This window comes from Cetobacterium sp. NK01, assembly GCF_024506395.1.
GTDB classification, from domain to species: domain Bacteria; phylum Fusobacteriota; class Fusobacteriia; order Fusobacteriales; family Fusobacteriaceae; genus Cetobacterium_A; species Cetobacterium_A somerae_A.
This window is the reverse complement of sequence record NZ_JANIBO010000001.1, coordinates 1,729,681-1,911,913: the sequence shown is the minus strand read 5'-3', so window position 1 is coordinate 1,911,913 and position 182,233 is coordinate 1,729,681. Positions and strand designations below refer to the sequence as shown.

Below are 182,233 nucleotides of genomic sequence, written 5' to 3'. Positions count from 1 at the left end.
AACAATCACCCCCTGAGTATAAATTTTAACATAATTACTATTAAAAAAATATATGAAAATTTTAAATATTTAAGACACAAAAACTTCTACAATACAGACTTTTCGTTTAAAAAAAGGGTCCTATTTAGGACCCTTAACTTTTATACTCTAACTTTTTTTAATACATTCTCTGTAACAGGATTAAATATATTATTTATCTCATCTTTATTTTTCTCATATCCTTCAACAGATAGATTACAAATACTTGAAACCATTGGAAGTTCTCCTAAAAGAGATAAACCATTTTCTTTTAAGAAGCTATCTGTAGACTCTCCGTTAAATAGTTTTATTTTAGTTTCACAACCTGGACAAACTACATAACTCATATTTTCAACTACTCCTAACACCTCTACATCCATTTGGTTTGCCATTTTTACAGCTTTTGCAACAATCATAGATATCATATCTTGAGGTACTGATACCATTACAATACCATTTAGTGGTATTGATTGCATAACAGTTAAGGCTACGTCACCTGTTCCAGGAGGCATATCTATAATTAAGTAGTCTAACTCTCCCCAAATAACATCTTCCCAAAACTGTTTTACAGCTCTTCCCACTATTGGTCCTCTCCATAGTACTGGATCATTTTCATTTTCAACTAAAAAGTTTAAAGAGATAACCTTTATTCCATCTTTAGTTACAACTGGATATATATCATTTCCTTTTCCTCCAGCTCTCTCTCCACTTAAACCTAATAGTCTTGGGATACTTGGCCCTGTTATATCAGCATCCATAATACCTACTTTATATCCTTGATCAGCTAACTGCTTAACTAGTAAAGTAGAAACTGTTGATTTTCCAACTCCACCTTTTCCACTCATAACACCGATTACTTTTTTTATTTTATTTGCAGGATTATTAACAATTCCGCAACTTGTAGATTCCTTTGAGCATGACCCTTGAGATGGGCATGAATTACAACTTGACATTTTTGTCCTCCTTTTCAGTACGTAAATTAAGAAAAATTATGTTTTCTTATATATGCACATTCTAGTATAGTTTAATTCATTTGTCAATTTCATTTTATAAATTAAAATAGCTAAATAGATCTGAATCTATATCATACTTTAGCTTTAACTCATACTCAACCAAAGGATCTCCTTTTTTACCTATGCTCTCTTTAAAACTTAAAACTTTTTCAACCTCTCCTAAATAAAAGAAGTTCTCTCCAGATTTTTTCTTTAAAAATACCTCTATTGTATAGTAGTTATTAGCAATTTTCCCCTCTCCAGTTAAAACTCCTTTTCTTTCTAAGTATCTATTATTCTTAGAAAACCATGTAAATTGTCTTTGATCGTGAAATTCATTGTTATAAACAGCAAATGGAGATGAATCATCTAGTGTTATAAATATAATAACCTTTCTTTGCTCTTCAAATATTGTATAACCACTCACTTGATAACCGTTATTAAAATCTAAATTCAGATTCCAAAAAGCCTCTTGTTTTGTGTACTCTTTATACCTTAATATTGTCTCTTTTGTAGTTTGCTTATAATTTTTCAAAACATAATTCAGATTATACTCTATCAAATCATCTATTAAAATTTTAAAGTAACTATTTTTTTCATAGCTCTTTTCAAACTCTTTTTTTAAACTAAATCTATCTCCCTCTTCTACTATTGCTTCATACTCTTTTATTGTAGATAAGCTAGTAAAAATATTTTTAGACAAATGTTTTATTGCATTTTCAATATTTTCCCTCTGCTCTATTAAAAAGTAATCTTTTTCTAAAATCTTCTCTATATCCTCTATAGAACTATCTTTATTAAGTAACAAAGTTTTTAAAATAACAATTTCATGGACTCTTTTACTTGGAGTGAAAGCAGACGATAAAAAAGTTAGATAGTTTTTTTCAAGTTTTGAAAGTTCACCTAAAGATAGAGTTGGTCTCAACGTCTTTAAAATCTCATCATAATCTTTTCTAAACTTTAATATAACGCTAGGCTCTATCATATCCCTTTGGAAAAAATCATTAAGCAAAGGTATTCTTCCTAACTGTTTTTCCAAAAGGTTAAAATCATGCTCTATATTTTTTTTAGTTGAGAAGTTTGTTTTATTTATATTTTCAAAGATTCTTTCTTTTACAATAGTTTCAAAGGTTATAGTACTTTCTCCTGGAATCATATTTGTTCCATTTATTAAAAATCTTTTCATAAAATCTCTATCAAAACTATTATTTTGTGATATAGCTGTTGGTATTAAAAAGTTTTTCTCATAGTTTCCTATAAAATCTAATATTACAACATACTCCTTATTTTCACTTTTTCTAAGCCCTCTTCCCAGTTGCTGAATATAAACTATTGATGACTCTGTTGGTCTTAAAAATATAACTTGATTTACACAAGGTATATCTACACCCTCATTAAATATATCTACAGTTACAATATATTCAATCTCACCTTTCTCTAGACTATCTATAGTATTTTCTCTTTCTAGATCACTACTTTTCCCACTTAAGGCTTTAGCTTTTGTCCCTTTTTCATTTAATTTTTCTGCTAAAGCTACTGCCTCTTCAACTTTTGATGCAAATATAAGTCCATGAAGTTTATCACCGCTGTAGCCATAGTATCTACTTTTTTCAACTATATGATTTACTCTTTCATCTAGCACTAAGTTTTTCACTGAAGTTTTTTCATCAATCTCTTTACCATCTATAGATATATCTGAGATTCCAAAATAATGAAAGGGAGATAATAACTCCTCTTTTAGTGCATCATGAAGTCTAATCTCATAAGCTATATTGTGATCAAATAGAGCGTATATATCAAAATCGTCACTTCTTTCTGGAGTGGCAGTCATACCTAATAAAAATTTAGGTTTAAAATAGTTTAAGATTTTCTGGTAGCTTTTAGCTCCACTATGATGCACTTCATCTACAACTATGTAATCAAAATCTTCTTTTGAAAATAACTCTAAATGTTTATCCTTACTCAATGTTTGAACCATTGCGAAAACCACATCTTTATCTATTAATATATCTTCACCATATATACACATATTTTTATCTTTCATTATAAGTTCAAAACTTTTTTTAGATTTTTCAAGTATTGTTTTTCTATGTGCTAAAAATAAAACTTTTTTAGGATTTGCTGCTTTTACATCAAAAGCACTTAAATATGTTTTTCCTGTACCTGTAGCACTTATTAACAGTCCTTTATCTTTAGTTTTTCTCAAAACTTCAAAGGCTTTTAAAGCCTCTCTTTGCATAAGGTTTGGCTTAATCTCTATACTTTTTTTAACTTTTTCTTTTTGTAACTTTACCATTTTTTTATTTAAGTTATATATCTCTTCATAACTCTCTATTATATCTAAAGTTAGATTTGGAAGATTATTAAAAGTTTTATTAAACTCACTTATAATCTCATCAGCTATTTTACCTTTTTCCAAAGAGCTAACTTTTAAATTCCACTCAAAATTTACAGTTAGTGCTGTTTGAGTTAAGTTACTACTTCCTACAATTAGTGTCCAAACATCATTTTTTTTAAAGAAATATCCTTTAGCATGAAACTTTTCATTGCTTAAAAGTTTTACTTCTATATTATTATATGATAACAGTTTTTTTAAAGCTTTTGGTTGAGTAAAATTTAGATAGTCCCCTGTTAAAACTTTTCCTTTAACTCCTTTTTTCTCTAACTCCTTTAGCTGCTCTAATATTAAAGAGATACCTCCCTCTGTTATAAAAGCCACTGAAATTATAAATTCATCACAACTTTCAAGCTCTTTTCTTATATCTGTTACTATTTTTTTCTCTCTATTTGACAAAAGCTTATGTTGATACTCACCCTTTGATTCTAGTGTAAAATCAATAGAACTTGTTTTCAAGCTTTCTAATATATATCTTTCCATCTCTCACCTTTTATTACATTTAATTTGTATAGTATATTATAGCATATTTTTTAAATACAAAACGACTAAACTTAAAAAGTTTAGTCGTCTACTTATTTATATTATAAAAATTCTAAACAATACCCCGCTACTACCACAGACAGCGTCGTTACAGAAACTAATCCTGAAACTACATATGCTGGTCCTATTTTTTCCATAATAGCTTTATACTCTAAATCTGTTTCAGCTACTGCTAAAGATATCTCTTGAGCTACAAGTAAGGTTGCTGGAAATCCTAAAAGCTGAGCCATAGCAATTCCCATAGATATATTTCTAGATCCAATTATTTTCCAAGTTGGCAATATATACATAGTTATAAAACTTCCTATAACTAAAGCTCCAAATACAACTATTAAATGCCATCCTAAAGAGAGTAAATCTGTTGTTGTTATTTTTGCCAAAGAGGGAATTATTCCAGCAAAAACAGCTATAGTTATAAATCCTGAAGCCTTTCCATGATCTAAAATTTTCTCTGGAACAACCCCGTAGTGAGAAAGTGTAGCACCTATAATTAGACACCATATTGTATTATTTATACTAGTTAAATCTTGTAATAAAAAACCCATGTAAGCTCCTAAAGTTGTTATTCCAAAGCAAACAAAAGGGGTAAAATACGCTTTATTTTTTTCTGAAAATCTTATCTTTTTTCTTTCGTCATCTATTTCATCTTTAATCTCATTTTGTAGACTAAAGTTTTCTCTGTGTTTTTTCACTATATTTTTAGCTTCTTTTAATCCGTAGTAAGAAGCTATTGGTGTCCCTACAAATTTTTGCAAGGCATATATCAATGTACCAAATGCAGCTGCCATTGGAAATCCTTTTTCTAACGCTCCGCTAACCATTATATTTGTAGCAACAATTCCTCCATTTATTATAGGAACTGCTACTAAAGTTGAATTTTTACCAATTATCGGTATTGCTAACATCATAAACCCAATAGCACCAAACATTGAAATCATTGAAACTAAAACTGTTCTCCACTCTGATTTCAATTGTTTGAAATTTACCATTGTTCCCATTCCAAAAACCAAAATAGGACTAGCCCAACGACCAACTTTTGTTAAACCAGATATTTCAACAATATCAACTGGTATTATTTTCAACATAAATAGTATTAAAAAAATAAGTAAAGCTACAAATATCGACGATAACTTAGCTTTTGTAAAAACACTTAATATATCCCCAATAGCAAATATACATATTATAATTGCTAACATCAATAACATCTCTTTCATTTATTACCTCTTTTTCTATTTTAGAAGTTTTTAAAATTTATAGCCTTAATTGTCACCATATTTTGAGTGAATTTTACAGTATTCTCTTCTAGTCTTAGATCACTCCCCATTGAAATCCCGTTTAAAGCTAATCCTTTTAATAAATTAAATAATATCTTGTCACTATCTTCAAAATTTGCCATTTTTATCCAGTCTTTATAATTTCTTTTAACCTCAAATTTCTCCACTTCAAATCCACCAAAATCAAAATCTTTTAAAAGTTCTTTTAACTCCTTTAATGTAAAAAATTTATTATGAGAAAAATCTCTGATTTTTTCACAAGTGTTTTGTAAAATCTGATCTCCCTCATTTGATGAACTATATATATCAACTACTATAATCTCCCCAAAAGGTTTTAATATTCTTTTTAGTATTTGCATAACTCTACTTATATCATGAAAATGATGAAAGGAAAGAACGCATACTATTGTGTCGAAAAAGTTATCTGGAAATTCTGTATTGTGGATATCCCCCTTTATAGCACTTATATTTTTTATCTCTCTTTTTTTTATTTTAGCCTTTAAACTGTTAATCATACCGTTACTTATATCTAAAGCAACTATCTCCTTTGCTTTATCTGCAAGGCTTAAAGATAACAAGCCTGTTCCACACCCTAAATCTAAAACTCTTTTATCTTTAAATGGATGTCCTATATTTAATATTCTACTTAAATATGTATTGTCTGTTAAAAGAGTATATTCATTATAACCACTTGCTTGTTTATCAAAAGATCTTTTCACTTTTTCTAAATAAAGATCTGTATCTTGTAAAAAATCATAGCCTAATGCTATATATATCTTTTTTTCTGAATCAGCCGATATTGTTTCCCCATTTTCAAAACGACTTATAGTTCTTATATTTAATCCAGTTACTCTAGCTAAATCTCTTTGCGTCATTTTTCTTTTTTTTCTAAGTTCAACAACGCTTTCAAAATCCTTTTCAATCATATTATCCCTCTCTTTACCAGAGATCAATTAAATTAATAAAATTTTAATATCACTCTCATTAAAAGCATCACTATAACTGCATCTATAAGAGGAACCATCAATAGTAACTTGTGATATTTTTTTGCCACATCTGAAACTAAAACTATTCTAGCAAAATGTCCTACTAAAGTTCCCATTATTATAACAGTTGGAAATAGTATTGTTGCTTGCTCTTGATTTATAAGCCCTTGTTCATAAAGAAGCAGTGCACTTGCCGCTCCTGCTGCCTTAGCAAAAAAGGCTGCTATTAGAGCTACTGTTGCTTCTCCTGGTAATCCAAAGATTGCCATTACAGGAGATAGATATTTTCCTATTATTGGCATCATCCCTGTCACTGTTAAAATTGCTATTAAAGCATATGCCATAACCATTGCTGGAGCTATTAATTCCAATCCTATATAAAGACCTTTTTTAGCTCCTTTCATAAATGTTTCTACTACACTAACCTGTTTTGTATTTGATGTACTCACTAAATTTCCTCCTAAGCAAATGCTTTATCTTTTTTCGCTTCTTTTTGATTTAATCTTTTACAGTAAAGTCTTACTATATTTGCTCCTATAATTTTTACTACAATTTGAATAAGAATAATCAATCCAACTGGAACAATTGAAACTGCTATAAGTGGTGCTCCTCCAGTTAAAGTATTATTTATTACTCCTGACCCTGCATATTGATAAGCTACAAAAACTGCTCTTTGATCATCTGTTATTTCGTCGTTTTCAAAATGTTCTTTTGTCATTACAGCTCCTACATCTGAAGATGTAAATGTACTTACAAATGTTAATCCAACTACACCAGGTAATCCCATTAAAGGTTTTAAAAGAGGAGTAAAAATCTTTGAAGCTACTCTTAAACCACCTAACTCTTGTGCTACTTCAATAAGTCCTAAAGCTAACATCGTTGTTGGTATAAGTGTTAAAGCAAATAAGAATCCCTCTTTAGCTCCTGTTCCACCAGCTCCTCTAAAGTCTAGTTTTCCAGATACCTTTCCAAAACTTCCTGCTAATGTATTAAAATCTAGTGCTCTTAAAGGCCCTTCAACTTTTTGAAATGCTCCTGAAAATATCATTATCAACATAACTAGTGATAACCATGCTATTATATTTTTTTTAGTATTATTATTACTCATTTTTTTTTATTTCCTTTCTTTGTCTTTTTTATTTTTATTTAAAATCTTTCGGCATATTTAAAACAGTTGCTACTAATAGCTTTGCTCTCTCTTCTAAAGAACTTACCACAGCTCTTTCCTCTAAAGTATGATTAGCATATCCTCTAACTCCTATTGCACACACTGTTGGAACTCCTGCCATAACACTGTACGCCGCATCAGATGCTCCACCTAATACACACTCTTTTGGTTCTACAAATCCATTTTCTAAAGATGATCTCTTTACTAATTCAAATAATCTCATATTTCCATCTGTTTTTTCCATTGGATGCATTAAAGAAACTGTTTCTAATGTTGCTGTAGTTCCCTCTACATATGATGTGTTTGTAATATCTTCTAAAACTTTTTGTGCTATCTCTACATCTTTATTTGTTCTAAATCTTACATCTATTTGAAGTTCACAATCAGCTGGAATACTGTTTGCAACTGTTCCACCCTTTATAACTCCAACATTGTAAGTTATCCCATCATAGTTTGTTAACTTTTCTAAGTTAATAGTTTTATGAGCAGCTTCTTTTATAGCGCTTATTCCATTTTGAGGCTCATTTCCTGCATGAGCTCCTTTTCCTGTTATTTTTATTTTATAAACTGCTCCACCTTTACGTCCTACAGCTATTCTTCCATCTACAAATCCAGTTTCACAGTCAAAAGCTGCTGCAAATCCTTTTACTTCATTTAAAAATACATCTGCTCCTTTTCCTAAAGATGTAGAGTGCTGAATCTCCTCATCTCCTGAATAAACAAGTTTTATCTCTCTATCTATTCCAATATGTTTCAGTGCTTGAGCAGCTAAAAACCCTACTACAACTCCACCCTTACAATCTAAAACTCCTGGACCATAAATTATTCCATCCTCTATTTTAACAGGATTTTCTCCAAACCTTCCTTTTTTATGAACAGTATCCACATGCCCCATAAAAGCTACACCAGGAAGAACATTTTCTCCTTTGTAAGAAGCTACTAAACTATTTCCACTTCCTTCAAAGTTATATATTTTTGTTTCCATCCCTGCTTTTGAAAACTCTTTTTCTAAATACGACTGAACTTTATCAATCTCTTCAAAGTCATAAGAGTACGATTCCATTTTACAAATATTTTCCCACAATAGTCTCATCTCATCACTTTTACTGTCTATAAAACTAAAAGCTTTTTCTAAATTATTTCCCATTATTTTGCATCCTCCAGTTTCTATTAGTTTTTACTCTCCTATTATATTTTCAAAAAAATAATTGTCCACTTTTTTTTTGGAAGTCTCATTCTATAAGCTATTGTCGTGTCTCTTTCTATATGTTGTCTATAAACTGTCTATTTTAAATTAAATTTTCTTTTATACTATCTTCATTTTATTTTTCCTTTTTTTACCTTGTTTTTCCCGTTTTTCTTCATTTTTTTCCCATTTTCGTTACTGTACAAAATATGTATATTTTTAGTTCGCCTTACAAACACTGACTTTCCCATTTTCATAAATTATGTTTATATATCAAAAAATAAAAAAAAAAAGAAAAATTTGGAATATTTATTTTATTTTAATTTTTTGATATCATTACAGAGTAAGAAACATATCAAAGAAAGTCGGGGGACGAGACCATGATAGAAATTAGAGACATTAAGTTAGCACAACAAGGAGACGAAGAGGCAACAGAAAAAATCTTCCACGAGTACCAAAGTTCAATTTTAAGAAACAATCGTAAGTTTTTCTTAAAAGGAGCTGAATCAGATGATTTACTTCAAGAAGGTTATATTGGACTTATGAAAGCCATTAAATCTTATGATGAAACAAAAAATGCATGTTTTAATACTTTTGCAAATCTATGTATTAGAAGACAGATAATAACAGCTGTTAAAACACATAGCTCTGCTAAGTATCAAAATCTTAACTCAGCTGTTATGGGTGAAGAGTATGTTGGATTTGAAGAGGTTACTAAATACAATGCACCATCTATAAACTTCTATAATCCTGAAGAGATTGTTTTAGGAAAAGAGTTAGTTAAACTTTTAGAAACATTTTTAGTTGATAATTTAAGTGATTTAGAGAAAAAAGTATTCTATCATTTATGTAAAGAATACACATATATCGAAATCTCTGAAATTTTAGGAGAGACTCCTAAAAAAATTGATAATACAATTCAAAGAATTAAAAAGAAAATACTTAACTATTTAGGATCATATATTGGAAAATAGTTATTAAAATAAAAGTGTGAGATTAACAAATATCAATCTCACACTTTTTTTTAATTTAATACTTTATCTTTTTCTAATTCAGCTTTCATTTTTTCTGCTAATTTTAAATAGTTATCCCAAGCTGTATTTCTTCTTGTAAATCCACTTTTCTTGTAATTTCCTGATTTTTCTGTAGCAGGAAGGTCTGTTAAATCTAAAAGATTTTGTGTTTTTACAACTTTATTATTTAATTCATCCATTTGCACATTAAATCCTATACGTGATGGTTCATCATACATAATACTCCAATACTTTGATTGTCTATAAAAACTTTTTAAACTCTTATCTTTTATTTCATCTTTAGTATCTGCAAATATTTCATCATATTTACACTCTACTATCTTCCCATTTTCTACTATAACTTTTAAAAATCCTGTTAATCCATTTCCAAAGTTTTCTGAAATGCTATAGTATTTAGCATTAGACTTTTTATTCATTTTAGAATTTAGTTTTTCTGCTAAAGGAACCATAGATTGTTGAATACTATTTGATGCTCCAGCTACCATATCAAAAGTTCCTGTTAATCTTTGTTCTTTTATCATTTGATTTTCAGCAGCTAAAACTCCCTCTATCCAAGCTACTCCACTTTTTTCTGCCATTGAAAAATTATATGGTGATAGTCTTTTTGAAACATTTTGATAAAAACGATTGTAATAATTAGGTCTTGTTAACTCATTAAACTCTACATGAACTAATTTCCCATTATTTTTTACTACTTCTAAAGTTCCTAAATGTCCTTGACGAAATCTTTCCTCAATTTTATAGTAATCACCTTTTACAACACCCTCTTTAGGCTGTACTGTCCAATTAGGTATTTTTGTTTCACTCATAGTAAGAGATGACACAAATATTAATGCACTTAATAAAAATACTTTTTTCACTTTACCCTCCAAAACTTTTCTTACAAATAGTATACCGTTATTTCAAACTAAGTCAAGTTTTTGAGTTTTTTCTTTAATCTTTCAAGTTTTGAAAAACTTTTTTCAATATTTTGCAAAATAAAATTTTACTTTTTATTTGTGATGTGATAAAATTAACAATATAATTTAATAAATAGGAGAAAGAAATTTATGAAGAAACTTAGTAACAGTACAACTATAATTATCTCTATGTTTTTAGGTATAATTGCTGGACTTATTTTAAAAGATAAAGCAGCAATATTTGCACCATTAGGAGACATATTTTTAAAATTAATCACAATGCTTATTGTTCCATTGGTATTTTTTAACATCATTCTTGGAGCTATCTCTTTAGGTAAAACGAAATCTGCTGGAAAAGTTGGACTTTTAACTTTAGGATACTATCTATTTACATCATGTATCGCTGTTGTTATTGGAATTGGAGCTGGATATATATTCAATCCTGGAATTGGAGTTGTAGTTCCTGCATCACTACTAGCAAAAGAAGGAGCTTATGCAGGGGCAAACTCTGGATTAGATTTCTGGGGAACTATTATCAATATAATACCTGATAATCCATTTAAATCACTTATAGAGGGAAATATTTTACAAATTATTTTCTTTTCACTATTCTTTGGACTATGTTTATCTAAAGTATCTGATGAGAAACAAAAACCAATTATAGATCTTTTAGAAACAGTTAATGAAACTTTAATAAAGATGATTGAAAAGATACTTCTTTTAGCTCCACTTGGTGTTTTCGCACTAATGGCTAACTCAATTGCACTTTTTGGTATCAATATACTTTTACTAGTTACAAAGCTATTTTTAGTATTTACTTTAGCTCTTGGTTTAATACATTTTATTATGTTACCAGGATTTGTTAAACTGTTTACTGGAATATCGCCAATTAAATTTATTAAAAAGACTGCACCTGCCCAGATTTTAGCATTTTCAACTGCTTCATCTATGGCTACATTGCCAGTTAATACTGAATGTTGTAAAAAACTTGGAGTTAAAAACTCAACTGCTTCATTTATATTACCATTGGGAGCTACTGTTAACATGAATGGAAATGCTATGTTATACGGTCTTGTAACTATGTTCTTTGCTCAGATGTTCAACGTTGATCTTGGGCCAAGTGAGTATGTAGCAATTGTTCTTACATCTGTTCTTGGAGCTGTTGGAACTGCTGGAGTTCCTGGACCTTCCCTGCTTGTTGTTGCTGTTTTAGCTGCTGCTGGTGTTCCTGTTATAGCTCTTCCACTAGTATTTGGAATTGACAGAATAATGGATATGATGAGAACTTCTACTAACATCTTAGGAGATGCTTCATGTGCAGTTATTATGGAAAGTATATTAAATAAAGAAAAAGAGGTTGTATAACCTCTTTTTTTTAATCTGACAATATTTTATTATTTCATCTCTTTAACTGATGAAGCAGGTAAAATAACCTCTACTTCTGAATGTGGTCTTGGAATTACATGTACAGATACTAATTCTCCAACACGTTGTGCTGCTGCTGCTCCTGCATCTGTAGCTGCCTTAACTGCTCCAACGTCTCCTCTTACCATAACTGTTACTAATCCTCCACCTACATACTCTTTTCCAATTAAGTATACATTTGCTGCTTTTACCATTGCATCTGCCGCTTCTATCGATCCTATTAATCCTTTAGTTTCTATCATTCCTAATGCATCGTATTTCATATTTTATTCCTCCTAAGTTTTATTTTATTATTTTTTTATTTTATTTTTTTATTATTTTTATTTTAGAACTACTATTTATTCCCATTGCATTGGCTTCTTCAATATCTAAATGACACTCTAAAGTAAATGTTTTGTCTACTCTAATACATGTATTTTCATATTGTCCGCCTCTTGGACCATCAACTTCAATGGCAACAACTTCACCATTGCTAACGTTAAATCTTTTAGCATCCTCTTCGTCCATATGTATATGTCTTTGAGAAACGATAGCTCCCTCTGACAGTATAACTGTTCCTTTTGGTCCTATTAGTGTTATCCCAGAAGACTCTTTAATATCTCCTGACATTCTAATCTCAGGTTTTACTCCTAACTTTAAGCAATCTCCTACAGAAACTTCAACTTGCGTTTCTTTTCTTGCAGGTCCTAAAACTCTAACTTTTTCTATGACACTTTTGGGCCCACAAATTGTAACAACTTCTTTTGCTGCATACTGACCTTTTTGAGAAAGATCCTTAATTTTATTAAGTTGGTAACCTCTTCCAAATAAAGTCTCTATATCCTGCTCTTTTAAATGAATATGTCTATTTGATATTCCAACAGGTACAGTAAGCTTTTTTTCCTCTACCACTTCTAAAATTTTTTCTAATAATATCTCTAATTTATCCATTTTTACCTCTTTATTGTAGATAAAATTTCTTCCATAAGCTTTACTAACTCTGGATTTTCTAACAACTCTTTTTCAAGAATATTTTTCTCAACTCTATCTTCTCTTTTTTCTGAACCATAAACAGTTATACCTTTAACTTCTTTTACAGGCTCTCTTTTTAATTCGTTACAATCAATTAACCCATAAGCTACTCTTTTTATATTCAGTAAATGCATTGGAGTTACATTTTCAGAAATCGAACTTCCTCCCCATGTACCACACCCTAGTGTAAACGACGGCATAAGTCCTGTACTTCCTCCAGTTCCACCTTGAGAACCACCTGTATTTACAAGAATTCTTGAAGCTGGTTTTTTAGCAAATTTTCTTACTATATCTTCATCTTCTGTATGAATACTCATTGTATGACCTATTCCATTTTGTAAAAGAGCTATACTTAAATCACAAGCTTCTTGCCAGTTTTTAGTTACATAGAATCCTAAAACAGTTGTTAACTTCTCAAAAGATAGTGGATTTCCTGCTCCAACTCCATTTTGTCTTCCAATTAGCACTTTTGTTCCATAAGGAATTGTAAATCCTGCAGCATTTGCTATTACATCTGCTGATCTTCCAACAAACTTAGCATTCATTGCATGCCCTTGTTTAAATAGAAGTTCGCAAACTTTTTTTGTTTCAGCTTCACTCATAAAGTATCCGCCTTGCTTTTCAAACTCTCTAATAACCTGTGCTTCATTACACTCTTCACAAATTATAGATTGCTCTGATGCACATATAGTTCCGTTGTCAAAAGTTTTACTTGCCATTATATTTCTTACAGCCTTCTCAATATTAGCTGTTTTTTCAATATATGCTGGTGAATTTCCTGCTCCAACTCCCAGTGCTGGTTTTCCAGAGCTATATGCAGCCTTTACCATTCCTGGTCCACCTGTTGCTATTATTAAAGCAACTTCTGGAGCTTTCATAAGTTCGTTTGTAGCTTCCATTGTACACATCTCTAAGCAACTTACTATACAATCTGGAGCTCCAGCTTCTACTGCAGCCTTACACATTAGTCTAACAGCTTCTCTTGTACATTTTTGAGCCGATGGATGCGGTGTAAACACTATTGCATTTCTTGATTTTACAGCTATTATAGATTTAAATATCGCTGTTGATGTTGGATTTGTCGATGGAATAATTCCTAAAATTAATCCCATTGGCTCAGCAATACACATCATTTTTTTCTCTTTATCCTCTTCTATAACTCCTACAGTTTTCATATCTTTTATAGAATCATATAAAATTGTTGAAGCTAAATGGTTTTTAAAAGTTTTATCTTCTACTTTTCCAAAACCTGTTTCTTCCACTGCCATTTTAGCTAGACACTCTTCATTTTCTTTAGCTACTCTCACCATATTTTTTATTATTTTATCTATCTGTTCTTCAGTATAATCAGAGATTTTATTTGCTGCACACTTACCTTTTCTAGCTAAATCTCTTGCATGCTGAATAGATGTTAAATCTTTATCAAACATTTTTATTTTTTCCTCCTAGCTACTTTTCGTTGTAAAACTTCCTCTTGAGCTTTTTCTTCTATTTCTTCCATAAAATCTTGTGAAATAACTTCTGTTATTTCCTCTTTTATCTCTAAATCCTGTGTAGTTGTCTCTTTAACAACTTCAACTAGCTCTATAATCTCTTCTTCTATTTCTTTTTGCACTTCTTTTGGCACTTCTTTTTTTAAAATATTTTCAACTTCATCATGAGGTCTTGGTATCACATGAACTCCTAAAAGTTGTCCTACTGATTGCGCTGCTGCTGCACCTGCATCAACAGCAGCTTTTACTGCACCTATATCTCCAGTTATCATAACTGTCATTATTCCGCTTCCCACTTTTTCTTTACCCATTAAATTTACATTAGCTGCCTTTACCATAGCGTCTGCAGCTTCTATAGCACCTATCAATCCTCTTGTTTCAATCATTCCCAATGCTTGCATTTTTTCTTACCTCCCTTCCTACAAAAGAGATTCACTCCAAGTTAAATCTTTTGAAAAATATAGTAATGTTGCTATATTTTTAGAACCTATTTTTAATTCTATTTTTTCAGGTATATTTATTAAATCGCCTTTTTTTCCAAAATACCTTTTTCCATTAAGAATTACGTCAATTTCTCCATCTACAACATATAGATTTCCTTTAGACTTTGTCTTTTTTATAAAACTATCTCCATCTATTTTTAAAAATCCTATTATTTCATCTTTAGTTTTAACTAAATCTTGAGAAAATATATTTAAATTTTTAAAAATCTTATCGTATTTGATTGTATCCCCTTTTATTAAAGTAAATCCCGTTAAGTCTGTCTCTTTTTCAAATTTTTTCTCATTTAAGAGAATTTTCATAATAGCTTTTTGTAACCCTTGATCTTTTGAAACAACTTTAAAAAACTCCATAAGTTTTTCCATATCCATATTCTCAAAAAGGTTATCTTGAGATTTTTTTTCTTTTATTAAAATTTTAATCTCATTATTTTTTATAATATCCTTTGCTGATGGTGTTAAAATTGTATCTTTATCTATTTCAATCTCTTTCACCCCATCAACTACAATTTTTTCTAAATCTTTTGCACATATTAGTTTTTTCAAGTTTTACTCCTTTCCAAACTACTTTAACTTGCAATCCTCATCAATTATTCCAACTACAATAGCATCAACAGGAACACTTCTTCCTATCATCTCTCTAGCTGAAGAACCTGTACTTATAATAACTCTATCCCCTATTCCAGCTCCTATAACATCTACAGCTATTATTCTATTTTTAGATGAATCTCCCCTAATCTCCTCTGCTAACATAAACTTCAAACCACTTAATTGATCTGCTTTTCTTGTTGCCCAAACATTATCTATTATCCTTGCTATAATCATATTTTCTCCTTATAAATCTAATATCTCCTGCGTACAGCTCAAAGCTATTCCTAAAGGTGTTACAAACATAGGATTTTTAGGCTTATATACATTTACTTTAACATTCTTCTGGATTACATCTTCTATTCCAGTTAAACACGCTGTTCCACCAACTAAAGATATATTGTCAACTTCATAACCTTTTATATGATTATTTATTATATAAGCAACTTTTTCTATTACTGGTTTTAAAACTGGTAGTAACTCTTTATGATTTTTTATATCTCTTTTATATTCATCAGCTTCTTTAAAAGCTTTTCTATACGTTCCTGATATTACTAGGGAGAAATGTGTTCCACCTGTAGCCTCATCCGCTACAGATATTACCTCTCCATTTTTTAGTATTGAAGTCCCTGTAGTTCCCCCTCCAATATCAACTACTGCACCATTTTTTATCTTTAAAACTTGATTAGCTGCTGTTGGCTCATCAAGTAGATTTGTCAATTCAAATCCAGCTGCTTGAACTACATTTTTAATAGCTCCTCCATCTAAGCTATCTGTCCCTGGAGGTATTGCCGCTGCTGCATAAATCAACTCTGTTTTTAATTTTTCTTCGATCTCTTTTTTCAACTCTCTAACTATATTTATAGCACCTATATAATCAACTACCATTCCATCTTTCACCACATCAGCATATCTATATGCTCCTGCAACAGGATTGTAGTTTTCATCTAAAACTGCTAACACAACGCACGCAGTTCCTAAATCTACACCTGTATAGTAAACTGATGAATCAGTTAGTTTAGGTTTCTTTATAACTTTTTCAAACTCTGCCACTAAGCTATCACAATATTCAAAATCTACTATTTTTTCTAAACTCATAACTCCTCCATCATACGAAGCACAACTTTTTCCATTCTAAATATCATTTGATCTAAATTTTCTACTATATCTATCTTTTTTAAAATTTCTTCTTTACATATTTTCAATTCAAAGATTATTTTTTTTAAAAGAAAAATATATTTTCCATTTTTAAAATACAAATAACTTTCATTTGGATTTAAACTTTCAATATGAGGTAAATTCTCTTGAAACTTTAAAAGCTCACTTTTTCCCTCTAGGGTATCTATTACATTTTTTAGGAATTTTCCTATTTCCAAAATTTCATTGGTACTTTTTATATCTTTACTTAAAAGTTCACTTGTTAAGAAATAAATTTCCATCTCTAAACTTTTTAATTTATAAATATCTTTTTTATCTAAAACAACTTGAGACTCTTTAGCGTTTTCTTTAAATAACTTTATCTCTATTTTTCTATCTAATAGATATTGTCTTCCTCCTGGAGTTAACCTTTGGTCCTCTTTTATTTGGAAGTTTTGAAAAGGCTCTTTTTTATACAAATCTCTTAGATACTCCTCTGTTATAAATTTAAGCATCTTTTTCACCTTCTATAGTTTTAGATAACTAACAATTAATGACGTATAACTCTAGCTTGAAGATCATATTTTTTTATTAGATTTTCTATCTGATCAAGTTCATCATTAGTTAGCTGAAACTCACCCTTCATCTCATAGTCCATACCTAACTGTTCATATTTATTTACTCCCATTTTATGGTACGGTAATAAATCCACACCCTTTAGATTTTTATAATCTTTATATGGTAATAAAAATTTTATCAAATTCTCTATATCTACAATATCTGAGTTAGCTCCCTTTATTAAAGGAACTCTAATCTCTACATTAAATCGATTTTCTAGAAGAAATTTCAAATTTTCTAAAATTCTTTCATTTCTAACTCCTGTCCAGTAAAAATGTTTTTCTGGATCAATCTGTTTTATATCAAAGAGAAAAAGATCTACATATTCAGCTACTTTTTCAATAACGTCTAAAGTTGTATAACCACATGTTTCTATTGCAGTATTTATTCCTATATTTTTACAAGCCATTAAAAGATTTATAGCTGGTTCTGGCTGTGTTAAAACTTCCCCTCCCCCTAGGGTTACTCCTCCTCCTGACATATCATAAAACATTCTATCCTCTTCTACTATTTTTAAAAGTTCTGAAATAGTTTTTTCATAACCAACTATTTTTAAAGCTTCTTTATGACATTCGTTTTCACATTTTCTACATCCTATACATTGTTTTGTCCTGTCCACAGTGTGAGTTTTATTTAAACTTACACTGTGAATCTCTGCAGGGCAAACCTTTGTACATCTATTACAATCTATACAACTATTATTTTTGAACATAACCTTATATTTTTTTTCAAGCCCCTCTGGATTTGCACACCACTTACATCTTAGAGGACATCCTTGAAAAAATATCAAAGTCCTTACTCCCGGTCCATCATACATATTGTATTTTTGAACATTAAAAATTCTAGCTTTTCTTTCTAAAAGGTTATTTTTCATAGTTTTTCTCCAAATTCTAGAAGTGTGTTAACACCGTTCTACTTATAATTTCATCTTGTACATCTTTACATAACTCAACAAAGTAAGCACTATATCCAGCCACACGAACTATTAAATCTCTATATGCTTCAGGATTTTTTTGAGCTGCTAGTAATGTCTCATTATCTAAATAGTTAAACTGCATCTCTCCTAATTGTAAAGCACACGCACTACGTATTAAAGTTATAATTCCATTTTCTCCTTCTGGTGTTTCTAATAGTCCAGAGATTAGCTTAAAGTTGTGTACCATTCCTATATTCATCGTATCACAAGCCATTTTTGAAATTGATTTTATAATTGCTGTAGGTCCTTTTGTATCTGCTCCTTGAGTTGGACTTATTCCATCTGAAAGTGGCATCCACGCTTTACGTCCATTTGGTGTAGCACCAGTTATTTGTCCTAAAGGAGTGTTATTCGAAATAGATAACGTTCCATGACTTAGTATTGAGTAAAGAGTCTTATATTTACGGTGCTCTGTTTCTGTAAAGTTAATTAAATCTGTTGCTATAAAGTCTACATAATCTTCATCATTTCCATATTTTGGAACTGCTAAACAATCTTTTCTTAACATTTCGTATCCTACAAAGTCAGCCTTTAAAGCTTCTTTTATATCTCTTAATGTATATTTTTTATCTTCAAATACAAGCTTTTTAATAACAGCCATAGAGTCTACATAAGTTGCAAGACCACTCCAAACCACTCCAGGTCCAAAGTTATACATTGCTCCACCAGCTTCTACTCCTTTTCCAGTTTCCATACATCCTTCATACATCATTGACATAAGTGGTTTTGGAGCTAAATCTTTATGAACTTTTTGAGTTATAACTGTTGCTATACTTGAAAGTTTTGTAATATATTTTATTTGATATTTTACTGCTTCTTCAAACTCTTCATAAGTCTTATATTTATCCACATCTCCTAAATCTGGACAAACTTGTTTTCCATACCAAAGAGTTGCTCCATTATTTAAAACTAACTCTATACAAATTGGCCACTGCGTATAAGCTGTTGAAGTCCACTGATAAAGTCTTCCCGATTTTTGAGGTTCAACACACCCCATTAAACAATAATCTCTAGCATCCTCAATTGAAACCCCTTTAGCTAGCATCATTTTTATATGTACATCATCAAAGTGACAAGCAGGGAATCCTAATCCAGCTTTTATTAATTGAACAATTTTCTTCAAATACTCATGTGGTGATGATTTGTGAATTCTACAAGCGATAGTTGGCTGATAAACCTTTACATGTCTCACTGCATCCATCAATAAGTACGTTAGATCATTTGTACCGTCCATTCCTGATCTAGTTACTCCACCTAGACACATATTTACGAAAGGTTGATATCCTGCAAAGAATTTCGATGCTCCCTCACTTGTAACCCACATCATTTCTGACATTTTTATCAGCATACATCCAGCAATCTCAAAGGCTTCAAAGTTTGACATTCTTCCACTTTCAATATCAGCTTTAAAGTATGGATACATATATTGGTCCACACGTCCTATTGACATTCCTGTTTGGTTCTCTTCTATAACTAAAAGTGATTCAATTGTCCAAACAGCTTGTACAGCTTCCCAGAAAGTTTCAGGTTTATGAGCTGGAACTCTTGCATTTATCTCTGATATTTTTAGTAATTCCGCTTTTCTTTTTGGATTTTGCTCTTTTGCTGCAAGTTGAGCTGCATATTCTGACATACGTTTAGCATAAATCATTACACCCTCTGCAGTATCTATTAATGACTTATAGAAGTAAATTTTTTCTATATCATCTGGATTAGCATAGTCTAAAGTTTCTAATTTTTCTTTAGCTTCTCTAACTACATCTAACATTCCTTTATTCATTAGAATTACATCGTAACCTGGGTTTGAATCTCCTCCACCGTTTAGTGCATGGTATGAACAATCAGATACAAATGATTCTCCTGATAACTCCCAAAGTCCAGCTTCACGGAACTGCTGCTCACAATGCTCATCAATTGATTGCCCTGCCCAGAATGGGAAAATCTCTTCTTTTAATGTTCTCTTATCTTCCTCTGATAAATAAAATGGATCTTGAGCTCTCTTAGATATAGTTTCTAACTCTGTTTCTAGCCATCTCCAAGAAACATCTGGAGAAAAAGCTCCTGCTCTTGGTGAACCATTTGGTGATCCTACGATTAATTCATTATCTTGAATTACTAAAGGTGCAGTTTCACAGCAATGTTTAAAACTTTTTCCTCTTAATATAGCCTTTGGAAGACCTGGATTTTCTTTAGCAATTTTTGTTAAAACTTTAGCTCTATGTATTGTTATTGAAGGAACTTGCTTTAAGTAATTCTCTTTTAACTTTGACAATCTCTCAGTTATTTTTTGAGGTACCTCTTTGCAATCATTTCCTAAATCATAATCTTTTGTTTCACAATTTTCTTTTTTTATCTCATGACTTACCCCTTGAAACATTTTCAGTAGAGCTTCTCTCTCTTCATCTGACATGTTCTCAGTAGCCTTCATAAATTTATTTAAAAACTCTCGAATTTCCATATTACACCCCTTAACCTAAGATATCTCTTAGTATTTTCTCCAACCTTTTCAATATATCTGATTCTTTATTTTTTTTATCCTCATTATTTTTTAATAATTTCAAGGAATCTTTTACTTCATAGCTTACTTTTCTTATATATATAAGATTCATAGGAGATACATTATCTGAAGTCATTCCTTTTCCTATCACTCCACAACCTAAAGTCATTGATGGAAATAACTCTGTTGTTCCTCCCATACTTCCAAAACTTCCTGAAGTATTAACTAAAACTCTTCCCACAGGTTTTTTTAAGGAGAACTCTTTTATTATCTCCTCATCTTTAGAGTGAATTACCAACGTGTGACCTTGCTTTTCATTTAAAAGTAACTCTATGCATTTTTCACATGCTGTCATCCAATTTTCCTCTGTATAAAAAGATAGGACTGGACAAAGTTTTTCTTTTGAAAATGGATTTTCTAAAGAAACATATCTCTCCTTTGAGATAAGTATTTTTGTGTCTATTGGTACAGTTACTCCTCCTCTTTGAGCTAAAAACTGTGCATCTTTTCCAGTATATATCTTTTTAAACTCTCCTTTTGAATCAAAAAGTAACTTTTTTATCTTTTCACTTTCCTCTTCATCTAAAAAGTAAGCTTTATTTTTTTCAAACTCTCTTATTACTTCTTCTAAAATATTTTTATCCACTACTACAGCTTGTTCTGCCCCAGGCATGACTCCATTGTCAAAAGTTTTACTCAAAACAATATCTAAGACAGCTTTCTCTATATCTGCACTTTTTTCAATAAATGCTGGCGTATTTCCTGTTCTTCCATATACAAGTGGTTTTCCACTTCTATATATTTCTGAAAGAATCTCCTCTACTCCAGTATTTAAAATCAAGTCTATATTCTTATGGTTAATCAATTCTTTTGTTCCATTTAATGATATTCTACTTAAATAAGTAATTATTCCAGAAGGAGCCCCACTTTCATCAGCAGCTTTTATCATCAAATCTAAAACTTTTATCATTGAATGTTTAGAACTTTTTTGCAGATTAAATATTATTGAGTTTCCTGATTTTACTGCAATTAAAGTTTTATAAATAAGTGTTGATATAGGATTTGCCTCAGAACAAAAGGCCACTATAACCCCCATTGGAACTCCAATGTTTTTTATATTTCCATTTTTTTCTTCAGAGATTATTCCCACACATTTCATATTTTTAATTTTTTCAGTTACACTCTCTAATAAAAGATCTAATTTTATAGCTTTATCCTCTTTTATTCCAAAATCAATCTCTTTATAAAGTTCTTCTGAAATTTTTTCAACATTAGATTTTAATTTTTTAGATATACTTTCTACAATTTCATCTAATTGTTCTTGAGAAAAGCTTCTCAAACTTTTTTGAGCTTCTTTAGAATTTTCAGCTAATATTCTAGCCTCCTGCATAGATAGTAAATCGTTATCTATTATATTCATTTTTCATTCCACCTTTTATAAGTTCGGAATAGCATATTTATCAATTATCTTTTGTAAATCTCCATGAGGTCTAGCTATAACTATTGAGCTATATAAGTTTCCACCCTCCATATTAGTTACAGCATTTACTCCAGCATCTACCGCTGCTCTACATGCACCTACATCTCCAGTCACTATAACTGTTATATATCCAGATGCTACATTTTCATATCCTATTAGCTCTACATCTGCTGCTTTACACATAGCATCTGCTGCCTCTAGTGCAAAAACAAGTCCAAATGTTTCTATTAATCCTACCGCTTCTCTTCTTAACATCTAAGTCAACTCCCCTTAATTATTCATCTATATCATGAACAGTTACGATTTTTCCAATTTCACTTATAGGTCTTGGCATTACATTTTTTGCTGTTAGTGTTCCTACTGCCGCTGCTGCTGCCGCTCCAGCTTCCACTGCTGCTTTAACTGCTGCCACATCCCCTTTTACCATTATTGTAACAAGTGTAGATCCTACATTTTCATATGAAACTAACTCTACATCTGCTGCTTTTAACATTTTATCTGCTGCTTCTAGTGCTGGAACAAGTCCAAGTGTTTCAACTAGCCCTAAAGCTTCATTTCCATAATACTTCATAATACCCTCCAAAGTTACTATTAATCTTTTATAAAACTATTAATAATATTTTTACTATCTTCATTAGCTTCATAGTAAGAAACTAAATTTCCATCATTATCTAAATCAGCTTCAACCTCTTCTATTAATCCATTTGCTTCAGCTGTCATTAAAGCTGTTATTATAGATTTTTTATTAAAAGATTTAAAGTTTCCATAATCTTTTCCAAGAACTTCCATAACTTCATAAACTGACGACTTTCCATGTTTTGTAAAATATTTTAATATTGCATAATTAAGTGGCATCATATTAGGCCTCCTTTTTCTTTAAAAAATCCATCGGATTTACGGCAATCATTAAGATTCCAAAAATCATAAGTAATGCTCCAATCCAAACTATTGCTGGTAATGCCCAACCATCTATTCCCATAACTACTCCTAAAATTATCCAACAGAAGAATGGTCCAAAGAACGAGTAAGTTCCATTACAAGCTGTTCCTAACCCTGCTCCACACATACTGTTTCCTGTATACCATGCTGTAAATGAAACAAATGTTGCAAGTCCACTTAAAATAAACCAAATCATTGCTGGCGTACTTGTAAACGCTTGACTTACAAGAGTAAATGATGTTGAAATATCACCACTTAAAATTCCAAGTATTGGTAAAACTATAAACATATTTGTAAGCCCTGATGTTAACTGTCTTATACAAATTCCAATTTGTGGATCTACCATTGCTGAAGCATAACCTGCTACACACCCTTCAAATCCCCAACCAAAAGCTGCAACTATTGCAATTGTAATTCCTAATAAAACCTCTGGTGAAATTCCCTCTCCAAAACTTGAACTCCCTATAATAAAACTTGCTGAAACGCAAATTAAAATTCCAAATGCCATTCTTCTATTAATTTCTTGCTTATAAAATATTTTTCCTAAAATAGCCGCTATTGCAGGACAAAGTGCTGATATTGGAACTATTATTGATCCTGCCATCTGAAGTGCAATTACATAAGCTGTTCCTGCTACTGGTCCACCTAACATTGCTGCTAACATAAGCATCTTTCCTGGTTTTGTATTTAAAGTTCTCATTAAATCTTTAAGCTTTCCTTGATATCCTGCATTTCCTAAGGCCCATACTGCACTACACGTATCATTTATTGCATTTCCTAAGGCTGCTAATAAATATACAATTACAAATGTTGTAAGTCCTGATGTATTTGCTCCATACCAGTCTGCCCAAACCCCTCTAGTCATTCCTAAAGTTAAAAGAGCTGTATAAGTTCCATATAATGCTCCTGAAATCAATCCAATTTTGATTCCTTTCTTTAAGAAATCTTTTTTACTTTTTTCCTTTAAAGCTAAAATTCTCTCTTCACGCTCTAGATATTTAGCTTCTGCCGTATTTTTTAATATTGCTTCTGGCATATTTCCTCCTTGACACCTTTTTTAATAATAAACTGGGGAATTTATTATTTTTTTACTTATGATATTAGTATAAACGTTCCACATAGGTTTAATGTCAAGAAAAAAATATGTATTTATTTAGGCTTTATTTTTCAAAAATAATTCTAATATAACTTTTTCAGTTCGCAAAAATTAAAAAAACAGGTGAAGAAATCATTATCTTCACCTGTTTTATACCTTACACTTGAGTGGAAGGTTTTACTTTTTTATTTTAATTAAAATCTCTGTTACAAATTTTTCCTCATCTTTTATGGTCCAATAATCCATTACATATCTTTCATAAAACTTATCTTCATGTTTATAATTATGAAGTTTTGCCCAATCACACATTTTTTTATAAGTTTCTTTAATATTTTTATGAGAACCAATATGATAACAAGAAATTACTAAATCTCCCCCAAATTCCATAAGTTGTTCAGAGCTACACTTTAGTAAATTCTTTTGTAAAACCTTTATCTGCTGGGGATTCCCATGCATTTTATCCATTAAAGAGGAAAATTCAATAATCACTGGTCCAGTAATTGCATTTCCTATCTCCTCTACATAATTCGTAAATTCTATATTTATTACGGAACTTATATAATCACCCTCAAAATCTTGATTTTGAAATATAACTTTTTCCTTTTCTAAAAACTTAACTTTTACATCTGTTAATTTGTAGTCTATAACCATCCTCGCTTCTTTTACTAAAGAGTTCCAGTCTTCAAGGGAACGTTTTTTCATAATTAGTTCCCTTTCTAACTCTTCTAAATCCTTTATTTTTTCAGAAAAACTTTCTTCTATATTCTGATAATTAAAATCATTCATAACTTTTTTTATGTTTTCCAATGTAAATCCACTTTGTTTATAATATTTAATTACTGGTATTGTATATAGATTATCCTTACTGTAGTATCTGTATCCATTGTTGTTAATTTCAAAAGGAGAAAGCAATCCTATTTTGTCGTAAAATCTCAAAGTCTTTTTGGCAATGCCGCAAATTTTTTCAACTTCTCCAATATAGTATTTTTCTTTTCTCATTTTATCACTCCCAATTTATCCCACTATACTCTTTATTAATTTTTTTATATCCTCTTTTGTTATCTCCCTTGGATTAGTTTTTGTACATATGTCTTTTAAAACATTTTCATAAACATTATCTATATCTTCTAATAAAGAGCTTCCATCTATTTTTAAATCTTTCAATGTCCCTGGAATTAAAAGTGATTTTTGTAATTTAACTATAAAATTAATCAAGTTGCTTGTTCCCATAAAAGGATTTATAGCACTTAAGTCAGCTATTTTTGCTAATTTTTGATATTTCTTTAAAACTTCACTTTTAGAATCTAAATATGATTCTCTTTCTATATTAGAATTATATCTTACAACATGTGGCAAAATTATAGCGTTTATTTTTCCATGTGGTATATGAAACCTTCCACCTATAACATGGGCCAAACTATGAGTAAGTCCTAATCCTGCTGAGTTGAAAGCCAACCCTGCTAAACATGATGCATTGTGCATTTTTTCTCTAGCTTGTAAGTCACCTCCATTTAAATATGCTTTCTCTAGATTCTTTACTGTTAATTCAAAAGCCTTTTCAGCTAAAGCATCTGTAAAGTCTGAAGCCTCTTTTGAAATATAAGCTTCTATTGCGTGAGTTAAAACGTCCATACCTGTGTCAGCCGTTATGCTTTTAGGTACTGATTTTACTAACTCTGGGTCTAAAATAGCCACTGATGGCAGTAATTTTTTATCTGCCAAAGCATATTTTATATTTTCTTGCTCATTTGTTATAACAGAATATTCTGTCACCTCTGAACCTGTTCCACTAGTAGTTGGAATAGCATAAAAATCAATTTTTGCATTTTTTTCAATTTTTGTATAATATTCTCTAATAGCTTTTGCTCCGTCTATAGATGATCCTCCTCCTAAAGCTATTATCAAATCAACTTTTTCACTTTTCAGTACCTGGACTCCCTTTGCTACAACCTTAATTGTTGGATCAGGTATTATATCATCAAAAACTGCAACGTCACACTTTTCCAAATTACTTTGAACTTTTTTTAAGATCTCTGAAGTTCCTATAAACTTATCACATATAATTAGTATCTTTTTATTATCTAACTCCTTTAACTTTTCTAAAGATCCCTCTCCAAAATATATAGAAGTTTCAATATTAAAATGTTTCATAACTAAACTCTCCTCACAATTTTAGTTAAAAAAATACTAATTTTCCCCAATTTATTGTTTTTAAATTCTAACATACTTTTATTTTTTTACCAAGAAAAAAAATAAAAGTACTTAAAAAACATTCTTATTTTTTTAATCTGACAATATTTTTATTATATAATCTTCTATATTTTTCTCTGTGGATAAACTATCAAGCTCTTTTACCTCATCACATTTTTTAGAAAAATTTGTGATTTTTTTTACAACTTTAATTTGATTTTCTTGCTCATCCTTAGAAGTTAATATTAAAAATATATTTTTAGTCAATCTTCCATCAAGAGAATTCCAATTTATAGGATTTTCCAAACGTGCGTATATTATTTTAGTTTTTGTTTCATCCCCTACATTTCCCTTAGGAATAGCTATAGCATTTTCTAATCCTGAACAAATTAAATCCTCTCTATCTAATATATTTTCCAAAATATTAGTTTCATTATATTCTAATTTTAATAAATTTAATAACTTATATATTACCTGAGCTTTATTCTCAGCTTCTAACTTTACACCAGGATATATTAAAATTTCAAAACTTTCCAAATAATTAAAACGCTTAGATGCAATTGCTAACCAAGGACCATTAATTATAGATGATAAAATTGCTGCAAAAACTATGGCTACAAAAAGTTCTTTATTTAATAGCCCAAAGCTTAAAGCTATCAAACTTACAACTATATGCATCTCCCCTCCAGGAGTATGAGCTATTGAGATTATATTTCTATACTTTATATTCTTTGATAAAGTTGAACCAATCCATGCTCCTAAATATCTTCCTGCAACACCTACAAATGTTATAAAAAGAGCTAAAAACAGATTAAAACTTTCAAAGAAATTAATCTTAAGTCCTATATTTACAAAGAACAGAGATGCAAATATAGAATAGACAAAATTATGCACAGTATTTCTAGCACTTTTTGTAAAAATTGGTGAATCTCCAGCTACAATTCCAGCTATAAAAAAACCAAAAAGTGTATGAATCCCAATCTCTAAAGTTATAAGTCCAAAAACAACTCCAGTTGATATTAAAACAGCTAACACTCCTTGAACTCCATCACTATCTTGATTTACGACTTTTGAAAAAAGCCAGTTTACAACTTTTTTTCCTACATTTAAAGCTAAAAATGTAAATATACCTGTATATAGAGTTATCTTTATAGCTATCTCCCAATCAAAAAATTTCATTGAAAAAAGAGAAAGTAAAAGAGTAAATACAATCCAACCTATAATATCATTAATTGTCAGTGCTGATATTATTAAAAATCCCAAATCACTTTTCATTATCCCAACTTCTCTCAAAGCCCTAATAGCTATAGGTAGAGCACTTATAGTCATAATAACTGAGATAAAAAATGAGGTTATAAACTTGTTATCACTAAATTCAAAATATCTACTTGGTAAAAAATATATAAAAGCCATTGAAAATACTATCGGTATTATTATATCCAAAATTGAAATTACTAAAGCATTTTTCCTTTGTTTCCAAATACTTGAAAAATCTACCTCTATTCCAGTTGATAAAAGAACTAAAAATAGTCCAAACCATCCTAGTGTATCTAACATAGCTACTTGAACAAGATTTTGAGGAAATATAAAATTATATATTTTAGGAAAAAATGACCCCAATATAGTAGGACCTAAAATAATACCTACCAATAAATCCCCTGTTATAGTTGGTTGATTAATTTTTTTTAAAAAACTGTTTACAAAATTTGTTAATATAAAGATTATAGAAAGCTGAAGTAGTAAATAAAATATATTAGCCTCATCTATTCCTATCATGTTACGCCTCCTAACTTATAAATATATTAGTTTTTACTCTTTCTAAAATTTGTACTCCTAATTTATTCATAACTTTTTCTAGAAAAAATCTTTTACTTAAATTTCCCATTATTAATAGATCTTCCTCATCTATTTTTTCAATAAATTCAGTTAAACTATTCTCTTTTGGAAAATACTTATAAAGTTCAACCTTTATATCCTTGCTCTCTATTAACTCAACTAAACTATGGTCTAATTCATTATAGTTCCATGTTAACACATCCACCTTTTTTATATCCTCTTTATAAAAGTTTAAATAAAAATCATGAAAACTTTTATTTATCTTTACTCCATTATCACTTGTTAATATAATCTTATTAAAGCTCAATTTCTTTCCCTTTAAAATAATCATTGGTTTATATAGCTTCTTTAAAATTTCTAATATAAAGTTATTTAATCCAGGTTCTTCACTAATTAAGATAATATCCGTAGTTTTCAACAACTCTTTTACTGAATTGCTATTTTCATCTATTAAAGATATATACTCATCTGTTAAATTTTCCTCTCTTAATTTTATATTTAGGTTTTTAAAAAATTTATCCTCAACTTTATTAACTATATCTTTTAAATTCTCTTTACTTAAATCAATAATTGCAGGATTTATCATATATACTGGTTTTATAACATAACCATAATTTTCTTTTAAAAATTTACAACTTTCAATTAGATAGTTTAAATCATTTGTATTTTTAAAAATAACCATCGCTTTTTTCATTTTTTCCTCCCAGCCATACATTTTAAAATTATACTTGTTTTATTTATTACTTTAGAATAAATAATAATCTTTTTTTATTTAGGCCTTTTTACAAGGATTTTTATTTTTTACTTGAAAAACTATATCAAGAAAAACTTTTAACTAGATGCTTACTATAATAAAAATGTGAGGTGCGTATGATTTGGGCTATTTTAATTGATTTCATAGGAAGTTTAGGGATATTTTTATATGCACTAGAATTAGTGTCAAAGGAAAGCCAAAAAGTTTTTGGAGAAAATATAAAAGAATATTTAAAAAGATTAACTGAAAATAAATATAAGGCTATTGCTACAGGAGCTATTGTAACAGGTATAGTTCAGTCCTCTTCAGTTGTATCAGTTTTAATTGTTAACTTGGTAAATTCAGGAATTTTAAATTTAAGAGATTCAATAGGATTAATTTTAGGAACGAACATCGGAACTACAGCAACAGGATGGATATTTAGCATTAAAATAACAGCTTTTTCAATACCTTTAATAGCTGTGGGTAGTATAATCTATTTTTTCTCAAATAAAGAGGTCGAGAAATCAAAAGGAAAGTTTATCTTTGGATTTGGGTTGCTACTTTTAGGGCTTCAATATATGAGTAGCTCTATAAACCCACTGAGAAATGATCCTAACTTTATAGCTCTTTTTACACTTTTCAAAGCTGACACATATTTTAATATAATAAAAGTTGTTGCCATAGGAACAGCTGTAACAGCTATAATTCAATCCTCCTCAGCAGCAGTGGGAATTATTTTAACACTTGGTCTTCAAGGATTAATAAATTTAGAAACAATATTAGCTTTAATATTAGGAGCAAACATAGGAACAACTATAACTCCTATTATATCATCTTTAAACAGTAGTTATGAGGCTAAAAGAACAGCCATACTTTGTTTTTTTGTAAAATTTATTTTAGCTATATTTTTTATTCTAGTATTTCCTGCCTATGTAAAGATTGTAGAAATTTTAACAGCATCTAATGGGGTAGCAATAAAAACTGCAGTAGCAAATACTTTTGTTAATGTAGTAAATACTATTATATTTTTACCTTTTTTTGGAACGATAGAAAGAGTATTTTCTAATATTTATAAAGGTAAGATTGATAAAGTATCCATTTCAGAGACAGAATTAAATACATTTTTAGAGATAACATCAAATACAATGATAAACATCTTTAACAAAGAGATAATAAAAGTTATGAAGATTATTGAAGATATTTTTTCAAAAAATGAAGAGAGTGAAAGTTATAAAAAAATAGTGTTAATAGATAAAGAGATCACAGAATATTTTATTTTAAAATCAGGTACTTTAGAAAAAAATATAGATAGTTTTAAAATATATCGGTATATTAAAATTTTATCTGAATTGAAAACCATTGCTAAATATTTACTAAAAATAAAGAAAAATTTATCAAAAGAGAATCAAAAAAAAGAGATTACAAATTTTTATAAAATCTTAAATATTATCTTTAATGATATTAGAGAATCTTATGAGGATAAGAAAAATAATGGATTAGATGATACTTTAGAAAATATAACGTTTTTAGAAAAAGAGATAGTAGCTTTTCAAGAAAAAGAAACAGGTTTAGAAAATTTAAAAATATTAACACTATATAAGCGAGTAATAGTTCACTTTAGAGATTTAGTAAAATTATATATAGAAATTAAAGATATCAAATTTATAAAAAAGAGCTTTAGAGTTTAGTCAACTTTAAAGCTCTTTTTATTTAACAACTTTCTTATCCCATATTTAAATTATAAATTATTCAATGATAACAATAAGAGTTCTAAGGGGTTTTACCCACTCGTAAACATATTTAGCATGAGATGAAGCGTTTCTAACACACATTCTAGATCTAGGTGTTGACCCTAAAGTTGGAGAGTACTCAATAATCTCTGTTCTTGGTAACTCCACTGGTATTCCATGAATATATCCTCCACCTGAAAATCTAGTTGCATATGGTGCAAATCCAGCAATTTCAGATGAGCTTCCTAGTTTTAAATAGTTCATCCTAGGTTTTTTATCTTGAACAACAAAAGTTCCTAAAGGTGTTGGATAGTTATGAGGTAACTTGTCTAATCCTGTAGTAGCTGGATTCATACTTCTAATTAACCAAGTATCATAACTTTTCTGTAAAGTAACTATATTCTGATTTTTTCTATCTATAACTATTAATTTATCTGTAGGTTCATTTAATATCTGTTTTACATATCTCTTCGGAGTCCACCACTCTCCCTCTATACCCTCTATTTTTATTTTTACAAAGCCATCCTTTTCTCCTATAATCCCCACCAAAGATCCATCCCATCCATATCTTATTGGTTTTTTATCTAAAGATTGATATAGTGGTATACCTTGATATCTTCTAACACCATATTTATCTCTTTCTGGAGATGTTAAAAAACTTTCTAATTGAGCTGGATTACCATTTGAATTTTTAAAATTTCTTAAAGTTCCTATTTTCCCATATTCATTTTTAAATCTCTCTATAGAGAATATCTTATCCTCTATTTTTTTCCATTGAAACTCTCTAGAAGTATTTTTATATTTATAAAAATGCTCTAAAGTGTATTTATTATAAGTTAACTCTTTTTTTAAAATAACTTCATTTGAAAAAGTTAAACTAAATAAAGTAAAAAAAGTAAAAATTATTTTTTTCATAATCCTCTCCTCCGCCAATATTTAATAATTTAATACTTAAAATTTTCTCAAATCTTTTTTATAAAACGGAAGAAACTTGTTACTAAAATAGTGCTTTTAATATTTTTTCTCCTAGGTTTCTATTTTTACCTTTGTATGGATAGCAGTGAATATGTATTGCAGGGTTAAAATTTAACTCTATTATAGCGTAATTGTCAATTGGATTTGGATTTTTTATATCCTCTATCATCATATCTACCCCGCATATCTTAGCTCCCACAGCCTTTGATGCTTTTATAGCAATTTTTTTATAAACATCTAATATATCATCAGTATAATCTAAGCTATCTCCACCTGTACTTATATTTGAATTTTCTCTTAGATATACAACTTCATCCTTTTTAGGAATATACTCTATAGTTAATCCCTGACCTTTTAAAAATAGTTTTTCTGGATCTTCTAATTTTATCTTCTCCAAAGGAGTTTTATATCCAACACCCCTTAATGGATCTAAATTTTTCTCTTCTACAAGCTCTTTTATGCTTCTCTCTCCATCTCCCCTTACATTAGCAGGAACTCTATGTAAAATCCCAACTACTTCATCTCCTATAACAAATACTCTATACTCTTTTCCTTTTACAAAGTTCTCTATGAGAATTGAGCTATCCTCTTTAAAAGCTATTTCCAATGCTTTTTCATAATCCTCTTTTGAAAACTCCTCTTTAAATATTGTAATTCCAAGTCCAAAGTTTGTAGACTTAGGTTTTATAACTATTCCAGCTTTATATTTTCTATAATCAGCCTTTGCTTCTTCAATATTAAAATAATCTCTTCCTTTAGGAACCACAATACTTTCCTTTTCTAAAACCTTCTTAGTAACAACTTTATTCTCCATGATTAACATTGTAACATATGAGTCTAAAGATGTTTTAGTCGCTTGCTTCACATACTCTATTTTCCCATTTTTTTCCAAAACTATAAAATTCTCATCTCTATCTAAAATCTCAAATTTTATTCCATTTTTTATAGCTGCTTTTAAAAGTATTTGAGTAGATAGTTCTAGATCCTCAAAACCTTTAAGAGTATATGGAGTTTTCTCTATCTCTTTTAGAAAATATTTTGCTTTGTCCATATGAAACTTTACAAACCCCTTTTGTTTTACCTCTTTTAAAACTAAATCTGAATATAATCTATTTGATAAAATCTTATTTTTTTGATACTGTAAAACCTTCTCATCCTTATTTGTAAACGCTCCTATAGCTTTTAAGTGTCTTTCTATCTCCTCTAAAATAACTATTGAATACTCTTTTGGAGAAACATTTTTATCCTCACAACAAATTAGCCTAAATTCATCTGAATTACCCTTATTAGCAAGAATCTCTTGATTTTTTAAATATCTAAAATAATCCTTTTCTTCAAAAGGTTCGTCATCTTTTAAAAATAGAAAAAGTATAAATAGATGTAAAAACTCTAAATCTACTTTTTCTATACCTATCTCTGAAAAAGGATTTAAATCTATTGATCTAAACTCTAAATATTCAATTCCAATATTTTCTAATTCTAACAATATCTCTTTAGGATTTTTTGTTTTTAACCTAATTGGACTATAATACTCTTTTGCACTTGAAATACTCTCTTTTTCTATTAATCTTTCTAAACTTTCAACATATTTATCTACACTTTCATAATTTACAAAAAAATCTTTTTCATTTCTATAACCACAGCTACCATTTCTAAAAGAAACTAAATCTTCAAAGTAGTATGTATCCTCTGTAAATTTTTTCATTTTGTCTATACATTTTTGAAGATATGTCTCATGAATAACAGGACTTGCACCTAATAGATATATAATCATCCAACCATATTTAAAATAATTTCTAGATATTTTTAAATAAATATTATTTTTAAACTCTTTAAATGATGTTTTCTCCTTAGATAACTCATATAACTCCTTTAAAAATTCATCGTCAAAAGAAAAATTAAAATGTATTCCTGATAAAAGTTGTTTTTTTCTACCATATTTTAATGCTAACTTTTCTCTATATTTCTCTAACTCTTTATTTTGAGGAAACTTTCCAAGGGGAATTAACTCTTCAGATGGTAATATTGGAGGTACACTTTGAGACCATAAATACTCATCTTTTAAATTCGTTACGACTATCTCATGAATATTTTTTAAAAAATCATAGGCTTTTTCTACACTGCTTTCTATAGGAGTAATCATCTCAATTTGACTTTCAGAAAAGTCTACTGTTATATATGGATTTTTTATTTTATCTCCAAAAATTTCAGGATGATTAGTTAATGCTAACTCTCCCTTTTCATTTACTCTTAAACTCTCCTTTTCAATACCAAATCTTCCTTTTTTTATATCTAAACCTAAACTGTTTTCTTTTATAATTTTTTCCATTGTATTCATTTTTTATCAACTCCCTCATTTAAATATTTTTTAAAAATCAATGGTGATAAAACTCCTTTTAATACGCTTGATAATGATATACTTATCCAAACTCCATTTAATCCAAAATATTCATCCCTTGATAATATTAATGCCATTGGAATTCTCAAAGAGGTAAAAATTATACTTATTATAGATGGTATCTTAGGCTTACCAATCCCACTAAAAGCTCCATTTGTTATAATTTCATAACACATAAATAGTTGAGATAGTCCAATTATTCTCATATAATTTATGGCTATCTTAACTGTTTCTGGCTTTTGTACAAATATCTCTACTAAATAATGAGGAAAAATAATAAACAATACTGTTGTTACAACTCCAATCCCTGTACAAAGGTACATTGCAGTTTGATATCCTTCTTTTATTCTTTTTTCCAGATTTGCTCCATAGTTTTGTCCTATAAAACTTGAAACTGCTCCCTGAAGTCCCCCTATTGTCATGAAAGTTATAGACTCAATTTGAAGTCCTATCTTTTGAGCTGCTATGGCATCTGGTCCCCACTGAGATATAATTTTTGCAATAGCTATCCCAAATCCAGTAAACAATACTCTTTGAAGAGCAATAGGAGTCCCTAAAGACATCATCTCTTTCATCTTGCTCCAACTTTTAGATATATAACTTTCAACTTTAAAGTAATCTTTCGATTTTTTTACAAATAAATATGTGTTAACTCCCTCTGCTAGAACTGTAGCTATAGCTGCTCCTGCCACTCCCCAGTCAAATACAAAAATAAATATAGGATCTAAAATTATATTTAAAATAACTCCTACACTACTTATTTTAAAAGGTAGTTTACTTTCTCCATAACTGTTTAAAATTCTTGTGTATAAAAAGTTAAAAAACTTAAAAATTAATCCTATTCCACCTATAATTAAGTATATTTGAGCCATTTTTTCAACTTCATTCTCTAAGTTAAAAAACCTTACTAAATTTTTTGAAAAAATTATAATTGGAAGAATAAAAGATACTGCCATTAAAAAGTTTAACGTACATGATGCCTTTATATACTCTTTGGTATTTTCAATATCCTTTGCTCCTATTACATGAGAAATCTTTATTCCAGCTCCTATTACAATCATTGAGTTAATTGCATAGCCCAAATTTATAAAAAAGCTAGCTGTTCCAACTGCTGCTACAGCATTACTTCCAATTCTTCCTACCCAAAACATATCCACTAATCCATACACCATTTGTAAAAAAGAGGATCCCATAATTGGAAAAGCTAAAGAAAGTAATATTTTTCTTATATCACCTTTTGTTAAATCTATTTTTTTCATAACATCTCCTAACTATATTAGTTTTTTCTAATATAGTTTTAACACTTTTTTAAAACTTTGTCAAATTTAAAACTTTTCCAACTATTTTATCAGTCTAAAGTGTATAAGTGTTAGAAAATTATAAAAATAATTAATCCCTTAAAAAAAAGGCCTCTAAATTTTAGGGGCCTTTCTCCTTTTCAAATAATTTTCTAAAATATGTTCGTGGATACTTTCTACAATATCGTTAAAATTAAGGATATTTATAATTTTTACCTCTTCTTTTAAACTCGGTTCATCACTCAGTATTAAATCAAAATTATTTTCGTAAAACTCTTTATCTATTTTATAAAAAAACGATGGTTCTATTTTGAACTCATAGTCTTTAAAATATTTTTTTAACTCTTGTGTTAAATAATCGTCATTTAATATAGTTATCTCATTAAAAAGTAAAACTATTTTTTTAAATGTTTTTTTATTAGTTTCTATAATAACTTTTTTTATTATTTGAGATATCATAACTTTATCACTAAAATACATATTCATATTATTCTTTTCTAAAACATCATCTAAAATATTTAAAATCATAGTATCTATTCTTTTTAAATCTATTTTTTTTACTTTAAGTATTTTTCCTTCATATTTAAAAATTGAATAACATATTTTTTTTAACAACATTCTTTCAAAAACACTTTCTATTTCATATATATCAAATGCTTCTTTTATCTTTGGAAGAATATCTTTAGCTTTTCCTAAGGTTACTGGTTCAAATGGTACATCATTATTTAAACTATTTGCTAAAAAATAAAAAACTTGCTCTCTATATCTACAATCAAAATCTTTCAAATATTTTTCTAAACTCTCTTTTAATTTAATATGTTTACTGTAATCTCTATCTAACTTTAACTCTATCTCTTTAAAAAGCTTAATACAAATATTTAAAGCACATAAAAAAGCAATTAAAAAACTGCTTGAAGAGATTTTGTTCTCTTTAAAAATTTTACTCAATGCAATTATTAGTACCTTACTATTGTAACCTTTTAAAAATTCATCTAAAAGATTTATTCTATTTAAAGAGAACTCTTTTTTGAAAAAATACTTTACTAATGTTTTAAAAAAAATCTGTAAATCTTTTGGGGATAGATGTGTTAACTCCATACCTTTTCCGTAAATATATCTATATTTTGAGTCATTGTCACTTAAATTTTTCTTTATATTTGTAAAAATTCTAAATATCGAACTTCTAGATAGATCTAGCTTTTCTCTCTCCTCTTCTAAATTTATAAATCTATCATGAATAAACTTTATATATATGTACTCATATATCTCCTCTGAAGTCATCATCATTTTCTTATTAAAAAGTTCCTCTTCTTCCTTTTTTGATAAAGACATAATACACTTATTATTTTTTAGCTCTATTTTAGGGTAGTTTTCCTCTTCTAAAAAGTCATTTATTTGTTTTATTCCTTTGCTTATAGAGTTTTTCTCTAAGTTCAAATACATAGATAATTCATCTATTGTAAAGGTATCTTGTGCTAAAAGCATCAATATATTAATACTTGTTTCATTCATTACTCTCCCCCCTACTGCTAAAAAAAAATCATATACACTCTATTCAAATAATACCTTCTAGTAAGATTTCAATAAAATATATATGATTAAATACATTTGGTGCCTGAGGGGGGACTCGAACCCCCAAGGTGCAAACACCGGCGGATTTTGAGTCCGCTACGTCTACCAATTCCGTCACTCAGGCCTTTCGTTGTTATTTTATACCAATTAGAGAGCTTTGTCAATAAGTTTTATTTTTTTTTAAAAGGAATTCCCCACTTTTATAAGTAAATATCTTAAAGTTTAATAGTTTAAATTTTTAAAAATTCCAAGGAGGTAACTTATATGCTTAAAAGATTTATCTTTTTATCTGTTTTAGTCTCTGCTTTAGTTGGTTGTGCTAACAATGGAATGTACAACACTCCAAGAGTTAGAGATGGAGCCTTAGGAGGAGCAGCAGTTGGAGCTATCGCTGGTCAACTTATTGGTAGAAATACCGCTGGTACTCTAATCGGAGCTGGAATTGGTGCTCTTGCAGGAGCAGCTATCGGTCACGAAAGAGATGAACGAGCTTTTAGAAACTATTATAGAAATAGATATTAATTAGGAGGTTTTTAATGAAAAAGATACTTTTATTTTTATTTGCTTTAACTCTTTCTACTGGTCTTTTAGCTAATAGTGATAATTATAATTTTCCTAAATTAAAAGAAAAAATGGAGAAAGATGGATATAAGTTAGAATATGTAAAAAAAGATGAAGGATTTAACTTTAAAAAAGGGGACTCTCATGTTGAAGTTACTGACTATAAAACATATGCTAATTTAAATGACGCAATAGCTAACTCTATAAATCTATTGGAAGAAAAAGGATTTAAACTAGTAACTAAAGAGTGTGATTTTGGAAATGGTGTTTTAGTTTTCACTAATCCTACTATTAAAGATTACGCTTTTGTTCTTTCTGCAAACTATAAAAATAATATTATGTTAAATACAGGAGGATCTCCTAAAGACGTTGAATTTTCTGTAAAAACTTTACAAGAAACTTTAAAACCAACTAAAAAATAAAAAAATATTTTTATTTTTTTCTTGACATATTAAAAATTTAGCAGTACTATTATAAAATATAAAACAAAAAAATTAAAGGAGGAAGATATGTCCCTACTGTTCGTTGTTTTAAACTCATTACATCATCATCATAGATATTAGAGTTTGTTCCTGTGAATTTTTCATAGATACAGACTCTTGTTGTGTTTCAAACTTGAGTCTGTATCTATGATGACAACGAAAAAGATAAACATATTTTCTTTTTAAGCCATCTAGATACATTCTAGATGGCTTTTTTGTTTTCAAATAACTTTTATTTAGGAGGATTTTTATGAAAAAAATATTTAATTTTTTACTTTTAACTTTTATTATATTCTCAACATCTTTTGCCAAAGATAACTCTTTAAAAGATATTCAAAATAAAAAAGAGATTATTATTGGTCTTGATGATACTTTTGCACCTATGGGATTTAGAGATGAGCAGGGGAAAATAATTGGATTTGATATTGATTTAGCCAATGAAGTTGCTGAAAGAATGGGTGTTAAAGCTACTTTTAAGCCTTGTGAGTGGGATGGTATTATCTTTGATTTAAGAAGTAAAAAAATAGATTTAATTTGGAATGGTCTTACAATAACTCCTCAAAGAGAGAAACAGATTCTATTCTCTACTCCATATTTTGACGATGATCAAATTGTCATTGTTAAAGATCCAAGCATTAAATCTTTTGAAGATCTAAAGGGAAAAAATATTGGTGTTCAACTTGGAAGCGCTTCATATTTTGCTTTTGAAAACTCATCTTTAGCTAAAAAAACAGATAAAGTTAATAAATACTCTACAAATGTTGAAGCTCTTTTAGATTTAGAGGCTGGAAGAACTGATGCTGTTGTTATAGATGCAGTTATTGGTAAATACTACACTTCTAAAAAAGGTGGATTTATTATCTTAAATGAAGTTTTAGATAAACAACAGATGGGTGTTGGTATAAGAAAGCAGGATTTAGCACTAAAAAATGAAATTGATAAGACTTTAGCCAATATGAAAGCTGATGGTTCATTTAATAAAATATACCAAAAATGGTTTGGTAACAACTAATATATTATTTTAAGGAAGGATTATTTATGGAAAACAACTTATTTTACATACTACAAGGATTAACTTTAACTTTAAAACTTTACTTTTTTACTTTAATTTTATCTCTACCTTTAGGAATTTTACTTTCTCTTGGAAGAGTTTCAAAAATAAAAACAATAAATTTAGCTATTCAAATATATACTTGGATTTTTAGAGGGACACCTCTTCTATTACAACTTTTCTTTGTTTATTACGGTCTACCTGTATTTGGAATTGTTTTAGAACCTTTTCACGCAGCACTTATAACTTTTACCATTAATTATGCTGCTTATATCTCTGAAATTTTTAGAGGAAGTATTTTAGGAGTAGACATTGGACAATTTGAAGCTGCTAAAGTTTTAGGTTATAGTTATTGGCAAACTATGTTTAAAATAATTCTTCCTCAAAGTTTAATTACAGCTCTTCCTGCTCTTTCTAATGAAGCTATAGCTCTAATTAAAGATACCTCTTTAGTTTCTGCCATTGGTATGGCTGAAATTTTAAGAAACTCCAAAGAGATTGTTACAAGAGAGTTCACTATAACTCCTTTTATTATATGTGCCGCTATTTATTTAGGGCTATCAACTATTATTATTTTAGTTTTAAAAAATATTGAAAAAAGGGTGAATATATAATGGCTATAAAAGTTAAAAATTTAAACAAATCTTTTGGAGAAAACAGTGTTTTTAACAATTTAAATTTAGAGATTGAAAAAGGAGAGGTTGTATCTATTATTGGTCCTTCTGGAAAGGGGAAATCAACATTTTTAAGATGCTTAATCGGTCTTGAAGAGTTCACTTCTGGAGAGATTATATGTAACAGAAAAAAAATGGGGATGGTTTTTCAAAACTTCAATCTTTTTCCAAATAAAACAGTATTAGAAAATATAACTGAACCACTTATATTAGTGGATAAAATTGAAAAAGCTATAGCTATTGAAAAAGCTAAAAAACTTTTAGAAAGAGTTGGGTTATCTGATAAAAAAAATACCTATCCTAAATATCTTTCAGGTGGTCAAAAGCAAAGAGTTGCTATCGCTCGTGCTTTGGCAAAAGATCCTGAAGTTTTACTCTTTGATGAACCCACTTCAGCTTTAGATCCTTTTATGACTGAAGAGGTTTTAAAAGTTATAGAAGAGCTAAAGGATAATAGAGATATAACTATGGTTATAGTAAGTCATGAGATGGATTTTGTTAATAAAATATCAACTAGAATAATTGAGTTTTAATATAGATAAAAGAGCGTATAAATTAACTTATACGCTCTTTCTATATTATTTATTCAATCTTTTTGCTAACTCTTGAACAGCATATGAAGCTACATCGTCTGCATATGTTCCAGTTCCAAATCCAGCATCATATCCCAACTCTTTAGCCAGTTCATGTGTGATTCTAGCTCCTCCACAAATTACTAACATCTTATCTCTTAATCCCTCTGCCTCTAACATCTCAATAAGTTCAATTAAGTTTTTAATATGAACATCCTTTTGAGTAACTGTTTGAGAAACTAAAAGTACATCAGCACCTATTTCAATAGCTTTAGCTATAAAGTCCTCATTTAAAACCTGACTTCCCATATTTAAAGCCTCTATCATCTCATATCTTTCTAATCCGTAGTGTCCTGCATAACCTTTCATGTTCATTACAGCATCTATTCCAACTGTATGAGCATCTGTTCCTGTACTTGCACCTAACACCACTATTTTTCTTCCAATATTTTCTTTTACAAACTTATCAGTTTCTTCCATTGACCAAGTTGTTGATTCAACTTTTGGAACGTAGATAGACTCATAGTCAACTGTATGAGTACAATTTCCATAACAGTTAAAGAATGTAAATCCATCTGTTAACTCTTTAAAGTATGAAACTTGTGGATTTTCAAATCCCATTTTCTTCATAAGCTGTTTAGCTGCTTCTACTCCCTCTGCTCCTGCTGGAACTGGTAAAGTAAATGAAAGTTGAGTTTTCCCATCATTCATTGTATCTCCATATGGTTTAACTGCTTTTAAATCTAGCGTTGTATCAAATGTTCTTTCTTCCATTGAATATAATCCACCACTCATTACTTAACCCCTCCTAACATTTTTGGAATAAACAGATTCATATAGCTAGATCCTTTTTCCACAACTCCAGCTAATCCTTTTCCACCTGTTCTACTTCTTTTTATATCTGCAAAAGTTCCCTTTTCTAGTGAATTAAATAGTCCATCTTCAACCATTTTCTCAAGTAGTTCTACTGATTCATCTAAAACAAGCTGAGCTCTTTTTTGAATTATTCCATCTGCTTTAAACTCTATTTCAGATCCAAAATCTCTCATATTATTAAATATGTATCTTGCATTTTCTATTGATAAGTATCTATCTGACATAAATGGTGTATGGATAGCCTCTGTCATCATTCCTAGCAGTTGAAGTCCTTGTCCTGTCATTATTGCAACTTGGTTAAATAGTGCGTCTTGAATGTGTCCTTTAAATATATTTCCTGTCATAAACTTTGTAGGTGGCATATATTTTAATGGTGCCTTAGGGAAAATCTCTCTAGTCATCTGTGCTTGTGCTAACTCTAGTAAGAATCCATTTTCTAATTCTGGATCCATTTCAAATGCATGTCCTAATCCCATCTGCTCTTCAGGAAGACCTGCCATAAATGCTAACTGCTCATTTATTAGATCTGATGCTAAAACTGTATGTGCATTTTCCACTGCATCAGCTGTTGTTAAGTAGTTATCCTCTCCTGTATTTATTATAACTCCTGCAAATCCATTTATTACTCTTGAGAAGAACTGGTCAACTAATGTTCTTTGCATATTTATATCTCTAAATAGTATTCCATATAATGCGTCATTTAACATTACATCAAGTCTTTCTAAAGCTCCCATAGCTGCAATCTCTGGCATACAAAGTCCTGAACAGTAGTTACAAAGTCTTATGTATCTTCCAACCTCTTCTCCAACTTCATCTAAAGCTTTTCTCATAATTCTAAAGTTTTCTTGAGTTGCAAAAGTTCCTCCAAATCCCTCTGTTGTAGCTCCGTAAGGAACATAGTCTAATAAACTTTGTCCTGTTGTTCTAATAACAGCTATTATATCTGCTCCTTGTCTTGCTGCTGCTTGAGCTTGAATAACATCTTCATATATGTTTCCTGTTGCTACTATTACATATAAGTAAGGTTTTGGTCCCTCTCCAATAGTTGTTAAATACTTCTCTCTTTGCTCTCTATTTGACTTAATTCTATCTACAACTTTATTTACAACTGGTTCTACAGCTTTTTGAACCTCATCTTTGCTATGCTGTTTAATCTTAGTTAAATCTAACTCTCCTGAACTTACTTTTTCAGCTATCTCTTGAGGAGATAACCCTGTTTCTAGCATAGCATTTCCTACAAAGTACATTACTCCTTCAGATAAAACACCCTTATCCTTTAAGTGGTCTACTACAATATTTGGTAATGGTACCTCATCGCAATCTACTCCATCTATCTCTAGTAATCTACAAATTGTTCTTTCAACTGCAACAGTTGTATATGAATCCACGAACTTTTGTACATCCACCGCTATATCTTTAGCTAATCCTCTAGCTTTATCAACTTTATTAAAATCTAACCCTAACTTACTTTTAAACATCAACATCCTCCTTATAAATACTTATATGCGTTATTTATAATATCCTCATCTATTTTTAATAGTTTCCCTATTGTTAATGCTTCCTCTGGAACACTATCATCATCTACTTCAATTAGAGAGTAATCTATATAATCCTCTATATTTTTATAACTTACACCCTCTTCTAACTCATCTTTTCTAATTCCAGCCACTCTAAGTTTTACTACTTCTTCTCCAACTTGATCATAATGAGTTGTTATTACAGACTCTATAAAATAATTATTAAGAATAGTTATTACACTTTTTAAAAGTGCTCTTCCCTCTTGTGGATTAGTTGTTCTAGCTAATTCATCTATTAAAACCAGAGGTCTAACCCCTTTTTTAATCTTTTTAACTATTCTATCTATCTCTAGCATCTCTCCTGCAAAAGATGATAACCCCTCTTCTAAAGATTGGGTATCTCCTATAGATAAGCAGATTTCATCAACAAGTTGTATCATCCCTTTTATAGCTGGAATATAAAACCCCATTTGAGCCATATTTTGTACCAACCCTAAAGTTTTTAATGTTAAGGTTTTCCCAGACATGTTAGCTCCTGTTATAACAGTAACACCATTATGTAATGTAATGTCTACCTTTTGATAACTTTTCTCTTTCTCTTCTAAAATTTTTAAAACCTTTGGATTAAAAATACCTTTAAGCTCAGTTTTTTCTCCAAAAACAGGTCTTACTAAATTAAGCTTTTTAGCTTGATGAGCTTTAGCTAAAACTATGTCTAAATAACCCAATCTTTTTATAGAACTTTTTAAAACTTGATTATAGTTTGATAATTTCCTACTAATAACCTTTCTTACATCATCTTCCAACTGCATCTCAGTTTCATACAATGTTTCATCTTTAGTTTCTTTTATGGCTTTTCTAACCTCAGACAGTTCTATGGAGTAGGAACTATATATATGAAAACTTGCTATTCTAAGTTTATCTGGATCCAATATATCAATTACTTTTTCCAAATTTTGAGGGGCTAAAAATTTATACTCCTCTCTCAAAATTTCATATATCTCTTGGGAGATCATGGAAAAAATTTTAATCTCAAAAAGTTCAATATCATCTAATATATATCCATTAGATAATCTATTTACAATGCTCTCTATATCTTTTAGTACTGATAATTTTCTTTTTATTGTAGTATATATTTTAGGATTTTTTTCTAAAAGAGAGATTACAGAGTGTAGATTTTCATACTCTTTTTCCAATTCAACTGGATCTTTTGAAAACTCCACTTTTTTTAAACTCTTTCGTCCTAACTTACTAACTATATCTAAGGTATCAATTATATAATCAAAGCCTATCTTCTCAAAATTCATAACCTTCCTCCCTTAGATTAACAACTGGTACATCTGTGAACTCCTCTATAGCTTTTATTAATTCTTTAGAATCTAATATATGCCCTGTTGGTGCTACAGGATTTATTGTTATTGCAACTAACTCTGTTTTTAATAATACTTTTAGTGTTCCACCTTTTCGCATAAACCTATTTAGTATCTCTCCTGAAACAAATATTTTTGTAAAATCTTTAACTACAATCTCTATGTTTTCTAAAAAACTCTGCTTTGTTAATCCCTCTATAAATCTCTCTGTTAAAACCCCTGTTATATAAAGAGTGCATTTTTCTTGAAAAATATTCTCTTCTAACTGAGAAAAATTTAAAATAGACTTTATAGGAAGTTTATTTATAATCTCCTTTTCCCACAAAATTTTATATATACCATCTTCTAAGTCTATTATTTTTTCTTTTTTTGACTGAGATATATTTTCCAATTGAAGAAGATTTATAATGTGCTTTGTCTTTTTTATAATCTCTTTACTATTAATAGAAACTGCCGCTCCAGTAGATAAAACTATCCCTTCTGTAATAATAGGAGACCCTACACTTAAACGTGATAGGGCCCCATCTACTAAAACACTGTCTACATCTTTTTTTAGAACTTCATCAATAATCTCTTTTACCCAAGTTCCATTAGATGGTCCAGACAGTAAAACTTTTCCCTCTCCTAGGGCTCTTGCTGTTACAAGGCGCCCTAGAGCAGTGGATTTTTCACTAACATCTAAAATTTCAGCTTGAAATCTCTTTTTTATATAGTGTTTTTCACTAGTTACAAAAATCATCCCTTCATAGATTGTTATTTCAGGCTTTGACGTCTCTGTCACTATATCAACAGTTTCTCCATCTATACCTATAGAGGTTACTGCTGCTGCTACTCCTTCATTTTTCAATCTTTTTAAGATATAATTCATAGTTTCTGTCTTACCAACGTTCTTTTCTAGTCCTATAGTTGCTATACTTTTATATTTTTTTATATCTTTTATAAAGGGCATGATTCTCTCCTTTCAAGCTTTCTATATATTAATGAGCGTTTCTTTGTTTTCTATCAAGTTGTCTTGGCTCTAAAGTCTCTTCACATCCACTCATAAGTCCTGCTACTCCAACTTGTTTTCTCTTTGTTTCCCCTTTACAAACATCACATTCACAAGTATTCTCATAGTTTGTAGGTTGAGTATATGTTGTGATTACTCCCTCAAAGTTTCTAAGTACAACTTTATCTGGAGATTGAGATATTATGTAGTTTGGCATAACTGGAGTTTTTCCTCCTCCACCTGGAGCATCTACAACAAATGTAGGTACTGCATATCCTGATGTATGACCTCTTAATCCTTCGATTATTTCAATTCCTTTAGATACAGGTGTTCTAAAGTGCTCAATTCCCATTGATAAGTCACATTGATAGATGTAGTATGGTCTAACTCTCATTTTAACTAAGTTATGAACTAAATCTTTCATTATATGTACACAGTCGTTTACTCCTTTTAATAAAACCGATTGATTTCCTAAAGGAACTCCTGCATCTGCTAACATGTTACAAGCTTTGATAGCTTCTGGAGTGATCTCCTTAGAGTGATTAAAGTGAGTATTTAACCAGATCGGGTGATATTTTTTTAACATATTACATAGCTCTGGAGTGATTCTTTGTGGCATAACAACTGGAGTTCTAGATCCAATTCTTACAATTTCAACATGTGGAATCTCTCTTAATTTGCTGATAATATGCTCTAAGTTATCATCAGATAAAAGTAACGGATCTCCTCCTGAAAGTAATACGTCTCTAACTTGAGGTGTATTTCTTATATACTCAATAGCTTTTTCAATTCTCTCCATTGGTAAAGCGTGATCTGTTTGTCCTGCAAATCTTCTTCTTGTGCAGTGTCTACAGTACATTGAACACATATCTGTCACTAGAAGTAATACTCTATCTGGATATCTGTGAGTAAGTCCTGGAACAGGTGAATCTCCATCTTCATGAAGTGGATCTAATTGATCTGCTGCTGACTTATGTAACTCATTTATAGATGGTACTGCTTGCATTCTCACAGGACACTTAGGATCGTTAGGATCCATTATACTTAAATAGTATGGAGTAATTCCCATTCTAATAGTTTCTAATGATTTTTTAATTCCCTCTTTCTCTTTATCTGTTAATGTCATTAAGCTTTCTAATTGATCTAAAGTTTCTATTCTATTTCTAACTTGCCATTTCCAATCATTCCACTGCTCGTCTGTTACGTTAAATCTCTCTCTCAAATTCATCATCGATAAACTCCTCCAAATTTTCTATTGAAACCTTTTTATTTTTAACAAATTTTTAATTACTATTAATTAAACGTATAATTTTTCAAATAACTCTCTAATTGCTTTAGATTCTCTTATGATCTCTAAAGTTAAATTAGCATGCCCTTTTGTATATCCATTTCCAACTATCATAGTTACGTCTTTTCCTACACCCTCTGCTCCTAAAGCAGCTTTTGTAAATGATGTAGCCATAGAGAAGAAGTAAACTACTCCATCATCTTTTGTTATTAATATAGATGACATCTCTGTTCCAGGAACATTTACGTTATTTATTACAACATCACATAACTCCCCATTTGTGATTTCATTTATTTTATTATAGATCTCTACTGGCTTTGTTGCGTCTCCTACTAATACAACATGAGCAAGTCCTAAATCTCTTATTCTTTGTGCATTTGCTTCTGAATATTCAAACACAATAACTTTTCCAGTTTTTCCTACATTTTTCATAGCTTGATAACAGCAAAGGATTCCAGATTTTCCTCCTCCACCAATGATACAAACTGTGTCTCCCTCTTTAACTAGCTTCTCAACTTGAGCAGGTGCTCCAGCTACGTCTAACGCTGCAAGTGCTAACTTCTCAGGAACGTCATTTGGTAAAACTGCATATATCCCACTTTCAAATAAAATCGCTTTAGCTTTTACATCTACTTGGTCATTTGATATATTTATTTTTTTAATCTCCTCTATCTTTAAAGGCGTTAATGAAAGAGAAACTAAAGTTGCTATTTTATCTCCTACTTTTAAGTTTTTATCAGGGAAATCTGGTCCTATTTTTTCAATAGTTCCAATTAACATCCCTCCTGAACCTGTTACAGGGTTTTGCATTTTCCCTCTCTCTGCAACTATTTTTTCAATCATCTCTGCCATTTTTTTCTCATCTTTATTACATGCTTCTTTAATTTGTGTAAAACTTGCTGAATCGATATTTAGAGTTTGTACATCTATTAATACCTCATTTGACATAATCTCCATATCATTAGATATTTTTAATGCTCCTTGTGGTAATGATCCAACAGGCTCTATTACTCTATGTGTTCCAAATTTGCATCCCTTTTTCATAATATCCTCCTTAATTTAAACCTAATATTTTTCTTGCCTCAGTTGGATTTGCTATCTCTCTTCCAAACTCCTTTGCAAGTCTTACAACTTTTTCAACTAACTCACCATTATTTTTTGCTAATACACCTTTTTCAATATATATATTGTCTTCAAATCCAACTCTTACGTGACCTCCTGATATTATAGAAGCCGCCGCAAGAGTGAATTCAAATCTTCCAATCCCAGCAACTGAATATGTAGAACCACAAGGTATGCTCTCTTTTAAAAATATGAAATCTCTTAAATCTCCAGAAATTCCACCATTTACTCCCATTACAAAACTAAAGTGAATCGGCTCCTTAATAAACCCTTTTTTGCATAATCTAATTGCCATGTCTATCATCGATTTATCAAAAACTTCAACCTCTGGCTTAACACCCAAATCTATCATCTTTTTTCCAAACTCTTTTATCATATTTTCAGTGTTTACAAAAATCTCGTCGCCACCAAAGTTCAATGTTCCACAATCTAATGTTGCCATCTCTGGCTTTAAATCAACTGGCTCTAATCTCTCAGCTGATGTCATCCCCACTGACCCACCAGTAGATGGTTGAACTATAACATCTGGACATCTTTCCTTTATAGCTTTTATACACTCATCATATCTTTCTTTTCTTTGAGTTGGAGTTCCATCGTCCTCTCTAACGTGAAGATGGATAACACTCGCCCCCGCTTTGTATGCGCTATACGCTTCATTTGCTATCTCTTCTACTGTATATGGTACAGCTGGATTGTGTTCTTTTGTCACTTCAGCACCACAAATTGCTGCTGTTATTATTAACTTTTCCATAGTCTACCCCTTTCTTTGAACAGCCTTTGGAACTACACAAGTACCAACTGCTTTACACACTACAATAGGTTCTTCTAAAAAATCTGCTGCTGAATCACAAATATCTGGTCTTGGTATTATTACTTTTCTTGCTTCAAAGCTCATAGCTCTTGAAGTGTTTCCAACTTTTGTAATCTCTCCTATAACCTCTAAATAATCTCCAGCATAAACAGGAGCCATAAACTCTACCTCACTATAAGCCTTGAATAAACCTTCATCCCCATCATGCTTTATAAGTAGCTCTGTTGCTACGTCTCCAAATAACTGTAAAATTCTTGCTCCGTCTACTAAATTTCCACCATAATGAGCATCTGCTGAACTCATTCTTAATCTTATCATTGATTTTGTCATAACTCCTATCTCTCCTTCACATATTTTTTATTATGCTAACTCTTCTGTTTCTGTTGCCACTTCAACTTCTTCGTTTTGTCCCGCTAACTGTACAGCTGGCTCTGATGGTAAAGCAAATCTTGGTACAAATCTATCTAGTCCTGTTAAAGTTAATATTAATATACTTCCCACTGCTATGTATGCCATAAAGTTAAACTTTATAATACTCATAGCTGTGAATGAAGCCAATGGATAAACTGCATTTGCTATTCCTAAGTAGAATCCAATGTAAACGTGCCATGGAATTAATTGAGATCCAAAAACTCCTAGTGCATCACTAAATGTTGCATTTCTAAGTCTTAATGTCTCTATATCTTGTGGACTTCCTTTTACATTTTTTTCAACTAACTCTTTAATGATTGGTCCTATTGTTACGATTTGTGCCATCTCATCTGCCAATGCCGCATTTCCTAAAACTGATAAAACACCGTTGTAAAACATAAGTTGTCTAACATTTCCAGAAATCTTTTTAATAAGAATCGATACCGGTCTAAAGGCATCCATTATTTTCATTATTCCACCAAATGCCGCAACCCACATCATCATTACGATAACCCAAGATCCTGCTCCTTCAAATCCAGTGTAGATTAGATCTAAAAACGCTGATGGACTTTCAACAGTTCCAGCAAAAGTTCCACATATAAAAGATGCAAAAATTCCAAGGAATAAACATAATAGTGTATTTACTCCTTTAAATGCTGAAACTAAAACTAGAATTAGAGGAATAACCATATAATAAGGCACTCCACTTTTAACTTGATTAAGTAATGCTACCGCACTCTCTCTTTTCTCTGCTAGAGCGGCCCAAGCTGATTCAGGTATCTGATTTATAGCCTCAACTGGACTTCCAATCTCCGTTGGTAATCCCATAGCAACACTCACTACATAGAAAGTTATTACTGCACACACAAGTACTAACCCTGACCAAACACCTTGGTGTCTTATTCTTTTAACAACTTCAACTCTTTGAATTCCAGAACTTACTATTGTTGTATCTGATATAAGACCTATATTATCTCCAAAGCATGCTCCTCCAGCTATTGCTGCTAAAGTTAAGAACATGTTTCCTTGAACTATATGGTTTAGCCATAAGAATATTGGTGCACACGCTGCAAATGTTCCCCAGCTTGTTCCCGTTGCTATTGATAGAATAGATGTTACTATAACTCCTACCACTGCAACTGTTCTAGCTGTTAACCCAAATCCTAAAGCTATGTTAATTATAGAAGCTCCAACTCCTGTTGACATAAAAGCTTCCGCCATTGCATAGGCCATCATTAGGATAAAAAAGGCTATTTGCATCTCTCTTGCATTTTTAATACAGGCATCTATAATATCACTTATTTTTTTCTTTGCCACAAGTGATGCCACAAGTGCTGCATATACTGTTGCTATTGGTGCTGCTAATAATGCATCATACCCACTCATCATTAGTCCTGCCAAAACTAAAACTGGACTAAGCTTTATTATCGCCGTTACCGTTCCCATATTTTCCTCCTAGAATGTTTATTTTCTCATAAAATTTTCAGTAGGATGTAAGTGAGTGCTTACTTTAGTTTTGTCATTAGCTATATATACCTCACGTTTTTTTTTAAGTCAATAGTATTTTTAAATTATTTTCATTTTTTTAGTTTTATTTCAGTACTATAACTTCCTATTACAGACACTTTTCGCATATAAAAAAAATTTAAAAAAAATAAAAAAAATTTGACAAATTTAAGTTTCATGAGGTAATAAGGGTCTCGTTAAGTATTTTTTAACTACAATTTAGTTAGCAAGGAGGAAAAAAATGGTATTTAAAAATCTTTTAACTGAGATTCACGGTAAAGTCTGTATAGTTAAAATCAACAGACCTGAATCTTTAAACGCACTAAATGAAGAAACTTACAAAGAGATTCATCAATGCTTTTCTCAGTTAGAAAAAAATGATGAAATTGATGTTATCCTACTTACTGGGGAAGGACGTTCTTTCGTTGCTGGAGCAGACATCTCTTTTATGAGAGATTTAAGCACAAAAGAAGCTAAAGACTTTGGTATCTTAGGAACTAACGCCTTTAACGCAGTGGAAAACATCAATAAAGTTGTTATTGCTGTTATAAACGGATTTGCTTTAGGGGGAGGTTGCGAACTTGCTATGTCTTGTGATATTAGAATAGCTTCTGATAAAGCTAAACTTGGTCAACCTGAGGTTACTCTTGGTATAACTCCTGGTTCTGGAGGAACTCAAAGACTTCCTAGATTAGTTGGTCTAGCTAAGGCTAAAGAGCTAATCTTTACAGGAAATATTATAGATGCTCATGAAGCTAAAGCTATTGGATTAGTTAACCAAGTAATCGAGCACGATAAACTTATGGAATATGCACTAAATATGGCAAATAAAATTAGCTCTAATGCTAGATTAGCTGTTCAATATTCAAAAGAAGCTATAAACAAAGGAATTCAAGTGGACGAAACTACATCTATGTTCATTGAAAGTAGTTTATTTGGTCTTTGCTTCTCAACAGAAGATCAAAAAGAGGGAATGACTGCATTTTTAGAAAAAAGAAAAGCAAACTTTATTAACAAATAAATTATACAGAAGTTATAAGGAGGAAAAATGAAAGTATTTATTGTTGGTGCTGGAGTTATGGCGAGCGGGATTGCTCAAGTTTTTGCAACTGGTGGGCATGATGTTTTAATGACAGATATTTGTGCTGAAGCTCTTGAAAAAGCTAAAAAAGGATTTGTTAAAAGTTTAAGTAAGTTAGTTGAAAAAGAAAAGATCACAGAGGACAGAAAAAATGAGATTTTAGCAAAGATCCATACAACTTCAAATATTGAAGATGCTAAAGATGCAGATTTAGTTATTGAAGCTGTATCTGAAAGAATGAATATTAAAAAAGAGCTATTTTCTAACTTAGATGGAATCTGTTCTGAGAAAGCTATATTTGCTACTAATACATCTTCTCTTTCTATAACTGAGATTGCATGTGCTACAAAACATCCTGAAAGAGTAATAGGAATGCACTTCTTCAATCCTGCTCCTGTTATGAAACTTATTGAAATTATAAAGGGATACACTACAAGCCAAGAGGTTTATGAAACTATTTTAAAACTTTCTAAGGAACTTGGAAAAGAGCCTGTTTTATGTGAAGAAGCTCCTGGATTTGTTGTAAATAGAATTTTAATTCCTATGATTAACGAAGCTATTGGAATTTTAGCTGATGGTGTTGCCACTGCTGAAGATATTGATAATGCTATGAAGTATGGTGCTAATCATCCTATTGGACCATTGGCTTTAGGAGATTTAGTTGGACTTGACGTTGTTTTAGCAATTATGGATGTTTTAGCTACAGAGTTTGGTGATCCAAAATATAGAGCGCATTCACTTTTAAAGAAAATGGTTAGAGCTGGAAAACTTGGAAGAAAAACTGGAGAAGGATTCTATAAATATTAATAAAAAAACAAAGAGAAAACCTGCTTTCATTGGTTTTCTCTTTTTTATCTCTCTTTATTTTGTTTTTTTATACTGATTAATCGAATTCTGATAAAATTTAATTTTTTCACTTAAAAAATGCCCATCCCTTTCCCCTGTGAATTTCCCTTGCGTTAAAATTTTTAAAAGAAAACTTCCCATTACACTACTTAACATATCATTTACAAAGCTCTCTGGAGAATAATGAACTTTATTTTCATAAAAAACTCCTATAAAATGATCCACTAAATAGTTTTTAAAATCAATTGTTCTTAAAAACTTTTGATTTTCACTGTCTGAAAGCTTTAATTGAAGTCTAAAAATAACTTCATGCTGGTGTAAAAAGTTTTGATAGAGTAGCATACTCTTTGCTATATCTTGCTCTAATTCCCCCGTTAGACTCTCATGTAGAGATCGAATAATTTTACTTTCCTCTACAAATTTATTTATTATCTCTTCTAAAACTCTATTTTTCGTTCCAAATAATCTAAAAATAGTTACTTCATTACACTCTGCTTCCTTGGCAATACGTTTTGTTGAAACTTTATCAAACCCCTCTTCTGAAAAGAGTCTTTGTGCACAATCTAAAATCTTATCCCGTGTTTTCATCATTCCTCCAATTCTGCCCATATTTTTAAATGTTATCCCAATATATACCTCACTTTTGACTCTTTTGTCAAATATTTTTTTACAAAATAAAAAAAAATTTTTATTTTTTAAACCTCTCTCTAATTATGTGTTTATAACACCTTTTTTATGTTCGAAAAAAATATTTTTTATTTCACTATTGACATTTAGTTTCCGTATGAGGTATATATTCATACTGAAAATAGGCAAGTATGTACTTGCTAACTTAAACAAAGGAGTGAAGTTATGAAAAAATTGGTCTCTGTTGATTTTGCAGCATCACTTATTAAAGACGGTTCATCTCTTATGACTGGAGGGTTTTTAAAGTGTGGTTCTCCTAAAGAGGTTATTGAAAAGTTATTGGAAAATGGTACAAAAGATTTAACTCTTATTGCCAACGATACAAGTTTTCCAGATTTTGAAAGAGGAAAACTAGTGGTAAATAAAAGAATTAAAAAAGCCATCGTTTCTCACATTGGAACTAATCCTGAAACTGGTAAACAAATGCACAGTGGAGAGATGGAGGTTGAGCTAGTTCCTCAAGGAACTTTAGCAGAAAGAATTAGAGCTGCTGGAGCTGGTCTTGGTGGTATTTTAACTCCTACTGGTGTTGGAACTGTTGTTCAGGAAGGAAAAGAAGTTATTGAAATAGATGGAAAAAAATATCTTCTTGAAAAGCCATTAAAAGCTGATGTAGCACTTATTTATGGTACAAAAGTAGACTCTCTTGGAAATGTATCTTTCCACGGTTCAACTAGAAACTTTAATACTATAATGGCTACTGCTGCTGATACAGTAATTGTTGAAGCTGAAGAGATTATAGATGGATATTTAGATCCTAACGAAGTAGTTATTCCAGGTATATTTGTGGATTATATCGTTAAGGGAGGAAGATAAATGGAACTTACTAAAGAAAAAATTAGAGAGATTATTGCTAGAAGAGTAGCAAAAGAGTTTGAAGATGGAGATGTTGTTAACTTAGGAATTGGACTACCAACTGAAGTAGCTAACTACATCCCTAAAGATATATATGTTGCACTACAATCTGAAAATGGTCTAATTGGTATGGGGCCTACACCTTGTGAAGCTGAAGAGGATTGTAGAATATCTAATGCAGGTGGATCATTAGTAACTATTGCTCCTGGAGGTTGCTTCTTTGATAGCTTCACATCATTTGGAATAATTCGTGGTGGACATGTGGATGCAACTGTTTTAGGTGCTTTACAAGTTGATGAAAAAGGAAACTTAGCTAACTGGATGGTTCCTGGGAAAATGGTTCCTGGAATGGGAGGAGCTATGGATTTAGTTGTAGGAGCTAAAAAGGTTATTATCGCTATGGAACATACAGCTAAGGGAGCTCCAAAGATCTTAAAAAACTGTACTTTACCACTTACTGCAGCTAATGAAGTTAATCTGATTGTTACAGAAAAGGGAGTTATGGAAGTAACTGACAAAGGTATTGTTTTAAAAGAGCTTAGCCCATACTCTTCAATTGAAGATATAAAAAATTCTACTGAAGCAGAATTAATCATCAGCGAAAATTTAAAAATTATGGAAGTATAAAATTACTAGGAGGTTTTTAAATAAATGGAAAAAATCTATATTGTAGCTGCAAAAAGAACTCCCATTGGATCTTTTTTAGGTTCTTTAAACAAAGTATCTCCAAGTCATTTAGCTGGAGAAGTTATAAAAAATATTCTTGAAGAAACTAAAGTTGATCCTAATAACTTGGATGAAGTAATTGTTGGAAATGTTTTATCTGCTGGTCATGCTCAAGGGGTTGGAAGACAATCAGCTGTTAGAGGAGGAGTTCCTTACTCAGTTCCAGCTTACTCTTTAAATATTATCTGTGGAAGTGGAATGAAGGCTGTTATGTCAGCATATCAAATTATAAAATCTGGTGAAGCTTCTCTTATTTTAGCAGGTGGAACTGAATCTATGTCACAAGCTCCACATCTACTTAACCATAACATTAGAACAGGAATTAAAATGGGAGACTCTTTAGCTAAAGATCATATGATTTTAGATGCTTTAACAGATGCTTTCCATGGAGTTCACATGGGAATAACTGCTGAAAATATCGCTGAAAAGCACAATATCTCTAGAGAAGCACAAGATCAGTTCTCTATAGAATCTCAACAAAAAGCAATTGCTGCAATTGATAGTGGACGTTTCAAAGATGAAATTGTTCCTATTGAAGTAAAAGATAGAAAAGAAACAATAGTTGTTGATACAGATGAATATCCAAATAGAAAAACATCTTTAGAAAAGCTTTCTCAACTTAGACCGGCATTTAAAAAAGATGGTTCTGTTACAGCTGGAAATGCTTCTGGTATAAATGATGGAGCTGCAATTTTACTTATAGCTTCTGAATCAGCTGTTAAAAAATATAACTTAACTCCTTTAGTTGAAATTGTTGGAGTTGGACAAGGAGGAGTTGATCCTTTAGTTATGGGACTTGGACCTGTTCCAGCTATAAAAAATGTTTTAGATAAAACTGGAATGAAATTAGAAGATATGGATATCTTAGAACTTAATGAAGCTTTTGCAGTTCAGTCTCTTGGAGTTATGAAAGAGCTTTGCGAAATGTACTCAATAGATCCTACTTGGTTTAATGATAAAACTAATGTAAATGGTGGAGCAATCGCTTTAGGACACCCTGTTGGTGCTAGTGGAGCTAGAATACTAACTACTCTTGTACATGAAATGAAAAAAAGAAAATCTGAATATGGTTTAGCAAGTCTTTGTATCGGTGGAGGAATGGGGACTGCAATAATAGTAAAAAATGTTCAATAAAATATATTAGGAGGAAATAAATGGATTTTACATTAACTAAATCGCAAGAACTTTTTAAGCAAATGATAACGGCTTTTGCTGAAAATGAAGTTAAACCTCTTGCTGCTGAAATTGATGAGGAAGAGAGATTCCCTGTTGAAACTGTTGAAAAAATGAGTAAAACTGGTCTTATGGGAATTGTTATTCCTACTCAGTACGGTGGTGCTGGTGGAGACCAAATTATGTATACTATGGCTGTTGAAGAGCTTTCAAAAGTTTGTGGTACTACTGGAGTTATCCTTTCTGCTCATACTTCTTTAGGAGTTGCTCCTATTTTAGAGTTTGGAACTGAGGAGCAAAAGCAAAAGTATCTTCCTAAAATGGCTTCTGGTGAATGGATTGGTGCTTTTGGTTTAACTGAACCAAACGCTGGTACTGACGCTGCTGGACAACAAACTACTGCTTGGTTTGATGAAAAAACTAATGAGTGGGTATTAAATGGTTCTAAAATATTTATAACAAACGCTGGATATGCTCACGTTTATATTATATTTGCTATGACTGATAAATCAGCTGGTTTAAAAGGTATCTCAACTTTCATAGTTGAAGGTGATACTCCTGGATTCTCTGTAGGTAAAAAAGAGAAAAAACTTGGAATTAAAGGTTCTGCAACTTGTGAGTTAATCTTTGAAGATTGTAGAATTCCAAAGGAAAATTTAATTGGTGCTTTAGGAAAAGGTTTTAAAATTGCTATGATGACTCTTGATGGTGGAAGAATTGGAATTGCTGCTCAAGCTCTTGGAATTGCTGGTGGAGCTTTAGATGAAACTATTAAATATGTAAAAGAGAGAAAACAGTTTGGAAGATCTCTTTCTCAATTCCAAAATACACAGTTCCAAATTGCTGATATGTATGCAAAAGTTGAAGCTTCAAAACACCTAGTTTACAAAGCTGCTTGGAAAAAATCTAGAAAAGAGAACTACTCAGTTGATGCTGCTACTGCAAAGCTATTTGCTGCTGAAACAGCTATGGATGTAACTACAAAAGCTGTTCAACTTCACGGAGGATACGGATATACAAGAGAGTATCCTGTTGAGAGAATGATGAGAGACGCTAAGATTACTGAGATTTATGAGGGAACTTCAGAAGTTCAAAGAATGGTTATTGCAGGATCATTACTAAAGTAAATTGGGAGGATTAAACAGAATGAAAATAGTTGTATGTATAAAACAAGTACCTGATACTACAGAGATTAGATTAGATCCTGTTAAAGGAACTCTTATTAGAGATGGAGTACCTAGTATCATAAATCCAGATGATAAAGGTGGATTAGAAGAAGCATTAAGATTAAAAGATGAGTTTGGAGCGCACGTTACTGCTATAACAATGGGACCTCCTCAAGCTGATTCAGCTTTAAGAGAAGCTATTGCTATGGGAGTAGATAGAGCGATACTTTTAACTGATAGAAAATTTGCAGGAGCTGATACACTTGCTACATCTCACGCGATATCAGCAGCTTTAAAAGAGTTAGATTATGATCTTATTATCGCAGGAAGACAAGCTATTGATGGAGATACTGCACAAGTTGGTCCACAGATTGCTGAGTTTTTAAACCTTCCACAAATTACGTATGTAAATGATATTAAGTTTGATGGAAAAGATACATTTGAAGTAAAAAGAGCTACTGAAGAAGGATATATGTTACTTCAAGTTCAAAAGCCTTGTTTAATGACAATCTTAGCTGAAGCAAACAAACCTAGATACATGAACGTTAAAAACATTGTAGAAGCCTTCAATAAAGAGGTTGAGGTTTGGGGAGTAGATAGATTATCTGATGTAGATGAGGAGAAATTAGGACTTAAAGGTTCTCCAACAAAGGTTAAGAAATCGTTCACTAAAGGTGTTAAAGCAGCTGGACAACTTTATGAAGTTGACCCTCAAGAAGCAGCAAAAATCATCATTGAAAAATTAAAGGAAAAATTTATAATCTAAAATTTTAAAGAAGGAGAATGTCATGAATTTAAATGAATATAGAGGGATCCTTGTTTTTGCTGAGCAAAGAGAGGGAGTACTACAAAATGTTGGATTAGAGTTAATCGGTAAAGGAAAAGAGTTAGCTAAATCTCTTGATGAGAAAGTTACTGCTGTACTTTTAGGATATAATATTCAAAATTTAGCTAAAGAGTTAGTTGCTTACGGTGCTGATGAAGTTGTTGTTGTAGATTCTAAAGAGTTAGCAATCTATGATACAGAAGCTTACACGCAAGCGTTTTCAGCAGTTATTAATGAGAAAAAACCTGAAATTGTATTAATTGGAGCGACTACACTTGGAAGAGACTTAGGACCTAGAATCTCATCTAGAATTGAAACAGGGCTTACAGCTGACTGTACAATGTTAGAGATTGGAGAAAATAGAGAGTTTCTAATGACAAGACCAGCTTTTGGTGGAAACTTAATGGCTACTATCATCTGTCCTGATCATAGACCTCAAATGTCTACGGTTAGACCTGGAGTTATGACAAGATTATCAAGAGATGAGAAAAGAGATGGAAAAATTATAGATTTTAAAGTTAACTTTGACCACTCAAAAATGAAAGTAAAAGTTTTAAATATAATAAAAGAAGCAAAAGCAAAAGTGGACATTACAGAAGCTAAGATCTTAGTTTCAGGAGGAAGAGGAGTTGGAGCTCAAGGTGGATTTGACAACTTAGAACTTCTTGCAAATGAACTTGGTGGAGTAGCAGCAGCTTCTAGAGCGTTAGTTGATGCTGGAATAGTAAGTCATGACAGACAAGTTGGACAAACAGGAAAAACAGTTAGACCAGATGTATACTTTGCATTTGGAATCTCTGGAGCAATACAGCACTTAGCTGGAATGGAAGAATCAGAGTACATAATAGCTATAAATAAAGATAAAGGAGCACCTATTTTTGGAGTAGCAGATTTAGGATTAGTAACTGATTTAGGAAAAACAGCAACTTACTTAGTTGACGAGATTAGAAAAGCAAAAGCTGAAAAATAAATCTTAACAGTTACTACTTTAAAGCAAAGGATAGTTGATATCCTTTGCTTTTTTAAATAAGATACTGGAGGTATAAAAATTGAACAATACAGCAAATAATAAACAATTTAATATTTTTGAAAAATTCACTCATCTTTGTGTTACTATAATGCAAAAATATCTTCCTGATGCTTTTCTTTTTGCAGCTATTCTTACCTTTATAGTTTTCATTGCTGCAACTATTATGACTAAACAATCTCCTTTCCAAATTGCTATGCACTGGGGAAATGGTGTTTGGTCTTTACTTGCTTTTTCTATGCAGATGGTTATGGTTCTTGTTACTGGGCACACTTTGGCAACTGCACCTTTTTTTAAAAAAATTCTAGATAAACTATCTCATCTTCCTAAGTCACCACTTCAAGCAATCATATATGTTACTTTTATATCTGGAGTGGCTTGTATTTTAAACTGGGGATTTGGACTTGTTATTGGAGCTATTTATGCGAAAGAGATTGCTAAAAAAATTAGAGGTGTTGATTATCGTCTTCTTATAGCTTCAGCTTATTCAGGTTTTTTATTATGGCATGGAGGAATATCTGGTTCTATCCCTCTTACTTTAGCTTCTGGAAACCTTTCTAAAGCTACTGCTGGTGCTTTAGATAAAGGGATTAGTACATCTCAAACTCTTTTTTCATCATATAATTTGATTATTCTTTTTACACTACTATTTACTCTACCATTATTAAATGCTGCTATGCACCCTAAAAATAAAGAGGATGTTTTCCAAGTTGACCCAGCTTTATTAGAGGATGATGTACAAACCTTTACCTTTGATAAAGACACTATGACTCCTGCTGATAAAATTGAAAACAGTCCTGTTGTTAATATGCTTATTGGTGCTCTTGGATATACATATATAATTGGATATTTTATCCAAAAAGGATTTGATTTAAACTTAAATATTGTTAATATGATATTTTTAGTTACTGCAATTATAGCTCATAAAACTCCAAAAAATCTTCTTACAGCTTTTGGAAATGCATGTAAAGGAGCCGCTGGTATTATACTTCAATTTCCTTTTTATGCTGGAATAATGGGAATGATGGTTGGACAAAATAGTGCAGGAGCTTCTTTAGCAGGTATGATATCACAAAGTTTTATTAGTTCATCTACTGCACTTTCATTCCCAAGCTTAACTTTCCTTAGTGCTGGAATTGTAAACTTCTTTGTTCCATCTGGTGGAGGGCAATGGGCTGTTCAAGCTCCAATTATGATGCCAGCAAGTGTGGAACTTGGAGTTTCAACAGCTAGAACTGGTATGGCTATTGCCTGGGGAGATGCTTGGACTAATATGATTCAACCATTCTGGGCTCTACCTGCTTTAGGTATTGCAAAATTAGGGGCAAAAGATATTATGGGATATGGAGTTATTATTACAATTTACTCTGGTATCATTATCATGTTAGGATTAACTTTCTTATAAATGAAAAAAGGTTGCTTTTTTAGCAACCTTTTTTATATATATTTTTATTAATTTTCTCTATAAACAAAAAGACCTGTTAGTGTTAAAGCAACTGATATTCCCATATATGTTGGATTTGATATAGCTGCATAAATAAATATTGATGCTCCACCTATTAGTGCCAATATTGGTACTACTGGATAGAATGGTACTATATATGGTCTTTCTAAATTTGGCTCATTTTTTCTTAAAATAAATAACCCTAAAAATACTAAACAATAGAATAACCAGAATAATGCTACTGGTATATCTCCAAATACATCTGGATTACCTGTTATTATCATAGCAATTAAGAAGAAAACTGATAATAAATACATAACTACTGATGAGTTTATCGGTTGTTTGTGCTTATCATCTATTTTAGCAAAGAACTCTTTCTTTGGAAGATGTCCCTCTATTGCTAAAGTATAAGGTATTCTTGTAGATGCTAATATCATACCATTTAAGCCTCCAAAAGCTGAAACCATAATTCCTAAGAATATAAATTTAGCTCCCATTGGTCCAAATAACTTTGTTGCAACTCCAAACATACCAACTTGTACAATCTCTTCAGCTGTGAATACATTTAATAAAGCTAAATTTAAACCTACATAAAATACAGCTATAAATCCTAATCCCAATATTATAGCTCTAGGAAGATCTTTTTTTACATTTTTTAAGTCTCCTGCTATTGTTCCAACATATATCCATCCATCAAAAGCAAACATAATTGGTACAAGAGATAAACCAAGTAAAACCAAAGGTGATGAAGATGTCGCTTCTTTTGTAATCTCTGTCATATAAAACATTCCTGATTGATTATCTCCAGATAAAAAACCAAATACAGTTATTAGTAAAAGTGGTACAATTTTAGCTGCTGTAGCTATAGTTTGAATTTTTCCACCTACATTTTTTGTAAAAATATTTATTGCAAATAGGAACGTTATAGCTACAAAAGCTGTTCCACCTAAAAACATAGTATTACTAGGATCTATATTTAAAAAATTTCCTGTGAATACTGCAAAATAGTATGCAATTAATCCTATTAAAGCTGGAAAATATATTATAAGTTGAGCCCACCCAACTAAAAATGCTATTTTTTTTCCATAGATTTTCTTAATCCATGCAATCATTCCACCAGTTTCAGGAATAGCTGCTCCTACTTCTGCCGCTGTAAGACCTGATAATATAGAGATTATACCTCCAAGTACCCAAGCTGCTATGGCTATTTTAGGATTCATATTAGATGCTACTAATATTTGACCAGCTTTAAAGAAAATTCCTATTCCAATAACTATTCCTACAACCATGGAAAAGGCAACTGAAAAGCCATATCTTTTTTCTAAATTCTCACTCATTTCTTTCTCCTTGTTAATGTATTCTATTTTTTTAGTATTTACTTACTTAATTAAAAGTACTTTTCGATTAAACATTTTAGCATAATTTACCTTTCAAGACAAGTATTTTTTATTTCTTGCATAAATGGAAAAAGTGGTATATAATTACTTTTGTAAATAAAAGGGGTGAACAAAATAAAAATGTTAGAAAAGAAAAGAACTAATAATAACTCTATAGTGGATTATTCAGCAAAGTTCTACTTATTTCCGCTACTTTTAATTGGTCTTATATTAAGAAGTTTAGATAATCTATTTATAAAGTTAAAATATCAAAGATAAAAAAGAGAGCTCTCGCTCTCTTTTTTTATCTTTGGTAGATATTAAATCTATCTGTTATTTTCTTTAATTTATCTAATCTTTCAATACTTTCCTCTTTATTTTGTTTTCCAAATTTTAAAAGTAAAGCATTTAAGATAATTATTCCTGGAACAAAAGTATAAGCTTTTCCTCCATTTTTAGTTGTGATTACCAAATCAGATATATTACCTAAAACAGAGTCTTTCTTATCAGTCATAGTAATTATTTTGTTTCCTTGCTCTTTAAAAAATTCAGTTACTTGACAAGTAAAGTTTGTATATGGGTGGAATGATATTGTAAATAGCACATCATCAGGACTTGAATATAATATTTTATCTGTAAAATCAGATGCTCCTGATATCATTAACTCTACATCCTCTCTTAACTCTTTTAGCATAAAATATAGATAATATGCTAATGCGTAAGATCCTCTTGCTCCTAAGATATATAATTTTCTACTATTTTTTATCATTTCCATAGCTTTTTCTAGTTGATCCTCTATAGTTACAATATCCATCTCTTCTAAAAGTTCTATATTTGTAGTTATAATCTCTCCTAATATTCCATCTCTAGATACTGAATCAATCTCTTCTCTAAACTCTTTCATTTGAGAAGTTGATATTTCAACATCTTTTTGGAACACTCTTTGGAAATCAGGATATCCTTTAAAACCTAAACTTTTTGAAAATCTTGTAATTGTAGCTGGACTAGTCCCTGTCTCTTTAGCTAATTCATTTATTGAGATAAATGATACTATGCTTTGATTATGTTTTATAAAGTCTACAATTTTCTTGAAACTTTTACTATATGTTGAATAATTTTGCTCTAAGTTAGCTAATACCGCCTTTTTCATCTCACACCTCTATATACTTATACGTTTGGATTTAATACAAACTCCGTTAAATCATTTACAAAATTCATAGTTTTCTCATTTTTATCGTTTACTGGATTGTATTCCACTATATCTACTGATGTTATAGAGTAGTTTTTAAATAAGAATCTAAATGTTTTAAACATCTCTTCTGGAGTAAATCCATTTCTAACTGGTGTACTTACCCCTGGTGCAAACTCTGGATCAACAGAATCCACATCGAAACTTATATGAATATTATCGATTTTTAAGTAATCTTTAATTTCCTCTAGAACATTGTCTAATCCTTTATGCACAACCTCATCATAAGGGATTACTTTAACTCCTAATTCCTCTATAACGTCTCTTTCTTTTACATCTAAATCTCTTGCTCCTAAAATTACAACATTTTTGCTGTCAATTTTAGCTCCTTCGTAGAAACAGTTAACTAAGTCTCTGTCTCCAGCTCCTTGTAAAAGTGCTAGTGGCATACCATGGATGTTTCCTGACATTGTTGTTTCGTCAGTGTTCATATCTCCATGAGCATCAATCCACACTACCCCAACTTCTTTTTCTAATGCAACTCCTGATATAGATCCTAAAGCTATTGAATGATCTCCACCAATTGTTATTGGTCTATATCCATCTCTTACAGCTTCATTTACTGCTGATGCTAACTTTTCACAAGTATTAAGTATTGTATTTTTATACTTTAATGACCACTCGTTAAAGTTTTCTCTTTGCTTTTCAATATCAATGTAAGTCATCTCTCCAAATGTATCTGGGAAATATTCTTCTAAAACTTCTGGTCCAAATTCAATACCTGCTTTATTTGCACCTAAGTTCATTGGAACAGCAAACATTTTATTTTTCATCTTCTCTGTATATAGGTATACTGCATCCTCTTCATCTATAACTTTAACATATTCTAACTCAGGATCTTCCATTCCTTGAACGTGAAGCTTAGCTGCCTTTAAGTTTTGAATATATGTTATTATATCTTTTGTTATTCTTTCTCCTGGATAGATTACTGGAATTCCTGGTGGATATGCCATAATCATCTCAGCACAAATTTTTCCTTCACTCTCTAAGAATTTAACCTTATTGTTTTCACTGTAGAAAGCCTCTCTTGGAATTAATATAGACTCTGGAATTGTTGGCATTTTACCAACAGATTCTGCTATTTTCTTTCCTTTTCCAAAGAATCTTTTACTTATGTCTTTTAAAGCATCAAGTAATTTACCTGTACTTACTTCGTCATCTCCTAATGTTATTAATCCTAATACATTATAGAAATCGGATAACTCAACTTGAATATTATAGTCATCAACAAGTAATGTCTCTAACTCAAATCCTGTTAATCCTAACTCTCTTGCTGATATAGAAAGTTTTGTTTCATCAAAATCATGAATTCCATATCTTCCTACAATCTCTTTTCCAAAAGAGAAAATACCTGGTATTTTATTAACTTCTGCTCTTAAATCTCTTGCTAATTTCAATGTTCTTGTTAATAACTCTCTTCCCTCTGTAGCAATCTGTCTTCTAGCACAGTCTAATGATGCCATAAGTGGATATGAAGGTGATGTTGTATGTAAAATACTTAATATCTGTTGTATTCTATTTACATCAACTCTTGTTGAGTTTACATGTAACATTGACATCTGTGTCATTGCTCCAATTATTTTATGAGTACTTTGACAGCAAATATCTGCTCCTGCATCTATTGCTGATATAGGTAACTCTTCATGGAAGTGTAAGTGAGCTCCGTGAGCCTCATCAACTATTAAAGGAATATCATAGCTATGAACTATATCTGCAATCTTTTTGATATCAGTTGCAGCTCCATAGTATGTTGGGTTAATGATTAAAACAGCCTTTGTATCTGGATGCTGCTTAAGCATATTTTCAACAACTTCTGGTCTAACTCCATGAGCTATTCCTAATTCGTCATCTACTTCAGGATTCATATATACTGGAACTGATCCACTTAATATAATTCCACCAGAAACTGACTTATGTACATTTCTAGGGACTAATATTTTCTCTCCTGGCTTTACAACAGACATAATCATAGCTTGAATTGCTCCTGATGTTCCATTGACAGCGAAAAAGGTTTTCTTTACTCCATAAGCGTCAGCTGCTAACTCTTGTGCTTCTTTTATACAACTCTTTGGATTGTGTAATCCATCAACCATCTTAAAGATAGTTACATCAATTGAGAAGGGATTAGGTCCCATAAACTCGTAAAACTCTTTATCCATTCCCTTTCCTCTCTTATGCCCTGGAACATGGAAAGGAATTATGTCTCTTTTCGCATATACGTCCTTCAGTGTTGAGAATATAGGTGTTTGATATTGATTTAATTTAGTCATCTTACCTCCTTGTTTAATAAATTTTGTTCTTAAAAATGATATCAAAAAGTTATAAAATAATATATAATTTACATTATTAATTTCTTTTAAAATACGAGATATTGTAGAGCTTTTTGGAAATTAAGTCAACTATTTTTTGAAAGGAAATATAAAATTTATGAAAAAAATTTTAATTTTTGCATCAAATGGCTTTGAAAGCCTCGAATTATCGCCATTCATTGATGTTTTTGGTTGGAATAATATCGTTGGAAATAAAAAAATTTTTCCCACAATCTGTGCTATTCACGACGAGGTTTATGCCACTTGGAATTTAAAAATAATTCCTGAAGTTAACCTTACTAATAACTCTATTGATCTAAATGAATTTCAAGCTTTAGTTATTCCTGGTGGATTTGGTAAAGCAGGATTCTTTAATGATATTCAATCAGAAGTATTAAAATCCTTGTTAAATCATTTTATTTTAAATAAAAAGATTGTAATTGGAATCTGTACTGGAGCTTTAGCTATTGGAATTCATGGGTATTTAAAGAATATTCCAGCTACTACATATCTCTTAGATAATAATCGATATTTTAATCAACTTGAAAAATATGGTGCTAAATCTATTCGAGAAGATATTGTTATTTGGGAAAATATTATTACCTCTTCTGGACCAAGTACAGCTATTGATGTTGCTTTTTATCTTTTAGAAATTTTAACAGATAAAGAAAACTGTATTGTTGTCAAAAAAAATATGGGATTTTTTAAATAATTTAAGATTTTTAATGAAATTTCTTGTATTTTATGTTATGCTTTAAAGTGTCAAATAACCCTATCTTGTATAGGGATTTTAGTGAGGTGTTTTATATGAAAATAGAAGAAGGAAAAGTAGTAACACTTGAGTTTAAAGTTTACGACAAAAACAACGGAGAACTTTTAGAGGACACACAAGATGTGGGACCATTTTTCTATATCCACGGATTTGGAAACTTTGTTCCAGCTATTGAAGAAGCTTTAGAAGGAAAAGAAAAAGGATATACTACTACTATTGAATTAACTCCAGAAGAAGGATACGGAGAGTACGACGAAGATTTAATCGTTGATATGGAAAAATCTGAGTTTGTTGAATTTGATGATATCTATGAAGGACTTGACTTTATAGCAGATATGGATGATGGTTCTGAGCAATCATTTATTATCACAAAAATCGAAGATGAAGTTATCACTGCTGATGGAAACCATCCATTTGCTGGTAAAGATTTAAGATTTGAAGTTACAGTTTCTGACGTTAGAGAAGCTACTGAAGAGGAGATCGAGCACGGACATCCACACTTCCACGGTTTTGAAGACTAATTATTACTATAAGAATTAAGGAGTATAGATACATATGAAAATAGCTTTAGGTGCAGATCATGGTGGATTTGCTTTAAAAGAGATTGTTAAGAAACATTTAGAAGATAAAGGTTTTGAAGTTTTAGATAAAGGATGTTACTCAACTGAATCAGTTGACTATCCAGTTTACGCAAAAGCTGTAGCTAATTCTATTCTTAATAAAGAAGCAGATTGTGGTATCCTTATTTGTGGTACTGGAATTGGTATTTCAATTGCAGCAAATAGATTTAAAGGTATAAGAGCAGCTTTATGTTCTAATACTACTATGGCTAAGTTAACTAGAGAACACAACGACGCTAACATTCTTGCTCTTGGTGCTAGAATGACTGGAGATATCTTAGCTCTTGAGATTGTAGACGAATTCTTAAAAACTGAATTCCTAGGTGGAAGACACTTAACAAGAATCCAAGCTATCGAACTTTAATCTTTTATTAAAGGAGTAAAATACAATGGCTACTATATTTACTAAAATTATAAATAGAGAGATTCCAGCTTCTATCGTTTTTGAAAATGATAAAGTTATAGCTTTTAAGGATATCAATCCTCAAGCACCAATTCATATTTTAGTTGTTCCTAAAAAGGAGATTCCAACATTAAATGATATATCTGCTGAGGATTCTGAGTATTTAACTGCTATGTATCTAGCTATTAAAGATATTGCTAAAGATTTAAATATTTCTGAAGATGGATACAGAGTAATTACAAACTGTAATTCTCACGGTGGACAAGAGGTATTTCACCTACATTTTCACTTATTAGGTGGACAACACCTTGGTCCTATGTTATCAATTTAATAGTAATTTAAAAAGGTTGCCTTTTGGCAACCTTTTTTTATCTCTTATCTACCCACTCTTTAATTTCATTAAAGTTTTTAGCCACTAATTCATCAACAATTACATTGTCACAAGATACTTTTGGGAAGAACTTTATCTTTACAGTTCCACTCTTTGGCATCTTTCTATGAGCTGGGAATAACTCATACGCTCCTTTTATTCCAAAAGGAACTACATCTGCATTTAACTCCTTAGCTAATATTCCATAAAACTTTTTAAACTCTCTCATCTCTCCATCTCTACTTCTTGTTCCTTCAGGGAATATAACAATATTTTTTCCCTCTCTTAAAGCTGTTGCTGCACATTGAAGTGTTTCTGCTAAGTTTTTGTTAATATCAATTAACATGATATTTGAGTTCTCTCCTAAGTAACTCATAAATCCTTTTTTAAAGTGCGCTACTTTAGCTAAGAAATATGTGTTATCTAAAGTTTTATTATCTAAACTTTGAGTTAATATAAATCCATCTAAGAAACTTTGGTGATTTCCTATAAATACTGTTGGTTTTGAAACTTTCGAATTTTCTACACCCTCTTTTTCAATCTTTATATACATTGAGAAAATAGGTTTGAATAGAGCCTTCATAACTCTTCCCATAGAGTTAGATTTTGGCATTCCTTCAAAGTTATCTTTTTCTAATATTTTTTTCCAATCCACATCTTTTATCTCTAAACTTGTTGCATTCTCTTTTAAATACTCAGCTATTTTTATAACTGTTGGATTTTCTGTTAGAATCTCCTCTGTTAAACTAACTCCAAAACTATTTTCAACAAAGGCTATAAATTCAACTAAATCTAGAGAATCTAATCCTAAATCTAATTCAAGGTGAGCATTTGACATGACTTTTTTACCTTTTAAGTTAGTTAGGTACTCTGCAATTGCTGTATACTCTTTAAATGTTGGTGTATTCTCCTCTTTTTCCTCTTCAATTTTACCCTCTAAAAGAGCTGGAACCATAAATCTTCTTATCTTTCCAATCTTTGTTTTTGGTAACTCTTGCTGTACTATCTTTAAATCTAAAATCTTTTTATAATTAGGTGTAGATCCATTGTATTTATCTATTACACCAGTTTTTAATGTCTCTGCTATATTTGTAACTCTATGCTCTTTTACCTTAGTAAAATTAGGGTATACAACTGCTGTTAGCAATGAATCATACTCTATTACAACCATCTCTTCTATTAAATCTGTTTTTGATAAAATAAACTGCTCTATTTCAACTGGATTTATATTCTTTCCATTTGATAAAACTATCATCTCTTTTTTTCTTCCAGTTACAAAAAGATAGTCATTTTTTAACTCTCCTAAATCCCCTGTATGGAACCATCCCTCTGAATCTATAACCTCTGCAGTTGCTTCAGGTTTATTGTAGTAACCTTTCATTAGGTTTCTACCTTTAGCTAAAATTTCACCATCTTCGGCTATTTTTACCTGAACTCCATCCATTATTTTTCCAGCTGATCCTGGTACAACTTGATTTATTGGAGTAAATGATATCATCGGTGCTGTTTCAGTAAGTCCGTATCCTTCACATACGTCTATTCCTAAAGTTTTAAAGTCTCTTGAAACTTCTGGATTTAATTTTGATCCTCCTGATACGAAAAATCTTATATTTCCTCCAAATCCTTCATGAACTTTTTTAAATATCTTTTTACTCAGTTCTTTATTATCAAGCTTTTCACACATTTTAAACAAAGTCTTTATAACTTTATTTGAATTTATTTTTTCCATTATTTTTTTATGAAGCATCTCCCAAAGTCTTGGTACTCCAATCATCATTGTTATTTTATAACTTTTTAATGCTTCTACCATAGCTTGTGATGATAACTCTTTTAAAAATGCTATAGTTGCTCCTTGTTGTAAAGGAACTATTCCTGAACCTAAAAGTGGAAATATGTGATGCATTGGTAATAATGCTAAAACTCTATCTGTTGGTTCATACATTTTATATTTATTTAATCCCTCTATGTTAACTAAGATGTTGTCAAATGTCAACATTACTCCTTTTGGACTTCCAGTTGTTCCAGAAGTATAAAGTATTAAAGCTACTGCTTCTCTATCTGGAGCATAGATAATTCCCTCTTTATCAGCTTTTGATAAATCAATATTATCTACATTTAAAATTGTTGTTGGTACTCCTGATAAGTCTACTGCTTCCTTAGCTATTTCATAAGTATTATTTGAAACAAATACATACTTAGGTGTACAGTCCTCTATAAAATATTGAAACTCTGATACTTTCGAAGCTGCATCTAAACACACACACGTTCCTTTTTTATCCCAGATACCTAAAAATGCATACAGTAATTCAGGCCTATTCTCCATAAATATTACTGCTTTTCCCTCTTTTTCTAACTCTAAAAGAGATGCATACTCTTTAGCTCCCGCTATTAACTCTTTATACGAATATTCTTTCCCCTCATAAAATATCGCTGTTTTATTATGATTCTTTACAAATTCCAATTTTTTCCTCCCAAATTATTACAGGTGTTTTTTAAATCCACAAGTGATTATAGCATAATTGTGTTATTATTTCAATATAATGAAGCACGCAAAAAGCTGGTATTAAACATACCAGCTTTTTTTAGTTTAGTTATTTATACTCTTCTCTATAGCGTTTCTAGTAACTTTTACAATCTCTTCTACTGATCTATTTTCTGGAAGAATTTTATCTAATATAGTGATACTCATTTTACCAGAACTAGGAACTCCTTTTCCATAAGGCATAAGTTCGTAAGCTCCCTTTATAGCAAATGGAACTACTGGTACATCTAACTCTTTTGATAAAATAGCAAATGTCTTTTTAAACTCCTGTAACTCTCCATCTCTTGTTCTAGCTCCCTCTGGGAATATAACCAGATTTTTTCCCTCTTTTAAAACTTTTGCTGCAATTTTTAAAGTCTCTTTCAGATTTTTATTAACATCTATTAAAATAACATTTCCATTTTCTGCTAAATATTTTTTTACTCTACCTTCAAAATGTATATTTATAGCTAAGAAATATGTATTTTTAAGTATATCTTTTGGTAATGCTTGTCCAAAGGCAAAAGCATCTAACATACTTTGATGATTTCCTATATATATAACAGGAGATGTTTTATCTAGCTTATCAGTATTTTTATCTAATTTTACATACCAACTAAATAGAGGCTTAAATATATTTGTTATTGGTATAACATACTTTGAAGATGGCATTTTTAAATCTACAGGTTCTTCAAATATTTTTTTCCAATTTATCTCTTTCTCTTCATAATTTCCACCCTTTTCTCTAACATATTGACAAAGAGCTTCTACAGTTTTTATTCTTGAGAAATCCTCTTCAGAAATATTTACAGCAAAGGTATTTTGAATAAAAGTTATAATCTCTACAACATCTAAAGAGTCTAATCCTAAATCTATCTCTAAATGAGATTCTGGTATTATATCTATCTCATCGTGTAAAGTTCCTATAAATTTTGAAATTGCTATAAACTCCTGAGTATTTAATTCTTTTGACGTTGAAACTCTCTTTTCCACAGTTTTTTCAACTACTACCTCATCTGGAGCAGCTTTTTTTAGTGTTGTTCCTTTTAAAAGATCCTTTAACATAAATCTTCTAAGTTTTCCTAATTTAGTTTTAGGAAGTTCTTCTTTTACTATAACTATATCAAGTATCTTTCTATATTTAGGTGCTGTTACATTATACTTATCAATAACTTCCCACTTTATAGCTTCTTTTGCATTGGCAATTTTCTTCTCTTCTAAAACTTTGAAGTTAGGGTATATAATAGCTATTAGACGTTTTTCATCCTCAGTTATAGCTACCTCTTGAATTAAGTCTGTTCCCTTCATAATTTCAACTTCTATATCTGAAGGGTTGATATTTTTACCGTTAGATAAAACTATCATCTCTTTTTTTCTTCCAATTATCTTTAAATGATCTCCGTCAAACTGTCCTAAATCTCCTGTATGAAACCATCCATCTTTATCTATAGCTTCAGCTGTTGCCTCAGGTTTATTATAGTAACCTTTCATTACATTTCTACCCTTTACAACAATCTCTCCATCCTCTTCAAGCTTTACCTTTACTCCAGGAAGTGCTGTTCCCACTGTTCCTGGAATTATATTATCAAGTCTATTGAATGCTATAATTGGTGATGTTTCTGTTAATCCATACCCCTCTAACATTTTAAATCCAAAGGTATTAAAATCTTCACAAATCTCCTTATCTAATTTAGCCCCTCCTGAAACTAGGAACTTTATATTTCCTCCAAAAGCTTCTTGTATCTTTTTAAATATAATTTTGTTCAATGGTATTATATTTAAAGATTTACAAATTTTAAATAACTTATGACTTGCTGGGCTAGCTTTTATTTTACCCATAATACCTTTGTGGAACATCTCCCAAACTCTTGGCACACCTATAACTATAGTTATCTTATACTTTTGTAAATTTCTCTTTATAGCATCAGATGATAACTCGTCTAGGATAACAACTAGGCACCCAAACTTTAAAGGCATTAATACTGTAAAAGATAGTGGCAATATATGGTGAAATGGTAATAGTGCTAGCAATCTATCCTCTGGTAAAACCATTTTTATCTCTTCTATAGCATCTACATTTGACATTATATTGTCAAATGTTAACATAACTCCTTTTGGATTTCCAGTTGTTCCAGATGTATAAAGCATAACTGCTATAGCATCTTTATCTAAACACTCAACACCTACATTTTCCATCTCAATCTCTTTTGTAATATCTATCTCATCCACATTTAATATAGTTATATCTGAGTTAGAATCACTTTTAGCTTTTTTTACAACTTCCAAATTTTCATTAGATGTTATTATAAATTTAGGATACGAGTCTTTAAATACATAAGATAACTGTTCATCATTATAACTTGCATCTAAGTTTGTACATGTCCCTTTTTTATCCCATATTCCCAGTACAGCTCCCATGTATTCTGGTCTATTCTCCATGAATACAACTACTCTATCCTCTTTTTTTATATCTAGCAGGCTTGAGTATATTTTAGCCATCTTTATAATTTCGTAGTATGAATACTCTTTATCTTTATAAATTACTGCGGTTTTCTTTCTGTCATATATAAAATTCATAAAAATATTTCCCTCCCTATTTTGTAAAAATAATAACTTATTCTATAATAACTTACAGCAATTGTCTACTTTTTCCTCTTAACATGTTGACTTTTTAGTATTTATAAAGTAGTATTGTCTTAAAATAATTGAGGAGGTTAGCCATGTTAAATGAACTTTTAATCAAAACTCGTTCTCACAGAACTTTTGACTCCACAGAGATTGAAATGGAAACTTTGGAGAGTCTAATTAATGCCGCTCACTTAGGAGGTTCTGCTAGGAATAGTCAAACGCTTAGATACACTCTTGTAACTTCTCAAAGTCTATGTCATAAAATATTTCCTCATACTGCTTGGGCTGGAGCTATACCATGGAGCCCAACTTTAGAAGATGGTCCAAAGGCTTATATACTTGTTAGTACTTTAAAGGAAAACTCTTTGTCACCAGTTACCTTAGGAATTGATATTGGTATTGCCTGTCAAAATATTCTTTTAAAAGCTACTGAACTAGAACTTGGTGGGTGTTTAATTGGAGCCTTCAATAAACTAGATGTTTCAAGAACTCTTGATTTAGATATGGAAACTTATATTCCTCAAATATTAATAGCTTTAGGTAAACCTACTGATAAAGTTGTTTTAACGAAAGGAAATATTCATGATTTAAAGTACCATAGAGATGTGGAGAAAAATATCCACTATGTACCTAAACTTTCTTTAGATACTTTAATCTTAAAAAAATTCTAGGAGGATTTTATGAAAAAAACATTTGGGACTTTATTTCTTTTGACATCAGCTTTAACTTTAGCTAATGAAACGCCTACAATATCTGTTACAGGTACAGGTTCTGTTTCAGGAAAGCCAGATACCTTTAATATAGTTGCTACAGTTGAAACTATAAATAAAAATTCACAAACTGCTATTAATGAAAATACAACTATTATCACCAATGCTATTAATCTATTAAAAAAGACTGGTTTAAAAGAAAATAATATAAAAACTGAAAACTACTCTTTAAATTATAGAAACGATTATAACGCTAAAGACGGCGAGATGAAATATTATGTTAGAAATCAAATTATGATTACTAGTAATGATATAGATAAAGCTGGAACTGTTCTTACAGCTTTAAACAATGGTGGAGTTAATAATATCGGTGAAATTAATTTCTTTATTGCTGATAGAAAAGAACTTGAAGATAAGGCTTATAAATTAGCTTACGAAAACGCTAAAGCTAAAGCTAGTTTAATTGCTGGAATAGATAATTTTAAAATATCTCCTAAAAATATTGATTTAAATTACTCTATGCCAAGACCTATATCATTTATGTTAAATACTGCAGCTAAAGCTGATAATACTCCAATACCCGTTACAGTTCCTAATGATGTTGATGTTACAGCTAGTATGAATGTTATCTTCTATATGGAGAAATAAAAAAATAAAGCAGAGCTTTTTATACGCTCTGCTTTTTATATTAATTTTGATAATACAATGTCACTCCCAAATAAAAATCCAATAAAACTTGAAATAGTACTGCTATAAATATCAATACTGATACACCTAAAAGACTAGTTCCACACTCTTTTTCTTCAGGTTGGTAATTTGATTTTTCCAAAACATTTTTTGCTCTATCAAAATAAAAATCATTAGCTTTAAATCCAATATATATTCTAATAAATAAAACTAATATTGTACCACCCATAAAAAATTTAGTTTTTATTAAAATTAAAAATGTAAATAGATTTATAAGCAAATTTAAAATTAAAAGAGCTACCGCTCCTTTATACATCTTTCTATAGGCGAACCATAGTGTTTCAAATAGAAAAGCTGCAAAATTAAATTTTACCTTTTCACTTTTCCAACTTTCTATGTAATATCCTGAGTTTTTCTTTACAAAATCTTCTAGACTTCCTAAATGTTTTTCTACATAATCTACTTTACTTTCCATGGTCCCGCCTCCTTAATTTTATATATTATTTTTAAAAATCTTGATTAAAATAATTAATTTTTCTTATAAATATATTACTCAGTATTTTCTCTTTATCCTTATTTTTTAAATAAAAACTTTCTATTTTTTTTAAAGAGTTATAATCTCTAAAACCGTAAGCTAAAGTTGCTAAATCTTTTATATTCAAGCTTAAATCAAAATCACCCTCTATTTTTTCAACTGTATTTTTACTAATTTTATAAATTCCTGTGTTTTTTTCTATATATCTATCTTGGATATAAATTTTAAGCTCTTCATTTTCTTTAAATTTTTTGCTTAATCTTTTTAATGTTTTATCCACATTTAATATTCTGACCTGTACTTTATTTTTAATAGTTTTTTTCAACCCTTTTTCACTCTTTAAATAATCTTCTAGATATGTATTTTCAGGTAATATAATCTCTATTTTTTCATAGTAGTCTTTATAACCATATAAAATAGATAGTAGTCCCTCTAAGGTATCTCTCTCTTTAAACAAAAGCTCTTTCACTATTATATTTTTATCTTTTACTAGCATCATATATCCATTTATTTTACCAAATATATCATAACTTACATATATTAATCCATTTTCACAAAATAGTTCTGAAAGAGTTTTTCTATAATCTTCCTTCTCTCTTGCCACTTTTACAAAATATTCTTGAGAAATATCTTCATAAAAATCTCTTAATTGTATTAAAACATCCTCTTTATAATTTTCATTTTTAATTTTTTTTATTTTAAACTCTTTTTTAAAATCTTTTAATCCTAAAAAGTCCACTTCATATTTTGAAAGTGCTGAAATATAAGAAAATCCAAATCGTTCATATATGTTTTTATCTATTGGAGTTAAATATATAAACTCTTCCCCATAACTATATGCTTCTTCTATACTTTGCAAAAGAAGCTCCTTCATAACTCCCTCTCCTCTTCGTTCAGGTGTTACTCCCACTCCAACAAGGTATCTTCCCATCAACCTTTCACTATCAACTGATAGATGGTATTTATTTTCAAATAGCATTCCAAAAACTTCATTTTCTTCAATACATAACTTTGTATTTTTTTCTTTATAAATATTATTAAAATACCACTCTATATATTCTACTTCATCATTAAAAAGATCTTTCCATAAATCTTTTAATTGATTTTTTATCACTTTAATCACCACCTTATATAAGAAAAGGTGAGAAATTCTCACCCTTTTTTATTTTATCTATTTTTAACATAACTATATAGTGCTTTTACTCCTACTCCAGTAGCACCTTTTTTAAGCCATTTAACTCCACTATTAAAAGCTGTTCCAGCTATATCCATATGTATCCATGGTAGTCCTTCTACAAATCCTTCTAAAAACTTTGCAGCTGTTATTGATCCACCCATTCTTCCACCTGTATGTTTTACATCTGCAACTGTTGATTTTAACAACTCATCATACTCATCAAATGTTGGCATTCTCCAAACTTTTTCACCATATAATTTACTGCTTTTTTCTAACATACTATATTTTTCATCATTATTTGAAAATACTCCAGTAGTTATTGTTCCTAAAGCAACAAGTATCGCTCCAGTTAAAGTTGCTAAATCAACTATCTCTGTAACTTTCTCATTTCTTACAGCATAAGTTATAGCATCTGCTAAGGCTAATCTTCCTTCTGCATCTGTATTTATAATCTCAACAGTCTTACCATTCATAGATTTTATAATATCTCCAGGTCTATATGCATTTTCATTTATAGCATTTTCACATGCTGGAACAACTGCAACTACATTTCTTTCAACTTTTCCCTTAGCAATAGCACACATAGCTCCTATGACAGACGCTGCTCCTGCCATATCGCTTTTCATTTCAAACATAGAATCAGCTGGTTTTATGCAAAGTCCACCTGTATCATATGTTAACCCTTTTCCTATTAATCCTATTTTTTCATTATTATCTTTTCCATTTAAATATCTCATTACAATAAGTCTTGGTTTTGTTATAGATGCTCTTCCTACAGCTAGTAATAGATTCATATCTAATTTCTCAATATCCTTCTCATCTAAAACTTCAACTTCAAATCCATATTTCTTTCCTAAATCTACAGCTTTTTCTGCAAGAGTTATTGGATTTATAATATTTGCAGGTTGGTCTACTAAATCTCTAGCTATATTTGTTGCCTCTCCTAAAAATATAGTCTCTGAGAAATCCTTTTCTTCACCAGGGATAAATAATTCAACATCTAATGTTTCGCCTTTTTTCTCTTTAAATGTATCAAAATTATAATTTACATTTGATACAATCTCTCCTAATACGTTATAATCTAATAACTTTTCATTTTGAGCAGATATTAAAATACTTCCTTTTTCTTTAGATAAAACATCAAACATGACCTCTCTGTATATGTTTAAATTAAAATCTTCTTCTTTTCCCATACCTACAAAAAGCATTGATATTAAATAAGTTCCTTCTAAAAATTCAACTTTTAAAGTCTCACCTTTTTTTCCAGTAAACTCTTTTTTATTCATTAATTTTTCTATTAGTTCTTTATTCCCTACAGATATATGTTCACAAATATCTATTTGTCCTTCAAAATTTAATACAACATTTAAATCATAACCTTTTTCTATTTTGTTAATAACTTTAAACATGGCACTCCTCCTCTATATACTGTATTTTTTTATAAGTTTTATTGGTTGATATGAAAGTTTTGCTTCTCTTAGACCTAAGCTTCCAAAGTCATCTTCCCTATTTATATACTGAACATCTGAAAACTCCTCTTTTGCAACATACATATTTATCATTTGATAACTTCCTTGATAATCAAAAATTCCTTTTTCTATATGTATAACTCCCATATCTGCTGTTAATTTTTCTCCAATAGCATATGCTACTATTTTTTTATCAACTTTTATTATTCCACCTCTTAATCCAAGATTTTCATAGTTATTAAGAAGTTCCTCTATCCCCATAGTTTCTGAGATTATAATAGAGTCCTCTTTTCTATTTTCAGTCCACTCTCTTTGAAAAATTCTAATCTCCTCTATATTCTCTTTTGAAATCTTTTCATAAGTAAAGTTATATGTTTTTTTAAATTTATTTATTTTATTCTTCTTAGAAGAAAATTTTCTTCCCTTTAGTTCTGCTAAATCCTCTTGTAAATATATATAATCAAAAGAGTCTCTCTCCTCTTTAATAGGATAAACATCCTTTAAAAACTTTTCATAACTTTCTGGTATAAAAACTATTTTTCCGCCATTTTCCTTAATTTTTTCTACAGCTTTTACTATATTCTCTTTATCATCAAATTTTGAAACAGGTGAAAAGTAATACTCATTTCCTTCATAAAACCCTTTTATATAAAGTACGTCATCATATATTGAATATTGAATATTTTCACTAAAACTCCATAAAAAAAGATTTGTAAAGTTCATATCTGAAGTTTCAAATCTATTTTTTAAAAATTCTTGTAGCTCATCTCTGCTGTCTATCGTCAACTTTTTCCAGTTCATTATTCTACACCACCTTAATATACTATTGCAAGTATATACCAATAAGGCTTTACTGTCAAATTAAAAAGAGTCAGAAATATATCTGACTCCTCACATATGTAATCTAAAATGTCTAAAAAGTAGTATACTCTCTAAATCATCAAAATTATTAATATCTTTTTCAAATAAAATTACAACAAGATAAGTCAACAATATAAATATAAACAGTATAAAAACCCTTTGAGAAATAACATTTTTTTCCATAACTATTCCTCCACCTCTTTACTTTTTATATTTACTTTATGTTTTGACTTTTGTCAAATTTTAATTTTATTCCATCTCTTCTAATCTTCTTATTCTATCTGCTGTACTTGGATGTGTACTAAATAAATTTGCCATTTTACTACCTGCTAAAGGTGATACAATAAACATATTTTCTGTAGCTGGTGCTGCATCCATAGGAATTCTTGTAGAATACGACTCTAACTTTCTTAAAGCATTTGCTAAATATCTTGGATGTCCACAAACTTTGCCTCCAAAGTTATCAGCTTTATACTCCCTACTTCTAGATATGGCCATTTGAACTAACATTGCTGCTAATGGAGCAAAAATACTTATTGCTAATAGTCCAAAAATCCCTCCGTGATTATCATCCTCATCTCTTCTTCCACCACCAAATATAGCTGCCCATTTTGCCATATTTGCCATATAAGCTATTGCTCCTGCCAAAGTAGCTGCTACACTTTGTATTAAAATATCTCTATGAGATACATGTCCTAACTCATGCCCTATTACTCCTGCGAGCTCATTGTCATCCATAAGTTCTACTAATCCTCTTGTTACAGCTACTGCTGCATGATGTGGATTTCTTCCTGTTGCAAATGCATTTGGCTGACTTTGGTTTATCATATACACTTTTGGCATTGGTAATCCTGCGCTCTCAGCTAATTTTTTTGTTATCCAATATACTTTGTGATTCTCAGGTAACTCTTGAGCACTATACATTGAAAGTACTATCTTATCACTAAACCAATATGATACAAAATTCATTACTCCTGCTAAAACTAAAGCTATTGTCATACCAGCTCTTCCTCCTAGAGCCCCCCCTATAAATAATAGCAATAAGGTCATTACTAGCATCAATATAAATGTTTTAAAACCTTGCATTTTTTACCTCCAGTCTTTTTGACTTTTCTATAAAATATCATATTTTTTATTTTTTGTAAACAAACAGCAGCATATTTAATTTTTTACTAAATTTGCTTTTTTTTTACAAAACTATTATACTTTAAATATATATAAATTAAATTAAAAGGAGACCAATTATGAAAAATCTAGTTATGAAGACTTCTATAAATTCATACGACATTCTTATTGGGCAAAATACGATAACTAAGCTTAATGAATTTACTGAAAATTACGATAAAATATTGCTACTTACAAATAAGACTATTAGCAATTTATACAGTCATAAACTTTCTAGTAATTTGCCTAAAAAGAAAACTTATAAATTTGAGATCGAAGATGGTGAAATCTACAAAAATATAGATACATCTATGAAGATATTTTCTTTTTTAATAGAACATAACTTCTCTAGAAACTCTCTAATTATATGTGTTGGAGGCGGAGTAGTTTGCGATCTTGGAGGATTTATTGCTTCTACTTTTATGAGAGGATTAGATTTTTTACAAGTTCCCACATCGTTATTAGCTCAAGTTGATGCTAGTATCGGAGGAAAAGTAGCTATTAATCACCCTCTAGGAAAAAATTTAATTGGATCTTTTAAACAACCTATCGGTGTTATTATAGATATTGATTTTTTAAAAACATTACCAGACTATCAATTTAAATCTGGAATGGGTGAAGTTATAAAACACAGTATTATAAACAAAGATAAATCTTACTTCAATTTCTTAATAGAAAACCACAGAGATATTTTAAAATTAAAATCTGAAGTTTTAATTGAGATGATCTACGAGTCTTGTAAAATAAAGAAAGAGTTTGTTGAGAAAGATGAATTTGAAAAAGGAGATAGAGCATTTTTAAATTTAGGTCACACATACGGTCATGCTCTTGAAACTCTATTTGATTATCAGTACATGTCTCACGGTGAAGGAGTAGCTAAAGGAATTATCTTTGAAATGGAAATATCTAAACTTTTAGGATTTATAACAGAAGATTATGTTAAATCTATAAAAGAGATTTTTTCTCTTTACAAAATTGATTGTACTCCTATATATATTGAGAGTGAGACTTTGATCAATGTTATGAAAAAAGATAAAAAGAACTCTAACGATAAAATAAAATTTATAGTTGATAAAAATGGTATTCTCGAAAATATGCCTATTACTAAAGAACTTATATGTCAAGCTAACCACTCATTTAAAAATAGAATTTTAAAGGGTGTTATCGATATAGGAACTAATTCTTGTAGAATTTTTATAGCTGAAATAGAAAAATCTAATAATAAAATTGAAATTGTAACTCCAATATATAAAGACTTAGATGTTTCTAGGCTTGGAAAAAATCTTAATCAAACAGGAGTTCTTTCTAAAGAATCAATAGAAAAAACTTATCATATTATTAAAAGATTTAAAGAAAAAGCTGATTCTATGGGAGTTACAGAACTTATTGCTTTTGCTACAGCAGCTACTAGAGAGGCTAGTAACGGAAGTTTATTTGTTCAAGGAATCAAAAATGAATTTAATATAAATACTCTTGTTATCCCAGGAGAGATTGAAGCTAAACTTAGTTTTAATGGTAACAGCAATATCTATAAAGAAAAAATAGCCACTATTGATGTTGGTGGTGGAAGTAGTGAAGTCACTATTGGTGATTACAATGGTATTGATTACGTTAAAAGTTTTCCTATAGGTGTTGTAAAGCTTACTGAGATGTTTTTTGCTGAAGAAAACTATAACGAAGAGACACTTTTGTCTGCTCGTAACTATTTAAAAGGATTTTTTAACGAGTTAAGCAAATTTGAAAATAGCAACTTTAAAATAATTGGTGTTGCTGGCACAGTTACTACAAATGTTTCTATTATTAAAAAGTTACCAAAATTTGTAGAAAAAGAGATTAATGAATTTATTTTAACTAAAATGGATTTAGAAGAAAACCTTTTTCTATTCTTAAGTAAAACATTAGAGGATCGTAAAAAAATTATTGGATTAGAGCCTAATAGAGCTGATGTAATTATTGCTGGAAATTTAATTTTAATAACACTTTTAGACATTTTAAATAAAAGTAGCATCACAGTATCTACTGTTGATAATCTTGAAGGTGGTATGGTATTAAATATATAATTGTGGTATAATTTATAGGTTCATTTTTTTATGAGGAGGTACGCAATGAAACTTTTATTAGATAGATGCTCGATTGGTGGTTGAGCAAGCAAAATAGGACCGGAGGTCCTTTCAAATTTATTAAAAAATCTTCCAAGTGTGGAGGATAAAAATTTAATCGTTGGTTTCGAAAAATCAGATGATGCTGCTATATACAAATTAACAGATGATATAGCTTTAATTCAAACTTTAGATTTTTTTACACCTATGATTGATGATCCATATGTATTTGGACAAATAGCTGCAGCAAACTCTTTAAGTGATGTTTATGCAATGGGTGGAGAACCAAAAACTGCTATGAATATAGTTTGTTTTCCTGAAAAAGAAAATATTGAGATTCTAGGTGAGATTTTAAGAGGTGGAGCTGAAAAAATCGCAGAATCTGGAGCTGTTCTAAGTGGAGGGCACTCTATTCATGATCCTGAAGTTAAATATGGACTTTCAGTTACTGGTCTTGTTCATCCAGATAAAGTCTTAAAAAATTACGGTTCTGAAGATGGAGATGTTTTAATTATAACAAAACCACTAGGAACAGGTATTATATCTACAGCTTCTAAAGTTGAAACACTTCCTGAAGAGGTAAAAACAGAGTGGATCGAAGTAATGACAACTTTAAACAAATACTCTGCTGAAATTATTAAAAATTATCCAGTTACAGCTTGTACAGATATTACAGGTTTTGGATTTTTAGGACATGCTTACGAAATGGCAGTGGCTTCTGAGAAAACATTTACCTTAGAACAAGAATTAATTCCTTATTTAGATATTGCTAAGGAATTCGCTAAAGAGTTTTATATAAACTCTATGGGACAAAAAAACAGAAACTATTTAAATGATAAAGTTGATATCTCAGCTGTTCCTTTCTGGTTACAAGAGATTATGCTAGATCCACAAACATCTGGAGGTTTACTATTCTCAGTTCCTTCTAAATATGCATCTGAAATTATGGAAAAGCTTAATACTCTTAAAATTAAATCATCTTTAATTGGAACAGTAGATAAATACAACGGAAAATATATTGTAGTTAGATAAGGGGAATATTATGAATGATAGACAATCTCTTCTAAGAAACCTTCCTAAAGTAGATAAAATTATCGATCTTTTAAAGGAGAAAGAGTTTTTTAAAGACAAACCTTACAAAGAGGTTTATGACGCCGTTAACGAAGGAATTAACCTTTTTAGAAAAGGAATCCTTGAAGGAAGTATTACTACTTATACAATAGAAGATATTGAAAAAGAGATAACTAAGTCTCTAACTAGAAATTTAGAATATAATTTCAAAAGAGTTATTAATGGTACTGGTACTATTTTACATACAAATTTAGGAAGAGCTCTTTTTTCTAAAGATCTTATTGAACATCTTCAAAACTCTCTATGTGGTTATAGTAATCTTGAGTTTGATTTAAAAACAGGAGAAAGAGGTAGTAGATACTCACATGTTGAGGATTTAATTGCTAAAGTTACTGGAGCTGAAGGAGCACTAGTTGTTAATAACAATGCTGCTGCTGTTATGCTTTGTTTAAACGAATTTAGCCAAAATACAGAGGTGGTTATATCTAGAGGAGAACTCGTTGAAGTTGGAGGTTCATTTAGAATTCCTGACATTATGGAACTATCTAGCGCTAAGCTTGTTGAAGTTGGAACTACTAACAGAACGCATCTAAAAGATTACGAAAAAGCTATCACTGAAAATACCTCAATGCTTTTAAAAGTTCATACTTCAAACTATCATATATCAGGTTTTACAAAATCTGTTTCTAATAAAGAGATTGCTGAACTAGCAAGAGAAAATGGAATAATATCTATGGAGGATTTAGGTAGCGGAGTTCTTGTTGATTTTTCAAAATATGGTTTGAAAAAAGAACCTACAATTTTTGAATCTTTAAATTCTGGAATAGATCTAATAACTTTCAGCGGAGATAAACTTCTAGGTGGTCCCCAATGTGGAATTATAATTGGAAAGAAGGAATTAATCTCAAGATTAAAAAAGAATCAATTTTTAAGAGCCTTTAGAGTTTGTAAAATGACAATAAGTGCTTTAGAATTTACTTTTAAACAATATATTGATGAAAAAGTAGCTGTAGAAAAAAATCCAACTTTAAATAGAATTTTAGAACCAATCTCTGAAGTTTTTAAAAGAGCTGAGATTTTAAAAAATCTTTTAAAAGAGATTGATATAGATAGTGAAGTAATTGAAACTAAAGCTATTATTGGTGGAGGTTCAATGCCAGATGCAACTATTGATAGTTATGGAGTTGTAATTACATCCTTAGATGGAAAAAGCATAGAAACTGCCTTTTTAAAAGAGGATATCCCTGTTGTTGGAAGAGTTCAAAACAATCAGTTTTTTATAGATTTAAAAACTATTCATGATGATGAATATTCTATAATTGTAAAAAACTTCAAAAGATTTTTAGAGAGTGTGTAAAATGAAAAATATAGTAATTGGTACTGCTGGTCATATTGATCACGGAAAAACAACTTTAGTTAAAATGTTAACAGATATAAATACCGATACTATGAAAGAGGAAAAAGAAAGGGGTATGACCATTGATCTTGGTTTTGCCCCTTTAAATACTCCCTCTGGAGATATTATCAGTATTATTGATGTTCCGGGACATGAAAAATTTATAAAAAATATGGTTGCTGGAGCAAAAGGAATTGATTTCGTTCTATTTTTAATTGCCTGTGATGATGGGATTATGCCTCAAACCATTGAGCATAAAGAGATTCTTAAACTACTTGGGGTTAAAAATGGAATTATTGTCTTATCAAAAACTGATTTAGTTACCTCTGAAAGAATTCAAGAATTAAAAATTGAAATTGAAGAGTCTTTTCAAGATAGTTTTTTTAAGTCTTTTCCTATTGTAGAAGTTACTAGCAAAGATTCATCAACTTACAAAACTCTTTATAATATAATTTTAAAAGAGATTAATAACTTAAAAATATTAGACTCAAATAAAGAAGAGAACTTTTTTCGTTTAGATATAGATAAAATATACTCACCAAAAGGTATTGGAACTATTGTTAGTGGTACTACAATAGGAAATATCAAAAAAGGAGATACCTTAACACTTTATCCTCAAAAAATAAGTATTAAAATCAAAGGTATTCAAAATCATGGTAAAGATTTAGAAGAAATCTCTTCTCACCAAAGATGCGCTTTAAATATAACAGGAACTACAGCTAAAGAGATTGAAAGAGGAAATCTTTTAACTAATAGTCAAACTATTATGAATAGTAAAATTATAGATGTTTTATTCAATCGATTATCAGGAGGGGAACTTCCTAAAAACAATACTAAAATTCGTTTAAATATTGGTACTGGTGAGTATTTTGGAAAAATTAAATATTTACATGAAATAGAAACAGATCCTATTTTCTTTCAATTGATTATGGATAAGGATATACCAGTAGATTTCGATGATATTGGAATTTTAAGAACTCTTAGCACCTCTTCTTTAATTGGTGGAGTAAGAATTTTAACACCTTTTGGTGTTCCTACTAAAAAAAACAACTATATATATTTACAAAAATTAAACTATCTTTTGAATAAAGACCTCAATCTTGTTGAGTATCTTTCAACTAAAAAAGATTTTGTTTATATAAATGATCTAAATAAAGAGTTTAATTTAACTTTAAATCAGAGCTCATTTGATGAGAATATCTTCACCTTTAAATCGATCAATGCAATCATTCATAAAACCATCTTGGAAAAATTAAAATTAGATATTAAAATATATTTAGAAGATTTTCACAATAAAAATCCTTTGAAAAAAGGAGTTCCTTTAGCAACAGTTAACAACCTTTTCTTTAAAGGACAAAATCTTACAATTGAATTTCAAGATGATTTTCAAGAACAAAATAACTTTGTTTCTCTTAAAAACTTTAAAATAAAACTTTCTAAAGATGAGAAAAAAATTAAAGATGAAATTTTAGTTCTTTTAAAAAAACATGAATTTAACGGCTTAAGTTTTGAAATTTTAAATGAACACTTTAAGTCTAACAGAAATTTTAAAAATGTTTTTCAATATCTCTTAAGTGAGGGATTAGTTTTAAATTTAGATGATTACTATGTATTAAAAGGTTTTTATCAAGAAGCATTAAGCAGATTACAACTATTTTTTGAAAAAAATTCTAAAATTACTCTAGCAGAATTCAGAGATATTTTAAAATCTAATAGAAAAATGGCTCTAATATATCTTGAAAATTTTGATGAAAAAAAAGTTACTAAAAAAATTGATAACTACAGAGTAAAAAATAATATTTAATCTTAAAGGAAATTCCATAAAACAATATAATAATATATTATATTCTATTAAATGGGAGTGATTTGTATGGAACTAAAAGAATTAAACGAAAAAATACCATTTTTTGTTCAGGGCGTTGATATTGAAGCACCTAAAGATTTTGTATTCAAATTTATATCTGATTATAGCAAACACGGTCTTTGGATTACAGGTTTAGAAGGTGAAAAACATACAGATACGCCAGAAGTTGTTGGTTCTACTTTCTGTGAAAATATTAAAATGTATGGCTTTAAAGATGAATATTGTGGAAAGATTTTAGCTTATGAAGAAGGTAAATTATATCAAATTGAAATTGGAGATAAATGGGTTGATTTCAAAATTGAGTATGACTTTGAAGAAGTTAATACAAACAAGACTCATTTAATAATAACAGCGTGGACATTAAAAGGAACTTCATTACATAAACTATTTAATGTTTTCAATAAAAAAGTTTTAGAGGATCAATTAACTAGATTAAAAGTTGTTGCTGAAACTGAATTTAACAAAACAAAATAAATAAAATAAAAATGGAAGAATTTAAGCTCTTCCATTTTTTATTTACCTTATTTCTTTTTATTTTCTTTAGATTTGTGACTCATTCCACTTAGAAACTTAATAAGTACACCAATTAGCATAAACATTAATAATCCACCATAATATAGTTTCATCTTATCTAATTGCTTTACTATTGGTACTGTAAAATCATACCCTGCAAAAATAAAAGCTATAAATGTCATCGCTGAAACTGATACTCCTGCTAAAATAGGTATAAAGTTTCCTTTTGATATCTGAAACGGTGATATATAACCTCTTTTTCTAAAGAATATATAACTTATTCCTAGACAGAAATACGGTACTATTAAAGCCATTGTTGTCATATCATAAACTCTATAGTATAGTTCTCCTGCCGCTTCACCACCAAATGTTGTTAAAGCTATAAATAAAAACGCCAATATAGTTTGGAATATTAAAGCATTTCTTAAAATTCCATTTTTGTCTGATTTTTTAGTTAACCAATCTGGAAAAGTTCCCTTAGGAGCTTCACTAAACACCCCTGCTGCTAAAGAGCTTCCCCAAAGAATAAGAGCTACTAAAGTTATAAGAGAATAAGCTATTCCCATTAACTTCACAAACCATATTCCTAATCCTATTTTATCACCCATAAATTTAAATCCTGCTAAAACGGCATTTATTAAAGATATCTTTGAGAAATCTTCCTGCGTTCCAAAAGCCGAAACAGATACAATTCCTAAAACATAAAGTATTCCTATTAACATTGATGCTACAAGTAATCCTTTTACAAAATTTTTCTCTGGATTCTCAACTTGATTTACATAAGGTCCTACGACCTCTCCACCACCAAAAGCAAATAGTATCCATGAAAATGTTCCTAAAGATCTTGCTAAGTCTGACTTTGAAGTAGTTTTTATTACAAACATCTCTGTTGTTAAATCTGTAGCTCCTTGACCAGTTAAGTGAAGATATATTCCAGCTACTAAAAATATTAAAACAGTGAATAATGAAACGTAACCTATCGGTTTTGATAGTGCTCCTATTGCTTTTTGATATTTTACTCCTATTATCAATGATATAACTAAAGCTACTAATGATAGAATAGCCGTTTGGGTATTTGATATATTCGCATCTCCAAACAACCCAAAGCTAAAATATGTTGGTACTCTTGTTGCTAACGTTGGTAAATAAAATATATTTGCTATAAAATATGACCATATTGCAAAATATGCCATCTTTTTTCCTAATCCTATCTCTATCCATGAGTATATTCCGCTCGTTCTATCCTGAGCATATGCTCCAAACTCTGCCATTATTAAACAAAGTGGTAAAAAGTAAAAAATAATCCCTATTACCAGCATTGTGGCGGATGACATTCCTACTTCTTTAAAATTATTGGCAATATTTCCAAATCCAAATACTCCCAAGAATATCATCATTACTAGTGATGACACAGATAGATACTTCTTTTTCATTCTCAACTCCTCATACTGTATTATATTTGAAACAATTTTTATAATAACACCTTTGATAAAAAAAATCAAATATTTTGTTATCTAATTCTCCAATTTTAAAGTATAATTTTTTGTATAAATATTGTATAATTAAAAGAAATATAATTTTTCAAGGAGTGTGTAATGGTGATAAAGGTTAATGCTATTGGACAAACTTGTCCTATTCCAGTTATTATGACAAAAAATGCTTTAAAAGAGATCACAGATGGAGTTGTTGAAGTATCTATAGATAACAAGATTTCTAAAGAAAATATCGAAAAATTTGCTAAAGAGATGGGATTTTCTTTTAATACAAAAGAAGAGAATGAAGTATTTTATATTGAAATATATAAAACTACATCTAAAACTTTACCAGAAATTAGTACTTCTAATCAAGAAAATAATACTATTATAGTTATTGCTTCTGATAAAATGGGAGATGGAGATGCTGCCCTTGGAGAGACTTTAATGAAAGGATTTATCTATACTCTTACAGAGATGGAAACTCTACCAAAAGCCATTCTTTTCTACAACAAAGGAGTTTTTTTAACTGCTTCTAATGAGACAACTATAAAAGATTTAAAGATTTTAGAGGAAAGAGGAGTTGAAATTTTATCTTGTGGAGCTTGTCTTAACTTTTACCATTTAGAAAATAATGTATCTGTTGGAACTATTACTAATATGTACAATATTATAGATAAGCAGATGAAAGCTAGCAAGGTGATTAGACCATAATGAATTCAGAAAAATTTTTAGTTATAACAATCGATTCAACTCATTTAGTTATGAAAGTAGAGAAACTTTTAATTGACAATAATATTGATGTTAGAATTATTCCACTTCCAGGAGAATTAAAAGCTAGTTGTGGACTTTCTCTAAAAGCAAAAATTGAGGATGCTAATGAAATATTAAAACTTTTAATTGATAACAATATTGATAAAAATATATACAATTTCTATCTTTGTGAAAAAAATGGTTTTAAAAAGAACTTTTCTGCTTTTAATTTTTAATTTTTTATGATATAATAAAGTTGAAATTGGAAGCGGATGAGTTACTGGTGTACTCAGCAGTCTTCAAAACTGTCTTGGCGAGTTAAATCGCTGGTAGGTTCGATTCCTATACGCTTCCGCCAATTTTAAAAGTTCAGCCTCACTTAAAAGTGAGGCTTTTTTATTTTACGGAATATCGTTACCCATACCATTCACAAGTATTTCAAACCATTCTTCTCTAGTTAAATTAATATCACAAGCTGCTACTGCAGATTTCAGTCTTTCTATTTTACCACTTCCACAAATAGGAATTAAATTAGCTGGATGAGCTAAGTGCCATGCATAAACTATCGTATCTGGTTCACAGTTATATTTTTCAGCTAACCTTTCTAAAACCTTTCTTAACTCCACTGTATTTCCATCTCCAGATGTAAATATCTCCCCTCCAGCTAAAGGAGACCAAATCATCATAGGAACCCTTTTTTCTTGCATTAAATTTATTGTTCCGTCATAAAAATGTTGTGTTCTTATAGGAGATAGCTCTATTTGATTTGTAACTAATTTAAAATCTAATCTACTCTGTAAAAGATTAAAATCTGAGGGTAAAAAATTAGAAACTCCCCATTCTAAAACTTTTCCTGATTCTCTTAAATATGTCAATGCCTTTGCTGTTTCATCTGCATTCATATACATATCTGGTCTATGAATTAAAACTAAATCTAAATATTCTACATTTAAGTTTTTTAAAGATTTTTCCACACTTTTAACTATATGATTATAGCTAGTGTCATAGCAATGGAACGTATTTTCAGGCATATTTTTTGATACTAATTTTATTCCTACTTTACTAACTAATTGTATCTTTTCTCTTAATTCTGGCTTTAATGATAGTGCTTCTCCGAAAATTTTCTCACATGTGTAACTTCCATAAATATCTGCATGATCAAAAGTTGTTACACCCATATCTATCGATTTTTCTATATACTCTAATAATTCCTCTTTAGACATATTCCAGCTGTTTAAACGCCAAAAACCTAATGCTATTTTTGACATTTTTAATTTTTCACTGATTTCTACATATTTCATAAAAAGCCTCCTTAATTTCTGAAATTTTTGTTGATCTAAGTATATTACTAAAATATAAAATTGTCAATTAATGCAAAAAGAAGACCTGGGAAAGGTCTTCCATTTTGACTAATTTTTGGTTGGCGTAAATAACAGCATTTACTTTTATAGTTTAATATAAAGTTATTTGTTTGTCAAACTTTTATTTTAAAATATTTTGTTATGCGTTGTATTTATTTGGTGCACTTATTTTTTTGTATGTTAAAAAAGTGTTGAAATGTTGGGAAATTTATGATATTATTTTTTAAACGAAAAGTTCTTAAATTCACGTAATTGAGATAACAATTATTTTAAAGTGCAATTTAAGTGCATAAGTTAAAAAGTTTTAAACAAAGTCTTTATTTATAAACTTTGTTAAATAGTTACTCATATATATCCGTAATACGGTCGGAAGTTTCTACGGCTAACCTTAAATTAGCCACTATGGGTGAAATAAATAGATTTTTTGATCTAGATTTTTTAGATTATCTATTTTTCACTTGTAGAAGATGAAAATAGATAATCTTTTTTTATTTTCTACAATAGTTTAATCCCAACTATATATTGAGTAAAATTCAAAAAAAGAATTTTAGGAGGATTATTATCAATGGAAAAGAACAGATCACCTTATCACTTAGACGGAGTTCCTGAATTAAAAACAGCCCTACCTCTAGGTTTACAACACATTTTAGCTATGTTTGTTAGTAATATTACACCTATTATCATTGTTGCTGGTGTTTTAGGAATATCACCTGAACAAAAAACACTTCTTATTCAAGCTTCTATGTTTGTTGCAGGATTAAATACTCTAATCCAAGCTTACACAATTGGTCCTATAGGAGCTAGATTACCTATTGTTGTTGGAACTAGTTTTGCCTTTGTTCCTGTTGCAATTTCTATTGGAACTAGATATGGCTTTGAAGGTGTTTTAGGAGCTGCTTTAATTGGAGGAATTTTCGAAGGACTTCTAGGACTTATTATTAAAAGAGTTAGAAAGTTTTTTCCACCTATTGTTACTGGTGTTGTTGTACTTTCTATAGGTCTTTCACTGTTACCTGTTGGAATTAAAAGCTTTGCAGGAGGAGTAGGTGCACCTGATTTTGGTTCTTTAGAAAACTTACTTATTGGAACTGTTGTTCTTATAACTGTTGTTTTCTTTAAACAATTCACAAAAGGTATTTTAAGTACTGGATCTATTTTTATTGGAACTATTGTAGGATTTATTGTAGCATTAATATTTGGAAAAGTTAATTTACAGCCTCTTATTCAAGCGGATTATTTAACTTTACCTAAACCGTTAATGTTTGGATTTGCTTTTCATTTTGATGCTATATTAGCTATGATTTTAATGTTTATTGTTTCTGCTGTTGAAACAGTTGGAGATATGTCTGGAGTTACTATGGGTGGAGCTGGAAGAGAAACTACAGATAGAGAGCTATCTGGTGGAATACTTGCAGATGGATTAGGTAGTGCTTTAGCTGCTGTATTCTCAGTTTTACCAACAACATCTTTTAGCCAAAATACAGGTATCATTGCTATGACTGGTATCATGAGTAGATTTGTTGTAGCTACTGGTGCTATGTTCTTAGTTGTAGGAGCATTTATTCCTAAGATCGGAGCTCTTTTCACTATAATTCCTGCTAGTGTTATTGGCGGAAGTTTAGTTATGGTTTTTGCTATGATCTCTATCAGCGGTATAAACTTAATTACAAAAGAGCCTTTAAAAGGTAGAAATTCTGTTATTTTAGCAGTTTCATTAGGACTTGGGTACGGTCTTGGAAATGTTCCTGAAGCTTTAACTGTTTTTCCTGAAAGTATAAAACTTATATTTGGTGGATCTGGAATTGTTGTTTCTGGTACAATTGCTGTATTTTTAAATATAATTTTACCTCTAGAGGATGAAACAGTTACTGAAAAAGCAACTGAAGAAGTTGAATTAAGCAAAAAAGTTGCATAATAAATTAGATTAATTGGAGGTTTTAACTTGTTTTCTTTTTCAAAATTTTTCTTAGCATCTTCTCTTGAAGAAGCTTACTCAGAACTTTTAAAAAATAAAAAAAATATTATTTTAGGTGGAACTTCCTATTTAAGAATGGGAAATACCTCTTGGAACACGGCTATTGACTTATCAAATTTAAAGCTGGATTATATTTCAGATGAAGATAATTTTATCTCTATTGGTGCTATGACTAACTTTAGGAACTTAGAGACAAGCTCTCTTTTAAATAGATATTTTGGAGAAATTTTTACTACAGCCTTAAGGGATATTATTGGTGTACAATTTAGAACAAATGTTACTGTTGGAGCAACAGTTTTTAGTAAATATGGTTTCTCTGATTTAGTTCCAGTTCTATTAGCTTTAGATAGTAAAGTTAAACTTTTCAATGGCGGTATTATAGATCTAGAAAAGTTTTTAAATGAAACAGATATTAGAAGAGATATATTAGTTGAAATTCTAATTCCTAAAAAGGTTTGTCAAACATCTTTTCAATGTGTTAGAAAAAGTAAGACTGATTATTCTATTATAAACTTAGCTATTTGTAATTTTGATAATAATATAACTATAGCTGTGGGTTCAAGACCTGGAAAAGCTATATTAGCAAAAAAAACTATGGATCTATTTAATAAAAGTGAAGATATTGAAAAAGAGATTGTTAATGCTATGAAATATATTGGAGATGAAATTCCTTTAGATTCAAACATGAGAGGCTCTAAATCTTATAGAGAGCTTCTCCTAGCAGCATTACTTAGAAAAGGAATTCAGGAGGTTTTAAATTAATGTTATTAACAACTACTATAAATGGTAGAAAAAAAGAGATTCTTATTAAAGATGATGACTATCTACTTGATGTTTTAAGAAAAGAGGGATATCTTAGTGTTAAAAGAGGATGTGATACTGGAGCTTGTGGCCTTTGTACTGTCCTTTTAAATGGATCTCCTATCCTTTCATGCAGTACTCTTGCAGCTAGAGCTCAAGGAAAACATATCTCTACTATTGAGCACTTTCCCCTTGAAGCTAAAAAATTTGCATCTTTTATGACTAGTGAAGGTGCTGAACAATGTGGTTTTTGTTCTCCAGGATTTACTTTAACAGTAATTGCTATGATAAAAGAACTTGAAAATCCTACTGATGATGAAATTATGCACTATTTAAATGGAAATCTTTGCAGATGTAGTGGATACGTTTCTCAGCTTAGAGCAATTAGAAACTTTATGGAGGATATGAAACATGAAAATTGTTAACACATCTGTGAGAAAAGTAGATGGAATAGGCGTTGTAACTGGTAATCCAGCTTACACTGAAGATCTAATTTTAAATAATAATGTTTTAACTATAAAACTTCTAAGATCACCACATCCTTTTGCTAAAATTAAAGCCATTGACACTTCTATAGCTTTAAAAGTTCCTGGTGTTGAAGCTATCTACACTCATGAAGATACACCTAAAACTAGATTTACACTTGCTGGACAAAGTTTTCCTGAACCTTCACCATATGACAGAAGAATTCTTGATGAGTATGTTAGATATGTTGGCGATCCTGTAGCTATTATTGCTGCTGAAGATGAAAGATGTGCTGAAAAAGCGATGAAATTAATTAAAGTACAATATGAAATTTTAGAACCTATCTTAGATTTTGAAAAAGCTATTGATTCTCACATTATTATCCATCCTGAAGAGGTTCATACTAATTTTGAAATTGGATATGAAAGAAAAAGAAATATAGCTTCTAAAGCCTATGCTGAAAAACCTGGTGTTGATGAAGGATTTAAAAATAGTGATGTGATCCTTGAAAGAACATACTACACACAACCTCAGATGCATGCAATGATGGAAACATATAGATCATATAGTTATTTTGATGTAAATGGAAGATTAACTACTGTAAGCTCAACTCAAATTCCATTTCATGTTAGAAGACATTTAGCTAGAGCATTAGAGATTCCTAGCAGTAAAATAAGAGTTATTAAACCTAGAGTAGGTGGCGGTTTTGGAGGTAAACAAACAGCTGTTTGTGAAATATATTCTGCTTTTGTAACTTTAAAAACTGGTAAACCTTCTAAAATAATTTACAACAGAAAAGAGACTCATACTTGTACAACTACAAGATATGGAATGAGACTTGATGTTAAAATTGGTGCTGATTTAGAGGGAAATATAAAAGCTATAGATATAAATGCTCTTTCAAATGCTGGAGCTTATGGAGAACATGCTCCAACAGTTACTTCTCTTGTATCATATAAAACTTTTCCTTTATATGATACTGTTCCTATGAGATTTAACGCTAACATCGTTTACTCTAATACTATGAATGCTGGAGCTTTTAGAGGTTATGGTGCTACTCAAGGTACTTTTGCTGTTGAATCTATCATTAATGAATTAGCTCATCAACTAAATCTTGATCCTACTGAAGTTAGAATGAAGAACTTAGTCGAGCCTGGTGATGGGAAATATATAACTAGCGGAGATATAAAAAAATGTATAGAAATTGGAAAAGAAAAATTTAACTGGGATGAAAGATCGAAGCCTAGAGAGATTAGCCCTAATAAAGTTAGAGCTGCTGGAATGGCTGTTACAATGCAAGGATCTGGAATTGCTGGAATCGATACTGCTGCTGCTACAATAAAGCTTGGTGATAGAGGTGATTTTAATCTTATGGTTGGAGTTACTGATATGGGACAAGGATGTGATACTGTATTAACTCAAATAGCTGCTGAAGTTTTAGAAGTTCCTATGGATAAAATAACTATTCATTCTGCAGATACTGATCTTTCTCCATATGATCCAGGAGCTTATGCTTCTAGTGGTACTTATGTTACAGGAAACGCTGTTATCATTGCTGCAAATAATATGAAAGAAGAAATTTTAAAAGGTGCTTCTAAATTATTTAATATTGATATTAATGATATTGAATATCTTGGAACTTCATTAAAAGTAGTTGATAAAATTATAACTTTAGAGGAATTTGCTCAACGTTCTATATCATTTGAAGGCATGAACCAAATTACTACTACAGGTACTTGGGGTGGTGAAACTTCTCCTCCACCTTTCATTGCAGGTTTTGCTGAGGTTGAGGTGGACACTTTAACTGGAGAAATAGCTATTCTTGACTATTTATCTGTTGTTGATTGTGGAACTCATATAAATCCTAATCTAGTGAAAGTTCAAGTTGAAGGTGGAGCTGTACAAGGAATTGGACTTGCTCTTTTTGAAGATATTAAGTATGATAGAAGAGGAAGAGTTATATCTGATTCTTTAATGCAATATAAAATACCTTCAAGACTAGATTGTAAAAATATAAAAGTGGAATTTTCTAATTCTTATGAAAAAACAGGACCTTTTGGTGCTAAATCTGTAGGTGAAGTTGTTGTTAACACTCCAGCACCTGCAATAGCTGATGCTGTTTACAATGCTACTAAAGTTAGAGTTAGAAATTTACCTGTAACATCTGAAAAAGTTCTAATGGGTATTTTAAATATATAAAATTATTTTCAATAGGAGGATAATATGCCTGAACTTTTTAATATAAAAAAAGGAGATATAATCTCCATTACAGGAGCTGGTGGTAAAACTTCTTTAATGTTTTATCTAGCTAATAAACTAAAAAAAACTGGTACTGTTTTAATTGCTACCACTACTAAAATTTTCAAACCTGAAATTAAAGAAAATAATAGTTTTATTTTCATATATCCTGAGGAGATTGGCTCTTTATCTCCTCAGGATAATTTTATACACATTTTTTGCTCAAAAGTTGAAAATGATAAAATTTGTGATACTAGTTTTTATGATTTAAATAGATTGAGAGACTATTTTGATTATATATTAATTGAAGCTGACGGAAGCTCTAATAAATCTCTTAAAGGCTGGCGAGAAAATGAACCTAGAATCTACACGCTCACTACTAAAACTATTGCCATTGTAGATATTACAGCTTTAAATAAAGAAAAAAACGAACACAACATTCATCGATTTGAACTTTTTCAAAATCAATACTTTAATTCTAACAAAATTATTGAAAAAATCGACTATATAGAGTATATTAATTCAAATAACTTCTTTAAAAATTCTTTAGGAGAAACTATTATATTTTTTAATAAAATTGAAAATATTGAAATGTTTGAAGAATTTTTTAATATTGTAAACAATTTAAATTCTCCTTCAAAAATATATTTCGGATCTATTTTTGAAGAAAAATTTGTTCTTTATAAAAGTATCACTCCTGTAGTTTTAGCCTCTGGATTTTCAAAAAGATTTTTGGAGAATAAATTGTCTTTTAAACTAAAAAATAATAGAAGCATCTTAGAAGAAACTTTATTTAATATTACTCATTTAAGTTTTAAAGAAAAGATATTAGTTGGAAGAGATAATCTTTATGAAGCTCTAAGTAAGAAATATGGATTTAAGTATATAAATAATGATAGCGCTCATTTAGGACAAAGTTATTCTGTAGTTTTAGGAACTCTCAATTCTACTTTGCAAGGATATCTTTTTATTCCAGGGGATATGCCTTTTTTATCAAAACAAACTATAATAAAAATTATTTATAATTTTCAATTATATGATGAGATTATAGTTCCCTTTGTTAATGGTCATAAAAAAGCTCCTGTTTTATTTCCACAAAGGTATTTTGAAGACCTTATAAATCTGAAGGGAGATAGCGGAGGAAGAGAAATTTTAAAAAAAGAAAGCTTTATTAAATGTAACTTTGAAAACTCTTTGGAGTTTTTTGATATTGATACACAAGAAGATTTAAAAAAATTAGAAATATTGGAGGAACAAATATGAAATTATTAAAAGAATATATTGAAAAATACGGATCAGTTACTGATAGTTCAATTTTAAAAGTAGATAGCTTTATCAATCATCAAATTGACCCTATTTTAATGATAGAAATTGGTGAAGAGTTAAAAAAACGTTTTGAAGGAAAAAATATAAATAAAATTCTTACTATTGAAGCTTCTGGTATTGCTATAGGTATAGCTGCTGCATATGCATTTAAAGTTCCTATGGTTTTTGCAAAAAAGAAAAAACCATCTACAATGGGAGACTCGTACAATGCAAATGTACACTCATTTACAAAAAAAACTGATTACAATATAACTGTTTCTAAAGAATTTTTATCACCTGAAGATAATATTCTTGTTGTAGATGATTTTTTAGCTATGGGAAATGCTATTATTGGACTAAAAAATATAATTGAACAAGCTGGTGCTAATTTACAAGGAGTTGGAATCGTTATTGAAAAAGGATTCCAACCTGGAGGGACTATATTAAAAGAGCAAGGAATCCACCTTGAATCCCTTGCTGTTATTGAATCTTTAGAAAATAATACAATTACTTTAAAATAATTAAGTAACTAGTGCTGGAAAGAATCCTAATATTGTAAAGACAATTACAATTATTAGGATTTTTTTTCTTTCATTTTTTAGTACTTCAACTTCATTTTCTACTTCTTGGTCTTTATGATTTTTTTTCCAATTTAAATAGCTTAAAAGAGACGCAATAATATACCCTATTGTATAGCAGATAACATCAGCTCCATCAAATGTCCCTATAAAAGTTCCATGTCCTCCAAAAATTCCTTGGAATATTTCTATTCCAACCATGATAAGAAATATTATATTAAATATATTTTGAGCTTTTTTATAAAAAACTCTATTGTGTAAAATAGAAACTCCCATTGAAAATAACCATAAGCCATCAGGCAATGAATATATTACCCAATTTGGAATGTACTTTCTATAAACCCATACTATTTTTCTTATAGACCTAACATGGGGATCTAAATTCATCATTTCAACTATTTGATAATAAAAAAGTTTTCTACTTCTAAACAACAAATATATTATCACTGCTAAAGCAAACGATGACAACACTATAAAAATTTTATTCAGTGACCTCTTTTCCAAAAATACCCTTCTCATTTAGATATCTCACCACTTTCTCAACTCCCTCATCTAGAGTCTCATAGAATATCTCTGAATCATAAACGTACTTATCTATACTTTTTTGATAAAGAGGATCGTAATACTCTATCATCAGTACTTCTGATAATTCATCTATCTTATTTTCCTTTAACATATTTGAATACTCTTGATATTTATCTTTTCCTATATATCTTGAAACTTTATCCAGACAAGCCTGAAGCTCATCTATACTAGCTCCTGCATAATCATCTCTTATTATTTCTACTCTATGTTTTATAGGAGTCTCTAAAGATAAATGAATTCCCGCTCTTAAAGATTGGAATACATCTTCAGGTACATATACATTTCCTATTCTTTTACTTTCGCTTTCAGCTATAACATAATCTGGTTTATTTTTATAGAAATAATCAAAAATTAGTGAATCAAATTTCTTTTGACTCTGCTCCTCTTTCTCGCAAACTCCTCCAAAAAAAGAACCTTTATGATTTGCTATTTTCTCTAAATCTAAAACAGAATAACCTTTTTTCTCTAACTTTTGTAAAATCTTTGTTTTCCCAATTCCTGTTTTTCCGTGTAGTACAATATATTTTACATCTTTATTATAAGTTTTTACATTATCTAGTATATACTGTCTATATGCTCTATATCCTCCATCTAACTTCCAAGTTGTATATCCTAAGGCTTCAAATAGAGCTGCCATTGAACCACTTCTCATACCTCCACGAGCACAATAAAATGCCAATCTTCCCTTTGCATGTTTCTGAACTTCTCTAAATATATCTGGCAGTCTTTTGGCAATAGCTTCTACTCCTAACTCCTTTGCCTTTTCTGGAGATACTTGCTTATATGCAGTTCCTACATCTATTCTTTCTTCATCTAAAAGTAACGGTATATTTATAGCCCCTGGAATAGGCTCCTCTTTAAACTCTTTTGGAGTTCTTACATCTATTAAAGTATAGTTCTTCTCCTTCAACAAATCTTCATATTTTACTAAAATCATTTTTTCCTCCATTTTTTATGCTTATTATATTCTACTATGATTTTTAATAAAATTGAATATTATTTATATAAAAAATATCGTTCTTATGATAAAATCTATTAAGAATTCAACTTTTATATTAGAAAGGAAGTTATGAAAACAAAAGCAAAAGAGTTATTAAAAACTATTTATGGATATAATAATTTTAGAAAAGGACAAGAGATAATTATTAATCACACCCTTTCTAAAAAAGATACATTAGGTGTAATGTCAACAGGAGGAGGAAAGTCTATCTGTTATCAAATACCTGCTTTACTTTATCCACATCTTACTATAGTAATATCTCCTCTTATATCTTTAATGAAAGATCAAGTTGATTCTTTAAAATATCTTGGCGTTAGAGCTGGTTTTTTAAATTCAACTTTAAATAAAGAGGAATATCTTAAATTAATTCAAGGAATTAGAAATAAAAGTATTAAAATTCTCTATATTGCTCCTGAAAGATTAATCAGTGAAAATTTTATAAATTTCATCAAAAATATTCAGATTTCTATGGTTGCAGTTGATGAAGCTCATTGTATATCTCAATGGGGACATGATTTTAGAAAAAGTTATCTTGAAATACCAAACTTTTTACAAAAAATAAATCAAAGACCTCAAATTTTAGCTCTTACTGCTACTGCTACTGGTAAAGTTCGGCAAGATATAATTGAAAAGTTAAACCTTCACAATCCTAAAATATCTGTAGATGGATTTGATCGTGATAATATCACTTTCAAAGTTGAAAAAGGCATTGTTCCAGAAGCTTTCATAACTGAATATCTCAAAAGAAACTCTAAGAAGTCTGGTATAATCTATGCTGCAACTAGAAAAGAAGTTGATAATTTATACAGCTATTTAACTCTTAAAGGATTTAATGTAGGTAAATATCACGCTGGCTTAAGTGAAAAAGAGCGGTCTAATTTTCAAGAGCAATTTTTAAATGACGATATTAAAATAATGATTGCAACTAATGCTTTTGGAATGGGAATTGATAAATCCAATGTTAGGTATGTTATTCATAGAAATATACCTAAGGATTTGGAAAGTTATTATCAAGAAGCTGGTAGAGCCGGTAGAGATGGTGCTCCTTCTGAAGCTATTCTTTTATTTTTTGAAGAGGATGTTTCTACTCAAGAGTTTTTAATAGAGCAAAATGAAGAGAGTTCTAATGAATTAAAGCAAAAGAAGCGAAAAAAATTAGATCAAATGGTTGATTATGCATATTTAGAAAGCTGCTATAGAGAATATATTTTGAAATATTTTGGAGATAAGCGGATTAAAAACTATTGTGGAAACTGTGGAAATTGCAAAAATTTTAAAGATGTTAAATCTTTTACTTTAGATGCTCAAAAGGTTTTTTCTTGTATTGGTCGTACTAAAGAGAGTATAGGTATTTCTACTTTAACAAATATTTTAATGGGGAAGGTTGATTCTAAAATTGAAAGAAAAGAATACTTTAAACTTTCTACTTTTGGAATTATGTCATCTTACTCTAGAAGTAACCTTGAAGAATTTATATATTATTTAATATCTGAAAATTATTTAGAACAAAGTGCTGGAAGTTTCCCAACTTTAAAATTAACATCTAAAGCTTTTGATGTTTTAAAAAATATTAAAGCTGTATTTAGAAGAATTAATGAATCTGTTACATTTGATTATTTTGAAGATCCACTCTTTGAAACTCTAAATGCTTTAAGAAAAGAGATTGCACAAAAAGAGGGAGTTCCACCTTATATAATCTTATCTGATTTAACTCTTATGGAAATGGCTGAAAAAAAGCCTCAAAATCGTTGGGAGATGCTTAAAATTAGAGGTATAGGAAATCAAAAATTTAAAAACTATGGAGAACTCTTCTTAAAAACTATTAATAAACTCTCCCCACAAGAAGTTGATATGCTCCATGTTGATAATATAATTGACGAAAAATATCTCGGAGAGAAACAGCTTACAGATTTAAAAAAACATTTAAATATTGAAATTACAACTGATGAATTAAAAGAGATTCTAATTAAAACTCTTTTTACTAACTAAGGCGAGGTGAACTAATGTTATTTGAGTTTTTTATAGCAAAAAAACATATTTTTGAACACAAAAAACAAAGCTTTATTGGAATTATTGGTATTGCTATAGGTATTATCGTTTTAACTGTTTCTATTGGAATATCTAATGGATTAAATAAAAATATGATTGATAGTATTCTTTCTCTATCTAGTCATGTTACAGTTATAGGCAATGAAAATCTTAAAGATTATGAAAAACTAGAAAATATTTTAAGTACGTATCCTGAGGTTAAGGGTGTTATTCCTAAGGTATCTAGTCAAGGAATTGTTAAATATAATGGTATTTTAGGTACGTATATCTCTGGAGTTAAATTAGATGGTTTAGATTTAGAAAAAGCTATACCTGCTCTTAATCTCCAATCTAAAATAAAACGTGGTAGTATAGACTTTAAAAATATGAAAGGTGTCCTTATTGGAGAGGAACTTCTGAATAGAATTGGTGGTAATATTGGAGATCCAATAAATATAATATCTGCTAATAATAAAGAGCTTCAACTTGAAATTATGGGAACTTTCCAAAGTGGATATTATGATTATGATTTATCTATGATTATTTTACCTCTTAAAACTGCTCAATATATAACAGAAAGAGATAATACTCTTAGTTCTATGGATCTTATTTTAAAAAATCCATATGATGCTGATAAAGTTTCTAATAAAGTTTACAATGATACTGGTCTTTACAACAGAACTTGGGGTAGCTTAAATCAAAATCTTCTAAAAGCCTTAACTCTTGAAAAAACAGTTATGATAATTGGTTTTTCATTAATTGTTATCATAGCAGGTTTCGTTGTATGGGTTATTTTAAATACAATGGTTAGAGAAAAAATTAGATATATTGGAATTATGAGATCTGTTGGAATATCTCACGGATCTATTATTAAAATATTTTTAATTCAAGGAGTTATTCTTGGGTTAACTGGTATCATAATCGGTGTTTTTATATCTTTATTCCTACTTTGGTATATTAAAACCTACTCTCTTCCTGGTATATCATCTATATACTATCTAACAAAAGTTCCTATTGAGCTGTCTCTTAAAGAGCTTTTAACTATTGTAGGAGCTAATACTTTATTAATCTTTTTATCAAGTGTTTTTCCTGCTTATAGAGCTGGTAAATTAAAAATCGTGGAGGCCTTAAGACATGACTAAAAATATTGTACTTGAACTTAAAAATATTTGTAAAAATTATTCTACAAAAACAGAAACTTTAGAAATAATAAAAAATTTAAATTTGCAGATTGAAGAGGGCGATTTTATCTCTATTCTTGGACAATCAGGCTCTGGAAAAACAACTCTTCTAAATTTAATTGGGCTCTTAGACTCTCCTACTTCTGGAGATATCTTCATTGATAATGAAAAGATATCTGTAAATAGCTCTAATATTGATTTAGTTAGAAATAAAAAGATTGGATTTGTTTTTCAGTTCCACTATCTTTTACCTGAATTTACTGCGTTAGAAAACGTTATGATCCCAGCTCTTACACAAGATTATTCAAAGAAAGCTGAGATAGAAAAAAAAGCTTTAGCACTTCTTAAAGAAGTGGGTGTTGATCATCGAGCTAACCATAAACCAACAGAACTTTCTGGAGGAGAAAAACAAAGAGTTGCAATAGCTAGAGCCTTAATAAATGATCCTAAAATATTACTTTTAGATGAACCTACTGGTAACTTGGATAATGAGACTAGCGAAAAGATTTTTAATATTTTCAAACAAATTAATAGCAAAAAACGTCAAACAATTATAACAGTAACACATTCAAGAGAGCTTGCTGAGATATCTAATAAAAAATTATTCTTAAAAAAAGGAATCCTTTCAGAATAAAGGTATAGATAGAGTAAGAAAGCTACATAAATATCCATAAGGGGTGGTTTGTATGAGAATAAACTATAATACTAACGGAGATCTTGTTCTTACTGATGCAATCAAAAATCATTGCGAAAAGAATTTTTCTAAATTAAAAAAATTCTTTGATAACATTTTAACAGTGAATGTTACATTATCAGCTACAAAATCAAAAACAGGGCCTCTACAAAGAGTTGATGCAAGAGTTCATGTAAACGGAACAGTAATTAAGGGTGTTTATACTGATGATGACCTTTATAACGCTATAGATCGTGTAACTGAAATTTTGGCTAAACAAATCAAGAAACATAAGGAAAAATTAAGAGATAATAATCATTCTCTTCCTAATATTTCTAATCCTAAAAAGATTACGTTTGAGTCTTCTGATAATTCAATTACTGTACAATCTACTAAAAAAATTGAAAGTATCACAGTTAATCCTAGACCTATGGATGTTGAAGAAGCTATATTACAACTAGAAGCTTTAAACAAAGACTTCTACGTATTTACAAACTCTGAAACAGGAGATATGAATATCGTTTATAAAAAAAGAAATGGTGATTACGGTCACGTAGAACCAGCTGTTTTCTAAAAAAATTTAAGAATCCTAGTCTAGCTAGGATTCTTTTTTTATTTATAACAAATAAACAGGTTTATTTTATTTGTTAAATGTGATAGAATATTATTATTGTGAACAAATTTATTATATATTAGGAGGTAAAATTGAAAAAAACAGATATTAAAATTGTCGATATCAAAAAAAGTTTCGACGGTGTTGATGTTTTAAAAAATATTAACTTAAATATTAAAGATGGAGAGTTTTTTTCTATTTTGGGTCCATCTGGATGTGGTAAAACTACTCTTTTAAGAATGATAGCAGGATTTATAACTCCTGATAGTGGAGCAATTTATCTAGGAGATGAGAATATAGTTGATTTAGCCCCAAATAAAAGGAACGTTAACACAATTTTTCAAAAATATGCACTATTTCCCCATTTAACAGTTTATGAGAATGTAGCTTTTCCTCTTAGACTAAAAAAAGTTGATGAAAAAACAATTGATGCAGAAGTTAAAAAGTTTATTGAACTTGTAGACCTAAAGGATCATATGTATAAAAAACCAAATCAACTTTCAGGAGGGCAACAACAGAGAGTTTCAATAGCTAGAGCACTTATTAATAAACCTGGTGTTTTACTTCTTGATGAACCGCTATCAGCACTAGATGCCAAATTAAGACAAAATCTTTTAATTGAACTTGACAATATTCATGATGAAGTAGGAATAACTTTTATTTTTATCACTCATGATCAGCAAGAAGCTCTTTCTATTTCAGATAGAATAGCCGTTATGAATAAGGGACAGATTTTACAAGTAGGAACTCCTGCTGAAGTTTATGAAGCTCCTGCTGATTCATTTGTAGCTGATTTTATTGGTGAAAACAATTTCTTTGAAGGTGTTGTTACAGAAATTTTTGATAAAACTTACGGTAAACTTCAAAGTGATGCTTTAGGTGAATTAATTTTCGAATTAGACAAACCTATCAAAGTAGGAGATAAAGTTAGAGTTTCTATAAGACCTGAAAAAATTAGAGTTTCAAAACATATTCCAACTGGTCTTTCTGAAAAACATAACACTTTAAAAGTTTACGTTGATGAACTTATTTATTCAGGATTCCAAAGTAAATACTTTGTATGGATAAATGGAGATAAAAATCTTTTATTCAAAGCTTTTAAACAGCACGCTGTTTATTTTGATGAAGAAGATAACGATACGATACACTGGGATGAAGATGCTTACATATCTTGGCATGCTGACGATAGTTTTTTAGTTGAGGTGATATAATTGAAAAAAATATCTTCTGGAAGCTTTTATAGCATCCCTTTGACTCTTTGGATGTCTGTATTCTTTGTTATTCCTATGCTTATTGTTTTAAGTTATGCTTTTTTAACAAAAGGGACTTATGGTGGAGTTCAAATGATCTTCACTTTAAAAAATTTCAATGTATTTTTTGAACCTGTATTTTTAAAAATATTATTTAGAACAATATATATATCTGTGGTTGTAACTATTTTAACTGTTATTTTAGCTGTTCCAACAGCCTACTTTATAGCTCGATCTAAGTTTAAGCAAGAACTTCTTATCCTAGTTATTATTCCATTTTGGACTAATTTTTTAATAAGAATATATGCTTGGATATCAATTCTAGGTTCTAACGGATTTTTAAATACCTTCTTACTTAAATTAGGTATTATTGAAACTCCACTGAAGCTACTATACAACACTGGATCTGTTATTTTAATTACAGTTTACACTAGTTTACCATTTGCTATACTTCCTCTTTATGCTATTATTGAAAAATTTGATTTTTCACTAGTTGAAGCAGCAAGAGATTTAGGTGCAACTAATAGCCAAGCTTTTAGAAAAGTTTTTTTACCTAATATAAAATCTGGTATTATAACAGCTATTTTATTTACCTTTATTCCAGCTATGGGATCATATGCGATTCCTAAACTTGTTGGTGGTACACAAGCTACAATGCTTGGAAATATCATTGCACAACACTTAACTGTAACAAGAAACTGGCCATTAGCTTCAGCTATATCTGCTATGCTTATCTTAGTTACATCTATAGCTCTTCTTATTTTTATGAGAGCAGAAAAAAAGTCTAAGGAGGTAAGTGATGAATAAAAGAAGAACATCTTTATTTTTCTTTATTCTTTCTATGATATTCTTTTATTTACCACTGCTAATTCTTGTAATTTACTCTTTTAATGAGGGAAGATCAAGTGCTTGGCAAGGGTTTTCAATGAAATGGTATAAAGAGTTATTTTTATATTCAGATAACATTTGGAAAGCTTTTAAATATAGTTTAATAATAGGTATTTTATCTAGTACAACTTCAACTTTAATTGGAACTTTAGGTGCAATTGGAATTCATTGGTATCACTTTAAACATAAAAATTATCTTAAAGTTATAACTTTTTTACCTTTAGTTATACCTGATATTATTTTAGGAGTTTCTCTTTTAATTATGTTTGCAACAGTTAAATTAGAGTTAGGTTTAACAAGTATATTTATAGCTCATACAACTTTTAATATACCATTTGTTTTATTTATTGTTTTATCTAGACTTGGAGAGTTCGATTACTCTATTGTTGAGGCTGCATATGATTTAGGAGCAAATGAATTTCAAACATTAAAAAAAGTCATATTACCGATGCTTACACCTGCTATTGTATCAGGATTTTTAATGGCTCTTACATTATCATTTGATGATTTTGTTACAACATTCTTTGTAGCAGGACCAGGTTCTTCTACTTTACCACTTAGAATCTACTCAATGATAAGACTAGGAGTTTCTCCTGTGGTAAATGCATTATCGGTATTACTTATTGTTTTATCTATTGCTTTAACACTATCCACAAAAAGTTTACAAAAGTACTTTGTAAAATAGGTTTTTATATAGTATAATACTAACAGTAAAAACAGGAGGGCATATATGAAAAAAATCATTAAATTACTATCTCTAGTAGTGCTATTCGCTATTATGATCGGATGTTCATCTACTAAAAAGACTCAAGCAGTAAAGTATAACGATATTAGAGCTACTTTTGTGACAACTCAAGGGGATATCACATTCTACTTGTATCCAGAAGCTTCACCTATCACTGTAGCTAATTTTATAAATCTTGCTAAAAGAGGATTCTATGACAACACTAAGATCCATAGAGCTGTTGAAAACTTTGTTGTTCAAGGTGGAGACCCTACTGGAAGAGGAGATGGAGGCCCAGGTTATACTATTCCTGATGAGTTCTCTAAATGGCTAGACTTCTATCAACCTGGTATGTTAGCTATGGCGAATACAGGACCTGAAACTGGAGGATCACAATTCTTCTTTACTTTATATCCTGCTGATTGGTTAAACAATAAGCATACTATATTTGGAGAGTATGTAGAAGAAAAAGATTTTAACAATATTAAGAAATTAGAAGTTGGAGATGTTATTAAGGAGATTAAATTTACAGGAGATGTTGATTTATTCTTATCACTTCATAAATCACAAGTTGAAGAGTGGAATGCTACATTAGATAAAAACTTCCCTAATCTAAAAAAATACCCAATTAAAGATAAAAGTGAATTCAGTGGTGAAGTTCAAGAATACTATGATGAATTAAAAGGAATTTATACTAAAAAAGATGAAAAATCTCAAGATGAAAAAGAATGGTTTATTCCTAGATTCATTAGAGCTACTGAGAAGAAAATAAAAGAAGCTAAAAATAATTAATAAAAAAAAGAGGCAATGCCTCTTTTTTTTTTACTCTTGAGTTGTTTTAACTCTTCTTATCATATCCATTGCTTCAAATCCACCATCTAAAACTACTCTTACAGTTGAATTAGGATTTGCTGCTTCAACAACTTCTTCACCAGATTTAGTTATTAAAGTCATTTTAGGCATAATTATTTCTCTAGGTTTTCCAGATGTAGTTATAACTTCTAAACTCTCTCCTGATAAAACTCTGTTTCTAATTCCTAAAATATATTCATTTTCTCCAATTTTTTCTTCAATTTTAGCTACTAACTGATGAGTTTGGCTATATGAATTTCTATCGTTATAGTTATTAGCTTCTGCTCCAGGTTGTCCATGATAGAATCCTTGAGTATAAGATCTATTAGATGTAGATTGAATCTCTTCCATCCATGTAGGATCATATTCAAACTCACCTGCATAGTATTTATTTATTGCATCTTTATAAACTTTTACAGCATTTGAAACGTAATAAATACCCTTCATTCTACCTTCAATTTTTAAAGAATCTACTCCTAAATCTAAAATCTTATCGATTATCTCTATTGTACATAGATCTTTTGAGTTAAATATATAAGTTCCTCTCTCATCTTCATAAACTGGCATATATTCATTTGGTCTTGTTTCTTCAACTAAATTATATTTCCATCTGCATGATTGAGCACAATCTCCTCTATTTGCATCTCTACCAGTCATATAGTTACTTAGAAGACATCTTCCAGAAACAGACATACACATAGCTCCATGTACAAATACTTCTAACTCTATATCAGGAACTTTAGCTCTTATTTCAGCAATATTATCTAAAGATATCTCTCTTGCTAAAACTACTCTCTTAGCTCCTAAATCTTTCCACATTTTTACTGAACGCCAGTTTGTATTACTTGCCTGAGTACTTACACTTATATTTAAATTAGTATTTTCCTTTACAACTTGGAATACTCCTAAGTCTGCAACTATAACTCCGTCTACTCCAATCTCTTCTAAATACTTCACATAATCAGGTAATAACTCTAATTCATTATTATGAGGTATTATATTTAGTGCTACATATACTCTTTTTTCCATTGAATGTGCATATTCAACAGCTTCCTTTAACTCCTCATCATTAAAGTTATGACTTCCAGCTCTTAGGTTAAACATCTTTCCACCTAAAAATACTGCGTCTGCTCCATAATGGAAAGCCATTTTTAACTTTTCCATATTACCTGCTGGAGCTAATAATTCTGCTCTTTTCATTTTTTTCTCACCTTTCTATTCAACCTTAGTCGTATAATCTCCAAACTTGGTAATCTCGTGGAAGAATTTCAAGTTTACAGTTCCAACTGGTCCATTTCTTTGCTTTCCTATGATAACTTCTGTTATACCCTTTTGTTCTGATTCATCATTATAATAATCATCTCTATATAAAAATACAACCATATCAGCATCTTGCTCAATAGCTCCTGATTCTCTTAAGTCTGATAGCATTGGTCTTCTATCAGCTCTTTGTTCTGGAGCACGAGAAAGCTGTGATAATGCAATTATCGGTATATCTAACTCTCTAGCTATTCCTTTTAATGATCTAGAAATATCAGAGATCTCCTGTTGTCTATTATCTGATTTTCCACTTGTTCCTTTTATAAGCTGTAAGTAGTCAATCAAGATCATATCTAACTTTCCTGCTGCTTTTAATCTTCTAGCTATAGATCTTATTTCTAAAACATTTACATTTGGTACATCAGCTATATTTATTTCAGCATTTGCTAACTTACCACTGGCAATACCTAATTTCCCCCAGTCATCTTCTCCTAAAAAACCATTTCTAATCTTTTGAAGTCCAATTCCTGCCTCTATTGCCAAAAGTCTTTGTAATAACTGTGAACTTGACATCTCTAAACTAAATACTAAAACTCCTTTATCAGCTTTCATAGCTGCATTTAATGCCAAGTTTAGAGCAAATGCTGTTTTTCCCATTGAAGGTCTTGCTGCTAAAATAACTAAATCTGACGGATGAAATCCACTTGTCATTTCATCAAAATGTTTAAATCCACTAGAAATTCCCGTTGTAACACCTTTATTTTGAAGAAGTTGTTCTAATCTTTCAAACTCATTTGTCACAACTTCTTTTAAACTAACAATATCTTTTGATTCCTTGCTTTCAGCAACTTTAAAAATCATTCCTTCAGCCTTATCTAAAATAGTATCTACATCTTCATATCCTTCATAAGTCATTTCAACTATTTTAGTTCCTATATCACCAAGTTTTCTTAAAGTGGCTTTTTCTTTTATAATTCTTGCATAAGTTAAAATATTAGCTGCAGTTGGAACTTCCTCTATTATTTCATAAAATATAGCTTCTCCTCCAATATCCTCAAACTTATCTTTTCTTTTTAACCTATCCATGACAATTATTGGATCTATTGATTCTCCTGTTCCATATATCTCTTGCATTACTTCAAAAATTAATTTATGAGCCATTTTATAAAAATCACTTGAGGTAATAATTTCTATTACCTCACTGAATATATCTGGCTTCAAAAAAATACCACCTAGAACTGATCTTTCAGCTTCTAAACTGCTTGGAATCTTTCTAAGTTTTTCTATATCTTCCATATTTCACTATCCTTTTATTACTACTAAAACCTCAGCCTTTACATCTGTATGTAATTTTACAATTGCTTTATGCTCTCCTAAGCTTTTAATAGTGCACTCTATTTTTTTTCTATCTATATCTAATCCAAACTCTTTTTTTAATTCTGCTGAAATCTCTTTGTTTGTTATTGCTCCAAATAACTTTCCGTTATCTCCTGTTTTTCCAACAATTGTTAATTTTTTACTTTCTAATAAAGCTTTTATTTCAATTGATTTTTTCTTTTCTTCTTCAGCTTTTTTTGCATCTCTTACCTTTTTATTCTCTATCTTTTTTAACTCCTCTGGAGTGGCAATAATCCCTTTGTTATTTTTTAATAGGAAGTTTTTTGCATATCCTTCAGAAACACTTACAATCTCTCCTTTTCTTCCTTGACCTGCTACATCTGCTGTTAAAATTACTTGTATTTTTGACATAAAAACTCCTCCTGATTATTTTATGATTTTACTATTTTTATTCTTATACAACTAGCTAATGCTCCAAAAATAAATGCAAACTCTGGAGAAATTAAAGCTAGAAACACTCCTACTGTAAAACATAGTGATTGTTTTTTTATTTTTTCATTTAATATTCCAGTAACAATTCTCATGAAATACATTATATAAACAATTTTCAAAATCTCTAAAATGTTTTCTGTTAAGCTTCCACCTAAAGATGTATATTTGTTTATAAAGAAAACTATTACATATGGAATTAACCATAAATACGACACATCCCATTTAACAAACGTCTCTTTATTCAAGAAATAATAAGTTAAGAACACTGTCATATTTATATATATAAATATTAAATATACAAAGTTATCTTTTATGTATTTAAAAGCCATATCTACTTCATATTGCGAAAATGTTGTCTTTTGTAAATATAAATTTTTTAATTGTTCAAATCCTATATTTAATCCAACTCTATTAAAATACATATAAATAGAAATTCCTATACCTATTAATAAACTTGTTATAAAAATTCTATCAAAATATGCTATTTTGTAACCATGTTTTTTAAATAGATAGTATAAAACTTCTATTGAACTAAAAACTCCTATATAAGTTATTAAAAACTTTATATCTACCCAACCTATAGCAGCTAAAGCAACTATATTGGCTATAACTTTAGTTTTTAAATCTGCATTTTCTAATTTTTTTATTTTATAAAAAGGTAATACCCAACTTAGAAAAGGCATCGATGTAGAAACTAAAAATAATGCTGCTATTATAATTCCTGTTATTAAAAACATTAATCCTCCTAAAACTTTATCAGGATAATTATACCATAAAGGTAGAGTTTTGTTAAGCTATATTATTTCTCCTCCAAAAAAATCTATTATCTTTTTAGAAAAGTCTTCTCCTTCTACTCTATCTTTACTCTTATTAACCTCTTGTAATTCATATTTTATCATGATTTTAGATTTAAGAACCTTCCTAACTGTCTCTAAAAATAATGTTCTATATGGTTCTGTTTCCATCATATTTTTTGCAAAGCTTTGATCATTTGCAAATCCAATAACTAAAGTATTATTTGAAAAATCCTTAAAATAAGCTTTAATTAAAAACGCTCCAAAAGTCATTTTTACTTTTTTAGCCTCTTCTATTATAGTATTCCAAGATTTTTTTACTTCCTCATAACTAATTTTAGATATATTTTCTGATTCGCTATAATCTATTGAAGTCTCAATCTCTAAAGTTTCTTGTGGATTTTGAACTCTTTCTATTATCTTTTCAACTATAACTTCTTTTTCAACTTTTTCAGTTAATCTATTTAGGATAACATATCCTACTAATCTTTTATCTTCTTCATAACGAAATTTAGATAATATATCATAAACTGTATCTATTATTTCTAAACCGATCTCTGTTTTTAAATCAATTTTTACTATTCTATCTTTGGCTCTTTTAGCTAGATCTTTAAAAAATATTTCAATATCAATTGAATTTTTCCAAATCTCTTCTAAAAGTTCAACTCCCTCTGATTGATTTTTTTTCTCTATAATCTCTATAAATTGATCTATTATTTTTATTGGAGTTATTCCTAACACATCTTCAGTTTTTTCAATCACAATATCTTTATTTTCTGTATTTATCATCAATCTTTCTAATATAGATATTGAATCTCTCATACTTCCACCAGATGCTTCGTAAATAGCTACTAAACTAGGTTCATCAATTTTATATCCTTCATTGTCTATTATATACATAAGTTTTTCTCTCATATCTCTATAATTAACACTTTTAAAATCATATCTTTGACATCTTGAAATAATCGTTGGTAAAATTTTATCTGGTTCTGTTGTTGCTAATATAAACAATACATGCTCTGGTGGTTCTTCTAATGTTTTTAATAAAGCATTAAAAGCCTCTTTTGTCAGCATATGAACCTCGTCTATTATATAGACCTTTTTTCTTCCCTTTGTAGGACTATAGTTTATTTTTTCTTTTAGTTGCCTTATTTCATCAATTCCTCTATTCGAAGCTGCATCTATCTCTATTAAATCTAAGAAATTTCCTGCTGAAATTTCTTTACAATTTTCACATATATTGCAAGGTGTATCTGTTACCCCATTTGTTAAACAATTCACACCTTTTGCCATAAGTCTAGCTATAGATGTTTTTCCAACTCCTCTAGGTCCTGTAAATAAATAAGCGTGAGCTAATCTGTTTGATTTTAATGAATTTTTTAATGTTTGAACAATCTCTTGTTCTCCTGCAATCTCTTCAAAATCCTTAGGTCTATATTTTCTATATAATGTTACGTGCATTTTTTTCCTCCTAAGGTCTAGAGTTTTACTCTAAACCATAGTTATTCATCTTTGTTCTCAGTGTATTTCTTGTTATTCCAAGTAATTCTGCTGTTTCTACTTTTTTACCACTTGTTATCTCTAATACTTGACGTATTAACTCTTTTTCAACTTTTGATATTATTATTCCATAATAGTTATTTTGTTTATTATTTTTTAGCCCTAAAAGTTCACCTTCTATCCAATCAGTCAATACCCAACTTTGGTTATCTCCTTTTCTTTTAGATATTTTATTTCCAGTTACATTTCCAGGTAACTCTTCAACTAATATAGAACTTCCTCTACATAAAGCTACTGCTGATTTAATAGCATTTTTTAATTCATTTACATTTCCAGGCCAATCATATCTCATTATTTTTTTCATAGCAGGTTTACTAACACCTTTTACTGCTTTATGTAACTCCTCATTACAACTAGCTAAATAATGATCTATAATAAATGGTATATCATCTTTTCTGTCTCTCAAAGGAGGAATATTAATTTCTAAAATCTTTAGCTTATTATATAGTTCATCTATAAATAATTTCTTATTTATTAACTCTTCTAAGTTTTCACTTGTTGTAGCTACAATTCTGATGTCCATCTCTATAGGCTCTGATCCACCCATTCTGAAGAACTCTCCCTCTTGTAATAAATATAAAATCTTTGACTGCATATCTAAACTTAAAGATTCTATATTTCCTAGATGCAATGTTCCACCATTCGCTTTTTCTAAATCTCCAATTTGAGAAAATGCTGCTCCTTCAAAAGCTCCTTTTTCATATCCAAATAATTTTCTCTCTAAAAGATTATTTTGAAATGATGTACAATTTACAGATAAAAATGGCTTTGCACTCCAATCACTAAATTGATGTATTGCTGTTGCAACACTACTTTTTCCTGTTCCTTTTTCTCCCACTACCAGAACAGGTATTCTACTATTTGAAACTCTCCCTATCATCTTGTAGACTTCTACAATCTCTTTTGTTTGCCCTATTAACTTATCTCCAGTATTTTTGTTTCTATCAACTCTTTCAGCTAATAATTTATGGTCTTTTACTGCTTTTTCTAAGATTTTATTAACATCTTTTGGACTAATTGGTTTTAAAATATAGTCATACGCACCTGCTTTTATAACTCCTGCAACTAATTTTAAATTTGAAGTTTCTCCCATTATTATAATTACTGATCTTTTATGTGTTTCTGTAATTTTTTTTACAAGATTTACCAAAGCATCTTGTTGTAAATTTGTTTCATCTATTACAACAGCTTCATACTTTCTCTCTTTTAATAATTCCATAAAAGAGCTTATATTTTCTGCAAATCTCAACTCATTTTCAAAATTACTTTCTAACTCGTCTTTTAATTCATTTTCTAATCTAAATCCTAAAAGAGTCAAATCTCTTCACCATCCTCTAATTTTTACTTCTAATTTATGAAGCTCCTAACAATTTAAAGCTGTATTCTAAGTTAACATTTCCCTCTATATTTAATCCATTTTTAGTTAAATATATTCTCCAAGTTCTTGCTATCTCCTCTATAGCTAAATTTATTTCTGGAACTCCACTACCCTTTTCTATAAATACTGATGTAACTTTTCCTGTTTCATCTATTTGTATTTTTAATAAGACTTTTCCTTGCATACCCCTTAATTGTGCTTCTTCTGGATATCTTGGTTCTCTATTGTTTTGATCCCATTTAGCAATTACATCTCCATCTTCTACACCTAATCTATAACCACTTGGAAGTCCATCTGTTCCATTTTTTTCTACCATAGTTTTAAATCCTAGATCCTCTTCTCCCTCTCCTTGAAAAGCTAAATCTTTAGTATTATCATCTAATTGATACTCCATACTTTTATCTAAAACTGTGTCTTCTTTGGAAATTGTTATATCTTTAGTTGGATCAATTGGAGATTTTTTATCTGCTTCTTTTAAATCTTTTTTATCTAATAGTTCCTTTTTTAAATCACTATTAACTTCTCTAATTGAAGGCTTATCGATAGCTAAAAACTCTGCTTCTCTCTTAGAAATACTTTTTGCTAAATCATCTAACGTTAATTTCTTAACTTCTTTTACTTCTGGCTTTTTCTCTACTGGTTTAGGCTCTTCTTTTTTAACAACTTTTTTTTCTTCCTTTTTTTCATCTTTAACTGGAGTAGTTTTGTTTTTAGGTTCTGGTTTTGTAGTTGTTTTTTTTGTTGCTGTTTCTAATGCTACTAATCCTACTTTTAATTTTTTATCAACTATTTCATCTATTTTAATCCCAGGAATTAAAAACAGAATAAGAATATTTATTACCACTGATGCTAAAAATATCTTTAAGTCACTATTTTGTCTATTCATAGATTTGCACCTACTTTCCAGGAGAAGCTGTATCTATATCTAAAGAAATAGCTCCTGCCTCTTTAGCTGCTGTCATTGTATCTACAATTATTCCATGACTTACACTTTTATCAGCACTAATGATAACATTTTTATCCTCTGATTCATTAAGCTTTTGTGCTAATGCCTCTTTTAACTCTTTAGGATTTACTTTTTCTCTTTTACTTTTTCCCTTGTCTTTATAACTTATAAAATATTCTTTATCTTTAGTTACAATAACTTGTAACTCGTTAACTGGCTTAGTACTTTTTACTGTAGATGTTGGCAAGTCTATCTTTATACTACTATTCACATCTTCAAAAGTAGTAGCAACCAAGAAAAATATTAACAGCAAGAATACTACGTCTATTAAGGGAGTTAATTCAAGGATTAAAGAATTACCTGATCTTCTTTTAATTCTATTAAGTTTCATGCTCCCCCTCCTTTATTTTCTGAAATAGTTTATTAACTCTGCACTACCTTTTTCCATATCATTTATTTGGTCATCAATTTTTTTATTAAAATAGTTATATAAAATAATTGATGGGATTGCAACGAATAATCCTCCTGCTGTTGTTAATAAAGCTTGAGATATTCCACTTGCTAAAACTGAAGCGTCCCCAGTTCCATGTAATGATACTGCTTGGAATGCTTTAATCATACCTGTAACAGTTCCTAATAACCCTATTAATGGAGTTGTATGTGCTACTACTGATAAAAGCCACATATTTCTCTCTAATTTAGGAACTTGAGCTAAAGCTACTTCTCTAGCTTTCTCTTCTAATGTTTCCACATTTGTACTTCTTGTTTTGTACCAATATATTAGAACTTCTTTTATAACTTTTGCAGTTGAACTCTTTTGATTCCCTAAAGTTGTTATAGCTCCTTTTATATCATTTTTTTCGATTGCATTACGCAATATAGGTCTTATTCTAGACATATCTATATTTTCGTTAACTCTAAAATAAATTGCTCTTTCTATAATTACATACAATCCTAATATTGACATAAATACTATAAAATACATAAGTATTCCACCATTTACTAACCAATACATTTTTTAGACCTCCTAATCTTTTAAGTTGTAAATTACTATTATAATGCTATTCCTAATGTTACTAAAGCTACTACTCCTATAATATACTTCCAAATTGGAGTTCCACTATCTGTTTCAGTTAGACTTTTATTTAATGAATCATTCGTTTCATTTATTTGAATAACTTGTTTTTGATCTTTGTACTTATCAGCAGTTATATTTTTATCATCTATTTTTATAACTTTCTTCTCTAATTGTACATTACTCTCTTTTGGATAACTCTCTAATTGTTCTTTATTTACACCTGTTACTTGCTTATCGATAACTACATCTTCATTAGCAAAAACCCCTACAGATAAAATCATTAACCCCATAATAACTAACTTTTTCATATGTTTTCTCCTCCGTTAAAAAAATCTTTATATTTTTCAGAAAGTTTTAAATTCTCTCTTTTTAACTGTTCATAATATATTTTTGCTAAATCTTTCTTTTCTATTTTCAGATTTAAAAATATTAATTTTTCTAAAAAATAATCTTTATTTTTACTTTCTGTTTTTAATAGTTCATCATATTGTGCAATTGCATCTTTAAAATTATTTAAATTTTCATACCCTTCAGCTGATCTAATCTTAGATTCTAAAGCATATTCACTAGTTGGGTATAAAACATATAATTTTGTATAATTTCTTACTGCTTCATTTGTTGATCCTGTTTCTTTTTGAATATTAGCAATTTGGAATAAAGCTTTGTCCTTATATGCACTATTCTCTAAAGATATTATGGTATCGTAATACTCTTTAGCTTTAGGTAAATCTTTTTTAGTATAGTAATAATCTCCTAATCCTAATGCTGCAAAATCTTTATAATCTTCTATTAAAATTAGTTTTTCATACTCACTCTTAGCTTCCTCTGATTTATTCTCTCTTTGATAATGCTTAGCCATATAATAACTTTTCTTATTATCATTTGTTATTTTATTTATCCACTCTAACTCTTTTGCTATATCTTTTGTATTTTGAGAAATTTCTATCACTTTCATAAGAGATTTTTCTTTTAAAACGTCATCTTTAGTTTCACTATATAATTTTTCATAGCTTTTCAAACTATTGCTACTATTCCCTTGAACTCCGTAAAGTTCTCCCTCCATTAAAAGAATATTATCTTTTAATTTTGAATTTGGATACTTAGCTAAAAACTCTTTACTTCTAGAACTAAATGCATCTGTATTTTTTAACAGATATAAAGAAGAGATTTCCCAATATAACCCTTTTTCTTTATATTCTGGATTCTTTGAACTCTCTGCACTTACTTTATAAGCTTCTATAGCTTCATTATATTTTTTTTCACTATAATATGTTTCTCCTATTTGGAACTGAGCATAATCTCCCATATTAGAAACTAACTTTAATTTATCAAAATATTCTCTCGCTTTTTCTGGGTTATCTAATCTAAAATAACTGATTGCTATCTTATCAACTACATCTTCTAAAGCAAATAGATTATCTCCTCCTACATATGCTTCTCCTGAATCAATAGCGTCTTGATATCTCTCCCATAAAAAATAATTTTTTATAATATTGTATTTTGATTTCTCATAAAGAGCTTTATCTACGTTAGTTTCACTATTCACTATTTGGTTAAAATACATCTCTGCTTCATCATATCTTCCCATTCCCATTGTTGCTATACCTTTTTGATATGTATTTTCTAAAGAAGCATCTTGAATATTTAAATATTGCATAACATCACTATATTTTTTTTGAGCTATCATAACCTCTATTAAGCTAGCTACAACATCTGGATCTCTATTTGTATTTAAATATTCTTTATACAAACTTATAGCTTGCTCACCTTTTCCTTCAGCTAATAAGTTATCAGAAGTTATTATAGTTATATTTTTCTTATATTCTTGATCTGTTGGATACTTTGTATTGTACTCTTTAATTAAACTATTTAACCTAGTTCTATCCTTAGTTTTACTTAGTGTCACAATCATCTTGTATAGAGATTCTTTTGTTGGAGATATATTATAATTTTTTGCATAATACTCTTCTGCTAATTTGAAATCCCCCTCTTGAAAAGCTGAAGTTCCTACTAAATTATTTATTGCAAGTTCTTCATCTCTATTTAAATTTAATCCTGCTACTAAATTTCTATTATTTAAAACCCATTTATAGTTTTTATTTAAATATTCAATTGAAAGTTGGTAGTAAATACTTTCATTTTTATATTTTGTTGGATATAATTTCCTAAAATTTTCTAAAGAATTTTTATAATCTTTTAGCCTATATTGAGATAGTGCAATACCATACCAAACATCAACATCTTTATTAGTTATTTTATTATAATAATTTAACGCAACATCATTTAATCCTCTAACTAAGTAAAAATCACCAAAACTCTTTAGTGCAGTATTATACAACTTAGGCTCTGAAGATAAACTAGATAAAATACTTTCTGCTTCTTTTCCATTTCCTTGCTTTAAATAAATCTCTATCATTGTTAAAACTGACAATGTCTTATACTCTGAATTCACACTACTATTTTTTACTTTTTTAAAGTATTCTAAAGCCTTAGATGTTTCATTTGTTTTATAGTAAGATGATCCATATAGATAATTAACTAGATCTTTATTTGTTCCAACCTTTGCACCTCTATAATATTCATCTAAATAGACTATTGTCTTTATATATTGAGAGTTATTATAAGCTGCTAAAGCTAGGTTTAAAACTACATCCTCATAATTTTTCCCTTGTAAACTTAAAGCACTTGTTAACTCTCTTTGAGCTCTTATATAATCTTTATTATCCATATATCCTTTCCCTATGGATAATAGAGCTTCCTCATAATCATTTTTTCCTTCGTTTGTTGTTTTCACTATTAAATTTGCAGCTTTTGAAGCTGTTTCAAAATCTTTTAACCCTACATAAGATTTTGTTAAATAAACATATATATTATTAGTTTCATTTTGATTAAGTTTTAACTCTTTTAAACATGCATTTAAAGTATTTATTGCTTCTTGATATCTTCCCTCTACATAATAAACTTGTCCCATTCTAACTTTTATATTTTTTATATACTTTGAACGAGGATATTTTGTTATAAAATTATTTGATTCTTGAAGTGCCATAGAATATTTTTTTTGAATAAATAACTCATCCAAAAATTTAATATCCTCTTTTTCTGAGGCCATTAGTCCTGAACATATTAAAAGTCCTGCTAATAGTAGCTTTAATTTTCTCACGTTGTCCCCACCTCTCTTAATACCTTTCTTATTTCATCGACAGCTACTCTTGTATCTTTACATGGTCCTTTTACAATACGATTAAAAACTCCATAGACTAGTATTGGAAAAGAATCTCTAATTCCTGATGTTAAATCTCTCTTACATGCTACTGCTATAACTAAATTAGGTTTATATTCCTTTAAATATAATCTTGCTAATGTACCACCAGTAGCTACTTTTATATTAATATTTTCAAACTCATCTTTTAATCTCACAATTTCTGCTATATCACAAAGTCCACACATTTTACAGTTTTCAATATTATTAGTTATTTTTAAATTACAATCATACTTTTGTATACAATGAGGGAGTAATATTGCTACTTTTTTTACTCCATCTTTTTTTATTTTTTTTAATACTCTCTTATTATTAAAATCTAGAAATTTTTTTGCACTATTATTGTCATATGGATTTTTAAATATATGTTCTAATAATAAATACCTGAAATAGTGAAGTTCATAGATAAGTTTCAGTATATAAAATTTGCTCATTATTTCTCCTTAAATGAAAAAATATTATCCAAATTATACCACAAAGAATTTATCTTTGCAAAATAAAAACTAGCTCACTCTGTAAGCTAGTCTTTTTTTTCTAGTCTTTCAAAGCTAAAGGCATCACTATGTAAGTATAATTATCTTCCTGTATATTTCTTGTTCTCACAGCACTATTAGACGTAGTAAATTCTAAACTTATCACATCTTTATCACTTGATTGAACAAATTCCAATAAGAACTTCACATTTAAAGAGATTTTTAAGTTCTCCCCCTCATAATTTACTTTTGCAATCTCCTTTGCCTTTGCAATTTCACCTACTCCTTCAATATCTATATTATCTCCAGATAGAGTGAAAATTGCTCCGAATTTTGACTCAGAATTATTTTTTACAAATATCTGAATTCTTTTCAACATTTTTTCGAATTCAACTCTATTTATTTGTAATTTTTTGTTATATCCACTAGCCTCTAAAATTGTCTTATAGTTAGGAAAAGGTAAATCAATTACTCTACTTACTATAGAAATATTTCCTAATTTAAAATATAACTGCTTATTTTTCTGTATAAATCCAATCTCCTCTTCGTTACCATTTCTTAACAATTTTGACATAGCATCAATTGTATTTATAGGTATGCTAACTTTAAAAGTTCCATTTCCTCCTAAATATTCATGTTCTAAGTATGTTAATCTATAAGTATCTGTAGATATAAACTTTATTTTATTATCTTCAATTTCCATTCTTATGCAATTTATAGATAAATTATCACTTGACATTGATGCTGAAAACTTGACTTTATCAAAGTAATCAGCTAAATCTAATTTTTTTAACTTAAATTCAAACTCATCATCTCTTAGTTCAGTTTCCTGCATTCTTGGAAACTCATCAGCATTCATAAGTATAAACTCAGAAGCAGAATCTGAAGTTTCTATAGTTAAAATATCCTCAGCTATATTAAGAGTTATTTCTTCATCTTTTATCTCTTTTAAATACTCTTCGACTAAATTATGTTGAAATACAGCTTTTCCTTCTCTAATAACTTCACAATCCATATGTGTCGATATTGTTAATTCTAAATTTGTTCCACAAAACCAAAGTTTATTCTCTCTTGTTTCTATATAAACATAAGAGATTATTGGTCTTATTTTATTTTCATTAATGGCCTTTTCTACAATTTTTATTTTTTTTAGAAATTCCAATCTATTAACTTTTAAAATCAATTTAACCTCCTTGCTTTTAATAGTAATAGTTTCCTTTTAGTAAGTCACTATAACGTATTCTTAATTTTTCTAATGTTTTTTGCTCTATTTGTCTTACTCTCTCTCTTGTTATGCTAAAACTTTGTCCTATATCCTCTAAAGTATGAATCTGATTTCCATCAAAACCAAATCTTAATTTTAATATCTGTTTCTCTCTTTCATTTAGCTTATTTAAAATCTCTTTTATTTGTGCTGTGCTCATCTCTTTTATTAAATTATCTTCTAAATCGTTATGCACTTCACTAGCTATTGTATCCTCTAGGCAGATATCCTCTCCTATTGGTGAACTTAACGAAACCGTCTCTTGAAATTCCATCATTAGATCTTGAACTTTTTCTAAATTTATATTTAAACCATCTGAAATTTCAAATATACTTGGATAATCCCCTTTTAACATAACAGTATCCATTATAAATTTATTAATTTTATTCAATAAATCATGCTTATACGATGGTATCCTTATTTCTCTACCTTTACTAATTATGGCCTTGCTTATAGCTTGTTTTATCCACCATACAGCATATGTAGAGAATCTATAACCCTTTTCTACATCAAATTTTTCAATAGCATGTATTAAACCAAAATTTCCTTCACTGATTAAGTCTATAAAACTCATTCCTTTACTACCATACTTTTTAGCTACATTGACCACTAATCTCAAATTACATAAAATCAATCTTTCTCTTGCCTCAATATCACCAATTTTTGCTCTTTTTAAAAGTGATATTTCCTCATCTTTTCCTAACACTTCATACTCTTTTATATCATCTAGATAAAATGAAACTAAATCTTTTTCCGTCATATACACCCCATACCCTCTTTAGTTATCTTTTTCTATTTTGAATCTCCGTGTTGCTATTTATTTTATTTTTGATTTTTGTTTTTAATGTAATTAATTATTTAAGCTAAAACTTTTTAATAAAACTCTTCTTTTAGCTCTCTTGTCATTAACTCTTTTACTTTTTCTTTTGTGTCTGCTCCCTCGTATATTATTGAATAAATTGCTTCAACTATTGGCATACTTATACCTAGCTCTGTTTTTTTAGCGTAAACTGCTTTTACAGTAGGTACTCCTTCAGCTACCATAACCATGCTTTTTAATATATCATCAATTTTTTCACCTTTTCCAAGTCTCTCTCCTACATATCTATTTCTACTATGTTGACTTGCACATGTTACAACTAGGTCCCCAATCCCAGTTAATCCTGAAAATGTTCTCTCATCTGCTCCCATAACCTTACCGAATCTTATCATCTCAGCAATTCCTCTAGTTATTAAAGCTGCCTTAGCATTATCGCCGTAACCTAGTCCATCTGCAATTCCTGCTCCTATTGCTAAACAGTTTTTAACAGCTCCTCCTAGTTCTACTCCAGCGATATCTTCACTTACATAAACTCTAAAATTTTCAGTATTAAATAATTCTTGAACCTTTTTAGCTCTATCTAACTCTCCTGCTGCAACAATTGTTGTTGGCAACTCCTGAGCTACTTCTTCTGCATGAGTTGGTCCTGATAAAATCACTATATTTTTATGATATTTCCCTTTTATTTCATCTTTCATCACATGTGATAGCGTCTCTCCGCTTAAAACTTCGATACCTTTTGCTGTATTTATTAAAATCATATCCTCTTTAATTTGTGAAGATACTCTTGCCATAACTCCTCTTAAAACTTGAGATGGTACAGAAAAAATAACATAATTTACATTAGATAAAAGTCCGTCTAATTCCCATTCTACCTTTAAATTTTCTGGAAATTTAACTCCTGGAAGTAATCTTTTATTTTCTTTTTCCAAATTTAATTTTTCAGCTATTTCTTTATTGTGTTCCCACATTGTCACATCATAGCCTTTTTTTGCTAGAATCATACCTAAAGCTGTTCCCCAGCTTCCTGCTCCTATTACAACTACTTTTTCCATTTAATTTATCTCCTTACTTTAAATTAAATTTATTCTCTTTTCCTTCCATAAGTCTTTGAATATTTGCTTTATGTTTATATATTACAAACACTCCAACAAGTAAAGATATGAAAACTAAAGGCATTCTTGTTTCTGCATCTCTCACTGGCATAAAATATGCTAAAATTGGAAGTAATGCAGCACATACAACTGATCCTAAAGATATATATTTACTTATTCCTACAACTAATATAAACACTAAAACTAAAATTCCAACTACTTTTGGCATTAGAAAAAGAAAAACACCTAAACTTGTTGCCACACCCTTTCCACCTTTAAACTGTAAAAAGAATGAAAAAGTATGACCCAATATAGCTACCAATCCTAATACTATAATATATATTCCATCTATACCAAATGAACTAGCTATATAAAGTGGAATGTATCCTTTTAAAGCATCTAGTATAAGAACCATTATACCATACTTTGGTCCTAAAATTCTATATGCATTTGTTGCTCCTGAATTTTTACTTCCGTGCTCTCTTATATCTATATTTTTAGTTCCTTTCCCTAACCATACCCCACAAGGTAATGAACCAAATATATATGCTATTATTGCAAATATTAAAAACTTCAACATAAAGTCCTCCTATTTTTTAATTAATCTTCCAACTACCTCTATATGACTTGTTTGAGGAAACATATCGACTGGCTTTACTCTAACTAATTTATATCCCTCTTTTTCTAAGATTTCAATATCCCTTGCAAAAGTTGAAGGATTACAAGAGATATAAACTATCTCCTTTATTCCAACTTTAGATATATTTAGTAGACTTTCTTCATCGATACCTTTTCTTGGAGGATCTAATATTATTGAATCTACAGCTTCTAATTTTATCAATTTCCCTAACTCTTTATTTACATCCCCACATATAAATTCTACATTTTTAATTTCATTTTCTTTTGCAGTTTGAATTCCATCTTTTACTGCTGATTCTACTATCTCAATAGAATAAACTTTTTTAGCTTTCTTAGATAGTATCATTCCTATTGTTCCTGTTCCTGCATATGCATCTACAACTTTTTTATTTTCAATATTTTCAAACATACTTATAGCTAACTCATATAATCTTTTAGTCTGTTCTACGTTTATTTGAAAAAATGAAGTTGGAGATATATTAAAATGTATTCCAGATATATCCTCTTTTATTGTTTTTTCTCCATAGATAAGTATATTTTTATTTCCAATAGCTACATTTGTTTTTCTATCATTTAAAGATACATAAACAGATTTGATCTCTTTAACTTTATCCATTACTTCTTTTAAAATTTCTTTTATATTTTCAGAAATTGATTTATCATTTATTATCAATACTAACATAGCCTCATTGAAAGAGTTTGTTCTAACCATTACATGTCTTAATAATCCTATATGCTTTTTCTCATCATAGACTTTTATATTTTTTCTATTTAAAATATTTTTTAATTCCTCTATTATTCTATTACCTAGAACTGAATTTAACATATTATCTTCAACTTGAAATACGTCATGACTTTTTCTTTTAAAAAATCCAGTTATAATCTCTTTCCCTTTTAAAGAAAATGGTTCTATTACTTTATTTCTATAATTTTTTTCAATAGGAGATTCCAATGTATCTTCAATTAATACCTCTGTATTTTTCCCTATTCTTCTAACTACATCCTCTACCATCTCTTTTTTATATTTCAATTGAGCACTATAGTCTAACATTCCAAAATCACACCCTTGAAAATCTTCAAAAGTAATGTAATTTAAATCCTTTATTCTTTCTTCTCCTGGTGAAAGAATCTCTTTTATTAAAGCTCTTCCATAACTCTTTTTTAAAGATATTATTTCTACTTTTAAAAGATCTCCTGGAACTGACATAGGTACAAACATAGCAAATTCATTGTTATAATAACCTAAGCCCTCTCCGCCATAAACTATTTTGTCTATTTTTATTTCAATTATTTGTCCTTTTTCTAACTTCATTACACTCTCCTATTTCTTTACAAAGAGCTATCTTCTATCTTAAAGAAATTAATTTTATCAGATATAACCATATTTTTCTTTTTATTCATCTCTTGCTCTATCTTTCTTAAATCCATCAACAAATCATATTCATATATTCTTTTACTTCTTTCTTTTTCTAGCTCTCTAACTTCTCTTTCAAGTTTTAGATTACTTTTTTCTAAATATGATATCGTTCTTATAAGGTACCCATAAAATGACCAGATCAAAATTATACCAACAAGTGTTAATAAAACTTTCCTTCTTCTCATTAGGTCCTCCTTTTATTTTTTATAATTTTTCAATAACTCTTAGTTTTGCTGAGTGCGCTCTATTATTAAACTTTAGTTCATCTTGTCCTGAAGTAATTGGTTTTCTATTAACTAATTTTCCTTTTGGCACCTCATTACAAACACATATTGGAATTTCTTTAGGACATTTACATCCTGTACACAAATCTCTAAACATATTTTTAACAATTCTATCCTCTAAAGAATGGAATGTTATTATTGCTAAACGTCCACCTTTTTCTAAACTATTAAATGATTTTGTTATAGCATTTTTCAAAACTTCTAACTCTCTATTCACTTCTATTCTAATAGCTTGGAAAACCTTTTTAGCTGGGTGTTTTTCACTTCTAGGTGGATATGCTTTTCGTATTATATCTACAAGCTCTCCTGTTGTTTCAATAGGCTTTTCTTCTCTTCTTTGGCATATTAATCTTGCTACTTTTCTAGCAAATCTATCTTCGCCATATTCAAAGAAAATTCTTGTTAATTCTCCCTCTTCGTAGTCATTTACTACTTCATATGCTGAAAGATCTGCATCTCTATTCATTCTCATATCTAATTTTGTATCATATCTATATGAGAACCCTCTTTCTGGATCGTCTAATTGTGTTGAAGATACTCCTATATCCATAAGAATACCTGTTACTTTATCTACTCCGGCCATATATAAAACAGTCTCTATATTTTCAAAGTTATTTTTAAAAACAGACCATTTTTTCCCATATTTTTCTAATCTTTTTTTAGCAAATTCAATAGCTTGATCATCTTGGTCTATTGATATTAACTTTCCATTTTCTCCTAGTTCTTTTAGTATTCCCTCTGAGTGTCCTCCTCCTCCTAGGGTACAGTCTACATATACTCCATCCTTATCAGTTATTAAATTTTCTAATGTCTCATAATATAAAACTGGTATGTGGTATTCACTTTCTATTTCGTGCATTTTGTTCCTCCTACAAAAAATAGAGAAGCCATTGGCCTCTCTATTCTATTATAATAAATAAAAAATAATATATCTTAGAATCTTCAAAGCAAAATAAGCCAATACTGGTGATAAATCTATTCTAACATTTCCCATTGGTATTAAAGTTCTAAATGGTTTTAAAATTGGCTCTGTTAAAGCATATACAAGATTTGTAAAATCATTTCTTGAATACGGTGCTAACCAAGAGATTACTATTCTTATCAATATAAGTATATTCATAATTTCAAAAGCTAAATTTATAATTCTGTAAATTAATCCCATATTTTCTCCTTATTTTTCGCCTAAAAAATAGTGCTTTGCTTTTACTGAGTATTCCCAACCAGACCAAATTGTTAAAACAACTGGGATTAACGTCATATAATAATATATATTTTTATACATCGTTTCTTTTTCAGGCATATTTCCTAATCCAAAGAATAACATAATCATAATAACAATCATCTGAGTAGTTGTTTTGTATTTTCCTAAAATACCAGCAGGAATCACCTCTCCTTTTGCTGCCGCTATTGTTCTTATTCCGCTGATCAAAAATTCTCTAGCAATAACTACAATAGACATCCATGACGGGATATAATCTAACTTTACAAATATTACTAATGCTGATATCACTAGTATTTTATCTGCTAAAGGATCCATTATTTTACCTAAATCAGTTATTAAATTATATTTTCTTGCTATATATCCATCTAACCAATCTGTCAATGATGCAAACATAAATATACCAAATGCGATCATTCTATATAAAGTATGATGTGTAGGTCCAGCCGATTCTTGTAAAAAATATATAAAAGGTATTGCTAATATTAATCTAATTGCTGTAAGTTTATTTGGCAAATTCAAGATTGATTCCTCCTTATTTTAAGACTATTCGTTTTCTACAATTGCTCCAATATAGTCATATTCAAAATTTTGTTCTATTTTAACTTTTACGATTTCACCTTGTTTTGCTGTCCCATCATTTGTTAGAACTTTTCCATCTATGTCTAAAGCTTGTCCTCTTGTTCTTCCTTCTAACATAAATTCACTTTCTGAAGAGATTCCATCTATCATAACCTCTACAACTTTACCTATCATTGCTCTATTTTTTATCTCTGCAACTTCAGCTTGTAAATTAGTTAATTCTGCCCATCTTTTTTCTTTTATCTCTTCTGGAACTTGATTATCTAGATCATGAGCTACAGTCCCCTCTTCTCTTGAGTACTTAAATACTCCCACATAATCAAATTTAAACTCTTTTACAAAATCTTTTAATTCTTCAAAATCCTCTTCTGTTTCTCCTGGGAATCCCACAATAACTGTAGTTCTAATTGTTGCTTCAGGAATCTCAGTTCTTATCTTATTTAAAATAGATTTTATATGATCTCCTGATTTTGCTCTAGCCATATTTTGTAAAATATTTCCTGAAATATGTTGAATTGGAATATCAAAGTATTTACAAATTTTTGGCTCATTTTTTATTACTTCTACCAATTCATCAGTTAATGAATTTGGGAACATGTAATACGATCTAATCCATTCAATACCTTCAACTTTAACTAGCTCTTTTAATAAATCAGGTAAAGCTTTTTTCTTATACAGATCTATTCCATACTCTGTAGTTTCTTGAGCTAATAAATTGATCTCTCTTACTCCATTTGCCGCTAAAGCTTTTGCTTCTTCAACAATATCTTCTATTGTTCTACTTCTTAAGTTTCCTCTAAGTTGAGGTATTATGCAATATGTACATCTTCTATTACATCCCTCTGCTATTTTTAAATATGCTGTATGAGGATTTGTTGTTAAAATTCTTTCTGTTCCTGAGTTTGCTAAGAATTCAAATGTTTCACATCTTACAATTTTTTCATCTTCTAAAATTGTATCTACAATTTCCTCTATTTTATGTATTTCTCCAGTTCCTACTACAGCATCAATTTCTGGAATCTCTGCTATTAGTTCATCTGCATATCTTTGAGCTAAACATCCTGCAACTATTATTTTTTTTACATTTCCACTATTCTTTTTTTCAGCTACTTCTAATATTGCTTGGATTGATTCTTCTTTCGCATCTCCTATAAATCCACATGTATTGATTAAAACAACATCTGCATCTTCTAAATCATTTGTTATTTCAAATCCTTTTCTAGCTACCATAAGCCCAATTAAGTGCTCACTGTCAACTAAGTTCTTACTACAACCTAAACTTATTAAACCTAATTTCATTTTTTACCATCCTTAAAATTAATGTTACTATACGGAAAAATAACACAGAGGTTGAAGTCCTCTGTGTTATCCCCCTTAAATTAAAAAATTATTCAGCTGCCATTTCCTGTAATAATTTTTTTCTACTTAAACTGATTTTTCCATTTTCTGTAGAAATTACTTTTACTTCGAATGTGTCTCCAACTTTTAACACGTCTTCAACATTAGCTACTCTCTCTAAAGAGATTTCAGAAACATGTAGAAGTCCTTCTTTTCCAGGTAAAATTTCCATGAAAGCTCCAAATTTAGCTATATTTACAACTCTACCTAAATATACCTCTCCAACTTCAACATCTTTAACATATCCATTAACTAACTTTATAGTCTCATCTAAAACATCTAAACCTTTACAGAAAATAGATACTCTTCCATCGTCTTCAATGTCAATAGTTGCTCCTGTAGTTTCTATAATACCTTTTATATTTTTTCCACCAGGTCCTATAAGAACAGCAATTTTATCCTTTGGAATTACCATTTGGTGAATTCTTGGAACTGTTGGTGCCAATTCATTAGTATTTGATATAGTACTATTCATTAAATTTAATATTTCTAATCTTGCAGTTAAAGCTTGGCTTAATGCAATTCTCATTATATCTTCAGATATTCCTGCTATTTTCATATCCATTTGTAAAGCTGTTATTCCACTTTTTGTTCCAGCTACTTTAAAGTCCATATCTCCTAAATGATCTTCTAGACCCATTATATCTGTTAAAACAACATAATCATCATCTTTTTTTATTAATCCCATTGCTATTCCAGCTACATGCTCTTTTATTGGTACTCCTGCATGCATTAAAGCTAATGATCCTCCACAAATTGAAGCTTGAGATGATGATCCATTAGATTCTGTAATTTCAGAAACTAATCTTACTGTATATGGGAAATCCTCTACTGATGGCATAACATAACTTAAAGCTCTTTCAGCTAATGATCCATGTCCTAACTCTCTTCTACCTGGAGCTCCCATTCTTCCTGTTTCTCCTACTGAATACGGCGGGAAGTTATAGTGTAAATAAAACTTTTTGAAATATTCTTCATCTAGTCCATCTATTAACTGTTCATCCTCTTTTGTTCCTAATGTAGCTACAACTAAGGCTTGTGTTTCTCCTCTTGTAAATAAAGCTGATCCGTGAACAATTGGTAATACGTTAACTTCTGCAGCTAGATCTCTTATTTCAGTTGTTGCTCTTCCATCTACTCTATGTTTATTGTATAAAATAGCATCTCTTACTAATTCTTTCATTAAATCATGGTAGTATTTAGCAAACTCTGCAACTACCTCTGATGGAACTTCTTCCTCAGCAAAATTTGTTGTTACAAACTCTTCAAATAATGTTTCCTCTAATTGATCTACAGCATCTTGTCTTGCTTGTTTTCCAGTTGTTAAAACAGCCTCTTTTAATTTAGTTGTTCCATTTTGATCAATGAAATTCTTAACAATTGGCATAACTTCTGGTGCTTGGAATTCAATTTTTGCTTTTCCTACTAAAGCTTGGAATTCTTTTTGGAATGCACATAATTTCTTTATATTTTCGTGAGCAAACATAATTGCTTTTAACATTGTTTCTTCGTCAACTTCTCTTGCTCCAGCCTCTACCATGTTTATTGCATCCATGCTTCCAGCTACTGTTAAATCTAAATCACTTATTTTTAATTGCTCAGGAGTTGGATTTAAGATGAACTCTCCATCTATCATACCTACTACTACTCCTGCTACTGGTCCCATAAATGGAATATCAGATACTGTTAAAGCTACTGAAGATCCAACAATTCCCATAAAATCTGGAGTTGATTCTCCATCATAAGAAAGTGTTGTATTAACAATATGAACATCATAATGGAACCCTTCTGGGAACATAGGTCTTATTGGTCTATCTATTAATCTTGCTATTAAAGTTGCATTTGTTGATGGTCTAGCTTCTCTTTTATTGAAACCACCAGGGAACTTTCCAGCTGAGTAATATTTCTCAACATAATCTACTGTTAAAGGAAAGAAATCTATTCCTTCTCTTGGATTTTTACTTCTATTTACTGTACTTAATAAAATAGTATCACCATATTGAACCATAACGGCACCATTTGATTGTCTAGCTATCTTTCCAGTTTTTAACGTTAATTGTCTTCCACCTATTTCTAAGCTTAAACTTACTTCATTAAACATTAAGTCTCCTCCTTTTAAATTGGTAGAGGATAAATATAGCAAATAATAAGGAACTAAAACTAAATTCTTTTAGCTTTAATCTCTTACTACTTACCTTATATTTATCCTCTATATTCTTACATTAAAGTATATCATTTTTACATATAAAAATCAAAATATATTTATTCTACATTCATATTATGAATTAAACCCAAAGCAATACCCATAGTTACCATTGCACTTCCTCCATAACTAAAAAATGGCATTGGTAAACCAAAAACAGGTAACAAACCTATAGCGACAAATATATTTATAATTACTTGAGTTATTATTTGCGCTCCCATTCCAATTGCTAAATATTTTCCAAAATAATTTTTACATTCTCTTCCAGTAACCATTATAAAATGATAAAGAGCAAAAAATAATGCCACTACGACAAACATTCCAACAATTCCAAATTCCTCTCCAAAGGTAGCCATTATAAAATCTGTATGAATCTCTGGAAGATAACTATATTTTTGAACACCGTTAGCGTATCCTTTTCCAAATAAACCACCACTTCCAAAGGCATAAACTGATTGCTTAACTTGATAACCATAATCATCTGAATAGTTTCCAAAAAATAAACCATCAATGTAACTTTTTATTCTCATTATTTTATATGAGGCTCCTTCTTCAGTTGCATATTTATATACTGCTGCTAGGCCGCCTACTCCTAATATTCCTCCTAAACAACTAACTCTTAATATCCATTTACTTTTTAATTTACTCATAAATATCATAAATAACCAAATTGCTAAATAATGGATAGCTGTTCCCATATCTTTTTGAGCTAAAATTAATACACCATAAACTGATAAGTAAATTAGTGCATTAATAATGGTTACACCTTCACTTAAATCGTTATCCTCTGCTCTTGCTAAACAATTTGCCATATTTATGACAAAAGCACATTTTAATATCTCAGCAGGCTGTATAGAAACTGGTCCTAAGTTTATCCATCCATAAGCTCCATTTATTTTAGGAATAAATGGTAATCCTATTTTTCCTCCTATATACATTCCTAAAAGAATAAATATACTAATTAAAAATATAGCTCCATTTACTTTACGATTACTCAAAACTTTATAATTTAATTTTAATTTCTTTATTTTTCCGGCATTTCCAATAAAAAGATATATAACAAAAAATACTATTATATACAAAAAATGTTTTCTTATATTTTCAGGTTTCATATAAAAAGCTGCACTTACCATGTTTATAGAACTTAAAACCATCAGTATAACTATTACAAAAAATAACGAAAAACGTCTTTGTCTAAGTTTATTTATTCTATTTTTAATTTTTTGTTGTTGATTTTTTAAGTTTTCTTGAAAAAATTGTCCAGTTGTATTTTCCATTTGAATTCTCCCCTTAAATTCTTTTTACAAAAAATAAAAAAATGGCGCTTCTTGCTGGGCTCGAACCAGCGACAACACGATTAACAGTCGTGCGCTCTACCAACTGAGCTAAAGAAGCACTTTTTTAAGATTGGCAACTTCCTATCCTCCCAGAGGGCTGCCCCCCAAGTACTTTCAGCGTTTATGGGCTTAACTTCCAGGTTCGAAATGTTACTGGGTGTACCTCCATAGCTATCGTTGCCAATCAATATTTATTTGTGTGAACTATGAATTCTCCATAGTCGTGACTTTGTCACTACTTGGATCATTCAAAACTATATAGTAGTATATTAAGGTTAAAACTTCGATATATTAGTATTGGTCAGCTAAAAGTCTCACAACTCTTACACCCCCAACCTATCAACCTCCTAGTCTCGAAGGTATCTTAAAGAGTACTTATCTTGAAGTCAGTTTCCCGCTTAGATGCTTTCAGCGGTTATCTGTTCCAAACGTGACTACCCAGCTGTGCCACTGGCGTGACAACTGGTACATCAGAGGTTTGTCCATCCCGGTCCTCTCGTACTAAGGACAGATCTTCTCAATACTCTAACGCCTACAGTGGATAGGGACCGAACTGTCTCACGACGTTCTGAACCCAGCTCACGTACCGCTTTAATGGGCGAACAGCCCAACCCTTGGGACCTTCTCCAGCCCCAGGATGCGATGAGCCGACATCGAGGTGCCAAACTCTACCGTCGATATGGACTCTCGGGTAGAATCAGCCTGTTATCCCCAGGGTAGCTTTTATCCGTTGAGCGACGACCCTTCCATTCGGAATCGCCGGATCACTATGTCCTGCTTTCGCACCTGCTCGACCCGTCAGTCTCGCAGTTAAGCTCTCTTATGCCATTGCACTCTACGGTTGATTTCCATCCAACCTGAGAGAACCTTTGAACGCCTCCGTTACTCTTTCGGAGGCGACCGCCCCAGTCAAACTGCCCACCTAGCACTGTCTTCGAGGGTACAAACCTCAAATTAGAATTCCGACATAGTATGGTTGGTATTCCACCAGTGACTCCGCGTAATCTAGCGACCACACATCTTAGTCTCCCAACTATCCTATACATACGATGCCAAAACCCAATACCAAGCTACAGTAAAGCTCCATGGGGTCTTTCCGTCCTACTGCAGGTAACCGGTATCTTCACCGGTAATACAATTTCACCAGGCCTCCCGTCAAGACAGCTCTCAGATCGTTACACCATTCGTGCAGGTCGGAACTTACCCGACAAGGAATTTCGCTACCTTAGGACCGTTATAGTTACGGCCGCCGTTCACCGGGGCTTCAATTCGGAGCTCTCACTCCTCCTCTTAACCTTCCGGCACTGGGCAGGTGTCAGCCCATATACGTCGCCTTACAGCTTAGCATAGACCTGTGTTTTTGTTAAACAGTCGCCTGAGACTCTTCACTGCGGCCTCTCATAGCTTTGCGTCGCGTGTACGCTCACCATAAAAGGCACCCCTTCTCCCGAAGTTACGGGGCTATTTTGCAGAGTTCCTTAACGAGAGTTAGCCTGTCCGCCTTAGATTTCTCATCCTGACCACCTGTGTCGGTTTGGGGTACGGGCACTAATATCTTTATAACGCTTAGAAGCTTTTCTCGGCAGTGTGGTATTTGCACCTTCCATCTTACGACTCCTCATCACACCTCACGTTTAGTCTAGCGGATTTTCCTACTAGACCACGCTACATGCTTGAACTGGCACTTCCGTTCGCCAGCGTGCATAACCTCCTGCGTCCCTCCATCACTTGATATCAGTGGCACAGAAATATTAATCTGTTTTCCATTCGCCTACGCAATCTAGCCTCGGCTTAGGACCCGGCTTACCCAGGGGAGACAAACTTTACCCTGGAACCCTTGGTCTTCCGGCGTGGGGGATTCTCGCCCCCATTCTCGCTACTTATTCCTGCATTCTCACTTCTGATACCTCCAGAGTCTCTTGTCGATTCTCCTTCAACGGCCTACAGAACGCTCTCCTACCAGTCGCTTACGCAACTCCACAGCTTCGGTTTATAACTTAGCCCCGTTACATTGTCGGCGCAGAGACTCTCGACCAGTGAGCTATTACGCACTCTTTAAAGGTATGGCTGCTTCTAAGCCAACCTCCTGGTTGTTTGTGAATCTCCACCTCCTTTCCCACTTAGTTATAATTAGGGACCTTAGCTGGTGGTCTGGGTTGTTTCCCTTTTGACCATGGAAGTTAATTCCCATAGTCTCACTCCTGAGCTCTAGAATTATGGTATTCGGAGTTTGATTGACTTCGGTAAGCAATATGCCCCCTAGGTCATTCAGTGCTCTACCCCCATAATTGAACACTCAAGGCTGCACCTAAATGCATTTCGGAGAGAACGAGCTATCTCCTGGTTCGATTGGCTTTTCACCCCTAAACCTACCTCATCTCCCAACTTTTCAACGGCGGTGAGTTCGGGCCTCCACTGTGTCTTACCACAGCTTCACCCTGGACAGGCTTAGATCACCAGGTTTCGCGTCTACGCCCAGCGACTATGTCGCCCTATTCAGACTCGGTTTCCCTTCGGCTCCGTTAAACTTAACCTTGCCACTGAACGTAACTCGCAGGATCATTCTCCAAAAGGCACGCCATCACCCCAAAGGGCTCTGACCGCTTGTAAGCACACGATTTCAGGTTCTATTTCACTCCCCTCCCGGGGTTCTTTTCACCTTTCCCTCACGGTACTATGCGCTATCGGTAAGTAAGAGTATTTAGCCTTACGAGATATGGTCCTCGCAGATTCACACAGAATTCCTCGTGTTCCGTGCTACTTGGGAGAGATCATACATTTGATACGGTTTACCTGTACGAGGCTTTCACTCTCTACGGCAGGCCTTTCCAGACCTTTCCAGTTCGGCGTATCAATATGTCGAATCTTGCAGTTCTTCAGACGATCTTCCCGCTACCCCGTAGATGCAACGGCTGCATCCTTGGCACATCTACGGTTTGGGCTCACCCCCGTTCGCTCGCCGCTACTTAGGGGATCGTTTTTACTTTCTTTTCCTCGGGTTACTTAGATGTTTCAGTTCACCCGGTTCCCTCTTTCGTGCTAAGACTCCATCTTAGCAGATTTCTCCATTCGGAAATCTTGGCATCACAGTTCGATTGCAACTCCACCAAGCTTATCGCAGCTTACCACGTCCTTCATCGGCTCTTACTTCCTAGGCATCCTTCGTGTGCCCTTAATATTTTAACCTTGTAATATAATTCATATTATTTAGACAGACTAACTACTCAATTTAAGATTGACTTAAAAATGAATTGTTAGTTAATTTAGAATATTTTCTCAATATCTACTATATAGTTTCCAATGTCCAAGTTTGATAGTAAAGAACACTATCAATCGAATAGAGAAAAAGTTAGTCTCCTTAGAAAGGAGGTGATCCATCCGCACGTTCCCGTACGGATACCTTGTTACGACTTCACCCCAATCGCTAATCACACCTTAGGAACATCCCTCCTTACGGTTAGGCCTGCTACTTCAGGTGCAACCAACTCTCGTGGTGTGACGGGCGGTGTGTACAAGACCCGAGAACGTATTCACCGCAACATGCTGATTTGCGATTACTAGCGATTCCAACTTCATGTACTCGAGTTGCAGAGTACAATCCGAACTAAGAACAGCTTTAAGAGATTAGCTCACCCTCGCGGGTTGGCAACTCTCTGTACTGCCCATTGTAGCACGTGTGTAGCCCAGCGTATAAGGGGCATGATGACTTGACGTCATCCCCACCTTCCTCCTGCTCATCGCAGGCAGTATCGCATGAGTGCTCAACTTAATGGTAGCAACATACAATAGGGGTTGCGCTCGTTGCGGGACTTAACCCAACATCTCACGACACGAGCTGACGACAGCCATGCACCACCTGTCACTAAGTTCCGGCAAGCCGGCACGAATCTATCTCTAGAAACTTCTTAGGATGTCAAACGCTGGTAAGGTTTCTCGCGTTGCGTCGAATTAAACCACATGCTCCACCGCTTGTGCGGGTCCCCGTCAATTCCTTTGAGTTTCACACTTGCGTGCGTACTCCCCAGGCGGATCACTTATCGCGTTAGCTTGGGCGCTGAGGTTCGACCCCCAACACCTAGTGATCATCGTTTACGGCGTGGACTACCAGGGTATCTAATCCTGTTTGCTCCCCACGCTTTCGCGCTTCAGCGTCAGTATCTGTCCAGTGAGCTGACTTCTCCATCGGCATTCCTACAAATATCTACGAATTTCACCTCTACACTTGTAGTTCCGCCCACCTCTCCAGTACTCTAGAAAAACAGTTTCCAACGCAATACGGAGTTGAGCCCCGCATTTTAACATCAGACTTATTTTTCCGCCTAGACGCGCTTTACGCCCAATAAATCCGGATAACGCTTGCGACATACGTATTACCGCGGCTGCTGGCACGTATTTAGCCGTCGCTTCTTCTGTTGGTACCGTCACTTTCTTCTTCCCAACTGAAAGCACTTTACAATCCGAAGACCTTCATCGTGCACACAGAATTGCTGGATCAGGCTTGTGGCCCATTGTCCAATATTCCCCACTGCTGCCTCCCGTAGGAGTAAGGGCCGTGTCTCAGTCCCCTTGTGGCCGTTCACCCTCTCAGGCCGGCTATCCATCGTCGCCTTGGTGGGCCGTTACCCCACCAACTAGCTAATGGAACGCAAGGCTCTCTCTTGGCGCATATAGCTTTCATAAGTTTCCCATGCGAGAATCTCATAATATCCGGTATTAGCTGTCGTTTCCAACAGTTGTCCCAGACCAAGAGGCAAGTTCCTTACGCGTTACTCACCCGTCCGCCATCCTCGTTACCCGAAGGTAACTTGAATCGACTTGCATGTGTTAAGCATTCTGTCAGCGTTCATCCTGAGCCAGGATCAAACTCTTCATTCAAATATATTTAAAGTCCTAAGACTTACGTTTACACCATTTATTGGTTTGCCATTTCTGGCATTTGTTATTTTCATAACTTCTGACTATTTTCTCTATTCGGTTGTTAATGTCCTTTTCCATAATTCTTGCCGGCGGTGTTTCCCGCTGACAAAAATAATAGTACCATAAATTTTAAACTTCGTCAACTAGTTTTTTTATTTTTTTAAATCTATATTTTTTTTAAAAAAATCCTCTTAAATAAATACACTTGTAATTTGTTTTTGTTTTATAATTACTTTTATGATAAAATTACATATATTTTAAACACATTTTTATTTTAGGAGGATTTTATGAATATTGTATTAATGGAGCCCGAAATTCCATACAACACAGGAAATATAGGAAGAAGCTGTGTTCTTACAAACACTACATTACATCTAATTAAACCTTTAGGTTTTTCACTAGATGAAAAACAAATTAAAAGATCTGGACTTGATTATTGGGAATTAATTGACTTAAAAATATGGGAAAATTATGAAGAGTTAAGAGCCGCATATCCTGAATCTAATTTTTATTTTGCAACAACTAAAACAACCCAAAAATACTCAGATGTTAAATATGGTCCAAATGATTTTATAGTTTTTGGTCCTGAATCTAGAGGTATTCCTGCTGAAATCAGAGAAGCAAATGTTAGCACTTGTATAACTATACCAATGATAAAAATGGGAAGATCTCTTAATTTATCAAACTCAGCTGCAATAATTCTTTATGAATCTTTAAGACAAAACAATTTTAATTTTGAGGAATAAATTTATGCTGTCTCTTATTGTAGCATTAGATGAAAATGGAGTAATTGGGAATGGTAATACTATGCCTTGGGATATTCCTGAAGATTTATCTCTTTTTAAAGAGATTACTACAGGTAGTATTATTATTATGGGTAGAAAAACTTTCGAATCAATTGGAAGACCTTTACCTAATAGAATAAATTTTGTTTTAACAAAAGATAAAAATTTTTTTCACAAAGACGTGCAAGTTTTTAACTGTCCAAATAACGCTTTAAACTCAGCCTATTCTTTGCAAAAAAATTCTAATCAGAAAATTTTTATTATTGGAGGAAGAACAATTTATAATTATTTCTTACCTTTTATTACTGAGTTTCATTTTTCACATATTAAAGGTAAATACTCTGGTGATATTTTCTTCCCAAAAGTAAACTTATCTAATTTTTATATAAAAGACAAAAAAGAATTCAAAGAGTTTACCTATGTTCACTATATAAAAAACACTTGTAATTTGTAAAAACATGTGTTATATTACACTAGTAATTGTAAAATACTAGGGAGGATTATATTAATGAACAGATTTAAATTATCACTATTAGCTTTAGTAGCTACTTTAAGTGTTTCTACTATGGGAGCATCTATAGATCATATTCAAAACTATTCAGCTGAGTATGGTGGAAACCCAGCACAACAAGGTGCTATAAATATGGGGTCTACAGTTTATTTTAACCCAGCCGGTTTAATGAGATTAGAGAATGGAACTTATGTTGTTGGTGGAGTTCAATATGCTTTTGGAGATCAAAATATGAGTTCTGACGGTAGAGATTTTTCTACTAATCTTTCATCTCCAATTCCAAACTTTGCTCTTTACAAAAAAACAGATGACGGAGCATACTTTTGGACTATGGGAGGAGTTGCAGGAGGTGCTGAGTTAGGCTATAAAGATAGTATTCCTTTAAATGTTTCTGGTATAGATTTTAATAATTTTTTAAGTACAGCTGAAATAAAAGGATCTAATATGTATGCCCAAACAACTTTAGGAAAAGCTTTTAACTTAACTAATAAATGGTCAGCTTCTTTCGCAGTTAGAGGAGTATATGGAAAGAGAACTTTAAAGGCTAAAGCTCATGTTGATAAGGATGTTACAGTAAATGATCTTATCGGAACTAATCTTCCATCATTTTTAAATCCTTCTATCTTTAAAGAAGGAGATGCATCTATAGATTCTGAAAGAGAAGCTTTCGGATTCGGTGGACAATTTGGTTTAAATTATGCACCTAATGATAGATTAAACATTGGTTTTAGATACGATACTAAAGTTAAATTAAAGTTTAAAACTAAATCAGATATAAATGACAATACTTACGGAACAGCTGTAGATTTTGGTTCAATAAAAATTCCTAGCATTGGTATTTCTGACGCTCTTCTTGGATTATATCCAGTTTATAAAGATGGAGAAAAAATTAGAAGAGATCTACCAGCTATAGCTGCTTTAGGAGCTTCATATAAAGTTACAGATCAATGGACTACTTTTGTTGGTGGAAACTATTACTTTAACGAAGCTGCTACTATGGACAGAGTTGGAAAAACAAGTGTTGATTATAAAAACGGTTGGGAAATCTCTGTTGGATCAGAGTACTGGTTCACAAACCAAATCGCTTGGCTTGTTGGATTCAACTATGCTGATACTGGAGCACCAGATAAAAGTTTCGCTGCTACTGAGTATGCTTTAAATTCTACAATGTTAGGAACAGGAGTTAAATACAAACCAAATGAAACTACAGAGTGGACAGTTGCATTTAATCATTATATTTACGATACAAGAACAATTAACGATATAAAATATGAAAAAGAGATATCTAGTATAGGTGTCAATTTTGTAAAGAAGTTTTAATTTATAAATTTTTAGGAGGAATCAATGCCCAAAAAAGCAATTTTTAAAAGAGAGCAAATCCATGAAAAGGCCTTTGAAATGTTTGAAAAACATGGTTTAGATGACATCACTGCAAGAAATCTGGCAAAAGCTTTAAATTGTTCTCCAGCTCCTATATATAGCTGTTATTCATCAATGGATGAACTTAAAACTGAACTTATAGAAAGAGCTAAAAAAATCTTTATGGAATATGTTATTAGACCTGAGACAGATATGGTCTTTCTAAATAGTGGTATCGGACTTTGCGCCTTTGCAAGGGAAGAGAAACAACTATTTAAATCAATTTTTCTTAGAGATAATTCATACGGTAAACTTTTAAAAAAGTTTAGAGACCTTATGAAAATAGAGATGGAAAAAGATGAGCGTTTTGATAACTTACCTATCGAATTCAAACATGATCTTTTCTTAGATTGTTGGTTATTTGGACATGGATTAGCTACTCTCATAGCAACAGATTACTTTGAAAATCCTACAAACGAGTTTATTAAAGAGAAGCTTTTAAACAGCGCCGCTGTTATGCTTTATAAAAAACTTGATGATTTCAATTTAAAAAACAAATAATTTTAATCTAACAAAATTAAAAGAGACAACAAAGTTGTCTCTTTTTTTAATCCTCTAATTTTACCTCTTTCAGATTAGTTTGATCCTCATCTTCACTCTCTATTTTCAAAGAATACTTGGAACCTAAACCAAATATAATAGTAAGTATTGAGGTTACTATAATATATGCAAAAACAATATAATGAAATATGCTATGAGCTAAATACATACTTAATGTAACTGCAACTCCAAATATAAAATCTATAAACCCATCTAAAATTAACACTCTTTTTATTACTGCAAGTGTTTTATTATGATTTATTCCTTCAGGTTCATATATCTTTGTTACAATATGACTTATTCCTCTAAATGTTAAAAAAGTTCCTATGTAAAAGATTATTAAATAACCTTGTAATTCAACTTTAGAAGCAGTAACTTTTTCTATAGCCAAACTTACTTCCTGTATTAAATTATGCTCAGCGATTAAAAGTTTATTAGAAAGAAGTAAACCTCCGGAAAAAACCTCTAAAATTCCCCAGAAAAATATCTCTCCCCAGTGGAATTCTCTCTCTCCAATTCCAGAAAATGAGTATATAAGGTTTCCTATTCCTGTTAACAAGAAAAGAAAACCTAAAACTTTTACTACGTCATCTAAAAATATTCCATTGCCAATTATAACAACAGCTGCATATATTAAAAATAATAAACCTACTACTATATGATAAAACCATTGCTCTCTTAAAGATTTTCTTATTTTTCTAGTTAACTCTTTATACATGGTCTCACCGCCAAATTTTTATTTATTTTTTATACAAAGAACATGGTACTCTCCTTCTATTACTGATGTCCCTTCTGTTTCATGTTCAAATCCTGGAAATTTCTTATCCCAAGTTGCTAAGGCTCTTAGATATGAGATTTGAGCACTATCACCTTTTCCAAAACTCTCTCCAGACATTAACATTGGAATCCCAGGTGGATATGGGATAACAGCATTTGCAGCTACTCTTCCTTCTAACTCTTGAGCAGAAACAAGTTCAACCTCATTTTTTACAATTTTATTATATGCCTCTCTTGGTGTCATAACTTGCTCTGGTAAATTTGAATAAGCCTCATTCAAATATTTACCTAAATTATGCTCTTTTAAATATTGGAATATTTCATTTCCTAAATCTTTCATTCCTAAATCTCCATATCTTTCCTCTCTTCCTTCAACTAGTTCTGGGAATATTTTCTTCAATGGAGTATTATTATCATATTCTCTTTTAAAAGAAACTAGCAAATCTAATAATGTTCCCCATTTCCCTTTACTAATTCCCATTGAGAACAAGAACATTATTTGGAAATCTGTTGTTCTAGTTGGTACTACTCCGTATTTAGAAAAATAATATGAAATAAGTTGTGCCGGTACTCCCACTTCCGAAAGTTCTCCATTCTCATTCATGCCAGGTGCTAAAATACTAACTTTTATTGGGTCTAGCATAGCCCAATCTTCTGGAAGATTATGGAAACCATGCCATGTATCATTAGGATTCATCAACCAACAAGATTGTTCTCTCATCAGAAGTTCTGTTGGAGCATCTTCAAAGTTATAAACTTTTCCTGTCTTTGGATCTTTAACTGTCTCAGCATTCCAAGGCTTAAAAAACCATTCTCCTTCTTGTCCATATTCCTTATAATATTTACCTACCATTTTTCTAAAATCGATAGCTTCTTTTAAGACTTCATCAGTTAAATATCTTCCTGTTTTCCCTTGCATCATTGCTGCTCCAACTTCATTTGAAACTGCTATTGCATAAAGAGGAGAAGTTGTTGCATGCATCATATAAGCTTGATTAAAGCGCTCTTCTATTATAGGATTTTTACCTTTTCTCATATGTACATAAGAAGCTTGAGAAAGTGCATTTAATAATTTGTGAGTAGAATGTGTCGCAAATATTGTAGCATTTCCTTTGTAATCTTTAGCATCTCCTCTCATTGCGTAATGATTTTTGTAAATTTCATTAAATTTTGCATAACCATACCAAGCTTCATCAAAATGTATTCTTTCTACATAAGGCTGGAACAATTCCTCAACCTTCATTGCATTATAAGAAACTCCATCATACGTACAGTTTGTTACAACTGAATATATTGGATTTTGTGATTTCATTCTTTCAGGTACTAAAGGACTTTCTTTAATTTTTCTAACAACTTCTTCTCTTCCCATTTCAACAGGTAAAATAGGTCCTATTATTCCGTATCTATTTCTTGTTGGCTTCATATAAACTGGCTTTGCTCCAGTTATTATAAGCCCTTGTTCTATTGATTTATGACAATTTCTATCTACTAAAGCGATATCTTCATCTGTTAGAACACCTTGCATTATAGTTCTATTTGATCCTGAAGTTCCAACAAGAACATTGTAAGATCTATCTGCTCCAAATACTTTAGCAGCTAATTTTTCTCCTTCTAAAAACGCTCCTGTATGATCTAGTAATGAACCTATGGCAGTTCTTTCTATTCCTGTATCTGTTCTAAATAGATTCTCATCATAAAAATCGAAAAATCTTCTTCCTAAAGCTGTTTTTGTAAATCCAACTCCACCTTGATGCCCTGGAGCTGCCCAAGAGTATTCAGCAACTTTATTATAATTAAAAACTGCTTTTGTTAATGGTGGTAATAACTCATCATTATATCTTTCTACAGCTCTTTGAATTCTCTCTCCTAAAAACACTATTTCTTCTTGTAAAATCCAAATAATCTCTTCTACGTTTTCATAGATTTCTCTACTTAAATTCTCCAAAGCATCAGCTTTATGAGTTAATAAAAACACTGGAACTCCCTCTTGACTCTCGTGTAGTTTTTTTATAACTTCAAGAGCTTCTTTTTCCTCTTTATCATTTGGCCATGATAAAAGTAAACAGTCAATACCTTTATCGTATGCTACTACATCTTCTAAATCTTCATACGATTCTGATGTATAAACTCCCATACATCTTCTTTTTATCTCTTCTATAAGTTCTTCTATTCTATTTCCTATCTCAGTTCCTTCTTTAACCCCCTCCTTAAACAGAACTATTTTACTTCCATCACCAAATACAACTTTTATCATAACTTTAATCCTCCTTAAATATCGAAACACTTTTCATATTAAGCTTATAAAAAAACAAAAACAGGAAAATTATTCTCTTCCTGTTTTTTCTATTTTTTTATAAGTTTTCCTACTTCAACAAGATTTTTTTTACAAAATAATCTTTATATCTTCAGTTGCAAAAACTTTTATATTATTTTTTATATCCTCAATTACTTTTATTTTATCTTTTATTGGTAGCTTCTTATTAAATATTTTTTCATAATATTCCAATTCTGAAACATCTATTATTTCAACATTTTCAGGTTTTGTATAACTATCTTCTATATATTCATAGTTTTCATAAGAGATTTTATTATTAGTTATAAAAAGATTATATTCATTTTCCTTAAAAATCTCATTTCCTCTATATATATAAAAATCATAACCCTCCTTTTTTCTTTGCCCCTCCCTTACTACACAAACTTTTTTTCCAATCAATTCATAATAGATTCTAATTGTATCTATAATCGTATCTACTCCTCTTCCTAATTCACAATTTACTACTAAATCTTTCTTATCTTTAAAAATTGTTTTCAAAACTTTCTTTTGTAAACTATTATACTCTAATTTGCCTATTAAAAACTCCTTTATATCTTTAAATATCTTTCCAGGTTCATAAGCTAGAGTTTTGAAAGTTTCATCTTTATCTATCCACACGTGAACATTATAATTTTCCTCTTTTCTTTCTATTTTTTCTATTTTGACATTAAAATTATAATTATAATTTTCATGCAGCCTTTTCAACAAGACCTTAGTTTGATTATCTAAAAAACCAATACTATTTTTCCCTATATTTATCGAAACATCATCACCTAAAAAACTAATATTAAGTTTTTCATTCTCTAAGTCCCTTCTTGTATAAAATATTGATTTTATAGGAAACTTTGTATCATATACACTTTCTATATCCTTAAATTCATTTAACGCTTTTTTAGATGGCTTTATATCTTCTATAAAAATCTTATATTGATATTTATCTTTAAAAGTCTCCATTTTAAGTTTAAAAGCTACATCTATCTCCATATTATTTACAATAGTTTCTAACATATCCTCACTATTAAACCAAACGCAATTTTTTATTTCTACTCCATTTTTTATTAAATCCATCATTAAATGATTTTTATCTTTCCCAATAGCTCTGAAGTTTTTATATTTACAATTTTTTATTGCAAATAACGGAGAAGAGTTTCCGAAACCATAAGGCTCTAGCAATGACAATTTATCCATTAAATCAAATGATATTTTCATCATAGAAAGTTCACAGTCAATTTTTATAGGCTTTTTAGTGTCTTCCTCATTCAATACCTCAACTGCATAACTATTTATCTTTTCAGAAAATTTTTCTATATTTTCAATTGGAATAGAAAATCCTGCTGCTCCTGCATGTCCACCGTATTTTACAAATAACTCTTTCATCGAATTTAAAGCTTCTATCATATTAAACGCCTCTGTACTTCTACATGAAGCAGTAGCTATTCCTTCAAGAGGCTTTATTTCCATAATAATAGTTGGCTTATAATATCGGTCTAAAATTTTAGATGCAACTATTCCTATAACTCCATGGTGAAATTTCTTTTCAGCAACTACGATAACACTAGATTCATCTAATCTATCTGTCTCTATTTTTTCAATCGCTTTTTTTAAAATCTCTTCTTGGATCTCTTTTCGTTCGCTATTTTTATTTATCAATTCATAAATTAACTTATCACAAGCAACATGTGAGTCACTAACTAAAAGTTCTACAGCCATCTTCGCATCTTCTAATCTTCCTGCTGCATTAAAAATTGGTGCTATTATAAATCCTACATCATAAGTATCAAACTTCTTTTCTAATGGATTTTCAAACAATCTTTTCATAAGCATATTTAAGCCTAACCATTTGCTACTTTTTAAAAGTTCCAATCCTCTTTTTACTAAAAGTCTATTTTCTCCTTTTAATGGAACTATATCAGCTATTGTTCCAATTGCCACAATATCCAAATATTTATATACATCATTTTTTCTCTCTACTTTTTTATAAAGTGCTAGCATAAGCATAAATGCAGTTCCAACTCCTGCTAAATATTTATAAGACGTTTTATTATCACTTCTTTTAGGATTAATAACTGCATAGGCTTCCGGTAAGTTATTATTTATTTCATGGTGATCTGTAATTATCATATCCATTCCTAAGTCATTACAATGATCAACTTCTGAAATAGAAGATATTCCACAGTCAACTGTTATAATTAAATTTCCACCTTCATTTTTGATATATGTCAACGCTTCTTTATTTAACCCATATCCTTCATCTCTTAATGGAATATAGTAACTTACATTTATTCCCAATTCTTTCAAAGCTAAATAACATAACGATGTCGATGTTATTCCATCTACATCATAATCTCCGTAAATCCATATTTTTTCATTCTTTTCTTTAGCTTTTAGAATTCTTTCTACCCCTTCATCTATATCCTTTAAATCACTCGGATTCATAAGATTTTCTAAGTTTCCATTTATAAATAACTCTATCTCTTCTTTTGAAACTATTCCTCTATTATAAAGTATTTGTTCTATATCTCTATCTATCTCTTCATATTTTCTTTTAAACTCTTGTGATTTTAACAACCATTTTGTATTTCTCATATTTTTATACCTTTCTAAGTTTTTTAATTGTATATTCCACTGTAAAATGCATATGTATATACAATCTCTTCAACATCCTTTTGTAGTTTTTCATCCACAATAGTTTCTAATTTTAAATCTCCATCTAATTCAAAATTTAATGATTTCAAAATTTTTTCTCCATACATGTATTCTATAAGTGTTTTCAAAATCATTCCATTATGTTTGTCATAAATCTCTTTTAAAATTTTACTACCTTCTTCTATATTTTTTTTAGGATTATAATAACTCTCTTCATCATTTCTATCTATAGCATTTTTAGGAATTCCCATCAATCCTATTTTTTCAAATTTATTATTTTCATTATCAAATCCACTTTCTACATACATTATAGTGTATATTAACGATTGAGGTATTAAATATTTTTTTCTAGCATTTTGTACTTCTTCTCTATAGTATTTAGGATAAACATAGTGTAATAAATTTTTATATTTATAGAACTCTTCTTTAAAATCATTAATTTTTCTAAAAGCTTCTTTATAAAATCCACTTTTTATGAAACTGTTCATTATAGTTATTTTATCCTGTGTTGTTTCTTTATCTAAATCAAAATTATTACTTTGAACTGCTAATTCTAATAATTCAGAGTTTTTTAAAGCTCCTATTTGAGTTAATGCATCCCTCAAAACTTCCTCTTTATAAGTATTCTTTATATCAAAATCACCTAAAGAGGTCATATAATTTCTAACTACATAGTTACTTGCAAAAAAAACATTATAATCTGCTAATTTCCAGGGATTTTCAACTCCTTCTAAAAGCTTTATATAAACCATGTAATACAAACCTAATTTTGGATTATTTGGATAAATCTCCTTAAACTTTTCATATTTTTCAACAAATTTTTTCTTATTTTCTAGTTTTATATAAATATCTAAAAGTAATGCTTCTACATTCTCACTTTTTCTATTTATTTTTTCCACAACTTCTCTTGCTTTTCTATACTCGTCTAATTTATAATAAATCCTTCCAATTCTAAAATTAGCTCTATCTTTAAGGCGAATATCTTTTATTTTTTCATAGTTAAAAATTGCTCTTGAATAATCTTTACTCTGTTCATAAGCTGTTGCTCTTATAAAAAGTAATTTCCCCTCTCCAACTTCAGCATTTTTGGTTAATTCAACTACTTTTTTATTTTCATTCATTTTTAACAAACTTTCTAAATAAATTATTTTTAAGGTTAATTTTTTATCTTTTCTTTCTTTTAATTTATCTATTATTAAAACTGTTTTATCGTAATCTTTTTTCTCATAAAAATATTTTGCTAAAATTTCTAATTCATCATTATCTAAATTTTTTAATTCCTTTAAATTATTATTATATTTTATATCATAAATATATTTATATTTACGGTCTTTTTTTTCTAAAATTTTTAAAGCTTTTTTTTCATATGGTTCTAATTGAGGATCATAATAATCTGTAACTAATCTTTCATAGTACTCTAAAGCTTTTGATTTTTCACCTCTTTTCAAATAAATTTCACCAACATTATAATCTCTTCGGTATTGAAAATAATTTGTTTTTTTCAACTCTTGCTTCACATATTCCTCTGGAACATATACTGCTCGACTAAAATAGAGCAATGCTTTATCATATTCTTTCATATCCATATAGTTTTTGGCTATATAATATTTTGCATAATTACTTGTTAAAGGATAGGAATATGGGAAGTTTTGTTGATAAATTTCATAAAAAAATAAACTATTTTTATAATCCCCTTTTTTATTAGCTTCTAAAGCTTTATTAAAAAATATATAATCATCAACATTATATGAAAAACTTTGAATTCCAAGGATTAAAGCTATCATAACCAAATGTAAATACCTCATTTTTTGCCTCCATTATTTTTATATTTTTATTATATCATAATAATTTTTAGTATAAAATTTATATTTTCTAAAAAAAATAGTTGAAATTATTTTAAATCTGTATAATAATAAATAATGCTATAATTTTTCAAGGAGGTGATGTTTTGGGAATTATTAAAATTTTAGATGAATCTTTATCAAATATGATTGCTGCTGGTGAGGTTGTGGAAAATCCTGCTAGTTTAATCAAAGAACTTTTAGAAAATTCTTTAGACGCTGATAGTAAATTTATTCGTATTGATGTTAAAAACGGTGGTAAAGATATTAAATTTACAGATGATGGAAAAGGCATGTCAAGAGAAGATCTTCTTCTTTGCATAGAAAGACATGCTACAAGCAAAATCTCTTCTAAAGATGATCTTTTTAACTTGTCGACTTATGGATTTAGAGGTGAAGCTCTTTCATCAATTTCTGCTGTATCTAAAATGACAATTTCAACTAAAAAAAGAGATGATTCTATTGGTCATTCAATTAATATTTCTGGAGGAAAAATCACCAATTTAAAAGAGATTCAAAAAAGCAACGGAACTGAAATTGAAATAAATAGCCTTTTTTTCAATACTCCAGCAAGATTAAAATTTTTAAGAAAAGATGCTACTGAAAATACAAAAATTAAAGAGGTTATTTTACAAGAAGCTCTTGCTAATCCAGAGGTTTCTATTGTTCTTACAATTGATGGTAAAGAGAATATTCGAACAAGCGGTAAAGGTATAGAAAATACAATTATCGAAATTTTTGGAATATCAACATTAAAAAATTTAAAAAAAATCGATTTTGGATATATTGGTAATCTTTCTTTAACTAGGTCAACAAAAGATTTTATCTTTACTTTCGTTAACAATAGACCCGTTAAAGCTAAAATTATCGAAGAAGCTCTATTAGATGGTTATTATACACATTTAATGAAAGGAAAATATCCTTTTGCTATTGTAAATTTAAAAGTAGATCCAAAATCTATCGATGTCAATGTTCATCCTTCAAAAAAAATTATCAAATTTTCTGATGAAAATAAAATTTATCATGAAGTTTTCTCAATCGTAGAAGAAGCTTTAAATTTTAATAAAGATTTTAGTACACCTACTTTTGAAGTAAAAAAGGAAAATTTGAATTTTGATGATATAAAAATTTCAAATGAGCAAAAAAAACCTTTTGAGTTTTTTGAAATTAATGATATAAAAAGAGAGGTAGAAATAAAAAAGGAATTTGATTCTTCTTTAGAAGAAAATATTAATTCACTTATTAGCAAAGAAACTTTTTTCAAGTCTGAAGTAGATCAAAAATTTGTTCCAGTTAAAAGTGAAGTAAAAAAACTCAACCTTTCTTTAATGTTAACTCCTGAAATTGAAACAGAATCTATTTCAAAACCTATCATTAATGAAATTTATTCTGAAAATTTTTCAAAAAAAGAGGTAAATACACCCTTTTCTTTAGATACTAATATAATTAATTTAGATAAAACCTTTAAAATTATTGGACAATTTTCTAATTCTTTTATATTGGTCGAAGAAGATGGAGAGCTTATAATTTATGACCAGCATATTGTTCACGAAAGAATTCTTTATGAAAAACTAAAAGAGGAGTACACTCAGCATAAGATAGCTTCTCAGGCCTTACTAGTTCCAATAAAAATCACTTTAACGTTAAAGCAGATTGAAGTTTTAAAAGAAAAAATAAATTTTTTTGAAGATTTCGGTTTTGAAATAGATCAATTTAACGATATGGATTTTTTAATTAGATCTGTCCCTACTTTAGATACAAAAGATTCTTTTGAGAATATTTTCTTTGAAATTCTTGAAGGAATTGATAAAGTAAACTCTAAAAATGAAGTTATTGAAAATATGATTATTTCAATGTCTTGTAGAGGAGCAATTAAAGCTAATGAAAAATTAACCATTTTAGAAATGGAAAAACTTATTTTAGAGCTGCATAAATTTGGACGTTTCACTTGTCCTCATGGAAGACCCATTACATTTAAAATAAGTCTATTAGATATAGAGAAGGGATTTAAAAGGAAATGAATATAAATATTATATGTGTTGGAAAAATTAAAGAAAAATATATTTTAGATGGGATACAAGAATTTGCTAAAAGACTTCAAGCTTTTGGAAAATTAAAAATTTTTGAATTAAAAGAGGATGGTAATGATTCTAATAGAACTATTTCTATAGAAAAAGAATCTAAATCTATTCTTGAAACTTTAGAAAAAAATAAAGGTTTCAAAATTTTATTAGATATTCAGGGGAAAAATTTCTCTTCTGAAGATATGGCTAAGCAAATTGAAAAAATTGCTATCAATGGAGATAGTACAATTAACTTTATTATTGGTGGTTCTTACGGTGTTTCTAATGATATTAGAAACATTTCAGATTTACGGTTAAGTTTTTCTAAAATGACTTTTCCCCATCAATTAATGAGATTGATATTAATTGAACAAATATATAGATGGTTTAGTATAAATAAAAATACTAAATATCATAAATAGTTTTTAATTTTATTTTTAATTTTATTTTTATAAATTATTAGGAGGAAACAATGTATTCGCAAGGAGAAACTTTTTATCACAACATCGATGACGAGGAGTTTGAGCTAACAGTCTTAGAAAATTTAATTATAAGAGATAAAGAATATCTTATAACTGAGGATTTTGACGGAGCTAATTATATATTTTTATATGATGAGGACGAAGATGATTTGATTTTCGTTGATGACTCTAGTGAGATAAATGCTGTTTTAGACTACTGGAAAGAGGAGTATTTAGGAGCAGATAATATCGGAGATTGGGATGATGATGAGTATTATGATCGTGAAGATTCATACGATCATGATGACTACTATGATATGGGATATGATGATGACGAAAAGGATTACTATTAATGGCTAAAATCATTATAAATAGTTTAGATTCTTTTGGTGAACAAATTTCTCAAAAAATGATTGCAAAAAAAGTGGTAGATGGTGAGGTTACTATTTTTACTTATGATAATAAGTACGGCAAAGGTGAGATAAGAATATCCCCTTATTTTACTGAAATTTTAAAGTTTGGAGAGATTCAAAGTAAACTTGTTTTAAAACCTGAATCTAAAACAGCTTTTATTTATAATACTTCTTATTTCAAAAAAGATTTTACAGTTTTTTGTAAAAAATATGTTTATTCTGAAAATAAGTTGACAATTAACTATATTATATATGATAATAATATAGAGATAAACCAATTAGAGATTGAAATAATTGAAGTACAATAAACACTAAAATAGAGCAATCTCCTTGCTCTATTTTTTATTAAAGGAGGGGTAAATGAAAAAAATATTTTTAATTTCTACAACAGCTTTGATTTTATTTAGTTGTACAAATCTTCAAACACAGCTTCCCACACAAAATAAAGTTGTTGTTCCTAGCGTTAAAAATCCATCTTTGCAACAGGATAACTTCTTTTTAAATGAATCTGGGGTAGCATACTTATATGATCTTATCCAAAGAGATTCTTCTACAAATGCTATTAGAGAATATACACCAACTCAAATGATGTCACCTATGGAAGTTTATGCTGGAGAGACATTAATAATCAACAATATCAATGCTGATAGAGTTAAACTGATCTCTTCACCAATAAAAAATGATTTTACTTTTAATATCAGTGGTAATAGCTTAAATTTCAACAGTCTTTATCAAGGAGAATATATTGCTGAGATTTATAAAGGTTTCACATATGTAGGTACTGTTAAGATAAAAAATAAATTGAAATATAATTTTACTGAGAAAGATAATTATGATATAATTTTAAACAGCTACAATAATAAAAATTTAGATCTATTGGTAAAAAGTGCTCAGTTATATTTAATTGCTTTCCCTACAAACAGTAAGCAAAAGGATGTAGCTTTTATGGTACTTGATCTAGGTTCTGCAAATGAAAATCAACTTTTAATTAATAAAGAGATTAGATATTTAAAGGAAAATTTCTCGCTTAATGAGGAAGAAAAAATAAAACTTCTTGCTTTAGAAGAGAAAACTAATAGTGGAAGTTTTATTATTAACAACTATTATTTAGATTATAATAGAAGTAATCTTAAATTAAACACTGAAATTATGAGAGCTATCGAAAGAAAAAATAGCGCTACTATTGACGAATTACAATTTTTAGAAAAATTTTACAGTGATTCTCAAAGTCCAGAATTAGCTTTATTAATAGGAAAATTATATACACAACAAGGAGATAAAGACAAAGGTAATTATTATCTTAGTTTAGCAGGTACGTCTTCTAACTTATCTTCTAGTATGTCTGATTCTTTTACTTCTACATCAGAAAGCATGATTCCTATAGCAAATGACTTATCTGAAGATAACTCTATTAACAATATAGTTTCTCCTTCAGATTCTTCTAAAAACTTGGCAAATGGAATAGATGCTCTTAATCGTAAAAGTTACAATGAAGCTTTAATATTTTTTAATAAGGCTGAAAATAGCTCGACAGATGCCTCTGAACTTAATTTTTATAGAGGAAAAACATATTTTTCAATGAACAATTTTGATAAAGCTTTATCTAATTTTGATAAAATCTCTAATCCAGGTGAAAATACATCTGAATTGTACTATTATTTAGGAGTTATTTACCATAAAAAAGGAGATATTGAAAAAGCAAAAGATTACTTAAGAAAATCTAGAGAAAATAACCCAAGTAGTACTTGGGGAAGAAAAAGTAGCATATATTTATTGAAACTATAAATTAAAAAAAGGGAGAAAAACTATGGAAAAATACTTTGACAGAGTTGGAAAAGAACGTCTTGTAATGGAGCAATGGGAAAAAATAAAAGAGATTGAAGCTCTTGGAGTTTACCCATTCGGAAAAAAATATGATAAAGTTCATATGATTGGAGATCTTTTAAAATCATCTCCTGAAACAGAGACAACTTTTAAAACAGCAGGAAGAATTATGGGATTCAGAGAGCAAGGTAAAGCCGTATTTGCTCACATTGAAGACCAAACTGGAAAAATCCAAGTTTATATTAGACAAGATCAAATTGGAGAAGAAGCTTTTGAAATAGTTAAAAAATTAGGTGTTGGAGACATTATTGGTGTTGAAGGTACTTTATTTATGACTCAAAAAGGTGAGTTAACTTTAAGAGTTTCTCAAGTTGAGTTACTATCAAAAAATGTTAGAGCGCTTCCTGAAAAGTTTCACGGTCTTACAGACGTTGAAACTAGATATAGAAAAAGATATTTAGACCTTATCATGAATAGAGATGTTAAAGAAACTTTCATGAAAAGAGTTAGAATTATAAATGGTATCAGAGAGTTTTTAAATAAAAAAGGATTCTTAGAAGTTGAAACTCCTATGATGCACCCAATTGTTGGAGGAGCTGCTGCGAGACCATTTATCACTCACCATAATGCTTTAGATATGGAATTATATTTAAGAATAGCTCCTGAACTTTATTTAAAAAGATTAATAATTGGTGGATTTGATAAAGTTTATGAAATTAATAGAAACTTTAGAAATGAAGGAATTTCTACTAGACATAACCCAGAATTTACAATGATGGAGTTATATCAGGCTTACGCTGATTATAATGATATGATGGATTTAACAGAAAGTTTATTCCAATACCTTGCAACAGAGGTTTTAGGAACAACTAAAATAGAGTATAATGGTAAAGAGATTGACCTTGGAAAATTCCATAGAGTTCACATGGTTGATATGATTAAAGATGTTACAGGTGCTGATTTCTGGCAAAATTTAACAGTTGAAGAAGCTAAAGCTTTAGCTAAACAACACCATGTTGAAATTGCTGATCACATGACTTCAGTTGGTCATATCATCAACGAATTCTTTGAGCAAAAATGTGAAGAGCATATAGTTCAACCAACATTTATCTATGGTCATCCAGTAGAAATATCTCCTCTTGCAAAGAGAAATTCAAATGATTCTAGATTTACAGACAGATTTGAGTTATTCATCGATGCTAGAGAATATGCTAATGCATTCTCTGAGTTAAATGATCCTGCAGATCAGAGAGGAAGATTTGAAGCTCAAGTTGAAGAAGCTTTACTAGGAAACGACGAAGCTACTGCTGTTATTGATGATGATTACATCGAAGCTTTAGAGTATGCTTTACCTCCAACTGGTGGATTAGGAATTGGTATTGATAGAGCTATCATGCTATTAACTGGTTCTCCATCTATTAGAGACGTTGTACTTTTCCCACAAATGAAAAGAAGAGACTAGTTTATAATTAGAGGTGTTCCTACGGAACACCTCTTTAATCTTTTTTATACAAATGTAACGGAGGTTTTATTTTGTTGTACGAATTTCTTATCATTTTAAGTATTAACTATTTAGGAGTTATTTTAGAAAAGATTTTTCATCTTCCTACCCCTGGAACTGTTAATGGTCTAATTCTTTTGTTTATTTTACTTTCTTTAAAGATAGTAAAATTAAATACGATAAAAAATGTTGGTGAATTTTTTATAGCTAATATGATTATCACTTTTATTCCACCTAGTGTAAAACTTTTAGATGTTATTGATATTTTAAAAACTGACTTTTTTAAACTTATATTTTTACTTGTTCTAACAACATTAATAACTATGGTTGTCACTGCAGTATCTGTAGATTTTATGATGAGGGAGAAGAAATAAATGAAAGAACTTTTATTTGATAATGCTTTTTTTGGAATTTTTATTAGTTTAATAGCATTTAAAATTGGAAAAGATATTTTTAATAAATTTAAGTGGCCTATCTTAAATCCTATTTTTGTTGCTTTAATTCTTATCTTTATATTTATGGAAGTTTTTAATATTCCTACTTCATACTATAATAAAGGTGGAGATATTTTAGGATTTTTTATAGCTCCTGCTACTGTTTGTTTAGCTATTCCTTTATATAAAGAACTTGGAACATTAAAAAAACATTATAAAGTTATTTTAATGGGTGCTCTTATAGGATCTATCACTGCTATTTTATCAGTTGTTTTTCTCGGAAAACTACTTGGAATACAAGATATCATTTTATTGTCTTTTGTTCCTAAATCTATTACAACACCTATTGGAATAGAAGTTAGTAAGCTTCTTGGTGGAATCCCTGCTATAACCGTTTTCGCAATAATGGTAACAGGTATAGCTGGTAATATTTTTGCTCCATTTATGTTAAAACTTTTTAAAATTGAAAACGCTGTTGCTAGAGGATTAGGGATTGGTATTTCTAGTCATGCTGTTGGAACTAGTAAAGCTATTGAAATGGGAGAAGTTGAAGGTGCTATGAGTGCTTTATCTATTGTTATTGCTGGTATCATAACTATTTTTATTGCTCCAGTACTTTTAAATTTTCTTAAATAATATGATAATATAAAAAACCCTCCTGGGGGGGAGGGTTTTTATAACACGGGGGAGTGTTAAAAAATAAAAAAGATTAAAATAGATTTTTGGGGGGTATATAGATCTATTCAATCAAATTCGGTCTCGCTATTAGTATATAATAAGAACACTTTTATGTCAAGTTTTTTTTTAGAACATTCTCATTAAAAATAATGTTCTGTTTTAAATAAAGTTTTCTCAGCTTTTGTTATAAAAATGAAAAGAGTGGATTCAATCCACTCTTTTTTATACTAATCCTTTTTTTATCATTGCAAGAGCATATTGGTGAGCATCTACTGTTGCACTAGCGTAAGCAAATTTTGTTTCTCCTTCAAAAAATCCATTCAACAAAATTTGTTGTTGCTCATCTATATTCATTATTAACCTTTCAATAGTTAACTTTCCTTCTTTATATTCCTCTATTAATGCATAATAAATAGAATCAAATGTACTATCATAAATTTCATTTTGTATCTCTTCAAAAAACATTTTTTTACACCCCTTTTTGGTATAGTTTCTTTACTATTTAATGTTAACATTTTTTATTAAATTTGTCAACAATTATCCTATATAAGCTATTTCAAAATTTTGATGAACTCCTAAAAACTTGGTTTTTAATTCTTTATAATTCTCTTTTAGGTAGATCATTTGCTTAAATAGTCCTTGTGATCCATTTTTTATTGTTAATTTATTTTTCAAATCTTTTCCATATTCATTCCATAAATTAGTAAAAAGTACAAATAAAAACACTAGTGTTGTCGCTTGAATTCCTGCAAAATCTAAAACAACCTCTTCCTCTTTTTTTAATATTTCTTTTAATTTATCACAAAAACTTTTTGCTTTATCTGGATTAACTAGCATTGAACTTTTAAAGTATTTCTTTAATTTTATTTTCATAAAGTTATTTTCTCCTAATTTTAATTTGTTTGATCAAAATGCTCAATATTTAGAGTATAATCTCTTTCTCCTATTAATTTACCATTTTTACTATAGTAACTCCAAATACCTACTGCTTGACCATTATAAAATTTACCTATAATGTGAGGTTTTCCATTATCATGAAATAGTTTAAACAGTCCATGATCTTTTCCTTTTAGGTAGTATGTCTGAAATGTTTTATTTCCATCTTCACCATATAAAACATACTTTCCATTTAATTCCCCATTTTTCCAATTTTCGATGGATTTTATTTTCCCATTAGTATAAAAAGATAACCACTTCCCTTCTGGTACCCCATTTTTGTAAAATTCTCTATCTTTTTGAAATGTTACCATTCCAGTTAAAGGACTTCCCGTTGTTTTGACGAATATTTTTCCATCTTTGTTTAAAATTTTGGAGTAATCAACTTGTGAATATTTTCCAAAAGCTAACTGAGTCATTAAATAAAAAATTATTGAAATTTTTTTTATCATTTATATCCCCTCACCATTTTTCTCCACGTTTATCACTTTTACAGATTTCTCCATTTTATTTTTTACAATAAATCTATCATAAAAGAATATACCTATGAAAGATATTATTAAACCACTAAAACTAGCTCCAATACATTTTCCTTCTGACAATCCAATTTTATCAGCTATAAAATAAGCTAAAAACATAATTATTAAAGGAATTATATATACTATTAGTGCGGCCTTAAAAACTTGATTATCTTCCATTTCAAAAGTTAAAATATCTCCTACTTCTATATTTTCTTTATCTGAAATAAAAGTAAATTCATTAGCTATTTTTGCGCTATCACTGCATTTATTACAGTGTGAACAAGCACTTTCTTTATACATTAAAATAGTTACTTTATTTCCTATTCTTTTTTTTACTAATCCACTACTTTTCATTTTATGCTCCTTATTGAAATGCTTATATTGGAATTATAACACATTTTTTTATAGAACTTAAAGAAATTTTAAATAAAAAAAAAGTATAGATATCAATCTATACTTCTACGGTTATCTCTATATTATAATTTCTCGTGTAATGTACCACCTACTGCACATTTACATCCCATTCCTACTTCTACACATCTGCTTGGATCAATATAAACTACATCCCAACCGTCATCTTCATCGTCACCATATCCAACTTCACCTATGAACATTAGCTCAAGACCTTTTGCTTTTAATTCCTCTTCACTTTGTCCTATTTTTTTTAAAAATTCTTCTTTAGTTAACATATGCGTCACTCCTAGTTTGTTATATTATCTGTCTCAATAATACACCATTTTTGTGTAGATGTCAACTTTCAATTTGTTTTTTTTAAAACTATTTTTTAAGTTTTAATTTTTAGTAAAAAATGTTATAATATTTTTTGGTAATACAAATATAGAAATGAGGTAAATAATGAAAGTTTTAGTTGTAGGTGACGTTGTTGGAAATCCAGGTAGAAAAACTCTAAAGGCATACCTTGATAAGTATAAAAATAATTACGATTTTATTATCGTTAATGGTGAAAATGCTGCCGCTGGATTTGGAATAACTGCAAAACTTTGTGATGAGATTTTAGATTGGGGAGTAAATGTTATAACAAGTGGAAATCACATTTGGGATAAAAAAGAAATTTATGACTACTTAGATAGATCTAACAGAGTTCTACGTCCACATAATTATCCTAATGGTGTTCCTGGAACTGGATATACAATTTTAAAAGATAAAAAAGGAAATAAAATAGCTGTGGTTTCTCTTCAAGGAAGAGTTTTCATGCCACCAATTGATTGTCCATTTACAGTGGCAAATCCATTAATAGAAGAGATTAGAAAAGAATGTAAACATATTATTATAGATTTTCATGCTGAAGCAACATCAGAAAAATTAGCTTTAGCAAACTATTTAGATGGAAAAGTTTCTATTGTTTATGGAACACACACACATGTACAAACTGCTGATAATAAAATCCTTCTTGAAGGTACTGGTTATATAAGTGATGTTGGAATGACAGGATCAGACAATGGAATAATTGGAATGAATAAAGAATCTATTATTCCTAAATTCTTAACTGCTTTGCCTCAAAAATTTGAGATAGCAGAAGGAAAAGAAAGAATAAATGGTTTAGATATCGAATTAGATGATGAAACTGGTGAATGTATAAAAATAGAAAGAATCAACCTTTCTCTTATTGAGTTAGGAATATTTAATTAGGAAGGTTTTTATGAAAGTTGTTGAAATAAAAGTTATATTTGAAAGTGATAGTATCGATGATACTCAAAAAGAAATTTGTGATATATTCTATGGATTTGGAGCTACTGGTTTAAAAATTGATGAGCCATTAAAAACAAAAAATCCTTTAGATTTTTATAAAGATGAAAAGCAATTTTTAATGGTTGATTACGCTGTTTCAGCTTATTTTCCAATGAATCCTTATTCTCAGAGAAGAAATGAATTAATTAAAAATGCTTTTGAAGATAGATTTAATGATAGAGATGACGTTGTTTTCACAATTGATTTCTATGAATATGATGAAGAGGATTATCAAAATAGTTGGAAAAAATATTTATATCCTGAAAAAGTTAGTGAAAAGTTCGTTGTTAAACCAACTTGGAGAGATTACGAACCTGAAGAGAACGAACTTGTTATTGAATTAGATCCTGGTAGAGCTTTTGGTACTGGTTCTCATCCAACTACATCTCTTTGCTTAAAAATTATGGAAGAAAATATAAAACCTGGAAACTCAGTTATTGATGTTGGTACTGGTTCTGGTATTTTAATGATTGCAGCTGAAAAATTAGGAGCTACTGATATATATGGTACTGATATCGACGAGTTAGCTGTTGAAGCTACTAAGGAAAACTTAGAATTGAATAAAATCTCTTCTGACATTGCTCAAGTTTATTTAGGAGATTTAATCTCTGTTGTAAAAGATAAGCAATTTGATGTTGTTGTAGCAAATATATTAGCCGATGTTATTCTTTTGTTATTAAAAGATATATTTAAAGTTGCTAAAAAAGATGGATTAATTATTTTTTCAGGTATTATTGAGGATAAACTTCCTGAGATAGTTAAGCAAGTAGAAGAAAAAGGTCTTGAGATACTAGAAATAAAAAGGGATAAAGAGTGGAGAGCTCTTCTTATTAAAGCCTAGGAGGATTGGATGAAAAACTATATTATTGCTTTAGACGGACCAGCTGGAAGTGGTAAAAGTACTATCGCTAAAATTATTGCTAAAAACTTTGAATTGACATATCTTGATACAGGAGCTATGTATAGAATGGTAGCTCTTTATATTCTTGAAAATAATATTGATTATAATAACATTCAAGCTGTTGAGGATATTTTACATAATATTAAAGTAGATATTATCGGAGATAAATTTATTTTAAATAACATCGATGTATCTTTGAAAATAAGAACTCCTGAGGTCACAAAAATTGTATCTCCTGTTTCTGCTATAAAAGCTGTTAGAACTAAATTAGTAGATCTGCAAAGAGAGATCAGTAAAGGGAAAAAAGTTATTTTAGATGGTAGAGATATTGGGACAGTTGTTTTTCCAAATGCCGATTTAAAAGTATTTTTAATTGCTTCTCCTGAAGAAAGAGCTAAAAGAAGGGTTAGAGATTATGCCTCTAGAGGAATTAATGAAGACTTTGAAACTGTTTTAAAAGATATCTTGGAAAGAGATCATATTGATTCAACAAGAAAAGAAAGTCCACTGAAAAAAGCTGATGATGCTGTTGAAGTTGACACAAGCTTACTTAATATTGAAGAAAGTGTAAATGCTATATCGCAATTGATTAAAGAGAAAATTGGAGGGTAAACCATGTTTTACAATCTATTGAGAGGATTTTTATATCCTTTTCTCTTTATAATTTTAATTTTTAAACCTAAAAAATTGAAATTTGTTTGTCAAAGATTATATCAAGATCTTTCACTTCTTAAAAAAAGTGAAAAATATGTTTGGATTCATTGCTCCTCTGTTGGAGAAATAAATCTTACTGATGCTTTAATAAAAAAACTTAAAGATAATTTCGAAGAAAATATTTTAATAACTGTTTTTACAGATACTGGTTATGAAATTGCTATGAATAAATACTTAAAAGATGATAGAATATCTATATTAAGATTTCCTTTAGATGATTTTTTTATCTTAAAAAGAATTTTTAAGTATATTAAAGTTACTAAAATAATTTTAGTTGAAACTGAAATTTGGCCTAACTTTATAAACTTGGGTTCGAAGTATTCAAAAATATTTATTGTTAATGGAAGAATTTCAAATAAAAGTTTTCCTAGATATAAAAAAATACTGTGGCTTATAAAACCTCTTTTTTCTAAAATAAATGGTTTCTTTATGCAATCTCAAGAGGATAAAAATAGAATAATTGAACTTGGAGCAAATAAAAATAAAGTTTTTGTCACAGGAAATTTAAAATTTGATATATCTTTTGAAACATTTTCTTCAGAACAGATGTCAAATCTAAAAGAACTTATAAAGAGTGACTCAAGAAAAATTTTTGTTGCTGGAAGCACTCGTCAAGGTGAGGATTCCATTCTTATTGATATTTTTAAAAATCTTAAAAATACACTACTTGTTATTGTCCCTAGACATTTAGAACGAGTTCCTGAAATTGAAGAACTTATAAAATCTTCTGATTTAACATATGAAAAATTAACAAATTTAGAACTTTCTTCAACATCAAAGAATTTTGAAATTTTAATTGTTGATAAAATGGGTGTTTTAAGAAAATTTTACTCTATTGCTGATATCTCCTTTGTTGGAGGAACTTTAGTTAATATTGGTGGTCATAGCTTATTAGAACCTCTTTTTTATGGAAAAACTCCAATTTTTGGACCATATTTGCAAAATGTTAAGGATATATCAAAAGATATTTTAAATCTTAACATTGGATATAAGGTTAATAACAAAGAGGAATTTTTAAATACTATTAATCTCTTAGAAACAAATCCTGTTTCTGAGGATAAAATAAAAGCATTTTTCAAAAGCAATCAAAATGCTGCTGAAAAAACGATTAAATTTATGGAGGAAGAATGAAAGAAAGATTAGAAGACACTCTATGGAAACACTTCTTTACAAATCCTAGAACTAATTATAATCCTTATATGGTTAAGTTAGTAGAGTACCCTAATCACATTATCTATGATAGTGAAATTATGGACTCTTATAGAGGAAACTGGAACCAAAAAGCTTTTGGAAATAGTAATCCTGTATATCTTGAAATAGGATCTGGAAGTGGAAATTTTGCAGTTGGAATGGCTGCTAAATATCCAGAGAGAAATCACTTAGCTCTTGAAATAAGATTTAAAAGATTAGTTTTATCTGCTAATAAAGCTGTAAAAAGAAATCTTAACAATGTTGTTTTTCTAAGAAGACGTGGTGAAGATATTACAAAATTTATTGGAAATGAAGAGATTGAAGGACTTTATATTAACTTTCCTGATCCATGGGAAGGAAATGAAAAAAATAGAATACTTCAACCTAAACTTTTCGAACTTCTTGATGTTATAATGAAAGTTGGAGGAACTTTATTCTTTAAAACTGATCATGATCAATACTATACTGATGTTTTAGATTTTGCTAAGGATTTAAAAAATTATGAAGTTGTATATCATACAGCAGATTTACATAATAGTCCTAAGGCTGTTGACAACATTAGAACAGAATTTGAAGATTTATTTATATGTAAACATAACAAAAATATCAATTATATTGAAATAAAAAAAATCAAATAATGAAATAATACATGGAGGTATTTAAATGGCAGGATACGTTGTAGTTGGAACTCAATGGGGAGACGAAGGAAAAGGAAAAATAATTGATGTTCTTGGAGACAGAGCTGATTACGTTGTTAGATTCCAAGGTGGAAACAATGCAGGACATACAGTTGTTGTAAATGGAGAGAAGTTCATACTTCATCTATTACCTTCTGGAATGTTACATGGACAAGGTAAATGTATCATTGGACCAGGAGTTGTTGTTGATCCTAAAGTTCTTTTAAAAGAGCTTGATACATTAGAAGCTAAAGGAGCTAAAGTTGATCACCTATTTATAAGTGATAGAGCTCACCTTATTATGCCTTACCACATTCAACTAGATATTTTAAAAGAAGAAAGAAGTGGAGATAACAAAATTGGTACTACTAAAAGAGGAATAGGTCCTTGTTATTCTGATAAATTCTCTAGAGTTGGAATTAGAGCAGTTGAATTGTTAGATATGGAATTATTTGCTAAAAAATTAAAAATGAACTTAGAAGAAAAAAATGAACTTTTCACTAAAATCTACAATGCTCCTACTATGAAGTTTGAAGAAATTTTTGAAGAGTATAGAGGATATGCTGAAAGATTAAAACATAGAATTATTGATGCTACTCCTGAAATTAATAAAGCTTTAGATGACGATAAGTTTGTTCTATTTGAAGGTGCTCAAGCTATGATGTTAGATATAAACTATGGAACATACCCATATGTTACTTCATCTTCACCTACAAGTGGAGGAGTTACTACTGGAGTGGGAGTTTCTCCTAGAAAAATCGATAAAATCATTGGAGTTATGAAAGCTTACACAACTAGAGTTGGAGAAGGACCTTTCGTTACTGAATTAAATAATGATTTAGGAGAAAAAATTAGACAAATTGGTGGAGAGTTTGGAGCTACAACTGGAAGACCAAGAAGATGTGGATGGTTAGATCTTGTTGTTGGTAAGTATGCTGTTGATATTAACGGATTAACTGACGTTGTAATAACAAAAATCGACGTTTTAAGTGGATTAGATACTTTAAAAATCTGTACTGGATACGAAATTGATGGAAAAGTTTACACAACTGTACCTGCTGCTACAGAAAAATTAGCTTACGCTAAACCAATTTATGAAGAGTTACCTGGATGGACAGAGGATATCTCTAATATGAAAGATTACAATGAGTTACCTGAGAACTGTAAAAAATACCTTGCTAGAGTTGAAGAGTATTTAGGATGTCAAATAACTGTTGTTTCTGTTGGTCCTGATAGAAGTCAAAACATATTCTTAAAAGATATATAATAAATTAATCCCCTAGTTTACTAGGGGATTAATTTTAGGAGGAGATAAATGTTAGAAAAAATTCTTATCATAAATACTGGGGGGACTATAGGTATGGTCAATAGTGAAGAGAATAATCCTAATAGTCCTTTAAGACCTGCTAAAAATTGGTTTGAAGTAGCTAAAAATCACCCTATTTTAGAAAGATTTCCTGCTGATTATTGCCAAATTCCAACATTAATTGATTCTTCAGATATGAATCCTAAAATTTGGATTGATATTGTTAAAATTATAGAAAAAAATTACTATAATTACAGAGGATTCGTTATTTTACATGGAACTGATACAATGGCTTTCACAGCTTCCGCTTTATCTTTTATGCTTAAAAATCTTGATAAACCAGTTGTTTTAACTGGTTCTCAAGTCCCTTTAGTTACACCAAGAAGTGATGCACTTCAAAACTTGATTACATCAATTCAAATAGCAGGAAATAGAATCTACGGTGTTAAAAGTATACCTGAAGTTACTATCTGTTTTAGAGACGAGTTACTAAGAGGAAATCGTGCTAGAAAAATTGATGCTACAAATTATTTTGGATTTGCTTCACCAAACTATAGAGCACTAGGTGAAATTGGATGTGAAATAAAAATTAATGATAAAAAGATTTTAGATATGCCTAAAAATGAGTTTTACACAGATCAATCTTTAAATAGTAATATTCTTATTGTTGAAATTTTCCCTGGAATAAATCCTCAATATATCAAAACACTTGTGGAATCTCATCCAGAAATAAAAGGAATAATTTTAAAAACATATGGTAATGGTAATGCTCCAACTACTGATGTTTTTATTGCAACTTTGAAGTCTATTATTGATTCAGGAGTTGTTATCGTTAATATTACACAATGTGCAACTGGTTCTGTTAAGATGGGACTATACGAAGCAAGTAGTGCATTAAAATCTATTGGGGTAATCAGTGGTGGAGATATGACTCCTGAAGCTGCAATTACTAAATTAATGTATTTATTGGGAAAAGATCTTTCTTCTCAAAATATTAAAATTTTTATGGAATCAGATTTATGTGGTGAAATAACTGTTTGAAGGAGTGCTATGAATAAAGAGCTTTGGAAAAATAATAAAAATGGTAAACTTTATGAAGTTTTAAATTATAATATTTTAAATTGTACAAATGAACAAGATGGACAAAATATGTATCTTTATCGAGTTTTTTCTGAAGAAGTTTTAGATTCTAAAGGAAAAGAAAAATTATTTGTTAGATCTGAAGAAGAGTTTAAAGTAAAATTTACTAAAATTAATGTATAATAAAAATGGGTCTTTATAGACCCATTTTTATTTATCAAATTTTATTGGTTTAATCCAATCACTATTTTTTCCCATAGCATAGTTCTTTTCAAATTCAGCTTTAAATTCATTAAATCTTTTCTCTTTTATTGCTATTCTTGAATCTTTCATTAATTTTAATAAGAAATATAAGTTATGATATGTCGCTAATCTTCCACCTAATATCTCTTGAGCTTTAAATAAGTGTCTTATATAACCTCTTGTATAATTTCTACATACATAACAGTCACATCCCTCATCTAAAGGTCTACTATCCTCAGAATATGATGCATTTTTTACAACAAGTCTTCCATATTTTGTAAATACAGTTCCATGTCTTCCAATTCTTGTCGGTTGTACACAATCCATCATATCTATTCCTGATGCTACAGCTTCTAACATATCTAAAGGTTCTCCCACTCCCATTAAATATCTTGGCTTATCTCCAGGTAACTTCTCTACTATATAATCTAAAATTCTATACATATCCTCTCTTGGTTCTCCAACAGCTAAACCTCCAACAGCATATCCAGAGAAATATTCATCCATTTCACTTAATTCAGCCAAACTTTTATCTCTTAAATCTTCATATATTCCACCTTGAACTATTGCAAATAATCCTTGCTCATCAGGTCTCTTATGTGCTTCTACACATCTTTTAGCCCATCTTGTTGTTCTTTCAATTGATGGAATTAAGTACTCTTTTGATGACATTCCTGGGGGACACTCATCAAATAACATAACTATATCTGACCCTAAATTATTTTGAATATTTATTGATTTTTCAGGAGATATAAAGTGTTTAGATCCGTCTAAGTGTGATCTAAAATAAACTCCCTCTTCTTGAATATTTCTTAAGTCTCCTAAACTAAATACTTGAAATCCACCACTATCAGTTAAAATAGGTTTTTTCCAGTTCATAAATTTATGTAATCCACCAAATTTAGCAACTAACTCATCACTTGGTCTTAAATATAAGTGATATGTATTTCCTAAAATTATTTCTGCTCCCATCTCTTCTAGCTCTTCTGGAGTCATTCCTTTTACCGTTGCTTGAGTTCCAACAGGCATAAACACAGGTGTTTCAATTTCTCCATGAGGAGTTGTAATTTTTCCTATTCTAGCTTTTCCATCTTTATCGTATAATTCATACGTTACTGGTAACTTTTTACTCATTAATTTTCTCCTATCTTTCTACAGACATTACATCTTTTATTTTTAATAGATGACTAACTAATTGTTTATATTCATCTTTATTATTTAACTCAACTGTCACTTTTATTATAGCTATTGTATCTAGACCTTTCTTCACATTATGAGAATTTAAAGACAATACATTAATTTTATGATTTGAAATCATCGTTACAACATCCATAAGAATATTTTGTCTATCCATGGCCTTTATAGTAAATGCAAAGGTATATTTATTTTTCTTAGATGCTGTTTCTAATAGTCTTTCATCCCAATGAACATCTATAACTCTAGCTGGATCATGATTTACCATGGATATATAATTTGGACAATCTTTTCTATGAATCGCAATTCCAGTAAGTTTAGTTACATATCCACCTATATCATCTCCAGGAAGAGGTGTACAGCATCTTGCAAACCTTATCAATGTATTTTCAGTACCATCAATTACAATTCCTTGATCATCTTTTTTAGCTGATTTCTTTTTTATTGGTTCTTTTATAAAATCTTCTAAATTACTTTCTATATATAATTTATTTTTTTCTTGTTCAATTTTTAACTTAGCTATAACAACATCAACTTTACTTTTAGTTTCTCCCATATGAAAATAAAAATCACTTAATGTGGGTATATTATGTTTTTCTAAATGTTTTTTTAAAGTTGGACTCTCTTCAAACTCTTTTAAAGTCATCCCTAATTTTATAATTTCTTTTTCAATTAATTCTTTTCCAATTTTAATATTTTCATCAAGTTTTTGATCTTTTAACCATTTTTTTATCTTGCTTTTTGCACTTTGAGTAGCAACAATATCTAACCAATCATTTCCAGGTCCTTTAGCTGTCTTAGATGTTATTACTTCTACTCTATCTCCATTATTTAATTTATAATCTAAAGGAACTATTTTTCCATTTACTTTTGCTCCCACACACTTAATCCCAATCTCTGTGTGTATATTAAATGCAAAATCTATTGGTGTTGCTCCTTGAGCTAATTCAACAACATCACCTTTAGGAGAAAATACAAATACTGTTTCTTTTACTATATCTCCAGTAACCTCTTTTATAAACTCCTCTGTATTCTCTGCTCCTTGATTTAGTTCTACAATATTTCTAAGCCAACCATACACTTGATCTTTTTTACTAATTTTTTTATTTTCTTTATAACTCCAATGAGCCGCTACTCCTTCTTCAGCAACCCTATCCATTCCCTCTGTTCTAATTTGTATTTCAACAAACTTTCCTAAAGGTCCTACTATTGTTGTATGAATAGATTGATAGTTATTTGATTTAGGAACTGCTATGTAATCTTTAAATCTTCCGGGAACAGGTCTATAATTACTATGAATAACTCCTAAAGTATTATAGCATTCTGCCTCTGTATCTAAAATTATTCTAATTCCAATTAGATCATAGATTCCATCAAAATCTTTTCCTTTTTCAAACATTTTTTTATAAATACTATAAAAATGTTTAAATCTACCTTTAACTTTACCGTAAATTTGAACTTCATTTAGCAGCTTAGTTATGTTATTTACCATCTCTTCTAAGTACTTTTTTCTTTCATCTTTTTTTTCATCAATTAAAGTTTTGATATCTTTATATTTTTCTGGTTCTAAATAATATAAAGACATATCTTCTAGTTCCCATTTAATTTTAGCTATACCTAATCTATGAGCTAATGGAGCGTATATAGATAATGTTTCTTGAGCTATTCTCTTTTGTTTTTCTGGTGGCATAAATTTAAGTGTTCTCATATTGTGAAGTCTATCTGCTAATTTAATAATAATAACTCTCACATCTTTAGCCATAGCTATTATCATTTTCCTAATATTTTCATCCTGCTTTTTAGTTCCATTTGGTAAATGATCTAATTTTGTAACACCGTCTACAAGATGGGCAACCTCATCACCAAAATTATACTTTATATCAGCTATAGTTATTAACGTATCTTCTACTATATCATGAAGTATTCCTGCAATTATACCCTCTGTATCCATTTTCATATCTATTAATATCTTTGTTACTTCTACAGGATGTATTATATAGCTGTCACCTGATTTTCTGTATTGACCTATATGGCATTCCTCTGCAAAAAAGAAAGCCATTTTGATTTTTTCTTTGTCTACTTTTAGTTTGTGCTTATCTATTTCACTTTCTATCTCTTGCCAATATTTCATAATACACCTCTTCCTATAATATCATACAAATAAGGCGACACAACTTTGTGCCGCCTTAAAAGTTATTAATACTTCATTAAAGTTAATACTGGATAACCTTCTAATTTTTCTTTACCTTTTAAGTCTTCTAGTTCAATTAAAAATGCTAATCCTGCTACTACTCCTCCTAATTCCTCAATTAATTTTACAGTAGCTTCTATCGTTCCACCAGTTGCTAATAAATCGTCAACTATTAAAACTCTTTGTCCTGGCTTTACAGAATCTTTATGCATACAAAGTACATTTGAACCATACTCTAAATCATAGGCATATTCTATTACTTCTCTTGGTAATTTTCCTGGCTTTCTAACTGGAGCAAATCCTACACCTAAAGCATATGATACAGGACATCCAAAGATAAATCCTCTTGCTTCTGGTCCTACAACTAGATCTATATTATGCTCCTTTGCAAATTCAACAACTTTATCTGTTGCATATTTATATGCTGTCCCGTCTCCCATTAATGGAGTTATATCTCTAAACTTTATCCCTGGCTTTGGATAATCCTCTACTAATGCTACATATTTTTTTAAATCCATTTAATTCCTCCTAAATATTCCTTCTTTTCAATTTTTATCATAAATTATCTATACTAATTTGAAATCAATTTTAAAGCTTTTTTAGCTTTAATTTCATCTCCACTTTTATAGTATATGTTTATTAACTCGTTAATTATTTCTTTATCTAATTCATTATATGTTAAATACTTCTTTAAAACTCTCTCTGCAAAATCATCTCTTTTTAAAAAAGTACTATAAAAATTTGATAATTTTATTGTGCTTTTTTTATTAGATTTTATTTTGTCCTCTATTCTAATATAAACATCTTTATTTAAAATATTTTCTTGCTTTAAGCTACTTAAGTATGAATCAAAAAATAAACTATTGTTAAAGATTGATTCATCTCCGATAACATCATAATATTTTAAAGAATTTAAATAGCTTCCATTTAAAAATTCTATATACCCTAATATAAAGTAATCTTGATCACTTTTAAAATCTTTTGATACTCTTTTTAAATATTCTGAACTTTTAATATAATTCTTTTTTTCAAAATTCAGATAAGCTAAATTTTTTAAGGTTAAATTATCATCTGAATTTAAAAGTAGCGATTTTAAGAAATCTTTTTCAGCTTGTTTAATATTTCCTAATTGACCTTCAATTACAGCCTTTTCTCTTAATGCTACGCTGTTCTTATTATTGATTTTTAATATCTCCTGGTATACTAATAGTGCTTCACTTTTCTTACCTAAAGAATACAAATTTGCTCCCTTAAGCAATAAATATTTTTCATCTTTTTTTACAAAATCTTTGGGTGTTTCTTTTAAATTTTTACTACTACATCCAATGAAAACAAAAACTAAAAAAAGATATTTCCGCATTAGTTCTCCTTTTTATTATTTGGTGGTAATATTACTCCTCCTGAGATAATAAGCTTTATAGCATCATCTACTTTTAAATCTAAAACCTTTACTTCTGATTTTTTTAAAACTATAAACATTCCTGAAGTAGGATTTGGAGAGGTTGGTAAAAATACATTACACATTTCTTCTCCTGTTACATCTTCTACAAAATGATTACTATCAGATGTCATAAATCCAATACTATATATTCCATGTCTTGGATACTCAAACATAACAACTTTTTGATAAGACTTTTGTCTATCTGAAGCAAATAAAGATATTATTTGTGTTATTGTACTATATATCTGACTGAATAATGGTATTTTTACTAAAAGATTATTTAAAAAAGATCCAATTTTTTTAAATAAAAATATTCTCATTGCAGTCCCTATAGCTATTAGTAACACGATTAATGTTACAAAAGATAAAACATTTATAAGTATTTGGGTATAGAAATGAAGATCTTGCTCTTTTCCTAAACCAGTTTGTAAAACAAGTGTTCTTATAGCCACTGTTAAAAAAGAATCTTGTAACAAGTTTAAGAAAATTTGAAATATCCAGTTAAATATATATACGGTAATAACAATAGGCAGTATAGCAATTAATCCGCTATAAAAACTGGCTTTTACTCTTTTCATTTTTTATTCTCCTCTTTGTATCTCTACCTTAGACACTCTCATCTTTTCAACTTCTACTACAATTAATTTAACTTCTTCAAACTCCACTATGTCTCCTATTGCTGGAATTTTTCCAAGCTCTGACATAATAAGTCCACCTAAACTTTCATAATCCTCTGATATTGGTAACTCTATATTCAAACTTTTATTTATTGTTTCTATATCTAGCATTGCGTCAACTTCATATCTATTATCATCTATCTCTTTTATACTTTCCTCTTCTTCATTGTCGAATTCATCACGAATTTCACCAACAATCTCTTCTAATAGATCTTCTATAGTTAAAACTCCGCCAATTCCACCATATTCATCTAATACTAATGCTATATGAACTTTTTTACTTTTGAACTCTTGTAAAATTTCGATAATAGATTTTGTTTCAGGTACATAATAAGCCTCTCTCACAAGTTCTTTGACTTGTGTATCTGTACTGTGCTCTTTTAAATAGTTCAATACATCTTTTGTATATAAAACTCCTATTATATTATCTATTGTTTCTTCATAAACCGGAATTCTTGAGAATCCAGCTTCTATCATCTCTTCCCAAATATCATCTAAAGTTTTATTTCCTTCAACTGCAAACATAGAAGTTCTCGGTGTCATTATTTCTTTAGCATTTGTTTCACCTAAGCCAACTATTGAATGAATCATTTCCTTCTCTTCCTCTTCAATGATTCCTTCAGCTTCTCCTACATTTACAAAAGATATTAAATCTTCCTCTGTAAACATTATATTTTCTGTTTTTACTTCAACACCTAAAATTCTTCCAATCAATATTGATGTCCACATTAATATCTTTACAATAGGTTTCATTAATAATCCAAAATAATAAATAGGACCAATTACTAATTTTGAGAACCATTTAGAATTATTTTTGGCCATTATTTTAGGTGTTATCTCTCCAAATATAAGAATTAAAACCGTCATAACAGCCGTTACAATTGCTAAACTTCTAGGAGAATTTCCCATTATATTAATTGCTAAAGCAGTAGCAATAGATGATCCTAAAATATTTACTATATTATTTCCTAAAAGCATTCCTGTTAAAATTTCATTTGGACTTTTTAACCACTTTTTTAATAAATGTGCTGTTTTCTTATTCGACTTCTCAATGTCTTCTAAATCTGTTGCTTTAAAAGACGTTAATGCTGTTTCTGAGGCTGAAAAAAAACCAGATAGTAAAATCAATACAACTAATATAATAATATCACGATACGTGTCCAACTTTATATTACACCTTCCTTATTTTTTAATTGAATACTTATATATTCTACCATAATTCTCCATAAAAAACAACATACAGGACTTTCTAAAAAAAGACTTTCCAAAGAATAAAAAGGAAAGCTATTCGCTTTCCTCTATTTTACTAAAAATAATACGTCTCCTTTTTTCACTGCTTTTCCATTTTCAGATTTTAATGCTACAATTGTTCCTGATATTGGAGATTTAACTTCATTCATCATCTTCATAGCTTCAACTATACAAACAGTATCTCCTACCTCTATTTTATCTCCAACTTTAACAAAATCATCTGAATCTGGAGATGGTGCCGAATAATATGTTCCAACCATTGGTGATATAATCTCTTGTCCTTCTATTACATCTTCAGCTGAGCTTTCTGTTTTTTCTATTGTTATATCTTTACTTATTGCTGCAGGTTGTTCCATATATTTTATATTTGTTGTCACTGTTTCTTGCTTGATCTCTTCTTTTTTCATTGTTAATTTAGTTCCATTAACTTCTACAGTTATTTCTGATAAATTATGCTCATCTATATTTTTTGCTAATTTTTTTATGCTTTCTAAATCTAATTTCATTGTTCCTCCTTAGTTACTACCTATTACTCTCAGCTCTTTTACAGAATCTAAAGAACTTATTTTTTCTAACATCTCTTCTATTTTTCTAAGTAAATTTTCTGTTGTTTGAATTGATATCGTTACTCTACTTACACCATCTATAGCTATATTTTGAACAATTGTTAAGATATTCATTTGTTCCCCAGCTATAATATCTAAAACTCTTGCTAAAATTCCTGGTTTATCTACTAATGATAAGTGAATACTAAATACCTTTTCTTTTCCACCTTCAAAAAATGGTTTTATATAATCTTTATATTTATAATAAGTACTTCTGCTTATTCCAACTCTTTTTATAGCTTCATATTTTGAAATTTTTTCAGCTTGAACTATTTCATTTACCTTTATAACACTCTGAATAGAATTTGGTAATATCCTTTTATCTACAATGTAAAACTCTTTTTTCTCCATTTTAATCTCTCCCCTATATTTTTTTTCCAATTTTAAATGCTTTTAATGTATTGTTAAGTAACATTGCAATAGTCATAGGCCCTACTCCCCCTGGAACAGGTGTTATATATGATACTTTGCTCTTTACAGATTCAAAGTCTACATCTCCGCAAATTTTATTATCTTTATCTCTATTTATTCCAACATCAATTATAATAGCATCATTTTTTATCATATCACCTTTTAAAAAGTTTCCTTTTCCTATAGCTACTATTACAACATCCGCATTTTTTGTTTTATCTGCAAGATTTTTTGTTTTACTATTACAAACAGTTACTGTTGCTCCTTCATTTATTAAAAGTGCTGTCATCGGTTTTCCAACAATATTACTTCTTCCTATAACAACAACATCTTTTCCTTCTAATTCGATTTCATATTCTTCAAATAATCTTAAAATACCTGCTGGTGTACATGAAATCAAAGCTGTCTCATCTCCTAAAACTACTTTTCCTAAATTTTCAGGTTTGAAACCATCTACATCTTTACTTATATCAATAGCTTCAATAACTTTGGGCGTATCTATATGATCTGGTAATGGCAATTGAACTAAAATTCCATCTATTGTTTCATCTTTATTTAATTCTTCTATTTTTTCTAAAAGTTCTTTTTCTGTAACATCACTTGGCATAATAAAGTTTTTTGATTCTATTCCTACCTCTGCACATTGTTTTATTTTAGAATTTACATAAATTTTAGATGCTAAATTATCTCCTGCCTGTATTACTGCTAATCCTGGTACTTTTCCCTTAGTTTCTTTTATCTCAATTATCTCTTTCTTTATTAAATCTCTTACCTTTTGAGATACATATTTACCATCTAAAATTTTCATTACTATTCCGCCTTTTCTTTCCAATAATTTAACTCTTGGAGCTTTCTATTTAAATCTATATGTTCTATAACAACATCTCTTGGTACTTTAATTTCTAGAGAAGTTAAATTTAATATTGCTTTAATTCCAGATTGTGTAACTATATCTGTAACTTGCTGAGCAATAGATTTATTTTCTGTTATTATAGCCATATCTATCTTTTGCTCAGAAGCTATTTTAGGAATATCACTTACACTACTAATTTTTATTCCTTTATATTCTTTTCCAATTCTACTTTTTGTTATATCAAAAATTCCAACAATATTAAATCTTGGTTTTTCTATATCTCCTTCTAGTAAAATAGCATTTCCCAATTTTCCTGCTCCAACAATTATTACATTGTTTTGTTTATTTATTCCCAATATATCTTCAATCATTTCGTAAAGACACTTTACGTTATACCCTTTACCCCTTATTCCTATACAAGAATCTAAATCCATTATAAAGTTAGAAAAGTCCTTTCTTATTTGAGCTGCTGTTACTCCTAACAAAACTCCCATTTCTTCAGATGAAATATAATCATCTGGTGAAAACTTTTCTAAGCATTTTAAATACATTGTCAATCTTTGTATAGTTTTTTTTGAAATCTTTTCTTTTTTTTCTGAAGTTTTTATCATATAACCTCTCCCCCCGATATTTTTTATTTTAAAACTTCACCTATTTTGAATAGGTTTCCATTTATACTGTCTTTTCCAGATATGCTTTTTTTATTCTCTGGCTTAATCTCAGTTAAAATAACACTTCCATTATTAACCTTAACTACAAATCCTTTTCCTTTTATAGAATCTACAATCTCTCCATTTTCCCCATTTTCATAGATTTTATCAAGTTTCTCTACACCATAAACTTTTAAAACTTTCTCATTATGATGAGTATAAGCTGTTGGAAAAGGATTCATTCCTCTTACAAAATTAAAAATTTCTTCTTTTGTTTTATTCCAATCAATTAAACAATCTATTTTTTTATAAGGTTTAACAAATGTTGCTTCTTCATGTTTCTGAACTTCTCTTTTAGCTGTTCCAGCTTCTATTTGGTCAACTGCCTCATCTAATTTTTCTGCACCAATAATTTTTAATCTATCATGTAATGTTAAGAACGTATCTTCTTCATAAATTGGTGTTGTTCCTTTTAAAATTATATCCCCTGCATCAAGCTCCTCTGCTATATCCATTATTGTAACACCGCTTTCTTTTTCACCAGCTATTATAGCTGCATTTATTGGCGCTGCTCCTCTAAATTTTGGAAGTAACGAAGAGTGTACATTTATTATTCCAAACTTTGGAAATTCTATTATATTATTTGGAATTATTTTTCCATAAGCTACTACTACTATTAAATCTGGATTTAATTCCTTTATTAAATTAAACGTATCCTCAGTTTTCAAAGAATTAGGTTGATATATAGGTATATTATTTTCTAAAGCATATTCCTTTACTGGTGTATATTTTACTTTTTTTCCTCTCGTATTTGGTTTATCTACTTTTGTAAATATACCTATAATATTATGTTTTTTTCTTAAAGTATCTAATGATGGAACTGCAAACTCTGGAGTTCCCATAAATAAAATTCTCATTTTGCCTCCTATTTTTTTAAACTACTTAAATATTGAAGAGCCATTTTATAGCCTTCTGAACCGAATCCAGTAATTTTCCCTATGCATATATCTGATATTACAGATTTATGTCTAAACTCTTCTCTAGAGTATACATTTGATAAATGAACCTCTATGGTTTTTAAGTTAGTTGACAAAATTGCATCCCTTATTCCAATTCCATAATGTGTCAATGCTCCTGGATTAATTATTAAATAATCAATTTTATCATAAGCCTGTTGTATTCGATCGATTATAAATCCTTCATGATTAGATTGAAAAAATTCTATCTCCATTTTACATTTTTTTCCAAATAATTCAATTTCATTATTTATCATTTCTAAAGTTTTACTTCCATATATCTCAGGTTCTCTCTTACCTAAAAAATTTAAATTTGGTCCATTTATTATTAAAATTTTCATATTTTTTTATCCTTTTTAATATCTTCAACAATATCGATAAAAGATTTTATATCATCAAATTCTTTATATACAGATGCAAACCTAACATATGCAACTTCATCTAAATCCTTTAATTTCTCTAGTACAATCTCCCCTAATTCTTGTGTTGTTATCTCATTTTTTAAAGTGTTTTGTATTATTTTCTCCACATCAGCAATAAATTTCTCTAAATCATCTCTACTTATATTTCTTTTATTAGTTGCTCTTTCTAACCCTCTAAGTAGTTTTTCTTTATTAAATTTTTCTCTACTTTTATTTTTTTTCACAACATAAATTGGATTTTCTTCTATTCTTTCATATGTTGTGAATCTTCTTTCACAACTATTACACTCTCTTCTTCTTTTTATTGAGTTATTTTCTGAAAATGCTCTACTATCTATTACTTTTGTGTCTTCACTATTACAAAATGGACATCTCATACTCTCTCCCTATAAAGCTTCCTCTTTGTCTATACACTCTAATATTTCTTTTGCATTTTCACAATTTAAAAGCTTCTCTCTAAAATTTTCATCTCTTATTAACCTTGAAATTCTTGCCAGTACTTTTAAATAAATTTGACTATCTTTAAATGGTGATGCAAATACAAAAAATATTTTTACTTTTTCTTGATCTAAAGATTTAAAATCTACTCCTTCTCTACTTATTCCAAAAGCTATTGTTAAACTTTGAGCAGCATCAGTTTTTGCATGTGGTATTGCTACTCCCTTCCCTATTCCTGTACTTCCTAAATTTTCCCTTTCTAAAAGAGCTTTATAAATAACATCTTTTTTTTCTATTTTTTCTGACTTACCTATTAAAGCTGATAATTCTTTTAAAGCTTCATCTTTATTTTTTGCTTTTAGATTAAGTAATATTAGTTCTTCTGACATATAATCAGTTATTTTAACTATGTTTAACATGAGTAACCTCCAAATAAATGTTTCTTTAGATTTAATTTCGTATCTAAATGATAGTTTATATATTTTTCATAAAGAGTAATGGCATCAACTAAAATATCTAATTTTATTTCCATTTGATATATCAATACCCTCTCCTCTATATTTGACAACACTTCAAACAACTCTTTTTTTAAAGGGATAACTTTAGAATCTCCTAAATCTGTTATTACAGATTCAGATATATTAAAATATTTTTCTCCTGATATATCAATTCTGTAACCTTCATTTTTTATAATCCAATTCAGCATTTTTAAAATCATAAGAAAATTTTTATTTGTATCATTTTTTATAATAAAATACAAAGCTTTTTCTATTCGTTGAAAAAACTCTTTTTTCCTCTCTCCTGGCAAGACTAACTCATTAATAATAGAAAGAATATAAGATGTTATTTCTAATTTTTCTATATCTTTTTTTAAATCATAAAAAAAATCTATCGAATCTATTGTATTAAGTATAAAATTATCACCTTTTTTATAAAATGTAAAATTTGATAGAGTCAATAAATCTACCGAACTCTGGTCTCTTTTTTTACTTTTTCTAATTCCCTTAACTAAAAGATCAATTTTTCCAAAACTTTCAGAAAAAATAGTTATTATTCTATCTCCTTCTCCAAAATCTACCTTTTTTATTATCAATCCTTTAGTTTTTATAAATTTCATTTTTTCAGTTCCTTTCTTTTAAGGTCACTATTAACTTTTGTATCTTTTAAGTCTAAGTCGGCTACTTTACTTTCTTTTTCAAATATCTCCATTTTTATAGGAAGTAAATAACCATCAACTTTTTTATATTCTTTTATTTTTATTTTATAATTATCTTTATATTTTAATTCTTTCACTTTTTTCAAATAATAGTTATCTATAAATTTTTTATCATTTTGATCTTTATTTTTCAAATCTTTTATAATTGATAAAAAATTACTCACATCTTCACTATTATTTTGTGAGACCTCATCAAATAAAGGAATATAAACTAAGGACTTACCATTTTCATATTGAAAAATTTCTCCTTTATTTACATTTGGTGCAACCACTTCTTTTCTAAGATAGTCTGGAGAAATATATTCTATTTTATACTCTTTTTCTTTTTTATCTCCATTTAAGTACACAGTTTCTTTAACTGTTGAATAAATATCTTTTATATCTGAAATTCTTTTAGACGATGCTAAAATTGATGTTCCTATTACTAAAAAAAGAAATATTTTTTTTATCATCTATCCACCTCTGTGAGAACTATAATTTCGTTCATATCCGTTATATTAAATGGTAATTTAACTAAATATTCCACATTATCCTCATATTTTTTTCTTACTTCACATATCTCTCCAATATAAAGATCCTTTGGATAAATATCACTAATCCCTGAAGTATAAACTTTATCCCCTACTTTCAATTGAGCTTCATGAAAAGAAACTGGTTCAAATATTAATTCATCACTTCTATTTCCTTTCACAATTCCAACTGTATTTTCTCCTGCATTTGCACTAACTACAGAGTCTTGAAATGTTATCATTTGAACTACAGAATAATTTTTAAATACCTTTTCTACTTTACCTATTAGTGATTCATTATATAGAACTGGCATATTTTTTTTTATACCCTCAATTTCACCTATATTTATAGCAAAACTTTCAAACATCTCTCTAGTTTGTTGAAAACTAATCTTACCTACTTTAAATTTAAATTTGAAACGATCTTTCATATCTAATAGCTCTCTCAAACGATCATTTTCTTCCAATAATCTTTGATTTTTTTGCTCAACTAAAGATTTTTCAGCTATTGTATATTTTAGTTTGTTATTTTCATTTATTAACTCTTTATAATTTATAACACTTTCTGTACTTTCCTTTGCTTTTTTCCCTAAAAAATAAATTTTAGATTGAAGAGGTAGTAAAACCTCTTCAATTCCAGTCATTGTGTAGTTAAATACATCCTTCGCAAAAAAAGCTACAACCATTAAAATTATAAAAATATATAATATATTTAGTACCTTACCTTTTTTCTTTCCTATCTTCATCTTTAACCTTTTACAATTTCAACTAATATTTTTGATAGATTTACTAAATCTTTTATCTCAATATACTCCTCTAAAGTATGAACCTTAGTCATTCCTACAGCTAGGTTTACACTAGGAACCCCTTTACTATTGTAGATATTAGTATCACTTCCTCCACCAGATGATGCTGTTTCACTTTCTATTCCTACTTTTTCACAAGCTATTTTTACAATCTTTACGACATCCTCTTTATCATCTAATGAAAATCCTGGATATTCAACCTGAACATTATTTTCTAATTTAGCTCCAAATTCATCACATGTTTTTTCAAATATTTCAAATGTCTCTGCTAATAAATTTTCTAATTTATCATTTGAAAGACTTCTTGCCTCATAATCTAATTCAACTGATGGCATAACAATATTAGTCGCTTGACCTCCATTTACAACTCCTATATTAGATGTTGTCTCTGCATCTATTCTTCCTAGCTTTATCTTTGTTATTGCATGAGCAGCAACTGTTAAAGCATTTATTCCACTTTCAGGAGATATTCCTGCATGAGCTGGTTTTCCTATTATAGTTATTTTTCCTCTTGCTGCTGATGGAGCTTTTGTAATTATTTTTCCTGGTTTTCCACTTGAATCAAGAATGAATCCATAATCTACGCCATAGTTTTCAATATCAAATGATTTTGAACCTAATAATCCAATTTCCTCTCCCATAGAAAATACCACTATAATTTCTGGATGCTCTAGATTATTTTCTTTTATAACTCTTAACATCTCTATAATAGATGCAATTCCACCTTTGTCGTCTCCACCTAATATAGATGTTCCATCTGATTTTATAATCCCATTTTCTATTACAGGAACTATTTTTTCACATGGTACTACAGTATCCATGTGTGCACTAAATAGATATTTCTTCTTTCCAGAAGCTTTTAAAACTCCAATTATATTTCCACAGTTTCCACCGTTAACCTCTCCTGCGTTGTCCTCTTTTACTTCTAACCCTAACTCTTTAAGAACTTTTAATAAATAATCTCCCATAGCTCTCTCATTTTTTGAAGGAGATGAAATCTTTACCATATCTAAAAAATTTTCTACTAATCTAGTTTCTTTTATCATTTGCCCTCCCACAGGTCATTTATTTTTAATATTCTTCCCTAGATTATATTACATTGTCATTCCTTTGTAAAGAGTTAAAGGTAACAAAAATAACAGTAGTTAGGTACTACTGTTATTTTTTTCTGTTATTTTTATTTGATTTTAATTTTTTTTAGCGTAATATTTTGTGTGTAGTATTCTATGAGCTTCTGAACTTAAAGGCTGTTCTAAATATTTTTCATACAATGATTGAATGTATGGATTTTCATGTGATTTTCTAAACGTTTTTCCATTATCTATACTTTGTAATCCTTCAGCTCTTTTGACTACTTTTTCAAAATTTCCATGATGGTAAGGTTGTCCCCCTCCTCCTACGCATCCTCCTTTGCAAGCCATTATTTCAATTGCATGGAAGAACTCTTCTCCAGATTTAACTTTATCTAATATATCTCTCGCTGCTGATAAACCATTAGCTATTCCTATTTTTACAAGCGTATCGCCAACTTTTACTTCACTTATTTTTATTCCTTCCATACCTCTCATAGATTTAAAATCTACTTCTTCAAGAGTTTCATTTGTCATCCATTCATAGAGAGTTCTCGTTGCAGCTTCAATTACTCCACCTGTTCTACCAAAAATTACTGCTGCTCCAGTTGAGTATCCCAAAGGATTGTCAAACTCTGATTCTTCCATTTTATTCAGATCTATATTTGATTGCTTTAAAAGATGAGCTAACTCTCTTGTTGATATAGAATAATCAACATCTGGAACTCCATCAGTAAAAAATTCAGGTCTTGATGACTCATATTTTTTTGCCAAACAAGGCATTATTGATACATTTATTATCTCATCTCTTTTTATACCCCTTGCTGGTCCCCATATATTTTTAAGTACTGCTCCAAACATTTGTTGAGGTGACTTAGCTGAAGACGGGATATCAAGCATCTCAGGATAATGATGTTCTATAAAATTAACCCATGCAGGACAACATGATGTTAATATTGGTAACTTGACATTTTTATCTCCATTTAAATATTTCTCTAATCTTTGTTTAAATTCAGCAGCCTCTTCCATTATAGTTAAATCAGCTGCATAATCTGTGTCAAAAACATCATCAAATCCTAATTTTTTTAATGCTGAAACTAATTTTCCAGTAACATCTGTTCCTGGTTCAAACCCGAACTCTTCACCTATAGCAACTCTAACTGCAGGAGCAACTTGAACTGTTACTCTTTTTCTCGGATTTGCTATATCTTTTATAAGTTCCCAAGTATAATCTTTTTCATAAAGAGCTCCTACTGGACAAACTGCAACGCATTGCCCACAGAATGTACAATTTGTTTTATCCAAATCTGATTCAAAAGCTGTGGATACAACTGATTTAAATCCCCTATTAATAGCTGATAAAACTTGACATTTTTGAATGTTATTACACATATTTTCACATCTTCTACACATTATACATTTATCTAAATCTCTAACTATAGAGGGAGAAACCTCTCTTCTATACTCGAATATTTTACCTTTAAATCTTATATCTCTAATTCCAAATTCCATTGCTAATGTCTGTAAATCACATTTTCCATTCTTTGCACATATTAGGCAGTCTGTTGGATGATTTGATAACATTAGTTCTAACACATTTCTTCTTTTTTCTAAAACTTCCATAGTATTTGTATTTATTATCATTCCAGGAGATACTGGAGTAGCACAAGCTGGCACTAAATTTTTTCGTCCCACTACCTCTACTACACATATTCTACATGATGCACAGTCATTTTTAAATCCAATTTCTGGAATATTCATGTAACATAAGCTAGGTATTCTTATTCCAGCTGTTTTAGCTGCTTCTAATATCGTTGTTCCTGCTAAAGCTTCGACCTCTTTACCATCTATTATAACAATAACATTTTTCATAAATTACCTCCACTAAGCTACATCAATTGCATTAAATTTACAAGCATTATAACATGCACCACATTTTATGCATCTAGTTTGATCTATCACATGTCTTTCTTTTACTTTTCCTTCTATACAAGCTACTGGACAAACTCTTGCACAAGCAGTACATCCAACACACTTATCATTTATTAAATATTTTCTTAATGCTTGACATTGACCTGCTCTACATTTCTTTTCATGTATATGCTCTAAATATTCATCTAAAAATTGATTTATTGTTGAAAGTACTGGATTTGGAGATGTTTGTCCTAATCCACAAAGAGATGTTGTTTTTATTGTTTGAGATAACTCTTTTAGTAATGCTATATCCTCTTCTTTACCCTCTCCTTTAGTTATTCTATCTAAAATTTCCCATAGTCTAGTATTTCCTATTCTACATGGTGCACATTTACCACAAGATTCATCAACTGTAAATTCCAAGTAAAATTTAGACACTGCTACCATGCAATCGTCTTCATCCATTACAATCATTCCACCTGATCCCATCATAGATCCTTTTGCTAAAAGAGTATCAAAATCAATTGGTGTATCTAAATCTTTTTCAGTTAAGCACCCTCCAGATGGTCCACCAGTCTGAACAGCTTTAAACTTCTTATTATTTTTTATTCCTCCACCAATCTCAAAAATAACCTCCCTTAAAGTTGTTCCCATAGGTACTTCAACTAATCCTACATTATTTATTTTTCCTGCTAAAGCAAATACTTTTGTTCCAGGGGAATTTTTTGTTCCAATACTTCTAAACCAATCTACTCCTTTTAGTATTATTTGAGCTATATTTGCTAATGTTTCAACATTATTAACTATTGTTGGTTTCCCCCAATATCCTGATTCAGCAGGATATGGTGGTTTTGTTGTTGGTTCTCCTCTTCCACCCTCCATAGAATGGATTAAGGCTGTTTCTTCACCGCAAACAAATGCTCCTGCTCCATATTTTATTTCAATATCAAATTTAAAATCTGTTCCAAATACATTTTCTCCTAGTATTTTATTTTTTCTAGCTGTTTCTATAGCTTTTCTTAATCTTTCTATAGCTAAAGGATATTCAGCTCTTATATATACCAATCCTTCTGTAGCTCCAATCGCATATCCAGCTATGATCATTCCTTCTATTACACTATGTGGATCTCCCTCTAAAATAGATCTGTCCATAAATGCTCCTGGATCTCCTTCGTCAGCATTACACACTATATACTTTTGATCTGATATATTTTTTGAGGCAAATTCCCATTTTAAACCTGTTGAATATCCTCCTCCACCTCTTCCTCTAAGACCAGAGTCTTTAATTATTTTAACAACATTTTCTGGTGTCATTGTAGTTAAAATCTTTTTTAAAGCTGCATATCCTTCTGCAGCCATATATTGTTCGATAGATTCTGGATCAATAGTTCCACAGTTTTTCAGTGCAATTCTTACCTGTTTTTTATAAAACTCCATATTTTCGCCTTCAAAAACTCTTTCTCCATTTTTAGGATCAATATATAAAAGTTCTATTATTCTTTTTTCACTAATTATGTCTTCAACTATAATTCTTTCTGCGTCTTCCGGTTTTACTTCAATGTAAAATGTATTCTCTGGCATTATTTTAACGATAGGTCCCTTTTCACAAAATCCAAAGCATCCTGTTTGAATAACTTCAACTTCATTTTCTAAGCTATGCTCTCTAATTGAATCTCTTAAATTTTTTACAATTTCTGCTCCTTTTG

The 182,233-nt window shown here is 29.9% G+C and carries 174 protein-coding genes, 3 tRNA genes, 3 rRNA genes, 1 pseudogene and 1 riboswitch (1 of these 182 cut by a window edge); of the genes and pseudogenes, 66 read left to right on the top strand and 115 right to left on the bottom strand.

Features of this window, described 5'->3' with window-relative positions; all coding sequences use genetic code 11:
• Positions 1-140 precede the first annotated feature (140 nt).
• The 7 genes from NON08_RS09245 to NON08_RS09215 all read right to left on the bottom strand — a co-directional run bounded on the left by NON08_RS09245 (position 141) and on the right by NON08_RS09215 (position 8,523).
• Positions 141-971, bottom strand: a complete 831-nt coding sequence (locus NON08_RS09245; RefSeq protein WP_256691194.1) for an Mrp/NBP35 family ATP-binding protein — start codon at positions 969-971, stop codon at positions 141-143.
• A 94-nt stretch (positions 972-1,065) separates the two neighbouring features.
• Entirely contained in the window at positions 1,066-3,888 is a 2,823-nt protein-coding gene (locus NON08_RS09240; RefSeq protein WP_256691193.1) for a DEAD/DEAH box helicase, read from the bottom strand.
• 101 nt (positions 3,889-3,989) lie between these two features.
• Positions 3,990-5,162, bottom strand: coding sequence for a hypothetical protein (locus NON08_RS09235; protein WP_256691192.1), 1,173 nt, complete (start codon positions 5,160-5,162; stop codon positions 3,990-3,992).
• 20 nt (positions 5,163-5,182) lie between these two features.
• The gene (locus NON08_RS09230; RefSeq protein ID WP_256691191.1) at positions 5,183-6,148 is read right to left on the bottom strand and encodes a methyltransferase domain-containing protein; all 966 of its coding nucleotides are present in this window, start codon (positions 6,146-6,148) and stop codon (positions 5,183-5,185) included.
• A 32-nt stretch (positions 6,149-6,180) separates the two neighbouring features.
• Complete coding sequence (locus NON08_RS09225) at positions 6,181-6,657, bottom strand: nucleoside recognition domain-containing protein (RefSeq protein ID WP_256691190.1); 477 nt, start codon at positions 6,655-6,657, stop codon at positions 6,181-6,183.
• An 11-nt stretch (positions 6,658-6,668) separates the two neighbouring features.
• Entirely contained in the window at positions 6,669-7,316 is a 648-nt protein-coding gene (locus NON08_RS09220; protein WP_256691189.1) for a nucleoside recognition domain-containing protein, read from the bottom strand.
• 34 nt (positions 7,317-7,350) lie between these two features.
• Positions 7,351-8,523, bottom strand: a complete 1,173-nt coding sequence (locus NON08_RS09215; protein ID WP_256691188.1) for a M20/M25/M40 family metallo-hydrolase — start codon at positions 8,521-8,523, stop codon at positions 7,351-7,353.
• A 419-nt stretch (positions 8,524-8,942) separates the two neighbouring features.
• Between NON08_RS09215 and NON08_RS09210 the strand changes: the two genes are divergently transcribed.
• Positions 8,943-9,536: a sigma-70 family RNA polymerase sigma factor gene (locus NON08_RS09210; RefSeq protein ID WP_256691187.1), complete on the top strand. Its 594-nt coding sequence runs from the start codon at positions 8,943-8,945 to the stop codon at positions 9,534-9,536.
• Between the two features lie 50 nt (positions 9,537-9,586).
• Here the strand turns inward: NON08_RS09210 and NON08_RS09205 are convergent, their stop codons facing one another.
• Positions 9,587-10,456 (bottom strand): FMN-binding protein, encoded by an 870-nt coding sequence (locus tag NON08_RS09205; protein WP_256691186.1) that lies wholly within the window; start codon positions 10,454-10,456, stop codon positions 9,587-9,589.
• A 189-nt stretch (positions 10,457-10,645) separates the two neighbouring features.
• Between NON08_RS09205 and NON08_RS09200 the strand changes: the two genes are divergently transcribed.
• A complete protein-coding gene (locus tag NON08_RS09200) occupies positions 10,646-11,860 on the top strand; it encodes a dicarboxylate/amino acid:cation symporter (protein WP_256691185.1) in 1,215 nt (404 codons plus the stop codon).
• A gap of 29 nt (positions 11,861-11,889) precedes the next feature.
• On the opposite strand, the gene eutM is transcribed toward NON08_RS09200, so the two are convergent.
• From eutM to NON08_RS09105, 19 genes and pseudogenes are all read right to left on the bottom strand, one after another.
• Positions 11,890-12,183, bottom strand: coding sequence for an ethanolamine utilization microcompartment protein EutM (eutM, locus tag NON08_RS09195; protein ID WP_256691184.1), 294 nt, complete (start codon positions 12,181-12,183; stop codon positions 11,890-11,892).
• Between the two features lie 40 nt (positions 12,184-12,223).
• Positions 12,224-12,850 (bottom strand): phosphate propanoyltransferase, encoded by a 627-nt coding sequence (locus tag NON08_RS09190; RefSeq protein WP_256691183.1) that lies wholly within the window; start codon positions 12,848-12,850, stop codon positions 12,224-12,226.
• Positions 12,851-12,852: 2 nt separating this feature from the next.
• On the bottom strand, positions 12,853-14,361 hold the full coding sequence (locus NON08_RS09185) for an acetaldehyde dehydrogenase (acetylating) (protein ID WP_256691182.1): 1,509 nt from the start codon (positions 14,359-14,361) through the stop codon (positions 12,853-12,855).
• Positions 14,362-14,561: 200 nt separating this feature from the next.
• A pseudogene (locus NON08_RS09180) lies at positions 14,562-14,825 on the bottom strand (BMC domain-containing protein); the annotation flags it as partial.
• Between the two features lie 18 nt (positions 14,826-14,843).
• Complete coding sequence (locus NON08_RS09175; protein ID WP_256691181.1) at positions 14,844-15,470, bottom strand: hypothetical protein; 627 nt, start codon at positions 15,468-15,470, stop codon at positions 14,844-14,846.
• 18 nt (positions 15,471-15,488) lie between these two features.
• Positions 15,489-15,749 (bottom strand): EutN/CcmL family microcompartment protein, encoded by a 261-nt coding sequence (locus tag NON08_RS09170; RefSeq protein ID WP_256691180.1) that lies wholly within the window; start codon positions 15,747-15,749, stop codon positions 15,489-15,491.
• Between the two features lie 9 nt (positions 15,750-15,758).
• Positions 15,759-16,610: an ethanolamine utilization protein EutJ gene (gene eutJ / locus NON08_RS09165; protein ID WP_256691179.1), complete on the bottom strand. Its 852-nt coding sequence runs from the start codon at positions 16,608-16,610 to the stop codon at positions 15,759-15,761.
• Positions 16,607-17,164 carry a hypothetical protein gene (locus NON08_RS09160; protein WP_256691178.1) on the bottom strand — a complete coding sequence of 186 codons (558 nt, stop codon included), beginning with the start codon at positions 17,162-17,164 and terminating at the stop codon, positions 16,607-16,609. Before NON08_RS09160 ends, eutJ begins: the two co-directional genes overlap by 4 nt.
• Before the next feature lie 35 nt (positions 17,165-17,199).
• Complete coding sequence (gene cutD, locus NON08_RS09155) at positions 17,200-18,141, bottom strand: choline TMA-lyase-activating enzyme (RefSeq protein WP_256691177.1); 942 nt, start codon at positions 18,139-18,141, stop codon at positions 17,200-17,202.
• 16 nt (positions 18,142-18,157) lie between these two features.
• Positions 18,158-20,701, bottom strand: coding sequence for a choline trimethylamine-lyase (gene cutC, locus NON08_RS09150; protein ID WP_256691176.1), 2,544 nt, complete (start codon positions 20,699-20,701; stop codon positions 18,158-18,160).
• Positions 20,702-20,711: 10 nt separating this feature from the next.
• Positions 20,712-22,160, bottom strand: coding sequence for an aldehyde dehydrogenase family protein (locus tag NON08_RS09145; protein ID WP_256691175.1), 1,449 nt, complete (start codon positions 22,158-22,160; stop codon positions 20,712-20,714).
• 15 nt (positions 22,161-22,175) lie between these two features.
• Entirely contained in the window at positions 22,176-22,475 is a 300-nt protein-coding gene (locus NON08_RS09140; protein ID WP_256691174.1) for a BMC domain-containing protein, read from the bottom strand.
• A 19-nt stretch (positions 22,476-22,494) separates the two neighbouring features.
• Positions 22,495-22,791, bottom strand: coding sequence for a BMC domain-containing protein (locus NON08_RS09135; RefSeq protein WP_256691173.1), 297 nt, complete (start codon positions 22,789-22,791; stop codon positions 22,495-22,497).
• Between the two features lie 20 nt (positions 22,792-22,811).
• A complete protein-coding gene (locus NON08_RS09130) occupies positions 22,812-23,078 on the bottom strand; it encodes a hypothetical protein (RefSeq protein ID WP_256691172.1) in 267 nt (88 codons plus the stop codon).
• Between the two features lies 1 nt (position 23,079).
• On the bottom strand, positions 23,080-24,195 hold the full coding sequence (locus tag NON08_RS09125) for a DMT family transporter (protein WP_256691171.1): 1,116 nt from the start codon (positions 24,193-24,195) through the stop codon (positions 23,080-23,082).
• 237 nt (positions 24,196-24,432) lie between these two features.
• Positions 24,433-25,254 (bottom strand): MerR family transcriptional regulator, encoded by an 822-nt coding sequence (locus NON08_RS09120; RefSeq protein ID WP_256691170.1) that lies wholly within the window; start codon positions 25,252-25,254, stop codon positions 24,433-24,435.
• Positions 25,255-25,269: 15 nt separating this feature from the next.
• A complete protein-coding gene (locus NON08_RS09115; protein WP_256691168.1) occupies positions 25,270-26,406 on the bottom strand; it encodes a 1-propanol dehydrogenase PduQ in 1,137 nt (378 codons plus the stop codon).
• A gap of 132 nt (positions 26,407-26,538) precedes the next feature.
• The gene (locus NON08_RS09110; RefSeq protein ID WP_256691167.1) at positions 26,539-28,221 is read right to left on the bottom strand and encodes a cation:proton antiporter; all 1,683 of its coding nucleotides are present in this window, start codon (positions 28,219-28,221) and stop codon (positions 26,539-26,541) included.
• A gap of 10 nt (positions 28,222-28,231) precedes the next feature.
• Positions 28,232-28,975: a hypothetical protein gene (locus NON08_RS09105; RefSeq protein WP_256691166.1), complete on the bottom strand. Its 744-nt coding sequence runs from the start codon at positions 28,973-28,975 to the stop codon at positions 28,232-28,234.
• Positions 28,976-29,151: 176 nt separating this feature from the next.
• Between NON08_RS09105 and NON08_RS09100 the strand changes: the two genes are divergently transcribed.
• Complete coding sequence (locus NON08_RS09100; protein WP_256691165.1) at positions 29,152-30,705, top strand: Na/Pi cotransporter family protein; 1,554 nt, start codon at positions 29,152-29,154, stop codon at positions 30,703-30,705.
• A 57-nt stretch (positions 30,706-30,762) separates the two neighbouring features.
• On the opposite strand, the gene NON08_RS09095 is transcribed toward NON08_RS09100, so the two are convergent.
• The 5 genes from NON08_RS09095 to NON08_RS09075 form a co-directional block, all read right to left on the bottom strand.
• Positions 30,763-31,662 (bottom strand): L,D-transpeptidase, encoded by a 900-nt coding sequence (locus tag NON08_RS09095; protein WP_256691164.1) that lies wholly within the window; start codon positions 31,660-31,662, stop codon positions 30,763-30,765.
• A gap of 82 nt (positions 31,663-31,744) precedes the next feature.
• The gene (gene gshAB / locus NON08_RS09090; protein WP_256691163.1) at positions 31,745-34,060 is read right to left on the bottom strand and encodes a bifunctional glutamate--cysteine ligase GshA/glutathione synthetase GshB; all 2,316 of its coding nucleotides are present in this window, start codon (positions 34,058-34,060) and stop codon (positions 31,745-31,747) included.
• Entirely contained in the window at positions 34,057-35,379 is a 1,323-nt protein-coding gene (locus NON08_RS09085; protein WP_256691162.1) for an MATE family efflux transporter, read from the bottom strand. Before NON08_RS09085 ends, gshAB begins: the two co-directional genes overlap by 4 nt.
• Before the next feature lie 153 nt (positions 35,380-35,532).
• On the bottom strand, positions 35,533-36,930 hold the full coding sequence (locus NON08_RS09080) for a hypothetical protein (RefSeq protein ID WP_256691161.1): 1,398 nt from the start codon (positions 36,928-36,930) through the stop codon (positions 35,533-35,535).
• Between the two features lie 97 nt (positions 36,931-37,027).
• Positions 37,028-37,114, bottom strand: a tRNA-Leu gene (locus NON08_RS09075).
• 140 nt (positions 37,115-37,254) lie between these two features.
• Between NON08_RS09075 and NON08_RS09070 the strand changes: the two genes are divergently transcribed.
• Both NON08_RS09070 and NON08_RS09065 read left to right on the top strand, forming a co-directional pair.
• The gene (locus NON08_RS09070; protein WP_256691160.1) at positions 37,255-37,512 is read left to right on the top strand and encodes a glycine zipper domain-containing protein; all 258 of its coding nucleotides are present in this window, start codon (positions 37,255-37,257) and stop codon (positions 37,510-37,512) included.
• Positions 37,513-37,526: 14 nt separating this feature from the next.
• A complete protein-coding gene (locus NON08_RS09065) occupies positions 37,527-37,973 on the top strand; it encodes a hypothetical protein (protein ID WP_256691159.1) in 447 nt (148 codons plus the stop codon).
• A 117-nt stretch (positions 37,974-38,090) separates the two neighbouring features.
• Here NON08_RS09065 and NON08_RS09060 read toward each other — a convergent pair whose 3' ends face one another.
• Positions 38,091-38,258 carry a hypothetical protein gene (locus NON08_RS09060; protein WP_256691158.1) on the bottom strand — a complete coding sequence of 56 codons (168 nt, stop codon included), beginning with the start codon at positions 38,256-38,258 and terminating at the stop codon, positions 38,091-38,093.
• A 25-nt stretch (positions 38,259-38,283) separates the two neighbouring features.
• Here NON08_RS09060 and NON08_RS09055 point away from each other — a divergent pair, with 25 nt between their 5' ends.
• The 3 genes from NON08_RS09055 to NON08_RS09045 are packed head-to-tail and all read left to right on the top strand — an operon-like array spanning position 38,284 to position 40,291.
• Positions 38,284-39,045 carry an amino acid ABC transporter substrate-binding protein gene (locus NON08_RS09055; protein ID WP_256691157.1) on the top strand — a complete coding sequence of 254 codons (762 nt, stop codon included), beginning with the start codon at positions 38,284-38,286 and terminating at the stop codon, positions 39,043-39,045.
• 26 nt (positions 39,046-39,071) lie between these two features.
• Positions 39,072-39,698, top strand: a complete 627-nt coding sequence (locus tag NON08_RS09050; RefSeq protein ID WP_256691156.1) for an amino acid ABC transporter permease — start codon at positions 39,072-39,074, stop codon at positions 39,696-39,698.
• A complete protein-coding gene (locus tag NON08_RS09045) occupies positions 39,698-40,291 on the top strand; it encodes an amino acid ABC transporter ATP-binding protein (protein ID WP_256691155.1) in 594 nt (197 codons plus the stop codon). The genes NON08_RS09050 and NON08_RS09045 overlap by 1 nt, the downstream gene beginning before the upstream one ends.
• 45 nt (positions 40,292-40,336) lie before the next feature.
• Here the strand turns inward: NON08_RS09045 and NON08_RS09040 are convergent, their stop codons facing one another.
• From NON08_RS09040 to NON08_RS09000, 9 genes are all read right to left on the bottom strand, one after another.
• Positions 40,337-41,125: an OAM dimerization domain-containing protein gene (locus tag NON08_RS09040; protein ID WP_023051624.1), complete on the bottom strand. Its 789-nt coding sequence runs from the start codon at positions 41,123-41,125 to the stop codon at positions 40,337-40,339.
• Complete coding sequence (locus tag NON08_RS09035) at positions 41,125-42,684, bottom strand: lysine 5,6-aminomutase subunit alpha (RefSeq protein WP_256691154.1); 1,560 nt, start codon at positions 42,682-42,684, stop codon at positions 41,125-41,127. The genes NON08_RS09040 and NON08_RS09035 overlap by 1 nt, the downstream gene beginning before the upstream one ends.
• 11 nt (positions 42,685-42,695) lie before the next feature.
• A complete protein-coding gene (locus NON08_RS09030; protein WP_256691153.1) occupies positions 42,696-44,030 on the bottom strand; it encodes a MutS-related protein in 1,335 nt (444 codons plus the stop codon).
• On the bottom strand, positions 44,020-45,042 hold the full coding sequence (locus NON08_RS09025) for a hypothetical protein (protein ID WP_256691151.1): 1,023 nt from the start codon (positions 45,040-45,042) through the stop codon (positions 44,020-44,022). The genes NON08_RS09030 and NON08_RS09025 overlap by 11 nt, the downstream gene beginning before the upstream one ends.
• Positions 45,043-45,070: 28 nt before the next feature.
• Positions 45,071-46,312 (bottom strand): lysine 2,3-aminomutase, encoded by a 1,242-nt coding sequence (ablA, locus tag NON08_RS09020; protein WP_256691148.1) that lies wholly within the window; start codon positions 46,310-46,312, stop codon positions 45,071-45,073.
• Between the two features lie 66 nt (positions 46,313-46,378).
• On the bottom strand, positions 46,379-47,413 hold the full coding sequence (locus tag NON08_RS09015; RefSeq protein WP_256691147.1) for an L-erythro-3,5-diaminohexanoate dehydrogenase: 1,035 nt from the start codon (positions 47,411-47,413) through the stop codon (positions 46,379-46,381).
• A gap of 10 nt (positions 47,414-47,423) precedes the next feature.
• A complete protein-coding gene (locus NON08_RS09010; protein ID WP_256691146.1) occupies positions 47,424-48,242 on the bottom strand; it encodes a 3-keto-5-aminohexanoate cleavage protein in 819 nt (272 codons plus the stop codon).
• A 3-nt stretch (positions 48,243-48,245) separates the two neighbouring features.
• Complete coding sequence (locus NON08_RS09005) at positions 48,246-48,632, bottom strand: hotdog domain-containing protein (RefSeq protein ID WP_256691145.1); 387 nt, start codon at positions 48,630-48,632, stop codon at positions 48,246-48,248.
• A gap of 30 nt (positions 48,633-48,662) precedes the next feature.
• Positions 48,663-50,159 carry a Na+/H+ antiporter NhaC family protein gene (locus NON08_RS09000; RefSeq protein ID WP_256691143.1) on the bottom strand — a complete coding sequence of 499 codons (1,497 nt, stop codon included), beginning with the start codon at positions 50,157-50,159 and terminating at the stop codon, positions 48,663-48,665.
• Between the two features lie 301 nt (positions 50,160-50,460).
• Here NON08_RS09000 and NON08_RS08995 point away from each other — a divergent pair, with 301 nt between their 5' ends.
• Both NON08_RS08995 and NON08_RS08990 read left to right on the top strand, forming a co-directional pair.
• Positions 50,461-51,240, top strand: a complete 780-nt coding sequence (locus NON08_RS08995) for an enoyl-CoA hydratase-related protein (protein ID WP_256691142.1) — start codon at positions 50,461-50,463, stop codon at positions 51,238-51,240.
• A gap of 27 nt (positions 51,241-51,267) precedes the next feature.
• Positions 51,268-52,107, top strand: coding sequence for a 3-hydroxybutyryl-CoA dehydrogenase (locus tag NON08_RS08990; RefSeq protein ID WP_256691141.1), 840 nt, complete (start codon positions 51,268-51,270; stop codon positions 52,105-52,107).
• Between the two features lie 54 nt (positions 52,108-52,161).
• Here NON08_RS08990 and NON08_RS08985 read toward each other — a convergent pair whose 3' ends face one another.
• Positions 52,162-52,734 carry a TetR/AcrR family transcriptional regulator gene (locus NON08_RS08985; protein ID WP_256691140.1) on the bottom strand — a complete coding sequence of 191 codons (573 nt, stop codon included), beginning with the start codon at positions 52,732-52,734 and terminating at the stop codon, positions 52,162-52,164.
• Positions 52,735-52,998: 264 nt separating this feature from the next.
• Here NON08_RS08985 and NON08_RS08980 point away from each other — a divergent pair, with 264 nt between their 5' ends.
• From NON08_RS08980 to NON08_RS08950, 7 genes are all read left to right on the top strand, one after another.
• Positions 52,999-53,649, top strand: a complete 651-nt coding sequence (locus NON08_RS08980; RefSeq protein WP_256691139.1) for a CoA transferase subunit A — start codon at positions 52,999-53,001, stop codon at positions 53,647-53,649.
• Entirely contained in the window at positions 53,650-54,315 is a 666-nt protein-coding gene (locus NON08_RS08975; protein ID WP_256691138.1) for a 3-oxoacid CoA-transferase subunit B, read from the top strand.
• A 24-nt stretch (positions 54,316-54,339) separates the two neighbouring features.
• Positions 54,340-55,548 (top strand): acetyl-CoA C-acetyltransferase, encoded by a 1,209-nt coding sequence (locus tag NON08_RS08970; RefSeq protein ID WP_256691137.1) that lies wholly within the window; start codon positions 54,340-54,342, stop codon positions 55,546-55,548.
• Between the two features lie 20 nt (positions 55,549-55,568).
• Positions 55,569-56,714 (top strand): acyl-CoA dehydrogenase, encoded by a 1,146-nt coding sequence (locus NON08_RS08965; RefSeq protein WP_256691136.1) that lies wholly within the window; start codon positions 55,569-55,571, stop codon positions 56,712-56,714.
• A gap of 19 nt (positions 56,715-56,733) precedes the next feature.
• Positions 56,734-57,519 (top strand): electron transfer flavoprotein subunit beta/FixA family protein, encoded by a 786-nt coding sequence (locus NON08_RS08960; protein ID WP_256691135.1) that lies wholly within the window; start codon positions 56,734-56,736, stop codon positions 57,517-57,519.
• Between the two features lie 22 nt (positions 57,520-57,541).
• Positions 57,542-58,549, top strand: coding sequence for an electron transfer flavoprotein subunit alpha/FixB family protein (locus NON08_RS08955; protein WP_256691134.1), 1,008 nt, complete (start codon positions 57,542-57,544; stop codon positions 58,547-58,549).
• A gap of 79 nt (positions 58,550-58,628) precedes the next feature.
• On the top strand, positions 58,629-60,011 hold the full coding sequence (locus NON08_RS08950) for a short-chain fatty acid transporter (RefSeq protein WP_256691133.1): 1,383 nt from the start codon (positions 58,629-58,631) through the stop codon (positions 60,009-60,011).
• A gap of 47 nt (positions 60,012-60,058) precedes the next feature.
• Here NON08_RS08950 and NON08_RS08945 read toward each other — a convergent pair whose 3' ends face one another.
• Positions 60,059-61,387 (bottom strand): APC family permease, encoded by a 1,329-nt coding sequence (locus NON08_RS08945; RefSeq protein ID WP_256691127.1) that lies wholly within the window; start codon positions 61,385-61,387, stop codon positions 60,059-60,061.
• A 180-nt stretch (positions 61,388-61,567) separates the two neighbouring features.
• On the opposite strand from NON08_RS08945, the gene NON08_RS08940 reads away from it, so the two are divergent.
• Positions 61,568-61,705 carry a hypothetical protein gene (locus NON08_RS08940; RefSeq protein ID WP_023049622.1) on the top strand — a complete coding sequence of 46 codons (138 nt, stop codon included), beginning with the start codon at positions 61,568-61,570 and terminating at the stop codon, positions 61,703-61,705.
• 25 nt (positions 61,706-61,730) lie between these two features.
• Here NON08_RS08940 and NON08_RS08935 read toward each other — a convergent pair whose 3' ends face one another.
• Together NON08_RS08935 and NON08_RS08930 are read right to left on the bottom strand one after the other, a co-directional pair.
• Positions 61,731-62,576: a MurR/RpiR family transcriptional regulator gene (locus NON08_RS08935; protein WP_256691125.1), complete on the bottom strand. Its 846-nt coding sequence runs from the start codon at positions 62,574-62,576 to the stop codon at positions 61,731-61,733.
• A gap of 17 nt (positions 62,577-62,593) precedes the next feature.
• Entirely contained in the window at positions 62,594-64,945 is a 2,352-nt protein-coding gene (locus NON08_RS08930; protein WP_256691124.1) for an aminotransferase class I/II-fold pyridoxal phosphate-dependent enzyme, read from the bottom strand.
• Between the two features lie 157 nt (positions 64,946-65,102).
• Between NON08_RS08930 and NON08_RS08925 the strand changes: the two genes are divergently transcribed.
• The 4 genes from NON08_RS08925 (at position 65,103) to NON08_RS08910 (ending at position 67,110) form a co-directional block, all read left to right on the top strand.
• Positions 65,103-65,696, top strand: coding sequence for a DJ-1/PfpI family protein (locus NON08_RS08925; protein ID WP_256691122.1), 594 nt, complete (start codon positions 65,103-65,105; stop codon positions 65,694-65,696).
• Positions 65,697-65,791: 95 nt separating this feature from the next.
• A complete protein-coding gene (locus tag NON08_RS08920) occupies positions 65,792-66,277 on the top strand; it encodes an FKBP-type peptidyl-prolyl cis-trans isomerase (protein ID WP_256691121.1) in 486 nt (161 codons plus the stop codon).
• A gap of 34 nt (positions 66,278-66,311) precedes the next feature.
• Positions 66,312-66,740 (top strand): ribose 5-phosphate isomerase B, encoded by a 429-nt coding sequence (rpiB, locus tag NON08_RS08915; protein WP_256691120.1) that lies wholly within the window; start codon positions 66,312-66,314, stop codon positions 66,738-66,740.
• Between the two features lie 25 nt (positions 66,741-66,765).
• Positions 66,766-67,110 (top strand): histidine triad nucleotide-binding protein, encoded by a 345-nt coding sequence (locus NON08_RS08910; RefSeq protein ID WP_256691119.1) that lies wholly within the window; start codon positions 66,766-66,768, stop codon positions 67,108-67,110.
• A 37-nt stretch (positions 67,111-67,147) separates the two neighbouring features.
• Here NON08_RS08910 and NON08_RS08905 read toward each other — a convergent pair whose 3' ends face one another.
• Both NON08_RS08905 and NON08_RS08900 read right to left on the bottom strand, forming a co-directional pair.
• Positions 67,148-69,610 carry an AMP-binding protein gene (locus tag NON08_RS08905; protein ID WP_256691118.1) on the bottom strand — a complete coding sequence of 821 codons (2,463 nt, stop codon included), beginning with the start codon at positions 69,608-69,610 and terminating at the stop codon, positions 67,148-67,150.
• Positions 69,611-69,736: 126 nt separating this feature from the next.
• Positions 69,737-72,247, bottom strand: coding sequence for an AMP-binding protein (locus NON08_RS08900; RefSeq protein ID WP_256691117.1), 2,511 nt, complete (start codon positions 72,245-72,247; stop codon positions 69,737-69,739).
• 143 nt (positions 72,248-72,390) lie between these two features.
• Between NON08_RS08900 and NON08_RS08895 the strand changes: the two genes are divergently transcribed.
• Positions 72,391-72,969, top strand: a complete 579-nt coding sequence (locus NON08_RS08895) for a nitroreductase family protein (RefSeq protein WP_256691116.1) — start codon at positions 72,391-72,393, stop codon at positions 72,967-72,969.
• 9 nt (positions 72,970-72,978) lie between these two features.
• Positions 72,979-73,656, top strand: a complete 678-nt coding sequence (locus NON08_RS08890; protein ID WP_256691115.1) for an SIMPL domain-containing protein — start codon at positions 72,979-72,981, stop codon at positions 73,654-73,656.
• A gap of 40 nt (positions 73,657-73,696) precedes the next feature.
• On the opposite strand, the gene NON08_RS08885 is transcribed toward NON08_RS08890, so the two are convergent.
• From NON08_RS08885 to htpX, 6 genes are all read right to left on the bottom strand, one after another.
• Entirely contained in the window at positions 73,697-74,170 is a 474-nt protein-coding gene (locus NON08_RS08885) for a DUF2628 domain-containing protein (protein WP_256691114.1), read from the bottom strand.
• 31 nt (positions 74,171-74,201) lie between these two features.
• Complete coding sequence (gene eis, locus NON08_RS15045; protein ID WP_256691113.1) at positions 74,202-75,344, bottom strand: enhanced intracellular survival protein Eis; 1,143 nt, start codon at positions 75,342-75,344, stop codon at positions 74,202-74,204.
• A 53-nt stretch (positions 75,345-75,397) separates the two neighbouring features.
• The gene (locus tag NON08_RS08875; RefSeq protein ID WP_256691112.1) at positions 75,398-76,816 is read right to left on the bottom strand and encodes a leucyl aminopeptidase; all 1,419 of its coding nucleotides are present in this window, start codon (positions 76,814-76,816) and stop codon (positions 75,398-75,400) included.
• A 12-nt stretch (positions 76,817-76,828) separates the two neighbouring features.
• The gene (locus NON08_RS08870; protein WP_256691111.1) at positions 76,829-77,677 is read right to left on the bottom strand and encodes a DUF2156 domain-containing protein; all 849 of its coding nucleotides are present in this window, start codon (positions 77,675-77,677) and stop codon (positions 76,829-76,831) included.
• Between the two features lie 90 nt (positions 77,678-77,767).
• Positions 77,768-77,920: a hypothetical protein gene (locus NON08_RS08865; protein ID WP_256691109.1), complete on the bottom strand. Its 153-nt coding sequence runs from the start codon at positions 77,918-77,920 to the stop codon at positions 77,768-77,770.
• Positions 77,921-77,986: 66 nt separating this feature from the next.
• Entirely contained in the window at positions 77,987-78,823 is an 837-nt protein-coding gene (gene htpX, locus NON08_RS08860; RefSeq protein ID WP_256691108.1) for a zinc metalloprotease HtpX, read from the bottom strand.
• A gap of 158 nt (positions 78,824-78,981) precedes the next feature.
• On the opposite strand from htpX, the gene aroB reads away from it, so the two are divergent.
• From aroB to NON08_RS08835, 5 genes are all read left to right on the top strand, one after another.
• Positions 78,982-80,961: a 3-dehydroquinate synthase gene (gene aroB, locus NON08_RS08855; protein WP_256691107.1), complete on the top strand. Its 1,980-nt coding sequence runs from the start codon at positions 78,982-78,984 to the stop codon at positions 80,959-80,961.
• A gap of 93 nt (positions 80,962-81,054) precedes the next feature.
• Positions 81,055-82,032, top strand: a complete 978-nt coding sequence (selD, locus tag NON08_RS08850) for a selenide, water dikinase SelD (protein ID WP_413774047.1) — start codon at positions 81,055-81,057, stop codon at positions 82,030-82,032.
• A 10-nt stretch (positions 82,033-82,042) separates the two neighbouring features.
• Positions 82,043-83,428, top strand: a complete 1,386-nt coding sequence (gene selA / locus NON08_RS08845) for an L-seryl-tRNA(Sec) selenium transferase (RefSeq protein WP_256691105.1) — start codon at positions 82,043-82,045, stop codon at positions 83,426-83,428.
• Position 83,429: 1 nt separating this feature from the next.
• On the top strand, positions 83,430-85,271 hold the full coding sequence (selB, locus tag NON08_RS08840) for a selenocysteine-specific translation elongation factor (RefSeq protein ID WP_256691104.1): 1,842 nt from the start codon (positions 83,430-83,432) through the stop codon (positions 85,269-85,271).
• Between the two features lie 66 nt (positions 85,272-85,337).
• The gene (locus NON08_RS08835) at positions 85,338-85,805 is read left to right on the top strand and encodes an SRPBCC family protein (protein WP_256691103.1); all 468 of its coding nucleotides are present in this window, start codon (positions 85,338-85,340) and stop codon (positions 85,803-85,805) included.
• A gap of 47 nt (positions 85,806-85,852) precedes the next feature.
• On the opposite strand, the gene NON08_RS08830 is transcribed toward NON08_RS08835, so the two are convergent.
• Positions 85,853-87,277 (bottom strand): amino acid permease, encoded by a 1,425-nt coding sequence (locus NON08_RS08830; protein ID WP_256691102.1) that lies wholly within the window; start codon positions 87,275-87,277, stop codon positions 85,853-85,855.
• 162 nt (positions 87,278-87,439) lie between these two features.
• Here NON08_RS08830 and yedF point away from each other — a divergent pair, with 162 nt between their 5' ends.
• From yedF to NON08_RS08815, 3 genes are all read left to right on the top strand, one after another.
• Positions 87,440-88,030 (top strand): sulfurtransferase-like selenium metabolism protein YedF, encoded by a 591-nt coding sequence (gene yedF / locus NON08_RS08825; protein WP_256691101.1) that lies wholly within the window; start codon positions 87,440-87,442, stop codon positions 88,028-88,030.
• Positions 88,030-88,305, top strand: a complete 276-nt coding sequence (locus NON08_RS08820) for a DUF3343 domain-containing protein (protein WP_256691100.1) — start codon at positions 88,030-88,032, stop codon at positions 88,303-88,305. The genes yedF and NON08_RS08820 overlap by 1 nt, the downstream gene beginning before the upstream one ends.
• A 28-nt stretch (positions 88,306-88,333) precedes the next feature.
• Positions 88,334-88,427 (top strand) — tRNA-Sec (locus tag NON08_RS08815).
• A 43-nt stretch (positions 88,428-88,470) separates the two neighbouring features.
• Here NON08_RS08815 and NON08_RS08810 read toward each other — a convergent pair.
• Complete coding sequence (locus NON08_RS08810; RefSeq protein WP_256691099.1) at positions 88,471-89,370, bottom strand: aldo/keto reductase; 900 nt, start codon at positions 89,368-89,370, stop codon at positions 88,471-88,473.
• Positions 89,371-89,755: 385 nt separating this feature from the next.
• A riboswitch (purine riboswitch) is annotated at positions 89,756-89,853 on the top strand.
• A gap of 142 nt (positions 89,854-89,995) precedes the next feature.
• On the opposite strand from NON08_RS08810, the gene NON08_RS08805 reads away from it, so the two are divergent.
• Genes NON08_RS08805 through NON08_RS08780 form a run of 6 tightly spaced genes read left to right on the top strand, consistent with a single transcriptional unit; the run spans position 89,996 to position 96,735 of the window.
• On the top strand, positions 89,996-91,345 hold the full coding sequence (locus tag NON08_RS08805) for a uracil-xanthine permease family protein (RefSeq protein WP_256691098.1): 1,350 nt from the start codon (positions 89,996-89,998) through the stop codon (positions 91,343-91,345).
• Between the two features lie 27 nt (positions 91,346-91,372).
• Positions 91,373-92,167 (top strand): FAD binding domain-containing protein, encoded by a 795-nt coding sequence (locus NON08_RS08800; RefSeq protein ID WP_256691097.1) that lies wholly within the window; start codon positions 91,373-91,375, stop codon positions 92,165-92,167.
• Positions 92,167-92,631: a (2Fe-2S)-binding protein gene (locus NON08_RS08795; protein WP_256691096.1), complete on the top strand. Its 465-nt coding sequence runs from the start codon at positions 92,167-92,169 to the stop codon at positions 92,629-92,631. Before NON08_RS08800 ends, NON08_RS08795 begins: the two co-directional genes overlap by 1 nt.
• Entirely contained in the window at positions 92,618-94,870 is a 2,253-nt protein-coding gene (locus NON08_RS08790) for a xanthine dehydrogenase family protein molybdopterin-binding subunit (protein ID WP_256691095.1), read from the top strand. The genes NON08_RS08795 and NON08_RS08790 overlap by 14 nt, the downstream gene beginning before the upstream one ends.
• A 24-nt stretch (positions 94,871-94,894) precedes the next feature.
• Positions 94,895-96,172, top strand: coding sequence for a selenium cofactor biosynthesis protein YqeC (gene yqeC / locus NON08_RS08785; protein WP_256691094.1), 1,278 nt, complete (start codon positions 94,895-94,897; stop codon positions 96,170-96,172).
• The gene (locus NON08_RS08780) at positions 96,169-96,735 is read left to right on the top strand and encodes a xanthine phosphoribosyltransferase (protein ID WP_256691093.1); all 567 of its coding nucleotides are present in this window, start codon (positions 96,169-96,171) and stop codon (positions 96,733-96,735) included. Before yqeC ends, NON08_RS08780 begins: the two co-directional genes overlap by 4 nt.
• On the opposite strand, the gene NON08_RS08775 is transcribed toward NON08_RS08780, so the two are convergent.
• Both NON08_RS08775 and mnmH read right to left on the bottom strand, forming a co-directional pair.
• Complete coding sequence (locus NON08_RS08775; RefSeq protein ID WP_256691092.1) at positions 96,736-97,263, bottom strand: VanZ family protein; 528 nt, start codon at positions 97,261-97,263, stop codon at positions 96,736-96,738.
• A 10-nt stretch (positions 97,264-97,273) separates the two neighbouring features.
• Complete coding sequence (gene mnmH / locus NON08_RS08770; protein ID WP_256691091.1) at positions 97,274-98,314, bottom strand: tRNA 2-selenouridine(34) synthase MnmH; 1,041 nt, start codon at positions 98,312-98,314, stop codon at positions 97,274-97,276.
• Positions 98,315-98,446: 132 nt separating this feature from the next.
• Between mnmH and recQ the strand changes: the two genes are divergently transcribed.
• From recQ to NON08_RS08730, 8 genes are all read left to right on the top strand, one after another.
• Positions 98,447-100,366 carry a DNA helicase RecQ gene (gene recQ / locus NON08_RS08765; RefSeq protein ID WP_256691090.1) on the top strand — a complete coding sequence of 640 codons (1,920 nt, stop codon included), beginning with the start codon at positions 98,447-98,449 and terminating at the stop codon, positions 100,364-100,366.
• A 14-nt stretch (positions 100,367-100,380) separates the two neighbouring features.
• The gene (locus NON08_RS08760; RefSeq protein ID WP_256691089.1) at positions 100,381-101,547 is read left to right on the top strand and encodes an ABC transporter permease; all 1,167 of its coding nucleotides are present in this window, start codon (positions 100,381-100,383) and stop codon (positions 101,545-101,547) included.
• Positions 101,540-102,220 carry an ABC transporter ATP-binding protein gene (locus NON08_RS08755; protein ID WP_256691088.1) on the top strand — a complete coding sequence of 227 codons (681 nt, stop codon included), beginning with the start codon at positions 101,540-101,542 and terminating at the stop codon, positions 102,218-102,220. The genes NON08_RS08760 and NON08_RS08755 overlap by 8 nt, the downstream gene beginning before the upstream one ends.
• 52 nt (positions 102,221-102,272) lie before the next feature.
• Complete coding sequence (gene hpf, locus NON08_RS08750) at positions 102,273-102,833, top strand: ribosome hibernation-promoting factor, HPF/YfiA family (protein WP_256691087.1); 561 nt, start codon at positions 102,273-102,275, stop codon at positions 102,831-102,833.
• A gap of 131 nt (positions 102,834-102,964) precedes the next feature.
• On the top strand, positions 102,965-104,083 hold the full coding sequence (locus NON08_RS08745; RefSeq protein WP_256691085.1) for an ABC transporter ATP-binding protein: 1,119 nt from the start codon (positions 102,965-102,967) through the stop codon (positions 104,081-104,083).
• Positions 104,084-104,929, top strand: a complete 846-nt coding sequence (locus tag NON08_RS08740) for an ABC transporter permease (protein WP_256691084.1) — start codon at positions 104,084-104,086, stop codon at positions 104,927-104,929.
• Positions 104,922-105,695 (top strand): ABC transporter permease, encoded by a 774-nt coding sequence (locus tag NON08_RS08735; protein WP_256691083.1) that lies wholly within the window; start codon positions 104,922-104,924, stop codon positions 105,693-105,695. The genes NON08_RS08740 and NON08_RS08735 overlap by 8 nt, the downstream gene beginning before the upstream one ends.
• Positions 105,696-105,740: 45 nt before the next feature.
• A complete protein-coding gene (locus NON08_RS08730; protein ID WP_256691082.1) occupies positions 105,741-106,526 on the top strand; it encodes a peptidylprolyl isomerase in 786 nt (261 codons plus the stop codon).
• A gap of 30 nt (positions 106,527-106,556) precedes the next feature.
• On the opposite strand, the gene NON08_RS08725 is transcribed toward NON08_RS08730, so the two are convergent.
• The 28 genes from NON08_RS08725 to NON08_RS08590 form a co-directional block, all read right to left on the bottom strand.
• Entirely contained in the window at positions 106,557-107,786 is a 1,230-nt protein-coding gene (locus NON08_RS08725; RefSeq protein WP_256691081.1) for a peptidase U32 family protein, read from the bottom strand.
• A gap of 15 nt (positions 107,787-107,801) precedes the next feature.
• Positions 107,802-109,142 (bottom strand): replicative DNA helicase, encoded by a 1,341-nt coding sequence (gene dnaB, locus NON08_RS08720; RefSeq protein ID WP_256691080.1) that lies wholly within the window; start codon positions 109,140-109,142, stop codon positions 107,802-107,804.
• 6 nt (positions 109,143-109,148) lie between these two features.
• Positions 109,149-109,595: a 50S ribosomal protein L9 gene (gene rplI, locus NON08_RS08715; RefSeq protein WP_256691079.1), complete on the bottom strand. Its 447-nt coding sequence runs from the start codon at positions 109,593-109,595 to the stop codon at positions 109,149-109,151.
• A 20-nt stretch (positions 109,596-109,615) separates the two neighbouring features.
• Positions 109,616-110,413 carry a hypothetical protein gene (locus tag NON08_RS08710; protein ID WP_256691078.1) on the bottom strand — a complete coding sequence of 266 codons (798 nt, stop codon included), beginning with the start codon at positions 110,411-110,413 and terminating at the stop codon, positions 109,616-109,618.
• 57 nt (positions 110,414-110,470) lie between these two features.
• Positions 110,471-111,931, bottom strand: a complete 1,461-nt coding sequence (dnaX, locus tag NON08_RS08705) for a DNA polymerase III subunit gamma/tau (RefSeq protein WP_256691077.1) — start codon at positions 111,929-111,931, stop codon at positions 110,471-110,473.
• A gap of 25 nt (positions 111,932-111,956) precedes the next feature.
• A complete protein-coding gene (locus NON08_RS08700; protein WP_256691076.1) occupies positions 111,957-113,348 on the bottom strand; it encodes a sigma-54-dependent transcriptional regulator in 1,392 nt (463 codons plus the stop codon).
• 34 nt (positions 113,349-113,382) lie between these two features.
• The gene (locus NON08_RS08695; RefSeq protein WP_256691075.1) at positions 113,383-114,294 is read right to left on the bottom strand and encodes an energy transducer TonB; all 912 of its coding nucleotides are present in this window, start codon (positions 114,292-114,294) and stop codon (positions 113,383-113,385) included.
• Between the two features lie 10 nt (positions 114,295-114,304).
• Positions 114,305-114,745 (bottom strand): ExbD/TolR family protein, encoded by a 441-nt coding sequence (locus NON08_RS08690; RefSeq protein ID WP_256691073.1) that lies wholly within the window; start codon positions 114,743-114,745, stop codon positions 114,305-114,307.
• 12 nt (positions 114,746-114,757) lie between these two features.
• Entirely contained in the window at positions 114,758-115,369 is a 612-nt protein-coding gene (locus NON08_RS08685; protein ID WP_256691072.1) for a MotA/TolQ/ExbB proton channel family protein, read from the bottom strand.
• Between the two features lie 38 nt (positions 115,370-115,407).
• Positions 115,408-115,740, bottom strand: coding sequence for a hypothetical protein (locus NON08_RS08680; protein ID WP_256691071.1), 333 nt, complete (start codon positions 115,738-115,740; stop codon positions 115,408-115,410).
• On the bottom strand, positions 115,737-118,592 hold the full coding sequence (locus NON08_RS15040; RefSeq protein ID WP_256691070.1) for a tetratricopeptide repeat protein: 2,856 nt from the start codon (positions 118,590-118,592) through the stop codon (positions 115,737-115,739). The genes NON08_RS08680 and NON08_RS15040 overlap by 4 nt, the downstream gene beginning before the upstream one ends.
• Positions 118,589-119,125 (bottom strand): DUF116 domain-containing protein, encoded by a 537-nt coding sequence (locus tag NON08_RS08670; protein WP_256691069.1) that lies wholly within the window; start codon positions 119,123-119,125, stop codon positions 118,589-118,591. Before NON08_RS08670 ends, NON08_RS15040 begins: the two co-directional genes overlap by 4 nt.
• Positions 119,126-119,225: 100 nt before the next feature.
• Positions 119,226-120,347: a DNA polymerase III subunit beta gene (dnaN, locus tag NON08_RS08665; RefSeq protein ID WP_256691068.1), complete on the bottom strand. Its 1,122-nt coding sequence runs from the start codon at positions 120,345-120,347 to the stop codon at positions 119,226-119,228.
• Positions 120,348-120,363: 16 nt separating this feature from the next.
• Positions 120,364-121,188, bottom strand: a complete 825-nt coding sequence (locus tag NON08_RS08660) for an RNA polymerase sigma factor RpoD/SigA (protein WP_256691067.1) — start codon at positions 121,186-121,188, stop codon at positions 120,364-120,366.
• Between the two features lie 113 nt (positions 121,189-121,301).
• Positions 121,302-122,303, bottom strand: a complete 1,002-nt coding sequence (locus tag NON08_RS08655; RefSeq protein WP_256691066.1) for an NAD(P)H-dependent glycerol-3-phosphate dehydrogenase — start codon at positions 122,301-122,303, stop codon at positions 121,302-121,304.
• 13 nt (positions 122,304-122,316) lie between these two features.
• A complete protein-coding gene (gene plsY, locus NON08_RS08650) occupies positions 122,317-122,919 on the bottom strand; it encodes a glycerol-3-phosphate 1-O-acyltransferase PlsY (protein ID WP_413774046.1) in 603 nt (200 codons plus the stop codon).
• A gap of 12 nt (positions 122,920-122,931) precedes the next feature.
• Positions 122,932-124,293 carry a 23S rRNA (uracil(1939)-C(5))-methyltransferase RlmD gene (gene rlmD / locus NON08_RS08645; protein ID WP_256691063.1) on the bottom strand — a complete coding sequence of 454 codons (1,362 nt, stop codon included), beginning with the start codon at positions 124,291-124,293 and terminating at the stop codon, positions 122,932-122,934.
• Between the two features lie 17 nt (positions 124,294-124,310).
• Positions 124,311-124,583, bottom strand: a complete 273-nt coding sequence (locus tag NON08_RS08640) for a hypothetical protein (protein WP_256691061.1) — start codon at positions 124,581-124,583, stop codon at positions 124,311-124,313.
• 19 nt (positions 124,584-124,602) lie between these two features.
• On the bottom strand, positions 124,603-125,541 hold the full coding sequence (gene rsmH / locus NON08_RS08635) for a 16S rRNA (cytosine(1402)-N(4))-methyltransferase RsmH (protein ID WP_256691060.1): 939 nt from the start codon (positions 125,539-125,541) through the stop codon (positions 124,603-124,605).
• Between the two features lie 48 nt (positions 125,542-125,589).
• Complete coding sequence (locus NON08_RS08630; RefSeq protein WP_023049560.1) at positions 125,590-125,844, bottom strand: YggT family protein; 255 nt, start codon at positions 125,842-125,844, stop codon at positions 125,590-125,592.
• A 9-nt stretch (positions 125,845-125,853) separates the two neighbouring features.
• The gene (pgsA, locus tag NON08_RS08625) at positions 125,854-126,423 is read right to left on the bottom strand and encodes a CDP-diacylglycerol--glycerol-3-phosphate 3-phosphatidyltransferase (protein ID WP_256691059.1); all 570 of its coding nucleotides are present in this window, start codon (positions 126,421-126,423) and stop codon (positions 125,854-125,856) included.
• Positions 126,424-126,447: 24 nt separating this feature from the next.
• The gene (rimO, locus tag NON08_RS08620) at positions 126,448-127,782 is read right to left on the bottom strand and encodes a 30S ribosomal protein S12 methylthiotransferase RimO (RefSeq protein WP_256691058.1); all 1,335 of its coding nucleotides are present in this window, start codon (positions 127,780-127,782) and stop codon (positions 126,448-126,450) included.
• 88 nt (positions 127,783-127,870) lie between these two features.
• Positions 127,871-129,982 (bottom strand): polyribonucleotide nucleotidyltransferase, encoded by a 2,112-nt coding sequence (gene pnp / locus NON08_RS08615; protein ID WP_256691057.1) that lies wholly within the window; start codon positions 129,980-129,982, stop codon positions 127,871-127,873.
• A 161-nt stretch (positions 129,983-130,143) separates the two neighbouring features.
• Positions 130,144-131,361 carry an FtsW/RodA/SpoVE family cell cycle protein gene (locus NON08_RS08610; RefSeq protein ID WP_256691056.1) on the bottom strand — a complete coding sequence of 406 codons (1,218 nt, stop codon included), beginning with the start codon at positions 131,359-131,361 and terminating at the stop codon, positions 130,144-130,146.
• A 42-nt stretch (positions 131,362-131,403) separates the two neighbouring features.
• Positions 131,404-131,479 (bottom strand) — tRNA-Asn (locus NON08_RS08605).
• Positions 131,480-131,489: 10 nt separating this feature from the next.
• Positions 131,490-131,606: ribosomal RNA gene (gene rrf / locus NON08_RS08600) — 5S ribosomal RNA — on the bottom strand.
• Between the two features lie 86 nt (positions 131,607-131,692).
• A 23S ribosomal RNA gene (locus tag NON08_RS08595) occupies positions 131,693-134,607 on the bottom strand.
• 176 nt (positions 134,608-134,783) lie between these two features.
• A 16S ribosomal RNA gene (locus NON08_RS08590) occupies positions 134,784-136,296 on the bottom strand.
• The 16S, 23S and 5S rRNA genes sit together here with 1 tRNA gene alongside, the layout of an rRNA operon.
• Before the next feature lie 329 nt (positions 136,297-136,625).
• Between NON08_RS08590 and NON08_RS08585 the strand changes: the two genes are divergently transcribed.
• From NON08_RS08585 to NON08_RS08570, 4 genes are read left to right on the top strand one after another with little or no spacing between them, the layout of a single operon-like run.
• Positions 136,626-137,084, top strand: coding sequence for a tRNA (cytidine(34)-2'-O)-methyltransferase (locus tag NON08_RS08585; protein ID WP_256691055.1), 459 nt, complete (start codon positions 136,626-136,628; stop codon positions 137,082-137,084).
• 4 nt (positions 137,085-137,088) lie between these two features.
• On the top strand, positions 137,089-137,577 hold the full coding sequence (locus tag NON08_RS08580) for a dihydrofolate reductase (RefSeq protein WP_256691054.1): 489 nt from the start codon (positions 137,089-137,091) through the stop codon (positions 137,575-137,577).
• A 54-nt stretch (positions 137,578-137,631) separates the two neighbouring features.
• Complete coding sequence (locus NON08_RS08575) at positions 137,632-138,954, top strand: OmpP1/FadL family transporter (protein ID WP_256691052.1); 1,323 nt, start codon at positions 137,632-137,634, stop codon at positions 138,952-138,954.
• Between the two features lie 24 nt (positions 138,955-138,978).
• On the top strand, positions 138,979-139,554 hold the full coding sequence (locus tag NON08_RS08570; RefSeq protein WP_256691051.1) for a TetR/AcrR family transcriptional regulator: 576 nt from the start codon (positions 138,979-138,981) through the stop codon (positions 139,552-139,554).
• A 46-nt stretch (positions 139,555-139,600) separates the two neighbouring features.
• Here the strand turns inward: NON08_RS08570 and NON08_RS08565 are convergent, their stop codons facing one another.
• The 4 genes from NON08_RS08565 to NON08_RS08550 all read right to left on the bottom strand — a co-directional run bounded on the left by NON08_RS08565 (position 139,601) and on the right by NON08_RS08550 (position 147,135).
• Entirely contained in the window at positions 139,601-140,311 is a 711-nt protein-coding gene (locus tag NON08_RS08565; RefSeq protein ID WP_256691050.1) for a hypothetical protein, read from the bottom strand.
• Between the two features lie 18 nt (positions 140,312-140,329).
• The gene (adiA, locus tag NON08_RS08560) at positions 140,330-142,624 is read right to left on the bottom strand and encodes an arginine decarboxylase (RefSeq protein WP_256691049.1); all 2,295 of its coding nucleotides are present in this window, start codon (positions 142,622-142,624) and stop codon (positions 140,330-140,332) included.
• Positions 142,625-142,753: 129 nt separating this feature from the next.
• A complete protein-coding gene (gene recJ / locus NON08_RS08555) occupies positions 142,754-145,270 on the bottom strand; it encodes a single-stranded-DNA-specific exonuclease RecJ (RefSeq protein WP_256691048.1) in 2,517 nt (838 codons plus the stop codon).
• A gap of 23 nt (positions 145,271-145,293) precedes the next feature.
• On the bottom strand, positions 145,294-147,135 hold the full coding sequence (locus NON08_RS08550) for a transglycosylase SLT domain-containing protein (protein ID WP_256691047.1): 1,842 nt from the start codon (positions 147,133-147,135) through the stop codon (positions 145,294-145,296).
• Between the two features lie 143 nt (positions 147,136-147,278).
• Here NON08_RS08550 and mutL point away from each other — a divergent pair, with 143 nt between their 5' ends.
• From mutL to NON08_RS08510, 8 genes are all read left to right on the top strand, one after another.
• On the top strand, positions 147,279-149,192 hold the full coding sequence (gene mutL / locus NON08_RS08545; RefSeq protein WP_256691046.1) for a DNA mismatch repair endonuclease MutL: 1,914 nt from the start codon (positions 147,279-147,281) through the stop codon (positions 149,190-149,192).
• Positions 149,189-149,656 carry a 23S rRNA (pseudouridine(1915)-N(3))-methyltransferase RlmH gene (gene rlmH, locus NON08_RS08540; protein WP_256691045.1) on the top strand — a complete coding sequence of 156 codons (468 nt, stop codon included), beginning with the start codon at positions 149,189-149,191 and terminating at the stop codon, positions 149,654-149,656. Before mutL ends, rlmH begins: the two co-directional genes overlap by 4 nt.
• A 50-nt stretch (positions 149,657-149,706) precedes the next feature.
• On the top strand, positions 149,707-150,048 hold the full coding sequence (locus NON08_RS08535; RefSeq protein WP_256691044.1) for a hypothetical protein: 342 nt from the start codon (positions 149,707-149,709) through the stop codon (positions 150,046-150,048).
• On the top strand, positions 150,048-150,416 hold the full coding sequence (locus NON08_RS08530) for a DUF1934 family protein (RefSeq protein ID WP_256691043.1): 369 nt from the start codon (positions 150,048-150,050) through the stop codon (positions 150,414-150,416). The genes NON08_RS08535 and NON08_RS08530 overlap by 1 nt, the downstream gene beginning before the upstream one ends.
• A 52-nt stretch (positions 150,417-150,468) precedes the next feature.
• Complete coding sequence (locus NON08_RS08525) at positions 150,469-151,893, top strand: tetratricopeptide repeat protein (protein WP_256691042.1); 1,425 nt, start codon at positions 150,469-150,471, stop codon at positions 151,891-151,893.
• A 22-nt stretch (positions 151,894-151,915) separates the two neighbouring features.
• On the top strand, positions 151,916-153,394 hold the full coding sequence (gene lysS, locus NON08_RS08520; RefSeq protein WP_256691041.1) for a lysine--tRNA ligase: 1,479 nt from the start codon (positions 151,916-151,918) through the stop codon (positions 153,392-153,394).
• A gap of 71 nt (positions 153,395-153,465) precedes the next feature.
• Complete coding sequence (locus tag NON08_RS08515; RefSeq protein ID WP_256691040.1) at positions 153,466-153,807, top strand: CidA/LrgA family protein; 342 nt, start codon at positions 153,466-153,468, stop codon at positions 153,805-153,807.
• Positions 153,808-154,503 carry an LrgB family protein gene (locus NON08_RS08510; RefSeq protein WP_256691039.1) on the top strand — a complete coding sequence of 232 codons (696 nt, stop codon included), beginning with the start codon at positions 153,808-153,810 and terminating at the stop codon, positions 154,501-154,503. It begins immediately after the preceding gene.
• A gap of 264 nt (positions 154,504-154,767) precedes the next feature.
• Here NON08_RS08510 and NON08_RS08505 read toward each other — a convergent pair whose 3' ends face one another.
• The 5 genes from NON08_RS08505 to NON08_RS08485 all read right to left on the bottom strand — a co-directional run bounded on the left by NON08_RS08505 (position 154,768) and on the right by NON08_RS08485 (position 156,691).
• Positions 154,768-155,010: a hypothetical protein gene (locus tag NON08_RS08505; protein ID WP_256691038.1), complete on the bottom strand. Its 243-nt coding sequence runs from the start codon at positions 155,008-155,010 to the stop codon at positions 154,768-154,770.
• Between the two features lie 72 nt (positions 155,011-155,082).
• Complete coding sequence (locus NON08_RS08500; RefSeq protein ID WP_256691037.1) at positions 155,083-155,418, bottom strand: STAS-like domain-containing protein; 336 nt, start codon at positions 155,416-155,418, stop codon at positions 155,083-155,085.
• 20 nt (positions 155,419-155,438) lie between these two features.
• Positions 155,439-155,933, bottom strand: a complete 495-nt coding sequence (locus NON08_RS08495; protein WP_256691036.1) for a toxin-antitoxin system YwqK family antitoxin — start codon at positions 155,931-155,933, stop codon at positions 155,439-155,441.
• On the bottom strand, positions 155,934-156,356 hold the full coding sequence (locus tag NON08_RS08490) for a SoxR reducing system RseC family protein (RefSeq protein WP_256691035.1): 423 nt from the start codon (positions 156,354-156,356) through the stop codon (positions 155,934-155,936).
• 122 nt (positions 156,357-156,478) lie between these two features.
• The gene (locus NON08_RS08485; protein ID WP_256691034.1) at positions 156,479-156,691 is read right to left on the bottom strand and encodes a hypothetical protein; all 213 of its coding nucleotides are present in this window, start codon (positions 156,689-156,691) and stop codon (positions 156,479-156,481) included.
• A 166-nt stretch (positions 156,692-156,857) separates the two neighbouring features.
• On the opposite strand from NON08_RS08485, the gene NON08_RS08480 reads away from it, so the two are divergent.
• From NON08_RS08480 to NON08_RS08445, 8 genes are read left to right on the top strand one after another with little or no spacing between them, the layout of a single operon-like run.
• Entirely contained in the window at positions 156,858-157,652 is a 795-nt protein-coding gene (locus NON08_RS08480; protein WP_256691031.1) for a TIGR00282 family metallophosphoesterase, read from the top strand.
• A 10-nt stretch (positions 157,653-157,662) separates the two neighbouring features.
• Positions 157,663-158,592, top strand: coding sequence for a 50S ribosomal protein L11 methyltransferase (prmA, locus tag NON08_RS08475; RefSeq protein WP_256691030.1), 930 nt, complete (start codon positions 157,663-157,665; stop codon positions 158,590-158,592).
• 9 nt (positions 158,593-158,601) lie between these two features.
• Positions 158,602-159,264: a (d)CMP kinase gene (gene cmk, locus NON08_RS08470; RefSeq protein WP_256691029.1), complete on the top strand. Its 663-nt coding sequence runs from the start codon at positions 158,602-158,604 to the stop codon at positions 159,262-159,264.
• Positions 159,265-159,267: 3 nt separating this feature from the next.
• Entirely contained in the window at positions 159,268-160,497 is a 1,230-nt protein-coding gene (locus NON08_RS08465) for a 3-deoxy-D-manno-octulosonic acid transferase (RefSeq protein ID WP_256691028.1), read from the top strand.
• A complete protein-coding gene (gene trmB, locus NON08_RS08460; RefSeq protein WP_256691027.1) occupies positions 160,494-161,195 on the top strand; it encodes a tRNA (guanosine(46)-N7)-methyltransferase TrmB in 702 nt (233 codons plus the stop codon). The genes NON08_RS08465 and trmB overlap by 4 nt, the downstream gene beginning before the upstream one ends.
• Before the next feature lie 25 nt (positions 161,196-161,220).
• Positions 161,221-162,501 (top strand): adenylosuccinate synthase, encoded by a 1,281-nt coding sequence (locus tag NON08_RS08455; protein WP_256691026.1) that lies wholly within the window; start codon positions 161,221-161,223, stop codon positions 162,499-162,501.
• A 48-nt stretch (positions 162,502-162,549) separates the two neighbouring features.
• Positions 162,550-163,581 (top strand): asparaginase, encoded by a 1,032-nt coding sequence (locus tag NON08_RS08450; RefSeq protein ID WP_256691025.1) that lies wholly within the window; start codon positions 162,550-162,552, stop codon positions 163,579-163,581.
• A 9-nt stretch (positions 163,582-163,590) separates the two neighbouring features.
• Complete coding sequence (locus NON08_RS08445; RefSeq protein WP_256691024.1) at positions 163,591-163,803, top strand: hypothetical protein; 213 nt, start codon at positions 163,591-163,593, stop codon at positions 163,801-163,803.
• Positions 163,804-163,830: 27 nt separating this feature from the next.
• Here the strand turns inward: NON08_RS08445 and tgt are convergent, their stop codons facing one another.
• From tgt to nuoF, 20 genes are all read right to left on the bottom strand, one after another.
• Positions 163,831-164,997 (bottom strand): tRNA guanosine(34) transglycosylase Tgt, encoded by a 1,167-nt coding sequence (gene tgt, locus NON08_RS08440; RefSeq protein WP_256691023.1) that lies wholly within the window; start codon positions 164,995-164,997, stop codon positions 163,831-163,833.
• Between the two features lie 10 nt (positions 164,998-165,007).
• Positions 165,008-167,188, bottom strand: a complete 2,181-nt coding sequence (locus tag NON08_RS08435) for a RelA/SpoT family protein (protein ID WP_256691022.1) — start codon at positions 167,186-167,188, stop codon at positions 165,008-165,010.
• Positions 167,189-167,253: 65 nt separating this feature from the next.
• Positions 167,254-167,766 carry an adenine phosphoribosyltransferase gene (locus NON08_RS08430; protein ID WP_256691021.1) on the bottom strand — a complete coding sequence of 171 codons (513 nt, stop codon included), beginning with the start codon at positions 167,764-167,766 and terminating at the stop codon, positions 167,254-167,256.
• 53 nt (positions 167,767-167,819) lie between these two features.
• Complete coding sequence (locus NON08_RS08425; protein ID WP_256691020.1) at positions 167,820-168,608, bottom strand: tetratricopeptide repeat protein; 789 nt, start codon at positions 168,606-168,608, stop codon at positions 167,820-167,822.
• The gene (locus NON08_RS08420; RefSeq protein ID WP_256691019.1) at positions 168,608-169,267 is read right to left on the bottom strand and encodes a DUF502 domain-containing protein; all 660 of its coding nucleotides are present in this window, start codon (positions 169,265-169,267) and stop codon (positions 168,608-168,610) included. Before NON08_RS08420 ends, NON08_RS08425 begins: the two co-directional genes overlap by 1 nt.
• 3 nt (positions 169,268-169,270) lie before the next feature.
• Entirely contained in the window at positions 169,271-170,530 is a 1,260-nt protein-coding gene (locus NON08_RS08415) for a hemolysin family protein (RefSeq protein ID WP_256691018.1), read from the bottom strand.
• Positions 170,531-170,664: 134 nt separating this feature from the next.
• Positions 170,665-171,123 carry an acetyl-CoA carboxylase biotin carboxyl carrier protein gene (gene accB, locus NON08_RS08410; protein ID WP_256691017.1) on the bottom strand — a complete coding sequence of 153 codons (459 nt, stop codon included), beginning with the start codon at positions 171,121-171,123 and terminating at the stop codon, positions 170,665-170,667.
• Positions 171,124-171,132: 9 nt separating this feature from the next.
• A complete protein-coding gene (locus tag NON08_RS08405) occupies positions 171,133-171,573 on the bottom strand; it encodes an ACT domain-containing protein (protein ID WP_256691016.1) in 441 nt (146 codons plus the stop codon).
• A gap of 13 nt (positions 171,574-171,586) precedes the next feature.
• A complete protein-coding gene (folD, locus tag NON08_RS08400) occupies positions 171,587-172,441 on the bottom strand; it encodes a bifunctional methylenetetrahydrofolate dehydrogenase/methenyltetrahydrofolate cyclohydrolase FolD (protein WP_256691015.1) in 855 nt (284 codons plus the stop codon).
• 2 nt (positions 172,442-172,443) lie between these two features.
• A complete protein-coding gene (locus NON08_RS08395; protein ID WP_256691014.1) occupies positions 172,444-173,097 on the bottom strand; it encodes a redox-sensing transcriptional repressor Rex in 654 nt (217 codons plus the stop codon).
• A 23-nt stretch (positions 173,098-173,120) separates the two neighbouring features.
• Positions 173,121-174,053 carry a methionyl-tRNA formyltransferase gene (gene fmt / locus NON08_RS08390; protein ID WP_256691013.1) on the bottom strand — a complete coding sequence of 311 codons (933 nt, stop codon included), beginning with the start codon at positions 174,051-174,053 and terminating at the stop codon, positions 173,121-173,123.
• Positions 174,054-174,061: 8 nt separating this feature from the next.
• On the bottom strand, positions 174,062-174,493 hold the full coding sequence (gene aroQ, locus NON08_RS08385; RefSeq protein ID WP_256691012.1) for a type II 3-dehydroquinate dehydratase: 432 nt from the start codon (positions 174,491-174,493) through the stop codon (positions 174,062-174,064).
• Entirely contained in the window at positions 174,490-174,951 is a 462-nt protein-coding gene (gene nrdR / locus NON08_RS08380; RefSeq protein ID WP_256691011.1) for a transcriptional regulator NrdR, read from the bottom strand. Before nrdR ends, aroQ begins: the two co-directional genes overlap by 4 nt.
• Positions 174,952-174,960: 9 nt before the next feature.
• The gene (locus NON08_RS08375; protein WP_256691010.1) at positions 174,961-175,431 is read right to left on the bottom strand and encodes a PTS sugar transporter subunit IIA; all 471 of its coding nucleotides are present in this window, start codon (positions 175,429-175,431) and stop codon (positions 174,961-174,963) included.
• Positions 175,425-176,129, bottom strand: a complete 705-nt coding sequence (gene recO / locus NON08_RS08370; RefSeq protein WP_256691008.1) for a DNA repair protein RecO — start codon at positions 176,127-176,129, stop codon at positions 175,425-175,427. Before recO ends, NON08_RS08375 begins: the two co-directional genes overlap by 7 nt.
• A complete protein-coding gene (locus NON08_RS08365; protein WP_256691007.1) occupies positions 176,126-176,680 on the bottom strand; it encodes a LolA family protein in 555 nt (184 codons plus the stop codon). Before NON08_RS08365 ends, recO begins: the two co-directional genes overlap by 4 nt.
• The gene (gene mreC / locus NON08_RS08360) at positions 176,677-177,483 is read right to left on the bottom strand and encodes a rod shape-determining protein MreC (RefSeq protein WP_256691006.1); all 807 of its coding nucleotides are present in this window, start codon (positions 177,481-177,483) and stop codon (positions 176,677-176,679) included. The genes NON08_RS08365 and mreC overlap by 4 nt, the downstream gene beginning before the upstream one ends.
• A gap of 2 nt (positions 177,484-177,485) precedes the next feature.
• Positions 177,486-178,589 carry a M20/M25/M40 family metallo-hydrolase gene (locus NON08_RS08355; RefSeq protein ID WP_256691005.1) on the bottom strand — a complete coding sequence of 368 codons (1,104 nt, stop codon included), beginning with the start codon at positions 178,587-178,589 and terminating at the stop codon, positions 177,486-177,488.
• A 141-nt stretch (positions 178,590-178,730) separates the two neighbouring features.
• Entirely contained in the window at positions 178,731-180,485 is a 1,755-nt protein-coding gene (locus NON08_RS08350) for an NADH-dependent [FeFe] hydrogenase, group A6 (protein WP_256691003.1), read from the bottom strand.
• 12 nt (positions 180,486-180,497) lie between these two features.
• Positions 180,498-182,233, bottom strand: partial view of an NADH-quinone oxidoreductase subunit NuoF gene (gene nuoF / locus NON08_RS08345; protein WP_256691002.1) — the 3' portion only. Its footprint extends 52 nt past the window's final position; the window shows 1,736 of its 1,788 coding nt (coding positions 53-1,788); its start codon lies off the right edge, out of view; its stop codon occupies positions 180,498-180,500.

Bases quoted from the DNA above. Each gene is read 5' to 3' on its own strand.
- NON08_RS09000 (WP_256691143.1), bottom strand. From the start codon at position 50,159: ATGGGAACGGTAACGGCGATAATAAAGCTTAGTCCAGTTTTAGTTTTG.
- aroB (WP_256691107.1), top strand. From the start codon at position 78,982: ATGAAAAATCTAGTTATGAAGACTTCTATAAATTCATACGACATTCTT.
- NON08_RS08690 (WP_256691073.1), bottom strand. From the start codon at position 114,745: ATGAAACTTAATAGAATTAAAAGAAGATCAGGTAATTCTTTAATCCTT.
- NON08_RS08535 (WP_256691044.1), top strand. From the start codon at position 149,707: ATGTATTCGCAAGGAGAAACTTTTTATCACAACATCGATGACGAGGAG.
- NON08_RS09170 (WP_256691180.1), bottom strand. From the start codon at position 15,749: ATGATTATAGCAAGGATAATAGATAATGTTTGGGCAACAAGAAAAGCA.
- pnp (WP_256691057.1), bottom strand. From the start codon at position 129,982: ATGTTTAATGAAGTAAGTTTAAGCTTAGAAATAGGTGGAAGACAATTA.
- cutD (WP_256691177.1), bottom strand. From the start codon at position 18,141: ATGAAAAATAACCTTTTAGAAAGAAAAGCTAGAATTTTTAATGTTCAA.
- NON08_RS08450 (WP_256691025.1), top strand. From the start codon at position 162,550: ATGTTAGAAAAAATTCTTATCATAAATACTGGGGGGACTATAGGTATG.
- NON08_RS08960 (WP_256691135.1), top strand. From the start codon at position 56,734: ATGAAAATAGTTGTATGTATAAAACAAGTACCTGATACTACAGAGATT.
- NON08_RS09215 (WP_256691188.1), bottom strand. From the start codon at position 8,523: ATGGGAAATAATTTAGAAAAAGCTTTTAGTTTTATAGACAGTAAAAGT.
- NON08_RS08710 (WP_256691078.1), bottom strand. From the start codon at position 110,413: ATGTTTTTAATAACAGGAATTATAATAGCAGCATTATTTTTAGTTTCT.
- NON08_RS09160 (WP_256691178.1), bottom strand. From the start codon at position 17,164: ATGCTTAAATTTATAACAGAGGAGTATCTAAGAGATTTGTATAAAAAA.
- NON08_RS08490 (WP_256691035.1), bottom strand. From the start codon at position 156,356: ATGAAAAGTAGTGGATTAGTAAAAAAAAGAATAGGAAATAAAGTAACT.
- NON08_RS08525 (WP_256691042.1), top strand. From the start codon at position 150,469: ATGAAAAAAATATTTTTAATTTCTACAACAGCTTTGATTTTATTTAGT.
- NON08_RS08755 (WP_256691088.1), top strand. From the start codon at position 101,540: ATGACTAAAAATATTGTACTTGAACTTAAAAATATTTGTAAAAATTAT.
- NON08_RS08660 (WP_256691067.1), bottom strand. From the start codon at position 121,188: ATGACGGAAAAAGATTTAGTTTCATTTTATCTAGATGATATAAAAGAG.
- NON08_RS09125 (WP_256691171.1), bottom strand. From the start codon at position 24,195: ATGCCAGAAGCAATATTAAAAAATACGGCAGAAGCTAAATATCTAGAG.
- NON08_RS09120 (WP_256691170.1), bottom strand. From the start codon at position 25,254: ATGAGAAAAGAAAAATACTATATTGGAGAAGTTGAAAAAATTTGCGGC.
- NON08_RS08355 (WP_256691005.1), bottom strand. From the start codon at position 178,589: ATGATAAAAGAAACTAGATTAGTAGAAAATTTTTTAGATATGGTAAAG.
- hpf (WP_256691087.1), top strand. From the start codon at position 102,273: ATGAGAATAAACTATAATACTAACGGAGATCTTGTTCTTACTGATGCA.
- NON08_RS08655 (WP_256691066.1), bottom strand. From the start codon at position 122,303: ATGGAAAAAGTAGTTGTAATAGGAGCAGGAAGCTGGGGAACAGCTTTA.
- NON08_RS09220 (WP_256691189.1), bottom strand. From the start codon at position 7,316: ATGAGTAATAATAATACTAAAAAAAATATAATAGCATGGTTATCACTA.
- NON08_RS09235 (WP_256691192.1), bottom strand. From the start codon at position 5,162: ATGAAAGAGATGTTATTGATGTTAGCAATTATAATATGTATATTTGCT.
- NON08_RS09230 (WP_256691191.1), bottom strand. From the start codon at position 6,148: ATGATTGAAAAGGATTTTGAAAGCGTTGTTGAACTTAGAAAAAAAAGA.
- NON08_RS09035 (WP_256691154.1), bottom strand. From the start codon at position 42,684: ATGTTTAAAAGTAAGTTAGGGTTAGATTTTAATAAAGTTGATAAAGCT.
- NON08_RS08875 (WP_256691112.1), bottom strand. From the start codon at position 76,816: ATGTTTAAAGTTATTAACAAAATAGAAAAAGGTTATGATTTAAATGTT.
- rlmD (WP_256691063.1), bottom strand. From the start codon at position 124,293: ATGAAGTTAGAAAAAGGACAAATAATTGAAATAAAAATAGACAAAATA.
- tgt (WP_256691023.1), bottom strand. From the start codon at position 164,997: ATGAGTAAAAAGTTACCAGTAACGTATGAATTATACGATAAAGATGGA.
- recQ (WP_256691090.1), top strand. From the start codon at position 98,447: ATGAAAACAAAAGCAAAAGAGTTATTAAAAACTATTTATGGATATAAT.
- fmt (WP_256691013.1), bottom strand. From the start codon at position 174,053: ATGAGAATTTTATTTATGGGAACTCCAGAGTTTGCAGTTCCATCATTA.
- yqeC (WP_256691094.1), top strand. From the start codon at position 94,895: ATGCCTGAACTTTTTAATATAAAAAAAGGAGATATAATCTCCATTACA.
- NON08_RS09100 (WP_256691165.1), top strand. From the start codon at position 29,152: ATGATTTGGGCTATTTTAATTGATTTCATAGGAAGTTTAGGGATATTT.
- accB (WP_256691017.1), bottom strand. From the start codon at position 171,123: ATGAAATTAGATTTAGAAAGCATAAAAAAATTAGCAAAAAATATAGAT.
- NON08_RS08420 (WP_256691019.1), bottom strand. From the start codon at position 169,267: ATGAAAAGAGTAAAAGCCAGTTTTTATAGCGGATTAATTGCTATACTG.
- NON08_RS08920 (WP_256691121.1), top strand. From the start codon at position 65,792: ATGAAAATAGAAGAAGGAAAAGTAGTAACACTTGAGTTTAAAGTTTAC.
- NON08_RS08575 (WP_256691052.1), top strand. From the start codon at position 137,632: ATGAACAGATTTAAATTATCACTATTAGCTTTAGTAGCTACTTTAAGT.
- NON08_RS08670 (WP_256691069.1), bottom strand. From the start codon at position 119,125: ATGAGCAAATTTTATATACTGAAACTTATCTATGAACTTCACTATTTC.
- NON08_RS09050 (WP_256691156.1), top strand. From the start codon at position 39,072: ATGGAAAACAACTTATTTTACATACTACAAGGATTAACTTTAACTTTA.
- NON08_RS09010 (WP_256691146.1), bottom strand. From the start codon at position 48,242: ATGGAAAAGTTAATAATAACAGCAGCAATTTGTGGTGCTGAAGTGACA.
- NON08_RS09085 (WP_256691162.1), bottom strand. From the start codon at position 35,379: ATGAAAAAAATAGATTTAACAAAAGGTGATATAAGAAAAATATTACTT.
- NON08_RS09200 (WP_256691185.1), top strand. From the start codon at position 10,646: ATGAAGAAACTTAGTAACAGTACAACTATAATTATCTCTATGTTTTTA.
- rpiB (WP_256691120.1), top strand. From the start codon at position 66,312: ATGAAAATAGCTTTAGGTGCAGATCATGGTGGATTTGCTTTAAAAGAG.
- cutC (WP_256691176.1), bottom strand. From the start codon at position 20,701: ATGGAAATTCGAGAGTTTTTAAATAAATTTATGAAGGCTACTGAGAAC.
- adiA (WP_256691049.1), bottom strand. From the start codon at position 142,624: ATGATAAAAGTTGTATTTGGTGATGGAAGTAAAATAGTTCTGTTTAAG.
- NON08_RS08760 (WP_256691089.1), top strand. From the start codon at position 100,381: ATGTTATTTGAGTTTTTTATAGCAAAAAAACATATTTTTGAACACAAA.
- NON08_RS09055 (WP_256691157.1), top strand. From the start codon at position 38,284: ATGAAAAAAATATTTAATTTTTTACTTTTAACTTTTATTATATTCTCA.
- NON08_RS08885 (WP_256691114.1), bottom strand. From the start codon at position 74,170: ATGGAAAGTAAAGTAGATTATGTAGAAAAACATTTAGGAAGTCTAGAA.
- rplI (WP_256691079.1), bottom strand. From the start codon at position 109,595: ATGTCAAAAATACAAGTAATTTTAACAGCAGATGTAGCAGGTCAAGGA.
- NON08_RS08500 (WP_256691037.1), bottom strand. From the start codon at position 155,418: ATGAAAATAAAATTAAAGAAATACTTTAAAAGTTCAATGCTAGTTAAT.
- aroQ (WP_256691012.1), bottom strand. From the start codon at position 174,493: ATGAAAATTTTAATAATAAATGGACCAAATTTAAATTTTTTAGGTAAG.
- prmA (WP_256691030.1), top strand. From the start codon at position 157,663: ATGAAAGTTGTTGAAATAAAAGTTATATTTGAAAGTGATAGTATCGAT.
- NON08_RS08910 (WP_256691119.1), top strand. From the start codon at position 66,766: ATGGCTACTATATTTACTAAAATTATAAATAGAGAGATTCCAGCTTCT.
- NON08_RS09065 (WP_256691159.1), top strand. From the start codon at position 37,527: ATGAAAAAGATACTTTTATTTTTATTTGCTTTAACTCTTTCTACTGGT.
- gshAB (WP_256691163.1), bottom strand. From the start codon at position 34,060: ATGAATACAATGGAAAAAATTATAAAAGAAAACAGTTTAGGTTTAGAT.
- yedF (WP_256691101.1), top strand. From the start codon at position 87,440: ATGGTGATAAAGGTTAATGCTATTGGACAAACTTGTCCTATTCCAGTT.
- NON08_RS08430 (WP_256691021.1), bottom strand. From the start codon at position 167,766: ATGGATTTAAAAAAATATGTAGCATTAGTAGAGGATTATCCAAAGCCA.
- NON08_RS08805 (WP_256691098.1), top strand. From the start codon at position 89,996: ATGGAAAAGAACAGATCACCTTATCACTTAGACGGAGTTCCTGAATTA.
- NON08_RS08895 (WP_256691116.1), top strand. From the start codon at position 72,391: ATGTTAAATGAACTTTTAATCAAAACTCGTTCTCACAGAACTTTTGAC.
- NON08_RS08585 (WP_256691055.1), top strand. From the start codon at position 136,626: ATGAATATTGTATTAATGGAGCCCGAAATTCCATACAACACAGGAAAT.
- NON08_RS08375 (WP_256691010.1), bottom strand. From the start codon at position 175,431: ATGTTAAACATAGTTAAAATAACTGATTATATGTCAGAAGAACTAATA.
- NON08_RS08980 (WP_256691139.1), top strand. From the start codon at position 52,999: ATGAAAAAATTGGTCTCTGTTGATTTTGCAGCATCACTTATTAAAGAC.
- NON08_RS08505 (WP_256691038.1), bottom strand. From the start codon at position 155,010: ATGTTTTTTGAAGAGATACAAAATGAAATTTATGATAGTACATTTGAT.
- NON08_RS08925 (WP_256691122.1), top strand. From the start codon at position 65,103: ATGAAAAAAATTTTAATTTTTGCATCAAATGGCTTTGAAAGCCTCGAA.
- NON08_RS08580 (WP_256691054.1), top strand. From the start codon at position 137,089: ATGCTGTCTCTTATTGTAGCATTAGATGAAAATGGAGTAATTGGGAAT.
- NON08_RS08630 (WP_023049560.1), bottom strand. From the start codon at position 125,844: ATGGGATTAATTTACAGAATTATAAATTTAGCTTTTGAAATTATGAAT.
- NON08_RS08395 (WP_256691014.1), bottom strand. From the start codon at position 173,097: ATGATAAAAACTTCAGAAAAAAAAGAAAAGATTTCAAAAAAAACTATA.
- dnaB (WP_256691080.1), bottom strand. From the start codon at position 109,142: ATGGAAGATATAGAAAAACTTAGAAAGATTCCAAGCAGTTTAGAAGCT.
- NON08_RS09115 (WP_256691168.1), bottom strand. From the start codon at position 26,406: ATGAAACATTTTAATATTGAAACTTCTATATATTTTGGAGAGGGATCT.
- NON08_RS09110 (WP_256691167.1), bottom strand. From the start codon at position 28,221: ATGATAGGAATAGATGAGGCTAATATATTTTATTTACTACTTCAGCTT.
- NON08_RS08830 (WP_256691102.1), bottom strand. From the start codon at position 87,277: ATGAAAAAGAAGTATCTATCTGTGTCATCACTAGTAATGATGATATTC.
- NON08_RS08485 (WP_256691034.1), bottom strand. From the start codon at position 156,691: ATGTTAACTAAAGAAGAATTTTTAAAAAAAATAGGACAAAGTGAAGAG.
- recJ (WP_256691048.1), bottom strand. From the start codon at position 145,270: ATGAGAAATACAAAATGGTTGTTAAAATCACAAGAGTTTAAAAGAAAA.
- NON08_RS09095 (WP_256691164.1), bottom strand. From the start codon at position 31,662: ATGAAAAAAATAATTTTTACTTTTTTTACTTTATTTAGTTTAACTTTT.
- NON08_RS09145 (WP_256691175.1), bottom strand. From the start codon at position 22,160: ATGAATATAATAGATAACGATTTACTATCTATGCAGGAGGCTAGAATA.
- recO (WP_256691008.1), bottom strand. From the start codon at position 176,129: ATGAAATTTATAAAAACTAAAGGATTGATAATAAAAAAGGTAGATTTT.
- NON08_RS08820 (WP_256691100.1), top strand. From the start codon at position 88,030: ATGAATTCAGAAAAATTTTTAGTTATAACAATCGATTCAACTCATTTA.
- lysS (WP_256691041.1), top strand. From the start codon at position 151,916: ATGGAAAAATACTTTGACAGAGTTGGAAAAGAACGTCTTGTAATGGAG.
- NON08_RS08940 (WP_023049622.1), top strand. From the start codon at position 61,568: ATGTTAGAAAAGAAAAGAACTAATAATAACTCTATAGTGGATTATTCA.
- trmB (WP_256691027.1), top strand. From the start codon at position 160,494: ATGAAAGAAAGATTAGAAGACACTCTATGGAAACACTTCTTTACAAAT.
- NON08_RS09105 (WP_256691166.1), bottom strand. From the start codon at position 28,975: ATGAAAAAAGCGATGGTTATTTTTAAAAATACAAATGATTTAAACTAT.
- NON08_RS08780 (WP_256691093.1), top strand. From the start codon at position 96,169: ATGAAATTATTAAAAGAATATATTGAAAAATACGGATCAGTTACTGAT.
- NON08_RS09070 (WP_256691160.1), top strand. From the start codon at position 37,255: ATGCTTAAAAGATTTATCTTTTTATCTGTTTTAGTCTCTGCTTTAGTT.
- NON08_RS08955 (WP_256691134.1), top strand. From the start codon at position 57,542: ATGAATTTAAATGAATATAGAGGGATCCTTGTTTTTGCTGAGCAAAGA.
- NON08_RS09185 (WP_256691182.1), bottom strand. From the start codon at position 14,361: ATGTTTGATAAAGATTTAACATCTATTCAGCATGCAAGAGATTTAGCT.
- NON08_RS08795 (WP_256691096.1), top strand. From the start codon at position 92,167: ATGTTATTAACAACTACTATAAATGGTAGAAAAAAAGAGATTCTTATT.
- NON08_RS09040 (WP_023051624.1), bottom strand. From the start codon at position 41,125: ATGAGTGGTGGATTATATTCAATGGAAGAAAGAACATTTGATACAACG.
- NON08_RS08945 (WP_256691127.1), bottom strand. From the start codon at position 61,387: ATGAGTGAGAATTTAGAAAAAAGATATGGCTTTTCAGTTGCCTTTTCC.
- NON08_RS09005 (WP_256691145.1), bottom strand. From the start codon at position 48,632: ATGACAAAATCAATGATAAGATTAAGAATGAGTTCAGCAGATGCTCAT.
- dnaX (WP_256691077.1), bottom strand. From the start codon at position 111,931: ATGCACGTAACATTATATAGAAAATATAGACCTAAGGATTTTGAAGAG.
- NON08_RS08730 (WP_256691082.1), top strand. From the start codon at position 105,741: ATGAAAAAAATCATTAAATTACTATCTCTAGTAGTGCTATTCGCTATT.
- NON08_RS08570 (WP_256691051.1), top strand. From the start codon at position 138,979: ATGCCCAAAAAAGCAATTTTTAAAAGAGAGCAAATCCATGAAAAGGCC.
- NON08_RS08990 (WP_256691141.1), top strand. From the start codon at position 51,268: ATGAAAGTATTTATTGTTGGTGCTGGAGTTATGGCGAGCGGGATTGCT.
- NON08_RS08680 (WP_256691071.1), bottom strand. From the start codon at position 115,740: ATGAAAAAGTTAGTTATTATGGGGTTAATGATTTTATCTGTAGGGGTT.
- NON08_RS08935 (WP_256691125.1), bottom strand. From the start codon at position 62,576: ATGAAAAAGGCGGTATTAGCTAACTTAGAGCAAAATTATTCAACATAT.
- NON08_RS09080 (WP_256691161.1), bottom strand. From the start codon at position 36,930: ATGAATGAAACAAGTATTAATATATTGATGCTTTTAGCACAAGATACC.
- NON08_RS08975 (WP_256691138.1), top strand. From the start codon at position 53,650: ATGGAACTTACTAAAGAAAAAATTAGAGAGATTATTGCTAGAAGAGTA.
- NON08_RS08890 (WP_256691115.1), top strand. From the start codon at position 72,979: ATGAAAAAAACATTTGGGACTTTATTTCTTTTGACATCAGCTTTAACT.
- eutM (WP_256691184.1), bottom strand. From the start codon at position 12,183: ATGAAATACGATGCATTAGGAATGATAGAAACTAAAGGATTAATAGGA.
- NON08_RS08865 (WP_256691109.1), bottom strand. From the start codon at position 77,920: ATGGAAAAAAATGTTATTTCTCAAAGGGTTTTTATACTGTTTATATTT.
- NON08_RS09135 (WP_256691173.1), bottom strand. From the start codon at position 22,791: ATGAAGTATTATGGAAATGAAGCTTTAGGGCTAGTTGAAACACTTGGA.
- mreC (WP_256691006.1), bottom strand. From the start codon at position 177,483: ATGAAGATAGGAAAGAAAAAAGGTAAGGTACTAAATATATTATATATT.
- NON08_RS09190 (WP_256691183.1), bottom strand. From the start codon at position 12,850: ATGGATAAATTAGAGATATTATTAGAAAAAATTTTAGAAGTGGTAGAG.
- NON08_RS08425 (WP_256691020.1), bottom strand. From the start codon at position 168,608: ATGCGGAAATATCTTTTTTTAGTTTTTGTTTTCATTGGATGTAGTAGT.
- NON08_RS09245 (WP_256691194.1), bottom strand. From the start codon at position 971: ATGTCAAGTTGTAATTCATGCCCATCTCAAGGGTCATGCTCAAAGGAA.
- NON08_RS08495 (WP_256691036.1), bottom strand. From the start codon at position 155,933: ATGATAAAAAAAATTTCAATAATTTTTTATTTAATGACTCAGTTAGCT.
- NON08_RS08870 (WP_256691111.1), bottom strand. From the start codon at position 77,677: ATGAACTGGAAAAAGTTGACGATAGACAGCAGAGATGAGCTACAAGAA.
- NON08_RS08510 (WP_256691039.1), top strand. From the start codon at position 153,808: ATGAAAGAACTTTTATTTGATAATGCTTTTTTTGGAATTTTTATTAGT.
- NON08_RS08735 (WP_256691083.1), top strand. From the start codon at position 104,922: ATGAATAAAAGAAGAACATCTTTATTTTTCTTTATTCTTTCTATGATA.
- NON08_RS09210 (WP_256691187.1), top strand. From the start codon at position 8,943: ATGATAGAAATTAGAGACATTAAGTTAGCACAACAAGGAGACGAAGAG.
- NON08_RS08550 (WP_256691047.1), bottom strand. From the start codon at position 147,135: ATGAGGTATTTACATTTGGTTATGATAGCTTTAATCCTTGGAATTCAA.
- NON08_RS08810 (WP_256691099.1), bottom strand. From the start codon at position 89,370: ATGAAATATGTAGAAATCAGTGAAAAATTAAAAATGTCAAAAATAGCA.
- NON08_RS08350 (WP_256691003.1), bottom strand. From the start codon at position 180,485: ATGAAAAATGTTATTGTTATAATAGATGGTAAAGAGGTCGAAGCTTTA.
- NON08_RS09025 (WP_256691151.1), bottom strand. From the start codon at position 45,042: ATGCCCTTTATAAAAGATATAAAAAAATATAAAAGTATAGCAACTATA.
- NON08_RS08465 (WP_256691028.1), top strand. From the start codon at position 159,268: ATGTTTTACAATCTATTGAGAGGATTTTTATATCCTTTTCTCTTTATA.
- rlmH (WP_256691045.1), top strand. From the start codon at position 149,189: ATGAATATAAATATTATATGTGTTGGAAAAATTAAAGAAAAATATATT.
- NON08_RS08640 (WP_256691061.1), bottom strand. From the start codon at position 124,583: ATGAGAAGAAGGAAAGTTTTATTAACACTTGTTGGTATAATTTTGATC.
- NON08_RS09140 (WP_256691174.1), bottom strand. From the start codon at position 22,475: ATGTTAAGAAGAGAAGCGGTAGGATTAATAGAAACATTTGGACTTGTT.
- NON08_RS08725 (WP_256691081.1), bottom strand. From the start codon at position 107,786: ATGAAAAGAGCAGAATTATTAGCTCCAGCAGGTAATATGGAAAAGTTA.
- NON08_RS09030 (WP_256691153.1), bottom strand. From the start codon at position 44,030: ATGAATTTTGAGAAGATAGGCTTTGATTATATAATTGATACCTTAGAT.
- NON08_RS08530 (WP_256691043.1), top strand. From the start codon at position 150,048: ATGGCTAAAATCATTATAAATAGTTTAGATTCTTTTGGTGAACAAATT.
- rimO (WP_256691058.1), bottom strand. From the start codon at position 127,782: ATGAAATTAGGTTTAATAAGTTTAGGTTGTAGTAAGAACTTAGTTGAC.
- NON08_RS08365 (WP_256691007.1), bottom strand. From the start codon at position 176,680: ATGATAAAAAAAATATTTCTTTTTTTAGTAATAGGAACATCAATTTTA.
- NON08_RS08455 (WP_256691026.1), top strand. From the start codon at position 161,221: ATGGCAGGATACGTTGTAGTTGGAACTCAATGGGGAGACGAAGGAAAA.
- NON08_RS08930 (WP_256691124.1), bottom strand. From the start codon at position 64,945: ATGACTAAATTAAATCAATATCAAACACCTATATTCTCAACACTGAAG.
- NON08_RS08610 (WP_256691056.1), bottom strand. From the start codon at position 131,361: ATGGAAAATACAACTGGACAATTTTTTCAAGAAAACTTAAAAAATCAA.
- NON08_RS08790 (WP_256691095.1), top strand. From the start codon at position 92,618: ATGAAAATTGTTAACACATCTGTGAGAAAAGTAGATGGAATAGGCGTT.
- NON08_RS08405 (WP_256691016.1), bottom strand. From the start codon at position 171,573: ATGGAGAAAAAAGAGTTTTACATTGTAGATAAAAGGATATTACCAAAT.
- NON08_RS08445 (WP_256691024.1), top strand. From the start codon at position 163,591: ATGAATAAAGAGCTTTGGAAAAATAATAAAAATGGTAAACTTTATGAA.
- mnmH (WP_256691091.1), bottom strand. From the start codon at position 98,314: ATGATTTTAGTAAAATATGAAGATTTGTTGAAGGAGAAGAACTATACT.
- NON08_RS08985 (WP_256691140.1), bottom strand. From the start codon at position 52,734: ATGAAAACACGGGATAAGATTTTAGATTGTGCACAAAGACTCTTTTCA.
- NON08_RS08995 (WP_256691142.1), top strand. From the start codon at position 50,461: ATGGTATTTAAAAATCTTTTAACTGAGATTCACGGTAAAGTCTGTATA.
- selB (WP_256691104.1), top strand. From the start codon at position 83,430: ATGAAAAATATAGTAATTGGTACTGCTGGTCATATTGATCACGGAAAA.
- selA (WP_256691105.1), top strand. From the start codon at position 82,043: ATGAATGATAGACAATCTCTTCTAAGAAACCTTCCTAAAGTAGATAAA.
- cmk (WP_256691029.1), top strand. From the start codon at position 158,602: ATGAAAAACTATATTATTGCTTTAGACGGACCAGCTGGAAGTGGTAAA.
- NON08_RS08435 (WP_256691022.1), bottom strand. From the start codon at position 167,188: ATGAAATATTGGCAAGAGATAGAAAGTGAAATAGATAAGCACAAACTA.
- NON08_RS08965 (WP_256691136.1), top strand. From the start codon at position 55,569: ATGGATTTTACATTAACTAAATCGCAAGAACTTTTTAAGCAAATGATA.
- NON08_RS08835 (WP_256691103.1), top strand. From the start codon at position 85,338: ATGGAACTAAAAGAATTAAACGAAAAAATACCATTTTTTGTTCAGGGC.
- eutJ (WP_256691179.1), bottom strand. From the start codon at position 16,610: ATGAGTTTAGAAAAAATAGTAGATTTTGAATATTGTGATAGCTTAGTG.
- NON08_RS08685 (WP_256691072.1), bottom strand. From the start codon at position 115,369: ATGTATTGGTTAGTAAATGGTGGAATACTTATGTATTTTATAGTATTT.
- NON08_RS09045 (WP_256691155.1), top strand. From the start codon at position 39,698: ATGGCTATAAAAGTTAAAAATTTAAACAAATCTTTTGGAGAAAACAGT.
- folD (WP_256691015.1), bottom strand. From the start codon at position 172,441: ATGAAAATTTTAGATGGTAAATATGTATCTCAAAAGGTAAGAGATTTA.
- NON08_RS08970 (WP_256691137.1), top strand. From the start codon at position 54,340: ATGGAAAAAATCTATATTGTAGCTGCAAAAAGAACTCCCATTGGATCT.
- NON08_RS09130 (WP_256691172.1), bottom strand. From the start codon at position 23,078: ATGATGCCACTTAATTATGCAATATTAAAATATTTTACAAAACATGGA.
- NON08_RS08900 (WP_256691117.1), bottom strand. From the start codon at position 72,247: ATGAATTTTATATATGACAGAAAGAAAACCGCAGTAATTTATAAAGAT.
- ablA (WP_256691148.1), bottom strand. From the start codon at position 46,312: ATGATGAATTTGAGAGAGAGATTTAACGTAACAGACGAGCAGTGGAAT.
- NON08_RS08565 (WP_256691050.1), bottom strand. From the start codon at position 140,311: ATGTATAAAGAGTTAACTAGAAAAATAAGAAAATCTTTAAGAGAGCAA.
- NON08_RS09240 (WP_256691193.1), bottom strand. From the start codon at position 3,888: ATGGAAAGATATATATTAGAAAGCTTGAAAACAAGTTCTATTGATTTT.
- nrdR (WP_256691011.1), bottom strand. From the start codon at position 174,951: ATGAGATGTCCATTTTGTAATAGTGAAGACACAAAAGTAATAGATAGT.
- rsmH (WP_256691060.1), bottom strand. From the start codon at position 125,541: ATGCACGAAATAGAAAGTGAATACCACATACCAGTTTTATATTATGAG.
- NON08_RS08480 (WP_256691031.1), top strand. From the start codon at position 156,858: ATGAAAGTTTTAGTTGTAGGTGACGTTGTTGGAAATCCAGGTAGAAAA.
- htpX (WP_256691108.1), bottom strand. From the start codon at position 78,823: ATGCAAGGTTTTAAAACATTTATATTGATGCTAGTAATGACCTTATTG.
- NON08_RS08695 (WP_256691075.1), bottom strand. From the start codon at position 114,294: ATGAATAGACAAAATAGTGACTTAAAGATATTTTTAGCATCAGTGGTA.
- NON08_RS09015 (WP_256691147.1), bottom strand. From the start codon at position 47,413: ATGAAAAAGGGATGCAAATTTGGAACACATAGAGTAATAGAGCCTGTT.